Origin of the sequence: Streptomyces sp. NBC_01717 (genome assembly GCF_036248255.1) — a bacterium.
GTDB lineage: Bacteria > Actinomycetota > Actinomycetes > Streptomycetales > Streptomycetaceae > Streptomyces.
The window spans coordinates 904,372-1,135,057 of sequence record NZ_CP109178.1; the positions used below are offsets into that span (position 1 = coordinate 904,372).

A 230,686-nucleotide genomic window follows, 5' to 3' on the forward strand; every position below is an offset into this window, starting at 1 on the left:
GGCTGCTCTACCGCCGCGCCTGGCGGCTGGCCGCCTGGTCCGGCGTGACGGCGGCGGCCGGGGGACTGATAGGTCTGCTGGTCAAAACGGTGGTCGAGCGGGCCAGGCCCTCCTTGGCGGACCTGGTGGCCCAGGCACCGGGCTTCTCCTTCCCCTCCGGTCACGCGATGACCGCCACCACCTCGTTCGCCATCCTGCTGCTCGTACTGCTGCCGCTGGTGCCCCGTGGCCGGCGGGCCCTTTGCTGGAGCGTGGCGGTGCTCTCGGTGCTGGGCGTCGGATTCACCCGGGTCGCGCTCGGCGTCCACTGGTTCAGCGATGTGGTCGGCGGCTGGCTCCTGGGTCTCGCCGTGGTGGCGTCGACCGGCTGGGCCTTCGAAGCCTGGCGCGCCGACTCCGGCCGTCGTCGCAGCGAGGTGACCGAGGGTCTGGAGCCCGAGCTGACCGAGGCCGGCCCGGAGCGGTGAGCGACGGGGGTGTCCTCCGTGATGCGGTGGAGGCCGGTCATGGCGTCCGGACGTCTGGGTGTGCCTCGCGCCAGGCGGCCATCGCGCGATCCCAGTCGTCGCCGGCCAGTGTGGTGAGCGAGGCGGGGAACAGCCCGTCCTCCTCCTTGGCGATGTGGCGGTGCAGTTCGTCCACGGCATCGAGGAACCTTTGGCGGTCGTCCCTGTCCACGAGATCTGCCGTGTCCAGCAACCGGTCCAGGTCGCGGTGTTCGCGCTCCAGGTCCTCGATGTACCCCGTGTACTCGTCGTCCTGGCGCATCACCGCGGGCATCCGCCGGGGCCAACACCCACTACCGACGACGCCGCGAGCACGGAGACTGGCATGCGGCCGCCCAGAGGAACCTCTCCAACCGCATGATCGGACAGCTCTATCACTGTCTCCACCACCGCAAGCTGTTCGACGAGAACACAGCGTTCCCCACCGAACTCGCCGCCGCAGCTTGACGCGTTGGCATCGTGAGGTGTCTGCGGACCACGAACCCCATCGAGTCGACCTTCTCCACCGTCAAACTCCGCGCCAAGGTCACCCGCGGCGCCGGCAGCCCCGCCGCAGCCCTCGCGATGGTGTTCAAACTCGTCGAGTCCGCACAGGCCCGCTGGCGGGCGATCACCGGCACCCCCCTCGTGCCCCTGGTTCGCACGGGCGCCCGGTTCGAGAGCGGCGTCCTGGTCGAACGTTCGCGGGGCGCTTCTTGATCTTGTGGCGGCTGGCCGGGATAGGGCAATTACTCAGACAGGAGTGGGGCTGCCACGACAGAGGTCAGCCGGATTGTGCAGTCTCGCGCCGACGGAGCACGTCGTAGCCCACGAACTCGAACAGCCGGGTGCCGGTGTGCAGGGGTCGAGGCGTGCCGGTGAACCGGTGCACACCGACCCCATAGCCAGCACCCGGTTCAGATAGCCACTGCAGTTCGAAACCCTGCTCGCCGAACCAATCGCAGATCATGGGCACTCGGTCGGGGGCGGCACGGTTGCGGGTCCAGATGACGGTGCCACCGGTCTTGCACAACTGATTGCAGGCACCGATGGTGCCCTCGATGTCGCTGTCGGTGATGTTTCCGAAGACACCGCAGGCCAGAACGAGGTCCGCGGGGGTCATGTCCCGGTACTGGTCGATGAGGGAGGCGTCGCCCGTCGCTACCTCGACCTGGTCCAGCTTTGCCAGGCGGGCCGTCTCCGAAGCCGCGGCGGTGTTGCGGGCGTCCAACTCGACAAGCCGCGCCCGCACCTCGTGGCGGCGCGGATGATCGGACAGGACGTGGAGGAGGTCACGACCGTCCCCGGCGCACAAGCTGATCACCTTCAGCGGCCCGGCCGGGGCATCGTCCAGGGCAGCCCGGGTCTGCGATTGAACGGTCCGCAGCCTCCGTGCCATCCAGGAGTCCGCTACGTCGTACTTGCCATGCCAGGCGTTCCAGTCCATTGCCGCACCCTACGGCTGTCCACGAGCCGCAGACGATCCAATTTCGATCACCGCAGGGGCAGCCGCTGCAGCGGCGAAAAACGAGTCACAGCCCGTCAGATCGCGGCGGTCACGTCCTCCGCCATCGGGACAACCGCCGAGCGGCCATCCACAAGTCTTGACAATTACTCACGGCCACCCGGAGGGCCTCATACGACGACCATAGGCGCGCCCGTGCCGGCCCGCCCGAGGCGAGCGTCCGGACGGGTGGGCCGTCCTCGCGGCCCGGCGGTCGGCCCTGACCGGCGCGCGTGCGCCGGTCCGGGCCGGACGGATGTCAGTTCAGCAGGCGCCGAGGTCCTGCCAGACTCCCCATTCGCCCGTGGTGCCGGGCGTCTCGTTCTGTGTCCACCACTTGGCCTTCCACATGTGGCCCCCGTACGAGACGGTGTTGTCGGCCGTGTAGACGGCGCTGCTGCTCCATGCGGCCGCGGTGCAACTGCCGCCCGGAGGGGGCGTGGTCGGAGGGGTGGTCGTAGGCGGGGTGACTCCGGCGAACTTCACCGAGTACTTCGCGAAGTCCCAGTCCGACTGGGCCACGCTGCTGCACGTGCCGGAGGTCTGGCCGTTGTTGTCGGGCGGATTGCACTGGCGGTCGCGGTTGAGGGACCAGAAGGTGAAGCGGTCCATGTGGTGGCTGGTGGCGTAGTCCAGCACGGTCTGGAAGTCGGCCTGGCTGAAGTACTCCCCGGTGTCGCTGCGGCCGTTCATGCCGGAGAAGCCTTCGTGCGCGTACGCAGTCGCCGCGTCCCAGCCGAAGGTGGACTGCAGGATGGAGTTGAAGTTCGTCAGGGCGCTCGTCTGTGCGGCCGACCCGTTGAACCCACCGTCGAAGGGCATGATGGAGAAGTTGTTCGGCGTGAAGCCTTGCGACTTGGCCTCGTTGAGCATTTGCTTGCCGAACCAGCCGGTGCCGTCGGCAGTTCCCGCGGTGGTGACCGAGACATAGAGGCCCGGGTTGTTCTGCTGGAGAATCTTGGCTGCGCCGATCTCGTGGGCGATGGCGGTCGCGTTCTCGTACTCCGGCTCCTCCAGGTCGAAGTCGATGGCCTTCAGCTGGTACTTGGTGATGACCTGTTGGTAGGCGGCCGCGGTGGACGCCGCGTCGGAGCAGGTCTGGCCGAGTTTCGTACCCCCGTACCCGCCGATGGAGACCGACACGTCACCGCCCTTGGCGCGGATCGCGCCGATGACGGATGCCACCGCGGTGTCCGACGATACCGGCGACGTACCGTCCCACGTCGGGCTGCATCCGCCCCCGTTGGGAGCGAGGATGAAGGCGAGCTGGAACGCCTTGAGGCCGGTGGCGTCCATGATGGCGCCCGCGTCCGGCGGGTTGTTGTCGTGCGGCATCAGATAGGGCGCGGCGGCGTACCACCGGTTACTCAGCGCGGTGGCGTCGGTGGACGCACCCGAGGCCTGCTGCGCTGCGAATGCACCGAGTCCTGCGGTGGCCAGCGCGGCGGTGGCAGCACCACAGAGCAGAGCGCGAAGACGCTTCATGGGGACTCCTGTTGGGAGAAGGTGCCGCCAGAATCGAGGGTTGACGCAGGCACGTCAATGAGTTGGCCTAGACCATTGCGGTTTCTTGAAGATTGAGGCACCGGGGAGGCGGACGGCAAGGGTGCGGCCGACAGAGTGGCCGGCCTGGCCATGGTGTTCACGCCGGTCGAGTTGGCGCAGACTCGCAGGCGAGCGGCGAGTGCACCCCCATCTCACCGCCTCGTCCGCAGCGCAGCCCGCTTCGAACGCGGACACCTCGTCAAACACCCCAAGGCCCGCGCCGCCTGGCCCGAACGTTGGAAGGCTTGTCTCATTGACGCCCACAGCCTTCCTCGATGACATGTGGGGACAGACACGCTCCGGCGACGACGGCTCATGCCCGGCCGGTCCGGACGGCCGGAGTTCGGTAATCCTTGACACCCCGGAGCGGCAGGAGGAGCATCCTCACGTCGCTGACAACGTTGTCGGAGCGGCGCCGTTCCGGAGTGGTCACGGCGCCCGCTCCCACCGCGTTGACCGTCCGTCACACATGAAGGGCAGGAACGGTGTCAGACACGCACAACCGTCGGACGCACACCGGGCTCCGAGCTATCAGCTCCGTCGCGGTGACCGCCATGGCCACGCTGGGTATGGCTGCCACAGTCGGCCCCGCCGCGGCGGCTTCCCCGCACGGCACCGTCAAGGATCCGGTGTCGTACGTCAACCCGCTGATCGGCACGTCCAATGCGGGCAACACATACCCGGGTGCCGTGCAGCCGTTCGGCATGCTGGCCTGGAGCCCACAGAACTCGAAGGGCAAGCAGGTCTCGACACCCGCTCCCGGTGGCTACCAGTACGACGCGACGAAGGTACGCGGCTTCAGCCTCACCCATCTCAACGGCGTCGGATGCTCCGGTGCGAACGGTGACATCCCGATCATGCCGTACGTGGGTGACGTCGACTCCTCGCCCAGCACGGACGTCACCGACGCGAAGTACGCCAGCACCTTCTCGCACGCCGACGAGACCGCCTCGGTCGGCTACTACAAGGTCGGCCTGGCCAGTGGCGCCTCCGCGGCGCTCACCACGACCGCCCGGACCGGCTCGGGACAGTTCGGCTTCCCGGCGGACAAGCCCGCCAGCATGCTCTTCCGCACCTCCAATTCGGAGACTGGCAGCACGGGCGCCGCCGTGAAGATCAACACGGCCGACCGGACCGTGACGGGCTCCGTCACCGCGGGCAACTTCTGCGGTCCGCAGAGTGCGAACAACCGCAAGGACCTCTACACGCTGTACTTCACCGCCCACTTCGACAAGGGGTTCGCGAAGGTCGGCACCTGGACGGACGGTACGGTCGAGCCCAACTCCACCTCGGCCTCCGGCGGTACGGGGTACAGCTCGTCCGGGCAGGCCGTGGAGGGCAAGGGCTCCGGCGCATACATCACCTTCGCCGACGGAACCACCAAGGTCCAGGCCAAGGTAGCCATCTCCTATGTCAGCCCACAGAACGCCGAGGCCAACCTCCGCGCGGAGAACGGGCCCCACAAGAGCTTCGACTCCGTCAGGACGCAGGCCGCCAAGGTCTGGAACAGCACGCTGAAGTCGGTCGAGGTGGGTGGCGGCACCGACGCCCAGCGCTCCACCTTCTACACCGCGCTCTACCACTCCATGCTGGAACCCACCCTGACCAGCGACGTGGACGGCCGCTATCTAGGCGCCGACCGCAAGCCGCACCGGCTCGCCAAGGGGCAGAAGGCGCAGTACGGCACCTTCTCCGGATGGGACCAGTACCGTGCGCAGGTGCAGCTGATGACGCTGCTCAACCCGAGGGCGGGCAGCGACTATGCGCAGTCCCTCTACAACTACGCGAGTCAGCGCGGCGGCGAGTGGGACCGCTGGCTGCTGGAGAACGGCAAGACGAGCGTGATGTCGGGAGACCCCTCGGACGCGGCCCTCGCCGGCATCTACGCCTTCGGCGGCCATGACTTCGACGTCCAGGGCGCCCTGAAGTCGCTGGTCGAGGCAGCGACCGTGCCGACGGCGAACGACTCGGACAGTTCGGGCTGCAACGTCGAGTGCGTGGGCCAGCGGCCCGCACTCGACAAGTATCTGGAGCTCGGGTACGTACCGGCTGACAACTGCCACTGCTGGGGAGGCGCGGCCGAGACTCTGGAGGACGCGGCGGCCGACTACGGCCTGTCCGAGCTGTCCCGGCAGACCGGGAAGACCGCCGACGCGAAGAAGTTCCTGGACCGCTCGGGGAACTGGACGAACGTCTTCGATGCCAACGCCACTCCGCAGGGCGGCTACATCCGCGACCGCAAGGCCGACGGCACCTGGGCGGGCACCTTCACGCCGGGCACCGGCAGCGGATTCGTCGAGGGGTCCAGCGCCCGGTACACCTGGATGGTGTACTCGGACGTGGCGGGCCTCGCCAGTGCCATGGGCGGCAACGACCAGGCACTGAAGCGACTCGATGCCTTCTTCCGGACACCGGACGGGAAGTTCGACTTCTCGGCGCAGGACGCCACGCGTTACGACGCTACCAACGAGCCGGACATAAACGCCCCTTACCTGTATGACTACTTGGGGGCTCCGTACAAGACGCAGGAGACTGTCCGCGCGGAGATGGATCAGCTGTGGACCGACACCCCGGGCGGCATCCCCGGTAACGACGACGCGGGAACCATGTCGTCCTGGTACGTCTTCTCGGCGCTCGGCATGTACCCGCAGAACCCGAGCCGCGCCGATCTGATCCTCTCCGCTCCGCTGTTCCCGCACGCGGTGGTGCACACCGGACACGGGAAGACGATCACGATCAACGCGCCTGCCGCATCGTCGGAGAACAAGTACATCCACGGCCTGAAGGTCGATGGCAGGACGTCCGGCAAGCCGTGGGTTCCCGCCTCGCTCGTCACCCGTGGCGGCACACTCGACTACGCCCTCGGGGCGACCGCGGACACCTCCTGGGGAAGCGCGGCGGCAGACGCCCCGCCGTCCTTCCCCGGCGGCGGCGTGAAGTACTTCACCGGCGCCACGCCGGAGAGGCTCAAGGTCGAGCCCGGATCGGGAAGCGCGGAGACGACCGTCAAGGTACAGACACTGGAGGCAAAGGCCACCGAAGTCCACTGGACGGCGAAGCCGCCGGCCGGTGTCACGGTCACACCCACGGAGGGCGACTTCACGGTCCCGGCACGCGGTTCGGCGAGCGCGAAGCTCACCGTATCGGCCGCGGCGGACACGGCCGAGGGCCACTACACGGTCCCGGTCACGCTGCGGTCGTCCGCCGGCAATGAGCTCCCGAAGACGTCGGCCGCGGTGACCGTCGCCGAGAAGAACAGCATGCTGTGGAACCGCAACAGCACCGGAATCTCCACCGACGACGACGATCCGCGGGCCAACTTCGACGGTGAGGGCTGGAGTTACTCGGCCAAGGCACTCGCCGCGGCGGGCGTGACGCCCGGCGGGACGGTCTCGTCCGGCGGCTTCGACTTCGACTGGCCCAAGGTGGTCGCGGGCGACCCGGACAACATCGAGGTCGTGGGAGCCGGCCCGCAGGTGCTGAACGTCCCGTCGGCGCCGGCGGACACGAAGCTCAGCCTGCTGGGCAGTGCGGCCGAGGGCTCGGCCAGCGGTCAGGTGACGCTGACGTACACCGACGGCACCACGCAGCAGGCCGAGATCGGCTTCAGCGACTGGACGCTGGGCGGCGGCACACAGAATCCGTCGTTCGGCAACACGGTCGCGGTCCACACCACGTACCGCGATGTCCAGGGCGGCGGTAAGGACCCGGTGGGTACCGAGATCTTCGCCACCGCCCCGATCACGCTCCAGGCGGGTAAGCAACTGGCGAGCGTGACCCTGCCGTCCGCCACGGACGGCGGCGTGATCCACGTCTTCGCGGTGGCCACCGCCTGACACACATGATCGGAACGGGCCGTCGCGGCAAGGACACCGTCCTTGCCGCGACGGCCCGTTTCCCGTTCGGCACCGGGTCTGCCTGTGAGGCTGCAATCGGGGAGTGGGCCAAGCGGTCGTCCCGCTCCGGAGATCAGACGCCGGTGGCGCCGTCGATCCGCTCGCGGATGAAGTCGGCGTGCCCGTTGTGCCGGGCGTATTCGGCGGTCATGTGCGTGTAGATCCACCGCAGGCTCACCTCGCCGCCCATGAACGGGCTGGTGTCCTCCAGCCCCCGAGTGGCGCAGTTGGCGCGGGCGCGGGCGATCTCTCCCTGCCAGGTGGCCCGGGCCGTCTCGAAAGAGATGTTGTCGGAGAGACCGAATCCGTCGTCGCGGCCGGCCGGGTCGGCCCGCGGACTGTGGATGGCCGGTACGTCCTCGCCCGTCAGCACGCGGCGGAACCAGTTCCGTTCGACCTCGGCCATGTGCTGGACGAGCCCCAGCAGCGTCAGCGGCGAAGGAGGCACGGAGGCGGTCCGTACCTGCTCCTCGGTGAGGCCGTCGCACTTCATGGCCAAGGTGGTCCGGTAGAAGTCGAGCCAACTCTCCAGATTCGTACGCTCGTCGGCGTTCAGGGGCGGCATCGGCCGTTCAGTGGTCGTCATGATCGCAGATCATGTCAGCGGGGTCTGACATCGCCTCCCCGCCCATGCAGTGAGTGCTCACGAACACGTGCGGAGCAGCACCGATACGTGGACATCACGAGGCGGCCTGCGGGCGCAGTGTCGCCGCGCGCAGGGCGTCAGTGGACGAGCCGGACCACGGGACGCAGTCGTGCGGTGAGGTCGCCCAGCATCTGTTCCGCCTGTGGCAGAACGTGAGGACCGAGGGAGGCGGTGCCGATGGCGACGGCCACTCCGGCCCAGGCCAGTGGGCCCAGTGGCGTGCACCCGAAGAAGTGGCTGACGACGGGTGTCTGGACGAGGGCGATGAGTACGGCGGCGGTGCCGAGGACCGTGGCCAGGACCAGCGGGCTGTGGCGGCGTCCGACGACGGTCTGCGTGAGTTGGGCGCCGACCACACCGCACAGGGCCATGGTGCTGGTGCGCCGGGCCGACCCGGGGGTGAGGGTGCCGATGAGCCATGCGGTGGCCGCGCCGATACCGGTGATCAGGCCACGATGGCGAATCTGGCGTGTCAGCGGTTGTCCGAGGACGGCGAGGCCCACGGGTACGGTGTCGGCTGCGGCGGGCTCACCGGCGGGATCCGGGTCGTGGGGGGTGACCGCGACCGCCATCGCCGGGAACATGTCGGTGAGCAGGTTGACCAGCAGCAGCTGACGTGTCGACAGCGGCGACGTGCCGGACAGCAATGTGCCCAGTACGGAGAAGCCGACCTCGCCGGCGTTCCCGCCGAGCAGGATGCTGATCGCGTCGGCCACGCTGCGCCAAAGGGCTCGGCCTTCGCCGATGGCGTCGATGAGGACCGACAGTTCGTCGTTCGTGATCACGAGGTCTGCGGCGTTGCGTGCGGCAGCCGATCCGCGCGCGGCGATACCGACCCCGACATCGGCGGCGCGGATCGCGGCGGCGTCGTTGGCGCCGTCCCCGACCATGCCCACGACACAACCCGCTTCCCGGAGTGCCTCGACGACCTGGAGCTTCTGCTCGGGTGCGACGCGGGCAACGACGCCGCAGTCCCTGAGCAGGCGGGCCCGTCCCACCCTGTCCAATGAAGCCAACTCATTACCGGTGACGACCGTGACATCCTCCGGCCAGCCCAGGGCGATGGCCACGGAGCGGGCGGTCTGCGGGTGGTCGCCGGTGAGCATGACGGGGCGCACACCGACCTCTCCGAGACCGGCCACGAGCGGAGCGGAGCTGGGGCGGGGGGTGTCGGCCAGTGCCACGAACCCGATGAGCTCAAGCAGCTCAAGGGGCTTGTCGAGCGCTTCCCTCGCCTCGTCGTCCGTCGCGAGACGGCGCTGCGCGACGGCCAGGAGCCGCAGGCCCTGGCCGGCGAGGGAGTGTGCCTCTTCGACGGCTCCCGGATCCGTATCCGGGCAGCAGGGCAGCACGACTTCCGGCGCGCCCTTGACGACCAGCATGTTCGAGCCGTCCGCGTCTCTTCCGGTGGCGGCGGCGTATCCCCGACTCGCCTCGAAGGGCTGGGCCTGTACGATCGTCCACCCTGTCTCGGGCGGGGCTGCTGCCAGGACCGCCTCGTCCGTGGCATGGGCGTGGGCGCCCGGCTGCTCGGCGACGCGGGGGCAGGCCCGGGCGGCAATGCGGAGAATCCGTTTCGTCTCGACGGCGTCGGCCGGCTGGTCGGCGCCTGTGCCGCTGATCAGGCGGACGACCCGCAGCCGGTTCTCGGTGAGGGTCCCGGTCTTGTCGAAGCACATGGTGTCGACGCGTCCGAGTGCCTCCAGGCTGCGTGGTGTGCGTACCAGGACGCCGAGCTTGCTCAGCCGCCGTGCCGCGGCCATCTGCGCGACGGTCGCCACCAGAGGCATGCCCTCGGGCACGGCGGCCACTGCGACTGCCAGTCCACCGCGGAGGGCTGTGCGCACCGGACGGCCGCGCAACAGGGACAGGCCGACCACCGCGGCGCCACCGGCGAGGGTGAGGGGCAGCACCCGGCGGGTCAGCCGGTGCAGTCGTGCCTGAACCCCCGCCGACGTGGGGACCCGGGCGGCGAGGGACGCCGCGCGGCCGGCTTCGGTCTGGTCGCCCGTTGCCACCACCACTGCCCGGGCGTGGCCGGCCACCACCGTGGTCCCTTCGAAGACCATGCAACTGCGGTCGGCGACCGGCGCCTGTGGTACGGCGGCCACTTGTTTACGGGTGGGCAGTGACTCGCCCGTCAGGGACGACTCGTCCACCTCGAAGCCACTGACCTCCAGCAGCCGCGCGTCGGCCGGCACCACATCGTTGGTGCGCAGCTCGATCACCTCGCCGGGCGCCAGTTGCGCGGCCTCGACGACGGATGCTTCTTCTGCTGACGGGTGAGCGAGTCGCCGGGCGTTCTGCCGCTGCCCGGTCACCAGTGCGGACAGCGCCCGCTCCGCGCGCAATCGCTGTACCCCGCCCACCAAGGCGTTCACCGCCACGGCGGTGATGACCAGGAACGCGTCCACCGCGGAGCCCAGCAGTGCCTGCGCGGTGGCACCGACCACCAGAACGGGGGTGAACGGGTCGTCCAGTTCGGCCCACACGGCGCCGGCCAGACGTGCGCTCACCCGTGCAGGCGCGAGGGCCGGGTGCGTGGCGGCGGCGCCCGCGACGTGGCCGACCCGGGTCCATGCCACGGTCAGGGCGGTGGGCGCAGTGCATGACGCCTTCGCCAGCCGGGCCATGACCTGCTCGGGCTGCAGGGCGTGCCAGGGCACCCTCGGCGTCGGGTGGGGGGTCGTTCCGGCGGCGACACCGAGTGCGGCGCACCAGCCCATGAGCAGGGCCGCGGCAGTGGCGATATTGACGGGGCTGAGCCGCACTTCGAGGGGGAAGGGAACCCGCTGCGACCGAGCCCCCTGGGTGAGTACCAGGAGCTCGGAGAGCGTGGCGCCCGCCTCGGCGCAGAACTTCGCGCGCCGGCTGACCGCCCGCGCTGCGGGGACGGCTGACAGCAGCCGCCATACGCCCTCCAGTCCGCGCAGGGGAAGAAGGTCGGCGCCCCAGACGACAGCGCTGCGCTCGTCGGTGACCGCGACGGCGATGTCACTGCGGAGCAGTCCGTCGAGTACGTCGTGAGCGGCGGCAGTCAACTCCCGTTCAGCTGCTGCCCGGTCGTGCGGGACGCGCGCCACCGTGAGAACCGTTCGGCCCTCGTTCTGCAGGGCAGCCACCACCTCGGCCAACGGGATCTCGGCAGAAGCGAGTTGGTCGGCCATGGTACCGAACTCGCCGAGCGAGCAGTCGTCCACCACGACGACATGCAGACCGGCTCGGCGCGCTGCGTTCAGCGCGGCTTCGGCCATGGGGTCGACCTCCCAGCCGACCAGAACGGTGCCGACGTCCTTGCCCCGTACCGACGCGATCATCAGTCCCGCATCCGGTGCCGTCCCATCGGGCACCGGGCGAAGGCCGATGCCCGGCTCCTCGGACGGCATTGTCGCGTCCTCGGGCGCGCTGAGGGTTGCGGTGGCTTCCTGCCACAACCGGTGGTGATCCCAGCCGGTCGTGCTGGGGTGGACCTCGAGCACGGTGCGCCGAGTGCTGCGCAGTGCTGCGGGGTGCAGGACCACGGTGTCCACGAGCTCCAGTTGGCGCAGCCGCTCGGGGTCGCGGACCAGTACGTCCTCGCGTGCCAGGGCGCTGCCGAGAGCCGCGGTGAAGGCCGCCGGGCCGTAGCGTGCGGCCTTGGGCGAACCGGCCAGTACGGTCTCGGCGGCCTCGTCCATGCTGCGGGTGAAGAGGAGCTTGGTGGCGGCGCCGCCCAGCATCCCGTTGACCGCGGCAGCGGCATATTGCTCGCCCGGGCTGGGACGCAGCGGCGGACGCAGGACGTCGCCGTCGGCCACAGTCAGCCGGTCCGGGGCGCACAGCGTGTCGTGCACGGCGTCGAACGTCGCGAGCTGGGCCAGGGATTCCACCAACTGGGCACTCCGCAGTGCCGCGTCGAGCAGCAGCGGACTCGGCGACTGCCCGATCCCGCAGACGACCGCATGGGCCGCGGCCAGTACCAGATCGGATGCGTCCGGGCCCAGCGCACGGCTCAGCACCGCGCGTACCCGCGAGTCCTCTCGCATCACGACGACCGCGGCCACCATGGCCTCCGGCGCGCGCTTCAGAAAGGCCGCCCGGCCCACTAGTGCTACGCCGATGCCCGCCGCGTCGCACGCCAGGGCGACAGCGTTGGCGCGCACGCCCCCGGCGGCGCCCGGGTGCACGTGCTCCAGCGTCTGATCGCAGACGTGCACAAGCCCGTGTTCGGCGGCCAGTTCGGACACCTCGTCCGCCACCTGCTCGCCGACCGCGTCCTCGGTGGTCTGCACGACCAGCCGCCCCAGGCCGCCGTCCCAGTAGGCGATCAGCACGTCCGGGTGCTCGGCCAGCTCGAGGGCCACCTTTCTGGCGGTGGCCTCCAGTCGTTCCACGGTCCGAACGGGCGCGTCCGGATGGGGCTGCAGTGCGAGGTGCATCCGTGATCCGGCGCGCCAGTAACCGACCTGAGGAGTGATCGCGTTGCGGGCGACCCTGCCGACCCGCAGCGCGGTCGCCGACACCGCCGCCGCCCCGTCCGCCGCGCCGCGCGCACCGGCGTTCACGAGCTCAGCGGCCATCCGCGCCGCATCGGCGGTCGGTGTGGCGATCCGGCGTGTGGCCACGGCCGGCACGGCCAGGGCGGTCTGGAGGGCCACGGCGGGCAGCCCGGTCAGGAAGCGGAGCAGCATGTCTCACCTTCGCGGGCTAGCCGCACGGGGCCAGGAGCGGAACGGTCCGTGACAGGCGCCGGGCACGGAACGGTCGTAGCAACGGATGGGAGGCGGCCTCAGGGCTTCTTCCGCCCACCAGCCTTGGCGCGCGAGGTGCCGGAGGCGCTCGTGGCGGCGCGCTTGGACGAGCGGGCCTTCGCCGTCCCGGAGGCGGTCGATGCCTTGGCCGGGCGGGTCTTCGCCGTTCCCGACGCGGTCGATGCCTTGGCCGGGCGGGTCTTGGCCTTTCCCGTGGTGGCCGATGCCTTTTTGGCCGGGCGGGTCTTCGCCGCCCTCGTGGTGGTCTGCGCCTTGGCCGACCGGGCGGCCTGCTTCGCCTGCGGACCTTCCGTCCCGGCCCCTGCGGCATCCGTCGGACGCGGCTGCGTGAGCCACACCACCGCGGCGCCCGTCACGGCCACCGGCCACTCGACCACACCGGCTACACCGAGCAGCCCGGCACCGGTGTACGCCGCGACACGTCGAGCATGCGGCGAGACAATCCCGACGGAGTCCAGAACACCGTCGACGATCCCCTTGACCCGATCCGCGCCGGGTACCCTGTCCACCGCTGTCATCACCCTCCGCACGGGGTGCGCCAGTGCCTCCTGGACGGGATGCATCACCTTCGTGTCGCCTGAGCCAGACACATGGGAACTGTCAGTCATGGTCGCTCTCTCTCCGTCGGGCAGGTGAGACGGACGGCCCGCGGCCGTGACGTCTCTCACCTTTCAGCAACCTTGACAAGATCACGCAACTCCGGCAAGCCTGGACATATCTACTTACCGCCAAGTGAGGTAACAGGCGGTGGACGCCTCAACGCCAAGGGCCCTCCCGGCTGCGACCAGTCCGAGAAGACCAGCCGCCCGGTCCCGCCAGCGGGTCGCCGCGGATCGCTGACCGACACCCACGTGTGTCCTGGCCGCGAGGAGTTGAGGGCATGAGCGCCCATCCCGGCCCAGAGCCGACTTCCCGAAGGTTCGCCTACCGGCACCGGCACCGTCACCGCCGGACCGCGGCCTCCGCGTTCGTCGACTGACCCGCCTCACCCTGCACTCCGCCTGATCACCGGGCCGTTCGACGTGCTCAGTGGCAGCCCGATGTGTTCCGCAGGCGTCAGCCCCCTACCTCCAGTGGAGGCCGTTCATGCGCATCGAACTGACCTGGCCGCGCTCCGGCACCGAAGACCGGACCCTGACCCTCGCCCTCCCCGACCTTCCCGCCACCGGCCTGCTCCGCCCAGCCCTGCGGTACACGAGCCGGCTGTGCACTCCCGCCGCCCTCCGGCGCGCGGTCACATGCGCGGAGCCCTTCATCGGAGCCGCAGCCCACGCCGCCGGCGCGGACGCAGTCACCCGGGCCGCCCTGCCGTACGCCATCCGGTTCACCCGGCAAGCACTCGACAGCGGCACACCCGGCGCCATCCCGGGCCGGACAGCGCGAGCCATCCCCTCTCAATCGCACTCGCCGACTCCCCCACCGCCTGCGCTCTGAGCGTCGCACCGGGAATTCAGCCCCCTGCGCAAGGGCGCGATCATCGACGCACCCTGGCCCCACATGGAGCCTCTTCGCTCAACTGCAGGTGACTACCGTGGCGAAACCGTCGGACGGACGCGGACGCCGGCATTCGTGGTGAGCACAGTCTCCGCAACGGGAACCCTGCCGTCCGCACCGGACTGACACCCCGGCGGAACTTATATCGAACTCACGTTCGATGTATGGGTGACGCGGGTGAACCTGTCACTCGTGCGGAGGGGTCGGACTGCCACAGCCTCCTCGTCGATGTTCCCTGGTATCAGGCAGCACGGGAGGACTCGACATGGCGCCCATCAGCGGCGGTGCACGACAGCGGGCGGTACGCCGTGCCGCGTCTACAGTCCTGCTGATCGCGTTGATGACGTTGGTGCACGCAGTGTTCACCCCCGCCCCGGTGCCCTTCTCCAAGCTCGGCCTCGATCACAGCAGCCGTACCCTTCACGCAGGTCCGACGGTCGGCGCCGCCGTCATCGACCCGGCATCCTCGGAGCTGTCCTGCCCATCGGCTCCCAGCGGCCGCAGCGACGACCACAGGTGGCGGTCCGGCACAACCTCGATCGGCAAGCCGCGCCACACCCCGTCCGCAGCTACCGCGGTGGCGACCGATCCCACCTTCGGCACAGAGCCCACAGCAACTGGGCGCCGTGCGTGCGCGCCGGCGCCTGTAGGCGGAGCCGGCTCGGCCGCTTCTCCAACAGGTCTCGTGCTGCGCTGCTGACCGGCTCCGGCCGCACATCTCTCGTACACATCGCGCTCTGCCACGAGCGGCACTCGAGGTGCGGCCCGCCGTCGTCAACATCTACGTCACGTGACCCCGCAGGAGAACCCGTCATGCCCGCAGATGTCTTCGCGGCCGTGAGCGCACTGGTGCGTGCCGAAGCGGCTCGCCAGCCCGCCCCGCGCTCCGCGGCGCCGTTGTCGCCGGACAGTTCACATTCACTGACGGCCTCGGAACGACAACAGAGTTCCTGTGCCCCGAGCCCGACAAAGCCGCAGCCGAATCCCGCGTCCGCTCCGCCTCGGGTCGGCCTGCTGTCCGACCTGCAGCGTCGGCTCCAGGCATTGCTCCACTGACGCCAGGTCAGTCAGCTCGAGCGCAACCCCCGTGGACCCGACCGTCATCCATATTTCGCATGCCCGTGCAGGAGAGACAAGCTGACATGCAGTCATTCAACAACCGTGCCCGCAGCTGCCACCGAAGCGTTGCCGCCCCAGGCCCCGTCCCTCACAGATGCGAGGTGATCGACGTCGGCTCCGTGCTCGCCCACCGGCGGGCCGCTGGCACCGTCCGCGCACTGTGAAGGGCATCGTCCACGGCCCTCGCGGTGGCCGACGGCAGGGGAAGGCCCTCCGGCGCGGCAAGGAGGGTGCGTTCGGGGCCAGGGGAAGAGACGACTTCGCCGCATCTCTGGTGGTGTTCCTGGTGGCGCTCCCGCTGTGCGTGGGGGTGGCTGTCGCCTCCGGCGTTCCCGCTGAGCTGGGTCTGGTCACGGGAATCGTCGGAGGGCTGGTGACCGGACTGCTGCCGGGGAGCAGTCTCCAGGTCAGCGGCCCGGCGGCCGGCCTGACGGTGCTGGTCTACGAAGCCGTGACGACTCACGGCCTCGCCGGCCTCGGTGTCCTCGTCCTCGCCGCCGGCCTGCTTCAGCTCCTCATGGGCGTACTCCGGCTGGGCCGCTGGTTCCGGGCCATCTCTGTGGCCGTCGTCCAGGGCATGCTCGCCGGCATCGGACTCCTGCTCATTGCGGGCCAGTTGTACGTCATGGCCGACCGCGAGGCGCCGGATACCGGGCCTTCCAAGATCGCCGGTATGCCAGGTCTGCTGGCCGACGTGTTCGGTTCCGCCCAGTCGATGGTGGCCCTCGGGCTGGGCCTCGGGACGATCGCTGTCCTGGTCGGGTGGAAGCACCTCCCTCCATCGATGCGGCTCGTGCCCGCTCCGTTGGTCGCCGTCGCTGTCGCCTCCGGTATCGCCGCGATCTGCGACACGCCTGTCGCGACGGTCGAGGTACAGGGGCTGCTGGACGCCATCCAGCCACCGAGCGCGGACGCATTCGGACTGTTGACTCAACTCGGCGTCCTCGGAACGGTGCTCGCGTTCGCCCTGATCGCATCGGCCGAAAGCCTGTTCAGCGCGGCGGCGGTGGACCGCCTTCACGCGGGACCACGCACGAACTACGACAAGGAACTCATCGCCCAGGGCGCCGGCAACGCGGTATGCGGTGCGCTCGGGTCGCTGCCCCTGACCGCGGTGATCGTCCGCAGCGCGGCCAATGTCCAGGCGGGCGCACGGAGCAAGGCGTCCAGAGTGCTGCACGGAGTATGGCTGTTGTTGTTCGCCGCGCTGCTGCCGTCGGCACTCGGTGTGATTCCGCTGTCCTGCCTCGCGGGCATCCTCGTCTACTCCGGCGCGAAGCTCGTCCCTGTCAAGGAGCTGATTGCGTTGTGGCGGGCGCACCGGGGTGAGGCAGTGATCGTGGTCGCCACGGCTGGGATGATCGTCGTGGCGAACATGTTCGAAGGCGTACTGATCGGTGTTGCGCTCTCCGTGGCGAAGTCGGCGTGGGACACCTCTCACCTTCAGGTCGATGTCGCCGACGGAGGAGTCGGCGTGATCCGCGCGCGGCTGACGGGCAATGCGACGTTCCTCCGGCTGCCGGCGATACTCGACGCCCTGGAGGCGCTGCCGAAGGACCGCCCGATCGAGCTCGACCTGTCGGGCCTGCGGCATCTGGACCATGCCTGCCTCACCGCCCTGACCACCTGGGCGGACAGGCACAACACCCCGGGCACCGCCCCGGTAAGGCTGGTTCCCGCGGAACCCTGACGGACACGACTCACCGTACGAACATCCGGGCGCCCCGCACCGGACGGTACGCACGCAAGCGACGGGTGTCCCCCCGAGACGTCAGGGGACACCCGTCTTGCGCACAACGTGTCAGTGGTCGTCCCAGTGCCCGTTATGGCCGCCGTGCCGGTGACCGTCGTGCACGTAGTCCACATGGTCTCCGTGCGGCACCGCGACATGCCCGCACCCGTCGCCATGCTGGTGCGCGTGGTCGCCGTGAGCGGTGTGCCCGCCCGGCTCACACTCGTCCACATGGCCGTCGTGAACGCGATGGAGGTGACCGTCGTGCACGTAATCCACGTGGTCCTCGTGCGGGATGGCGACGTGGCCGCAACCCTTACCGTGCTGATGCGTGTGGTCGGGATGGGGGGCATGTGCTGTGGTCATGACGTTCTCCGGTCGTTCCTCGGAAGCCGCCTGCGCGCATTCGGCTTGCGCCACTGGCTCGAACTTTCCCTCCAACGAGCACCGGTGCAGCTTGTCACCGTGGCGCGTCCGGTCGGGTGCGAAACGCGTCCGATGGGGTGACCGGAGTCTCGCAGAGCACGTCAGGACTTCACCGGCACTCGTCTTCGTCGGCTCCGCGACGGGGCTCCCCGCCTTCGGGCCCGGCATGGCTTTCCCCCTTTGTCAGCCATGATCCGAGGGGTGGTGTCACCGGGCCGGAAGGCACTGCCTCGCGATGGGCGCGTTCATCACCGCGGACGGGCCTGTGTGGGTTCGTGAGGTCGCTGACCACGACGCGGATACGGCCGGTCCCGCGAGGCATGCGTAGCGCAGGAAGGCTTCCGCGGGAAGGCGTTGAAGACCACTGTGAACAATGCAACGATTCCGCAGAGCCGGTCGGCACGGAAGGATTCAGTCGCGATGCATGATCGTAAGCGTCTCCCGGCCGCAGCGGCTTTCGACGCGCTGGGAACGGAGTACGAGCGGGCTTTTGCCGAGTCGGCAGCCCACCATGCCTCGCTGCAGCGCCTGCTGGAACTACTCGCGCCGCACAGCCGGGTATTGGACGTCGGCAGCGGGACAGGACGGCCGACCGCGCAGATCCTGGCCGAGGCCGGCCACGAGGTGCTGGGTGTCGACGTCTCGCCCGTCATGGTGGAACTCGCGCGACGACAGGTGCCCGACGCCTCGTTCGAGTGTGCCGACATCCGCCATGTCACCCTGGAGAACAGCAGTTTCGACGCCGCGTGTGTCTACTTCTCCCTTTTGCAGATGTCACGCAACGACCAGTCCGAGCTCGTCCGGCGGCTCGGGCGGGTGGTGACCCGCGGCGGCCTGCTGATGATGGCGACCGTACCGCTGGACGTGGAGGGCGTCGACGTCGAGTTCATGGGCCAGGACGTACAGGTGACCAGCTTCGCTGCTGCAGCGTTCACCGAGTTGGTGATCGAAGCGGGATTCTCACTCCTGTGGGAGGAGAACACCCTGTTCACCCCGTCGTACCCCGGCGGGGTGCCCGAGCCTCAGCTGTTTCTGCTCGGCCGACGGACCTGACAGCCCGTCCCAGGGGGCGACTCACCGCTACACCCCCTCTCGGCCCCCCGTGCGGAGCGCCGCGGCGCTGTCTCATGCGCTGCTTTCCGGCCGAAGCGTGAAGTTTCGCGTAAGAACCACCTCAGAAAAGCAGCAGGTCAGACTGTAGTTCGCGGTTGTACCACCGGATTTCGTCCACATGCTGGACACCTCGCACGGGTCCCGCGCACCGCTTCCGAGCTGGCCGAACGACCATTCGGTTGATGCGCCGTCGGCGAGCCGGGCCGGAAAGAGCTGATCGATGTGCACTCACTGTCTGCATGCACGAGACTCCCGAACGCAATCGCACCCCCAAGCGAAGGAGATTCACAAGTGCGCTACAACATTGGCAAATTCAGCATAATCGCTACGGCATCTGCACTGATCATGACGGGCATGGGCTCCGTGGGTGTCGCGCAGGCCCAGCCCGTGCAGTCGACCAGCCTCTACGCCCCGTCAGCCCTCGTGCTGTCGGTCGGCAAGAGCGAAGGCGCCGCTGTCACCGTCCAGCGGGCCGTCACCCTCAGCTGCGCCCCGCGCCCGAGCGGCACTCACCCCTCGCCCACTGCGGCGTGTGCGGAGCTGCTCGCGGTCGACGGGGAGTTCACCCAGCTGACCACGCCGCCTCAGCGAAGCTGCACGCGTGAGTGGGATCCCGTCGTCATCAACGCGAACGGTGTGTGGCAGGGCCGGAGCGTCTCCTGGTCGGCCACCTTCGGCAACGCCTGCGAGATGCAGGCGAGCCTGACCGAGGGATCGGTCTTCGGCTTCTGATCGACCCTCGGCGCATGCAATCGCACCCGATGCCCCGGCCCGACGGACGTGTGCCGACCGGCGCACGTGATCGGGGCGAGCGCATCCGTAGTTGAGCCACGCGGGACCCCGCCGGCGGGAAGCGTCCTTGTCCATTCCGTCGTGACGACGAGTGCGTCGTCACGACGGCAACTGCGGGCGGGGCATGTGCCGGCAGTCGCCGAACCTCACCCGCGTGAGCCGCCCCACGGCCGAAGACCGATCACGGCGGTGCCGCTGCCAGCTCCACCGTTGTCGTGACGCGTACGAGAGCCGGGCGGCGGGGTGCGGAACCGAACCCGAATTCCACGGGTGGATCGAGCGGTGCCAGCGCCCCGAGTCCGGCTCCGCCGAGCGCGGCGTCCGCAGCGAGAATGGGCCACAGGTCATGGGCTCCGTACCACTCCCGACGCCCCGGGACGGCAGTGCCCAGGGTGCGCACGCCAGGCATCAGCCGCGCAGGGATGTTGCACAGTGCCGCCCAGCGCCGGCTCCTGACCAGCGGGGTGGGCACGGCGCGCAGCAGCCACCCCAGCGGGGTCCGGGAGCCGGTACTCAAGTGCAGACTCAGCGGGCCGGCCTGAACGCTCCACTCGGATCCGCCCCGCCGGACCGTGACGGGAACGACCTCGACGCACTCGAAGCGGTAGGTGGTGGCGACGAAGTCAGCGACGGCAGCGGACGGCGCCAGCAGCAACCGCTCGCCGTTTGGGTGTTGGATCATCACATCGCTGAACGGCCCGAAGGGTGAACGGGTCCAGTGCCCCACCACCAGCCGAGTTCCGGAGGTCGTCCCCACGCCGGCGATCCAGCCGTCGAATCGCAACCGCTCACCTTTCACACCGCACAGCTTCTCCCACCATCGAGGGAATGCGGCCGATGTCGGCGGCGAGGGCGAAACGTGTACCTTCCGCCCGGTCTACCGGGTCGCGCGGATCACGGGGAATCGCTCGCCGACGGCACTTCGGTCCCGGCACGAGGAAGAACACTGGTGATGTAGTCCGCCACGGCTGCCTCCAGACCGATGTCCAGCTGTGCGCGCTCGGACATGTACCACCGGTGTTCCAACAGCTCGTGATAGAGCTCGGCCGGGTCCATGGTGCTCCGGAGTTCCTGCGGGACGGCACGTACCGTGGGCCTGAACACCTCGCGGACCCAACGGTGGGCAAGCACCTCCGCACGGGCGCCGAGCGGGTCGCCGGGCGCGTAGTCCTCCTGTGTCGCCATCCAGCTCTCAAGGTCGTTGAGGAGTCGTCGGGCCTGGTTCTCCTCGGCGTCGAGCCCGGTGAGCCGCAGCAGCTGACGTTGATGATGGCCTGCGTCGACAACCTTCGGGACGAACGTGATCGTGTCGCCGTTCGGGGAGTTGGCGATCTGCATCTCGGCGACGTCGAAGCCGAGGTCGTTGAGCCGGCGCATGCGGCGTTCGATGTAGTGATACTTGCCGGCCGGATAGACCGAAGTACGAGTCAGTTCACTCCACAGCTTCTCGTACCGCCGGCAGATCTCGGCGCCGAAAGCGATCGGATCCACCGAGGGGTGGAGCGCACCCGAGGCCTCCAGGTCCAGCATCTCCCCGCTGATGTTGACCCGGGCCAGATCGATGTCGTATTCCCGCTGCCCTGTGCTGAGTTGGTTGTGCACCTCGCCGGTCTCCGCGTCTACGAGGTAGGCGGCATAGGCGCCGGCGTCCCTCCGGAAGAGTGTGTTGGACAGAGAGCAGTCGCCCCAGGCGAACCCCGCAAGGTGCAGCCGGACCAGCAGTACGGCGAGTGCGTCCATGAGCCGGTGCACCGTACTCGGACGCATCGTCGTCTCGAACATCGAGCGGTAGGGCAGGGACCCGTTGAGATGACGAGTGATCAACACCGGCTCCAGCGGTGCCCCGTCGGTGCCGGTGCGCCCGGTAACCACCGCGAGTGGGTCCACCGCGGGTATGCCGAGCCGGGCCAGGGTGCGCAACAGCTCGTACTCGCGTACCGCCGGCCGTTCGGCGAGCTCCTTGACGGCCACCACGTCGGACCCCGCTCGTGCATAGCGCACGACGTGGCGGGAGATGCCGCGCGGCAGCGTCACCAGGTGCTTCTCCGGCCATTCTTCGAGTGGCAGGTGCCACGGCAGCTCGAGGAGGAACGCGGGGTGTTCGGGGTTGGTGGCGCTGAACCGCAGAGCCATCGGTCGCCTCGCTCGTTCTTTCGGTGACGGGACCACCAGTGTGACGTGACTTCCGCTCCCCGCCTAAAAGGCGGGGATTCCTACCACGGTCGTCCGACCGTCTCGGCGGGTTCCTGCTTCACCGCGCTGCGCCGGTACGAGTACCGGTCTTACCTGCGCTCCACAGGCTGACACCGCCAGTACGGCGGCCTTGGCGACGTTGACCGCCGCGTTGATGTCCCGGTCCAGGACGGCCCCGCGTGCCCCGCACTCCCAGACGCGGATGTGCAGGGGCTTGGGGCCGTCCTTGACGCCGCACTGCGAGCAGACCTGAGAGGTCGGCTCGAACCGGCCGATGCGTACGAAGGTGCGCCCGTACCGGGCGGCCTTGTACTCCAGCATGGGCCACGAACGCCGACCATCCGGCGTCGTGGACGGACTTGGCCAGGCGCGTACGGACGAGTCCCTTGACCGCCAGGTCCTCAACGGCAACCGCTTGGTTCTCACGGCGACCGAAGGAACAGCTGGGCCTGGGTGCGAGGATCGTTCCGGCCCGATGTCAGTGGGTGGGTCTACCGTTCGTGGACAGAGGAACCCAGCGTGAGTAAGGGGAGATCATGACCACACTCGAGAATCGACCGAACACCGCACTTCTCGTCATCGACGTGCAGAACGGCGTCGTCGAGGGGGCTCACGAGCGCGACGCGGTCGTCGCCAACGTCGGCCAGCTCATCGAGAGGGCACGGCGGGGAGGGACGTCCGTTGTCTGGGTCCAGCACTCCGACGAGCAGCTCGTGAGAGGGAGCGACGACTGGCGGATCGTCCCCGAGCTGACTCCGGGCGACGCAGAGCCGCTCGTCGAGAAGAACTACGGTGACTCCTTCGAAGACACCAACCTCGAGACCGTCCTGTCGGGCCTCGGAGCCGGGCGCCTCGTCGTCGTCGGCGCGCAGACCGATGCGTGCATTCGCTCGACGCTCCACGGCGCATTCGTCAGGGGTTACGACGTCACCCTCGTCAGCGACGCCCACACGACGGAGAACCAGACGGCGTGGGGAGCACCGCCGCCGGACCAGGTCATCGCGCACACGAACCTGTACTGGACCTACCAGGCGGCGCCGGGGCGGACTGCCGGGACGGTCGAGACCAAGAATGTCGACTTCGGCGGCGCGTCCTGAAGCGAGAGTCAGTTGGCGCTCCGGTCGGCGGTCTCGTGCTGAGGCGTCGGTGTTGTCCGACCGGGCGCACTGCCGCGGACGTGGCGAGCCGGGTCACAGGCCCACGATGACCAGGGCGGTGTCGTCGGTGGCGCCGCCGGGCGGGAGGAGGTCGGCCAGCAGGGCGTCGGCGAGGTCTTCGAGGTCGACTGCATGGTGGCGGGCCAGGGAGTCGGAGAGTCGCGCGAGGCCGGTGTCGATGTCTTCCCGCCGGCGTTCGATCAGGCCGTCGGTGTACAGCACGAGGACGGCGCCCTCGGTGAAGCGCTCGGTGGCCTGAGGCCGAGGGACATGTTCGGGTCGGGCGCCGAGTGGGGGGTCGGTGGCGCGGTCGAGGAACTCGACGGTTCCGTCGATGTGCACGAGGGCCGGTGGCGGGTGGCCGGCGCTGCTGTAGGTGATGGTGTGGGTGTCCCAGTCGATGAAGGTGCTGGCCACGGTGGTGTTCTCAGCGCCGTCGAGGGAGCGGGCGTACAGCCCGAGGACTTCCAGGGCCTGGGCAGGGCCGTCGACGGCGCGAAACGCGGCGCTGAGCGCGCTGCGCAGTTGTCCCATGACACCGGCCGCGGACAGGCCCTTGCCGACCACATCGCCGACGGCGACCGCGACACGGTCGCCGGACAGGTCGACCAGGTCGTACCAGTCGCCACACACATTCAGCGCGCCGACAGCGGGCCGGTAGCGTACCGCCGCCCCGTGGTGCCCGACCGGTCGGGGAGCCGGCAGCATCGCCTCCTGCAGGCTCAGCGCGACTTCACGGGCGCGGATGAGCTCAGTGACCTCCTCCACCCGGTGCAACAGCAGCACCACCCGCCCGTCCGGGCCGAAGACGGGCGCGTTGGTCAGGCTGAAGTACCGCTCGTCCCGTACCCCCGGCCGGTTGGGGTCCGCCATGTCGACGCGCTGCAGTCCGGTGTCGCGCTCACCGGATTCCGCCACCCGGCGCAGTGACGTCTGAAGGTTGTCCACGAGGGGCCCGGCGGGGTCGTTCGGGTCGCGGACGTCGGCAGTCAGGTAATGACCGATCACTTGCTCGCGAGTGCGGTCCCGCATGCCCAAGAACCCCTCGTTGGCGTCCACGTAGAGCAGCTGCGGGGTCAGCAGGGCCACCGCCCCGGGAAGAGCCCGGAACACTGCGGCGTAGTCGATCTGTGGTTCCGTCACGTCTTGCCCGCCTCGACGCCTTCGCTGGTACGACTTTTCACGATAGGAGCGGAACGTAGGGCACCGGTGCTTCTCCTGGCGTGGAGCCGGGCAGGTCACCCGGGCGGCCCCCGGCGGTCGGCGGCAGGGGCACTGAGGGAGCCGGGTACCGCCGCCCGGGCATGCACCGCAGCCGCCTGAACACGCTCGGTTGTACACCTACGTCCGCATGTCCACCACCGGCAGCAAGATCTGCGAAGTCGGAGGAGAGTTAGTTTGGGAAGAGGGATCCGATACTTATCTCCTCGTCCGAGGACGTGCCCATGACTGCGAGGTCCGCCGGATCGCGTGCGGCGCGGGGGCGGGCCAGAGACGCCGCTGATACCGCCGGCCCGCACTATGAGTGGGTCGTGCTGTCCAACACCACGCTGGGTGTTCTGATAGCCACGATCAACGCGTCGATCATGCTCATCGCGCTGCCGGACATCTTCCGTGGAATCGGGATCGATCCACTCCAGCCGGGGAACACGAGTCTGCTGCTGTGGTTGATCACGGGGTATTTGGTGGTCACAGCAGTACTCGTGGTCAGCTTCGGCCGGATGGGCGACATGTACGGCCGGGTTCGCATGTACAACGCGGGATTCGCGGTTTTCACCGTGTTCTCGGTGCTGTTGTCGGTGACCTGGATGCATGGCACAGCGGGCGCACTGTGGCTGATCCTGATGCGCGTGGGTCAGGGTGTCGGGGGCGCGATGCTGATGGCCAACTCCAATGCGATCATCACCGATGCGTTCCCGGCCGACAGACGCGGCCTCGCGTTGGGACTGAACCAGGTGGCGGGCATCGCCGGCTCGTTCATGGGGCTGGTGCTCGGAGGACTGCTCGCCCCGGTGGAGTGGCGCATGGTGTTCCTGCTGTCGGTGCCGATCGGGGTGTTCGGCACCTTCTGGTCGTATCGGAAACTGCACGACACCGGCATCCGGCGGCCCGCCCGGCTGGACTGGTGGGGCAATCTGACCTTCGCAGTCGGGCTGGTCTCGGTGCTGGCCGGCATCACCTACGGCATCCAGCCCTACCACGGGCACACCATGGGCTGGACCAACCCGTGGGTGCTGTCCGCCCTGATCGGCGGCGTGGTCATGCTGGTGATCTTCGGCATCGTGGAGACCAGGGTCGCCGAGCCGATGTTCCGGATGAGTTTGTTCCGCATCCGTGCGTTCACCGCCGGGAACCTCGCGAGCCTGCTGTCCGGGATGGGCCGTGGCGGGCTGATGTTCATCCTGATCATCTGGCTGCAGGGGATCTGGCTGCCCCGGCACGGCTACGGATTCACCGAGACCCCGCTATGGGCGGGCATCTACATGCTGCCGCTCACCGTCGGGTTCCTGGTGGCCGGGCCGATCTCCGGCTGGCTCTCCGACCGCTACGGGGCGCGGCCGTTCGCCACCGGCGGCATGCTCGTCGCGGCAGCCAGCTTCGTGCTGCTGGCGCTGCTGCCCGTCGACTTCCATTACGGGACGTTCGCCGCGATCCTCCTGCTCAACGGGATCGGGATGGGACTGTTCGCCTCCCCGAACCGGGCCGGGATCATGAACAGCCTGCCCGCGGACCAGCGCGGGGTCGGCGGCGGCATGAGCACCACCTTCCAGAACTCCGCGCTGGTGCTGTCCATCGGTGTGTTCTTCAGCCTGATAGTCCTCGGCCTGGCCGGCACACTGCCGCACGCCCTGTCCAGCGGCCTCGTCGCCCAAGGCGTCCCCGCCGCCGACGCGGACCGGCTGTCGGCCCTGCCACCGGTCTCGGTGGTGTTCGCCTCACTGCTGGGCTACAACCCGGTCCAGACGCTGCTCGGCCCGAATGTGCTGGATCAGCTGCCGGCGAGCCACGCGGCCTATCTGACCGGCCGTGGCTTCTTCCCCGCCCTGATCTCCGAGCCGTTCGCGAGAGGCCTGGACGCCGCGTTCATGTTCGCCATCGCCGCCTGCCTCGTAGCCGCTGTCGCCTCCTGGCTGCGCGGTGGCAAATACGTGCACACCGACAAGCCGACTACCGTCGGCACCACGGACTATTCCTGCCCGGCGCAACGGGGCCCGGAGGCGGCACACCACGGCTCCGTGTCACCGGACGGAGCGGCCGTCCCCGTCGGAACCCACGGACTCGCCCCGGGCGCCGCACACTCCGCCCCACCGACGGTCGGCCCCGACGCCGCTCGGGCCAGTCCACCCGGACTGCGCGAAGACCGGCCTCACCCCACCAGGGACTCCGCCCTCGAGGCGTACGCGCTGATCGTCACTGCACATGGCTACCGCCCGGCCACTTACTCGATGATGACCGGCGGCAACGGCCGAACCGTCGCCGCGGGCCCCGCCCCTCGGACGAACGGGCAGATCGCCGGCGTGGTCCGCGCGGCGAGCCCGGACCGCCCACTGCCCGGGGCGGGCGTACGCGCCGTCGACGCGACGGGCAGGGTCGTGGCACGCACCACCACCGACCGCGACGGAAGGTTCCGGCTGACCGGCCTGCCCCGCCGCCTGTACGCGGTTACCAGGGAGCCGGGCCCGACGACACCGCCTGACGACCATGGCTCGGCCGGCGCAACCTTGCACCTCACCCTGGACGGCATGTAGTCGTGAGCAAGCCGAAGCGAGCCCTTGAGCCCTTGAGCGGATCACCGAAATCCTGGGCATCACCGAGTGGCTCGACGGGAACGACCGGGACGCCGCCATGACCACCGTCGTACTCACCCACCCGGTCGTCCGCTTTGGCATCCGTCGACTCCGGTGACCGCGAAGCCTTCCTGGCCCTGCCCACCAGGCTCACCGACGTCGCCCCCGGAACGCCCGGCATCCGGATCCCACCGGTGGTGCCGGGCGGCAGGTCATGTCCGCGGTGAGAGACCGTCGTCCACGGGCACGTTCTGGGGGGTCAGCGTGATGCCGGAGTTCCTGGCCTGTTCGAGGATCAAGGTGGCGAAGTCCTCCTCGACGTGCCCCGCGCCGATGGCGCCCGCGACGAGCTGAGCGGTGGCCGCGGCGAGTGGCATGGGTACCTCCAGATCGCGGGCCGCGGACAAACCCAGGTCGAGGTCCTTGCGCAGCAGCGGCATGGTGAACGTCGGTGTGAAGTCCAGGTTCACCAGCGCGGGCGACTTGTAGCGGGTGTAGTCCGAGCCCAGCACGGAGTCGTTGAGAAATTCCAGGAAGGCGGCACGGCTGACACCGCCCTTTTCTGCGAGGACCGTGATCTCGGCGAGCGACTGGGTGACGACACCGAGGAAGACGTTGTGCGCGATCTTGACGAGACGGGCGACCTCGCCCTCGCCGACGTAGGTCACCCCGCGCCCGAGCTGAGCCAGCAACGGCTCGACCCGGCCGAACACCTCGCGCGAGCCGGAGACCGCGACCGTCAGCTTCCCTGCGGCGATCACCTTCGGGTTCCCACTCACCGGGGCGGCCAGGAAGTCGGTCCCACGCTTGGCGGATTCGCTACGGATCAGCGCGGACATCCGGGTTGACACCGTCGAGTTGTCGATCAGCACCCCCGGAGCGGCATCCGGCGAGGTCAGCACGCCGCCGGGGCCCGTGGTGACCGCCTCCAGGTCGGGTGAGGCGGCGACGATGGTGAAGACGACATCCCGGTCGGCCAGATCGGCCGGCCGGTCGACGAGCGTCGCTCCTCGTTCCGCCAGCGGTTCGGCCTTGGACCGGGTTCTGTTGTAGACGGCTACGTCGTGCCCCGCGTCCAGCAGCCGGGCGGCGAGTTGGAAGCCCATGCGGCCGGCACCGACCCAGCCGATCCGCGGGCGGTCCTGGGCGACATACGTCATACCTCGACCTCAATCCTGGAAGAGGGCATCCGCTTCGTCGGCACCCTCGTCCTCTCGAACGCTGTGACGACCGAAAGCCCACAGCAGGACACTGTGAAGTCCTCGACCGCCCGTCACTCCATCGCGCGACGCTGCGCCTCCTGGGTCAGAACCAGCCGCCGTCGGCCTGCACGGTCCGGCCGGTGATGAACGAGGCATCGTCCGACACCAGGAACGAGACGACCGCGGCGATTTCGGAGGGCTCGGCCATCCGACCGAGTGAGCTGGCGGTGCGGATGAGGGTATGGAAATCAGTGTCGACGTCGGGATGGACGTAGTGGGAAGCCGCGTGAGCGGACATGTCGGTGACGGTCCCCCCGGGCGCGATGGCGTTGATGGTAATGCCGCGCCGACCCAGTTCGGGGCTGAGGTTGAGCGCGATGCATTCGACTGCGGCCTTACTCGACGCATAAAGGGCGTGGTAGAAAACCGCCTTGTGGGCACTCTGCGATGACGTCAGTACGATCCTCCCTCCTTCGCCCATATGCCGTGCGGCGTTCTGTACGGCGAAGAACTGGGCTCGTGTGTTGATGGCGAAGACACGGTCGAAGTCGGCGGGGGTGACGTCGTCCAGCTTGCCGAAGTACTCAATTCCGGCGTTGCTGACCAGGATGTCGAGGCCGCCAAGAGCTTCGGCGGCCTCGTCGGCCAGCCGCCGGATCTGGTCCGGATCGCTGACGTCCGCCTTGAGCGCGACCACGCGGCGGCCGTCGGCGGCGATATCGGCGGCGAGCGCTTCGGCCGCGTCGCCGCTGCTGCGGTAGTTGATCGCGACGTCTGCCCCGTCAGCGGCGAGCCTGCGCGCCACAGCCGCGCCGATCCCTCGTGCGCCACCGGTGACCAGGGCCTTCCTGCCTGTCAGCCGTCCGCTCATCGGTCCTCTCCCGTCCACGGGATCCGGCGGTCATGCCGAATGCGGGTAACGCGGCCTACGGGTCCCGGAACTCACGGCAGCAGATGACTTCTTCACCTCGCCTACGCAGTGGAGGACTGCCGTGATCGTCCTCGTCACAGCGCGCGTCCTCGTTCACCACCGGGTCGTCTGCACCAGAATCGCCCCGGCCCGGGCACCGGCGCCACTCGAAGCAGCGTCCGGCCCGGGTGGACACCCGCCGGTCCGGCACCCGCTCGCCCCGACTCCAGCCGAAGACAGTCCGCCCGCAGGCAACGCGACATACGCCCCTCCGACGAGTCGTTCAGTCGCGCCGACAGCGTGTGCGAGCCCTCCACTCCTCACCTGTGCGACGGCGGTCCGGGCGGGTGAGTCCGGGGTCGGGGCGGCGCCGTCGGCGATGGTCATGATCGTGCCAACGACGGCCCTGGCGCCGGATCCTCAAGGGTCACGCGGGCGTCTGCCCGATGTCGGGGGCGGCCCCTGCACACGGATGGCCCGCTTCGGTCAGCTCGAGCCGTTGGGGTGGAGTACGACCTTGGTCCAGCCGTCGTCACGGGCGTCGAAGTGCTGGTAGCCGGCGGGGGCCTGGTCCAGCGGCAGCTCGTGGGAGACGATCCAGGAGGGCTTGGCCTTGCCCTGCTCTATCAGGGCGCACAGCTGTCGGTTGTATGCCTTGACGTTGGCCTGGCCGGTTCCCATCGACTGGCCCTTGAACCAGTACAGGCCGTAGTCGAAGGCGACCTCGCCGTCCTCCTTGTACAGCTTGTCCGGGCTCCCCGGATCGTGCGGCACGAAGACACCCACGACCCCGATCGTCCCGGTGAACTTCACCGAGTGCACCAAGTTGTTGAGCGTCAGGTTCGGGTGCTCGACACCCTGGGGGTCGTGCGCCTGGTAGCCCACGCACTCACACCCACGGTCGGCCCCCAGACCGTTGGTGAGCTCGTTTATCTGGTCGATCGGCGAGGCCTTGGAGTCATCGATGGGAATCGCACCGATCTGCTCTGCGAGCGCGAGCCGGTCCGGGTGACGGTCGACGACCATCACCTGCGCCGCGCTCTTGAGATTTGCCGACAGCGCCGCCATCAGACCGACCGGCCCCGCGCCATAGATGACAACGGTCTCACCCGGCTGCACGCCGGCCAGCTCCGTGCAGTGCCAGCCGGTCGGGAAGATGTCGGACAGCATCACGTAGTCGGTCTGCTTCTCCCGCGCGTCCTCCGGCAGCACCAGGCAGTTGGAGTCGCCGTACGGAACCCGCAGGAACTCCGCCTGACCGCCGCTGTAGGGGCCCATTCCCGCGAAGCCGTATGCGGCACCGGCCATCGTCGGATCCACCGGCGTGGTCAGGCAGAAGGCCGTCAGCCCGTTGTCACAGTTGCGGCAGAACCCGCAGCTGATGTTGAACGGCAAACAGACCAGGTCCCCCACCCGCACGCGGTCCACGCCGGCGCCGACCTCAATGACCTCCCCCATGTTCTCGTGGCCCAGGACACGCCCCGTCTCCATGTCCGTGCGCCCCTCATACATGTGCAGGTCCGACCCGCAAATGTTGGTGGAAGTGATCTTCACGAGCACATCCGTCGGCCGCTCGATCCTCGCGTCCGGCACGTCCTGCACGTTCACCGAACGCGGCCCGTCATACACCAGAGCCTTCATGGGGATTCCCTCCTCCTGTCCGACTGTTCCGAATGCCGAGGGAAAGAACAAATTTCACGAATGAATCAACCGAGACGGCCATGTATGCGCCGCGCGCTAACGCGCACAAAAACACCTGTGGCTACGAGTACTTGTAGGCATTGACCGACACATCCAAGCGGTTTCGAACAATGCTCACTCAAAATCGACGCGAGAAACTCAACAGGGAGCCGTACGGCTCCAGTGGCCGGCCCCAGCACCACTTCCCGTTACCTGTCCAGCCACGTCATCGGGCGCAACGGATGCGCCCCGCCGAGCACTCGGTTCAAGCCTCCCACCGGCGCACTGCATGTCAACTGGAGACTGGCGAGGAACATTTGGTCATCCCTGCCGCAGCGGCAACTGTGACGGATCTCCGGGAAATTCCGTGTCAAAGCGCTGTCGCCAACCGGCGAAAATCGAATCACTGAGGCAGGCGCCTACATGGTCAGCATTGCACTGCTCGTACGTGTCGAGGTGAGCCGGTGGCGGGAGGGGGGTGAGGCGGGATTGCAGGACCCTCCGAGCCGGGGCCTGGTGCAGGCCGGGATCTGCACGAGTAACGCCACTCCTCGCTGACCCACCTCGGCGGGCAGGGCGCGTCCCTGTTGATGCTGGTGGCGAAGTCCAGACGCAAGAAGCCGGAGAACGTCCGCCACTGCTTCAGACCGTCGCCAGAGGCGATGGCCGAGCTCACGAGCCTGCCGGCGCGCTGCGGACACAGCCGCTGAGCCGCGTTCCTTGCTTCTTGTCGGCGGCCGTTCCGTAGTGCCTCGTGATCGAGCATGCTCAGCGGGCGACGGCGGAGGCGGATAGGAGCGTCGCGGCGGCGAGGCTGCCCCAGAGGGCGGCTGCGCCGTGGGGTGCGAGAGCGGTGATGACCGCCGGGGAGACGGCGAGGCCGAAGCCCGTGGAGAGCTGGAAGCGGGCGAGGGCGCGTCCCAGGACATGTGCCGGGGCGAGGGCGGTGACGAGCGCGGTGGCGCTGCCGGCATAGATGATCTCGCCGATGGTGCAGACCACGGACACCGTGGCGACGGCCGGGGCACCCCAGCCGTGCCCCAGCGAGGTGGCCGCGAGGAAGCCGAGGTAGGACGCGGCGAGCACCACGCCGGCGAGAGCCAGTACGGTCCGGCGGGGGAAGCGGGACATCAGGACGGTGACCGGGACCTGCAGGGTGACCACCAGCACCGTGTTGGCCACGAAGATGGCTCCCGACCACACCGGGGGTGCGTGCATCTGTGTCTTCAGGACCAGAGGGAGCGCGATTTCGGGGACGTTGAGGCAGAAGACGTAGATCACGTTGGCGGCCAGCAGCGCGCGCATCCGGGGTGCGGGCCCGTCGGCCCTGTCCGTGGCCGCGGCAGCGACAGCGGCCGGATGAGCGTGCACGTGGACCGACCACGCCAACGCCGCCGCGGTGAGGTAGGCGAGCCCGGTGACGGCTGCCAGCGCCTGTAATGCGGCGGTGCCGCCCGCCATGCATGCGGTGGCGAGGAGCGCGCCCACGCCCAGGCCGGCATTGCGCAGGGCGCGGCCTCCCGCGAGAGCGGCGTCGCGTTCCCGGCCGTGGACGACCGTGGCCACGAGGGCGGCATGGGCGGCCGGCCATGCCTGGTTGCCGATGCCGAGGAAGAGTGCCGCCGTCGCGAACAGCCAGACGTTCCCCGTCGGGGTGGCCAGCAGCAGCGCCACGCCCAGCACCCGCACCAGCATCGACGCTGCCACGACCGTGCTGCGTGCGCCCCCGTCCAGCCATCGGCCCACCGCGGGCATGCACGCCAGACCCACGACGACGCCGACCGTCATGGCGATGCCGGTGGTCGGTGGGGACAGCCTCAGCACCGTCACCCCGTAGAGCAGCAGAAAGGGTCGCAGCAGGCCGGTGCCGAGCGCGTCCACGGCCAGGGCGACGGCATAGCGGGGGCCTCCGGAGGCACGGACGAGGGCGCGCGGCTGGAGCTTGGTGATGGTTGCCATGGCGTCAACGGTGCGTTCGGCCGCCGGGCCGCCCATGTCGGTTGACGGACACCGTCAATCGACGCGTTCGTCGGCCATCCGACCAGCGATGATGAGGGGATGACGTTGAGGATCGACATCGGCGGCCTGCCGTCCGGGCGACTGCGGTTCGCTGCCTCCCCGCTGGCCGAGCTGACCGCGATGCTGCATGTGCTGGCCGAACCCGCGCATCACCCGCAGCTCGCCGGCTGGGCCGGGGACGTCTGGGCTGGGCTGCGGCCGGAGCTGGTCGAGCGGCTCACGGAAGCGGAGTTCCTCTGGCGTTCCTCACGAGCCGACTTCCTGGTCCCCGCTCGCCCCCGGCCGACCCTCGCCGAGGAGTTGGACGATGTAGACCGGATCGATGATGAAACCTATGTGACCGCCGCGCTCATCACCACGTGCGGCAGCAACCGGGTCCACTTCGCCTCGCCGTCGCCGCTCGCCGACGCGACGGCGCGCGAGCGTGCCCTGGACCTGGCCCAGGCCCGCGGCGCGCGCCAAGAGGCCTTCGCGGAACGGCTGCTCGCGGACCCGGCCGTCGTGCGGACGCGGGTGCGCCACACCCTCGAGCAGTGCGCCGAGGCCTTCTTCGACGCCGCCTGGACGGGCGTCGCCGTGCAACTCGCCACCGACCTGCGCCTGAAGAACGACCTGCTGAGGCGCCAGGGCATCGGGGCCGCACTCTCATCGGTCTCCGGCGCAGTCACCCTGGCACCGGACGGCAACTGCATCACCGTGGACAAACTGCAGGACAAGGCGACCGCCGCCCACAGCAGCGGGGTCACCTTCATCCCCAGCGTCTTCGGCAGCCCGCACCTGGTGGCGGTCCACGCGCCCGGGTGGCAGCCGGTGGTGCAGTACCCCGTGGCCGAGCCGAGTCCATCACAGCCCGTATCGCTGGAAACAGTCACGCTACGGCTGGAGGCACTCGCGCATCCGGTACGGCTGCGGCTGCTGCGCACCCTGGCCCGCGGCCCGCACACCACCGGTGAGCTGGCCCACGCCTGGGAAATCTCACCCCCGGAGGTTTCCCGCCACCTCGCTGTCCTGCGCCGCGCGGGCCTGCTCACAGCTCGGCGCCACGGCCGTTACGTTCGCTACACCCTCAATTCGCCTGATCTGACATCGCTGGGGGCCGACCTGCTGGCGGCCGTACTGCGCTGAGTGGCTTCGGTCTGCCAGAAGGCGGACGACCGCCGCCGAACCGCACCACCGCTCGGTCGACCTCGCCTACGAGGGCATCGTCGGCAGCTTGAGCCGGCCGGAGCCCCCGAGCGGCCGAGCCCTGGTCGGGGAATCCTCACTGCACCGGACGAGCAGACCGTCGTCATCACCGGCACGGACGGCCGCGCCGTGCTCCGACACCCTCAACGCGCCATCAGGGCTGCTCTCGCCGCCGCGCGCTCGATGGGCCACGGCCTCAGCTCCGCGTCGGCGGTGGAGGGGTTGACCGAACGGCGTCTCTCCAGTGGCGCGAGCGCGCAGGTCCAATAAATTTCCTTTTACGAAACATTTATGTGACTGGCGGCAACCCCGACGCTGGTTGGGGTGCCACACGCGGTCGCGCGCCTTTTGGGCCGGGGCCGGCCCACGGAGTCCGATCGCGGCGGCACCGTACGACTTGCCGCCTGGATCCTTGCCTGAGGGGAACCATGGCTCACGAGACATCCGCGACCCTGGAGGAAGGGTGGAGCGGCGAAGGGTGCCCGGCGAGCGCGTTTGCCCGGCGGTCGTTTCTGCACGGCGCCGCCGCGGGCCTGGCCGGAGCGGCGGGCGCGACCGTCTTGGGCAGCAGCCCGGCGAGCGCCGACCCGACGGTCGAGATCAAGGCGGAACCGAAATCCCGCACGATTCCCTTTCATGGCCATCACCAGGCAGGCATCGCCACTCTGCCCCAACAGGACGCAATCTTCGTCTCGTTCGACGTGACCGCCTCCAGCCGTGCGAAGCTCACCGACCTTTTCCGCACGCTGACCTCGCGAGCCCGCTTCCTCACGGCGGGCGGCAGGCCACCGAAGGTGCCACGGACCGCAGCGCCGTCGGACAACGGCATCATGGGACCCACGTTCGTGGCGGATGGTCTCACCCTGACAGTCGGAGTGGGCGCGTCCCTCTTCGACAGCCGCTACGGATTGAGCAAGCGCAAGCCGGTCCAGCTCACTACGATGAAGCCCTTCCGCCACGACAGCCTGGACCCCGCACTGAGCCAGGGTGACCTGCTGATCCAGATCTGCGCCGATCACCGTGACACGACGGTGCACGCATTGCTCGACATCCTGACCCACACCAAGTCAGCAATGAAGCTGCGCTGGCGCATTGACGGCCAGCGCAATCCGGAGCGTCCCGTCGGTGTCCGGCGCGACTGGTTCGGTTTCAAGGACGGAATCTCCAACCCGACCCTCTCCGACGAGACCCAGATGAATCAGGTGGTCTGGGTCCAGCCGAAGAGCGGCGAACCGGCCTGGGCCACAGGCGGCACGTACCACGTGGTGCGTATCGTGCACTTCTTCATCGAGGCGTGGCAGAAGGTGCCCGTGGCTCAACAGGAGCGGATCTTCGGCCGCCGCAAGGCGAGTGGCGCTCCCATGTACGCCATGGACGAGAACGCCACGGATCTCCTCGACCCCATCTACACCAACGACCCGCAGGGCCTGATCACCCCGCTGAACTCTCACATCCGCCTCGCCAATCCCCAGACTCCGCAGACCGCGGCGACCAGCACGATCCTGCGTCGCAGTTACGACTACGACCGGAGCCCCAACCCGCCGGAACTCGACATGGGGCATGCATTCGTCTGCTTCCAGCGGAAGCTGAACACCTACATCACCATGCAGAACCGGCTGGAAGGCGAAGCACTGGTGCCGTACATCAGCCCAAGGGGCGGGGGTTACTTCTTCGCGCTTCCCGGTGTTCGGGACGAGAAGGACTACTACGCCCGAGGGCTCCTGGCCTGATCCTTCCCTGCCGACCGGGGCCTGGTCCCGGACCGAACCATCGCAACGCGTACAGGAGGCGAGATGTTCTCTGCCCTGCGGACCCGAGTCGGCAGCGTCCGTCGGCGACCCGGAAAGACGCTCCGACCGGTGCTCGCGGCGGCCGTCGGGGTCCTCTTGTTGCTCTCCTGTACGCCCACCGCCCCGGTACACAAGAACTCCCCTCGGCTGGCAGCGCCCACTCACGGCGGTGCCAGTGGCCACGTGTATGTCACGAACCAGCAGGACAACACGCTGTCGGTGATCGACGCCGGTACCTACAAGGTCGTCGCCACCGTGCCGGCCGGCACGGCGCCCGAAGGCCTCGCCGTCACCGAGGACGGCAGACACGTGTACATCGCCAACAGCGGCTCGGCCCGGGTCTCGGTCCTCGACACCAGGAACAACAAGATCGTCAAAACCGTGACGGTCGGGAAGAGCCCCACCGGTGTCGGGCTCAGCCCCGATGGCAAGTCCCTCTATGTCACCAACGGCAGTTCGAACACCGTCTCGGTCATCGATACGCGAACCAACCGGGTGACCGCGACCATCCCGGTCGGCAAGTCTCCGGTGAACGTGGCGTTCAGTCCTGATGGCGGTACGGCCTACGTGGCGAATTCCGGGTCCGGCAACCTGTCGGTCATCAACACCGGCACGCGCCGCGTCACCCGGAAGCTTTCCGCAGGGCACTCCCCGGTGGGCGTCGCCATCACTCCGGACGGCAAGTCGGCGTACGTCGCCGACGAGGTGGCAGCGCGCGTCCTCGTCGTCGGAACCAGTTCCGGCAAGTCGACCGCCGTGCCCGTCGGTGAGGGCCCCTTCGACACGGCCATCGGGCCCGACGGCCGCTTCGCCTACTCCGCCGTTCTCGGCCCGGGCAACGTATCCGTCATCGACATCGGCAACCACCGCGTCGCGGCAACCATCGCCCTCGGCCCTCCCGGCACCGACCCGTTCAACCTGGAGGTCACCGACGAGGCGATCTACGTCACGAACCAGGGAGCGGGCACCCTCACGGTCATCGACCCGCATTCCCACAAGGTCGTCGCGACTGTCACCCTCGGCGACAGCCCTTACGGCGTGGCGGTGAGCTGAGCCCGCGACGCACCGATCGCGGTCCCGAGCGCGCCGCACGACGAGCAGCCGGTTGGACCATCTGCGGGACAGCCCTCGGACGACGGTTCTTCGCCAGGAAGGACTCGGGTTGCCGGCGGAACATGGACATGGGGGAAAGCAGACAAGAGGTGTCTTTCATGTCTCACGCTTCCACCGTCGCTGTTCTCGGAGCAGGCGCACTCGGCGCCGCGATGGCGACGCGGCTCGGAGAAACCGGCCACGAGGTACGGCTGTGGAACCGAACGGAGGACAGGGCCCGTGCGGCGGCGGACCACGCTGCCGGGGTCACGGCGGTGAGGGCGGTGGGAGACGCGGTCTCCGGCGCGTCCGTCGTCGTCACTGTGCTCCGTGACGGCGATGCGGTCACCCAGGTCATGTCAGACGCCATCGGTCGGCTCGACAACGATGCCGTCTGGGTACAGGCGAGCACGGTAGGGCCACGGTACGCCGGCGCGCTGGCCGCACTGGCCCGTGATCACGGTGTTGCGTACCTCGACGCCCCGGTCTCGGGAAGCACCGTTCCCGCTCGGCAGGGCAAGCTTGTGTGGCTGGTCGCCGGCGCCTCGGACGTCCTTTCGCGGGCGCGTCCCCTGCTCGACGATCTCGGCTCGTCCGTGCTCCACGTCGGGACGGAGGTCGAGGGCAGCGCCGTCAAGCTCGTGGTCAACGCCTGGATGGCCGCCTCGACGGTCGCCATGAGCGACGTCCTTGCGCTGTGCGACGCTCTCGGCGTCGACCACGCGACGTTTGTCCGGGTGCTCGAAGCGGGCCCGCTCGCCATGCCGTACGAGTTGCAGAAAGTAGGCGTCATGGACGACGCCTCGTACGCGCCGGGATTTGCCGTGCAACTCGCCCTGAAGGACATCGAACTGGCGGCGGCAGCCGCCACCCCCAGCCCTCTGCTCCAGGCCGTCCGGGACCGCCTGCAAGCGACCGTCGCGGCCGGCCATGACAACGACGACCTCGCCGCCGTCGACTATCTGAGGAGGCCGCCGTCGTAGTCCGTCGGGTGCCTCCGTTCCGGTCCCGGCCTTGCTTGTACGGAATTCCTTGTCAGCCACCCGTCGACCTGAACGGAACACTCACTCGTGACCACCTCGATCATCGTCGGAGGAAGCAGCGGCCTGGGTCGCGCCGTAGCCCAACGATTCGCCGACCGCGGCGACACCGTCCTCATCACCAGCCGCACCACGGCGCGCGCCGACACGGTGGCCGGCGAGATCGGCGGCCTGACCACAGGCCTGGCCGTCGACCTGTCTCAGCCGAAGACGATCGCCGCCGCGCTCAGCGATGTGCGCGCGGTCGACAACCTGGTGATCACCGCCGCCAAACAGGGCGTCAACTCCCTCGCGGACTTCGATATCGCCGAAGCCATCGAGTCAGTGACCACCAAACTGGTCGGCTACACCGAGACCGTGCGAACCCTGCATGACCGATTCACCCCCGGTGCGTCGGTCGTGCTCTTCGGTGGCCTGGCCAAGGAACGCCCCTACCCCGGCTCCACCATGGTGACCGCCTTCAACAGCGGCATCACCGGTCTGGTGAAAACCCTGGCCGTGGAAATCGCACCCCACCGCATCAATGCGATCCATCCGGGCGTGGTGGGAGACAGCGCGAAGTGGCGCGACGCGCCCGAGCACCCCCACCTGGCGCGTACGCCTATCGGACGCCTCGTGACCACGGCGGAGGTCGTCGATGCCACCGACTTCGTCCTCCGCAACACCGGCGTCAACGCCCTGGACCTGTTCGTCGACGGCGGACTGCGCGTCACCTGACTCATCGCGAATCGGGCAGCCACACGGACCGACGCAGAGTCTGGGAACGGGCCCGCAGGCCGAGGCCCCACGCCCTTGGCGGCGCCTCGATTCGGGTCTTGACCTGCTGGGACGCCCACGGTGACGGCTCACTCCAGGTGCGGCCGGTGGAGGTGGTGGGTGGCGGTGCATTCGATGGCCAGGAGGGCGGCGTCGTCGGTGGGTTCCTGGCCGACGTGGGCGAGCAGGTCATCGTGGATGTGACGCAGCAGGGCATCGGGGCTGGTGGCGGAGAAGGAGGCGACGCGTTCGGCGAGCGGGTAGAAGGCTCCGGTCGGTGAGCGGGCTTCGATGACGCCGTCGGTGTAGAGCAGGAGGATGTCGCCGGTTTCGAAGGTGAACGGGTCGGTGCGGTGGGTTGAGGCGGGCAATGCGGCGGGCAATGTGCACATGCCCAGCGGCGGTGCGGGGCAGCGCGAGTGCAGGACCGTCACCTGGTGATCGTGCACCAACAGGGGCGGGCAATGACCGCAGTTGATCATCTGGGCCTGTGAACCGTGGTCGGGAATGTCGAGTACGAGGGCGGTGATGAAGTGCTCGCCGGGGTCGGGCTGGGTATCGACCACGTCCTCCACGTTGCGGCAGAAGCTCTCCTCGAGTGCCGCCGTGAGCTCGGGCAGCGTGGCGCACCGGTGAGCACCCTCACGGAACGCGCCCAGCACCAACGACGCCTCACCGATGGCGGCCATGCCCTTGCCGCGGACGTCACCGATGATCACCCGCGTGCCGGGATGGGCCGCGCGGGCGATCGCAAACAGGTCGCCACCGATCTGGGTCTCGTCCTCGGCGGCCAGATACAGCCAGGACACGCGCAACGGCCCGATCCGGCGGGGCGGAGGCCGCAGCAGAACTCGCTGCGCCGTCTCGGCCACCGATCGTGCCCGGCTCAGCTGACGACCGCGCCGCTCCCGTACGTAGCAGACGAAAACCACCAAGGCGGAGAGCACGGTCAGGGCGGTCATCTGCGCGATGTGGTTGGACGTGCCCAGCCCGCCATGGAGAACAGCGATGAATACCTGAGCGGCCACAGCCAGAACGCCGATTGCCGCAGTCAGCCATGGTCCGGCGAAGGAGGCGGTGAGTGCGGGCGCGATGACCAGCAGCGGCCCCAGGTGGATGTTGGCCGGAGAGTGGATGTCCACCACAGTGATCACTATGATCAGCGCGAGCGGGATCGCCACCAGTCCGCGGCCCGACGGCTGCTGCAGGAGGCGGTCCATCGATGCGCGCTGGACACCCATATACCTCATTGTGGCCCTCGTCCGAGGCGGCGCATGCTCCCGGGATGTCAGCCACGGATCAGTCCGGAGCGCGTACGCAGCCTGCCCGCTCCCTCAGCCATCGCACCCCGCCATCGCGCTTCCCGATGCGGTTTAGCCAAGAAGTCAGCAAAGCGCGGCAGGGACGAACTGCCGCGCATGCAGGACAGAAGGAGGCTGGGGCACGGCAGTGGAGTGGCGGGGCCGGAAGTATCCAGGGGTCCCCTCGCTGATTGCCGGGCCGGGCGGCCCATCGGGGCCGTCAGCGGTACGCAAACCGCAGTAGCAAGCAAGTGGATCAGAAAGACGAGAAGGAGGCAGACGCCATCAGGATCGCCCGGGCGAGGACGTAGCAGCCCGGGTACCGCAGCCCCGGAACGGAAGGTGGTCCCACGGTCACGTATCCGCGATCCCCGCACTCGCCCCCATCCCCCGGGCGCCGGTGCGGAAACGACAGGCCGGCACCGCAGTAAGCCGGCAGATGGTTGGTGCCGTACGGCACCAGGGCCCCCTGACGCGCTCCCCGATCAGAGGTGCAAATGACCGCAGAAGATCCGCTCGGCCGTCTCGACGACGACGACTACCCCGCCTACACCATGGGCTGGGCCGCCGAAATACTCGGTACGACCCCCGCCTTCCTGCGGGCCATCGGCGAAGCCCGCCTCATCACTCCGCTGCGCTCCGAAGGCGGCCACCGCCGCTACTCCCGCTATCAGCTGAAAATCGCCGCCCGCGCCCGTGAACTCGTCGACCAGGGCACCCCGGTCGAGGCGGCCTGCCGCATCATCATCCTCGAGGACCAGCTCGACGAAGCCCAGCGCATCAACGAAGAACTGCGCCGCCCCGCCACCCGGTCCCGCTCCAAGTCCGACGCCTGACCCTCCGACCATGGAGACCGGAAGCCGGCGCCCCCACTGACGTTCGCCCGGCTGCTGACGGAAGTGCCGCCCCCAGGCCGTCCCACCGCCGGCACGCAGACAGGGCTCCGACGATGACATCGCCGGAGCCCTTCAGCAGACTGCGAAACACCGTGGCCGAGCTGGAACAAGGTGTTCAGAACACCTTGACCGAACGGACCGGACCTCCCGTCAGCCCGTCTGCACGATCGCCCGAGTCACCCAGGCCCGAGTCGAGGTGACGGCGTTGCGCTACGCACTCGGTCGATCCACGTCCAAGGTCGCCTTGCACTTCGGGCTGAATGACATCGACACGAGGGCGTTTTGGGATCACTGCACCCCGTGCGGCCGGAACTGGACGCTGATGCGCCCTCCCGCGGCCCGCGCGGTCTTGGGGATGGCATGCTCCCAGGTCCGCTGGCAGGAGCCGCCCATCACGATCAGGTCGCCGTGCCCGAGCGACCGCCGGACGACATCACCGCCGCGGCACGGGCGCAGCAGCAGGTCGCGGGGCGCTCCTACGGAGAGGATGGCGACCATCGTGTCCTCGCGGGCCCCCCTGCCGATGCGGTCACCGTGCCAGGCCACGCTGTCGCGTCCGTCGCGGTAGTGGCACAGGCCGGCTGTCGTGAAGGGTTCGCCGAGCTCGGCGGCGTAGTGCGTGGAGAGCGCCTGTCGCGCCTCGTCGAGGACGGGGTGCGGCAGGGGTTCGCCGGCGCGGTAGAAGGCGAGCAGACGCGGGACGTCCACGACCCGCTCGTACATCTGCCGTCGCTCGGCCTTCCAGGGAACATCCGTGGCCAACTGCTCGAACAGGGCGTCGGCGCCACTCAGCCAACCCGCGTGGAGGTCGATCCAGGCTCCGTCACCGAGCTCGGTCCTGCGGAGCCCGTCCAGTGGACGTAGGCGCACGTCGTCGCTCTGATCGAACAGGGATCCCTGGAGCTGGTGCGATGCCATGTCTGCAGCATACCTCGCATTCGAACATGTGCGCTATTAGGAAATGTGGCGTGCTTCCGGGCGGATGCACGGCGGTACGGGCCTGGACACCCCGAGGAGCCCTCCCCTCGGACGCCGACCATCCCATGCACCGGGCACAGCAGATCGAGACGCGGCAGGCACCCCTGCAGCCCCTGCCCCTCGGTTCCACAGACCGACATATAGCTCCCATATCGTCTAAATTGGGGCAAGTGGGGTTACGGCCATCTGAGGTGACGCCGGACCTGCGGGACCGCGTCCAACACGGCTTCACGTGCACCGAGACAGCGTGGCCCGGTCGGGCCGGGCCACGGGGACGGATACTCATGACCGACGGACAGAAGGGCCCCGAGGACCACGGTCCGGACCCCCTCGGAGACTTCCTCTCGCACTTTCTCGGCAGCGGACAGGGTGGCGAGCCGCCCGACCCGCGGCGCATCGACTTCAGCAAGTTGTTGAGCGGCCCCGCACGGCAGCTCGTCACCGTCGCCGCGTCCTATGCCGCCCAGCACGGAAGCACCGACCTCGACACGGAGCACCTCTTGCGGGCCGCGCTTTCCACCGAGCCGACACGGCGCATGGTCTCGCGGGCGGGCGCCGATCCCGACGCAATCGCCGCCGAGATCGACCGGCAGGCCGGGGACGGACCGCCACGCAGCTTCATCGCCGTCACGCCGGCGGTCAAGCGCGCTCTCCTCGACGCCCATGAGATCGCGCGCTCCACCGGCGCCTCCTATATCGGCCCGGAACACGTACTGGTGGCACTCGCCGCCAACCGCGACTCCGCAGCGGGCCAGATGCTCAACGCCGCGCACTTCTCGCCACCCGCCGGCGCCCGGGACGGCCTCGCACCCCTACCCGGTAGCACCGGCCAACGTCACGGCCCGGCCGAGCGGAACACCCCCAACCTGGACAAGTTCGGCCGCGACCTCACCGACCTGGCCCGGGAGGGCCGCATAGACCCGGTCATCGGCCGTGACGAGGAGATCGAGCAGACCATCGAGGTCCTCGCCCGCCGGAGCAAGAACAATCCCGTCATGATCGGCGAGGCCGGAGTGGGCAAGACCGCCATCGTCGAGGGACTGGCCCAGCGCATCGCGGACGGCGACGTGCCGGACATCCTGCTGGGTCGGCGTGTCGTCCAGCTCGACCTCTCAGGAGTCGTCGCCGGTACCCGTTTCCGTGGGGACTTCGAGGAACGGCTCACCGGTCTCATCGAAGAAATCCGCGCCCACTCGGGCGAGCTGATCATCTTCATCGACGAACTGCATACCGTCGTCGGGGCGGGCGGCGGCTCCGAGGGCGGCCCGATGGACGCGAGCAATATGCTCAAGCCCGCTCTGGCCCGCGGCGAACTCCATGTCGTGGGAGCCAGCACGCTGGAGGAGTACCGCCGCTACATCGAGAAGGACGCCGCGCTCGCCCGCCGGTTCCAGCCGGTTCTGATCCCCGAGCCCAGCCCGGCGGACGCCGTCGAGATCCTGCGGGGTCTCCAGGACCGCTACGAAGCCCATCACCAGGTCCGGTACACCGACGAGGCTCTGCTCGCCGCCGTCGAGCTGTCCGACCGCTACCTCACCGACCGCTACCTGCCCGACAAGGCGATCGACCTCATGGACCAGGCCGGCGCACGGGTCCGGCTGCGCTCCTCCACCCGCGGCACCAACATCCGCGCCCTGGAAAGCGAAGTGGAGCAACTCACACGGGACAAGGACCAGGCCGTCGCAGCCGAGCAGTACGAGCGCGCGTCCGAGCTGCGCGACCGACTCTCCGACCTCGAGCAGCGGATCGCCGAGGGAAACCACGAACAGCAACCCCGCAGTCACGTCGCCGAGGTCACCGTCGAAGACATCGCCGACATCGTGTCCCGCCAGACCGGAATTCCCGTCAGCAGCCTTACCCAGGAGGAGCGGGAACGACTGCTGGGACTGGAAGAGCATCTGCACAAGCGCGTCATCGGCCAGGACGAAGCGGTGACCGCCGTCTCCGACGCCGTCCTGCGCTCGCGGGCCGGTCTGGCCGACCCCAGCCGCCCGATCGGGAGCTTCCTCTTCCTCGGCCCCACCGGCGTCGGCAAGACCGAACTCGCCCGCGCGCTTGCGGAGGCGCTCTTCGGGAGCGAGGACCGGATGATCCGTCTCGACATGAGCGAGTACCAGGAACGGCACACCGTCAGCCGCCTGGTCGGCGCTCCCCCCGGCTACGTCGGCTTCGAGGAGGCCGGACAGTTCACCGAAGCGGTGCGAAGGAACCCCTACTCGCTGCTGCTCCTGGACGAGATCGAGAAGGCGCACCCCGACGTCTTCAACATCCTGCTGCAGGTACTCGACGACGGGCGGCTCACCGACTCCCAGGGCCGCACGATCGATTTCAAGAACACCGTCATCGTCATGACCAGCAACCTCGGTTCGCAGGCCATCACCGGTCGCGGCGGCGCGATGGGCTTCGGCGCCGGCGACACGGACGCCGACGAGCAGGCCCGCCGCGAGCGGGTGCTGCGCCCTCTGCGCGAACACTTCCGGCCGGAGTTCCTCAACCGCATCGACGAGATCGTGATCTTCCGTCAACTCGCCGACCAGCAGCTACGTCAGATCACCAACATGCTGCTGGACGACTCCAGGCGCCGGCTCCGCGCCCAGGATGTCACCGTCGATGTCACCCTGGCTGCTGTCGAATGGCTCGCCCAACGCGGATACCAACCCGAATACGGCGCCCGCCCGTTGCGCCGTACGATCCAGCGCGAGGTCGACAACCGGCTCTCCCGCATGCTGCTCGACGGCAGCCTGCAGCCCCACAGCCGCCTCCGGATCGACGTCGCCGACGGCGAGTTGACCGTCCACAGAGAGGGAGAGTCGGAGCACCCGGCAAGCTGGCCCCCGAGCAGCGGACCGGACAGCTGACCCTGCCCGCCACTTCACGGCACCTGAGCCGTCGGTACGAGCTGCCCCGCTCTCGACGATCGCAACAGCGTCCGGCGATGCAGCCAGTCGCAGCGTCCGTGCTGAGACCGTACGCGCCTGACGTTGCGGCGGGCCGGCGTCGCGACGAATTTGTGCCTGATCCCCATTCTCGTGAACATGGCCATAGACGGTCTTGCCCATGTAGTTCGTGAAATCGACCACGGAAGTGGCGAGTTCGGGCAGCTTCGATCGGGACCGCATCCCAGCTCCACGCTTAGGACCCCTACATCGCACGTGGCTCGCTACCAGGGAGCGCGCGGTCCAAGCCGTTCGCGTCCCCGGTGGACCGTTCGCGCGGCACAACCACCCAGGTGAACGCGGGGACGTTGGGTGTGCCGCAGCGCGGCCGGGCGTCCGGCCAGGTTCCGCACCGGCCCCGTCCTGATCGATGATGACGTACCGGGCTGCCGTCCTCGGTGCGGCACCGGCTGTCCCAGGAAAGGGGTCCCCCATGCGGGAAACGACGCCAGACCCGTCCCCACCGGACGATCGCTCCGGCCACGGCTCGGGCGAAGAAGCCGATGTGATCGTGGTGGGGGCGGGGCCTGCGGGCTCCTCAGCAGCCTTCCACCTCGCCAAGGCGGGCATCGATGTCCTGCTCCTGGAAAAGGCCCAATTCCCCCGGGAAAAGGTGTGCGGGGACGGCCTGACCCCGCGGGCGGTGTACCAGCTCATCCGGATGGGCATCGACATCAAGGCTCCGGGGTGGACGCGTTCACGCGGTATGCGATGGGTGGCCGGTGAGCATCAGGTGCACATCGACTGGCCGGCCCTGGGGCGCTACCCGGACTTCGGCCTCTCGCGGAGCCGGCAGGACTTCGACGACATCCTCGCCCACCACGCCGTTGAAGCCGGAGCACGGTTGCGCAGCGGCGTGAAGGTGACCCGGCCCGTGACCGACCGCACCGGCCGCATCACCGGCGTCACCGCCGCCGCAGGAACGAAGGAGCCGGTGGCCTTCCACGCACCCGTCGTCATCGCCGCCGACGGCGCCTCCGCCCGCCTCGCCCTCGCCATGGGTGTGCAGCGGGACAAGAACAAGCAGATCGCGACGGCCGCTCGGCGCTACTACCGCAGCCCGGAAAGGTCGCAGGAGGAGTACCTGGAGTTGTGGGCCGATCTCCGCTTCCCAGGGAGCGATCACTACCTGCCCGGGTACGGCTGGATCTTTCCGATGGGAGACGGTCGCGTCAACGTCGGGCTCGGTGCGCTGCCTCACCGGCGGCACGGCACCGCGGATCTGCGGACCACGTTGGACCAGTGGCTGGCCCGCACTCCTGACGCCTGGGGACTGCGTGAGGAGAACGCCGAGGGCCCTGTCCGGAGCGCGGCGCTGCCCCTGGGTTTCAACCGCCATCCCCTCTACACCCGGGGGCTTCTCCTGGTCGGCGACTCCGGAGGCATGATCAGCCCCTGGAACGGGGAGGGCATCGGCCAGGCCATGGAAGCCGGCGAGGTCGCAGCCGAGAGCGTCGCGCTCGCCCTCGCCCTTCCTCCGGGCTCCGGGCGGGAGCGAGTGCTGCATGGCTACCCTGTCGAGATGAACCGCCGCTGGGGGCGCTACTACCGTCTCGGCAACGCGGCCGCCGACGTCATCTTCAGCCGTTCGGGCTTCCAACCGATCCTCAACCGGTACGTCATGGGATCGCCGTTTCTGCTCAACACCCTGGCCCGGATGCTCACCAACCTCACGGACAAGCCCTCGCGCGACGTGATCGACCACGTACTCAACACTGTCGTCCGTCTGGTCCCGGCACCGAATGTGCGCAGACGCTGAACAATCCGTCGGCGGTGGCTCTTCTCCCTGCCGGTGGACTTCGGGCCGGGGCATGTGGGCTCAGGCGGCGAACTCGGCGGGCCCGGATCGAGCGGGAGGTGAGGCGCCCGGAGCGGATCTCCGAGCGCCTTGCCCTGCGGGTGGACGGCCTAGTCAGGCGTGGCCGCCCACGCTGCCGGGCCGGCTGCGGCGCGTCAGGCGCGGGCGCCGAAGTGTCACGTGGGGGCGCGCTGTCCACGGGTTTGGCGGCCGAGCCGATGACCGCGGCCAGAGCTCCTGGCCGACATCACCGAGGCGCGGCGGCGTTGTCACCGCTACCGCTCAGGCGCTCTTCTGCAAGTCACCGACAGGGTGAAAACGGACCAGTATTGGTGACTGCGCCCCACGCGCGGACGGCGTACCTCTGCCTAGCGTGATCGCATGCCAATGCAGCCCTGGTTCTCCGATGCCAAGTTGGGCATCTTCATCCACTACGGGATCTACGCCGTCGACGGCGTCCCCGAGTCCTGGTCGTTCTACACCGGCAAGGTCCCGCACGAGCAGTACATGAAACAGCTCGACCGCTTCACCGCCTCGAAGTACGACCCGAAGGCCTGGGCGGAGCTGTTCGCGCGCGTGGGGGCCAAGTACGCGGTGCTGACAGCACGCCACCACGACGGCGTCGCCCTCTGGGACACCGAGCAGGGCGACCTGAATGTCGTGCGGCACACGCCCGCAGGCCGCGACCTCCTTGCCGGGTACGCCGACGCGCTGCGCGAGCAGGGCCTCAAGGTCGGCCTCTACTACTCGCACTCGGACTGGAACCACCCCGACTACGCGAGCACGGTGCACACCGAACCGCCGAACGAGGAGGTGGCCGGCAACCGTTACGCCTCGGCCGCGCCCGGCGCGGAGGACCCGGAGGCCTGGGCACGCTTCCTGGCGTACCGCAATGCCCAGGTCGCCGAGCTCGTCGAGCACTTCCGTCCCGACCTGCTGTGGTTCGACGGCGAGTGGGAGCGCAGCGAGGAACAGTGGAAGATGCGGGAGCTCTCCGAGGAGATCCTCGCGGGCAACCCGGACACCGTTCTCAATGCGCGGATGCTCAGTTACGGGGACTACGCCACGCCCGAGCAGGGCGTGCCGCTGCAGGCCCCGGACGGGCCGTGGGAGCTGTGCCTGACCGTCAACGACTCCTGGGGTTACCAGCACGACGACCACAACCACAAGTCCGTACGCCAGCTGGTGCGCTATTTCGCCGAGACCATCGGAATGGGCGGCAATCTGCTCCTCGACGTCGGCCCGAAGGAGGACGGCACGATCCCGGCCGAGCAGGTCGAGCGTCTCGAAGGACTCGGAGGCTGGATCGCCAAGCACTGCGGCGCCGTGTACGGCACGGTGGCCGGGCTCCCAGCAGGGCACCACTACGGTCCGAGCACTCTGTCCGCGGATCGTCGCACCCTCTATCTGATCTGCTTCGACGCACCGCGCGAGACCATCGGCCTGCGTGGTCTGCGAACCCCGGTCAAGCGTGTGAGCGTGGTCGGTTCGGGCACCGAGCTCGGCCACCGGGTCATCGGCGGCCTCGGCGAAGTGCCCGGAGTTCAGTGGATCGACGCCCCCACGGGCGCAGATGTGGACGAGGCCGCGGCTGATGTCAGCCGCCGGCGCGGATCGTGCGCGGCGACGCGCCCAGTTCGCGCCGGCACGCCTTGTTGAAGGCCTGCAGATCGCCGATGCCCACCGAGGCCGCCACGGCGGGGATCGACAGCGTCGACTCGCGGAGCAGGTGCCGGGCCTGCTCCATCCTGCGCCGTCGGATGTAGGCGACGACGGTGCCGCCGGTCTCCGCCCGGAACAACCGGATGAGGTGGTTGTGCGAAACCCCGGCGGCCTCCGCCACTTCGGGCACGGACAGCGGCCCTGCCAGGTGGGCCTCGACATGGGCGACGGCCGCGGCGACCGGGCTGTGCGCCCGCTCGGCGCCCCCGCCGCGGGGCGCCGCGAGCTCGGCAACGCGCCACAGGGCGGCCCACACCTCGGCGGAGGCCCGGGCCCGGCTGCGCGGAGCCACCGCGACGGCCTGCTGCAGCAGACCGGACAGCATCGGCGCCTCCGCACCGGCGTTCTGCATGAGGGGGACGGTCAACTGCTCGCCGGACTGCGGAAGTTCCAGGTGGGCGTAGAGGTGCTCGGACCGCCCGCGGTAGCGGTACTGCACCAACGAACCGGGCGGCGCCAGGCTCACGTGCCCCGGGCGGATCGCGTGCACGACACCGTCGACGGTGAGTTCGCCCGCGTACCGGTACAGATGCAGTTGCCACAGATCCGGCAGCCGGAATACGTCGCGAAGGCTTCCGGTTCCGTGCACGCCGACGCCCACGCTCGCCACACGAGGTGGCTCGTCCAGGCACACCTGGACGAGGGAGCCGGTCATGGCAGAGCTGCGCACGATGAAAACCTACCAGCGAGGGAGCGGCCACTGCGCCGGGCAAGGTACGCGAGCTGCGGGCGGCGTCCAGCCCGGCAGCCGCGCGTCACCGCCGCCGGCCGGGCCGGCGACGTACGCGAGCGGGGCCACCGGACGCCGGGCGGCAGGCAGGGCGTCGCAAACTACTCGTCCACCACGCGCAGCGAGGTGGCATCGGCGGCTGCCGCCCCCAGGACCCGGCCAGACGGGGATGCCGCCACCAGCGCGAGAAAGGCCACCGTCTGCGCGGTGATCACCTCGCCGGGCAGGACTATCGGGACGCCCGGCGGACAGGCCGTCACGGCGGAGGCCGACAGCCGTCCCACGGCCTCGGCCGCGGCAACCGCGCGGCTCTTTGCGAAGTAGGCTTCGCGGACGCTCAGTCGTGAAGGTCCTGGCGTGGGCGGGGACACCTGCAGCGCCGCATGAGCCGCAGGCCGCGGCGACGGCAGTGCGTGAACGGCATCGATGAACCTCTCCGTACAGGACACGGATCCCGCGGCGACCGACGCGACGATCACCGATCCGCTGACGGCCTCGGCCCGGATGCGATGCCCGTCGGCCAACCTGCTGCGGGCGTCGTACGCGCAGATGCCGCCGGCCCCGGTGTCGACCGCGATACGGAGCGGGTCGGCGGCAGCGATCTCCGGGAGGCGTCCGAATCCATCGCCGACGAGCGCGAACCGCCCCTGGCCACGTATCGCGTCCCGGATCCGCTCCGCCGAATCGATGGCGGCCTGTACCCGGTCGCGCGCCGGCGGCAGCACCGTACGGGCCCGCTCCGGATCCCCGCTGCCTGCCATCGACCGCACGAAGTCGAACGCCTTGTCCACGGAGGACTCCAGCCGCTGCGCCTGCGGACCGTGCCCCAGACGCAGCAGCACCGCCGCCGACGTCCCCTCCCCGAAAGGGACATGACCGGCGACGACCAGGTCCGCCCCCTGCGTGAGCGCACCGGGCGGGAGGTCCGGGTGGACTCCGCACAGGGGCTCCCGCCATGTCTCGTCGACCAGCGGCGGAACGCCCGCCGAGTGCGCCGCCCCGGCGAGTGCAGGGATGTCCGCCACCGCCCCGCGCCGGCTGGGTGACACGACGTGCACGGCGGCCACCTGGTCCTGCGCTGCCAGCACCTGCGCCAGGTCGACGGCCCGCACCACATGCGCGACGCCATGTTTCGGGTCGACCGTCGGCCGCAGGAATCCGGCGTCGAGCCCGGACAGGACGAGGCCTTCGGTCACCGCGGCAGGGGCGTCACGTTGCACCACCAAGGTGCGCCCGAGTGCGGGAGCCGCGAGCGCGGCCATGTGGTGACCGAGCGGGGCACCGACAGCCAGGAACCAGGTGCTGCGCGCCATCTGGGCAGAAGGGTGCGGCATCGATATCGAGGTCTCCATGAGCGTGGATCACGGGGCGAAGAGGCGACTCCGCGCGGGGAGGTTGGTCTCCCCCGGCCCGGTCGGCGCCGTCCGGCAGCCGTTCGCAGGGTGGACGGACACCTCGCGTACGGGCAACGCATTCATCGTCGCCCGTCGCACATCGGTCCCGGGCCCGCCTCCACCTGTGACCCCTACGCCACCGTGCTCGCCCTCGAACTCGACGGCGAACTCGATCTCTACCGCGGTCAGGGCGAGGGCTGAGCCGGGCGTGGTTCCCGACCGGCATCCCGACGTACGTCAGTGATCCATCGGCGCATGGTGGCCGTTCCCGTCAGATGCGGCTGCCGGAGGCGGTGTCCGACGACAGCCGTTGGGCGAGGTAGATCGGTATGACGGACAACAGGACGAGGACGGCGGCGACGACGTTGACGACAGGGGCCTGTTGGGGGCGGGCCATGTTGGAGAAGATCCAGACAGGGAGGGTCTGGACGCCGGGCCCGGCGGTGAAGGTCGTCACGACGATCTCGTCGAAGGACAGGGCGAAGGCGAGAAGTCCGCCCGCCACCAGTGCGGAACGCACCAGCGGGAAGGTGATGTCGACGAACGTGCGGAAGGTGTGGGCCCCGAGGTCCATGGCGGCCTCTTCGTACGATCCGGGCATCCGGCGCAGCCGGGCGATCACGTTGTTGAAGACGACCACGATGCAGAAGGTGGCGTGGCCGACGATCACCGTGAACATGCCGAGTCCCACTCCGAGGGGTTCGAGGACCGTACGGAAGGCGGTGTTGAGCGCGACGCCGGTGACGATGCCCGGCAGTGCGATCGGCAGGACGACCACGAAGGAGATGGCCTCGCGTCCGAAGAACTTGTAGCGCTGGCAGGCGAAGGCGATGAGCGTGCCGAGGACCAGGGCGATCGTGGTCGCGCCGAGCCCGGCCCTGACCGAGGTCCACAGCGCGTCGCGGGCGCCTGAGCTGTGCCAGGCGGCTACCCACCAGTCGAAGGTGAGGCCGGGGGGCGGCCACCCCGAACTGCGGTCCGGGTTGAGGGAGTTGACGAGGACCAGGAGCAGCGGGACGTAGATCACCGCGAAGCCGAGCCCGGCGGCGATGCGCAGTGTGACGCGCGCGGGGCGGGAGAGATTCATCGGGGGCCTTCGCTGTGCGTGATACGGAGGTGAAGGAGAGGGGTCAGAGGCTGCTGAGGGCTCCGGTACGGCGCACCGCGAGCAGATAGAGCACGATGATCACGACGGGCACGGTGCCGAGTGCGGCGGCCAGCGGCAGGTCCAGGGTGATGTTGGAGTAGATGAGGTTGCCGATGAGCTGCGTCTTTCCGCCGACGATCTGTACGGCGATGTAGTCGCCCAGACTGAGCGAGAAGGTGAAGACCGAGCCGGCCGCGATGGACGGAAGAATCATCGGCAGCACCACGGAGCGGAAGGTCCGGCCGGTGCGGGCGCCGAGGTCGGCGGACGCGTCCAGGAGGCTGTCCGGGAGCTGCTCGAGTCCGGCGTGGATCGGCAGGATCATGTACGGCAGCCACAAGTAGGTCAGCACCAGGACGGTCGCGGTCAGCCCGTAGCCGGGCCCTTCGAGTCCCAGTGGCTTCAGCGCCCAGTCGAGCAGACCGCCCTGGGCGAGGATGAGCCGCCAGGCATACGCCTTGACCAGGTAGCTGGCCCACAGCGGAGTGAGGATCGCCACGACGAGGAGCGGCCGCCGCTTGGGGTTCGCGATGCGGGCGGTGTAGAAGGCGATCGGGAAGGCGATCAGTACACACAGCGCGGTGACCGCGAGGGCCACGCCGATGCTGCGCAGGGCGACCTGACGGTAGACGCCGGTGGTGAACAGCGCAGTGAAGTTGTCCGTGTTCCAGATCTTCACCACGTTGGAGGTGAAGGAGTCCGTGGTCCAGAACGCGGAGAGGAACAGCACGGTGAGCGAGCCGAGGTAGGCCAGGGCGAGCCAGGCCAGCGGCGCGGAGAGCAGCAGGGACAGCTGCAGCCGGGGGCGGCGGTGCAGGGTCCCGGCGAGCCGCCGGACGGATCCGGCGGCAGGCGCGGTGGTGGTCATGGACAGGTGTCCCTCAGCCCTTGATCTCGGTCCAGGCCTGGACCCACTTGGCGTACGGCACGCACTTGGTGTCCGTACGTCCGTCCACGCACTGCGCGATGGGCGTGGTCCAGAAGTGGACGTCCTTCCAGTACGACTCGTCGGCAGCGTGGTAGGTGGTGCAGTGGTTCTTGTCCGTGGTCAGTGTGCAGGCCTTCGCGTTGGACGGGGCCTCACCGAAGTACTCGGCGACCTGGGCGTTCACCTTCGGCGAGATGATCCAATTCATCCAGTTGTAGGCGCAGTTGGGGTGCTTGGCCTTGGCGGAGATCATCCAGGTGTCGGACCAGCCGGTGGCGCCTTCCTTGGGGAGGACGGCCTCGACCGGGACCTTCTCGGCCTGGGCGGTGTTCAGGATCACCTGCCAGCTGGTGCCGACCACCGAATCGCCGCTCTTGAAGGCGGAGACCTCCTTCAGGTAGTCGCTCCAGTACTCACCGACGTTGGCGTTCTGATCCTTGAGCAGGTCGACGGCGGCGTCGAACTGCTTCTGGTCCAGGGCGTACGGGTCCTTGATGCCGAGGGACGGTTCGGTCTTCATCAGGTACAGGGCGGCGTCCGCGATGTAGATCGGCGAGTCGTACGCCGTGACCTTCCCCTTGTACGACGAGGACTTGTCGAAGACCGCGGACCAGGAGTCGGGTGCCGGGGAGACCTTCTTCGTGTTGTACATCAGCAAGTTGGCGCCGCGGCCGTGCGGGATGCCGTACGAGACACCCTTGACCGAGTTCCACTGCTGGTCCTTCAGCCCGGCGAAGACGTCCTTGTAGTTGGGCACCAACTCGGTGTTGACGGGCGCGGCGTCGCCGGAGGCGATCAGTCGCAGCGCCGCGTCGCCGGAGGCGGAGACCGCGTCGTACTGACCGGTCTTCATCAGGCTGACCATCTCGTCGGAGGTGCCCGCGGTCTTGGTGTTGACCTGACAGCCGGTCTGCTTCTCGAAATCGGTGACCCAGTCGACCTTCGGGTCGTTGGAGCCGTCCTCGGCGTATCCGGCCCACGCGATCAGGTTCACCTGGCCCTCCGTCTTGCCGAGGGTCTTCTGCGCGGTAAGCTTGGGCGGGGTGAAGTCGCTGCCGCCGGGCGACGTGGCAGCGGTGTTCGAGGAACCGCAGGCGGTGGCGAGGAGCAGGGCGCCGAGGGCGGCCGCTGCTCGGGACGTTCGGTTCAGACGCACAGGGTTCTCCACGGGAGGGAAGGGGCGGGGACGGGTCGTGCGGGTGTGTGCGCTCACCGGGCCTCGGGGACCTGGAAGTTGTGCCGTCGGTGCCACTGGAGCGTGACCCGGGAGCCACGGAAGGCGGCGACGTCCTCGGAGGAGGTCTCCAGGTTTTGCTGGAGGGCGGTGAGCCGGCCGCCTGCGTCGAGGTCCACCAGGAAGCGGGTGGCGTCCCCCAGGTAGACGACCTCCGCCACGGTGCCGGTGGCACTGGAGTGCTGCGGCTCGTCGGCGACGGCGGACTCCTTGAGCACGCGGATCTTCTCGGGCCGGATGCTGTACGTTCCACGGTCACCCACGACCTGCTCCGCGGCGTCGTCGGTCAGCAGGTTCGACGTACCGACGAAGCCCGCGACGAACGGGGTGGCGGGACGTTCGTATATCTGGGCCGGGGTCCCGATCTGTTCGACGCGGCCCTGGTTGAAGACCGCGATCCGGTCGCTCATCGTCAGCGCTTCCTCCTGGTCGTGCGTGACGAAGACGAAGGTGATGCCGACCTCGCGCTGGATCGCCTTGAGCTCGACCTGCATCTGCTCACGCAGCTTGAGGTCAAGGGCGCCCAGCGGCTCGTCGAGCAGCAGCACCTTCGGACGGCCGACCAGTGCGCGGGCCAGCGCCACGCGCTGGCGCTGGCCTCCGGAGAGCTGGGACGGGCGACGCGTCCCGAAGTCCGCGAGACGTACGCTCGCCAGAGCCTCCCTGGCCTGCTTCAGACGCTCGGCCTTCGGCACCTTGCGGACCTTGAGGCTGTAGGCGACGTTCTGCTCCAGGGTCATGTGCGGGAAGAGCGCGTAGTCCTGGAAGACGGTGTGCACGTCGCGTTCGAAGGGTGCCAGACGGGTGACGTCGGAGCCTGCGAGCTCGATGGTTCCGCTGGTGGGAGCCTCGAAGCCGGCGATCATCCGGAGCACTGTGGTCTTGCCTGAGCCGGACGGCCCCAGCATGGAGAAGAACTCGCCGTCCGCGATCTCCAGGTCGACTCCGGACACAGCCTCTGTCCGGCCGAAGGACTTACACAGGTTCTGCAACCGGATGGCCATTCCCTCCATGGGGGGAACCTTTCTGGTGCTGTCGGGAGTTGGCCGTAAACATATGAAGTCATAGTTCTAATTTCAAGGCCCCGCTAAGGTAAAAGCCTGGTCAACTGGCAAGGTGGTGTTCGTGAATCGAGACAGACCCGGCGCCCGCAGAGTCGTCTTCACGCCCGTCGACACCCTGGCCCGCGTGGATGCCGTCGTACGGCGGCTCGGTGACGCCATCGAACTCGGACTGCTCGCCGACGGCGAGCAACTGCCCGGCGAGTCCGATCTCGCCGCCCAGCTCGGCGTCTCCACCGTGACCCTGCGGGAAGCCCTGATGGCACTGCGGCAAAGGGGCCTGGTCACCACCCGCAGGGGCCGTGGCGGAGGCAGCTTCGTCACCGTGCCCGACGGTCCCGCGGAGGACCGGCTCCTTGCCCGCCTCTCCGACTGGAGCACCGAGGAACTCCGCGATCTCGCCGACCACTGGGCAGCCGTCTCGGGTGCCGCCGCACGGCTCGCGGCCCAGCGCACCGAACCCGAGGATCTGCAGCAACTGCAGAGATCTCTGGGAGAGTTGGTGGAAGCAAATGACTCGGGGGCGCGCAGCCGCATCTTCGGGCGCTTCCATGTCGAGCTGGCCGCCGCCGCCCAGTCCGCCCGGCTGACCAGGGAAGAGGTCACTCTCCAGACCGAAGTGGGGGCACTTCTGCGCCTCGTGCTCTGCGAGGACGGGCACCTCAAGGACACAGCGGACCGTCACCACGCCGTAATCTCAGCCGTGCATGATGGGGCGGACGACCGTGCCAGGGCCCTGGCCGAACAATGCGTGCAGGCCTCCATGGCGCGCCTGATCGAACTCCGCCTCGGCTCGGCCGACAGTGCGCGCGGTCCCCGTCCGAAGGAGGGCCCCGATGGGCAGCAGTCCCCGTCTCGCAAGCGCCGGAGCGACGGTACTTGACGAGCCGGCGGTCGCCGACGCCGCCGCCCGTGTCCGAGACGCGCTCGAAGGAGTCTTCGACGCTGTGGGCAGGACCGCCACGGACACGGAGGCGGTGCTCGCCTCGGTCGTAGCGGACGGCCGTCGGCCGGTCTCGGCCGATCTGGCCGCGCTCCGTCCCGGCCTGCACGGCTGTCTCGCCCGGTACGACCTCGTCTCGGGGATCGGCTTCGTGGCGGCGCCAGGACTGCTCGACGACGTACCGGCGTGGCTCGAGTGGTGGCAGACCACCGTGGACGGCGCCGTGCATCCGCTGTTGCTCGACCTGGACCCGGAGCACTCGGCGTACTCCGACTACACCCACTGGGACTGGTTCACCCTGCCGCGCGACACCGGACAGCGGGCGGTCGCGGGACCGTACGTCGACTACCTCTGCTCCGACGAGTACAGCCTCACCCTCTCCTCGCCGGTGACGATCGAGGGACGCTTCGTGGGAGTGGCCGCCGCAGACGTCTACCTGCGGCGCTTCGAAGCGGTCGTCATGCCCCTGCTCCAACGCCTGCCGGGACCCGCCCGCCTGGTCAACGCGCGCGGCCGGGTCGCCGCCTCCACCGACCCCCACCACCTGGTCGGATCGCTCACCAAGGGCCCGGACTTCGCGGCGGTACTGGCGGGATCGGCCGACGGCGCCGAACACGGCGGGCTGCAACTGCGCCCCTGCCAGGGCGTCCCCCTGATCCTGATGACGACGGCGCCCTCGGCATGAGGCAGGCCCCGCGCATCGTTGCGGGGTGACATCTGCGACGGGTTCGGTCGACCGATGCAGGAGCCGCATGGGCGGTCACCGGCCTGCCCCCTCCCCCGCCGCTGAGCGGTCAGGGAACCCGGATCAGGTGTACCGCCGCGCTCGCCCAGTCGCCGGGCGGCAGCTCGGGCTGCATCCCGTACTCCCGGAGCACGGTCGCGGAGTGGACCGTGCCGGTGCGGGCATCGCGGTAGCGGGCGGCGGGATCGAGGCCGGCCAGCCGGAGCGGACGTGACGGCCTGCCATGTGGTGATGCCCGCTGCCAGACGAGCAGGAGTGTCTCGCTGCCGTCGGCGGCGAGGTACTGCGTCGCGGCCGGTCCGTCGTCGACCGGGGCTCGCAGCCGGTGCTGTGTGCCGTGCTGCACGAGGTGACGTACCCCCTTGTACTCGGCGACCAGGCCGGCACCCTCGGCCAGTTCGGCGTCGGACCAGCGGGAGAGGTCGCCGCCGATGCCCAGGGCTCCGGCCATCGCCACATGGAAGCGGAAGCGCAGAGGGACAGAGCGGCCGGTGAGCTGGTTGGGCACATCGGTCACCCAGGCGGCCATGGTCCGTGCCGGGTAGAGCTGGCTGTATCCGTGCTGGATGGCGACGCGGTCCGCGGCGTCGGTGTTGTCCGAGGGCCAGGCCTGGTCGGTGCGGGCCAGAATGCCCAGGTCCACCCGCCCTCCGCCACCGGAGCACGCCTCGATGCGTAGGTGGGGATGATCGGCGCGGAGCCGGTCGACGACGTCGTAGAGGTGGTGGACGTATGTCGTCCACACCTCGTCGGCCCCGTCCGCCCGGTCCGGCCAGCCGGCTTCGCTGATCGCGCGGTTCATGTCCCACTTCAGGAAGTCGATGCCGTGGTCGCCGACCAGCCGGGTGAGCCATCCGTACGCCCACTCGGCGACGTCGTGACGGGCGAAGTTGAGGACCAGCTGGTTGCGCAGCTCGGTACGGGTGCGGTGGGGGAAGTGAAGCACCCAGTCCGGGTGCTTGCGGTAGAGGTCGCTGTCCGGGCTGACCATCTCCGGCTCCACCCAGAGGCCGAAGCGCATGCCGAGCCGGTGCACCTCCTCGGCCAGGGGCGTCAGCCCTCCAGGAAAACGGTCCGGGGTCGGTGTCCAGTCACCGAGTCCGGCCTCTTCGCTGCGGCGTGCCCCGAACCATCCGTCGTCCATGACGTAGAGCTCCACGCCGAGCGCCGCCGCCCGGGCGGCCAGCGCCTTCTGACCCGCTTCGTCGACGTCGAACCCGGTCGCCTCCCAGGAGTTGTAGAGGACCGGCCGGATCTCCTGGGGGTGCGGCAGTACGTGGGCGAGGGTGTACGCGTGCCAGGCCCGGCTCGCCGCACCGAAGCCGCCCTCGCAGTAGAGCCCGGCGTGGACCGGGGTGGTGTATTCCTGACCGGGGCCGAGCGGGAGGGACGGGCCCTCGTGGCCCGCGCCGGCGGTGAAGCCCGCACGCCCGTCGGGGGTGCGCTGCACGGTGATGCGCCAGCTGCCGCTCCAGGCCAGCGCCGCGCTCCACACCTGACCGTGGTTCTCGGTCGCGTCGCCCGCGTCGAGCATCACCCAGGGGTTCGCGTGGTGACTGGTGATACCTCGTCTGCTGGTGAGGACTGTTTCGCCGAACGGCAGCGTTTCCCTGCGGAGTTGAGTCTCGGCCGACCACTGGCCGGTGACGTGGCTCAGCCGGTAGTCGTCCCGCAGCGGCAGGGTCCAGGCGGCGGAGTCCGCGCGCTGGAGCACGACGGGGGCGTCGCCGTCGTTGCGCAGCACGGTCCAGCGTTCGATGACGTCGCTGTCGTCGTGCACCCGGTAGTGGAGTGCCACCCGGAGGGGGTGGAGGCGGTCGCGGAAGTCCAGGACCAGCTCGGTCGAGCCCGGCGCCGGCTCGTGGACGCGGTGCCCGGTGGCCTGCCATTCGAAGGCGCGGGTGCCGTCGGCGAAGCGCACCTGCAGCGAAGGGGGTCCGTACCGCGGTCCGCCGTCGACCGGAAGTTCGTCACCGACGGACGGCCGTCCCTCGAAGCTGCTGGCCGGGGGGGCCGGCTCGGTGACGAACTCCTGGACCTCCTCGAGCGTCAGCGCGGGTCCCCACGCAAGGTGGCAGGGCGCTCCCGTCGCATCGATCCGTAGCGCGTACGAGGTGCGCGGGGTGGAGAGCAGCCAGACCCCGGTGTCGGAGGCGAAGGCGATCACAGGCATTGATCCTCACGTTCAGGTTGCGCCACGAAGGCAGTCGGCAGCCAACTGCTCCTTTGATCAGCTGTCAACCCCTCTGGACAGTATGGGATTTGCATGCTTCTTCCACACTGAGTTGAGATTTCTAAAGAGCCTGGTTCTTTTATTGACAGCAGAAAAGAACACCCTCTACGTTTCGGCCATGCACTCGCCGCCCCGTACCGAGGCAGTCCCGGTTCCGACGCCGGCCGCTTCTCTGGTCTTCACCACCACGCTGTCCCACGGCCCGCTCACCCGGGCCGAGATCGGCCGGCGGACCGACCTGTCACCGGCCGCGGTCACCAAGGCCGTACGGCCCCTGATGGCGGCCGGTTATCTCGTCGAGGGCGTGGACGAGGAGGCACCGCCGTCTCTCGGGCGGCCCGCCAACCTCGTACGGGTGGACGGCGGCCGCGCGCTGTTCATCGGGGTCAAGGTCACCGGGGACGAGATCATCGCGGTCCTCACCGACCTGTGCTGCCGCATCCGGGTCGCCCGGCACGTCCGGATCACCACCCGTGATCCCGGCGCCGTGCTCTCCTCGACCGCCGCCCTCGTGCAGGAACTCCTCACGGAGGCCGACGGTTTCGGGGTCCGGGTGAGCGGCATGGGTCTCGCGGTGTCCGGAGATGTGGACCGCGCCGCCGGGGTGGTCCGCTACTCACCGTTCCTTGACTGGCGCGACGTACCGCTCGCCGAGCTGGCGCAGGCCGTGACGGGTCTGCCCGTCACGGTCGACAACGACGTCCGGGCCCTGACGGTTGCCGAGCAGTGGTTCGGGGCCGGGGTGGGAGTGCCGGACTTCGCGCTGGTGACCGTCGGTGCGGGCATCGGCTGCGGTCTTGTGGTGCACGGCAGGGTGGTCTCCGGTGCGCACGGGGTGGCCGGCGAGATCGGGCATCTGTCCATCGACCCGCAGGGACCTCCGTGCCACTGCGGCAACACCGGGTGTGTGGAAGCCATCGCCGGTGACGCGGCGATCGTCCGCCGGGTCGGCGAGGTGACCGGACTGTCCGTCACCGACTCCGCGCAGGCCCTCGAACTCGCGCACCGTGGCGATCCCGGGGCCCGGGAGGTCTACGCACGGGCCGGGGAGGCCATCGGACGGGCCATCGGGGCCGTCGTCAATGTCCTCGGACCCCAGCGGGTGATCATCTCGGGCGAGGGCCTGGCGGCGTACGACCTGTTCGCCGAGCAGATCCGCGACACCTTCGCCGCCGCCGCCTTCGGTACCGCCGCCCAGTGCGACGTGATGACACGTCCGCTGCCCTTCGAGGAGTGGGCGCGCGGGGCCGCGGCGACCGCGATCCAGTCCTTCATCGGTACAGAACACGTATGAGGAGCAGTAATGACGATGCAGAGCCGCATCTTGTCGCCCGTCACCGATCCCAGCCGCCGCACGGTGGTCCGGGGCACGCTCGGAGTCGGCGCCGCCGCACTGGCCGCGCCACTGCTGACGGCCTGCGGCGGTGGTCCGTCGGCCGACCCGAAGACGGTGACCTTCGGGTCCAACGGAGCAGATGCCACACCCAAGTCCGCCTACGCGGCGGTGACGAGTGCCTTCACCAAGGACAGCGGTCTCAAGGTCAAGACGAACACCGTCGACCACGACACGTTCCAGAAGAGCATCTCCACCTATCTCCAGGGCACTCCGGACGACGTCTTCACCTGGTTCGCGGGCTACCGCATGCAGTACTTCGCCAAGAAGGGGCTCGCCCGACCGCTCGACGACGTCTGGGACACCATAGGTTCCGGCTTCAGCGACGCCGCGAAGCAGCTCTCCAAGGGCGAGGACGGCAAGTACTACTTCGTCCCGCTGTACAACTACCCGTGGGCCGTCTTCTATCGCAAGAGCGTGTTCAAGGAGCGCGGGTACGAACCGCCCCGCACCTGGAGCGAATTCACCGCTCTGGCCAAGCAGATGAAGAAGGACGGCCTGTCGCCGATCGCCTCCGGATACGGCGGGGGCGACAGCTGGTCCATCCTCGGCGCCTTCGACTATCTGAATCTGCGGGCCAACGGATACGACTTCCACATGTCGCTCATGCGGGGTGAGGTCTCCTGGACCGACCGCCGCACGAGCCGGACCCTGGACCTGTGGCGTGAGCTCAGCCCCTACTACCAGCAGGGCGCGGGCGGCCGCTCATGGCAGGACGCCGCTCAGTCACTGCTCGACAAGAAGTCCGGCATGGCGGTCATCGGGCTGTTCCTGGGACAGCAGATCACCGACGAGAAGCTGCGCGCGGACATCGACTTCTTCGCCTTCCCGGAGATCGACGCAGCCCACGGCCAGGACACGGTCGAGGCACCCACCGACGGGTTCATGCTCAGCCGCAAGCCGAAGAACGAGAAGGGCGCAGCCCGCCTCCTCGAGTTCCTCGGCAGCGCCCAGGCGGAGAACCTGTACATGGGGGCCGACCCGAGCAATGTCGCCGTCCACTCCGCTGCGGACACCGGTTCGTACAACGCCCTGCAGAAGAAGTCGGCGGAACTCATCGCCTCGGCGAAGCACATCACGCAGTTCGGCGACCGCGACAGCGACCCGGGCTTCGTCTCCACCGTCGTACTGCCGGGTCTGGCTCAGTGGCTGGGCCACCCCGACGACGGCTCGGCCCTGCTGAAGAAGATCGAGTCCCAGCGCTCGCGCTTCTTCACGGCCTGATCCGGACCTGGAAGGTTCACCATGTCCTCCGTACGCTCGGCGCCTCCCGCCGCCCCTCCCCGGGCGCCCGCCCCGGCGCGCCCCGACGCGCCGCGTGCCCGCCCCCGGCCGCTGCGGCTCGGCCGCGGTGACCGCCTCTTCCTCACGGTCATCGTCGGCGTTCCGCTGCTCGCCCTGCTGGTCTTCGTCTGGCTGCCGGCCCTGGCCTCCGTAGGACTGTCCTTCACCAGCTGGGACGGCATCGAACCGAGCGACATCCGCTGGGTCGGCCTGGACAACTACCAGGAGATCTTCACCAATTACCCGCCGTTCTGGCCCGCGGTGCAGCACAACGTCATCTGGCTGCTGTTCACGGCGCTGCTGCCCACCCCGTTCGGCATCTTCCTCGCATACCAGCTCGACCGGAAGATCAGGTTCACCCGCTTCTACCAGACTGCGATCTTCCTGCCCATGGTGCTCTCGCTCGCCGTGGTCGGCTTCATCTGGGAGATCATCTACAACCCCGACAACGGACTTCTCAACGGCGTCCTGAACGGGGCGGCACCCGGCCACCACATCGACTGGCTGGGCGATCCGGACCTCAATCTGTGGGCCGTCCTCATCGCCTCGGCCTGGCGGCACACCGGCTACATCATGATCCTCTATCTGGCCGGTCTGAAGGGCTTCGACCCCGCGCTGAAGGAAGCGGCCTCGCTCGACGGCGCTAACGGACGCCAGACGTTCCTGAGGGTGGTCTTCCCGGCACTCAAGCCGGTCAACATCATCATTCTCGTCGTCACCGTCATGGAGTCGCTGCGGGCGTTCGACATCGTGTACGTGCTCGGCGGTGGTGTCGGCAGCAAGCCCGGCATGGAGCTCCTGTCGCTCCTGATCACCGACAACATCATCGGTGAGTCCAGCCACATCGGTTACGGCTCCGCACTCGCGGTCGTCCTGCTCATCGTCTCGCTGCTCGCCATCGGGACCTTCCTTGCCCAGACCTTCCGCAAGGAGGACCAGTGACGTCGACCGTCACACCGCCGGCCGCCGGCCCGCGCAGCCGCCGTGCACCGCTCCCGGACGCGGGTTCTTCGCGCCCGAGGCGACAGACCGGACGGCATGTGCTGCTCGGCGGGATCGCCTTCCTGTGGCTCGTCCCGCTGCTGTGGGCGGTGTACACCTCGCTGCGGCCCTATTCGGACACCAGCAGGCACGGCTACCTCTCCCTGCCGCACAGTCTCGGCTTCGAGAACTTCGGCACCGCCTGGCGCCAGTCGGGGATGCCGCACTTCTTCTGGAACTCCGTCCTGATCACCGTTCCGGCGGTCCTCGGCACGCTGCTCTTCTCCGCCGCGGTGGCCTTCTTCGTCTCCCGGTTCGACTTCCGCTGGAACGTCGTCCTGCTGATGCTCTTCACCGCAGGCAACCTGCTCCCCGCCCAGGTGCTGATCACCCCGCTGTACCGGCTCTACCTGCTGATCCCGCTGCCCGGCTGGATGAGCGACTCGTTCCTGCTCTACAACTCGGTGTGGGGCATCATCGTCATCCACATCGCCTACCAGTGCGGCTTCTGCACCTTCGTCCTCAGCAACTACATGCGGACGATCCCGAAGGAGATCACGGAGGCGGCGCTGGTGGACGGCGCCCCGGTGTGGCGCCAGTTCTTCCAGATCGTGCTGCCGCTGTGCCGTCCCGCGTTCGCGGCGCTCGCCACCCTCGAATCGATCTGGATCTACAACGACTTCTTCTGGTCGCTCGCCCTGATCGAGACCGGCGACAAACGCCCGATCACCTCGGCACTCGCCAACCTCCAGGGCCAGTACTTCACCAATCCCAACCTCATCGCGGCCGGCGCACTGATGACCGCGATCCCGACGCTGCTCGTGTACTTCGCGCTCCAGCGCCAGTTCATCAGCGGACTCACCCTCGGTTCGGGCAAGTAGCGAACCCTGTCCCGCGCTGCGCAGCCCTGCACGCAACCGGAACACCGCACCACTGCCGAATCCCTTCGCCGAGAAAGCAATGAGGTCCCCTCTCATGCGGTCACCCACCCGCCCCGCCGCCAGAGCCCTGCGCTCCGCGCTGGTACTCGCCGTCACCGCCGGCCTGGCAGTCGCCGTGCCGACGGCGCAGGCTGCCCCGTCCGAGGCCCCCGCCACCTCCCCCGTCGCCACCACCGCGGTGGCCGACGCAGCCGGCACCGGTGAGGACGGCGTAGCCCAGAAGCCCTACATGGGCTGGAGCAGCTGGAGTCTCCAGACCACCTCGTACCCGGGAATCAATCCCAACGGCAACTACAGCTATCTCACCGAAGCCAACGTCAACAAGCAGACGGACGCCCTGGCCTCCAAGCTCAAGAAGTACGGCTACGAGTACATCAACATCGACGCCGGCTGGTGGCGCGGCTGGGACTGGACGCCGGAGTTCGACGCGTACGGTCGCCAGAAGGCCGACAAGGAACGTTTCCCGAGCGGGATGAAGGCGGTCGCCGACCGCATCCATGGCAAGGGTCTCAAGGCCGGCATCTATCTGCCCGTCGGTCTGGAGAAAGAGGGTTACGGCGAGGGCAAGCTGCCCATCTGGAACACCGACAACTGCACCACCGGTGACATCGTCTACAGCGATCTGCGGACGACCAACGGCTGGGACAGCTCGTACAAGATCGACTTCTCGAAGCCGTGCGCCCAGAAGTACGTCGACTCGCAGGCGCAGCTCATCGCCGACTGGGGCTACGACTTCCTCAAGCTCGACGGTGTGGGTCCCGGGTCCTTCAAGAGCGGCGACAACTACGACAACCGGGCGGACGTCGCGGCCTGGCAGAAGGCCATCAAGAGCACCGGACGGCCCATCCATCTGGAGATCTCCTGGTCGCTCGACATCAACTACGCCAAGGACTGGAAGGCCACGTCCAACGGATGGCGCGTCGACACGGATGTCGAGTGCTACTGCAACACGCTGGTGTCGTGGGAGAACTCCGTCGAGGACCGGTGGCGTGACACCCCGGGGTGGACGCGGTACGCCGGCCCCGGCGGCTGGAACGACCTCGACTCGATCAATGTCGGCAACGCCGCCATGAGCGGCCTGACCAAGGCCGAACGGCAGAGCTACATGACGCTGTGGGCGATCGCCAAGTCGCCGCTGTTCAGCGGGGACGACCTCACCCGGATCGACGACTACGGCCTGTCGCTGATGACCAACCGCGACGTGCTGAAGATCAACCAGCAGCCGGGGAAGCCCGCCAAGCCCGTCACCTCGGTCGGTGACGAGCAGGTCTGGGCTTCCGAGAACCCCGACGGCAGCTACACCGTCGCCCTGTTCAACCAGGGTGACTCCGCCTCCCCGGTGACCGCCGACTGGTCGGCCCTCGGCTTCACGGGCCAGGCGTCCGTACGTGACGTGTGGAACAGCGAGAGCCTCGGCCGGTACAAGGACGGCATCACCCAGGCCCTGCCGGCCCACGGCTCGCGTCTGTTCACCGTCACGCCGCAGGGACCCGCACTGAAGACGACGGCGTACGAGGCGGAGTCCCCGGACAACGTCCTGACCGGTTCCGCGTCGGTCGCCGACTGCGCCGAGTGCTCGGGCGCGAAGAAGGTCGGCAACCTGTATCTGGGCGGCACGCTCCAGTTCACGCACGTCGTCGTCAAGCAGGCCGGCCGCTACCTGATCAACGTCGCCTACACGTCGGGGGATCCGCGGTCGATAGGCGTGTCCGCGAACGGAAAGGCGCCCGTCGCGACGGCCTTCCCGTCCACCGGGGGCTGGGGAGCCGCCGACACGATCAGTGTGCCGGTCACGCTGAAGGCGGGCAGCAACACCGTCACCTTCGACAGCGGTACGGGGTACTCGCCCGACATCGACAAGATCGACGTTCCGCTCCGGTAGCCCCGTCGCACGACCGCATCCGGGGGCGCGTCGTGATCGGCGCGCCCCCGTCCCGTGCTGCCCCTGCCCGCACTCCCGCCCCGATCCCTCGACGCCGTACCGCGCCCTCCACCATGTCCGCAGGAATGGAGTAGTCCCGTGAACGACCAGCATCCGCACACCCCTGCGCAGCCCAGCACCAGCCGCCGTCGCGTGCTCTCGCTCGCCGCCGCCGTCGGATCGTTCACCGCTCTCGGCGGCCTCCCTGCCTTCGCCGCCACCGCCCCGCCGAAGCGCCCCACCACATCCCCGATGCTCGCCGAGGGCCAAGGTTCGACGACGCGGATGTGGTACCGCGCACCGGCCGGCGAGAACACGATGCTGGAGCGGGCGCTGCCGGTCGGCAACGGCCGGCTCGGCGCTCTCGTCGGCAACGACCCCTCGCACGAACTGCTCTTCGTCTCCGACGCCACCATGTGGACCGGTGGGATCAATGACGTACTGGATCAGGACGGGCAACTCCCCTACGGGCGGACCGATTTCGGCAGCCTCACCCAGCTTGCTCATGTGACGGTCGATATCCCGGAGCACGATCTCGGCACGGTCAACAGCTACCGCCGCGAGCTCGATCTCGCCCAGGGCCTGGTCACATCCAGCTACATCCGCGCGGGCGTGTCCTTCGAACGCCGCGTCTTCGCAAGTCAGCCGGACGACGTGATCGTCGTGCAGTTCTCCCAACGCGGCGGCGGTCACTACACCGGCACCGTCTCGCTCGACGGCACGCACGACGAAACGACGTCGGCGGACGGCGCGCACGACAGCCTTTCCTTCGGCGCCCGGTTCACCAACGGGCTCCGTTACGGCGCCGCGGTCACCGCGCACAGCATGAGCGGATCGGTCACCACCCAGGGCTCGAAGATCGTCTTCACCCGGTGCGCGGATCTGACGGTCGTGATCAGTGGTGGTACGAACTACTCCGCCGACGCGCAGGCGGGCTACCGGGATCCGGACCTCGACCCGGCCGCACTCGCCAGGACCAAGGTGCGAACCGCCGTGCGTCATTCACCCACCACCCTGCTGCACACCCATGTGGCCGACTATCGCGACCAGTTCGACGGTATGCAGATCTCGCTGGGCCCTTCCACGGCCGAGCAGCGGGCGCTCGACACCTGGGAGCGGCTGAAGGCACGGACCCAGCAGGCCGAGCCCGACCCGGAGTTCGAAGCGCTGTACCTCCAGTTCGGTCGCTATCTGATGATCAGCAGCTCTCGGGGCAGCCTTCCGGTCGCCCTCCAGGGCCCTTGGCTGGACGGCAACGACCCGGACTGGATGGGTGATTACCACACCGACATCAACATCCAGATGAACTACTGGATGGCCGACCGCACAGCGCTCTCCCGCAACTTCGACGCGTTCACCGACTACTGCCTCTCCCAGCTCCCGGTCTGGACGGAACTCACCCAGAGCCTGTTCAACGATCCGCGCAACCGGTTCCGCAACTCCTCGGGCAAAATCGCCGGCTGGACCGTGGCGTACTCCACGAACATCTACGGCGGCCTGGGCTGGTGGTGGCATCCGTCGGGCAATGCCTGGCTCTGCAACACCCTGTGGGAGCACTACGAGTACACCCAGGACCGGCAGCATCTCGCGAAGATCTACCCGCTCCTCCAAGGCGCCTGCGAGTTCTGGGAGACCCGGCTGCTGACCGTGACGGTCACCGACGCGGACACCGGCAAGGAACGTGAGGTCCTCGTCGCCGACAAGGACTGGTCGCCGGAGCACGGCCCCCAGGACGCGAAGGGCATCACCTACGCCCAGGAACTGGTGCGGGATCTCTTCGCGCACTACCGCGAGGCCAGTGCGCTGCTCGGCAGGAACGCCGCGTACAGCAAGACCGTCGCCGGGCTCCAGGAGCGGCTGTACATGCCCGAGGTCAGCCCGAAGACCGGCTGGCTCCAGGAATGGATGTCCCCGGACAACCTAGGCGAGACCACTCACCGCCATCTCTCCCCGCTGGTGGGCCTGTTCCCGGGCGACCGTATCCGCCCCGACGCGTCGCCCGCGGCGCTGGTGAAGGGCGCGACCGAACTCCTCACCGCGCGGGGGATGGAGAACTTCGGCTGGGCGAACGCCTGGCGGTCCCTGTGCTGGGCCCGACTGAAGCACGCGGAGAACGCGTATCAGCTGGTGATCACCAATCTGCGGCCGTCCGTCGACGGCAGCAACGGCAGCGCGATGAACCTGTTCGACATCTACGAGACCGGGAAGGGCCGCGGGATCTTTCAGATCGAGTCCAACTTCGGTACTCCCGCCGCCATGATCGAGATGCTGCTCTACTCGCGCCCCGGACACATCGAACTGCTCCCCGCGCTGCCCGCCGCCTGGGCGCGCGCCGGTTCGGTCACCGGCATCGGGGCGCGCAGCGGTTTCGTCGTCGACCTGAGCTGGCGCGACGGCAAGGTCCGCGAGGCCACCGTCCGCAGCGTCGGCGGGCGCAGGACGACGGTGACGGCAGGCGGCATCTCGCACGACGTCGACCTCCGCTCCGGGGAATCCGTCACGCTGCGGAACTTCCGATGAGAGGCGCAGCGCACCGCGTCCTGATCGCGGTCGTGGCCCTCGCCGCCACAACTCTCATCCCCGCCCACGCCGCCCCCTCCGCCGCCGCGGCAACTCCCGTGCCCGACCGGTCGGTGGTCACCTGGGCGGCCAGTGCGGACCGGCTGGGCGACGCCCCGTCCGACCGCAGCTACCGTCTGGTCGTCCGGACCAGCGCGGGCGGCAGCGGAATGCGCATCCGGGTGTCCAACGCGTTCGGCGACCGGCCACTGGTCATCGGCAGCGCATACGCCGGGCTGCGCAGGAGTGGTGCCCGGTTGATCGCAGGCTCCAACAGGAAGCTGCGCTTCGACCGGGCGTCGTCCGTGACCCTGGCGCCGGGCGAGATCCGCTACAGCGATCCGCTGCCCGGGAGGACCGAGGCCGGCAGCGATCTCGCGATCAGCCTGTACGTACGGACGGCGGGCGGTCCCGCCACCGGGCACGGGATGGCTCTCCAGACGTCGTACGCGACCGCCGGCGACCACACGGCCGAGGAACGGGACGACGCGTACACGGAACAGGTCGGGTCGTGGTTCTACCTCGACGCGGTCAGCGTGGACACCGGCCCCGACACCGGCGCAGTGGTCACCCTCGGCGACTCCATCACGGACGGATGGCAGTCCACCACCGACAAGAACCTGCGCTGGCCGGACTTCCTGGCGCGCAGGCTGCAAGGGGCACCGGGCTCCACGGTGCAGGGTGTGGCCAACGCCGGGATATCCGGGAACAAGGTCCTGGCGGACGGCGCCGGGCAGAGCGCGCTCACACGTCTCGACCGCGACGTGCTCTCGCTGCCCGGGGTACGCACGGTGGTCCTGTTCGAGGGCATCAATGACGTCAAGGCCCACAGCGGTGTCACGGCGGCCGCGCTGACGGCGGGCTACCGCCGGATCATCGACCGGGCGCACGCGGCGGGGAAGTGCGTCGTCGGCGCCACCGTCCTCCCGTACCAGGGCTGGTCGGAGTGGGATCCGCAAGGGGATGCGGTACGCATGGAGGTGAACGAGTGGATCCGCACCAGCGGCGCGGTGGACGCGGTGGCGGACTTCGACAAGGTCCTGCGCAGCCCGTACAACCCGCAGCGGCTGCTGCCGACGTTCGACGGAGGGGACCATCTGCATCCCAACGACAAGGGCATGCAGGCAATGGCGGACTCGATCGGCCTCGGGGACCTCGAGTGCGACGGCGCGAGCGGGCGAACCCGCGCGGAAGCAGGTGAACCCGGGGCCACGCCCAAGCCCTGACGCCATGCCGCTGTTCGGCGCGCCCGGGTGAAGATCCGTCAGCCATGAGCCGATCCGGGCCCGTCGGGACCGCATGTGTCAGCGTGCGGGATCCCGACGGGCCGCAAGCCGGCCTTGGTGCAGCGGCTGTCCCGGCAGCGTTGCGCAGCGGTACAGGACAGGGTCCCCGCGGAGGCCGAAAAGCATCCGGCTGCCACCGGCGCCTCACCACCTGCGTCACCGGGGTTCGCCCGACGGCTGTCCCCCGGCCTGCCTCAACCACCGCCCGCCGCGTCCCTGTCCGCCACGGACAGATGGAGATGGACCAGGTCGCGCGGAACCGGACCGTCAGGACGGAAGAGCGGTGCGCTCTCCCCGTAGGCGGCCGTGGCCGGAGCATCCGTGAGGCGAAGACGTGTGCGCAGCCGCCCGTAGAAGTCGTGCGGACCGAGTCTGACGACCCGCAGCCGACGCGGTGCCGCGTACACCCCGAGCCAGTCCCCGGCGTCCAACACACCACGCAGATGGCCGTCGATCGTCACAGCGCCCTGTCCCGAATGGGGCAGCACCCGGACCGCGATCGGTTCGTCCGACGCCACGACCACCGTGCGGTCGAAGGTCATGTGCGGCGCGACGGGTGTGAAGATGACGGCATCCATCCGGGGTGAGACCACCGGACCACCTGCGGCGAAGCTGTAGGCGGTCGACCCGGTGGGGGTGGCAATGATGACGGCATCGGCCGAGTACGAGGCGAGCAGCCGGCCGCCGACATAGACGCCGAGACTCACCTGCCGGTCACGCGCCAGCTTCTCCACGACGACGTCGTTGAGAGCGGTGACATCCAACGCCACGCCCCAGCCCTCCGCCCCGGCCTCCGCTTCCTGGTCGACCTGAGGTGGCGGCAGCATCGGGCGCCGTCCGTAGCCCATCAGAGCGTCGATGTCCTTGGGCACCTCGAGGACGCGAGAGGCCCTCATCGTCAGCAGCATGCGCTCCTCGACCGCCGCCCTTCCGCGGTGGACGGCGTCGAGCGCCCGGACGACATCCTCGGCCGGCACCTCGGTCAAAAAGCCGACCCGGCCCAGATCGATCCCCAGAACGGCGCCATCGGTCTTGGCAGCGATCCTGGCGCCTCGCAGAAACGTCCCGTCGCCTCCGAGCGTCACAATGAGATCAGGGTTGCCTGCGACATCGGCCTCCTCCCGCCCGCCGCGCCGACGTTCGTCGTCGCGCCACACGTCGATGTCCGTGCACGGAATGCCTTCACCCGCACACCAATCGCGTACGACGCGCGCCGCGACAACAGCCTCGGGGCGGCCCTGATGGACGACGATTCCCACCCGCTCGACACTCATCTCGGTCCAACTCCCCGCGATCCGACGATGTCCTCACCCCACCTTGAGGGCCCTGGGGTGTGTCGGCCCGCCGACGGGCCGACACACCGCTCTCCATCAGGCGATCGGGTCCGCCGGGCCGCCACGGGGACCGGTCGACGGGTCCTGCGGGTGGCCCTTGAGGGAGGCTTCCCGTCACCCTTCAGGGTCTTTCCCGATCCCCTGTACGCGCCATGCCGTCGTTGCCGATCCTCGACGCGGAAGGATCGGCGCCATGAGCATTCCCACTCCGAACGTCACTCTCAACAACGGTGTTGTGATGCCGCAGCTCGGCTTCGGCGTCTTCCAGATTCCGGACGAGGAAACCGCCGACGCCGTCACCACCGCCCTCGACTGCGGCTACCGCAGCATCGACACTGCAGCGGTCTACGGCAATGAGACCGGCGTCGGCCGGGCTCTGGCGTCCTCCGGCATCCCGCGCGAGGACCTGTTCGTCACCACCAAGCTGTGGAACGAGGACCAGGGCTACGACAATGCCCTGGCTGCCTTCGATGCCTCGCTGAACAGGCTCGGCCTGGAGTACCTGGATCTCTACCTCATCCACTGGCCCACCCCGGCACGGGACAAGTACCTCGACACCTGGCACGCCCTCGAGAAGATCCACGCCGAGGGGCGGACACGCGCCATCGGCGTGTCCAACTTCCAGCCCGCTCACCTGCGGCGCCTGATGGAGCACAGCGACAGCGTCCCCGCCGTCAACCAGATCGAGTTGCACCCTCGACTCCAGCAGAGCGAGCTGCGCGCCTTCCACGCCCAGCACCGCATCGTCACCGAGGCATGGAGCCCGCTCGCCAAGGGAGCCCTGCTCAAGGATCGGGCGATCACGACCATCGCCGAGCGCCACGGCATGACCCCCGCGCAGGTCATCCTCCGTTGGCACCTGCAGCTCGGCAATGTCGTCATCCCCAAGTCCGTCACGCCCGAGCGCATTCGCGAGAACCTTGACGTCTTCGACTTCGAACTCACCGACGCCGACGCCCAGGCCATCGCCGCCCTCGACAACGGCACCCGAACCGGTCCCGACCCCGACAGCTTCAATTAGCGGAAACGTGAAGGCCGATGGGCGACGCCCTCAAAGCCGGGCGGACGGGTTCGCCCGTCGCACGCTCGTCGGCTGCTGTCGGCATCCGAACACCGTCGCACCGACCGGCGGCGACGGGCCGTGTCGCACCAATCACGTGTCCCAGGAGGAACCGTGCTCATCGATCTCACCGGCAAGACCGCGCTCGTCACCGGATCCACGCAAGGTATCGGTTTTGCCATTGCCGCGGGGCTGGCCCAGGCCGGCGCCCGCGTAGCCGTCAACGGACGCCGCCCGCAGTCCGTGGACGATGCCATCGAGAAACTGCGGCAGGAGACGGACTGCGACTCCTTCATCGCCGCGCCCGGAGACGTCACCACCGAGGACGGCGCCCGGCAGGTCACCGACGCAGCCCCGGACGTCGCCGTCCTTGTCAACAATCTGGGCATCTTCGGGGCGACCCCTGCCCTGGAGATCAGCGACGAGGCGTGGCGTCAGTACTTCGACGTGAACGTTCTTTCCGCAGTCCGGATGATCCGTGCCTATCTCCCCGCCATGAAGGACCGCTCCTGGGGGCGTGTCCTGAACGTCGCAAGCGATTCGGCCGTGGTCACCCCGGTGGAGATGATCCACTACGGCGTGTCGAAGACGGCTCTGCTCGCTGTCACGCGGGGTTTCGCCAAGGACGCCGCCGGTACCGGAGTCACCGTCAATTCGATCATCGCCGGGCCGACTCACACCCGTGGCGTCGAGGATTTTGTGTACCAACTCGTCGACCCCGGTCTTCCCTGGGACGAAGCGCAGCGGGAGTTCATGGTCAAGCACCGGCCGCAGTCACTCCTGCAGAGACTGATCGAGCCGGAAGAGATTGCAAACATGGCCGTATATCTCAGCTCGGACCTCGCCTCCGCGACGACCGGCGGGGCGGTGCGCGCGGACGGTGGATACGTCGACTCCATCCTCCCCTGACAGGTGACGAACGCCAGGATCCCCGCATCGCCCATCTCCTGACAGTGGCTTCGCGCAGGCGCCCGAGGTTCAACGTGGCCCATCGAGGGCCCGGCTTTTCGTCTCACTCCTGGACCGAGTGGTCGTCGACACGGCAGATCATGGGGCAGCGCGTATTCTCAGGGCCTTTGTCGCTGTGCATGGAGAACTCTTATGAGCTTGAATCCGGTATCCATCGACCGCGAGTCGGCCGCCGGCGCTGTCCTGCTGACCGGCATTCCCGGTAGCGGGAAGTCCACAGTCGCCGAAGCGCTGGCAGGCCGGCTCCGGATGTCGGCACATATCGAGGTGGACGCACTCCAGCAGATGATCGTCAGCGGTGGGCAATGGCCCTCTCCGACCGAAAACGCGGAAGCCGACCGGCAGATCCTCCTGCGGGCTCGTAACGCGTGCCTTCTGGCGGACAGCTTCGCGCGGGCGAGCTTCATCCCGGTGCTCGACGACGTCGTGGTCCGCCGTGCCCACCTCGACTTCTATCGCGCGACGCTGGCGGCCGTACCGCTCCATGTCATCATTCTGGCTCCCGGCCCGGCGGTCGCGTGGCAGCGCAACCAGGCGCGGGAGAAGGTCTTGACCACGGACTGGTCGCCCCTGGATACGGCGATGCGCTCCGAACTCGGGCATGACGGAACCTGGATCGACAACGCTGCTCAGACGGTTGAAGAGACAGTGACGGCGATCCTGTCGGTGACCGGCCTGGCGTCGACCCGCGGAGTCGATCCACCTCTCCAAGGAGCGCGCGTGGAGCTGTGACGGCACCCAGCGGGTCGGGCCGGCGCCGTAGTCTTCTGAGGATGCTGCGCGCGGCAGCCTGGTCCTCCTCCGCGCCATCGGGTCGCCGGATCCTGGCGTGCTGCCGGCCGAGTGGCGCCCGTCGCTGTCGGAGATCCATCTGCTGCGACGACGAGCCCGGATCCGGCCTCAGCGCGTCAGCGAGACGCAGTGCTGTATCGGTAGCGAATTCACCCAGATCACCATGACTCCCCCGGCAGGGCCCCGGCAAGGTCGGCCGACACGACGTGGGTGCCGCGAATCGCCATGCGATGCGGGTGCGGTCGACTGGCAGGCGGGTAGAGGCAGCCCTAGCGTCGAAGTCAGAGCGACCAGTCCTGAAGGAGCAGTCATGACCGCACGCCCGCCCGTCCCGCCGTTCACGCGGGAGACCGCAATCGAGAAGGTCCGCCAGGGAGAGGACGGCTGGAACACGCGTGACCCCGAGAAGGTCGCCCTGGCCTACACGGAGGACTCGCGTTGGCGCAACCGGGCGGAGTTCGTGACGGGACGCGACGAGATCGTCGAGTTCCTGAGGCGCAAGTGGGCCCGCGAGCTCGACTACCGGCTCATCAAGGAACTGTGGGCGTTCGACGGCAACCGGATCGCGGTGCGGTTCGCGTACGAGTCGCACGACGACTCCGGCAACTGGTACCGCTCGTACGGCAACGAGAACTGGGAATTCGATGAGAACGGGCTGATGGCCGTACGGCACGCCTGCATCAATGACCTGCCGATCAAGGAAGCGGACCGCAAGTACCACTGGCCGCTCGGTCGCCGCCCCGACGACCACCCCGGTCTCAGCGACCTCGGGCTCTGATCCCGGAGCCGCTCCTGCGGCGCCGGAAGCGTTGTGGGCCGCGCCACGTTCGGCGATACGGTTGCCGCGCCCGAGCGGCAGGTCGCAGGAGGCGGGCATACGGCAGCCACCGCCGGGCGGGGCGCCGCCCGGGACGGATTCAGGGTCTTTCCCGGCCCCTGGGGACGGAGCCGACGGAGTCCGGGCGCAGCGTGTGGCGCCGCCTTCTCACATGTTGATCATGTGCCCGGCGAGCCCGTGCACGGCCTCCTTGACCGCTTCGCCCAGCGTCGGGTGCGCGTGGACGTTGCGCGCCACCTCGTGGACCGTCAGGTCCCACTGCTGGGCCAAGGTGAGCTCCGGCAGCAGTTCGGTGACGTCCGGGCCGACCAGGTGGGCGCCGATGATCTCCCCGTACTTCGCATCGCTGATCAGCTTCACGAAGCCGGTCGTGTCGCCCAGTCCGTGTGCCTTGCCGTTCGCGGTGAAAGGGAACTTGGCGACCTTGACGTCGAACCCCTTCTCACGTGCCTGCGCCTCCGTCCAGCCGAAGCTCGCAACCTGCGGCTGGCAGTACGTGGCGCGCGGGATCATCGGGTAGTCGAGCTCCATGGTCTCGGCTCCCGCGATGGTCTCCGCCGCGACCACGCCCATCGCCTCGGCGGCGTGCGCGAGCATCAGCTTCGCGGTGACGTCGCCGATCGCGTAGATGTGCGGTACGGATGTGCGGCAGCGGCCGTCGATGTCGATCGCCCCGCGCTCGGTGACGCGTACGCCGGTGCTCTCCAGGCCGTAGTCGGTGACGTTCGGTGCGAAGCCGATCGCCTGCAGAACCTTGTCGGCCTCCAGGACCTGCGGTGCGCCGTCCTTGCCGATGACCGTGACGCGGACCTGCGGGCCGGACTCGTCGATCGAGTCGACGCGGGTGGAGGTGAGCACGTCGATGCCCAACTTCCTGTATTGGCGCGCCAGTTCGGCGGAGACGTCCACGTCCTCCAGCGGCGCGATCCGGTCCAGGAATTCAACGACGGTGACCTTCACGCCGTAGTTGTGCAGGACATACGCGAACTCGACACCGATGGCCCCGGCGCCCGCGATCACGATGGACTGCGGCAGGTCCTCCGCAAGGATCTGCTCCTCGTACGTCACCACGCGTGAGGTGCGGCGGGTCCCGGGCAGCAGCTTCGGAGTCGCTCCGGCGGCGATGATGCAGTGGTCGAACCCGATCCTCCGGGTCGAGCCGTCGAAGAGGGCCACGTCGAGCGTGTGCGCGTCCACGAACGTGCCACGGCCGCTGATCTCCGTGATCCCGTTCTTCTTCATCAGGTAGTGGACACCCTTGACCCGGCCGTCCGCGACACGGCGGCTGCGCCGGAACGCCTCACCGTAGTCGAAGGAGACCTGCCCTTCGACCTTGATGCCGAAGGTCTTGGCCTCACGTGTGACGATGTGCGCCAGCTCGGCGTTGCGCAGCAAGGCCTTGGTGGGGATGCAACCGACGTTCAGGCAGACGCCGCCCCAGTACTTGGCCTCGACAACGGCGACGCGCTTGCCCAGCTGGGCTGCTCGAATGGCGGCGACATATCCGCCTGGGCCTGCTCCGAGTACGACGACGTCGAAACGCTCACCTTGCTCATCCATGGAGATTTCCTTTCTGACGCGGATCGGCTCCGGCCACCGTCGAGAACCGACTCATCCTGGTCGAACAGCCTGTGCACCGGCTTGGCGGCCGCGGTTTCCGACACCCGTCCGCGGGCGGAAGATCACCCGGAAGACAATGCGGGCGATCGGCCGGCCGGTCACATCATCGCTCGTCTTCCGACCCCAGCAGCATGCTCCCTCAGCCGGGTCGGCTCGGCACGCCGGTCGCGCAGACGCTCCGACTTTCGCCGCCGTCATCGTGCCACCGCACAGCGGCGCGACAACGCTCGGCTGGGTGCAGTACGGCACGAGCTCGCGAGTCCACTCGGCCGGGTCGCCGTGCGCGGGCCGCCGGATCGCCTTCCGGCCGTCCCGGATGCCGTCGTATCGCGCACGAATCCAGCCGGATCATGTGATCATCTGGGCGACGACGGTACGACGGCAAGGGGCGGGGACAGTGGCCGACGGTGCGGCAGGGACCAGAACACTCCGATGTCGAGGCGCATGTCCGCTGCCGGGGTCAGGTGTCCTGCGCGACTGCGTCGAGGGACGGCACTGAGCGCCGACGGCCCTCGCCCGTCCGGCGGATCCCCCGTCGTGCCGGATGCGGCGGAGGCATCCCTGCTCACGTTCCTCGGTCTGGAGCCGTTGGAGGACGCCGTCTACCGGCTCCTCGTCGACCGGCCCGACAGTGAGCCCGCCACGCTCGCGGGCGAGTCGACGGGGTGCGCCGAAGATGTCGCGCGCGCCCTCGATGTGCTGGTGGAACGCGGTCTCGCCAGCGCCCGGCCCGCCGGCGACGCCGTCATCCACTATCGGGCCGCCTCCCCCGTGCTCGCTCTCGGCCCGCTGCTGGAATCCCGCCGGGCGTCCCTGCGCCGTGTCGAGTCGCTCGTGACGACTCTGGCCGAACGGCACCGCTCCGCGCAGGCCCACGCGTCGGGAGCCCCGGTCGAGGTGCTGTCGGGGGCGGCCGCGATCCGGCGCAGACTCCTGCTGATGCAGGATCAGGCCACCATCGAGGTATGCACCATGATGCCGATGCATGAGGTCCAATCCGTGATCACCGTCGAGGACAACCACGACGCGATCGAAGACGTGCTGATGCGGCGTGGGATCGCCCTCCGGAGCGTCATCGAGCGCGACTGGCTCGAGCGTCCCGAAATGGCGGCGACCGCAGCCGCCTATGCCGCTCAGGGGCAGCGCATCTCCGTAGTGGATGAACTTCCCATCAAGTTGATCATTGTCGACCGCCGGATGGCCCTGCTGCCGCTGGCCCCGGAGCGCGACGACGTCGATCCGGTCGCGCTGGCCGTACACGGTACCGGACTTCTCACCGCGCTCAGTTCGCTCTTCGAAGCGCATTTCGAGAGGGGTTGGCGCTTGCTTCCCTCCGAGACGGACTCGACGACCGAGCGCACCGACGGAGCCGAACTCGAGGCCGTGGACCGCCAGATCGTCTCTCTGCTTTACGTGGGACTCACCGACGCCGCCATCGCCCGTCAGCTCGGCATGGGGCACCGCACCGTCCAGCGACGCCTGCAGTCCCTCATGGTCGAGGTGGGGGCGGCCACCCGCTTCCAGCTCGGCTGGCGTGCGGCGCGCAGCGGTTGGCTGGACGGGGCGGACGCTTAAAACGTCTCGAACCGGAGTGAAAACATCGCCGTCCGAGGCGTATTTACGCCTCGGCGTGTTCACGCCAGGAACATCCCTTGTACACCCCACGGAGCGTGCCGAACCATCTAGGCACCGACCGCATGGGGCCCTCATACCTCACGCAGGTGGGCGAGTTCATGCATCTGTGCGATAGGGGAGGGTTCACGTGTTTCCGACACGACAAAGACGGCTCCGCCGTGTCCTGGCCGCCGCAGTGGTGGCCGCGGCCACCGGCTCGACGTTGCTGACGTCACCGGCCTGGGCCGAGGAGGAAGCGCCGCCGGCCACGACCGTGGCCGGCGACAGGGTGCCCGTCGCGCCCGCCATGACTCAGCGTCTCGACGACACGGTCCGCGAGGGCACTCCGGCGCAGGCCGCACGGGCGCACCTGAAGGCCCATCAGGACACGTACAAGGTTCCGGTCGCGGATCTTGAGACCGTGAGCACGAGCAAGGACGGCAAGCAGTCGTCCGTCCGCTTCCAGCAGAAGCACGACGGAGTGCCGGTCTTCGGCGCCGAATACGCCGTGCAGACGGAGGCGGCGGACGGCGGTCAGAACGTCACCTCCGCCACGGGCACCCTGTACACAGACCTGTCGGTCTCCACCACGCCGAGCGTCGCCGAGGCCGCAGCCGAGAAGCGGATGTTCTCCCTCGACGGGAAGCTGTCGCGGGTCAAGGGTGCCAAGACCGAGGGCCACGGGCTCGTCGTCCTGCCGGACGCCCGAGGCGGCAAGCTGGCCTGGCACTTCACCGTCACGGGCGCCGAAACCAACGGCAGCCCGGTGCGCCAGGAGGTGTACGTCGACGCGAACATCGGTGGCATCGCCCTCTCTTACAACAACATCGACGCCGCGGACGCCACGCCGGCCAAGGGCACGGGCGTGCGCGTGGACGGCTCCGACGCGGCGCTGGACATCAACAAGGAGACGGGCGGGTCGTACACACTCGTCGACTCCACCCGGGACATGTACGCGCGGACCGGCGGCCAGATACGCACCTACGACGCCCAGCGCAAGAGCTACACGCTCGTGGCGAACGGCCCGGTCACCGAGGACATTCCCCTGGCGACCTCAGCGAGCGACCGGTTCGACGGCACCAACACCTCGTCCGGCGCGGTCGACGCACACCTGAACGCCGCCAAGGTCTATGAGTTCTACAAGAACGAGATCGGCCGCGACGGCGTCGACGGCAAGGGCGGCACGATCTACTCGGTCGTCAACGTCGCCAGCAACGGCAAGGACTACGCCAACGCCTTCTGGGACGGCACCAAGATGGTGTACGGCCATATGAACGGGGTTCCCCTGTCCGTGGGCCTGGACGTGGTCGGCCACGAGATGACCCACGGCGTCACCGAGCACTCCGCCGGGCTCGTCTACCTGAACCAGTCGGGCGCCCTGAACGAGGCGATATCCGACTACATGGGCAATGCCATGGAGACCGCCGACAAGGGCATTCCCATGAGCGACCCCACCTCCGGTCTCATCGGCGAGTACCTGTGCAACGGCACCAAGCCGTTGGCCGAGTGCGCCCTGCGCGATCTCAACGACGGCCGCAACGCGCAGACCGACTACGACCCCATGACGCTCGACTTCGACAACGGGGGCGTGCACGCCAACTCCACGATCGTCGGCGGGGCCATGTGGGACATCCGCAAGAGCCTCGCCCCGAAGCTCGCGGACCAGATCGTCTACCGGGCCGCGCAGAACTACCTCACGCCGCTGTCCGGCTTCACCGACATGCGCAACGCGATGACCCTCGCCGCCAAGTCCCTGAAGGTCTCCAAGGCCGACCTGGCCACCATCGGCAAGGCCTTCGACGCCCACGGCATCGTGGACTGCTGGGAGCAGAAGGCCGGCACGCACGACGGCACCACCATCGGCGCCCATGTGCTGCCCGCCTACGAGGTGTACGGCGGCTCCGTCGACGAGCAGGCCGCGCAGATCAACGGCGACGTCTACGCCATCGGCCACGGCGACGCCGTCGCCTGGGGCCAGGGCGGCGCCGCCTTCGGTATCACCGTCGGCCGCTTCAGCAAGCAGCACGGCAACTCGAAGCACGAGCTCGCCCAGGACGACGCCTACCTGCTCGACCCGTCCCTCGACGACAACCGCATCGTCTTCACCCGGATCTCCGCCGAAGGCATCGGCGTCTACACCGCGGGGAACAAGGGTCAGGGCGCGATCAAGAGGCTGGTCGACGATCCCAACGCCGACGAGACCGAGCCGGTCACCGACCACGGCGCCCTCGCCTGGATCCGCACCACCCCCGACGGCGAGCAGGACGTCATGCTCCGCAGGGCCGACGGCACCACCGTCAACGTGACACCCGAGCCCGGCACCAGGGCCGGCCGACTGGCGATGAAGCACGGCCGCATCGCCTGGGCCGGCGGCGCCGACCACAGCTACGTCACGCTCTACGACATCGCCACGGGCACCACCCAGAGCAAGCGGATCGGTGGCTTCATCTTCAACTCCGTCGGCGACATCCAGCTCACCGCCGACCGCATCTTCTGGAGGGAGAACAGCAGCCTGTTCGGCTCCACCAGTTTCATGTCCGCGCCGCTGAACGACCTGACCAAGGGGGCGAAGCTGCGCCTCCCGACGGGGACCTACCTCGCCCAGTTCTCCGTCACCGACGACTACTTCGCGTACTCGACGTACGACGCCTGGAGCGGCCTCGGCGCCTGGAACGGGCCGGCCAAGATCAAGGTCCAGGTCGCCGGTACCGCCGACGTGGTCGCAGGGACCGGCGCCTTCAGCCGCGCCTCCTGCTCGTCCGGCGCCCAGCTGGCCCCGTCCCTCGGTGACGGCCAGCGCGTGGCCTGGCTGGACACCACCGCGGCCGACACCGACGTGGTGACCCGAGCCACCTTCGCGGGCACCTGCGAATAACATCCGCCGCGCGTCGGAGGCGGTCGCCGGATCTTCCGGTGACCGCCCCTTCGCGTTCGGGCGTCGGAACTCTCGTCAACCTCCTGGCGGACGCCGGTGCCTACCTGAGCCGTCAGGGCACTCCGAGCCGTTCACGATCGTTGCCGACAAGGAAGCTCGCGTCGAGGAGAGTGCCCGCGAGGGTACCCGGCTCGGGATCGGGGACGGCATGACAGCGGTCGGGGAAGTGCGCGGAGCGGGCAGCTGGTGTGGCGCCGAGGTCGTCGACAGCGACGACTGGCGGGTCGAGCTCAGCGCCGTCCATCAGGCCGAACTGCGCGCCGCAGTCGGCGCCGTGGAATCGGCCGGCCTCGGCCTCGCCGACTTCTCACGCGAGGACTTTCCGTTGCCGACACTCGGCCCCCTGCTCCACCGCCTCGTCGAGGAGCTGATGGACGGCCGCGGTTTCGTGCTGCTGCAGGACACGCCCGTCGCCGATCTGAGCGAGCGGCAATGCGAGATCCTCGCCCTGGGAGTGGGCCGACACGTCGGCCGCACCGTCCCACAGGGTGCCGGCAAGCACTTGCAACACGTGCGCGACCTGGGCGTGGCTCCGTCGGACTCGACGAGTTACAGCTACCAGCACAGCGGGCGGCTCGGCTACCACGCCGACCCGAACGACGTCGTCGCGCTGCTGTGCATCCGTCCGGCGAAGTCCGGCGGGCTCAGCTGCATCGTCAGCTCGGTCGCGGTGCACAACGAGGTCGTACGCACCCGCCCCGACCTGGCGGAGGTGCTGTACCGGCCGTGGTGGCGCGACCGGCGCTCCGGGGACGGCCCCGACAGCTTCTACGAGAGCCCCGTCTACACCGTGGACAGTGCGGGGGCCCTGTCCACGTCCTACGGCCCCGACTACATGCGTTCGGCGCTGCGCGGCGCCCACGTGCCACCGTTCACCCCTGCGCAACTGGAGGCGATGGAGCTGCTCGACCGCCTCAACAACGATCGCCGCTTCATGCTCGCCATGGACCTGCGCGCGGGCGACATGCAGTTCCTGAACAACCACGTGACCCTGCACAGCCGCACCGAGTACGTGGACCACCCGGAGCCGGAGCGCCGCCGTGACCTCGTCCGGCTCTGGCTGAACACCGAGCAGGACCGGCACGCTGCCTCCTGAAGGACAGAGCGAGCGCGGTCGAGCCCGGCATCACCGGGTCGGCCCCCGGCGTTACTCCACGACCAGGACGATCTTGCCGGTCGTTCGGCCGGTCTCCCCCAGCGCGTGGGCCTTGGCCGCATCCGCGAGGGGGAAGGTGGCCTCGATGTGGGCGCGGAGAGAGCCGACCTCGACGAGATCCGCGATCGCCTTCATGCCCGCGTGGTCGGACTCGACGAGGAGTGTCTCGACGCGGATGCCCAACTCGGCCGCCTTCGCCGCCTCCTGAGGCGAGCCGCCGTTCAGGAGGGAGACGAGGATGCCGCCGGGGCGGAGTACGTCGAGGGAGCGGGCGCGGGTCTCGCCGGAGAGGGGGTCGAGGACCATGTCGATGTCCTGAACGGCATCGGCGAAGTCGACGGTGCGGTAGTCGATGACTTCGTCCGCACCGAGCTCGCGTACAAAGTCGTGCTTGGGCGCGCTCGCGGTGCCGATCACGTACGCGCCGAGGGACTTGGCGATCTGCACGGCTAGGTGGCCTACGCCGCCGGCCGCGGCGTGGATGAGGACGCGCTGCCCGGCCCGCACTTCGGCGGTGTCGACGAGTGCCTGGTAGGCGGTGAGGGCGGCGAGCGGAAGTGCGCCCGCCTGGACGTGATCGATGCCGGCCGGTTTGTGGACAAGGGCGCGGGCGGGAGCGGTCACGTACTCGGCGTGGGAGCCGACGCCGTACGGGTAAGGCAGCATGCCGAAGACCTCGTCGCCCGGCTTGAAGAGGGTGACCCCGTAGCCGACGGCCTCGACCACCCCGGCGACGTCCCAGCCGAGAACGAGCGGAAGCCGGTCGAGGAACCGGCGGTCCGCCCGGTGCTTCCAGTCGGTGGGGTTGACGCCGGCCGCCCGGACGGCGACCAGGACCTGGCTCGGGCCCGGGACGGGTTTCGGGAGCCCGACTTCCCTGAGTACGTCCGGGGTTCCGTAGGCGTCCTGACTGATCGCGCGCATGGTGGCCTGGTCGGTGTTGTTGGTCATGCGTCCAGCGTGACGGTCGTCGCCGTTCCGTGCCAGGGCATGCATGCGACGATTCGTCCAGCTGAGGAGCGCCCATTCCTCTCAGCGAGGGGGGGCTGACAGGAGACCAGGCAAATGGGTGCATATTTACTACTTTGCGAAGTTGTTACCTGTGTGGGTGGTGCGTCCCCGGGCTCGGCCGTAGCGTCGATAGCGGAACCATCCGTTGAGGAGAGGCCAGAAGCGCCGTCAGGCGCCTGCTCCGGTTCCCGCGGCCCGCACCTCGGAGCGGGCCGGGCGTACGCGAGGCCTCATGGGCCCGGAGAGAGACTGCTGGGGAGCGGATATGCAGAGACTGAAACTGAAGACAGCGGTCCTGATCTGTGCCGTGGTATCCCTCGCAACAGCAGTCGTACCGGCATCGGCGTCCACGAAGCCGAAGTCGCCCGACAGCGTGATCGTCGACTGCTTCTCGGACCCTCAAGCACGCCCAGACACGTTCCTGATTGCCTGCGGGGACGGCAACAGCATCCTCACCGCCCTCCGGTGGTCGGCCTGGAAACCGAAGTTCGCCACCGGCACCGGGCTCAACGTACTGAACGACTGCCGGCCCTACTGTGCTGCAGGCAAGTTCCACTCCTACCCGGTGGCCGTCAGGCTCGACCGCCCGGAGCCATGGCAGAAGCATCCTGGGAAACAGCACTACACCGAGATGCGCCTCGTCTACACCGGCCACAAGCCGCCGCAGATGCCGAGAGAAGTGACATACCGGCTCTGGAACTGACGGTTGGCCCACGTCGCTCGACGTAGCGCGTTCAACGGCCGCCCACCGCACTCGGCGCAGATGTGCCACACATAGCGCCGACAGACGAAGAATCTCCTCGTGTCGCACTGCCCGCAGAAGCCGGGCTCACCTGCCCCCTGCAGACCCGACAAAGGCGCCTGGCCTGTACCTCCACCGCCAGGCGCCTACTCGGAGCCGCGGCGTACCCGTGCGGCCCTGCGGGCCTCGGCCATCTTGCGGGCGTCACCGCCCCGGCGGGATGCACCACCGGTGCGCCCCGATTCGCCTCGGGGGGTACCCATGCCGCGGAACGGAGCGTTGCCGGTCTTCGGGCGCGCGGCGGCAGGACCGCCGTCGAGGGGAACGCCGGAGGGGGTCCGGGCACCCGTGATCCGGCTCAGTTCCGCCTCGCCCGAGCGCACCGCGGTGATCTTCGGCGTGATGCCGGCATCAGCCATGAGCCTGCTCATTTCGCGGCGCCCGCTCGAAGGGACCAGGGTGACGACGCTGCCGGACTCACCGGCGCGGGCGGTGCGCCCTGCACGGTGCAGATAGTCCTTGTGGTCGCTGGGCGGGTCGACGTTGACCACCAGGTCGAGGTCGTCCACGTGCAGGCCCCGGGCGGCGACGTTGGTGGCCACCAGCGCGGTGACCTGACCGTTCTTGAACTGGGCGAGGGTGCGCGTGCGCTGGGGCTGGGACTTTCCGCTGTGCAGCGCGGCCGCACGGACACCGCTGGCCCGCAGGTGCTTGGTCAATTGGTCGACCGCATGCTTGGTGTCCAGGAACAGGAGCACCCGGCCGTCGCGGGCCGCGATCTCGGTCGTGACGGCGTACCTGTCGGCGCCGTGGACGGTCAGCACATGGTGTTCCATCGTCGTGACCGCCCCCGCCGACGGGTCGACCGAGTGGACCACCGGGTCGTGGAGGTAGCGGCGGACCAGCAGGTCGACATCACGGTCCAAGGTCGCCGAGAACAGCATGCGCTGCCCGCCGGGGCGCACCTGATCGAGCAGTTCGGTGACCTGGGGCAGAAAGCCCAGGTCGCACATCTGGTCGGCCTCGTCCAGCACGGTGATACGCACCCGGTCCAGGCGGCAGTCCTTGCGCTCGATGAGGTCGTGGAGGCGTCCGGGGGTCGCTACGACGACCTCGGCCCCGGCCCGCAGCGCACCGGCCTGCCTGCCGATCGATATGCCGCCGACCACTGTGACCATCCGCAGCTGCAGGGCCCGGGCGTACGGTGTGAGCGCCTCGCCGACCTGCTGGGCCAGCTCCCTGGTGGGGACGAGGATCAACCCGAGCGGCTGCTTCGGCTCCGCACGCCGGCTCGCGATCCGCGTGAGCAGCGCCAGGCCGAAAGCCAGAGTCTTGCCCGATCCGGTGCGCCCCCGGCCCAGGACGTCCCGGCCTGCGAGGGAGTTCGGCAGCGTCGCCGCCTGGATCGGGAACGGGTGGTTCACGCCGAGGCCGGTGAGCGTCTCCAGCAGGGCGAGCGGCAGGTCCAGGTCGGCGAACGACGCCGCCGCCGGGAGGGCCGGGGTGACCGTATCCGGCAGTGCGAATTCACCCGTCGGGGCGTTCGTGCGAGCTGAGCGCGTCATGGAAGCCTTCCTCGATGTGCGGCACGTATCGAGGAATTCCCGACAGACGGAGAAGCCGGCAAACCGCAAGAACGGGCAAGTGAAGATGGTGGAGGCCATCAACGGTAGCAGTCGGTGCTCACCAGGAGCGTGAAAGCGCAAGCACCGGAGGGGCCGACCGCCTCACCACTGCGGTCCGGTCCCTGACCACGGCTGTCCGGATCACATAGGCTCGGCGGATGGCAAAGTACTTTGACGTGCACCCCGAGAATCCTCAGCGGCGCGCCATCAGCAGCGTGGCCGACAGCATCCGCTCCGGTGCGCTCGTCGCGTACCCGACGGACTCCTGTTATGCCCTGGGATGCCAGCTGGGCAACCGTGACGGCATCAGCCGCATCCGGTCGATCCGGAACCTCGACGATCGTCACCACTTCACGCTCGTGTGCGAGGACTTCGCGCAGCTGGGCCAGTTCGTGCACATCGACAACGATGTGTTCCGCGCGATCAAGGCAGCCACGCCCGGCAGCTACACCTTCATCCTGCCTGCGACGAAGGAGGTGCCGCGCCAGCTGCTGCACCCCAAGAAGAAGACGGTCGGAGTCCGCATTCCCGACCATGCTGTCGCTCAGGCCCTGGTCGCCGAGCTCGGCGAGCCGCTGCTGTCGAGCACGCTGCTCCTTCCCGACGAGGACGAGCCGTTGACGCAGGGCTGGGAGATCAAGGAGCGGCTCGACCACGTGGTGGACGCCGTGGTCGACTCGGGAGACTGCGGCACCGAACCGACCACGGTCATCGACTTCTCCGACGGCGAAGCGGAGATCGTACGCCGAGGAGCAGGCGACACCACACGCTTCGAGTAGCCGTACCACAGCCCGATGAAAGAAGGATGAACCAGGCGTACGCTGACAAAAACGCCGGTACACCGCAATTGGGCGATGGAGGCGGGGCATGACCGACCCCCACGGCTTCCTCAAAGTTCCCCGTCGGCCCGTTCCGGCGCGCCCCGTCGACGAACGGCTGGGCGACTGGAACGAGGTCTATGCGGGGCAGGCACGGCTTCCGCTCGTGTCCGAGCAGGCGGGGCGCTGCATGGACTGCGGCATACCGTTCTGTCACAGCGGCTGTCCGCTGGGGAATCTGATCCCCGAGTGGAACGCGTACGCGGCGAAGGACGACTGGTGGGCCGCCGCCGAGCGACTGCACGCGACGAACAACTTCCCGGAATTCACCGGGCGGCTGTGCCCGGCCCCATGTGAGGACGCCTGCGTGCTCACCATCAATGCCGATCCAGTGACGATCAAGAACGTCGAGCAGGCGATCGCCGACGAGATCTGGGCGCGCGGATACGCGCCACCGCGACCGCCCGAGCGGCTCAGCGGGAAGACCGTCGCCGTCATCGGCTCCGGACCGGCCGGACTGGCGGCGGCACAACAACTCACCCGTATCGGTCACACCGTCGCCGTCTACGAGCGCGCCGACCGCGTCGGCGGACTGCTGCGCTACGGCATACCCGCGTTCAAGATGGAGAAGCAGCACTTGAACCGCCGCATCGAGCAGATGCGCTCGGAGGGCACGAAGTTCCGCACGGGCGTGGACGTCGGCAGCGATCTCGACGCCATCGAGCTCACCAGACGTCACGACGCGGTGGTCGTGGCCGTCGGAGCCAGGGGACAGCGGGAGCTGCCTGTCCCTGGCCGTGAGCTGCACGGCATCCATCAGGCCATGGACTACCTGACCTTCGCCAACCGGGTCAGGGAGGGCGACTACGTCTCGTCCCCCGTCACAGCCGAGGGCAAGCACGTGGTGATCATCGGAGGCGGCGACACCGGCTCGGACTGTCTGGGCACCGCCCTGCGTCAGGGCGCGACGTCCGTGGTGCAGCTGGACATCAATCCGGAGCCCGGCGAGGTCCGGCGGGAGACCGAGCCCTGGCCCACGTATCCGAAGGTCTACCGGATCTCCCATGCGCATGAAGAGGGCCGGGGACGGGAGGGTACGGATCCGCGAATCTTCTCCTCCGCCACCCTCCGTCTCGAAGGGGACCGGCACGGCCACGTCCGCGGCATACGCCTGGCGGAAGTGGAACCCGAGGACAGAAGGCCGCGGCCGGACACCGAGCACGTGATCGCGGCGGATCTGGTCCTGCTCGCACTCGGCTTCTACGGTCCCGAACGGGGCACCGGTCTGATGAAGCAGCTCGCGCTCACGCTGGACGACCGGGGCAACTTCGCCCGGGATGCCGACTTCGCCGCCGAAACGACGGATCGGGCCCGGAGCCCCGAGCGGACGGTCCGTACCGGGACGGACGGGGTCTTCATCGCCGGCGACGCGGGACGTGGCCAGTCCCTTGTGGTGTGGGCCATCGCAGAGGGACGGTCCGCGGCGGCCGCAGCGGACCGCTATCTGAGCGGCTCCACAGAGCTGCCGGCCCCCGTCGCCCCGAGCGACCGCCCCCTGGTGGCATGAGCGCTTCCGGTACCCCGTGCCCACGATCAAGACCACTGCTTCGCCGGAGCCACGACGACCTTCCGCCTACGCTCCTGCGGCATGCTGGATCATGAGATGACGGGGACCGCGCAGCACGGGACTGCGCCGGTACGGAGGTGGGTCCTCGACCAGGCGGGGGTCGTCGAGGCTGCGCACGAGCGCACTGAGTGCGATCTGCGCCTCGACACGGGCGAGCGGGGCACCGAAGCAGTTGTGGATGCCACTGCCGAAGCCGAAGTGCTGATTGTCCTCACGCATCGGGTCGAAACGGTCCGGGTCGTCGAACCTCAGGGGGTCCCGGTTGCCGGAGGCGAGGACAAGGATCAGGGAGGCGCCCTTCGGGACGGTGACCCCCGCGACCTCGATGTCGGTGAGCGGCGAGCGCTGCGGCAGGAACTGGACCGGGGGCTCGTAGCGCAGCAGTTCCTCCACGGTCCTCGGCATGAGTTCGGGCGCGGCACGCAACTTCGCCAGGATGTCGGGGTGTCGCAGGAGGGTGAGCATGCCGTTGGTGATCAGGTTGACGGTCGTCTCGTGTCCGGCGATGAGCAGCAGTACAGCCGTGGCCATCAGTTCCGGCTGGGTGAGACGGCCTTCGGGTCCTTCGTCGTTGGCCAGCGCGGAGAGCATGTCGCCGGACGGGTGGCCACGCCGCTCTTCGGCGAGGTCGCCCAGATAGTGCGCCATGGCGTCCCGCGCCTCCATGGCCGACTGTCGACGCTGCTCCGGGTCCTCCCCGTGACTGAAGTCGAAGCCGGCGATGATCGTGTTCGTCCAGGCGCGGACGCGGGGCACATCTTCCTGGGGCACGCCCAGGAGCCCGCAGATCACGGTGACGGGCAGCGGGTAGGCGAAGTCGTCGACGAGGTCGATCCGGTCCTTGCCCCGGAACGCCTGGATCAGTTCCTCGGCGATCCGGGTGATGTCACCCTGCAGGGCGTCGATCCGTCCTGGGGAGTGCGGCGGGCCGAAAGGGCGCATGGCGATGCGGCGGAGCCGGTCGTGTTCGGGGTCGTCGACGCCGATGAAGGCCGGCGGCATGTCGTCCGACCTGGCCAGCAGCGGGTCCGGATCCGTTCGGTTACGCAGGTCCGAACTGATCCGCGGGTCGTGGAGGAGCGCGGCGATCTCATGGTAGGTGCCCACCAGGTAGCTGCCGTCGCCCTGTCGTGACACGCCGTTCTCGCGGAGTTCTGCGTAGAGCGGATACGGGTCGGCACGGTTCGCGTAGTCGGTGATGCGTTCAAAGAGGGTGTCCGGGGGCATGCGTGGGGCTCCTCATCGAGCATGTGCGGCGGTCGGGGGTTCACAACTGCTGGGCATGCAAGCTGCTTTGGTGAACATGGGCACGATTGAGTGAACGGTGTGACATTCGGTGGGTGTGTCTGGCGGGGTGTGTGTAGCGTTCTCGGTGCGATCTGGGACGCCGGGTGTGGCGTCAGCAGTCGGGGCCCCCGTGTCACCAGCGAGATGGTTCGGGGCCTCCCCGTCGCCTCTGGCCACACCCATATGGCCAGGTCGTAGGGATCCCGCCCGCCCGGGACGGACCGCATACGGGATATGCGTCGCCGACCGGGACGCGAAAGCGGAGGACCAGTGCGCCCAAGACCGTTCGGGGCGTGCCGTTGAGCCAGGACTCACTCCTGCTCACTGCCCAGGAACGGTGATTCGGCCCGCACCAGAATCAGGTGCCGGTCCGGCAGATGACCGGTGAGAGCCACGGTCGGACCGTGCGAGAGCAGCTGAGGGGACGGCACGTCGGAGGGGACGGGCGTGGGCGAACCGGACCGGTCGGCGGCACCGGGAGCGGGTGGGAACGGCGCCGCCGACTCGATGAGGTACTGGTAGTGCTCCAGCCACTTGGCGCGGTTCACACTGACCGCCGCGGTGACACGTCCCCGGTAGCCGTAGACGGCAACGAACCGGCCCTCGCGCAACGAGCCCTGGGCGATGACAACTTGATCGGAGAAGGTCGGTACGCCCACGGACTTGATGTTGAGGCCGAACTGGCTGGACCAGAAGGCGGGCACCGACAGGTGCGGGCGCCTGCGTGGTCCCGGGCTGATCATGTTGTGGGCCGCCACCTCGGCCTGCGCAACCGCGTTGCCCCAGTGTTCGAGGGAGAGCATCTGGTACTCGAAGAGGGGATGCGGGAAGCGTGCCACGTCTCCGGCGACGAAGACATCGTCGGTGACGATCCCGTACATGTCGAAGGCGCGGCACCCCGCGTCGCAGGCGACGCCTCGAGGGCCCGCGGCCAGGCCTGATCCGTCAAGCCATTCGGTGTTGCGGATGGCTCCCAACGCGACCACGGCGACATCGGCGTCGATCCGGCGGCCGTCGGAGAACTCGGCACCGGTGAGCCGGCCGTTGCTGCCCTTCAGAGCGGTGACGGTCACGCCGCAGCGCAGGTCGACCCCGTGTGCACGCTGCAGCCGCCCCGCATAACTGCCGAGTGTCCCGCCGAGCGCGCCGACGAGAGGCGAGGGTCCGCGTTCGGCGACCGTTACGTCGAGACCGCGCTCCCGGCAGGCGGACGCGATTTCCGAGCCGATGAATCCGGCGCCGATCACCAGGACCCGGCGCGGTCCTGCGTCGAGGAGTTCGGCGAGGCGGGCCGCGTCGTCATTCGTACGCAGGGTGAGTACGCCGTCCAGACGGGCTTCGTCGGAGTTCGCCCATGGTCGGGCCCGGGTCCCGGTGGCGATCAGCAGCCGGTCGAAGGGAAGCTCTTCGCCGTCGGCGAGGATCACCCGCTTCTTGATCGGGTCGACCCCGACGGCACGGACACCGAGCTTCCATCGCGCGTCGACCTCGCGGCGGCCCGGCAGCCCGACGTCATGCGCGTGCACCCGCCCGAGCAGCACCTGCTTGGACAGCGGTGGTCTGTCGTAAGGAGGGTGGGGTTCCTCCCCCACAAGGGTCAGCGATCCGGCGAAGCCTTCGTCACGCAACGTCTCGGCGGCGCGCAGACCGGCCAGCGACGCACCGACGACGACGATCCGGCCGACGCCGCTCACGGAGCGCCGACGCCCGCCGGCTCGCCGACGAGGATGGCCTGTACCGGACAGGCCACCGCAGCCCGGCGGACGCGCTCATGCTGATCGTCGGGCACGGTCGGCGTGAACATCAGGGCCTCCTCGCCATGCAGCTCGAACACCTGCGGTGCGAGAAAGACGCACTGCGCATACCCCTGGCAGCGATTGAGGTCGACAACGATCTGCATCCCGGCCCACTCCTCCCTGCCACCCGTCACCTCTGTCCTAATGCCTGCCGGCGGCCGACGCGAACGATGCTGGTCCATCCGGGTTCGCAGACCGACGGGCCAGGAAGGGCGGTGGCTGCGGCAGACCGCGCGCCGCGGAAGCACCGGTTCCGCGGTGCAGCAGTTCCTCAGGGGCGACCCGCTCGGTCGTGGGAGCGGAAGCCGCGATGCCCCCTATCGGTGGCCCAGCACGTTGACGACCCGACCGTTGGGGTCCCGGACGAAGAACCGGCGCACACCCCATTCCTCGTCCTGCAAGGGGTGCAGGATCTCCGCACCGCTGTCACGTACCACCGCGTAGGCCGCGTCCACGTCGTCCACCTCGACGCTCATGTCGGGCACGACCGGTGCGGTCCTGTCGTTCGTCATGAAGCTGACCTGTGCCGTCGGAGCGGACGGAGAGGCAAGCGTCATGATCCAGCCGTGGTTCATGACCTCTTCGAGGCCCAGCAGACCGTAGAAGTCGCGGCTCTCCTGGACGGTCTCCGACTGGATGTTGGGCACGACACGGCGAACGGCCATCAACGCCTCCATGAAGTAGTCATGTGTATGAGCCGCCCCAGGAAACCTCGGGCACGCGCTCTGGTGAGACGAGCTCCAGGCTAGTTCGGCTGCGTGCCTCATCGCGGCTGGTCGCCTGACCGTCACGTCACTACGTCATGCGAGCTCGGGCACGGCGTGGGCCGTCGGCCCACCCCGCGTCCCGGCCCGCACGCGCCGTCGGACCGCTCGCCGCTCAGCCGAGTCCGACGGCGAAGACGTGCAGGCTGGCGTTGTCGGGAAGCGTCACACTCTTGATCCGCTTTCCGTCAGGCACGGAGAAGGGCGCTGTCGCGAACGGAGGACAACGTTGTTGAAGCGCCTGACAACGTTGTCGGATCTGCTGAAGCCGCCACCACCAGCATCCCCGCCGCCGCGGCGGCAACCGCGCCGCGAAATCCGCGACCGGTCCCGTGACCGGTTCCCTGACCTGTACGACGTCTCACACACGCCTCCGGGGAGTGAGGGCGGCTCAGCTCAGCCACCACACACTCGGCGAGTCGACAGTGTCCGGTCAAGAGCCGCGCAGGGATTGACCTGCGCCGGACGCTGCCGTGCAACCGCGCACGGTACAGATCCCGATGCACCTCGCTCGACTTCCTCCAGGCTTGCCATAACAGCAAGAAAATTTGCATACGTGCTCGGGTGGCTCGCAGGGTGTCCGTATGGATGAGACGGAGAAGAACGGCCTCACTGAGGCAGCTGCTGTTGTAGATGTCGTGGTCGTCGGAGGTGGGGTCGCCGGGCTGTCCGGTGCTCTGACATTGGCCCGTTCCCGGCGGTCGGTGCTGGTGATCGACTGCGGGGAGCCGCGCAACGCGCCTGCATCCGGGGTCCATGGACTGTTGTCGCGCGACGGAATCGCGCCGGGCGAGCTGCTGCGGGCCGGTCAGGAGGAGGTCACCGGCTACGGCGGCCAGGTCGTGTCGGACAGGGTGCTGGCCGTCCGCCGTGACCGCGAACGGTTCGTCGTGGACACCGCCGGAGGCCGGAGCTACGGTGCTCGGCGACTGCTGGTGACCACCGGGCTGATGGACGAATTCCCCGATGTCCCCGGCCTGCGGGAGCGGTGGGGTCGTGACGTGCTGCACTGCCCGTACTGCCATGGGTGGGAGGTGCGCGACACGCCGATCGGAGTACTGGCCGAAGGGCCCGCCGCAGTGCATCAGGCGCTGTTGTTCCGCCAGTTGTCTGCGGACGTGACTCTCTTCCTGCACACCGCGGACGACCCGGGCGAGGAGCAGTGGGAGCAGTTGGCCGCTCGCGGGATCGGCGTGGTCGACGGAGAGGTCGCCGCTCTCGAAGTGAGCGACGACCACCTGTCGGCCGTACGGCTCTCCTCCGGCCTGCGGGTACCGGTGCGGGCTCTGGTGGTGGCGCCCCGGTTCGATGCCCGTGGCGAGGTGCTCGCGGGCCTCGGCCTGACCGCGGTGGAACACCCCATGGGCGTGGGGAGTTACGTGGAATCGGACGCGAGCGGGTTCACCGGCGTCGCCGGGGTGTGGGTCGCCGGGAATGTCACCGACCTGTTGGGTGGGGTCCCCGCCGCCGCGGCCTCCGGAGTACAGGCAGCAGCGGCGATCAACGCCGACCTCGTGGCCGCCGACACCGATACCGCGGTGGCGCGCCGGAAGGAGGACCGGTTCGTCGATGTCTTCAGCCCGGATGCTGAGGCAGCCGGCTGCGAGCGCGCCCTGGGGAATCGCCGCCATGGACTCGACACGCTGCTCCGCCCGGGTCGCCCCACCGGTCGGTGACTCCCCTGCGCGGGTCGGCGGCGTACGCTGCCTGACCGCCGCCCGCGAAGAGCTCCCGCCCCGTGAGCGGGCGCGGACCACCGCATGCGGTCAGGTCGCGCGGGCGCGCAAGTGGGCGCGCTCACCCTGCGGGCCGAAGAGAACGAGCAGTTCGACCGCGTCGGAGTCGGCGGATCCCAGCCAGTGCGGCAGGTGGGTGTCGAACTCCGCCACCTCACCGGGTTTGAGAACCAGGTCCTGGTCTCCGAGGAGCAGCCTCAGGCGGCCGCTCAGGACGTAGACCCACTCGTGCCCCTCGTGGATCTTCAGGTCGGGTTCGGTGTCCCGTCGGCTGGGCGGGATCACCAGCTTGTGCGCCTGCATTCCGCCGGCCCGGCGGCTCAGCGGCACGAATGTCATCCCGGATCGGCGTACCGGGCGCAGGTGTACGCGTGGGTCCCCGGTCCGCGGTGCGCCGACCAGCTCGTCGAGCGGCACTCCGTAGGCGCGGGCCAGTGGCAGCAGCAGTTCCAGGTTCGGCCGCCGCCCACCGCTCTCCAGTCGCGAGAGCGTGCTCTCCGAGATGCCGGTCGTCTCCGCCAGGTCGGCCAGGGTGATGCCACGCTGCCTGCGCAGTGCGCGCAGTCGCGGCCCGACAGCGGCCAGTACGGTGCTCAGCTCGTCCACATCCGCCATCTTGCTGAAACGGCACAGCCAATTGCAAGTGGATCAGCTCGGCGTGGCATCGCACATCGACGTCAGGGTGTCGTGATGAGCCCCTCCGACGTCGTGGAGCCCCGTCCCTACGACAAGGCCCGGCGCGGCGTCCGATTACCGCCGGCCTCTCGCACCCGAAACCCTCAGGCTGTGAGAGCGGAACGGCAACAGCCAGACGAAGGGACCACGACCATGAGGGTCCACACCGTGATCGACAGCCCGCTCGGCCAACTGCTCCTGATGGGCCAGGAGTCCGGCACCGCACCGGGTGGCACGGCGATCACCTCACTGTCCGTGCAGGGCATGAGGAAGGCTCCCGTCGTCCGCACGGGCCGACGGCACGACCAAGCCGCCTTTGCCGAGGCAGTACGACAGATCCGGGCGTACTTCGAAGGTGAACTGACCATGTTTCAGATGGAGTTCATGCCCACGGGGACCGAATTCCAGCAGCAGGTGTGGGGCGCCCTGGATGCCATCCCGTACGGCGCCACCACCACCTACGGCAAGCTGACCGAACGGCTCGGCCTTCCGCGTGAGCGGGTGCAGGCCGTGGGCGGGGCGGTCGGCGCCAGGTCGGCAGGTGCCATGCGGCACGGGGTCAGTACCGTCCGGTCCGGCCGCCGCCATGCGCTGGGCCTGGTCTTCCACGATGCCACCTGAGTCGCGTGTACCTGCTCGGCGGGGACGGACTGCCGTACCGGAGCCGGCGGACCGCCAGGACACGCAGTGAGGCCCGGCACCGTGACGCGGTGCCGGGCTTCACTCGTACGCACGCGTGTCAGAAGAAGACGCCGCAGCGCAGCATCGCGTTCGCGTAGGGCCGTGCCTCTCCGGTACGTACCACCAGCCGCGCCCCTGCCGACAGCGCCTTGAGCTCGTCGTGTGCTACCAGATCCAGATCCGGGAAGCACCCTGCCAGCAGCCGGGCGGCCTCAGGATTCGCCTCCCGCACCTCGCGCGCGGCCGTGGCGCCCTCGATCACCAGCTCGTCCAGCAGCCCTTCGAGCACGTCGGCGAAGGAAGGGATCCCGGCGCGGAAGGCCAGATCGACGACGCGCGGACCGGCCGGGACGGGCATGCCCGCGTCGCAGACGAGGACCCTGTCGCCATGGCCCAGTTCGGCCAGTGCCCCGGCCAGATGACGGTTGAGGATTCCGGCCTTCTTCACAGCGCGGAGACCTCCTCGGCGGTCGGGAAGGACGCCTGGGCGCCTTCCCTGGTGACGGCGGCGGCGCCCACCCGCACGGCGAAGGCGGCAGCCGTCGCGAGGTCCTCGCCCAGGCTGAGCCGCCAGGCGAGGGCCGCGGTGAAGGCGTCGCCGGCCCCGGTGGTGTCCACGGCGTCGACCCTGGGACTGGGGACCAGTACCACGATCCCCGTACGGCCGTCGGCGACCAGCGCGCCCTGCGCACCCAGTGTGACCACCACCGACCGCGGGCCGAGCGCGAGAAGCTCCCGCGCCCAGTCCTCGGGGCCCGGCCCCGCCGCATCGCCGAGCGTGAACCGGGCCTCGTGCTCGTTGACGACCAGCGGGTCGCAGGCGGCGAGTACGTCCGCGGGCAGCGGCGCGGGCGGCGACGGATTCAGTACGAACCGGGAACCGGCCGGCCGGGTGCGTACCACCTCGGCCACGGTCTCCAGGGGGATCTCCAGCTGCGCCGAGACGACCCGGGCACCGGCGAGCAGGCCGCCGGCGGCCCGGATGTCGCCGGGCGTCAGCCGGGCGTTGGCCCCGGGCGAGACCACGATGCTGTTGTCACCCGACGGATCTACCGTGATCAGCGCGACGCCGGTGGGCGCACCGCCGACCTGGACACCACCGGTATCGACACCGGCCGCGCGCTGTGATTCCAGCAGCAGTCGCCCATGGGCGTCGTCGCCGACCCTGGCGAGCAGCGCGGTACTGGCGCCGAGGCGGGCGGCGGCGACGGCCTGGTTGGCTCCCTTGCCGCCGGGGTGGACCGCAAGATCGGAACCGAGCACGGTCTCACCCGGCGCAGGTCGACGCTCGACGCCGATCACCAGGTCGGCGTTGGCCGACCCCACGACCAGCAGGTCGTAGTCGCGCATCACTGTCCTCCTTTCATGAGGTACGGGGGTGGGGCTGGTCAGGAGAAGTCGGCGACGTTCTTCTCCGTCACGACCTTCACCGGCACCTTGACCATGCTGTCGACCTGCTTGCCGCGCGCGGCCTCGACCGCGTTCTGCACGGCGATCTTCCCGAGTTCCTTCGGCTGCTGGGCGACCGAGGCGTACAGGGTGCCCGCGGCGACCGCCTTCAGGCCGTCGGGGGTGCCGTCGAACCCGACGACGTCGACGGACTTGCCGGCCTTGCTGCCGAGCGCCTTGACCGCGCCGAGCGCCATCTCGTCGTTCTCGGCGAAGACACCGGTGATGCGCGGGTGGGACTGCAGGAGGTTGGTCATGACGTCCAGGCCCTTCGTGCGGTCGAAGTCCGCGGGCTGCGAGGCGACGACCTTGATCCCCGGGTAGGCCTTCAGACCCTCGGTGAATCCCTTGCCGCGCTCGCGGCTGGCGGAGGTGCCCGCGGTGCCCTGGAGGACGACGATGTCGCCCTTGCCGCCGAGCTTCTCGGCGAGCGCCTTCGCGGCGAGCCTGCCGCCCGCGACGTTGTCGGAGGCGACGAGCGTCGCCGTGTCCGCCTTGTTGACACCACGGTCGGCGGCGACCACCGGGATGTGCGCCTTGTTGGCGGCCCGCACCGCAGGTCCCACCGCGTCCGAGTCCACCGGGTTGACGATGATCGACTGCATGCCTGCGCCGGTGAAGTTCTGCAGCTGGTTGGCCTGCTGCGACGCGTCGTTCTGCGCGTCCGTCACGGTGAGGTCGATGCCGGCGTCCTTCGCCTCGGCCTGCGCGCCCGCCTTCATCTGGACGAAGAAGGGGTTGTTGAGCGTGGAGAGCGACATGCCGACCTTGGTGGTCGTACCGGAGTTGCCGGAGTTGAAGAAGGACACGGCTGCGACGACGGCCGCCACGCACACCGCGGCGATCGCGATTTTCGCGGCTCCCTTGCCCCGGGGCCCGGAAGCACCCGACGAGGGCGCCGACGTCGCGGACCCACCACCGGCCCGTCGGCGCACCGTGTCCAGCAGGACCGCGAGCGCGATCACGACACCGATGACGACCTGCTGCCAGAAGGCCGAGACGGACAGCAGGTTGAGGCCGTTGCGGAGCACGGCGAGTATCAGCGCGCCGATCAGGGTTCCGGAGGCCTTGCCGACGCCGCCCGCGAGGCTGGCGCCGCCGATGACGACCGCGGCGATCGCGTCCAGCTCGTACCCCTGAGCGGCCTGCGGCTGCGCGGAGACCAGGCGGGATGCGAGGACGATGCCCGCGACAGCGGCGAAGAGTCCGGACAGGGCGTAGATGACGAGCTTCTGCCGCTTGACGCGCAGGCCCGAGAGACGGGCCGCTTCCTCGTTGCCACCGATGGCGTACATCGAACGGCCGATGTACGTGCGCCCGAGGACGACCGCCGTCACCAGCCCCATCGCGACCATCACGAGGACGGGGACGGGCAGCCACCCGCCGAGCGTGTCGCCGAGCACCGAGACGGAGTCGGGGAAGGGGATCGGGCTGCCTTGCGAGATGACGAGGGACAGGCCGCGGCCGATCGAGAGCATCGCCAACGTGGCGATGAACGGCGGGAGTTTCCCGTACGAGACGAGGGCTCCGTTGACGAGACCGCAGGCGATACCAGTCGCCACGGCGAGGATCACCGCGATCCACACGGGGACGCCTTCGGACGTCGCCATCCAGGCGAGCACGGTCGCCGAGAGCGCCGCCACCGAGCCGACGGAGAGGTCGATACCTGCCGAGACGATGACGAAGGTCACGCCGAACGCGAGAATCGCCGTGACGGAGGCCTGCACACCCACATTCAGCAGGTTCTGAGTGGTGAGGAAGTCGCCGGAGAGCAGCGACATCGCCACCACCAGGACCACCAGGGCGCTCAGTGCGCCGTTGTCGAGCAGGATGCGGCGGAGCGCCGAGGCGCCACTTGCGCCCGAATTGCTCTTGAGCGTGTCAGTGGCCACGGGAGCCCTCCACTTCATCGTTCACATCTGGGGTGGTTGTTACGGACGGGCCGCTGACGGCGAGCGCCATGACCGCGTCCTGGGTCGCTTCGTGCGCGGGCAGTTCGCCGGCGATCCGACCCTGGGCCATGACGAGCACCCGGTCGCTCATGCCGAGGACTTCGGGAAGGTCGCTGGAGATCATCAGGACCGCGTGGCCGGAGGCCGTCAGTTGGTTGATGAGCTGATAGATCTCGACCTTCGCGCCGACGTCGATGCCTCGGGTCGGCTCGTCGAGGATCAGCACCCTGGTATCGGCGAGCAGCCACTTCCCGATGACGACCTTCTGCTGGTTGCCGCCGGAGAGAGTCCGGACGTGCTGGCCGAGGCCTGCCATCCGTACGCCGAGCTCCTCGGCGATCCGGGCGGCGGCGGTGCGCTGCCCCTTGAGGTCCACGAGACCGCCGCGGCTGGCCGAACGCAGCGTGACCAGGCCGAGGTTCTCCTGCACCGAGGCGTCGAGCACGAGGCCCTGCCCCTTGCGGTCCTCGGGCACGAGCCCGATCCCGGCGCCCATGGCCGCGTTCACGTCGCCCTTGCCCAGCCGCTCGCCGCCCACCTCGACGCTCCCCGCGTCGTAGATGTCGGCGCCGAAGACGGCGCGGACGACCTCGGTGCGGCCGGCGCCGACGAGTCCGGCGAGTCCGACGACCTCTCCGGCGTGCACGTCGAAGCTGATGTCGTGGAAGACGCCGCCGCGGGTCAGCCCGCGCACGGAGAGCAACGCTTCGCCCGTCTCCGGGCGTTCGCGCGGATACTGCTGCTCGATGCTGCGCCCGACCATCAGCCGTACGAGCTCGTTCTCGGGGGTCGTGGCGGGCACCTGGTCGATGCTGCGGCCGTCGCGCAGAACGGTGACCCGGTCGCCGAGCGCCGCGATCTCCTCCAGGTGGTGGGTGATGAAGACGATCCCCACGCCGTCCGCGCGCAGCTGCCGGACGATCCGGAAGAGCTTGTCCACCTCTTCGCTGGTCAGCACGGCGGTCGGCTCGTCCATGATCAGGACGCGGGCGTTCAGGCTGAGAGCCTTGGCGATCTCCACCATCTGGAGCCGGGCGATGCCCAGTTCGCGCACCTTGGCCTTCGGTGAGACGTGCACGCCGACCCGGCGCAGGAGTTCCTCGGCGTCCGCCTCCATCTTCTTGCGGTCGATCATGCCGAAGCGCCGCGGCTGGCGGCCGAGGAAGATGTTCTCGGCGACGGTCAGCTCGGGCACCAGGTTGAATTCCTGGTAGATGGTGGCGATCCCGAGCCGTTCGGCGTCCTGGGCGCCGTGGACCCGCACCTCGTTACCGTCGACCAGGATCCGCCCGCTGTCCGGGCGGTAGGCGCCGGAGAGCATCTTGATCAGCGTGCTCTTGCCTGCGCCGTTCTCACCGAGCAGGACGTGCACCTCGCCGCGGCGCAGGTCGAAGTCGACGGAGTCCAGCGCGACCACGCCGGGGAAGGTCTTTCGTATTCCCTCGATACGCAGCAACTCGTCCTGGCTGCTCACAGGTTGCTCCTCCGGTTCGAAGCGGGCTCGCCGCACGACCTGCGTACGACGAGACTTGCGGAAAGGGTGACGGACTGCGGAGGCCGGCCCTCGATGACGTCGACCAGCGCCCTTACGGCGGCTCGGCCGAGGTCTCCGGTCGGCTGGGCGATCGCCGTGATCGGCGGATCGGTGTGGACGAACCACGGGATGTCGTCGAACGCGGCGAGCGCGATGTCCTGCGGAACCCGCAGCCCGTGGGCACGGATCGCGTCGAGTGCGCCGAGGGCCATCAGGTTGTCGGCGGCGAAGACCGCGTCGGGCGGCTCGGGCAGGGCCAGGAATCGCTCAGTGGCACGGCGTCCGCTGTCCGCCTGGAAGTCGCCCTGCCCGATGTAGGCGTCGGGCAGCGGAAGCCCGTGCTCACCCAAGGCGTCGCGAAAGGCCTCGACGCGCTCGCTGCCGGTGGTGGTGGCAGCCGGGCCCGCGATGATCGCGAGCCGGCGGTGGCCGAGGCGGTGCAGATGGGCGACGAGGTCCCGCACGGCGGGACATCCGTCGGCGCGCACCACCGGCACGTCCACCCCGGGAATCCAGCGGTCCACGAAGACCATGGGGGTGCCGGCACGCGCGGCGTCGAGTATCTGCGGGGATCCGCCGTCGGTGGGCGAGACCAGGAGCCCGTCGATCCGGCGGTCGAGGAGCGTACGGACGTGGTGGTCCTGCAGCTCGGGCCGCTCGTCGGCGTTTCCGATGATGACGCTGTACCCGAGGGCGCGCGCCTCTTCCTCGACCGCGCGGGCCAGTGCGGTGAAGTACGGGTTGAGTACGTCGCTGATGATCAGCCCGAGGGTGCGCGTCTGGTCGGTGCGCAGCGACCGGGCGACGGCATTGGGCCGGTAGCCGAGCGCGTCGACAGCGGCGAGGACGCGGGCTCTCGCGTCGGGGCTGACGGACGGATGACTGTTGAGGACACGCGACACCGTGGCGACGGACACGCCCGCCTCGGCTGCGACATCTTTGATGCTCGCCACTGCCGGACCACCTCCTTGTGGTTTCCGTGAGCATCGGATCCAGAGGGTGACGCGGTCGGCGCCGAGGCTCGTGGAAACGATTACACGAGCAATTGGAAACGATTACACGCCTCAGAAGCAAGACCCTCCCGACACAGCGAGACGCAACCGTAATAAAGCGATGCTCACATGAGCGCGACCTGCAGTGCTCGCGGTCCCGTGCAACCTCCACGCAACGTCGTGCGGGGTTACCTGGAGCCACCGCATCGGTATCGGACAGCGAAAGGCCGACACGTGACCCCCTCGGACGCACCGCTCGTGGAGCTCACCCCCGCAGCCGCCGATCTGGTGCGGCGGCTGCGCGAGGCCCACGGGCCGCTGATGTTCCACCAGTCCGGCGGCTGCTGCGACGGCAGTGCGCCCATGTGCTACCAGGACGGCGAGTTCCGTACCGGCAACTCCGACGTGCTGCTCGCCTCGCTCACGGTCGACGGGGTCGCGGAGCGCGTCCCCTTCTGGATGTCGAAGAGCCAGTTCGAGGTGTGGGCGCACACCCGCCTGATCGTCGATGTGGTGGCGGGGCGTGGCAGCGGGTTCTCGCTGGAGGCACCGGAGGGGGTCCGGTTCCTGATCCGGTCGCGCCTCGTCGGCGCCTGATCCGCGCAGGCCGCGCCCCCGACCCTGTACGTCACCGCGCGTCGCGCAGCGCCGCGATGCCGTTGAACACGCCGACGCAGGCCGCGCCATCGCGACCGATGGTGATCGGCGCCGAGTTGTTCTTGTACGAGGGGCCCGTGCCCGTCACCCTGCGTCGGCGGATTCACCGGTGCTGAAGTCGACCGCGGCGGGTTACCAGGTGTCGACGTCCCCGAAGAGGTCGGCTTACGTGCGGGGTCGCACCGCCGCCGAACGCCGGAGCGACCCCCTTGAGGTGTCCACTGAAGTGCCCTGTGTTTCATGACTGGTTCACTGCGCCACAACAAGTCCGATCAGGGCGCGAGGCTGCTGACGACGTCGGCCGTGGCCGTGAGCCCCTCCTGAATGCTCGGCGCCATGCTCGTCCCCGCCAGGAAGAATCCGAGCAGCGCGCAGACGATCGCGTGCGAGAGCTTCAGTCCGCCGTTGCGGAGGAAGATCACCGCAAGGACCAGCAGTAACAGCACCAGTGAGATCGAAATGGCCATGGCCAACCTCCTCCGCCGCGCCGGAATGCGGCATTCGGCCGCCAGTGTGGCGTAACGAAGGGGCCATCCGGCGCACTGGCGTGTCCGCCATCCGGGTGTTGACTGACTGTCACCGCCGCAGGCCCTACGGCCCGTCAGACGCCTTCCCGGGTGCCGCTGTTCTTCGCGCGGAGGAAGAGCTCGAGCCCGGCCAGGTCATCCGTGTTGAGATGGTCGACCCCGGCGGCCAGCAGTTCGGTCCAGACGGCGTCGCGCTCGGGTCCCGCGACGTCCGGCGTCGCCCAGAAGCGGACGCGCTGCCCGCCGCGGTGGGCTGCGCCGACGAGGGCGCGGAGCCTGTCCCGCTCGGCGGCGGGGAACGAGCCCGTGCCCAGCCAGCCGAAGCTCTCGGTCCAGTTGCTGCTGATGAGCGGGATGAATGAGGCTGTCGCCGCGGTGCCGAGGTCGTCGAGCCTGCCGTCGTAGAAGGCGAGGCGCGTGCGCTGCCCCTCCATCGGGACCCGTGCGGCGCGGTCGCCGGAGATGACGGGGGTGACTGCGCCTGCGCGTACCCGGCCGTCGTGGTACGAAGTCAGCATCCGGCGGTACCGCCGTAGTTGCCGGTCGAGCTCCAGGTAGGCGGCGGCGCCGTCCGTCTTGATGTCGATGAGCAGCTGCACGGGTTCGCGGTACCCGGCGTACACCGTGCCGTGGTTGGCCCTGACCCTGGCCAGCAACGGGTCAAGGTAGAGCGACGCAAGGGTGCGGGTGGGGTCCAGGTCGGTGGCTTCGTGGGCGACGAGCAACTCCCCGTCCACGAGGAAGATGTCCGCCTCGACGCTGGTGAACCCGTGAGAGAGAGCGTCGTGGAGTGGGTGCGTGTGGAGGTAGTCGTTGTGCGCGTGGGCCTGTCGCAGCGGGCGTAGGGGCGGGCGGTGCCGCGCGGCGACGGGCGCGGCGGCCGCGGCCGGCTGAAGGGGGACGGCTGCGCCTGCGGCCAGGGTGGCAAGGGCGGTGGTGACGACGCGACGGCGGGTCGGGAACGCCATGAATTCTCCCGGGAACGAGGTGCGGACCGGACGGGCGGACGCGACCGAGTATGGGTCCGGAGCGACACCGTTGGGCAGGTACCTGCCAAGAGTTGACGCGGTCGTCGACCGTCCGTCGACTGCCGTTCCCCCGGGCGGACGGGCTCGTGGGTGGAGCGGGGCGTGGCCGGTCTGCATGGTCCTGTTCGATCGGGCCCCTGCTCTGCACCGCCCGGCCACCCGGCCGGAACGACGAAGGGGGCAGGGATATATGGCACATGTCCCTGCCCCACGTCCCGCCGACATGGGCGCGGTTCCGCTACGGCGCGGGCAGTTCCATCAGTTCGGCGATCGCCTCGCGATGGCTTCCGGCCGTGCCGTACGCGATCGCGTCGGCCTTGGCCCGCTTCAGATACAGGTGCGCGGGGTGCTCCCACGTCATACCGATGCCGCCGTGCAGCTGGATGCACTCCTCCGCGGCGTGGACCGCGACCTTGGAGCAGTACGCCTGTGCCACAGCCACCGCGAGGGGCGTGTCGGGGCTGCCGGTCGCGAGGGCGTCCGCGGCGTTTCGCGCAGCGGCGCGGGCCGAGACGACCTCCAGCCAGAGCTGCGCCATCCGGTGCTTGAGCGCCTGGAACGACCCGATGGGCCGGTTGAACTGATGTCGTTCGCGGGTGTACCTGACCGTCTCGGTCAGGCACCACTCGGCGAGGCCGAGCTGCTCGGAGGCGAGCAGTCCGGCACCGGCGAGCAGCCCGCGGCGTACGGCGGAGCGTGCCGCTACCGCGTCGGCGAGGCGGGTTCCGGTGGCGGCGGTGAGGGTGACGGTGGCGAGCGGGCGGGTCTGGTCGAGCGCGACGAGCGGCTCGACGGTGACGCCGGGCGCAGCCGCCTCGACCGCGTACAGGCCGTCGGTGGTCGGCACGAGCAGTACATCGGCTGCGGCGGCGTCGGCGACCGCCGTGACGGTGCCGTCCAGCGTGCCGGTCACGGCCTCGGCCGCCGAGCTGTTCTCCGGCGCCGCGGGGAACGGCACGGCGAGGACCGCGACCTTGCGTCCTGCGGCCAGCTCGCCGAGGAGTTCGGCGACCGGACCGTCCTCGCTCCCCAGGGCGAGGAGTGCCTCGGTCGCGACGACCGCGCTGGTCAGGTAGGGGGCGGGGGCCACGCTGCGGCCCAGTTCCTCCAGGACGACCGCAGCCTCGCGATGGCCGGCGCCCTGGCCGCCGAGTTTCTCCGGCACGAGCAGCCCGGCGGCGCCGATGTCGGCGCCGAGAGCCTTCCACAGCTGCGGGTCGTACGGCGTGTCGGACTCGATGCGGGCGATTACTGTCGGCGCGTCGGACCGGTCGGCGAGCAACGACCGTACGGCGGCCCGCAGGTCGTCCTCGGCCTCCGAGTACAGCAGATCGGGCGCCACGGTCTCTTCGGTCTGTGCTGTCATCGGGACAGGTCCTTCCAGGCGACGTCCTTGTCGTTGCGTGGCTCGGCGGGCAGCCCGAGGACGCGTTCGGCGACGATGTTCAGCAGAACCTCGCTCGTGCCGCCCTCGATCGAGTTGCCCTTGGACCGCAGATAGCGGTAGCCCGCATCGCGTCCGGTGAAGTCGACCAGGTCCGGTCGGCGCATCGTCCAGTCGCTGTACAACAGCCCGTCCTCGCCGAGGAGTTCGACCTCAAGTCCGCTGATCTCCTGGTTGAGTCGGGCGAAGGCGAGTTTCATGCCGGAGCCTTCAGGGCCCGGCTGCCCGGCGACGAGCTGCTGGCGCAGCCGTTCGCCGGCGAGCCTGGCGACCTCGGCCTCGACCCAGAGGGTGAGCAGCCGCTGGTGGAGATCGTGGGTGCGCAGTTCGGGACGTTCGCGCCAGGTCTTGGCAACCGGGCCGATCATGCCGCCCTCGCGCGGGATCCGGGATCCGCCGATCGAGACGCGCTCGTTCATGAGGGTGGTCTGGGCGACCTTCCAGCCGGCGCCGACCGGGCCGAGCCGTCGGCTGTCTGGGATACGTACGCCGGTGAGGAAGACCTCGTTGAACTCGGCCTCGCCGGTGATCTGACGCAGCGGCCGTACCTCGACACCCGGGTCGGTCATGTCGCAGATGAAGTAGCTGATGCCTCGGTGCTTGGGCAGGTCCGGGTCGGTGCGGGCGATGAGTATCGCCCATCGGGCCACATGGGCACTGGACGTCCAGACCTTCTGGCCGTCGACGATCCAGTCCCCGTCGGCCGCTTCGCGCACGGCGCGGGTGCCCAGCGCGGCCAGGTCGGACCCGGCGCCCGGCTCGCTGAAGAGCTGGCACCACACCTCCTCGCCGACCCACAGGGGGCGCAGGAAGCGCCGCTTCTGCTCCTCGGTGCCGAAGCCGAGGATGGTGGGGGCGGCCATGCCGAGGCCGATACCGATGCGGCGCGGGTCGTTGTCGGGGGCGCCTGCTGCGGCGAGTTCGGCGTCAACGACCGGCTGCAGGGAGCGGGGTGCGTCGAGTCCGCCGAGCCCGGCCGGATAGTGCACCCACGCGAGGCCGGCGTCGAAGCGGGCCCGCAGGAAGTCCGTGCGTTCCGTGGTGGCCGGGGGGTGCGCGGCAAGCAGCTCCCGGGTGCGGCGGCGGAGTTCGGCCGCGTCGATGGCCGTCATCGGGCGGCTCCCGCCGGAAGGACGACGATACGGCCGGTGCTCGTGCCGTCGGCGACACGCTGGACCGCGTCCGCCGCACCGTCCATCGCGACACGCTCGCTGATCAGCGGCTTGATGACACCGCGCGCCGCGAGCGCGGTGAGCTCCTGGTGGCAGGCGCGGACCGCGGCCGGGTCCTTGGTGTTGTACAGACCCCAGTGGAGCCCGACGATCGAATAGTTCTTGACCAGTGCGTGGTTGAGCGCCGGGGTCGGGATGACGCCGCTCGCGAAGCCGACGACGATCACCCGGCCCTCGAAGGCGATGCACTTCACCGACTTGGCGTACGCGTCGCCGCCGACCGGGTCGTACACGACGTCGGCGCCGCGCCCACCGGTGGCTTCCTTGACCGCCGCGACAATGTCCTCGGTGCGGCGGTCGATGACCAGGTCGCAGCCGAGCTCATGGGCGATCTTGGCCTTCTCGGGGCCTCCGACGACCCCGATGACCTTGGCCCCGGCGGCCTTGCCGAGCTGGACGGCCGCGCTGCCGACACCGCCCGCCGCGGCGTGCACGAGGAGGGTCTCGCCCGCCTGGAGGTGAGCCCTGCGGTGCAGTCCGAACCAGCCCGTCTGGTAGCCGATGTGCAGCGCGGCCGCTTCGGCGTCGTCCAGGGTGTCCGGGGCGGGCAGAAGAGCCGCCTCGTCCGCGACGACGTACTCGGCGAAGCCGCCGTTCGGCAGGGCGGGGGTGGCGAGGACCCGGCGCCCGTCCTGCGTCTCGCCGCAGATCTCGACTCCCGGGGTGAACGGCAGGGGCGGCCGCACCTGGTACTGGCCGCGGCAGAGCAGCGCGTCCGGGAAGTTGATGTTCGCCGCGAGCACCTTGAGGAGCACCTGTCCGTCGCCGGGCGTGGGCCGCTCCGTCTCCTCGAGCCGCATCACCTCGCTCGGCTCGCCGTTCCGGTGCACTCGCCATGCCTGCATGAGGGGCCTCCACAACACTGTCGGCATTACCACTGCTCCGGCGCATACTAAGCGGTCGCTTGCCCACCTGGGAACAGCCTGCCCGGACCGATTCGGCCGAGCCGGGACATGACTGCGCGCCCGGCACGCCCCGAGAGGTCCGGGGGTGCCGGGCGCGCGGCCGGCCGGAGCGGAGCCGGCCGGTGTCGAGGGCCGCTCCGACGGACCTACCGGTTCAGCCGACCACCAGCTCGGCGATCTGCGGCGCCGCCGACCCGGCACGCCAGGCGAGACGTACCGCATCAGCTGTGCGACCGGTCGTGTTCACCCTGGTGTACGGACCGTCGAGCTCGCCGACGGTGTGCCAGGTGCCGTCGACGCCCCGCAGCTGGATGTCGGCGAGGGCGTCCGCCCCGGCCGGCTGCAGGACGGTGACGGACCCGACGGAGCGCACGGAGCCGAGACCCAGCTCCAGCACCTCACCGGCCTCGGGCGCGCGCGCCGCCCGGTAGACGGTGCCCAGGTCACCGTCGGCCGCCGAGCGCAGGGCGGATCCGCTGGAGGCGGGCGGCCCGCCGGCCACCGCACCGTCCTTCAGCTCGACGGCGAACTCACGCACGACAAGCCAGTTCGTCTGGCCCGCGGTCGCCCGCGCCCGCACATAGCGGGCCTTCGTACCGGCGGGGGCTGTTGCGGTGACATCCGGCTTTCCGGAGAACGTGGTGAGCTGCTGCCAGCTCTGCCCGTCGACGGAGTACTCCAGCACGCCGTCGTGGAGGTAGTCGCCGGTGCTGCCGGGCTTGGCCATGGCGAGGGTGATGTCGCCGATCTCCCGTGCCCGGCCCAGGTCGACGGTGAGCTGATCACCGGCGGCGGGGGGCGCGTCGCTCCAGAAGTACGTCGAGTCGTCGCCGTCGAGCATCCGGGCGACGGTGTTGGTCTGGTACGTTCCGAGGCTGGTCGATGCCGTGGGCCTGCCGCTCACACCGATGATCCGGTCGTGTTCGGCACTCGCCTTGTCGACGAATCCGTCCAGCACCCCGTCGCCGACGATGACCGGCACCTTGCGACCGTCAAGGCCCGTGTAGGTGAAGGACTTCGCCTCGGCGACGAGTGCGGGCAGCTGCCGACGGAGCTCCCAGGCCTGCGCGCCCTTTCCGGCGCGCGCCGCCTCGACCATGCGCAGGGCGGTGCGGGTCGCGGTTGCCCAGGCCTCGGTGGCGTCCAGCCAGGGGCCGGAGTCGTCGATGAACCCACGGTCCGGGAGGCTGCCGCGCAGGCGGTCCGGGGCGTCGCCCAGATCACGGAGCACCGAGGTGAGCCGCGCCACGTCCCCGGACTTCCAGTAGCGGGCGAACTCGGCTGCCAGGTCGGGTGCTTCCTGCTTGTTCAGCGCCGAGCTGTAGTTGATGTCGGCGAAGGCCCGCAGCGCCTTCTCGGTGCGGGCGTCGCCGCCCGCGTACTCCTTGAGCCCCTGCAGCCACGAGGCCCGCTCGTCGTACGCGGCGTCGTTCCAGGAGTAGTCCGCGACCGTGTAGAGCGAGAGCTTGGAGGCGTACGGCTGGATCATCGGGTTGGCGGTGATCCCGGCCAGCTCCCCCGGCAGCCCCTTCTCGCGGCCGTTGAACGGGCCGAGCAGCAGCCGGTTGGTGACGTAGTCGTTGACCGGGTAGTTGTCCCAGGTCAGGATCGGGTGGTTGAAGACCGTGCGGGCGGCCTTGGCCTGGGCGACGGTCATCGTCGGCGCGATGACGCCGACACCCGTCCACTCGACGAGGACATCGGGGTCGAGTTGCTCGGCGAGCGCCGTCTTGTAGGGCGACGCCGAGACGTTGTAGTACTCGGTGGGCACCATCTGGAGCGGCTGGGCGCCCGGGTGCGTGGCGATGAACTCCTTGTTCACCTTGTTCAGGAGGTACGCCTGCGCGGCACCCGCCGCACCGCCGCCGGTCCCCCACTTCTCCTCGTCCGCCGCGCAGTTCCAGTCGGTGTAGCTGATGTCGTCGAGTGGGACGGCGAAGGTGCGTACACCGATGTCCCAGATCGTCTGGAACTTGTCGACGAGCGCCTTGGCGTCGGCGTCGGAGCTGTAGCAGACGGAAAGTCCGGGCGAGAGGGCATAGGTGAACTCGACGTGCCGCTGCACGGCCCGGTCGGCGAGTTCCTTGATCTGCGCCAGCTGATCGGCGGGATACTGGTCGCGCCACTTCGCGCGGAGATACGCGTCGTCCTTCGGCGAGTACACATAGATGTTCATCTTGTGCTCGCCGTAGTAGTCGAGCTGGTCGAGGCGCGCCGCATGGGACCAAGGCGTGCCGTAGAAGCCCTCGATGACGCCGCGCAGCGCGGTGCCCGGCCAGTCGCGCACGGCAAGCCCGTCGACCTTGGTGCCGGGGTGGTTCTGCCGCGGCAGGATCTGACGGAGGGTCTGGGCGGCGTAGTACGTGCCGGTGGTGTCCTTGCCCGCGAGGACGATGCGGTCGGCACCGATGCCGAGGACGTATCCGTCGGCGGGCAGCGCGTCGGGGCCTTCGATGTGCTGGGCCGCGAGGGCGGCGGTGGCACCGATGTGGACGGTGAGTCCGCTTCTGCCGGGGCTGTCGCTCCGTACGATCCGCTGCGCACCGGCTCGTCGCAGCGCGGCTTCGACGACCTTCACGGAGGGTTCGTCGGAGGTGTCGCCCGTCACGAGGGTGACGGTGGGGCTGATCGTGATCCGGTCGGACCGGGTCCTGACGGATTGCGGGGTCGGGGTGATGGCCGGAGTGCGTCGGCCGGTCTCGGCATTCGTCAGGGCGTCCGTCCGGCCGCTGTCGGCGGCCTGGGCAGCCGGCGCGGCGGTCAGCAGGCCACCGACGAGCAGACTCGCGGCCGCGGCGAGCGCGGTGAGACGGGGTGGGCGAGGCGTCACAGGTCCTCCATGGGTCACTCAAGTCATCAGAGTCGCGCAACACAACGAGACCGAATTCAACATCGTGGCGCCGACATGTCAATGGTCTGGACAACATCAACGCCTGGACCTGGTGTTTTGTCTTCGCAAGAGGGGTGCGATACACGCCCTGACGGGTCGTGGGCCGGAGCGGCTGCCGGGAACGCGGGAAGAGCCGGCGGTCGTGGCGGGCCCAACGACGGCCCCGGTCGGCGACATCCGGGAGCCGGAGCAGACCACGGAGGTGGTCGACGCGAAAGAGGCGACACGAGGCCCACCGGACGCGCTGACCGACAACGCGTCGGCCAACTATCGTTTTCCCGCAAAGCAGTTGGCGCCGAACGCCCGGCGAGCGGCGGACCATGTGTGTGATGGACTCACGACGCGCGCCAGCCGCTCCACCGCAGGACCGAGACCTCGACCACCGGTCCGTCAGGAGGGTGCTCGGCGTACTGCCGGTATTTCGCCCTGAGCAGGCCGACACAGCGGGCGGCCTCGGAGAAGCGGTCGGGTGACGGGAGCACCCGGGCCTCGCCATCGGCCCGCACCCACCACAGCCGGTCCCAGTCCTCCTCGTAGTGGTCGGTGAGCAGACAGACCGAAGGGTGGGCGGCGATGTTGGCCAGGCGTTTCAGGCGCGTCGTCCGCTTCGGTTTGTGGTCCACGGCCAGCATCACCGTGTCGCCGTCCAGGGCGAACACCACCGGCACCAGATGCGGGCGGGAGGCCGCGTCGATCGTCGCCAGGTGGGCGATGCGCGCCGCGGCGAACCTCTCCCGGGCCTCAGCACTCGTCAGAGCGGGCATCGCACCCCTTACGACAGTTGCGGCGATCACGGCGGGCGGTCGGGGATTTCCGGATCGACCCCACACCCCGAGGCGCATCTCAGCGGTATCGGCCGGCCACTTCGGCCAGCCGGTCGAGGTACTCCAGCGTCTCCCGTTCGGGCATCGTCGGCACGTAGAACAACAGTCGTTCGACGCCCAGACCGATGTAGCCCTCGATCTGACCGGGGTCGTCGGAAGCCGCGTACACCGTCACCGGCACCTCTCGCTCGGCAAGTGCGCGCAGCCGCTCGATCCGTGGACCGAGCTCCTGCGGCGAGGCGCTGTTGGCCAGCCACGCGTCTCCGAGTTGCGCCACCCGCGGGAACGCGCCCTCGCCGCCACCGACGTAGATCGGCGGATGGGGTCGCTGCACGGGCTTGGGCCATGCGAAGACCGGATCGAAGTTCACGAACTCACCGTGGAACTCGGCTCTCTCCGAGGTCCACAGCTCTCGCATGGCGCGCAGCCGCTCGTCGGTGAGCCGGCCACGGGTCGAGGGATCCGTGCCGTGGTTCCGCATCTCCTCACGGTTCCAGCCGACACCGATACCGAAGATCACGCGGCCGCCGGAGACCAGATCGAGCGAAGCGACTTCCTTCGCCGTGATGATCGGGTCCCGCTGCGGGATCAGGGCGATACCGGTGCCCAGCAGCAGCCGCTCGGTCACCACGCCGACCGCGGTCAGGGCAACGAAGGGGTCCAGGGTGCGGTAGTAGACCTCCGGCAGTTCACCACCGCCCGGGTAGGGCGTCTGACGGTCGGCCGGGATGTGGCTGTGCTCGGCGATGAACAACGAGTCGAAAGACCGTTCTTCGAGCGCGGCCCCGAGCGAGGTCGGGCCGATTCCCTGGTCGGTGATGAAAGTCGATACCCCGAATTTCACGGCGGCTCCGTCGAGGATTGAGTGGGGAGAGGACGGGTGGCACAGATCTGTTGACTACCCGCCCCCGGCGTTCCCGTTTCCATGACCACCCGGGAGAACCATCGCGTGGCCCCCCACCTCACTGGACCGGGCGGTGATCGCCCCGTCCACGGCGACGGTCCTCGATGCCCGGGACGGCAAGCGTCTGGCCACCAAGGTGTCCACTGCCGCACTCCAGCGGATCTTCGGCGTACCGCCGCTCGCCGTCGCCCTCTTCATGCTGGTCGATACGGTGGTCCGAGCCACGCCACGCCGTCACCGGCCGGCCGGGATCCGGGCTCAGGCGAGCGAGAGGAACAGCTTCTCCAGCCGGGCGCGCATCTGGTTCCGGTCGGCCGGTTCGGCGGTGTCGTCGGCCATGCAGTGCTGGAGGCCCGTCGCGATGATCGCGAAACCCGCCCGGTCGAGCGCGCGCGAAACAGCTGCCATTTGGGTGATGACGTCCTCGCAGTCCCGGCCTTCCTCGATCATCCGGATGATCGCGGCAAGCTGGCCCTGAGCGCGGCGAAGGCGATTGAGGACCGATTTCAGTTCATCGGCCGCCATGTCGAGTTCCACACATCCTCCTCCGAATACCCCAGGGGGTATTCTAGCCTGTCCGGGGTACGCCCCGGCGACGAAAGGAAGCTCCCCTCGTGACCAGCCCCGCCTCTCTCTCCCCCGCCCAGGCCGCGGCCCGGATCGCCGAATTCACCGTCATCGACGTGCGCGCCCCGGGCGAGTACGGCTCCGGGCACGTGCCGGGCGCGCTGAACATCCCGCTGGACCGTCTCGACGAGGCGCTGCCCGCCCTGAAGGCGGCGTCGGCCCGCGGCTCCCTGCTCGTGGTGTGTGCCTCCGGGATCCGTTCCACCCGCGCCTGCGACGTTCTCGCCGCGGCGGACATCGACGCCGTCACGCTGTCCGGCGGCACGTCGGCATGGGAGGGCGAGGGCCACGGCCTGGACCGCCCCGCCGGCGCCCGGGCCACCTGGCCGATGGAGCGTCAGGTCCGGTTCGCCGCCGGTTCGCTCGTGGTGGCCGGTCTGCTCGCGGGTCGGCGCTTCCCGGCCGCACGCTGGCTGTCGGCGGGCATCGGCTCCGGGCTGGTCTTCTCCGCGGTGACCAACACCTGCGGGATGGCGGCCGTTCTCTCGAAGCTGCCGCACAACCGGGCCCCGCGCTCGGCTGCGGACTTCGACGCCACGCTGGACGCACTGCAGAACTGAAGCGGTACGGAAGTGCCCGTACGGCAGGAGCCGGTCACGCCACCGGCGTGACCGGCTCCTGCCGTGAACAAGCAGGTCAGACGTCGTCCCGGACGAGGGCCAGCAGCCGGTCCAGCACCCGCGGTCCCCCGGCGCGCAGGCCGTCGTGCTCGAACTCGTTCGTCACCCAGGTGCGCAGTCCGCGGATCGACGCGGCGGTGCGCAGCGCATGCTCCGTGTCTACGTACATGTCGTCGTGGTAGACGGCCGCGGCGACCGGCACCTGGTTGGCGGCGAGGCGCTCGGGGTCGTACAGCTCGGGCCAGTCGGTACGGGAGGCGAGCAGTTCGGCGGTCTCGCGCAGCGGGCGCAGCGCCGGGTCGACCTCGAAGTGCCAGGGGTGGATGGTCTCGCCGGTGAGGAGCACCGGCCCGTCGCCCGCCAGGGCGGTGGCGACGTCGAACTGGGGGAATTCGGCGCGGACCCGCTCGGCGGCCCAGCCGGTGGGCTGCTTGCCCTGGCCGTAGATCGCCTCGTGCATCAGGGCGTACAGGGGGTGGCCCGCGAACGAGTTGGCGGTGCGCATGGCTTCCTGGAACGTGTCGGAGAGCTCGATGCCCAGCGGCGTGCGGACGAAGGCGTTCTCCAGCAGGTAGTGCAGCTGGTGGCTGCCGTTGCCGCTGCCGAGCATGATGCCCAGGGACTGGAACCCCTCGGGCGTGAGGCGGTGTCCGGCGCTCTCCGGGCGGTGCTCCGCAAGGTACGCGGCGATCTCGCGGACGCGCTCGACGTCCTGCGGGTAGCGGGCGTAGTGGGCGGCGACCTTGCGCTCGATCCGTGGGTACGCGGCGCGGTAGACGTCGTCCGCGTGGGCATCGAGCGAGGGCAGCCCGCCGGTGATCAGGACAGCCTTGAGCCCCTCGGGGGCGGCCGACAGGTAGTGGACCGCACAGAAGCCGCCGAACGACTGGCCGAGCACGGTCCACGGGGCGCCGCCGGTCAGCTGCGGCCGGATCAGCTCGCAGTCGCGCACGATGTTGTCGGAGCGGAAGTGGGCAAGATAGTCGGCCTGCTCGCGCGGGCCGCCGCGCAGCGGCAGCGTCTGCCGGTTGGCGGGGGTCGAAAGGCCGGTGCCGCGCTGGTCGAGGAGCAGCACGCGGAACTCCTCCACCGCCCGCCCCAGCCAGGCCTCCGTACCGACGAAGCGACGGGCCCCGAAGCCCGGTCCGCCCTCCAGATAGACCAACCACGGCAGATCGTCGCCGGCCTTGCCGCGGGCGACGGCTTCCCGGCCGAAGAGCTCGATCTGCTCACCGCCCGGATCGGTGTGATCGAGAGGAACCGTGAAATGACGGTCGGTGAGAACGACGCCGGGCTGCCGGTAACTGCTCAAGAGATGCTCCTGGATCAGATGTTTCACGGACAGTTCAGCACACGGCCGTGACTCGGACGGTCCCGGCCCGTGTGCGCAGCGCGCGGGGCGCTCCTAGCGTGCAGTCATGATCCGGTTCGAGCAGGTCAGCAAGGTCTATCCGGACGGTACGACCGCGGTCGACGGGCTGTCCTTCGAGGTGGGCGAGGGGGAACTCGTCACGTTGGTCGGACCGTCCGGCTGCGGCAAGACGACCACGATGATGATGGTGAACCGGCTGATCGAGCCGACCTCGGGCAGGATCCTGGTCGACGGCGAGGACATCGCGCAGGTCGACCCGGTGAAGCTGCGCCGCCGGATCGGCTATGTCATCCAGCAGGTCGGGCTCTTCCCGCACCGGACGGTCCTCGACAACACGGCGACCGTCCCCTCGTTGGTCGGCTGGAAGCGGGCGAGGGCGCGGGAGCGGGCGGCCGAGCTGCTGGATCTGGTGGGACTGGACCCGAACACGTACGGGTCCCGCTACCCCGCCCAGCTTTCCGGCGGCCAGCGGCAAAGGGTGGGCGTGGCACGGGCGCTGGCCGCCGATCCGCCGGTTCTGCTGATGGACGAACCGTTCGGCGCGGTCGACCCTGTGGTGCGCGAGCGGCTGCAGGACGAGTTCCTGAGCCTGCAGGCGGCGGTCAGGAAGACGGTCCTGATGGTGACCCATGACATCGAGGAGGCGGTCCGGATGGGCGACCGGATCGCCGTGTACGGGGAGGGGCGCATCGAGCAGTTCGACAGCCCGGCGGCCGTGCTCGGCATGCCCGCGACTCCGTACGTGGCCCGGTTCGTGGGCGCGGACCGGGGGCTGAAACGGCTGTCGGTCACCACGATCGAGCCGGACGACCTGGAGGAACCGCCGGTGGCGCGGCTCGACGAACCCGCCCGGACGGCGGCGGCCCGGCTGACCGGCGCGGACGCCCGCTGGGCGGTCGTACTGAACAGCGAGGGCGAGCTGCACGGCTGGGTGTCGGCGGACGCTCTGCGGACCGCCGGAGAACATCGCACGGTCGGTGACCTGGCACGCCGGATGGACACGTGGGTGCCGGTCGGCACCCCGCTGAAGCAGGCGTTCAGCGAGATGCTCCAGCAGGACGCCGGCTGGGTGGCGGTGCTGGACGGTGCGCGTTTCCTCGGCGTACTGACTCCGGCGAAGCTCCATGAGGCGCTGCGTCGGTCGGTGGACGCGGACGCGCGGGGAGTGGGACGCGACGAGGTGCGGTTCGACTCGGTGGCGGGCGCGTAGCGAGCGCGCTGCGCGTCGCACGCCACGCGCCCGACAGGACCCGGGGGATCGCCGTCGGACGGCCATGCGGGAAGAGCGCCGCGACCTGAGGCGAACCGCTCGAATCGCTGTCAGGCATCAGAGGGAGCGTCACAGGCCTCCGGCCTGCGGGCAACGTGCATTCGCCGCGCCCGCGGGCCGGATGGCGGATGGGGCCCGACCGACCCCGATCCGCCGGGCAGGCCCTAAACCGCTCGGGCCACCGCAATGGCCCCCTGGAGCCGCTCGCCCGCCTCGTAGACCATGTACGCCGCCCCGTCCTGCGTACCGAAACTCGGCGCCGCGCTGCGCCCGTTGTCCGGTGCGCCGGAGAGCGAGTCATGGAAGAGACCCAGGTGGTCGCGGCGGGAGAAGTCGTTGCCGACCTCGGTGATCAGGAGGTTGCCGCCGCTCTCCTTGTCGTTGTTGTAGACGACGTACGCGCTGCCGTTCCGGGTGAGAAGATGCGGGCCCCCGACATTCACGGCACCGACGTCGGCATGGCTGACCAGTGGTTTCTGGTCGAACGTCCAGTCACGGCCGTCGGCGGACCAGCCCCAGTGGATGTCACGGTGATTGGTGGTGTTGTTCAGCATGAACAGCATCACGTAGCGGGCGCCGCGCGAGGGCAGATCGTGCGGGAAGACCCGGGCGTATGACGTCTCCGTCGTCCCGGCCGGGAGCATCGCCGTGGTCAGCACCACCTTGTCGTACGTGAAGTGGATGCCGTCCTTCGAGCGGGCGAGGCGGGTCGTGGTGTTCTCGCCGTGGAAGTAGAGCCACATCTCCTGCGCGTCCTCGTTCCACAGGACGTGCGGCGACGAGACATGACTGACCTTGTAGTGCGGCTGCCAGTCGTTGGCCACGATCGGGTTGGCGGGGTACTCGGTGAAGGGGCCCTCGATGTCGTCGCCGTAGGCGAGGCAGATGCCACCGGGGGCGTCGTGCGGCGCGTAGTAGAGGTAGTACCGGCCCAGCGGCGCCGGCACCCGGCCCGCCGCTCCCCTGATGCAGGGGAAGATGATCTCGCCGGTGGGGTTGTACTTCAGCTGCGAGGGCTGCAGCAGCGTCTTGACGTACCGGTAGTCGGGGAAGCCGGCGGGCGCGGCGGCCGCGGTGCCGGTCGTGGTGGCGCCGACAGCGAGGACCGTACCGGCGGCTGCGGCTGAGCGCAGGAAGAGGCGGCGGCCCATCCGCGGCTCGCTCTCGGGGTGGATCTGCGGTTCGTTCATGGGTGAACTCCGTCCCAGGAGTGGTGAACGTGTCAGAGGTACGTGGCGGCGGTCACGCAGAATCCGCCGAGGGCGACGGCCCAGACGTACGGCAGCGTGCGGACCATCACCTGCTGGGGCGTGACGCCCGCGTACTGCGCGCTCCACACCGTCTGGGTACTCGTGGGGTCGGCGACGCCGAACACCTGGTTGTACGAGGTGGCGAGACCCAGCACCGCGGTGGCGGGGTAGATTCCCGCTGCGATCAGGACACCGGCAATACCCGCGCCGAGGCCGAAGACGTTGAGCGGGCCGCGGTAGAGGCAGAGCGGTACGAGGACGGTGAAGACGAGCACGAACAGCACGGCGTTCTGCGGGCTGACCGCCTTGACGAGGGGTTCGAGCGCGTCGATCGCTCCGGGCAGTTTCACGGCTGCGAGCAGGATGCCGATGGCGACGAACAGGGCGATCGGTGCGGCGGCGACCTCGAAGCCTCCGTAGAGGGTGCGCAGCAGCCGCTTGTTCATCTCACGCGGCCGGGTGGTGGTGACCAGGCAGTACAGCACGCCCGCGAGCAGCGACGGAATGATGGCCACGTCCAGACCGAGGGCCAGGACCAGGGGCACAACCGGGGTGAGCAGCGCGTACCAAGGGGCGTCACCGAGCCGGACGCGCCGGCCGGAGCGCGGCTTGGCGGCGAGGGACTTGGCGGACCAGGCGTGTTCGACGCCGCGGCGGCGGGACTCGATGAGGACGAAAAGGACCGCGGCTGCCAGTGCGAAGGGGAACAGTTTGATCATGAAGCCTCGGACGGTGGGGACGGGCAATTCGAGCGCGGTGGAGAAGAACTGCCAGATGGGGAGCTCGAACGGCATTCCTGCCGCGATGCCCATGAGGATCGTGCCGGCTGCGGTGACCTTGGGGATGCCGACGGCGATCATCGCGGGGATGCCGATGATCCCGGCGAGCATCGCGGCCGGCGCGGAGCCCGTCACCGTACCGACGAGGGTGGAGACGACGAGGACACCCAGTGCCACCACTACCGGGCGGTCACCGCCGAATTCGACGATCTTGCGGACGAGGGTGCCCGCAATGCCCGTCTCGTCCAGCAGCTTGCCGAGCCAGGAGCCGAGCAGGATGGCGATCATGGTGGCCGCGAGGGCCGGGGCGCCTTCCTGGAGGACGGTGTCCAGAACGCTGTTCTTGCCGGTGAGCGGGGCCCCCGCGACGAAGGCGATGACGATGGCCAGGACGACGAGCGCGAAGGCCGTGGGGAGTTTCCGGGTGAGCATCGCGGCGACACCGGCCGCCATGACGAGGAGGATGACGACGCCCATGGCGTTACTTCTCTCTTCCGTGCGGGGCAAGGGTGGTGCGGTCGCCGGCTTCGGCGAGCGCGGCGGTCAGCAGCAGCGGGCTGCGGCCCAGTCCACAGGCGGTACGGGCGTAGGCGTGAGCGGCGATCTCCTCTGCCCCGGCGACATGGCCGTACAGACGCCTGCGTCCGGCGCTCAGCAGGACATGGCCGAGCGCGCGTTTCAACGCCGCCTTCGCCGGGCCGTGATGGAGCTGTTCATGGACGGCCTCGTGCGCGAGGGCTGCGGCGCGCACCGAGCCCGCCGGGTACCAATGGCGCCAGCCGCGCTCGTCGATCAGGGCTTCGGCACGGGCGAGCGTGTCGGTGTACAGCTCCACGGTCGCGGGGCGTGAGGTGTAGCGGGCGAGGAGGCCGTGCTCCAGTCCGCCGTCGCGTTCGACGATGCGGGCGCGGGACGGAACAGGGGTGAGCCGGGCGCCGAACTCCGTTGCCACGGTGGCCCAGTGGCGCAGCAGGTCGCGGTCGCGGCCTTCGTGCGTGGGGGTTCCCGCCAGAAGTTGTACGCCGAACTCGATGTCGTCCGTGGCGGAGAGATCGATGAGCGCGCTCATGTACGTACCTCCACGACCGCGACCACGGACTCGTCCGCCGAACGGGTACCGAGTTCGCTGCGGGCCAGGGCGAGCAGCGGCTGCGGGTCCAGGACGCCGGAGAGGTCGGCGATGCGGGAACCGAGCAGCAGCCGCAGGGCGGGGGCGCGGACACCGCCGTCGCCGTACGAGGTGGCGTCGGCGACGAGCCGGGCCAGGGTCTCGGGGGCGCTTCCCACGGTGGTGGTCTCCACCAGGGCGTCGGGGGCGTGCAGCCTGACGACGCCGTCGGCGTCGACGACCCGCACCGGGTGCCGGACGGTGCGGAACCGGCGGCGGATCTCGGTGCTGTAGACCGTGTGGGCGGGGGTCCTGGCCAGGACGCTCACGGCCGACGGGTCGGCTTTCAGGCTTGCCGCCGCGGCGTGCAGCCGTTCGTTCTCGTCGGCGCGGTGTGCGCGGTCCTGGGTGCGCAGTTCGGTGGCGCCGGTGGCCACCGCCCGTACGGTGCTGGTCTGCGGGTCCACGGTCACCTCGACCTCCACCCCGTCCGCCGCGGCGCCCTGTGCAACGACGGCTGCCTCGGCCTCGGCGCGGACGGCGAGGATCTGTTCCTGGCCGGCGCCCGGGATGATCCGCTCGATCTGCTCACGGACCAGGGCGAGGGCGACCCCGATGGGACTGATGACCTCGCTGTGCTGGGCGATCCGGCCCTCCTGGCCGGTGACCGAGGCGAGATGGGGGGTGACGGATGCGGCACCTCCGCCTCCTCCGACCAGTACCGTGGTGTCCTTGTCGAGCCGGTAGTCGCGGATCATCGCGTCGGTCACGGCCCTGACCTGTTCGGCACCCTTGTCGAGGAGCTGGGCGGCTGCCGTCGCGACATCGGTGGAGAGTGCGGCGGCCAGCGGGGCCAGGGCGGCACGGGCGACGTCCTGGTCGCAGCGGGCGAAGTCGCCCTCGGGTACCCGGCCCAGCGCGTTGGCCGCACAGGTCATCGTGATCGCGTACCTGCCGCCGGCCGCGTCGATGACGGCGTAGTCGTCGGGGTCGCCCTCCATCGGCCGGACGGTGGTGATGCGCGCGTCGCGCAGTTCGTCGAGGGTGGCGAAGCAGGCGTACGGCAGTCCGGCGATGTGCGCGCTGCGCGGCCCGGCACCGATCACCTTGCCGCCGCCGATCCGGACCATGGAGCCGCCGCCGACGCCCACGGTCCGCACATCGAGTGCGGAGAGGTACGACGCCTTCCCGAGGATGGTGGCGTGCCGGACGGCGACCTTGCCACGGCGGACGACACTGATGTCGGTGGAGGTGCCCCCGGTCTCCAGGAACAGGCCCTCGCTGATCCGTTCCTGCATCAGCGCACCCGCCACCCCCGCGGCAGGCCCGGAGAGTACGGTCAGCAGGGGGCGCCTGCGCATCTCGTCGAGCGACATCACACCGCCGTCGCAGCGCATCACCATCAGAGGTGCGCTCACCCCGGCCTTGGTGATGGACGCGTCGACGAGGTCGGCGGTGGCGAGCATGCGGGGCAGGATGGCGGCATTGACCACGGCGGTACGGGTCCGTTTGGCGAGTCCGTACAGAGACGTGATCTCGTGCGCGGCCGTCATCGGGAGGCCGTGCGGGCGGGCCGTGTCGAGGACCGCCTGCTCCCCCTCCGGGCGGTCGACGCTGAACGGCTCGCTGGCGACAAGGACTTGGGCGCCGTCACGGGTGACCGCGTCGACGGCCCGCCGCACCTCGTCCGGATCGTCGGGGTCGGCCACATGTGCGTAGGAGAGCGGTAGCCGTTTGCCCGGGGTGAGTTCGAGCCTGCCGAGCGAGGCGAGTCGGCGGGTGAGCGCACCGCCCGGCCCCGCTCCGATGCCGATCAGTCCGACGGTGGCGACATCGCCCTCCAGCAGGGCGTTGGTAGCCTGTGTCGTGCCGTGTGCCAGGAAGGCTACGTCCTCGGCGGCACGGCCGGTCTGCTCCAGCAGCCGGTCGAGCGCTTGGACGATGCCGTGGGCGACCCCGTCCTCGTGGTGGTGGCTGGTGGGTACCTTCACCTGCCCCAGCAGGTCGAGGGTCGTGGCGTCGACGGCCACGGCGTCGGTGAAGGTTCCGCCCACGTCGATACCGACGCGGATGCGGTGGGTGGTCATGGCTGGGCACCTCCTTGTGCGGGTGGGTTGATGCGCGGGCGGGCCGGGTGGGACAGGTGGAGCTGTCCCACCCGGCGTTTCACTGGTTCGGGTCCGGCGAGGCCGGCGGTCAGTAACCGCGTACGTCGGGCCAGTGGCGCTGAACCCCGTGGCGGTCGAGCAGCCGCGCGAACGCCTCGTACCGCTTGTCCTCGGCCTGGACCTGGTGCGGTTCGACGCCTTCGGCGAGACAGTGGGCGGCCAGGGCACCGGCGACCTCGCCGAGGTTCCACTCCACCGGGTGGAGCCGGTAGCAGCCGTTCGTGATGTGGGTGGTGCCGATGTTCTTGCCGGCCGGCAGCAGATTGCGGACGCGGCGCGGCACGAGGGCGCCGAGCGGGATCTCGAACGGCACCGAGCCGATGTCGATGTAGTTGTCGCCTCCGGTGGAGGGGTGCAGATCGATGCGGTAGCTGCCGACACCGACCGCGTCCCGGTGGTGTGTCCCGCCGTGCGGACCGACGAGATCGATCGCCACGTCGTGCTCGGTGACGGTGGTGACGGCCTTGATCCGGCGGGACTCGCGTACGTACGGGGCCTTGGCGAGGCCGTCGTCGGTACCGGTGATGTCGGGGCGGATCCGCAGTCCGGGGAAGCCGGTGCCACCGTCCTGACGCGGAGCCTCGGTCTGCAGCCAGTACAGGAGCGAGAGCGACAACTGCCGTGCCTCGGCGACGGCTTGGGCCGACACCTCTTCACCGGCGCCGACGAGGGGCTTGAGCCAGTAGTCGTTCAGAGGCCAGTTGACGAGCGTGATGTCGGAGTCGAAGGCGCCGGGGCGGTGCATCCCGCGGGCGAGGATGCGGCGGAAGCCCCACAGTTCCTTGTCGCCCGCGTCCGCGCTCTGATCGGCGCTGACGGCGAGCGGGTCGATGTCCGGGTTGGGGACGAAGGTACGCGGTACCGATTCCAGGGAGCGGGGGTCGGGCGCCTGGAAGCCGAGGAGCGGGCCGGGCCAGAAGTCGGGGCGGTAGGAGCGCCAGAACCCGTAGTCGGCGGGGCGGTCGATGGTGTGCTTCTCGCCCTCGTGGTGGGAGAGCGCGAAGCAGACGGTGATGCCCTGCTGGTTGAGCGGCTGGGCCTGTTCGGGGGCGTGCGGTTCGTCGAACTCGCTCTGCGCCTCGGCGCCGATGGCGTGCTCGACGCCGCCGAGTTCGAGGAGTTCGCCGGTCTCGGTGGCATCGATGACGTAGCGGGCGGTGACGGTGGTGCGGTCGCCGGTCCGGAGACTCTCCAGGGTCACCGCCCGGATGACATCGTTTTCCGACTCCGCCGTCACGGCCCGGTGTTCGGTGAGCAACGTGAGCCGGCCCGCCGCCCGGTGCGGGGCGAGCATCGCCTCCAGCACGGTGAGCGCGATGCGTGGTTCATGGCAGAGCTTGCTGACCCGCCCGGCGCCCGGGTTGAGGTCGGTGAGGGCGAGGGCTTCGGAGCGCATCGGGTACCACTGACGGTAGTACGCCCGGATCCCTTCGCGCAGTCGGCGGTACGAGGCGGTGGTGCCGAACTGCTCCACCCATGGGTGCTCGTCCGGTGGGACGGCCTGGGAGGTGAGCTGGCCGCCGATCCAGTCGGTCTCCTCGGTGAGGACGACGGTGCGTCCGGCGCGGCAGGCGGCGAGTGCGGCGGCGACGCCGCCGAGTCCGGCGCCCACGATGAGGATGTCCGGTTCGGGTATCACAGGTCTCCTTGTGCTGTACGTGCAGGTGGTGCGGTCGGTCGGCTCTGGTGGGCCGGGGGCGGTGGTCCGGCCGTAGCGCCGGGTCGGAACGCGCAGGCCACCAGGGGTTCGGTGGCCTCCTCCCCCGCGACCAGCGCGGCGAGCATCCGTACAGCCGCCGCGCCGAGTTGGGTGCGGGGGATGTCGAAGCCGGTGGGTTCGGGGCCGTCCGCGAGGTCGGCGGGCGGGCTGCCGAGGAGCGCCAGCGAGGCGTCGCGCGGGCAGTCGATCCCGGTTTCGGTGACGGCACGGCGCAGGGCGCGCCAGGCAGCTCCGGTGTCGGTCTCCTCGGCGACAAGCGCCGTGACGCCGTCGGCGAGCCAGTCCCGCAGCCGTTCGGGGGTGAGGTCTCGTTCCGGGTCCGCGGAACGGAAGACTGTCTCGGGGCCGCCGGGAAGCCCGGCCGCCTCCAGCCCCTTGAGGAAGCCGTGTTCACGGTCGGTGGAGGCGGGTGCCTCGTCGTCCTCGCGGATCAGCAGTATCCGCCGGTGCCCCAGTGCGGCAAGGCGGGCGACGACCTCGCGGCTGGCGCTCACGTAATCGGCACCGACCCAGGCCAGGCCCTCCAGTTCGTCCCGGCGGCCGAGATGCACCACCGGGAAGCCGTCGGCGACCAGCCGCTGCAGCTCCTGGGCCGGCGCGTGCCGACCCAGGAACAGACAGCCGTCGGCGAGGCGGACCCGGCTCAGCGCGTCGGGCCCGGCGGCCCCCGCGCCGCCGGTGCTCGAACCGGTGAACAGCACCAGGTCGTAACCGCGTTCCGCGGCCTCGCGCTCCACGCCAACCAGGAACGGGTAGTACGAGTGCTGCACATCGGTCGGGAACGTCGCGGTGAAGCTGAAGACGCCCAGCAGGTTGTTGCGCGCCGCCGCCAGTCTGCGGGCAGCCGGGTCGGGGACGTAACCGAGGCTGCGTGCCGCCTCCAGAACCTTCTGCCGGGTCTCCTCCGAGATCGTGGCGCCCTGCTTCTTGTCCGCGAGCACAAGCGAGACCGTGGCCTGTGAGACCCCGGCGAGCCGTGCGACCTCGGCCTGACGCGGGCGGGCCGTGCGGCCTGCCGGTGCGGGTGAACGGCCGGGCCTGGCCCGCTTCCTGGGTTCCTCCACCATGGCTCCTCAGATCAGGTAATGCGTATTAGTAATGCGCATTAACGAGTACTGTGAGGGTCGGTCCGGTGCCCGTCAAGGGTTCGGACACAACTTCTCCCCGGCGCAAGGGCACCCTCGCCCGCGCGCCGCCAACCCGTACGGTGCGATCAACCATCCCCACGGTGATCACTCACCCCTGCGAAGAAGGCGGTTCCGCATGTCGCTGTTCGATCTACCCCTCGACGAACTGCGCGACTATCGCAGCCGTTCGGTGGAGCCGGAGGACTTCGACGCGTTCTGGTCGAAGACCCTCGACGAGGCAAGGTCCCACGACCTCGACGCCCGGTTCGAGCTGCGTACCGGCACAGGGCTGGCGACCGTCGACGTGTACGACGTGACGTTCGCGGGCTTCGGCGGTCACCCGGTCAAGGGCTGGTTCGTCGTCCCGGCGGGCACTACCGAACCACTGCCAGTGGTCGTGGAGTTCATCGGCTACGGCGGCGGGCGGGGCCTGGCCCACACCCATCTGCTCTGGGCGTCGGCCGGTTTCGCCCACTTCGTGATGGACACCCGGGGCCAGGGCAGCGGCTGGCTCGTCGGCGACACCCCCGACCCGGTGGGCAGCCCGCCCTCGTACCCCGGTTTCATGACCCGTGGCATCGAGGACCCGCACGCGTTCTATTACCGGCGCGTGTTCACCGACGCGGTACGTGCGGTGGAGGCTGCGCGCTCGCATCCGCTGAGCGATGCGGCGCACACCGCGGCCGTCGGTGTGAGTCAGGGCGGCGGCATCACGCTCGCCGTCGGCGGGCTGATACCCGACCTCACGGCGATCGCGCCGGACGTCCCGTTCCTGTGCGACTTCCCCCGCGCGCTCACCGTCACCGACCGCAACCCGTACCGCGAGGTGGGCAGCTACCTCAAGACGCACCGGGGCCGGGCCGAACGGGCGAGGGCCACTCTGTCCTACTTCGACGGGGTGCACTTCGCCGCACGCGGGCGCGCACCGGCGCTGTTCTCGACGGCTCTGGAGGACATGACCTGCCCGCCCTCGACCGTCTTCGCCGCCTTCAACGCGTACGCCCACCAGGACAAGGCCATCGAGGTGTACGACTTCAATGATCACGAGGGCGGTGGACCGTTCCAGGAGGCCGCGCAGCTGGGCTGGCTGCCCGGGAAGCTGACGGCCTGATCCCGAAGAAAGGCCCAAAGGGCTGTCCCGTAACCCCCGGCGGGCGCGCGACGACAGCTACGGCACCTCGCCGCGTTGTCGGAACGCCCGAATACGCCCAGTATGAGGACGCCCCTCCGCCTTGCGATGCACCGCATCTGACGCCGCGCGCGGATCCACCAGGGATTACGGGACAGCCCTTAGCCACCGATAAGGAGCGTTTTGGACTCCAGGTAGTTCCGGGCGACGTCCTCGGGCAGCCGTCGCCAGCTGTCCACCAGTTCGTTCATGCGGGCCAGGTCGGAAGTCGTCAGCACAGTGTTGAGCCCGCCCAGTGCGTCGCGTACCCCGGCGCTGCCGGCCTGCGACCGGCTGACGACGGGGACGAGATGGTCGGCGTTCTGAAGGTGTTTGTCGTCGGCGAGCAGCACGAGCCCGAAGTCGTCGAGGGTGGCGTCGGTGGTGGTGGTCAGAACCATCTGGTCCCGACCGCTCTGCACGGCCTGTTTGGCCTGGGTGGTGCCGGCGCCCTTGGGGTCGACGGCGGTGATGTCGATGCCGTACGTCTTCTTCAGCCCGGGTGCGCAGTAAGGCCGTTGTACGCATTCGTCGCCCGCGGCGAGCCGCACCGGCAGCCCGGACCTGCCGAGGTCGCTGAGCGTCTTCAGCCGGTGCCTCGCCGCGTACGGGGCGGCGACGGCGAACGCGTTCTGGTTGACGGCGTGTCCTGGGTCCAGGACGGTGAGGCGGCGGGGGGCGACCAGGGCCCGCAGGGCCTTCATGGTGGTGTCGAGGTCGGGCGAGCCGACGGGGATGGCGTCGGCGCCGTTCTTCTTGGCGTTCAGCCAGTCGGCGAAGGTGGCGGCGTACTCCGGTACGACGTCGATCTGGCCGCTCTCCAGCGCCGGTTCGTAGATCTCCCGGTCGGTGACAGAGATGATCTTCGTGGAATAGCCGGCCCTGTCGAGCAGCAGTGCGTACATCTGGGCGAGCAGATCGCTCTCGGTGAAGCCCGCGGAGCCGACGGTGAAGTGTCTGCTGTCGCCAGGCGGGGCGGTGATGTCTCCCTGGTTCTCCAGGGCGGGCCCGCCGGCGCACGCGGTCCCCGTCAGCAGCAGCGTCAGGAGCACGGATACGGTCCGGCAGGCCCTCATCCGGTGTCCTCACCGCGCACCCAGGCGGGGGCGAAACGCTGCCCGATCTCGAAGGCCCCTTCGACGATCAGAGCGAAGACGGCGACGAGGATCGCTCCTGCGACCACCTGCGGCGTGGAGGCGAGGTTGAAGCCCGCGGTGATGATCCGGCCGAGTCCCCCGCCGCCCGCCAGCGCGGCAAGGGCGGCGGTGGCGACGAGCTGGACGGCGGCGATCCGTACGCCGGTCAGGATGAGCGGCAGAGCGAGCGGCACCTCGACGCGCACCAGCAGCTGCCGACCCGTCATCCCCATGCCGCGGGCGGCCCGTACGACATCCCGGTCGACCTCCCGCATCCCCACGTACGCGTTGGTGAGCAGCGGAGGGACCGCGAAGAGCACCAGGGCGACGACGGTCGGCCCCTCGCCGTACCTGCCGATCGGGGTGAGCAGCAGCAGAACGAGGACGGCGAAGGTGGGAACGGCCCGGCCGACGTTGGAGATGTTGACGGCGAGCGCGCCACCCTTGCCGAGATGACCGAGGACCACAGCCACCGGCAGTGCGATGAGACAGCTGATCAGCAGGCAGACGACGGTGAGGAGCAGATGCTGTTCGAGGCGGTGCCAGATGCCGTTGTCGCCGGACCAGTGGGTGGCGCTGGTGAGCCAGGACCAGGTGTCGGAGAGGGTCTTCACGACTGCCTCCGGGTCCACGGGGTCAGCAGCCGCTGGACGCCGAGCAACAGCAGGTCGGCGCAGACGGCGATGACGACGCAGAGGACGGATGCGGTGAGCACCTGGGCCTTGAAGGAGGTGTTCATCCCGGAGTAGATGAGATTGCCCAGCCCGCCGTAGCCGACGATCGCGCCGACGGTGACCAGCGAGACCGCGGAGACGGTGGCGATCCGGAGCCCGGCCATGGCGGCGGGGAAAGCGAGTGGCAGCTCCACGGCGACCAGCAGACGGATGGGCCCGTAACCCATTCCGCGGGCGGCCAGCCGGGTCTCCTCGGGCACGGCACGCAGTCCGGCGAGGATGTTCCGAACCAGCAGGGTGAGCGAGTAGAGGACGAGCCCCGCGACGACGAGCGAGGCGGAGAGTCCGTAGACCGGGAGCAGCAGCGAGAACATGGCGAGCGACGGCACGGTGTAGAGGATGGTCGTCACGCCGAGCACGGGTCCGGCCGCCCAGCGCCAGCGCCGGGCGGCGAGAGCGAGCGGGACGGCGACGAGCAGTCCGACGAACACGGAGACCGCGGTCAGCTGGAGATGCTGGATGACGGCGTCCTGGAGGATCTCGCGACGGCTCGTTAAATAGGCCCCGCAGAGCCAGTCGTTGCGCGCGAGGCAGTCGTCGGGTGGCGCGGTCACGTGTTCATTGGAACGCGGCGAGGCGGGAGCCGCGCGCCTTGATCGACTGTTCGGGGGCGGCGCGGCCGGCCGGAGTGGAACCCGCGGCGATCGCATGCCATCGGACCGGGCTGCCCTGCGGGCTGCTCCGGTGCCGCCAGGGCGACGGAGCCGCCACCGTCTGCCCGGGGTGACAGGCGGCGCCGCCGCATGTCGTTCGCCCTGCCGTCCGCCCCCGGCGGACTTATGATCGCCGTCCCGCGCCTTCGCGGGCCCGCCTTCGCATACCGCCCCCGCAGCCCGAGCGCACCTGATCAGGGTGACGAGGAGAAGTCATGACCACTCAGTTCGAGGCTACGGTCGAGATCGACCGGCCCATCGCCGAAGTCTTCGCCTATCTCGCCGATGGCGAGCACGACCCGGAGTTCAGTCCACGTGTGATGAGGATCGAGAAGTCACCGGCCGGGCCGACGGCGGTGGGAACGGTGTTCCGGAGCACGGTCAAGGACGCCGGCATGAAGACCCGGCGGGAGTTCCGGATCAAGGAGCTGGCGACGCCCACCCGCATCCGCTGGGAGGAGCTCTCGAAGAACCTGGTCACCGCCGCTGAAGGCGGCTACGACCTCGAGGCCACAGCCGACGGAACGACCAAGGTGCGGATCTTCAATGTCCTGGAGGGCCACGGCATCGGCAAGCTCCTGATGGGCTTCGCCGCCGGTGCCGCGCGCAAGGACGCCCCCGCGTTCGGGCAGCGGATCAAGGCGGCGGCCGAGGCTGCGATCGCCCGCTGAGCAAGCGGTGCCCCGCCCCGTCGGGCTCGTTCACCTCCTGCGGCGTATCGCCTCCACGGGCCGGTCGACGAGCCCCACGAGCAACGTATGAGTGCAGATCACCATGACCGGGGCGAGGACGGCCAGGACCGGACGACGGGCGGCCCGGCGCTGTCTCCACGGGAGGAACCGACTCACCACCGCCGGCGCCGACGAGAGCAGCAGTCCGCGGACGAGCACGGTCCACGCGGTTTCGGAACCGGCGTTGAACCGGCCCGCAGTTCGTCGTTGGGCATGGGTACGACTTGCAGGCTGTAGAGCACGTACATCGCGCAGTGCTTCGCACCGTCCTCGTTGCCCGTGACCGTCGAAGCGGAATGCGAGGAGTGGGCACGGGGACGCATCGCCGTAATGCACGCGGTGAGTGCGCGCACTCATGTGCCACCATCCGCAGAGCGGTTGTGCGCCTGCTGCGTACGAGGGGCAACCGCGCGCCTATGGCCGGGGACGCCCGTGGGCGAAGGAAGACCGCAACACCTGGGGTACACGGTGCCGTCGCAGGCCGCGCCGGCTGAGTGGGGAAAGCAGGTCCGGGACAGCCGTACCCGGACCAGGGCTCGGGCTGCCCGCAGAACGACTTCACCAACCGCAACACCACGTTCATGACGTGGAACCTGCTGCACCTGGCGCGGTTGCTCAAGGACGCGGGTGGCATTCCGGCGCACGGGAACCAGCGCTCGGAGTGGGCCGCCGGCTGCCGCTTCGGGCTCCAGCGTCTGCGTATAGCCGCGGCCCGGACCCGAACCCGGGTTCCCACGTGGGTCAGGCGCGCAGGAGGCGCGTGTCGCCGTTGGGACATGTCGCAGTTGTGACACGTGAGGCCGGCGACACGTCAGCTTCATCAGTGGATTCTTTCGGACAGGTTGTGACCCCCAGCTGTACGAAAGGGTTTTCGCTGATGACATGGATACGCCTGACGGGGGCGATATCGGCAGGGCTGTTGCTGGTTGCCGGAGGCGTGCCTGCCGCCGCCACCACGGGGAAGGCAGCCACCGGGACCTCCACTCGTCCCGCCGCCGTGCCGGGGGCTCGCTCCGCGACCGTGCGACTGGTGACCGGTGACCGGGTGACCGTGACGTCGTTGCCCGGCGGACGGCACACCGCGTCGGTGCAGCCCGGACCCGGGCGCGAGCGTGTCCCCTTCCGGACGCTGGAGGGGGACGACAAGGCACTGACCGTGCTGCCGTTCGACGCCGAGCCGTTGGTGTCCGCCGGCACCCTGGACCGCCGCCTCTTCGATGTGACGGCCCTGATCGCCGATGGCTACGACGAGGCCCACACCTCCGCGCTTCCGCTGATCGTCTCCTCGGAGCCGTCACAGGTCGGGGCCAGGGTCAGTTCACAGGCGGCGAAGGCCGCCGCGGCGACCGCTGACCGGCTGGTGGCGTTCAAGGCGGCCGCGACGCCTGCCCGTAGGCTGGAGAGCCTCGACGCACGGTCGCTGCGGGTCGCCGACGACGACCTGGGACGCTTCTGGAAGACGCTGAACCCCGGCGGAAAGTCGGACGCCGCTCGTGCGTCGGTCGCTCCACGGGTCTCGCTGGACGGCAAGGTGAAGGCCGTGCTGGACCGCAGCACCGCGCAGATCAACGCGCCCGCCGCCTGGAAGGCCGGTTACGAGGGCCAGGGCGTGAAGGTGGCCGTGCTGGACACCGGCGTCGACGCGAACCACCCCGACCTGGCCGGCCGCGTCGCGGAGGCGAAGGACTTCTCCGGCAGCCCGAGCACGGACGACCACTTCGGCCACGGCACGCACGTCGCCGCGACCGTCGGCGGCACGGGCGCCGCGTCCTCGGGCACCCGGCGCGGTGTCGCGCCCCGCGCCGACCTGCTGATCGGCAAGGTACTGGGTGACGACGGCTTCGGCTCGGAGTCGTCCGTCATCGACGGCATGGAATGGGCTGCCTCCCAGCACGCCAAGGTCGTCAACATGAGCCTCGGTTCGGACACCGAGACCGATGGCACCGACCCGATGAGCCAGGCCGTCAACACCCTGACCGCGTCCACCGACACCCTCTTCGTCGTGGCGGCGGGCAACGCGGGCCCGGGGCCGTCCACGGTCGGATCGCCGGGTGCGGCCGACGCCGCGCTGACCGTCGGAGCCGTCGACCGTGACGACTCCCTCGCCTCGTTCTCCAGCCGCGGCCCACGCCTGGGCGACGCGGCGGTAAAGCCCGACGTGACCGCCCCCGGCGTCGGCATCGTCGCCGCCCGCGCGTCCGGCACCACCATGGGCGACCCGGTCGATGCCAACTACACCTCCGCGTCAGGCACTTCGATGGCGACCCCGCATGTCGCCGGCGCCGCCGCGCTGCTGGCCCAGCAGCACCCCGACTGGGGCGCCCAGCAGCTCAAGGACGCCCTGATCAGCACCTCGCACACGGTGCCCGGCACCAAGGTGACCGAGCAGGGCGGCGGTCGCATCGACCTGGCCACGGCCATGGGCCCTGTCACGGCCACCGGCAGCGTCACCCTCGCCCCGCTCCACATCGGCGGCAGCGGGAAGCAGCAGGGGGCCACCGTCCGCTACACCAACACCGGCGACAAGCCGGTGACGCTCTCCCTGGCTGCCACCCTGGCCACCAACACCGGGCGCACCCTCGCCGGCGGCGTGGTCACCCTCGAGTCCGACACGGTGCGGCTGGCCCCCGGCGCCACGGCCGAAGTACCGCTGCGCACCGACGCGGCGAACGCCGTCCGCGGCAAGTACTACGGCTACGTCACCGCCACGTCTGCCGACGGCACCGTGCTCACCCACACCACTGTGGCCCTGAACGTGCATGCCCCGGTACACAAGCTCACCGTGGTCGCCCGCGACCGCGACGGCAAGGTCATCGCGGGCGCCGCTCCGGTGATCTGGGGCGCCGACGGCTTCGTGAACTACACGAGCATGGAGCCGGCCGTCGCCGAAGTGGAGGAAGGCACCTACCAGCTCAGCTTCGGCACGCTGGACACGGCGGCCGACGGCCAGGAGCTGCGCGAGGTGGTCAACCCGGAGGTGAAGGTCACCAAGGACATGTCGGTGACGCTCAACGCCGCCGACACCACCCCGGTGCAGATCCGCACGCCCCGCCCCGCCGAGCAGCGCGGTGTGCTCAGCTACCAGACGTACCGGAAGATCGACGGCAACGGCCTGATCCAGGGCGTGATGTTCTTCGACATCGCCAAGCGCATCTACGTCAGTCCCACCGCCAAGGTCACCGACGGCGACTTCGAGTTCTCCTCGCGCTGGCAGATGGTGGCCCCCCAGCTGCGGGCGAAGGTGTCCGGCACGTCGCTGGGCTTCACCCCGTATTACGTGAACACCTCGCCGGCCTTCAGCGACAAGGGAGCACGGCTGACCGCCGTGGACGCCGGCAAGGGCACGAGCGCCGATCTTCGCGCCGCACACGTACGCGGCAAACTGGCCGTCGTCCGCTGGGACTTCTCCGACGACCGGGCGCTCGCGCAGGCCGCGGCGGACGCCGGGGCCAAGGCACTGATGCTGGTCGTCGAGGACGGCTTCTACCCCTGGACGCGGTGGAGCCCGATCGGTGACCGGATGGCCGTGCCCACCATGCGCGCCGGCACGGCGGAAGGCACCGCGCTGCTCAAGCGCGCCACGCAGCGGACCACGACGGTGGAGTTCTCCGGCACGGTCCGCAGCCCGTACCTGTACGACGTGATGCAGGTGTCCAAGGGCTCCGTCCCCAAGCGGCTGGTGTACACCGTCTCCGAGCGCGAGAGCGCGGTGGTCCGCAGCACGTACACCCGCACCGGTGCCTCGTCCTGGGCGAGCGAGCAGCGTTTCGGATGGCGGCCCTACCAGGACACCGCGTGGAACCAGTACACGCGCTACGTTCCGGCAGGACAGGAACGCGTCGAGTACGTGACCGGCGGTGACACGCTGTGGAAGCACGTCGTGCACCACAACGTCATCGACGTGCCCGACTTCCCGCTGGCGGCCGGCATGCACGACGACACGCGCACCTACCGGCCGGGCCAGCGCGCCACGGAGCGCTGGTTCGGAGCGGTGGTCCGCCCGTCGATCCCGCGTGGTGGGCACCTGCCGTCGGTGCGCAACGGCGACACCCTGTCGGTGTACGTGCCGGAGTTCAACGACTCCGGCGCCGGCCACTGGTCGTTCGCGGAGGCCGACAGCTTCGGTGGCGGCGTCGGCACCGGCGTCGCGGCGGCCGCGGTGAGCGACACGGCCACGGCGGCGCTGTACCGGAACGGAAAGCGGATCGCCGAGTCCGACCAGGGCGCGTGGGGCAACTTCGAGGTGCCCGCGGGCGACGCCGAATACCGGATGGACCTGACGACCGCCCGTACCTCGGACGACTGGCGCTTCGGCACCGGCACGCGAACGTCGTGGACGTTCCGCTCCGACACCGCAGCCGACACGGCCCTGTTGCCGATGCTCCAGGTCGACTACACCGTGCCGGTCGACGTCCGGAACGCGGTGGGCCCGCAGCGCAGGCACACCCTCGGCCTGGACGTCCGGATGCAGGACGGCGTGGCGGCACCGCGCGGCGTCACACTGAAGGTCGAGACGTCCTACGACGACGGGCGGACCTGGACCACTGCCACCACGGCCCGCAAGGGCAGCGGCTTCACCGCTGTTGTGGAGCGGCCGGCCCGGATGCACGGCGACGCGTACGTGACGCTGCGCGTGACCGCGAAGGACACGGCCGGCAACACCGTCCGGCAGACAGTGGACCGCGCGTACCTGCAGCGCGGCACCGCATGAGACGCCGGGAACGGTAGCGCGGACCTGACCGGCTGAATAGCGGCGGGTGCCAGGGGGTGTGAGCCCTGGCACCCGCCGTGCCATGTCCATGTGCGGCCATACTTCGCGACGTTGCCGGTCCGACCGGTGGGGACGGGCTTCGCGCCGATATTCTGCAGCACGTGATCAACTCATATGCGGGCCTTGACGATGCAGGTGTTGCGATAGCTGCGGCGCGTGCCGGCGCGGACGTGGTGCACACCATGTACGGCCGGCGGCTCACCCGCATCGACAAGGGCGCCGGGGACTTCGCCACCGCCGCCGATGTGGAGGCCGAGAAGACGATTCTCGGCGTCATCCGTGCCGCCCGGCCCGATGATGCGGTGCTCGGCGAGGAGGGCGGTCAGCAGGGTGCTGCCGACGCGGTGCGCCAGTGGTTGGTGGATCCCTTGTGCGGCACGCTGAACTACGCCGTCGGCAACATGCTGGTGGCCGTCAACGTGGCGCTGCGCGACGGCGCGGCGGCGGTGGCCGACCCGTTCAGCGGCGAGGTCTTCTTCACCGACGGTGAGACCGCCCAGGTGCGGCGGGACGGGGCAGATGCGCGGCTGACGCCCACGCCCGCCAGCCAACTGGTGGACGTCAACCTGGATCCGCCGTTCCCGAGTGCGCCGGGGTTCCGGGCCGTGGACCTGCTGGCCCATCCTGAGTTCGTCGAGCGGTTCCGGCCGCGGGTCGTGTCCACCACGCTCGCGTTGGCCTGGGTCGCCGCCGGCACGCGCGCCGCGTATGTCACCGATGGCGGCGACCTTTCCGGGAGCGTACATTTCGCCGCGGGCATCGCTGTGTGCCAGGCCGCCGGCTGCGTCGTCACCGGGATCGACGGCGCCCCGATCGGGCAGGCAGGAGGCCGCGGGCTCGTCGTGGCCGCCGACGCCGACACCCACGGGCTGCTGATGTCGATGATCCGCAGCGAAAGCCGGAACCGCACCTGACTTCGTCACAGGTGCGGCCGGCGTCGCAGCGGAGCCGGAGCGGCCACCACCGAACAAACGAATGCCCCGCCACCACTACGGGTGACAGGGCATCGTCATGCCGTCAGTTCGTCGGGTAACGCGTCACCTTCGACACCTTGCACGTCACCTTGCCCGGCACCTTCACGAGGCCCTGCGCCTGCTCCTTGGCCTTCTGCCCCACGGCCAGGCTGTCGGTTGCGGCCAAGCCCTGGCCGAGACGTGTACCCGAACCGTCCAAGAACTCCACGTTGACGACGTAGGTCGCCTTCGAGTCGCCGTGGTTCACGATCTCCACGTCAGCGGCCGGCCACGTCGTCAGCGAATCCACCACGCACTTGGTGACCTTCACATCCGCCTCGGGGCTCCCTTCCTCGACGGCGGGCTCCTCGGAGGGCGCGTCCTTCCCAGGTGCCTTGTCCTGCGGCGCCTCGGTCACCGGCAGCGTCCGCGGCTTCGGTGCATGGCTCACCGTGACCGCCACCACCGCACCACAGCCGCCGAGCAGCACCAGCCCACCGAGCACCGACAGCGTCACGATCAGCCCGGTATTCGACTTCCTGGGCGGCGGCGCGCCCCACCCCGGGCCCTGCTGGGGCCACTGCTGATACGGCGGCGGAGGAGGCTGCTGCTGCCACTGAGGCGGCTGCTGGGACTCCTGGCCCGGCTGCTGGCCAGGCTCCTGGCCGGGTTGCTGGCCAGGCTCCTGGCCGGGTTGCTGGCCAGGCTCCTGGCCGGGTTGCTGAGGCGGGTAGCCGTACGACATGTGATCCCCCCATGGGATGCGCGTGGTCCTGAGCCCGCTCACGCTATGCCTGTCCGGAATGTTCTGGCCCGCTCGTGTCGGATTTGTGACAGGCCTGCTCGGCCGCGCCCTGGACGCGGCCGTGGGGGTGAAGGATGCCTGGCTCGCGCGAGCGCTCCCTCGTAGCGGCCACCAGGGCGAGATCGGCTGGACGCCGATGCGGCGCCCCTGCTCGTCGGGCAGGTGGCCCGTACTCCCCCCGGCCCGGTCGGGCTGGACTTCGGCGGTCCGGTGCCACTGGTCCTGATTTTCAGTGGCGTGGATCATCCAGCCCTGTTTCCCGTGGCAGGCCTCCTCGCCTGCGGCGAAAATGGTGGTCGGAAGGCAAATGAGGAGGTTGGCATCCGGTGTGAAGCACTCCCGTAGCCCTGGCGCGTCCGACGCGCCGCTCGCACTCGACTCAGGCGCGGGTAGAAAAGGGCTCAAGTCCGGTGCCCTGGGACTGCTCTCCTCCGTTGCCATCGGCTTGGCGTCCACCGCCCCGGCGTACAGCCTCGCGGCCACGCTGGGCCTCATCGTGGCGGGGGTCGGACTGCAGGCCCCGATCATCACGATGCTGGCCTTCGTCCCGATGCTGCTGATCGCGTACGCCTACAAGGAACTCAACGCGAGCAACGCCGATTGCGGGACCACCTTCACCTGGGCGACCCGTGCGTTCGGCCCGCGCACCGGCTGGATGGGCGGCTGGGGCATCATCGTCGCCGACATCATCGTCATGGCGAACCTCGCCGAGATCGCCGGCATCTACGGCTTCCGGCTCCTGGGCTACGACTCCCTCACGGAAAGCAGGGTGTGGACCACCCTCGCGGGTGTCATCTGGATCGGCGTCATGACCGCGATCTGCTACGTCGGCATCGAGATCTCGGCCGCCGTTCAGCGGTGGCTCCTGTTCATCGAGGTGGCCGTACTGTTGCTGTTCGCCGTCACCGCCCTGGTCAAGGTGTACACCGGCAACCCCGAGATGGCGATCCACGTCTCCGCCTCCTGGTTCAACCCCCTCCACGTGCCATCGGCCGAGGCGCTGACGGCGGGCATCCTCGCCGCCGTCTTCATCTACTGGGGCTGGGACACCGCCGTCACGGTCAACGAGGAGACCGCGGACAGCACGCGCATCCCCGGACGCGCCGCGGTCATCTCCGTCGTGCTGCTGCTGGTCATCTACGCCCTGGTCGCCACCTCGGCGCAGGCCTTCGCGGGAGTCGGCTCCGCCGGGATCGGGCTCGGCAACAGGGACAACGCGGGCGACGTGCTCTCGGGTCTGGGCGACGCCGTCTTCGGCAGCCACGGGGCGGGGCCCTTCTTCTCCAAGCTGCTGATCCTCATGGTGCTGACCTCCGCGGTGGCCTCCGCCCAGACCACCATCCTCCCTATGGCCCGGACCGTCTTCTCCATGGCCGCGCACAAGGCCGTCCCCTCCCGGTTCGCCCGACTGCACCGCAGATTCCTCACCCCGACCTGGTCGACGGTCTCCTTGGGCCTGGCCTCCGTCGGTTTCCTCGTCCTGCTGACGGCGATCAGCGACAACGTCCTCGCCGACTCCATCGAGTCGGTCGGGCTCGCGATCACGTTCTACTACGGCCTCACCGGCTTCGCCTGTGTCTGGTATTTCCGCAGGGTGCTCACCCGCAGCCGCAGGGACTTCCTGTTCAAGGGCCTGCTGCCGGGTCTGGGCGCGCTGACGATGCTCTTCCTCTTCTGTTACGCCGCCTTCGTCGTCTACGCCGACCCCCGCTACGGTGCGACCTCCATCGACCTGCCGTTCATCGGACTGACGGGCGGGGTCACTGTCGTGGGCCTCGGGGCCCTGCTGCTCGGCGTCGTGCTGATGCTGGTCGTCACGCGCGAGCACGCCGCAGCCCTCCGGCTTCAACGCAGTCTGCTTCCTCACCGGCTGCCGCAGCCGACCGCTGTCGAGATGGCGAGCCGCTATGTGCCCGCCGACAGCCGGTCCGGGGTGGGCGGTGACTGGTTCGACGTCATCCCACTGTCGGGAACGCGTGTCGGCCTGGTCGTCGGGGAGGTGATCGGCCACGGGCTGCTCGCCGCCGCCACCATGGGGCGCCTGCGCACCGGCGTACGCGTCCTCGCCCGCCTGGACCTCGACCCGGACGAGCTCCTCTCGCGTCTGGACGACGTGGTCGGGCAGACCGCCAAGGAGCGGGCGGCCGTTCATGGTGCCGGCGGCGCGGGACCCCGGGAGGACGACGCCCTGGGGGTGACGTGCCTGTACGCGGTGTACGACCCGGTGTCGGGACAGTGCAGCATGGCGCGCGCCGGCGATTCGATGGCCGCGGTCGTCCTGTCGGACAGCGGCGTCGCCACCTACCCGGATCTCCCGCCGGGCCCTCCGCTGGGACTGGGTGGTCTGCCCTACGAGACCATGGGATTCCAGCTGCCGCAGGGCAGCCTTGTCGCCCTCTTCACCGACGGGCTCGTCCAGGCGGCCGATGCCGACATCGACGTCGGACTCGGTCTGCTCACCGAAGCCCTCGCCCAGCACCGGCGTCCCTTGGAAGAACTCTGTGACCGCGCAGTCGCGACCCTGGTGCCAGGGCCGGCGAACGACGACGCGGTCCTGCTCCTCGTACGCACACGGATGCTCGACGAACACCAGGTGGCTACGTGGGAGCTGACCGCGGAGGCGGCGATGGTCGGCAAGGCCCGCGCCGTGACCACGGCGCAACTCGGAACATGGGGGCTGGACGAGCTGTCGTTCTCCACCGAACTCATCGTCAGTGAGCTGGTCACCAACGCCATCCGCTATGCCGCCGGCCCGATCCACGTCCGGCTCATCCGCGACGAAACCCTGATCTGCGAGGTCGCCGACACCGGGCACACCTCACCCCATCTGCGCCATGCCGCCGCTGACGACGAGAGCGGCCGTGGCCTGTTCATCGTCGCCCAGATGGCGCAGCAGTGGGGCACGCGCTACACGCCCACCGGCAAGACCATTTGGGTGGAGCAGGCCCTGCCGGCGGACCCTGCCGTCGGTGAAGCTCCCTCTTAGCTTGTTCTTTGCCGTCTGCCCCGGCAATTCGTCCGATCCTTGCCCCGCCCTTGCACCGGATCAGCGCTTCGGCCCGGGAAGCAGCCGTGTCTCCGCCGGCAGGACACCCCGTTGCGGCAACCTGTGCGCATGACCGACACCTTCGAGCACACCCCTCAGATCTGGAACGCCGCCCAGCTGCGCGATGCCCTCAAGGATCTCCCCGATGACGCGCCCATCCATATCGGGGTGGCGAGCGACCCCGGTGACTTCGATGGATACCGCGGCTTCGTCCTCGTGGACGCACATCAGGTGGAGAACTGGTGGCCGGCCACCTCCACCGCGCCGGAACGCACCGAGACGGAGCAGGCGCTGACACTGTTCGCCGACTGGGAGCCGGACAGGTACGACCTTCTCGACTGAACCGGCCGCGTTCCGACCGGGCTGTCAGTCACCGTGGGGCGCGGGTCAGGGCCGGATGACGTCCTCACCCTGCTGGTGAACGAGGTCGGGGCGGTTGAGCCGGCGCAGTGCGAGGAGACCGCCGATGCCAGGGATGACGGCCGTGGCCCTGGTGACCGGTGTGGCCTGCTCGAGGCGCCAGGTGGCCACCACGACGAACAGGTAGGCACAGCCGTGGGTGGGGCCCATCAGGGAGGAAATGGGTTCGAGGTGGGCGGTGGCGAGGTTGGTCAGCAGGATGATCAGTGAGATGAGTTCGCCCTGGGCCGCAATACGCAGGTGGCGGAGGTTCACGGTCACACTCCCGTCGTGGAACCGGGGCGGATGATCATCAAGACGGTGACGGTGGCCCACAGCAGGTTGAAGACGCCGGTGTGCATGGCGAGGCGGCCGGCCGAGCGGGGCCCGGAGCCGGCGCCCGGGGTCTGCGCGGTGGCGAGCGCGCGGTCCTGGGCGGGCAGGATCAGCAGGGCCAGGGTGGCCGCGGCCGCCGCGGTCAGCAGGATCGATGTGATCAGCCATCCGCTGCCGAGGACGCCGAGGCTGCCGGCCGTGGCGAACCCGAAGACCGGGACGGCGATGCCGATGGCCGCGTAGACGCGGCAGATGCGGTGCAGCATCCGCAGGTTCGTGAGCGCCTCGCGGTCGCCCGGGTCGCTGTGCGCGTGGCGTAGGGCTTTGGGAAACATGCTCGCGGCGACGGTGACGGGGCCGATGGCCAGGACGGAGGCCAGGACGTGCAGGGAGAGGAGGAGTTTCGTCATGGTCAGTGTTCCGTCGCCGGCTGGGTGGCCCGGCGCCGGCCGGTGACCTTGGAGGCGGGCAGGCGTCCGGCCTTGGACGTGCCGACCAGGGTGTCGCCGTCGACCGTCACCGCAAAGACCAGGTTCAGGCGCATGGGCTGGGTGACGGCCTGCCTCCAGGTGAGCTGGTGGCCGTCGAGGGCGACTTCGGCAAGCGGGACCTCCTCCCCCGCCCCGTGGGCGACCCCGGTCAGGACACTGTGCTGTCGGCGAAGTTCGACCACCGCCTTGATCGTGCCGATGGGGGTCGAGATGGACAGGTCCCAGGTGCCTTCGACAGACATGCTGCTGTACTTCCTTACGGTGCGTGCGGTGAACAGGTGCCCGAGAAGGGGCGTGGTCAGAGGCCGGTGGGCACGGGGCCCTCGGGGCGCCAGACGGTGCCGCGACGCTCGTGGGCGAACAGCTCCTCGACGGCGTGGGCGATCCGGGGGCCCACTTCGCGCTCCAGCAGGTACAGGCCCAGGTCGAGCCCGGAGGTGACGCCGGCGCCGGTGACCAGGTCGCCGTCGTCGACGACGCGGGCGTGAACCGCATGGACGCCGGTGGCATCGAGCATGTCCAGGCCCATGTGGTGGGTCGTGGCGTGGCGGCCCTCGAGCAGGCCGGCCATGGCCAGTACGAGCGAGCCGCCGCACACCGCGCCGACCGTCACCTGCGGATTGTGCATGGCCGCTCTCAGCAGCGCCGGCAGTTCGGTGTTCAAGGTGCGGCCCAGCAGCACGGGTATGAGGTCGTCCTGCTTCTGTTCGCCCGTCCCGGCCTCCAGGTCAGGTGTTTCGCCGGGCTCCCCGACACGGCCCGAGGCTCCGGGAACCAGGACCAGGCCCGCACGGCCGGGGTCGAGAGCGGCAGCCGCCTGCAGCGCCAGCCCCCCGGTTCCGCTGACCACCGCGCGGGGTCCCTCGGCGGACACCAGCTCCACACTCACCGCCCCGCCGGAGGCGGTTCCACCGGCGTACAGCACCTCGTAGGGGGCGATGACATCCAGCGGATCGAAGCCGTCGAACAGGACGATCTGGGCGTGCATGCAACTTCCTTCACGTGCGAGGGACCGGTCTGCACCGGCTGGACCTCGACGCTATGCACGTTTCATTCGACCGCCCAGTGGCGTTGGTGACATGTTTCAACGGGATATTGCCATCGCCAGGTCATGGGGTCTTGAGCTGGACAAATGGCTGTTCACGGTTCCCTGATGTCCGAGTCGGCGACAGGGCGGGCAGGTATGTTCTGGCCATGCACACCGTTGCTGTTCTCGCCCTGGACCAGGTGATCCCCTTCGACCTGTCCACCCCGATCGAGGTCTTCGACCGCACCCGCCTCCCGGACGGGCGCCCCGGCTACCAGGTCCGCGTGTGCGCCGAGCAGCCGGATATCGACGCAGGCGCCTTCCGTCTGCGTGCGCCCTGGGGACTGGACGGCCTCAAGGGCGCCGACACGATCATCGTGCCCGGCACCGCCGACCCCGCCGCCCCGCTCACCCCCGCTGTCCGCGACGCGCTGCTCGCCGCGGCGAAGGACGGCACCCGTATCGCCTCCATCTGCTCGGGCGCCTTCCCTCTCGCCGCCACCGGCCTGCTGGACGGCCTGCGCGCCACCACCCACTGGATCGCGGCCGGTCTCCTGGCCGCCGCCCACCCCGACATCGAGGTCGACCCGGATGTCCTGTACGTCGACAACGGGCAGATCCTCACCTCGGCAGGAGCCGCCGCCGGCCTGGACCTGTGCCTGCACATGATCCGCAGCGACTACGGCTCGGCCGTCGCCGCCGACGCCGCACGCCTGTCCGTCGTCCCTCTCGAACGCGAGGGTGGCCAGGCGCAGTTCATCGTCCACGACCACATACCCACCCCACAGGGCTCCGAGCTCGAACCCCTGCTCAGCTGGCTCCAGGACAACCTGGGCCGCGATCTGGCCCTCGCCGACATCGCCGCTCGGGCCGGAGTCAGCACCCGGACCCTGATCCGGCGCTTCCGCGAACAGACCGGGGTCACCCCGCTCCAGTGGCTCCACCGGGCCCGCATCCGGCAGGCCCAGCACCTTCTGGAGACCACCCGCCACTCCGTCGAACGCATCGGTGCCCAGGTCGGCTTCGGATCGCCCACCGCCTTCCGCGACCGCTTCCGGCGCACCACCGGCGTCAGCCCCCACACCTACCGGCGCTCCTTCAGCTGAGCCTTCTGTACGTCCTGCCGCCGAGTGGACCCGGGAAGGACGTCGAGCCGACCGAGGTGGGACAACCCGAGCTACCCGCGCCGCGGGCTGTACGTGGGGGCCGCAATCGTTTCGCGCGGCATCCGAAGCTCTCGACGACGACGCTCGGGCCTGAGCAAGCACCCTCTCTGCTTGCCCGTCGAGGTTCAGGGCCGCCTCGCACAGGTTTTCTCCCCCGCCACCGCTTGCAGCACCAGTACCGAGAGGTCGTCCTCGACGGGCCCCGTCCCGAAGTCGTGCGCCGCCCGTCGTACGTGCTCCGCAAGTGCCTTCGCGCTCAGCCCCATGCCCTGCCTGAGTACATCGGCCAGACCGTCATTGTCGTCCAACTGCCAGTTGCCGCAGCGGCGTTCGGTGACGCCGTCGGTAACGCACAACAGCGTCTCACCGGGCGCGAGGTCGAAGCTGGCGGCCCGGAATTCGGCGCCCTCATCGATGCCGAGCAGCATCTGGGGTACGGAGGCCGGTTCCACCCTGCCGTCGGCGCACAGATGCAGCGGCGGAGGATGGCCCGCAGTGGCGACCGTGCAGTGGGCCCCGGGCACGCCCGGGTCGACCGTCAGCTCCCCGTACAGCAGGCTCAGGAAGCGGGAGCCGGTCTGCTCGGCACCGAGCGCGAATGCCTCGGCGCTCTCTTCCGCCATGGCGACGTTCAGCCGGCCGAGCACCGACTCGACGCCATGGCCCTCGCGCGCCAGCAGCCTCACCAGGTGGCGGGCCAGGCCGGTGACGGACATCGCCTCCGGGTCCTTTCCCTGCACGTCCCCGAGCAGGAAGCACCAGTGGTTCTCGCCCCTCGGGAAGATGTCGTAGAAGTCGCCGCCTACGGTCTGCCCCTCGCCGTGCGGCTCGTAGACGATCGCCGTATCGACGCCGACGATCCTGGCCAGCGCCGCCGGCAGCTGCCTGCGCTGGAGCGCGGCGCTGATCCTGCGCTGCCGGGTGTACTGGCGAGCGGTGTACACGGCCTGCGCGACTCTGCGGGCCACATCCTGGACCATCCGCACCACGGTGTCGGTCATCTGCGGCTGCCCTGCCCGGCCGAGCAGCAGTATCCCCTGGTCGGAATCGCGGGCGATGAGTGGGAAGGCGAACGCCGACCCGCCCTCATGGGCGACGCCGGCACTCTCCGGCCACGGCCAGGGCGTACCCCCGATGCGGACCGCGGAAGGCGGCGGAATCCGTTCCAGTTCCTCGCGCAGCGGAGTGATGCGCTGCTCGTCGGCATGCCAGACCCGGGACAGTTGCAGGCCCATCCCGGGCATGTTCAGCCAGATGCCGCACCAGTCCGCGAGCCGGGGTACGAGCATCTGGGCCGCGAGCGCGGTGACCATGGCCTCGTCGAGCTGGCCCGCCAGGAGTTCGCTGGTCTCGGCGAGGAACGACGGGCCGCCACGGTCGGACCACTCGGCGGCGTACCCCTGGGCATGCGCCGGATGTACGGATGGCCCTGCGTCATAGGGCTGCGCGTCGCTGTGGCGCCCGGTGCTGCCGGGCTTGGTGACACCGGGCCGGGAGGCGGCCGAATCTGTCGCGGCAGTGTCTCCCTCCGCGGCCTCCAGCCGGAACCAGACCCTCTTCTCCGCCCGCCGGTAGGTCACGCCCCAGGACTCCGAGAGTGCGCTCACCAGCTGGAGGCCGTAGCCGGGCTCGTCACGCTTGGTGTCCGCTCCACCGCGTACCCCCCTGGAGGGGTGGCGGTCCGCGACCTCCACGACGACACCCAACCGGGTGGCCGGGTCCCGCTCCAGGCGGCAGACCACGTCGATATCGGTGCCTGCGTACATGACGGCGTTGGTGACCAGCTCGCTGACAAGCAGGACGGCATCGTCGACGAGCTCCTCGGGGATCGCCGTCGGCGCAGGGGCCGCGCCCTCATCGGAAGCCGTATCGGCGTCGGACGCCCCGTCCCCATTCAGGGGCGCCGTCCACCCCTGGAGCGCCGCACACACGAATTCCCGCGCCCGGGCGGCTGCCAGCTGATTCGCCTGCAACCCCTTCCTGGACACGGATTCGGTCGTGTGTACGGACAACGGAATCCCCCTTCCCCCTGTATGTACCAATTACGCCTGGAAAGCACTATTTTCGTGCGCTTTATACTATGACATGCGTGACCAATGAACCTCTGGTGTGCACCAATGGATCTTGGGCGGAGAATGCTCCATGACACTGGACTCGACCCAGCCCGACACAGAGCCGGACGGACAGGTTCGTACGAGCGATCTGCGTCCCTTGCTCGCCGCGATGAAAGCCCTGTGCGACGGTGATTTCACAGCGCGCGTGGAGGACCCGGAGAAACGGGACGGGGCCGCCCTGCCGGACGGGGTGCTGGCCGAAATGGCCGGGGTGTTCCAACAGATCGTCGCGCGCAACGCACATCTGGCCTCGGAGCTCCAGCGGGTGCGCCACGAGATCATCCGACAGGGACGACTGGAGGAGCGGATTTCGGCGAGTCCCGGCACGGGGACCTGGACGACGAACGTCGAGGCCGCCAATACGGTGCTCGAAGCACTGGTGGTACCCGTCGCGAAGGCCACCCGGGTGCTCGACGCCGTCGCGGACGGCGATCTGACCCAGCACGTCGATCTGCACGAGGGAAGCCGCCAGCTCCGCGGTGACCTGCGGCGCCTGGGCATCGGCGTGAACCGCATGGTGGACCAGCTCTCGCTCTTCACCGGCGAGGTGACCCGGGTCGCCCGCGAGGTCGGCACCGAGGGGCGCCTCGGCGGCCGGGCGAAGGCGCAGGGACTGTCGGGGGACTGGCTCCACGTGACCGAAGCGGTCAATACGATGGCGTCCCGGCTGACGGCGCAGGTGCGGGACATCGCGGTCGTGACGACGGCGGTGGCGCGCGGCGACCTGACGCAGCAGGTGACGGTCGAAGCCACCGGCGAGCTGCTGGAGCTGAAGCTCACGGTCAACACCATGGTCGACCAGCTGAGGGCGTTCGCCGACGAGGTCACCAGGGTCGCCCGCGAGGTCGGCACCGAGGGCCAGCTCGGCGGCCGCGCCCAGGTCAGGGGCGTATCCGGGGTCTGGAAAGACCTCACCGACAACGTCAACTTCATGGCGTCGAACCTGACGTCCCAGGTCCGCAACATCGCCCAGGTGACCACCGCCGTAGCCAACGGCGACCTCAGTCAGAAGATCACCGTGGACGCGCGGGGCGAGATCCTGCAGCTGAAGTCGACGATCAACACCATGGTCGACCAGCTGTCCGCCTTCGCCGACGAGGTCACCCGCGTCGCCCGCGAGGTCGGCACCGAGGGCCAGCTCGGCGGCCGCGCCCACGTCAGGGGCGTATCCGGGGTCTGGAAAGACCTCACCGACAACGTCAACTTCATGGCCGACAACCTCACCTCGCAGGTCCGCAACATCGCCCAGGTCGCCACCGCCGTCGCGGAGGGCGACCTCGGCAAGACGATCACCGTGGAGGCCAAGGGAGAGATCCTGGAGCTGAAGTCGACGATCAACACCATGGTCGACCAGCTGTCCGCCTTCGCCGACGAGGTCACCCGCGTCGCCCGCGAGGTCGGCACCGAAGGCAACCTCGGCGGTCAGGCACAGGTCAGGGGCGCTTCCGGGGTCTGGAAGGACCTCACCGACAACGTCAACCGCATGGCGCTCAACCTGACCTCCCAGGTCCGCAACATCGCCCAGGTGACCACCGCCGTCGCCAACGGCGACCTGTCGAAGAAGATCGATGTCGACGCGCGCGGCGAGATCCTGGAGCTGAAGGACACCGTCAACACGATGGTCCAGCAGCTGAGGGCTTTCGCGGACGAGGTGACCCGGGTGGCCCGCGAGGTCGGTACCGACGGGCGACTCGGCGGCCAAGCTCAGGTCCACGGTGTGTCGGGCGTCTGGAAGAACCTCACCGACAACGTCAACTTCATGGCCGACAACCTCACCTCCCAGGTCCGCAACATCGCCCAGGTCGCCACCGCCGTCGCGGAGGGCGACCTGTCGAAGAAGATCGACGTGGACGCGCGCGGCGAGATCCTGGAACTCAAGTCCACGATCAACACCATGGTCGACACGCTCTCCGCCTTCTCCTCCGAGGTGACTCGAGTGGCCCGCGAGGTGGGCAGCGAGGGCCAGCTGGGCGGCCAGGCTCGGGTGGAGGGTGTCTTCGGGACCTGGAAGCGGCTGACCACCAGCGTCAATGAGCTGGCGCTGAACCTGACCACCCAGGTGCGCGCGATCGCCGAGGTAGCCAGCGCCGTCACGCAGGGCGACATGTCCGGCTCCATCTCGGTGGAGGCCCAGGGCGAGGTCGCCGCCCTGAAGAACAACATCAACCTCATGGTGGCGAATCTCCGTGAGACCACCCGGGCCAAGGACTGGCTGGAGTCCAACCTGACCCGTATCGCCGCACTCATGCAGGGCCACCGCGACCTGGTCGAGGTCGCCGACCTGATCCTGCGCGAGCTGACCCCTCTGGTGAACGCCCAGTACGGAGCGTTCTTCCTGGCAGAACCGGGCGCGGAGCCCGGCGAGGACCTCGAGCTCCTGGCCGGTTATGGCACCGGCCAGCCCGAGGTCAGCCGCCGGCGTACCCGGCTCAGCCTGGACGCCCCCAGCTGGGGTCTGGTCACCCAGGCCGCAACGGAGAAACGGCGGATTCTCATCGAGTCCGTCCCCACCGAATACATCACCATCAGTTCGGGCCTCGGCGCCGCGCCCCCGGCCAGCGTCGTCATCCTGCCGATCCTCTTCGAGGACCGGGTGCTCGGAGTCATCGAACTGGCCTCGTTCAGCAGCTTCAGCGAGGTCCACCTGGCCTTCGTCGACCAGTTCGTAAACACCATCGGTGTCTCCATCAACACCATCATCGCCAACTCCCGTACCGAGTCCCTCCTCTCGGAATCCCAGCGCCTCACGGCCGAACTGCGCAAGCGCTCCGACGAGTTGCAGCTCACCAACGCCGAGCTGGAGGAGAAGGCGGCACTGCTGGCCACGTCCTCCCAGTACAAGTCGGAATTCCTGGCGAACATGTCGCACGAACTGCGCACCCCGCTCAATTCGCTCCTCGTGCTGTCGCGGCTCCTCGCCGACAACCCCGACGACCGCCTCTCCGCGCAGGAGGTGGAGTTCGCCGTCACCATCCACCGCGCGGGCTCCGACCTGCTGCAGCTGATCAATGACATCCTCGACCTGTCGAAGATCGAGGCAGGCCGGATGGATGTGCATCCCAAGAAGCTGCCGCTGATCAAACTGCTCGACTACGTACGGGCGACGTTCCAGCCGCTCGCTCTGGACCGCGGCCTGTCGTTCGAGATCAAGGTCGGCGAGAACGTACCGCTCGAACTCTTCTCGGACGAGCAGCGGCTCCAGCAGATCCTCCGCAACCTCCTCTCCAACGCGATGAAGTTCACCTCTTCCGGCGGAGTGCAACTGATCGTCGAACGCTCGACGGTCTCGGACTTCGAGGAGGAGACGCTGCGCAAGGCCGACGCCGTCATCGCTCTGACCGTCAAGGACAGCGGCATCGGCATCGCGCCGGAGAAGCTCGACCAGATCTTCGAGGCCTTCCAGCAGTCCGACGGCACCACGAACCGCAAGTACGGCGGCACCGGGCTCGGCCTCTCCATCAGCCGGGACATGGCGGGACTGCTCGGCGGCCGGATCATCGCCGAGAGCGAACCGGGCGTCGGCTCCGCCTTCACCCTCTTCGTCCCCGTGCACTACGTGGGTCCGCCCCCCGGGGCCCTCGCCGCGGTGGAACCGCGCCCCGCGAGCGGCGCCACCCGAGCCGCCGCCGGACTCACCGCTCTGACGGGCCGGCCCGGAGCCGCTGCCGAGCCCGGGCCCACGTCGCAGATCGATGTGTTCAGGCCCAAGGAGTCCGCGCCCCGCGCCGGAGGCCGGCCCGACGGCAGCGACGACGGCGTCAGCTGGCCGGAGACGACCCGGCTCAGGGACTGGCTGAGTGGTCGCCTCGCCGGGGTGCTGGCCAACCGTTGCATCCTCATCGTCGACGACGACATCCGGAACGTCTTCGCACTGACGCATGTGCTGGGCCGCGTCGGCATCAGCGTCAAGTACGCGGAGAACGGCCGCGAGGGCCTCGAGGTCCTTGATCGGACACCTGACGTATCACTGGTGCTGATGGACATCATGATGCCCGAGATGGATGGATACGAGATGATCAGAGCGATCCGGCGCACACCTCGTTTCGCGGATCTGCCGATCATCGCGCTCACCGCGAAGGCCATGCCCGGTGACCGCGAGAAGGCCATCGAGAGCGGCGCCGACGACTACGTCCCCAAGCCGGTGGACGTCGACCGCCTGCTGTCGGTGATCTGCCGGCTCTTCGACCCGCAGTGCACTCTGCCGGAGCCGCGGCCGGATCCCTCGGACAACGTCCGCGCCACGGACCGGGACGACGGCGACGCTCTCGGAAACAGGGACGATGACGACGGAGCGACAGGACGGCCATCATGACGGCGCCACAAGCAGCAGCATCGGAGACCGCCAGCATCCTCATCGTCGACGACATGGAGGAGAACCTGGTCGCCCTCGAAGCCGTACTCGGCTCGCTGGGCCATGTGGTCCGCGCGCGCTCGGGTGAGGAAGCCCTCAAGGCGATGCTGCGCCAGGAATTCGCGGTCGTGCTCATCGACGTGCTGATGCCGGGCATGAACGGCTTCGAGACCGCCGCCAACATCAAGGGCCTCGACCAGACGAAGGACGTCCCGATCATCCTGCTGACCGGAGCCGCAGTCGATCCGAACTACGCCTATCGCGGCTACACGGTGGGCGCCGCCGATTTCCTGATCAAGCCGTTCGACCCCTGGCTGCTGCGGACCAAGGTCAACGTCTTCCTCGATCTTTTCCGCAAGAACCGCCAGCTCGTGGACCAATCCGACCAGTTGAAGCGCCTCCTGACGGCGGACGGCGGCCACCCCGGGGTTGCGCCGGCCGCCCCCGCCCCGGCTGACGCAACCACCGAGCCTTCGTACGTTACGGGCCGCCAGGACCCTACGGACGCCGCGGAAGGCTCTGCACCCCCGGAAGAGCCCGACCGACTCTCCGAGGTCGTCGGCCAACTCGCCCAGGCGGAACTCCTGCTACGAGATGCCAACGGTCCGGGCGGGGCGGACCTCGCCGACCGCATCGTCGAACTGGAACAGGCGGTGGGACGGCTGATGGCGGAACGCGAGACGTAGGAAGGCACTCGGATCGTCACGATCCGCCGGTCACGCCACCGACCCCGAGGGCGCCCACTCCTGGGTCCGCTACAAGCCGGGACGGTCCGGCCCTCGTCCCCTTCGGATGCCGGTCGCCGACCGTGCACGGGTGGGCTTCGCCTGTGTGGATCTCCGCGCCCGCTGCAGAGCCTGATGGACCGACCAGACCACGGAGACGAGGGGCACCGTCACGATCGCTCCCAGCACCCCCGCCGCGATCGCGCCGGCGATCACGGAGAGCGCGATCACGACCGGATGCAGTCGGACGGCCCAGCTCATCACGATCGGGTGCAGCAGATGCCCCTCGATCTGCCCGATGACGACGATCAGCGCGATGACGACGGCCGCTACGATCGGGCCCTTCGACGCCAGAGCCACAACGGCAGCAATTCCAAGGGCGATCGGTGAGCCGATCAGGGGTACGAAGGCCGCGAAGAACTCCAGCAGCGCCAACGGAAGCGCCAGCGGCACTCCCAGTACGAACAGGGCGAGTCCGACGAGTACGGCGTTGGTGGCAGCCACCACGATGATGCCGTGGGTGTACCCCGTGAACGTCCGCCACGCTGCTCGGCCCGCGATCTCCACCCGCTCCCGCGCCGTCGCCGGCAGCTGTTCGCACAACCAGCCCCATTGCCGGTCGCCCGAGTAGATGAAGAAGACCGAGCAGAACAGCGCGAGAACGAACACGGTCATCACTTCCACCACTCGGCCCACGCCACTGAGCGCCGAGCTGATCAGGGTGGACCGATGGCTGGACAGATATTGTCCGATCCGGGCCTGCAAGTCTTTCAGTGCACCGGGGTTCAGACGGAACGGTGGCTCCGCCAGCCAGCGCTCGATCCTGGCGAGGCCTTCGCTGAACTGCCGCTCCAGCCCGGCCCTTTCTCCGGCGACCGCCTCACCGACAAGGGACAGCACGCCCAGGACCAGGACGAGACTGCCGAGGAGCGCCACTGCCACCGCGAGCGGCCGCGGCAGCACACGAGCCAGGAAGTCCGTCGGCGGGCGCAGCACCGCCGTGACTACCAGGCCGAGAAAGACGGCTACCGCGACCTCGTGGAACCGTCCCAGCGCTGAAAAACCGGCGTAGACGACAACTCCCACGACGAGGATCCGCCAGGCGTAGGCAGCGGCCGTCCGCAGCGCAGGCGACACACGCGGCCCCTGCGTCGGGTCGGTCGGCGCATGCTGCGAGCCCGGGCCCCGGGAAGCACGGCCGGTGATGCCGCGTAGTGCCTGGCGCGACGCCGCACGAGCTCGGTGCCTCCGTCTTTCAGGCCGGAAGCCGGGGTCCGGGTCGTCGGGCTGCAGATGCGATCGCCTGGGCATTCCTTGCTGGTACCAGTCGGCGACGCGTCATCCCAGCTCCTGCGGCTGCATACACGCGAAGTCACCCAGCAGGCGCAGTCACGGGTCGCGCCGACAGCTCAGTTGTCCAACGCCGCCCGCGCCAGGTCACGGAGCTCGTCATCCGGGATGGAAGCCGCGTCGTCGGGCCGTAGCCGGATGGTCGCCCTGCCTGAGATGAGCGCGGGGTGGCGGGTGGCGAAACCGGCGTCGCGGCCTTGCTGCCAGCCGTAGAGGGAAACTCCGTGGTTCCATGCGCCGACATGGAGCCGACGGCTGCCGACCTTGTAGGTGGGGATCCTGTAGGAGATGACCACGGCCGCCCCGGGGTGGGCCTCCAGGATCAGCCGGTGCAGTCGGTCGAACAGCGGACGGTGCTCGGCGGGAATGCCGTCGATGTAGTCGCGCACTTCCTTGTCCACCGCTTCATTATGGCCTCCCTGTTCGCGCATGGGACGGCGAGCCGGTTGATCAGGGCTGAGCGCCTGCCTTCGCCCGGGCGAGGTTGACGCCACTGGCGATGATCCCGATGTGGCTGAACGCCTGAGGAAAGTTGCCCATGAACTCCCCCGTGGACGGGTCGATCTGTTCCGACAGCAGCCCCAGCGGGCTCGCCCGGGCACACAGCGAGGCATACAGTTCGTCGGCCTCTTCGATCCGGCCTTGGCCGATCAGGTTGTCGACCAGCCAGAAACTGCACAGCACGAAGGCACCCTCGTCGCCGGCCAGACCATCGGGTGACTCCTTGTGCAGGTAGCGATAGAGCAACCCGTTGCCGGCCGACAGACGCTCGGCGATGGCCCTGGTGGTCGCCACCATGCGCGGGTGATCAGCCGGCACAACCTGGCGCAGGGGAAGGGCGAGCAGGCTCGCGTCCACGATGCCGCCGCCGTCCAGGTGTGTGCTCAGGGTCTGTGCGTCCTCGTCCCAGGACTGCTCCAGGATGAGCCGGCGCAGCCGGTCGGCCGAGGCTCGCCACTCGGCGATCCGCCCGGGCAGGTGAAGCCGCTCACCGATGGCCGCGGCCCGGTCCAGGGCCACCTGGCACATCCCGGCCGAGTACGTGAACACCCGGCCCTCGCTGCGCACCTCCCAGATTCCCTGATCCGGCTGCCGCCAGGCCTGCCCCGCCGCTTCGGCCAGATCGGCCAGGCTGGTCCACAGCGCGGGCTGGACCTCACCGCCGGAAAGCAGCCACTGGTCGGCGCAGTCGAGGATCTCGCCGTAGACGTCGTGCTGGCGCTGGTCGGCCGCGCCGTTGCCCCACCGCACCGGGGCAGAGCGCCGATAGCCTTCCAACTCGCTGTCCTCGACCTCGTCCGGCACCGGACTGCCATCGAGGCCGTACATGATCCGGGGCCGACGGCTGTATTCGAAGGCGTCAAGAACCCAGCCGAGGAAGGCGTCGGCCTCGCCACGGAAGCCGATGCGGCGCAGGGCGAACACGGCGAAGGCCGCATCGCGGATCCAGGCGTAGCGGTAGTCCCAGTTGCGGATCCCGCCGATCGGCGCAGGCAGGGCGGATGTGGGTGCCGCGACCAGCGAGCCGTTGGCCCAGTCGTCGCACATTTTCAGCGTGATCGCGGCGCGCCTGACCAAGGACTCCTCAGGGCCGCCGTAGTCCATGTGCTTCATCCAGCGGCGCCATGCGTCGGCGGTCTCCTGCAGCATCGCGTCGGCGTCGAACCGGTGGTGGCGATGGAAGCGGCCCCAGGACAACACGAGATCGAGGCGATCACCTTGCTGCAGGTCATGTGTGCTGTGCAGGCCGTCCAGGGGACGGCTGGACCGCAGGTGGAGTCGCAGGTCCGGTCGCCGGGACGATCGCACTTCCAGCCCGCTGAACAACGCCCGCGCCTGCCCACCGCCGCGGGGCTCAAGGTCCACCCGTAGGCGCACATTGCCGGCCAGCACCACCGCCGAACGCACAAGTTCGGCGCGATCAGCCGGTGCGTCATCGGTGAGATCAGCGCCCGAGCGCAGGGCCAGCGCATCGGTGACGCGAACCAAGCCGGTGGGAGTGCGCAATTCGGTTGTCAGTACACCGGTGTCAGGTTCATAGCGCTGTCGCGCCTCCACCAGGTCTTCCGGTGCCAGGGTGAAATGCCCGCCTCGTGCTTGATCCAGCAAGCCGCAGAACAGGGGTTCGGCATCGAATCGGGGAAGGCACATCCACGAGACGGAGCCGTCCAGGCCCACCAGCGCGGCTGTCGCGCCGTCCCCGATGAGGCCGAGGTTCTCCAGCGGCAGGTAACCCTCCCGCCTGCGGACCGGCCGGAACGGTGGATCCGGATCGTGCATGCCGCCTCGCTTCCGCAGCGCCCAGAATTCCGGGCGATCTCATGTGCGCGCCTGGAAGGTGTTCATCACTTTCCCGGCGTTCGGTGATCTCGACCGCGGTGTGGAACGTCACGTCCGCGCAGAGCGCCTCGGTGGCGGCGTGGTCCTCCTGGCCCCGTGTCAACTCAGGGATCAGCTCGGCAAGGGCAATGTCGTCGCTGGTGAATATCCACGATCGCGTCCGCGCCGCGTCGTATCGCGCTCCCACGCTCCCAGGGAGCGAGTCGGAACGCGACCCGGCCGCTCCGGCAGTGATGCTGTCCGGTGAAAACCGATCCGCGTGCAGCGGTGGGAGCCTGCGCACGGGACCCGGTGCGGGCGGTCGGCAGCACGGCTGCCGCTCGGCAGGCGGGCCCCCGGGCCTACAGGCGGAGAACGACCAGAGCGATGTCGTCGCGGGCGCCGGCGCTGACGCCGAGGCGGGCGAGTACGGCGTCAGCAAGGCGTTGGGGGCTGAGGCGGGTGAAGCGGGCGAGTGCGTCGGTGAGGCGGTGCAGACCGGCGTCGATGTCCTCGCCGCGGCGTTCGATGAGGCCGTCGGTGTAGAGCACGAGGGTGTCGCCGGGGGTGTAGGACAGCTCTGCCTGGGGGCGGGGGACGTGTTCGGGGCGGGCGCCCAGCGGTGGGTCGGTGGCCTGGTCGAGCAGGTCGAAGGTGCCGTCGTGGTGGACCAGGACAGGCGGGAGGTGGCCGGCGCTGCTGTAGGTGAGGCGGTGGCTGTGAGGGGCGATGACGACTTGGACCGCGGTGGTGGTCAGCGCACCTTCGACCGAGCGCGCGTACAGCCCCAGAACCTCCAGCGCCTTGGCGGGCTCCTGGCGGGATCGGACGGCGGCGGACAGCGCGCTGCGAAGCATTCCCATGACGGCAGCAGCCTCCAGGCCGTGGCCGACAACGTCACCGACGGCCAGGGCGCAGCCGTCGTCGGGCAGGTCGACCAGGTCGTACCAGTCGCCGCACACGTTCAGAGATCCGGCGGCCGGCAGGTAGCGCACCGCGACATTGCGATGCCGGGCCAGGTCGGGCGAGTAGAGCATGGCTTCCTGCAACCTGATGGCGACCTGGCGTTCACGGGCGTGGGCTTGGCGCAGTTCCTCGTTCAGCCCCTGGAGCTCACGCGCCCGTGCGTACAGTTCGGATTCCATCGCCTCCCATTTGCCGAGCTCCCCGCCGCCTCGCGGGCGGGAGGGATGGGACAGCACGAACGCGGTCACGTCCTCCACTCGGTGGATGATCCACGCCACCTGTCCGTCCGGCCCCAGCACAGGGGTGTTGATCGGCGACCACCATCGCTCCTCGAACACGCCGGGCTTGTCCGCAACCGGGATGTCGTACTTCTGCACCGCCATCGTGTCCGACTCCTTGGAGCGCAGGGCCCGGCGCAGGGAGGCGCCCAGGTTCTGCACCCCGTCCGCGCCCGGATCCGCAGGATTGTCCGGGAAGGCGTCGAAGAGGTACTGCCCGACCAGATCCTCCCGAGTGCGGCCGGTCGCTGTCAGATACGCCCGGTTGACGTCGATGATCACCAGGTCGGGACCGAGCACCAGGTAGGGGCTGGGCGTGGCGATGAACAGCGACTGGTAGTCGATCCGTGGTGTCGTCACATGCTCTCCCGTTCCGTCTCTTACCCGCCACGGCCGAACGTCGTCTCAACTATGGGTCCTGCACTCCCCCCGCCCCCGTCCTCGCTGCGCCACAGGAGTGTCGGGAACGCGATCTGCGGCGGCGTACCGAGAACCTCTTCGCACACGCAGTACGTGCAGCAGCATCCGATCACTCGCGGCGTTACGATCGTTTTATATGCATTTATCCGAGTGTGGAGGCAGCCATGCGCCCTACCGACGAGTACCCGACTCCGTCGCAGGCCGAGGGCGAGAGGTTGGAAGAGGATTTGAATCCGGCCGAGGAACGGCATCCCGCCACGACACGCACCCAGCCGTCCCAGGCCGAGGGCGAGCGCCGAGCGGAGGATGACGCAAGCTGAAGTGGAGGTGGCGACGGCATTCACGTCCGACCGAAGTCGGAGCCGGAGCCGCAAGGCCGCGGCGCCGGGGCGGACCCAGGAGTCCAGCCTCCGCGAGCATGGCGGTCGATGGCGCTGACGCGGTGAGGGCCGCCCATTGAGCTCCGATCGCCTCACCGGCGGAAGCCACAGCCCAGTGCCATGTCCTACCGACTTGGCGCCCGAAATATACAGTTGATCCATGAATGCTCGGTTGGCCCTGCTTGACAGTGTGGAACAGGGCGTCACGGAGGGCGAGGTGCTGCGGCTCGCGCTTCAGCACGCCGTCGCCGAGCTGGACGGCCTGGGCGGGACGGTGCACCTGCGTGGCCCCATGTCGGCGCTGCGCCTGGTGTCGGTGGCCGGACTGCCTCCTGCCCTCGTCCGGCCCTGGGAGATCATCGACCAGGAGGGCACCGCGGCGCCGGCGCGCGCCGTGCGCCAGGGGACCGGCGTGTGGGAGCTCCACGCCCCCTCAGGCACCGGCCCGCCCACGTCGGCCACCGGCTGGCCCGGCACGGGCCTGGCAGCCGTACCGGTGTTCGGCGCGGAGCGCCCGGTCGGCGCCCTCACCGTGGTGGCGGGCGCCTCGGGAGAGCCCACCAGGAAGCATTGGGATTTCCTCACAGCGGTGGCCGCCTGGGCGAAGGAGCGGATGATCCAGGCTCCGCCACCCGTGCGCCCTGCCCCGGAGGAGCCGAGCGGCAACTTCCTCCGGCAGGCGCTCAAGGCCGTCCAGGTAGGGACCTGGGACTGGAACATCCGCACCGGCGCACTGTCCTGGGACGACGCGGCCATGGCCATCTACGGCACCGAGCCCGCCGACTTCACACCCCAGGTCGAGAGCTGGATGAAGGTGGTCCACCCCGACGACGTGCCGTGGGCGCTCGCCGCCGTCGAGAAGGCCATTCGCAACCACGGTGTATTCCAAGCCGAATACCGGGTACGACGCCCCGACGGCAGTTACGGCTGGACCCAGGCGCGCGCGAGGGTGGTGCTCGACGACGCGGGCGAGCCCTACCGGATGATCGGGACGGCATGGGACAGCAACGAGTCCCGGTCCGCCCGTGACGCGCTCAGCCACGCCTTGCGCCATATGAGCGACGGCTTCCTTTCGGCGGACGACGACTGGCGGATCACCTTCGTCAACCTGGAGGCGGAAGGCATGCTGGGCTCCTCCGAGGAGGAGCTGTTCGGCCGCGTGCTGTGGACACTGCCCGCCATGCAGCAGGTCGCCGACATGGAGGCCCGGTGTCGCCGGGCAGCCGCCACGGCCACCCCCGCGGGCTTCGACGTGCAGATGCCGGATACAGGACGCTGCTACCACCTGCGGTTGGTCCCGGTGCCCGACGGTGTCACGCTGTACTTCACCGACGTCACCGAGATGCGCAGACACGAGGCCGAGCGGATCGCCTCCGAGGCGGCCTCCGCCGAGCGCGCCTCCCGCATCACTGAGCTGACCGCAGCGCTCGCCGCAGCGACCACCTCACGGGACGTGGTGGACGCGGTGGCCCAGCGGGTACTGCCGCCGTTCCGCGCCACCGGGCTGCTCGTACAGGCCGTCGAGGGCAACCGGGTCCGCAACGTCGGAGCCGTCGGCTACCCCCGCGCATTCCTCGAGCGCGTCGACGGCCGTTCAAGAGTCGCGAAAGACCCCGTCTGGGACGCGATCTCCACTCAGGGGCCGCTGTTCGTCTCCTCGCCCCAGGAGTACGCGGCGCGTTATCCCTGTATGGCCGACCACCCGCAGGACATCGGCAAGAAGTCCTGGGCGTTCCTGCCGCTGGCCGCCTCCGGGCACACCTTCGGTGTCTGCGTGATCGTGTTCGACGAGCCGCGCCACCTGGCCGACGAAGAGCGCACCCTGCTGACCGCCATCAGCGCCCTGGTCGCGCAGGCCCTGGAACGCGCACGGCTCTACGACGCCGAGCACACCCGGTCCCGGGAGCTGCAGCGCGCACTGCTCCCCCGGACACTGCCCGACCTCCCGGCGTGCACCACCGCCGCCCGCTACCTGCCCGCCGGGCACGGCATGGACGTCGGCGGTGACTGGTACGACGTCGTGCCGCTCTCCGCCGGACGGGTCGCGCTCGTCATCGGCGACGTGATGGGCCACGGCCTCTCCGAGGCTGCCACGATGGGACGGCTGCGCACTGCCGTTCACACCCTCGCCGACCTCGAACTGCCACCCGACGAGATCATGAGCCACCTCAACGACATCGTCAGCGGCCTCGGCGAGGACTCGTACGCCACGTGCCTGTACGCGCTGTACGACTCCACCACCAGGACGTGCTCCATCACCCGCGCCGGACACCCACCACCGGCCGTGGTCCACCCCGACGGCACCGTGCACTTCCCGCATCCGGTCCCGGATCCGCCTCTGGGGGTGGCAGAGCCGCCGTTCGAGACGGTGGAGCTGACGATGCCCCCGGGAAGCCTTCTCGTGCTGTACACCGACGGCCTCATCGAATCGTCCGAGCGCGAGATCGACCAGGGCATGACCGAGCTGACGCAGCTCCTGCGCACCAGGGAGAGCGAAGACCTGGACCGGCTCTGCGAAGACCTCATCGCCGGCCTGCTCCCCGCCGGACAGCACACCAGCGACGACGCCGCCCTCCTGGTCGCCCGTGTGCACGCGCTCAGCTCGGACCGGATGGCCTCCTGGCCACTCCCGGAGGACCCTCAGGCGGCGGGCCTGGCCCGCAGGCACGTCCGGGAGCAGCTGTCCGCGTGGGGGCTGGACGACATGGTGACGACCACGGAACTGCTCGTCAGCGAGTTGGTCGGGAACGTCGTACGACATGGGAGGGGACCGCTGCAACTGCGGCTGCTGCTCGACGCCGACCTGGTCTGCGAGGTCTCCGACGGCAGTCTGACCATGCCCAGGGTCCGCCACGCGTCCGAGACCGACGAGGGCGGCCGGGGACTGCAGCTGGTCGCCGCGCTCTCCCAGCGGTGGGGCACTCGCTACACCACTGCCGGCAAGTGCATCTGGACCGCGCAGACGATGCACACATCCGGCATCCCGGCTCCGCTCCTGCCGGAATCCGGCTCGCACATCGCCGCGCCCCCCGAATGACCGCTCGACTCCGAGCACGCCCGATCGGTGCTCAGCCCAGGGCACGGTCGAGGTTGAATGCGGCGCTGATGAGGGAAAGGTGGGTGAAGGCCTGCGGGAAGTTGCCGAGTTGTTCCCCCGTCGGTCCGATCTCCTCCGCGTACAGGCCGAGATGGTTGGAGTAGGTGAGCATCTTTTCGAAGGCCAGGCGGGCATCTTCCAGGCGGCCGGCTCGGGTGAGGGCTTCGATGTACCAGAACGAGCAGATCGAAAAAGTGCCCTCCGTGCCCAGGATGCCATCCGGGCTGGCTCCCACGTCGTAGCGGTGGACAAGCGAGTCGGTGACCAGGTTCGCGCCAAGAGCGTCCAGTGTCGAGAGCCACTTCGGGTCGACGGGGGAGACGAACTTGACCAAGGGCATCATCAGCACGGAGGCATCAAGGACGTCGCCGTCCAGTTGCTGGACGAAGGCGCCGACCTCGGCCGACCAGCCGCGGCTCATGATCTGCCGGTAGATGGCGTCACGGCTCCGCCCCCAGCGGACGAGGTCGGCAGGCAGGCCCCGCCGGGTCGCCATGCGCATGGCCCGCTCGATCGCGACCCAGCACATCAGGCGCGAGTACAAGAAGTCCCGTCGTCCCCCGCGGGTCTCCCAGACGCCTTCGTCCGGCTGGTCCCAGTGGTCGCAGACCCAGTCCACCACGGTGCCGACCTCGTCCCAGTGGTTGCTGCTGATGGGTTGGCCCCACTTGTCGTACAGGTAGATGGAGTCGATGAGCGCTCCGTAGATGTCGAGCTGGAGCTGGGCCGCGGCACCATTTCCCACCCGCACCGGAGACGACCCCATGTACCCCTCGAAATGCGGTAGTTCGCGCTCGGGCAGCTCACGACGTCCGTCGATGCCGTACATGACCTGCAGCGGCCCGGTGCCCTCGTCCTCGCACTTGATGCAGGAGGACAGGAAGCCCATGAACGCTTCGGCCTCCGATGTGAAGCCCAGCCTGAGCATGGCGTAGATGCAGAAGGCGGCGTCCCTGACCCACGTGTAGCGGTAGTCCCAGTTGCGCTCGCATCCGATCTCCTCGGGCAGGCTCGTCGTCGGCGCAGCCACGATCGCGCCGGTCGGCGCGTAGACGAGCAGCTTCAGCGTCAGCGCGGAGCGGTGCACCATCTCCCGCCACCGTCCGTGGTAGCGCGATGCACTCAGCCACTGCCGCCAGTAGCGGACCGTGGCCTGGAACTCGTCCTCGGCCTCACACCTGGCACACCCTCGCGGAGCGATCTCTTCCCCCACCCGGTCGAGGGCGAAGACCGCGGACTCGCCTTCCAGCAACTTGAAGTGTGACCAGGCATCCGTGCCGTCGCATTCGAGCGGGACAGTGGCCGTCAGAGCCAGGGACAGGTTCTCGGACACGAAGAGCGCACTGTCGCCCTGCAGGCGCGCGCTGTGCGGTTCGGTCCCGTAACCGAAGCGGGGAGCCACCCGCGCGGTGAACGGAAGCGAGCCCCGGACGCAGAGCAGACGTCTGATCAGCCGGTGCCGGTGGGTCTCGCCCGATTCGTCACCGATAGGCATGAAGTCCTGGATCTCGCCCACCCCGTCCGCGGCGAAGAATCGCGTGATCAGCACATTGGTGTCGGGAAAATAGAACTGGCGGGTCCGCGCAGGTACGTCGGCGGCCAGCTCGAACGATCCACCCCGGTCCGCGTCCAGGATGGAGCCGAACACGCTGGGCGCGTCGAATTGCGGGCAGCAGTACCAGTCGATCGTGCCGTCGGTGCCCACGAGCGCGACGGTACGAAGGTCGCCAATCAGGCCGTGTTCGGCGATCGGCAGATAGCGTCCGGAGCCCGCTCCCTGCCCGTATCCACCGAATCCGGCATTCTCGAACGCCATGCCAGGCCTCCCTGCCACCGCGGCGCCACCGCCGTGAAACCGAAAATAATCCTGATAAGAGTCTAAATCGCCACATAATGAAACTCGGGTCTGCCCCCTGAGCTGCATCACCCCCACCGTGTGCCGTGCCGCGTGCGTTCATGCGACAGGCGGCGTGGGCAGCCGCAGGTGGGCCAGATCGTCGGGCGGTGGGCTGTCGGGCCGGTGGAAGAGCGGGGTCTGGTCGATGGCGGCCGCTGGGGCGTCGGCCAGCTGGAAGCGTTCGCGCAGCCGGTGGTAGAACTCCAGAGGTGCCAGACGGGCCAGACGCAGCCGGTACGGTGCCCGGTAGACCGCAACCCAGTCCCCGGGGTCCAGCACCCCGCGCGTCTGCCCGTCGATACTCACGGCCACCCGGCCGGAATGCGGCAGCACGCGTACCGCGACCGCCTCGTCGGCGGCGGCTATCACGGTACGGCCGAAGGCCATGTGCGGAGCGACCGGGGTGAAGACGATGGCGTCGGCGGAAGGGTCCAGTACCGGCCCTCCCGCGGCAAAGTTGTAGGCGGTCGAGCCGGTGGGCGTTGCCATGATCACCGCGTCGGCCGAGTAGGAGGCGAGCAGCTGCCCGGCCAGGTACACGGCCACGCTCGCCTGCCGGTCCCGGGCGAGCTTTTCCAGGACCACGTCATTCACGGCGGTGACGTCCAGGGCGACACCCCAGCCGACCGGCTGCGGCCCAGCGGGACGCAGCGTCGGCGCCGGCAGCGCGGGGCCGCGCCCGTAACACAGCACCGTGTCCAGGCCGACGGGCGTCTGAAGCGGGCGCGACGCGCGCAGCGTGAGCACCATCCGCTCCTCGATCACCGCCTGATCCCGATGGAGAACGTCCAGAGCCTCCTCCACCTGGTCAGTGGTGATCTCGGTCAGGAAGCCGACCCGACCCACGTTCACGCCCAGCACCGACGCCCCGTCCTTGGCGGCGATCCGTGCCCCACGCAGAAACGTGCCGTCACCACCGAACGTGATGATCGCCCCGGGGTGACCCGCCGCCTCGGCCTCTGCCTGGCCGCCGTGCCGCGGTTCCCCCTGCCGCCACACGTCGATATCGGTGCAGGCGATGCCGCGAGCGGCACACCACAAGCGGGCAGTCCGCGCCGCCGCGACGGCGGCGGGCCTGCCTTGGTGGACAACCAGACCCAGCCGATTGAGAGGCATCACCTCTCACCGTAGACGGCCCCGGCCCGCCCCGCAGATCGCACCAGATCGTCCCGGCAGACGGGTCCGGCGGACCTAGCGCGTCAGTCCTGCGCGCGCACGGGCTGTGCGCACTGCGGCGGACAATGCGTCGATGTCGTAGGCGCCGCGGTGCAGCAGGCCGTTGATGAAGAAGGTGGGGGTTCCGGACACCCCGCTCAGATCGGCCGACTCCATGTGCTCGGCGACCCGGCCGGCCCCCGCGTGGGTGCGCAGACTGCGATGGAAGCGCTTGGCGTCCAGGCCCAGTTCCTCCGCGTAGCGCTTCAGGTCGGACGCCTGGAGCGCCCCTTGGTGCTCCAGGAGACGGTCGTGCATCTGCCAGAAAGCCCCCTGCTCCGCCGCGGCCTCCGCCGCCTCGGCGGCGAGTTGCGCGCTGGGATGCACGTCGGTGAGCGGCAGATGCCGCCACACGTAGCGCAGATCACCGAAGTCGGCGAGAAGGTCGCGGACCACGGATTCGGCCTGCCCGCAGTAGGGGCATTCGAAATCGGCGTACTCGACCAGGGTCACCGGGGCGTTCACCGGGCCCCGGACGTGGTCACGAGCGGGGTCGACCGGGACCGCGAGATCGATCACCCTGTCGGCGGTGCCGAGCAGCACCCGTGCACGCCTGTGCGGCGACAGGAGCCTGATCGCCGTCGCCACGCCGCAGGTTGCGAGGAAGGAACAGATCACCGCGCTCAGGATGCCCATCTTCGCCTCTTCGAGCCGGTCTCCTTCGAAGGCGAGCGTGGAGATCAGCAGGGCAACGGTGAACCCGACCCCCGCGATCGTGCCACCCCCGGCCAGGGCGCCCCAACCGACCGGAGGTCTCAGCCGACCGCGGCTCAGCCGGGCGAGCAGCCAGGAAGCACCGGTGATACCCACCGGCTTGCCGACCAGGTAGCCGAGCAGGATGCCCAGAGTGACCGGGGACGTTGCCGCCCGCGACAGCAGTCCTGCATCGATGGTGATACCGGCATTGGCGAGGGCGAAGAGAGGCACGATCACATAACTCGTCCACGGGTGGTACATCTGTTGCAGCCGCTCGTTGAGCGACACCGCCGAGGCCAGTCCCTGGCGTGCCGAACGCTCCAGTTCGGGTGTGGGCTGTTCCCGGAACGAGATGAACAGATCGCTTGCACGTTCCAGGTCGCTGCGCGCGGCCGGGTAGGCATAGGTCAGCAGCCCCATGGCCAGGCCCACGACCACCGGATCGACACCGGACTTGAGCAGGGCGACCCAGGTCGCGACCCCCATCAGCAGGTAGGTCCATCCGTGGCGCACGCCCGCTGCCCTGACCAGCAGCATCAAGCCGAACAGAGCCGCGGCCGCCAGCAGGGCGGGCACGGTGATGTTCTCGCTGTAGACGAGGGCGATGACCACCAGGGCCAGCAAGTCGTCGACCACGGTCACCGTGAGGATGAACGTGCGCAGCGCGTCGGGGAACCGTCGTCCCAGGATCGCCAGCATGCCCAGGGCGAATGCGGTGTCCGTGGACATGGCCGCACCCCATCCATGGGCCGAAGCTCCGCCCGCGTTGAACGCGAGGTAGACACCGACGGGGACGAGCATGCCAGCGAGCCCCGCGGCCAGCGGCAGCATGACCCGCTGCCGCTCCCGTAGCTCGCCCGTGTCGAACTCCCGGCGCGCCTCCAGCCCGATGACGAAGAAGAAGAACGTCATCAGGCCGCTGTTCACCCACTCGCGCAGGTCCAGCGACACCCCTGCCGATCCCAGGGTCACCGACAGATGCGTCTCCCAGAAGGACGCGTACCCCACGGGCGCCGCGTTCGCCCATGCCAGCGCCGCCACGGTGGCGGCCAGCAGCACCGCCGCGCTGCCGGACTCGGTCGCGAGGAACGCGCGCAGCGGTGTCCGGGTCCCCGGGTCACGTGTGGTCTGCTCCTGGAAGGGAGGAGGGGAGGAGGGGGCGTGTGTCACGGGGCCATCATCGCGTGTCGCGTGCTTGTTGGGGTGCAACGGCCCACCGGGGGCCGCACGGCGCTCGACCGCTTCATGTGCCGGCCGGACGGCCCGTTCCTGCAAGCCGGGCAGCGAGCGGGTGCGCTGGATCTGCGGTGACACGACAGCCCTCCCGCCGCTGCGGGTAGACCTCGCCACGATGACGGCGAACGTCGCCCAGGCCATCACCGGTCCACAGGCGTGGCGGCAGACCTGCGGGGGGGCTTACGAAGCGCTGCGCCCCGGCGGTCATCCGGTGTTCGAGACCCGGGATCCTCCCAGGCGCGCCTGGGAGGAGTGGAAGCCTGAGACCTCATACGGCGTGACGGAGATCCCGGGCGTCGGCGCGGTCGAGAGGTGGGTCCAGTTGATCGAAAGAGGGCAGTTGGTGACATTCCGCTGGACCTGTGTGTTCGCCGCGGACGGGCAGGTGCTGACCTCGGATCCGACGTTGCGCTTCCGTGCGCGGCATGAGGTCGAAGCGGAGCTGGTCGAGCAGGGTTACGTGGTGGAGGACGTCCGCGACGCGCCCGACCGTCCGGGCCGGGAGTTCGTCTTCCTCGCACGACGTCCGAGGGCAGTCAGGTCCGAGGTCGAGTGCGGTGCCGGCGAGGGACCGAGCTCACCGTCCTGACCAGGCCAGCAGTTTGTCCGCCGGCCATGAGGTGATGACCCGTTCCGCCGGCACACCGCACTCCTCGGCCCGGGCACAGCCGAAGATCTGCCAGTCGAGCTGCCCCGGTGCGTGGGCGTCGGTGTCGATGGCGAACAGCACTCCGGCGTCGACGGCGCGACGCAGCAGCCGCCGGGGCGGATCGAGCCGTTCGGGTCGGCTGTTGATCTCCAGTGCGGTGCCGGACTCGGCACACGCGGCGAACACTTCGTCCGCGTCGAACTGCGACTCCGGGCGCCCCCGGCCGGCGACCAGACGGCCTGTGCAGTGCCCCAGAACGTTCGCCTGCGGATGACGGACGGCGGCGACCAGACGGCGGGTCATGGTCCGCGCGTCCATCCGCAGTTTGGAGTGCACGGACACGACCACCACGTCGAGCTGTTCCAGCAGTTGCTCCTCCTGGTCGAGGGAGCCGTCCGGGAGGATGTCGCACTCGATGCCGGTGAGCAGCCGGAACGGCGCCCAGCGCTCGTTGAGTTCGGCCACGGCCGCCAACTGCCGGCGCAGCCGTTCCGGCGACAGGCCGTGTGCCACGGTCAGCCGGGGAGAGTGGTCGGTGAGGGCCGCCCACTCGTGTCCCAGCTCCATGGCCGTACGGCCCATCTCCTCGATCGGGCTTCCGCCGTCCGACCAGTCGGAATGCAGATGGCAGTCGCCGCGCAGCACGGCACGCAGCGTACTGCCGCCCTCGGTGAGCGGACCGGCGGTGTCCTCCTCCAGCCGCCGGAGGTAGCCCGGGACTTCACCGGCCAGCGCTTCCCGTACGACCTGTGCCGTCTTCGGCCCGATGCCTCTGACCGACTCCAGAGTCCCCGCCGTCACGCGTCCCGCGATCTCGTGACCCGTCATCGCTCCGATCGCACCAGCCGCTGTACGGAACGCCTGTACGCGGTATGTGGCTGCCCGGTCGCGTTCCAGCAGGAAGGCGATCCGGCGCAGAGCGTCGACCGGATCCATCCGCACCTCCCGTCCCGCCAGGACACGACGGGGGCTGCGCGCCGGAGGAGACGCGGCGGGCACCGGGCCGAGGCCTCCTCCGGGCCGCGGTCAGTGACTCCCGGCTGCCGGTTCCAGGACGAGGACAGGAATCTGCCGGTCCGTCTTCTCCTGGTAGTCGGCGTAGTCGGGAAAGGCCTCGACCGCTCGCTCCCACCACACGCGCTTCTCGTCGCCGGTGACCTCACGGGCGTTCATGTCCTGGCGGACCGAGCCGTCCTGCAGCTCCACCCGGGGGTCCGCAGTGATGTTGTGGTACCACACGGGATGCCGGGGAGCTCCGCCGAGCGAGGCGACCACGGCGTACGCGCCGTCGTGCTCGACCCTCATCAGCGGTGACTTGCGGATCTTGCCGCTCTTCGCTCCGCGCGTGGTCAGGATGATGACCGGCATGCCCCGCATCGTGGTCCCCTCCGTCCCTCCCGAACTCTCGAACAGTTCGACCTGATCGCGGACCCACTGCTCGGGGCTCGGCTCGTACTCACCCTTGAGAGGCATGGCATCTGTCCCATCGTCGGCATTCGGGCAGCGCGGACATCGATGTGTCCCGCTGCACCGAGAACTCTTTCATCATCGCGCCGTCCCGGGACCCGGGCGAGTACGCGTGTCACAGCGGCAGTTCGGTCCCGCGCGCGTCGGGACGCGGGCGGGTCGGTGGTGCCGTCATCGGATCGGCGGGAGCGATGCCCCCGCTGTACGGGGCAGGATGACGGACCCACTTGTGCGCTTGCGCTCTACAGGTCCCGTGCTCGTGAATGAAGATCACGAGCGACGTTCACGCGGCGCCGATCCTTGCAAGCTCAGCGCAGCTGCGCCTCCCAGTCCGCCGGGACCATCCCCTGCGGACCCGGGGTCGGCTGAGCCGCCGGGTGACAGGTGGGCGCGAGCAGCTCCGGCCCCTCGTAGTACTCCTCGGTCTCGACGTTCCACATCCAGCTCTCCCCCGGCTCGAAGCTGGCCAGGAACGGGTGCCCCGCCTCGCGGGCATGCTTCGTTCCGTGCTGCCCGGGTGAGGAATCGCAGCATCCGATGTGTCCGCACGCCGCGCAGCGACGCAGGTGGAACCACCACCCCGGTCCGTCGTCCGCCAGACAGTCCGCACACCCTGTACCACTGGGAGCCGCGGTGGGATCGATACCTGGAATCCGGTCAGGTGCCATGGGACGTGCCTCCGTGAATCATGCGTGAGCACACCGACCTCAAAGGTCTTGGCTCGACGCGCTGAGGCCTTCCGTTTCCCCTTCTGCATCGTAAGGCCGGGTGGGACGGTGCGCCTGTGTCGGTCGTCCCTCACGTCACCGGGGCCGACGGCTGCGCCTCCCGGCTGCCGACCAGCCGCCGCCGGAGTGCGGCGAGTCGGGGATGCCGTTCATGCATTTCGGCCGAGTGGCGGTCGAGTTCGTGACCGAGTCGTTCGGCGCGCTTGTCGATGTCCAGCTCATCCAGAATGCGATCGACCTCGGCGAGCAGGGCGCCGTGGAGTTGCCACTCCCTGGGATGTTCCTGGACGTCCTCCAACAGGAGGTCGGCCACCACGTCCCGGGCGGCGCGGCTGGACACCAGTGCTGCGGCCAGCCGCGACTCGGCTTCTTCGGCATTGGCGGACACCGGGGTGGTGATCAGCGTGGAGAAGCTTTCGATGGCCTCGGCCATCTGGGCGAAGAGTTCTCGGAGTGACAGCGCCACGTCCTCGGGGAACAGCGACTCCTCGGTGCGGGCCTTGGCCAGGTCCGTCAGGGTGCGTGCCAGCACGCGGAGCACGACCGCGCAGATCTCCAGCGTGTCGAGACCGGTACGCAGGACGATCCGGTAGAGGAGTCCCTGGCGGACCCGGGGGTTGAGCATGAGGCTCTCCTCGGCCTGCCGCAGCGAGGCGTCGACGGCCACGATGTCGTGGTCCAGTCGGCGGGCGTCGTGCAGTCTGGCCGCCGCCTGGGGGACGGAGATGTGTCCGCCGGTCTCCTCGCCCATGGCACGGAACATCCGTCCCATCTCCCGTGCAAGTGTGTCGATGGACGCCCCGGCGGTCTGCACCCATACGGGCGGTGCGAACAGCAGGTTGAACAACAGGCCGACGCCCGCACCGATCAGGGTCTCGAGTACGCGGTCCCACGCGGTGTAGGCGATCTGGGACACGCCGAGGACGAGCATCGCGCTGATGGCCACCTCGGGCACGAACTCATCGACCCGGACCATGCGTCCGATGATCAGCGAACTGAAGATCGTCAGCCCCAGGCTCCACCAGGTCAGACCCACCAGAGCGCTGAATCCGATGGCGATGAGCACCCCGACGACGACGGAGTTGACTCGCCGGATGCCCGTGGTGAGTGTCGCGTACAGGGTGACCTGAACGACCAGGAGTGCGGTGAGCGGAGCTGTCAGTGGAGCGGGCAGCGGAAGGGTCCACACCGCGACGACATAGGCGATGACTGCCGCCGCCGTAGAGCGCAGGGTCTGCGCCGCGACAGGTTCGGTGGTTCGCCGTACGAGCTTGACCACAGGTGCGGAGAGTTCTGGCATTTCACTCCCCTTCCCTTGCGCGACCGCTTGCAGCCACCCGAATCGACCGGACGGGTGCCGATGTGCCGGAATCGGCCGGCGCAGCCGCTGCCGCACCGGCGCTGGAACCGCCCGGGACGCGGGCGGAGCCGCAACCGTGCCTTAGGAATGCGGCAACGTACGGGAAACACCTTCAACAGAAAGTTGACCCGCTGCCGCGTCACCGCTCGCCCACGCTCGAACACGCCGTCCGTCCGCGCTCACGCCCACCCACCCGTTCTTACCCGCACCCTCCCGTCCCCCGCCCCGTTACGGAGGCATCCGTGTCCCAGGCACCGTCCTCGCCCACCCCCGTCCGTCACCCCGTCGACCAGGTGCTGCCGCCCGGCCGGCTCGGGATTCTCGGTCTGCAGCATGTGCTGGTCATGTACACAGGCTGCGTCACCGTCCCCCTTGTCTTCGGCTCCGCCGCCAAGCTGGACACGTCCACCATCGGCCTGTTGATCAACGCCGACCTGTTGGTGGCCGGCCTGATCACGCTGATCCAGGCGCTCGGCATCGGCAAACTCCTCGGCGTGCGGCTGCCGGTCGTCGCCGGAGCCACCTTCACGGCGGTGACCCCGATGATCCTCATCGCGGGCGAGTACGGCATGCAGGCCGTGTACGGGTCCATGATCGCGGCAGGCGTCTTCGGCCTGCTCGTCGCCGTGCCCTTCGCCCGCGCCGTACGGTTCTTCCCGCCGCTGGTCAGCGGTTCGGTGATCACCGTCATCGGGCTCTCGCTCATCGGAGTCGCCGCCGGCCTGATCGCCGGTCTCGACCCCACGGCCAAGGATTACGCCGCCCCCAGCCACCTCGCGCTGGCGGGCGGCATCATCCTGTTCATCATCGTCGTCAGCCGTTTCACCCGCGGCTTCCTCGCGCAGGTCGGCGTGCTCCTGGGCCTGGTCGGCGGCACCCTGGTCGCCGTTCCGATGGGCCTGACCGATTTCTCCTCGGTCGGTCAGGCCGGCTGGCTGGGTGTCTCCTCTCCGTTCCATTTCGGCGCCCCGCAGTTCCCGGTCGCCGCCGTCATCTCGATGTGCGTCGTGATGCTGGTGACGTTCACCGAGTCCACCGCCGACATGCTCGCCGTCGGTGAGATGACCGGCCGCACGCTCTCCAAGCGTGACTTGGCCCGGGGGCTTGCCGCCGACGGCGTCTCCGGCATCCTCGGCGGCATCATGAACGGCTTCCTGGACACCGTGTTCGCCCAGAACGTCGGGCTGGTCGGCATGACCAAGGTCCGCAGCCGCTACGTCGCCGCCGTCGCCGGAGGCATCCTGGTCCTGCTGGGCCTGGTCCCCAAGCTCGGCGAGATCGTCGCCTCGCTCCCCGAACCGGTGATCGGTGCGGCCGGTCTGGTCATGTTCGCCACCGTGACCGCCGTGGGCATCAAGACCCTGCGCACAGTCGAGTTCGAGGGCACCAACAACCTGATGGTCGTCGCTGTCTCCATCGGGATCGGCATGCTCCCCGTCGTCGCGCCGACGATCTATCACGCCTTCCCGACCTGGGTCCAGATCATCGGCGGCAGCGCCATCACCAGCGCCACCCTTGCCGCGTTCCTCCTCAACCTGCTCTTCAACCACACAGCCGGCCGCGGCAGGTCCGCGACGGCCGAGCCGGTGTCGGCCACGGAGGTGGCCGCTTCCGGCCCCACCTGACGAACCCCGAGCCTCGAGTCCCGCCGCGCCCCGGGGACGGGACTCGACGGTCCACCGACCCCGAGACGGCGAGGCCCATCGGCCTCGCCGTCCCTCGTGGCTGGGTCTGTCCGTCAGGCGTTGAGGACACCCGCGCCCAGCAGAGCGAAGAGCAGCACGCCCACGATGATGCGGTAGATCACGAACGCGTTGAACGAGTGCTTGGCAACGAACTTCAGCAGCCAGGCGATCGAGGCGTACGCGACGACGAACGAGACCACCGTGCCCACGGCGAGCGGGACCGCGCCCACCCCGCCGCCGACCGCGTCCTTCAGCTCGTACAGCCCGGCGCCGGTCAGTGACGGGATACCGAGGAAGAACGAAAGGCGGGTCGCGGCGACCCGGTTGAGGTCCAGGATGAGGCCGGTGGACATGGTGGCGCCGGAGCGGGAGAAGCCGGGGAAGAGGAGCGCCAGGATCTGGGAGCAGCCGACCAGCATCGCGTCCTTGAGCGTGGTGTCCTCCTCACCGCGCCTGTGCCGGCCCATCTGATCGGCCGCCCACATCACGCCGCTGCCGACGATCAGTGATCCGGCCACCACCCACAGCGAGGCGAGCGGTCCTTCGATGAGTGGCTTCGCCGCGAGTCCGACGATCACGATCGGGATCGTGGCGTAGATGACCCACCAGGTGAACTTGTAGTCGTGGCTGTCCCGTTGGTCGCGATGCGCCAGGCCCCGTACCCACGCGGTGACGAATCGGACGATGTCCTTGAAGAAGTAGACGAGGACGGCGGCAATCGCACCCACCTGGATGACGGCGGTGAAGGCAACGACACCCTTGTCGTCCACCGGGATGTCCATCAGTCCCTCGGTGATCTTCAGGTGCCCGGTGGAGGAGATCGGCAGGAACTCGGTCACCCCCTCCACGATCCCGAGAACGATGGCCTGTCCGATGGTGATGGCGCTCAAGTGTTCCGTCCTTGCGAAGCATTCGAAGGGATGACGGTGGTGGTGCGGTGCGGTGGCCCTCTCGGCTCAGGGCCGCAGCTCCGAGGAGCGAGGCTCTCGCAGCCGCCGGCAGCCGGTCGGCGGGTGCACCGGTCCCGGGCCGGGCAGTGCCCCCGGGCTCGGGCGTGTGACGGGGCATGGGATTCCTGTCATGGCGGCGGGCGTCACGGGTCCAGGAGCATGCGTGGCACACTCGGGGAAGGCCATTGTCTTCTACGCGCGCGTAGAAGACGGGTGTGACTGTAGAGGATGGGCAAGGAGGCAGCCAACGGTGGATGCGGTCGAGCGTGCCGGGACACACGAGACGGACGGCCGCCTGGCCAACGGGAAGCGGGAGGCCGAGGTGCTCGCCGTGCTCCGGTCGGCGCAGGAGCCGCTCACCCCGAGAGCCGTTCGTGAAGCCATGGACGACGACTTGTCGTACAGCACCGTCGTGACCATCCTGACCCGGCTGTACGAGAAGGACGTCCTCACCCGGGTCCCACGGGGCCGGGCCTTCGCCTACGCGCCCGCGACCGACGAACCGGGTTTCGCCGCCCGGCGGATGCGCCAGGCCATGGAGGAGGTTCCGGATCGCGAGACGGTTCTCAGCCGTTTCGTCGACGACCTGTCGAGCGGCGACGAGGCGCTGCTGCGCCGCCTGCTCGGCGGCGACCTGGACTCCGGCCGGTAGGGCCACGGAGGCTGCCATGCATCTCGCCATCTACCTGCCGCTGTTCTTCCCGCTGCTGGCGGGCCCCGCCGCCCGGCCGCTTGCCGACCGGTTGGAACCGCGGCTGGCCACCTGGGTGCTGACGACGGCATCCGTGGTGTTGGCCGCGGGCAGTACGACGGTGCTCGGCCTGATCGCCCTCGCCGGTCTGGTGCGTATCCCGAGGATCGCCCGACTCGCCGATCTGTCACCGGCCGTACTGGGACGCGACGATCCGGCGTGGGTACCGGTGGCCGTGCCGGCCGCGGTGCTGCTGCTCGCCGTGACCGTGGTCGCGTCCCGCTTCCTGGTCCGCCGGGTGCGGGCGGTGTGTGCGGCTGTTCTGGAGTCCGCATGCTTCCCGGGTCAGGATCCGCTCGTGGTGATGGAGGAGTCGGCCGCCGACGCGTTCGCGATGCCCGGACTGCCCGGCCGCATCGTGGTCTCGACGGGCATGCTGGCCACGCTCGACGACACCGAGCGGGCAATCCTGTTCGCACACGAGCGGGCCCATCTGCGCGCGCACCACTACCTGTTCGCCGCAACCGCCCAACTGGCCGCGACCGCCAACCCGTTGGTACGTCCCCTGGCGGCTCAGGTCTCCTACACGGTGGAGCGGTGGGCGGACGAGGCCGCGGCAAGCACAACCGGCGACCGGCGGCGGGTGGCGGTCACCGTGGGGAAGGCCGCGCTGGCGACAAAGCGCTCCGGCGGTCTGCGACGACTGCCTGCCGCTGCTCTGGGACTTCTCGGCCGCCGGGGTGCGGGGCGCCGGACGGACGGGGAGCGAACCGGGCTGGACACGGCGGGCCCTGTGCCGCGGCGGGTGGCTGCGCTCCTGTCCCCCGCACCGACGGGCGGGAAGTGGCGAGCGACGGTCACCGCCGCCTACCTCACGGCTGCCGTCCTGTGCACGGTCGAAGCGGCCCAGGACCTGCACGAGGTGTTGGAGCGGGCCAGAGGCGGCTGACCGGCAGTTCCGTGGGCCGCGGGCCCCGAAGGCGCACCGCGTACAGGTGGGCGGTCAGCGACTGCCGCCGAGGCTGGACAGGGCCTGGGAAAGCTGGACACGAGCGGGCTCGCGCAGAACCCTGCCCTGGAGGCGGGCCGCGAGGTCCCGGATCGCGGGGAGACGGGCGACCAGCGCCTCCCCCGGGCAGTCGGTGGCAAAGCCGTCGCGATGGGCGGAGATGGCATGAAAACTGGCCGAAGTTCCCTTGGGATAGCGGCTCTTGTCATTGGTGGACGTCAGTCGCACCTTGCTGCGGGGGTCGACACCGCGCAGACCCAGTTTCCAGGCGGCGAGGGCTGCGATCGCATGTTCCATGGGCGCCGGCACCTTCGTCCCTCGTCCGAAGGTGCCGATCGCCGCGATCCCCGCGGTGCCCTGGTTGAACCCCTGGGTGTGGGAGCCGACGACGGGGCGGTCGACACCTCCGGCACGGCCTTCGTAGATGTTGCCGCATCGGTCGACGAGGAAGTTGTAGCCGAAGTCTCCCCATCCCTGATCACGGGTCTGGCCCGTGTAAAGGTTGCGCAGCATATGCGGCACGTCGGCGCAGGCGTAGGCATTGGGGGTGTCCGTGTGGTGAATGAAGATCGCCGTCACCCCGTTCGCGTAGTGGGCCCGAGGATCGCGCTTGGTCTCGTCGGCCCGCCACTGCGCACGCGACACGATGGTGGGGCGAAGTGCCGCGTGGGGGAACGCCACCGCCATCGCACTCAGCGCAACGAGTGACGGCGTGGAGTCGACGGTCGGCGCGGGCCCCGTACCGGCCTGCAGCATCGAAGCAGGGCTACCCGGCATCGTCCCGGCGACGACCCCGGCCATCGTCACCCTGGCCGGTGCCACCACGAGCGGTACTGCCGCTATGGAAGCCGTGAGGGGCAGCACGATTCGCCACATACGCACAGGGGGCCTTCTTTCCATTTCGCCGAGCGGGCGGCGGGAGCACGTAAGCCCGCTAAGGGCTGTCCCGTAATCCCTGGTGGATCAGCGCACGGCGTCAGATGTGGTGCATCGCAAGGTGCGGAAGGACGTCCGCATACTGGATGTATTCGGGCGTTCCGACAACGCGGCGAGGCGCCGTAGCTGTCGTCGCGCGCCCGCCAGGGATTACGGGACAGCCCTTAGAGCCTTGCGGCAGAAGGTTCGCCGCGCGCGCGGGACTACTGCATGCAGGCGAGTACGACGTAGCCGACCTCGGTGCAAGCCCGACGGCAGCCTGGCCGACCCGTGCGGGAGGTTGCGGGGGCGCTGCAACGGGGCGCGGCCATGCCCCCGGCGGAGCCGCCGTCGCACTCGGACGTACGGGGCGTGTTCTGAAAATCGATCAAGGTCGTGGAACCGGCACGACGTGGCGGGACGGCGCCATCACCGGCCACGTCCACGTGCACAGCGCCGCGCGTCCGATCGAATGCCAACTCGGCCCGGTACTCGCCGGGTTCCGTGCCACTGGGCGTTGTGACACGATTCTGAAATGATCTCCAACTCGCCCATACCCTCCGTCGTTCCCGCGGGCCGGATGGCCCGGATCCAACAGCCGGTGCTCAGCCTTTCCGGCGGCCTGCAACTGCGTCCGTGGCGTCGGAGTGACGCCAGCGTCCTCGTGACGGCCGGCCAGGATCCCGCGATTCGGCGATGGAACCTTCTGCATGTGGACTCCCTGGAGGACGCACGCAAGAGGATCGAGCGCATGCACGAGCGATGGCAGGCCGAGCTGAGTGCGATGTGGGCCATCGCCCGCCCGGAGGGAGGCGAAGCCACGGGCCTGATCGGGTGGAGTGGCATCGATCTCAAGGGCGGCAGTGCCGAGATCGTCTACTGGGTCCTGCCCGCAGCACGCGGCGGCAGCGTGGCGGTCGAGGCCACGAAGCGCGTCAGCCGGTGGGCCCTGGACGAGCTCGGCCTGCACCGGCTCCGGCTGTGCCACTCGGTGGCCAACCCGGCGTCCTGCCGGGTAGCGGTCAAGGCCGGATACTCCCTCGAAGGCACCATGCGCAGCGGGCTGCTTCACTCGGACGGCTGGCACGACCAGCACCTGCACGCCCTCGTCCAGGGCGACATCGACAGCTGAGGTCTGCTGCGACCGCGCCGGTCACAGCCACTCCCGAACACGGGTCCCTGCAGGTGTTCGCCGGCCGGCGGAGTACGAGCCGACGTGCGGCTCACGCGACGTGGCGACCGGCCGGCCCGTGTGGCCTGCCCTGCTGGGTACCGTGCCCTCCCGCACCCCGAGCAGCAGCCGGTCGTCAGTGGCTGTCAGGAGCAGGCGACCAGTCCGGCCGCGTCCACGGTGAAGACAGCCCGCCCGGCGGCGACCTGTCGGTCCCGGTCGGGGCCGGGGCGCACCAGCCGGTCCAGCGAGCGGAGCAGCGCGATCTCGTCGGCGGCGTGCTCGGTGAGGCCCGCGGCAGCCATCTCGCCGACGCCCTCGGCGCCGTGGCCGGCGATCGGCCGGTATCCGACGACCGGTACGCCGGCGGCGAGGGCCTGCTGAGCCGTCTGCCCCGCGGCGTTGTCCACCAGGGCGCTCGAAGCCGCCATGAGGTCGGGCAGGTCCTCCACCCAGCCCAGCGCCAGAACGCCGGGGAGCAGCGCGGCACGGTCCCGCAGTTGTTCGTCCCTGCCGCACAGCAGCACCGGTATGTGGCCTGCGCCGGCGAGCAGCAGCGCCGTGTCGGTCAGCCCGTGGCCCACGCCCCAGGCCCCGGTCGAAATCAGCACGGGCGGGCGGCCGGGGCCGCGCCGCGCGAACTCCCGCGCCCAGCGGGACGGCTGACCGCCCAGGTTCTCGTGGCCGACCGAGGTGAAGGCCGGGGGCACGATCGGGCCGCACACCTCCGCCGGGCGTCCGGTCGTGGCGCGGACTCGTGCCGCGGCGGCTTCGGTCAGGCACAGATGCAGGTCGTTGCCGGAGTGCAGCCACTGTCGGTGCACGGCGAAGTCGGTGACCACGACCGTGCTGGGCGGGCAGACACCGCCCCGGGACCGCAGCCGCCCCGTGACCTGAGCAGCCTGGTGGAAGGTGGAGACGAGCGCGTCCGGTCGCCAGCGTTCCACGACCTTGCGCAGGCGTGGCTCCAGGACTGCGGCCAGCGGCCCGGTGCCCGGCGCCCAGTTGTTCCGGTCGCCCGGGTCTCCGCGGTCGCGGAAGAATGCCGAGTAGACCGCTCCGTAAGCCCATGGGCAGCGGCGCAGCGTCGTGCGGTAGACGGCGCGCAGCCCGCGCCCGGCGCCGGGGGGCAGCAGGTCGAGGAGGTCCACGCATGCCGTCAGGTGGCCGCCGGACCGCAGACGCTCGGCCAGTTCGGCGGCGACGGCATCGTGTCCGGCGCCCATGCTCGCGCTGACGATCAGAATCCGACGTCCCATTCTTGGATATTCCTCCGCATGGATCCTCCGCGCATGGCGGCCGGTGCGCCACACCCGGACGGGCGGGCCGTTAGCCCAGTGCGGTCGGGTGCGTTTGCCGTTGCGTCGGTTGCATGAAGGATTACTCAGTACGGGTCGGTACAGGCGGTGCTTCGAGAGCACCAGGATGTCGGCGGCCCGCCCCGGAGGACGGAAGGCCCATGCGCAAGAGCCCCCTACCCCGCGGTATGCCCGCAGCCGAGGCCGATGTGGCGCTGTCGGCTGCGGCCGGTCCGTCTGCCCGCGGCCCGCGACCGGTCGTGTTGATCACCGGGGCCTCCTCCGGTATCGGTGCCGAAGTCGCCTCACGGCTCGCAGCCGGCGGCCGATGGGAGCTGCTGCTGAACGGGCGGGACGAAGGCCGGCTCGGCAGTGTCGCCACGCGTACTTCCGGTGTCGCGCTGCCGATGGACCTGGCCTCCGAGGAGGGCTGCCGCAAGCTGGCCGAGGCTGCGCTGGCGCACAGCGGCAGGGTCGACGCGCTCGTCGCCGCAGCGGGGCTCGGCTGGGCGGGCGCCTACACCGACATGCCGCCCGCCACCGTGGACCGCCTGGTGAGTGTCAACGTCTGCGCCGTTCTCCATCTCGTTCGCCTGGTCCTGCCGCAGATGGTGTCCCGGGGATCGGGCCGGCTGGTGCTCATCGGCTCTGTCGCCGGCCGGTTCGGCGTGCGGGGTGAGGCGGCGTACGCGGCGACGAAGGGCTCGCTGATCGCGTTCGCGGACAGCCTGCGCTACGAGCTCCAGGGCACCGGCGTCCAGCTCTGCCTGGTGCTGCCGGGCCCCGTCGACACGCCCTTCTTCACCCGCCGTGGCACGCCGTACACGCGGTCCTGGCCACGGCCGGTATCCGCCGGGCGGGTCGCGGCAGCGGTCGAGGAGGCGCTGGCGGGTGGGCGGGACGAGATCGCCGTGCCGCGATGGCTGGGCGTGCCGGGCCGGGTGCAGGGTGTGGCCCCGAGGCTCTTCCGCAAGCTGGCCACGCGCTTTGGCTGAGCGGGCCCACTGCAGCGGACACGTGCGCAGGGCTGGTGACACGTGATCATCCTCTCCGTCGTACTGGCGCTGCTCGCCGCGCTGGGGAACGCGGGAGCGTCCGTGCTGCAGCGCCGCGCCGCGGCGGTCGACCGGCCCGGCCTCCCGGGCAGCCAACTGCGCGGAAAGCTGGAATTCATCCGCCGACCGGCCTGGCGCTGGGGTGCGGGGCTGCTGGTCGTCTCCGGGCTGGCACAGGCCCTCGCCCTGGCGACCGGCCCACTGGCTGTCGTACAGCCGGTGATGACGACGGAGCTGCTGTTCACGCTGGTGCTGGCTGCGATCGTCTTCCGGCGGCCGCCCGGGGTCCGTACCTGGGGGGCGTTCCTCGGGATGGCGCTGGGTCTGGCGGTCTTCCTCCTGCTGGCCAGTCCGACCGGCGGCCTGGAGACCGTGCCGCCGAGGAGGTGGCTGCTCAGCGCCGTGCCCGCCGCCGCCGTGTCGATCGTGCTGATCGTGGTGGGTATGCGACTGCTGAGCTCCGCCCGTGCGGCGGTACTGGGGTCGGCGACCGCCATCGGCTTCTCCTTCACGGCGGCGCTGATCAAGGACACTCTCGGCCAGGTGTCCGGCGGGGTCGAGGGGCTGTTCGCTACGTGGCAGATCTACACGGCCGCGGCAGTGGGCCTGAGCTCCTTCCTGCTGCTGCAGGCCACGTTGCGGGCCGGCTCGCTGGCGGCGTCGCAACCCGCGCTCACGCTCGGCGACTCGCTGCTGAGCGTCATTCTGGGCGTCGCGCTCTTCGAAGAGCAGATCGACCTGGGCTGGCGGGTGCTCCCGGAGGCTGCGGCGCTGGGGCTCATCGCGCTCGCCAGCGTGCATCTGAGCAGTTCACCGGTGGTCTCCGGAAAGGAAGAACAACGATGGTAGGACGCTCCGGCGCGGTGGCCGGCGCGGTGGGTGCGGCCGCGGCCGCGGCTGCCGCGTGGCACATCGGGCCCGCCGCCACCTGGCTGCCGCCCGTAAGGAGGATCCTCAGCCCGGCGCTGGACGGCCGCGGCCATCGCGCCCACGTGGCGCTGACCTTCGACGACGGGCCGGACCCGGCCAGCACCCCACACTTCCTGCGCGTCCTGGACGAGTACCGGGTGCGGGCCACCTTCTTCGTCGTCGGCAGCTCGCTGGAGCGGCATCCGGCCCTCGGCCGGGCGCTTGTGGCGGCCGGTCACGAGGTCGCGGTGCACGGCTGGCAGCACGGGCGCCCCTGGGTCCCCACGCCGCTGCGCGACGTACGGGAGTTGGCGCGCACCGTCGGCGCGGTACGGCAGATCTGCGGGACCGTTCCGCAGTGGTACCGGCCGCCTTACGGCATCCTCACCGGTGGCCGCCTGGCCGCTGCCCGCCGCGCCGGGCTGCGGCCGGTGCTGTGGTCGGCCTGGGGCCGGGACTGGACGGCTTACGCCGACGCTCGCTCCGTGCGGGCATCGGTCCTCGCAGATCTGACCGGCGGTGGCACCGTGCTGCTGCACGACGCGGACGGGTGGAGCGCGCCGGGCGCCTGGCGAGCCGCGCTGGGTGCGCTGCCCGGCCTGCTCGCCGAGTGCCGCCGACTCGGTCTGACCGCCGGCCCGCTCGCCGAGCACGGCATCGGGCACGTCGACACCGGTACCCACCCTGGCCGGCGCCACCGGTGAGAGCGACGGCCTCGCCGGTGGACGCCCGGCACAGGATCCAGTCCTGATCCCGGAAGCCCTCGTGATCCTCGCCGCCGCGTTGCAGTCGCCGTCCCGCGGATCGGCTTCCCGCCATGGCCCTCTGCGGCGCACGCTCCCCGGATGGCCCGCATCGGAGTAACCGCCCCGGCTTCGACCGACCGCCGCCGGCGCGACCGGGCTACAGTCGGCCAAGTACAAGAAGCTCCCGACCCCGGACACCGTCCCCGGTGTCCGGCCGTACCTCGGGCCCGCCGCCACGTTCGGCCTCGCGCCCGGTACCAGGCCAGCTGCTCAGCGACGTATCGCCACCGATACTTCTGACGTGGAGCCATTCATGACCACACCGCAAGATCTGTTGATCGTCGCCTTGGACGTGGAGCCCAGCCGCCCCGTGGAGCAGGGCGATCTGTCGCTGGCGCTCGCGGGCGCCGAGGTGATCGATCTCATCGACGCCCAGGCGCTGACACTGGAAGACGACCGCATCGTGCCGAGTGCCCGGTGGACACTGGCTGATCGCCTATTGGACGAGGCCGCGTCGTCGCTCGTTCGGCAGATGCCCTACGAGTCGGTCGAGGACTGGCTGTGGCGCCGGGGCCGCGAACTGTCCTCGGCCTATCTGGCCGCCCTGGAGGCGGAAGGACAGGTCACCCGGCAGCACGGCCGCTGGAGTCCCGCGCGGACCGCCCGGACAGCACTGGTCGACTCACCCGCTCGCCGCCACGCGTCGGAACGCTGGTCGTCGGGTGAGCCCGTCCTCGCGGTCCTCGCTGCCGCCGTCGGAATCCGCGAAATGCCTGCTGAGGACTCCCCGAGCGTGGCCGACGACGCGGTCGAGACGGTGCTCGCCGCCGTCAACGACGCAGTGATGGAACTGGAAGCCGTGCGGCAGCGGCGAGCCATCGAAGATGCGGCCTTCGACAACATCTGGCGCGCCCCATGACGGGGGCACGGGCGGACCATGAGCCGCATCCACAAGCCGGGAGCTTCAGTCACCGGCGATGAACCGCAGATGATGCCGTGATGGAACCGGTGGCCGACTTGTGCCGCCGGCCCATGACGTCACCCAGGTACCCAGTCATCCGCTACGTCCGATGTGACCGCCCGACCGGCATGGATGAGCGAGCAGAGATTTCGTAGAAAGGAGAGCCCGATGGACAGGCGGACGTTTTCCAGAATTCTCACCGCTGGAGCTGTCGGAGCCTCGCTACCGGCACTGTTGGTGACATCGGCCTCGGCACCCGACCGGGACAAACAAACGGTGCCCTCCATGGGCCGGCCCGGTAACACGTCTTTCGGCACACTGAAGCAGGTCGATGCCGGGGTCCTGAGCATCGGATACGCCGAGGCCGGCCCCGCCGACGGACCTGCGGTCGTCCTTCTCCATGGCTGGCCCTACGACATTCACAGCTATGTGGACGTGACACCCTTGCTGGCCGCCAAGGGCTACAGGGTGATCGTCCCGTATCTGCGCGGTCATGGCACGACGCGCTTCCTTTCGAGCAAGACGTTCCGGAATGCCCAGCAGTCGGTGTTCGCTCTCGACATCATCGCGCTGATGGATGCGCTGAAGATCGAGAAGGCGGTCCTCGCCGGCTTCGACTGGGGCGCGCGGACGGCCGACATCATCGCGGCGCTCTGGCCGGCACGCTGCAAGGCACTGGTCTCGGTGACCGGCTATCTGATCACCAACCGTGAGCGAAACAAGGCGCCGCTGCCGCCGGAGGCCGAGTGGGCATGGTGGTATCAGTACTACTTCGCCACAGAAAGGGGCAGGCTCGGCCTTGAGAAGTACAAGCACGCTTTCGCGAAGCTCATCTGGAAGAACGTCTCCCCGACGTGGCATTTCGATGACGCGACGTTCGATCGCACTGCGGCGGCCTTCGACAATCCCGACTGGGTCCCCATCGTGATTCGCAACTACCGCTGGCGACTCAGCCTGGCCGGGGGCGACCCACAATACGATCATCTCGAAAAGCAACTTGCTCAAAGTCCCGTCATCTCGCTCCCGACGATCACCCTTGACGGTGAGCTGGATCCGTTCACCCCTCCCGGAGACGGTGCCAGTTATCGCGACCGCTTCACGGGCGCATACGCCCACCGGACCCTGAAGGGCGTCGGCCACAATCTCCCGCAGGAGGCCCCGGAGGCCTTTGCCGCAGCCGTCGTCGAGGCCGGCGGCCTTTGATCGGGCGACGCGCCGTTTGCTTACGGTCACACCGATGCCGGCTTGCCCGCACGCTTGCGGGCGCGGTAGGCCGCCGCCTTGATCTTGTTGCCGCACGGATCCATGGCGCACCACTCTCGGCGCGCTCCCCGTGAACGATCGATGTAGATCTGCGTGCACTCGGGATTCGCGCACTCCTTGAGCAGCGGCATGTCCACCCCGCTGAGGATGTCGATGGCGTCCCGGGCCACGGAGGAGAGTGCCTGCTGCGGCGTGGCTTCGATCCGGCGCCCCGCCGGTGTGAGCTGCGGAATTGCAGGGGGCGTGCTCGCTGCGCGGTTCACCGGCGCAAGCGCCCCCTCGTCGTAGCTCTCGTTCGCCAGCCTGGCGGTGACCAGCAGGTAGATCGCCTCTCGAAGAGCCACCGCCTCCTCGACGTCCGACGCCTTGCAGTTCGTGCCCCCGTCAGTGGTTCCGGATTCGCGGAACCAGGAATCGAGACTCTCCGGCGATCCGAGCATGTCCCAGGGCACGGCGTTGCGTCGTGCGCGCAGTGTTCCCACGAAGTCGAGCGCCACGGCGCCACTGGGAAAGGCGTGTTCCATGTCACCACCTTGACAGGTGACGAACTTGCATGCAAATATCGTCACCAGCCTGACCAGTGATGCATCTGTGAGCACGTGACACCTGCGGCGTCCGACGCGGACTCTCCGGCAGTTCGTCTTCGGGGTCGTGCACGTGATCACACGGGTTATCACCATCTCCGGTGCCGCATCTATGGCAACCGGCAACGATCCACGCTTCAGCACAACAAGCGCAGGAGGCAACCCATGTCGCCAACAGAGAAGCTTCCGAGCGACGCCGAAGTGGCCCGTCACGCCCGGTTCGGCAAACTGCCGGAGCGCATCCGCCTGGAGGACACGACCGAAGGGCACGCAGCCACAGTCCTGGATCCGGCGAGGAATGCGTACAACTACGACGAGTGGCTCGTCCGCACGTGTCTGTGACGTGCGAGACGCTCCGACCATCCAGCAAGGGATTCGCATGAAGATGTCGATGGCGCTGAAGAGGGTGTCGGTAGCCGTGGGTGTGGTGACCATTGCCTTCGGCTGCTTCGTCCAACTCTTCTGAAACGCCCCCTCACCACGGGAGATCTGAAGCCGTGGGTGTGGGCCCGCGGTCCCCATCCCGCCAACCCGCCCTGGCCGTCAGCCAAGGGCTCGTGGACAACCGGTAGGACCTAGTCACGCCTCTGGGCGTGGCGCTGCTGGTCCGCGCCCCTGACAGGCGCGGACCGACGGCGGGAGGCGGCGTGACCGAGCGTCTACTCCTGGACGATCACCGCGGTTTGGAGGCGAGCTGCGTCCTGACCCGGCGGGGCTCCGAACATGCGCCGGTACTCGCGGCTGAACTGCGACGGGCTGTCGTACCCGACTGCGTGTCCAATCGCAGCCACGTCGTGCGACGCCGCGATGAGTTGAATGCGGGCCCTCTGGAGTCGGAGTTGCTTCTGGTACTGCAGCGGACTCATGGCGGTCACCGCACGGAAGTGCCGGTTGAGCGAGGAGACGCTCATGCCGACTTCGCGGGCGAGGTCCTCGATGCGGATCACCTGGTCATAGTGATTCTTGATCCACTCGGTCGCGCGGGCGACGAGGGTCATGCGGCTGTCGGCCAGGCCGATCTGCCTGACCAGGGCCGCCTGGGGCCCGTTCAGCAGTCGCCAGTGGATCTCGCGTCGCACGCCGGGCGCCAATACCGGAATGTCACGTGGCTCGTCCAGCAGGCGCAGCAGCCGGACGACAGCGTCGAGCAGCTTGTCGTCGGCGTTGCTGGTCGCGATGCCCGGTCCGTCATGAGAGGGGACGTCGGCGGGGCCGGCTTCCACCAGCAGTTGCGCGACGACCGCGGGTTGCAACGGAAGCCCGAACGCGAGAAACGGCTCGGCGGGCGTGGCGTCGGTGATCTGTGAGGTCAGGGGAAGGTCGACAGTCGCGACGAGATACTGGCCCGAGTGGTAGTCGAAGACTCGGTCATTGAGGACCGAGCGCTTCGCCCCCTGGGCCACCAGGGCGATCATGGGTTCGGTGACCGTGCCCAGCGGTTCGGTCACGTGCTCGGTCGAGAACACCGTCATTCCCTCGACCCGCACCGGGCGTGGACTGCCTGCGGCAAGCCGCGCGATCCGGTTGCGAACTTCGTCCAGGTGATGCACCACACCAGTGGACCATGGAATTGTGCGCGAGGCCAACATGATCCGGGCAAGGTTGAGCGGATTGTGCAACGATCCGCGCGCATCGGTCTAGGAGATCGCCAGGCGGCGGGGTCGAATGGAGGGGCACCGGGATGGCCTCCACGGCGTCCCCGAACATCGTTCCGCCAGGGAGTTCCACCATGTCGCTCGATTCCTACGTCACGCTCGGCCGCTCGGGTCTGCGCGTCAGCCCCTTCACGCTGGGCACGATGACCTTCGGTGAGGATCACGGGTGGGGCAGCAGCCCACAGGAGTCCGCGAACATCCTGGCTGCCTATCTGGGCCGGGGCGGCAACTCGATCGACACCGCCAACATCTACACCAACGGCCACTCCGAGAAGATCATCGGCGACTACTTCGCGAGCCGGTCCGCGCTGCGCGACCGGGTCGTGATCGGGACGAAGTTCTTCGGCAACCTGTACGAGAACGACCCCAACGGCGGCGGACCCGGCCGGAAGGCGATCGTGCAACAGATGGAGAACTCGCTGCGGCGTCTGCAGACCGACTACGTCGACATCTACTGGCTGCACAATTTCGACCCGACCACGCCGGTCGAGGAGACGCTCCGCGCACTGGATGACCTGATCCGCGACGGGAAGGTCCGTTACGTCGGATTCTCCGACGTGCCGGCGTGGGCTGCTGCCGAGGCGGCCACCATCGCGCGTTTCCGCGGGTGGTCTCCGATCATCGCGCTGCAGTTGGAGTACTCCCTGCTCGAGCGCACCTCGGAGGGGGAGTTGATCCCCATGGCTCAGGCCCTGGGCATGGGCGTGATGCCATGGGGCCCGCTGAAGAGCGGCTTCCTGTCCGGCAAGTACTCCAGCGCCACCACCGGCCCGGTCGACACCACGCGCACGCAGCTGGTCGGTGCCCCGAGCGAGGCCGACTATGTCGTGATCGACGCGCTCAACGCCGTCGCCGGCGAAGTGGGCGCCAGTCCCGCCGCGGTGGCCCTGGCCTGGGTGCAGGGTCGTCCCGGGATCACCTCCACTCTGGTCGGCGCGCGCCGCATGGACCAGTTCGAGGCCAACCTGCATGCCCTGGACCTGACCCTCACGGAGGCCCAGCGCGCTGTGCTGGACGGTGTGTCCGCTCCCACGCTGAACTTCCCCGCCGACAACAACAGGACGTTGGCGCCGATGATCCAGTTCGGCGGAGCCACCGTGGACGGGCGCCCGTCGACGGTGTCGCCACTACTGCAGGCCGACAGCGCCCGCTACTGACCACCACTCCGGGACACACGACGAATGGTCCCTTCGTCAGGGTCTTCATTCATGGCATCGCGGTTCCAGGACGCGGGCGCGTCGTGGTTCTCAGTAGGGCAGAGGCCGCCCGGACGGGGTTCGCAGGTCGAGGGGCGGCGGCCCCGAGACCGGTGGTGGTGGGCGGCGGACAATTCTGATGCGGCTCACTGCCACCACCTCCTGGCGCTCACCGGGTATGTGCCCAGGCGCGTCCGCGGCAATCCTGCGGCGGGAAATACGTCCACGTCGGAGGACCTTCGTGCCGGCCGGCCCAACCGGAACGGCCCCTCCGAAGGGGCCTGTCCGGCCCGGCCCCGGGAGCAGGGCCCCGCACACCACGCCGCCCCTGGGCACGGGTTCTGACGGTCGAACCGTAGAGCCGATCCGGCCCCGCAGACGTCGGTCGGGGAGCTGTGTTGTGCTCGAGCGAGGCGACGGTCGGATTGCCGGACCCGCCCGGCAGCCGCAGGCTGGGAGCATGGGGCGAGCTGACCACGCCACACACATGCTCAGCGGCTGGGCTGTCGGGACACCTGGGCCCATGCGTACCGGTCCCCTGGTACCGGCACATCGCCCGGTGGCCGCGCCCGGCCCGGATGAACTTCTGCTGGAGGTGGAAGCGTGCGGTGTCTGCCGCACCGACCTGCACCTCGCCGAGGGTGATCTCACCCCCCACCGTCCGTCGACCATTCCCGGCCACGAGATCGTCGGCCGTGTGGCATCCGTCGGCGAGGCGGTCAGCATGTTCCGCGTGGGTGACCGGGTCGGCGGCGCCTGGTTGCGCAGTACCTGCGGGTCCTGCCGTTACTGCAGAGCGGGACGGGAGAATCTCTGCCCCAGGTCCACGTACACGGGATGGGACAGGGACGGCGGATTCGCAGACCTCGTCCTCGTTCCCGAGGCGTTCGCCTATCCTCTCCCCGAGACACAGGACGCGGCCCTGCTCGCTCCTCTCCTGTGCGCCGGAATCATCGGCTACCGGTCGCTGAGGCGGAGCGCGTTGCCGACGGGCGGCCGGCTCGGAATCTACGGCTTCGGCGCGTCGGCTCATCTGGCCGCCCAGGTGGCTCTGTCCGAGGGCGCAACCGTCCATGTGATGACGCGTTCCGCGCAGGCGCGTGAACTCGCCATGTCCCTGGGTGCCTCATCGGTCGGCGGTGCCTACGACAGTCCACCCGAGCCGCTGGACTCGGCGATCCTGTTCGCTCCCGTGGGTGACCTGGTCCCGGTGGCTCTGGAGGCGCTGGACCGGTCGGGCACCCTCGCGATCGCCGGAATCCATCTCACCGACATTCCTGTGCTCAACTACCAGCGACATCTCTTCCAGGAACGGAATCTGCGCAGCGTCACCTCCAACACCCGCCAGGACGGCCGCGAGTTCCTCGATCTCGCCGAGCGCATCGGCATCCAGGTCACCGTGAGCCGGTATCCGCTGAACCGGGCTGATCAGGCACTGACCGACCTGGCCGCGGACCGGGTGAACGGAGCCGCGGTGCTCACCGCCGACTGACACGAATCGCGTTCACCAGTCCGGCAACAAGGTTCGCCCGCTCGGTCATGGCTTCGATCACCAGGTACTCGTGGTCGGCGTGGGCACCGCCCCCGACCGCTCCGAGGCCATCGAGCGTCGGCACCCCCAGTGCGGCCGTGAAGTTGCCGTCGCTTCCGCCGCCGACCGCCTTGCCTTCGAGGTCAGGAAGCAGCTGCTCGGCCACCGCGAAGAGCTCGGCCGACGCCGACTCGGGCATCGGAGGTCGACCGACAGCGCCCTGAACCGAGAGCTCCGCCCCAGCGAGATGCGGAGCCAATGCTGCGAACGCAGATTCGATTCTGTCCTTCTCGCCGGCCGACTCGACCCGGACGTCGACGATGACGGTCGCCTCCGCGGGAACGACGTTGTCCAGGGTTCCTGCGGACGCGACGGTCGGGGTGACAGTCGTGCCGATTTCGGGTCGAGCGAGCGCTGCGATGTCCAGCACCTGGTGCGACGCTTCGATCAGGGCGTTGACCCCGGCTGCGGGTTCAAGGCCCGCGTGCGACGCCCGGCCCGCAATGGAGACTTGGAACGTGCCGCAGCCTTTTCGGCCCGTCTTCAGGGCTCCGCCGTCGGCGGCCCCCTCGACCACGAGTACGGCGCCGCAGGCAAGGGCTCGTTCTTCGATGAGAGCTCGAGAGGAGCGGGAGCCGACCTCTTCGTCGGCGGTCACCAGGATCTCGACGCCTGACAGGTCATCGAGCGTCGCCAGGCCATGAACGGCCTGGACCAGACCGCCGAGCATGTCGAAGACCCCGGGGCCGGTTGCGCGCCCGTCCTCGACCATGAACGGGCGGCGTTCAAGGGTGCCGAGCGGAAAAACCGTGTCATGGTGACCGAGGATCAGCACTTCGGGATCGTCACCGGCTGACCAGTGGACGTGCGGCCCTGCTTCGCTCTCCACGAGGACGGCCTGCCCACCGAGGCGGCTCTCGATGACAGCGGCGACGGCTTCGGCCGATGCCGCCAGGGCGTCGAGGTCGCGCGAGGGGGACTCGATTTCGACGAGTTTCCTGAGGTCCTCGATCATCGCGTCGACAGTCACGTCGACGCTCCTGTTTATCGTCACGTCGCAAGGCTACTTGGTACGCCACGACGGAACGGGGTGGAGCCCGCGCCCGCCGGGTTGTCGAGCGCACCGACTCCCGGCACGACCGCGGCTTCAAGAAGCGCGCCCCATCTGCACCGACCGCAGGGCCCGTGTCATCGAGGCGTTCATCGCGCTCGCCGACGCGATCACCGTCGTACCCCGCCTTCCGGCCCACGCCTGCACCAGCCACAGCAGGGACACCCGCCCTAGCTGATGCCCCTGATCTGTCCGCGCGACCGCCTCAGGCGTCACCCCTGAGGCGGTCGCGCTGGATCTGGTGAGCGAGGGCGCGACGGACAGAGGCCGAAGCGGTGGTGGTGACCTTCGAGGGGACGTCGAGACCACGGCTGATCCGGTCGTACGCGTCCCGGTAGCTGCCGGGTATCTCTGCCTGATGAAGCATCAGGTCCTCTTCGACCAGGCGCCGCAACTCGTCGACGTTCTGGGGCGTGAAGCGCTTCTTTCCCCGGGCGATGGCGTTGACGTAGCGCGTACAGCGGGCGGTCTCGTGGAACGTCTCGGAGATCTCCTCGGCGAGGCCCCACAGGCGTCCTTCGAGCCAGGGCTCGTCGTGCTGGTCGAGGGAGAGGCTCGTCGGGGGCAGCGGGTCGCCCGTCCTGTACTTCGTCACCTGCTTGGACACGGCGGGCTGACTCATGTCGGCGAGTTGGGCAATTCTGTCCTGGGTCCAGCCGAAGCCGGCGAACAGCTTGATCATTTCGGTGCGCAGCTTCCGCATCTCCTCGCCCGCACGGATGACCTCGTTCATGCCGGCGAGCATCCGCTCGGCCTGCTCCTCGGTCAGCGTCCCGGGGTTCTGGTGCGCATCCTCTTCGCCTGCCATGGCTCGGTTATACACCCGAGCGCTTCTCGGCCATAACCGGGTTGTACAACCTGGTTATGACTGGCAGGGTTCCCGTCATGCCTACCTTCTCCGCACCTGACGGAACCCGGCTCGCCTATCGCGCGATCGGCGAGGGCGACCCGGTCGTCTGCCTCCCGGGAGGCCCCACGGACTCCCGCTACCTCGGCGACCTCGGCGGCCTGTCCACGCACCGCCGGCTGATCGTCCTGGACCTGCGCGGCACCGGCCGGTCCGCGATACCCGAAGACACCTCCTCCTACCGCTGCGATCGCCTGGTCGACGACGTCGAGGCGCTGCGTGAACACCTCGGTCTTCCTCGGATGGACCTGCTCGGCCACTCCGCCGGCACGAATATTGCGACGCAATACGCGGCTCGGTACCCGAAGTACGTCAGCAAGCTCGCGTTGATCGGACCCAGCACGAGAGCTGTCGGTATAGCGATCACCGGGGAGACGCGACGCGAGCTCGCGCAGCTTCGCAGAGACGAGCCGTGGTTCCCGGCGGCGTTCGCCGCCCTGGAGGCGATCACCACGGGCACGGGCAGCGACTCGGAGGCCATCACCCCCTTCTTCTACGGCCGCTGGGACGCCGTGGCACGGAAACACCATGCAGCCGGCCGGCCGAGCAACCAGGAAGCGGTCGCCCTCTTCGCGGCCGAGGGCGCCTTCAGCCCGGAGTCCACTCGTGCGGCGCTCGCCGCCCTCGAGACCCCTGTCCTGCTGCTCGCCGGGGAGTGCGACTTGAACAGCCCCCCTCAGTCGGCGGCCGAGTTCGCGGGACTGTTCCCTGACGCCACGCTCGTGGTGCAGCCGGGGGCGGGGCACTATCCCTGGCTCGACGACGCCGACCGGTTCGTGGCGGCCACTGCGACATTCCTGGGGCGAGGGCCTGCTCACGCACCTGGAGTCTGAAACGCCCTGGCCGACACCGGCTCGGCCGACGGTGGGAGAGCAACCGGATGCCCATCGGGATCGGTTGTTCTCCCACCGCCGCCCCACCTGCCGGGACAGCCGATCGGACGGTCCGTCGAGATCAGACCGCCGGAACCGGGTACGTCGGGTACTCCACCCCGGAGACATGCTGGACGACGCGGATGACCTGGCACGAGTAGCCGAACTCGTTGTCGTACCACAGGTAGAGGATCGCGTTGTCGCCGTCGACCTTGGTGGCACCGGCGTCGACGATCGAGGCATGGCGCGACCCGATGAAATCGCTCGACACCGCGTCGGGGGCGGTGGTGAAGTCGATCTGGCGCTTGAGCGGCGAGGTCAGCGAGACGTTGCGGAGGTAGTCGAGGACCTCCTCGCGGGTGGTCTCACGCCCGAGCCGCAGGCTGAGGATCGCGATCGAGACGTCCGGCACCGGGACTCGGATCGAGCTGCCGGTGATCGGCGCCTTGAGGTCGGGCAGCGCCTTGGCGACGGCGGAGGCGGCACCGGTCTCGGTGATGACCATGTTGAGCGGCGCCGAACGCCCGCGGCGGTCGGCACTGTGGTAGTTGTCCAGCAGATTCTGGTCGTTGGTGAACGAGTGGACGGTCTCCACGTGGCCGCGCAGGACGCCGTACTCGTCCGCCATCGCCTTCAGAGGCGGGACGATCGCGTTGGTGGTGCAGGACGCGCAGGACAGGATCTGCTCGTCGGGCTTGATCATGTCGTGGTTGACGCCGTGCACGATGTTGGGGACGTCACCCTTGCCGGGCGCGGTCAGGACGACCTTGTCGATGCCGGGGCGCAGGTGCTTCGACAGGCCCTCGCGGTCACGCCACTTGCCGGTGTTGTCGATGAGGATGGCGTCCTTGATGCCGTACGCCGTGTAGTCGACCTCCGACGGGTCGTTCGCGTAGATCACCTTGATCTCGTTGCCGTTGGCGATGATCGTGCTGTTCGCCTCGTCGACCGTGATCGTGCCCTGGAACTGGCCGTGGATGGAGTCGCGGCGCAGCAGGGAGGCGCGCTTGACGATGTCCTGGTCGCCACCCTGACGGACGACGATGGCGCGCAGCCGCAGGCCGTTGCCGGAGCCGGCCTTCTCGATGAGCAGGCGGGCGACGAGGCGACCGATGCGACCGAAGCCGTAGAGGACGACGTCGCGCGGCTCGCTGCGCTCCATCTTGTTGGCACCCGTGGCGCCGGCGACGGCTCCGGCGGTGAACTCCTCCACCGAGAGACCGCGGTCGTCGGTCTTGTACGTTGCGGCGAGCATGCCGATGTCGATCTGGGAAGGGCCGAGATCGAGCGTGGCGAGAGCCTGCAGGAACGGCAGCGTCTCGGTGACCGAGAGTTCCTCACCGGCGATCTGCCGGGCGAATCGGTGGGTCTTGAGGATGCTTACCACTGACTTGTTCACCAAGGAGCGGCTGTGAAGCAGGATCGTGACGTCCCGCTCCCGGTGCAGCTTCCCGATGATCGGGATCATCGACTCCGCGATCCTCTCGCGGTTCTTCCAGCTGGTGAACGAGTCCTCATTGACAGTCACAGGTTTATCTTTCGAGCTAGGCGGTGCTCATATGCTAACCCCCCGCTACTTTGATCATTCAAACGGTGCCACCTGAGCGCATCCCGCGATCGATCCCCATGACCACACCAGGACAGGGAATGGGTCGCCGCACGGGGTGGAACGTTCTTTTTGCTGGAGTCCGGACCGGTTCGCCCTCCCCTGTGTGATCCGCATCGGCCTCGGCGCCGACGTGGTCCGCATCGGTCGGCTCGGCGGGCCTCTGCTCGAACGCCGTCCGGAGCGGCACGACGAGAGACGTTCCGGCTCTGTCACCGACCCGCGATCACGACAACGAGCAGAGTCACCGAGAACAGCACGACGAGGGCGCCCCCGGCGATGAACACGCGTTCAGGGCCCAAACGCTCCCGCCCGTGGACCACGACGTTTCGCGGGTCGGCCGGATCGTAGGAGACATGTACGTTGTCGCCGTCACTGAACGGCTGTCGCCGGGTCGAGGGCACGGGACAGACGACTTCCATCACCCTGTCGTCCTCCGTCACGAACTGGAGCAGCGGGCGGAGCAGGGCCGACTCCGCACGAACCTCTCCCGGATATCGCTTGACGAGCGCCTGGACACGCACGCCCGTCTCGCTCACTCGGCGTGCCTGGCGCAAGCCGTAGGCCCCCACAAGGACGGCGAACATGCCGCCGAACGCGGCGATCCCTGCCAGTACGGCCACGGCACCCACGTCCATGTCAGCCCCACTCCGATGTGTGTCCTCGCCTTGGCCGCCCGCACAGGCACCCCCACATTTTGGTCACATCAGGCCGGACAGAGCGTGGTTGAGTTCGACGACGTTGACGCTTCTCTGACCCAGAAAGCCGAGAACACGTCCCTGGACGTGTTGGGCGACCAGCGCCTTGACCTCGGCATGGGCGAGGTGGCGGGCCTTCGCGACCCGGTCGACCTGTTCGTAGGCGTAGGCCGGGGAGATCGCCGGGTCGAGCCCGGAGCCGCTGGCGGTGACGGCGTCTGCGGGGACCGATGCGGGCGGGACCCCGTCGAAGGCGGCGACGGCGGCGCGGCGGATCCTGACGGTCTTGATCAGGTCGGTGTTGTTCGGGCCCAGGTTGGAGGCGCCGGAGTTCATGGGGTCGTAGCCGCCCACGGACGGCCGGGGCTGGAACCACTTGGGGTCGGGGCGCAGCGGCTCCTGCGCGTCGTCGGGATTCTTCTTCGGCAGGGCGAAGTTCTGGCCGATCAGGCTCGAGGCCACCGGCGTGCCGTTCGTCGTCAGCAGGGAGCCGTTGGCCTGGTGCGAGAGGCCGGCCTGGGCGATGCCGGTGACGAGCAGCGGATAGCCGATGCCGGTGATCACGGTGAACGCCAGCAGCATTCGCAAGGCGGTCAGATGGTGCTGGAGTACGCGGGGAAGGTTGGTGCGCACCGTGGGATCGCCTTCTTCTCTCGTCGGCCGTCTGTCAGCGCAGGCCGGGGATGAACTGGATGACGAGGTCGAGCAGTTTGATGCCCACGAAGGGCAGTACCAGCCCGCCGAGCCCGTACATCCAGATGTTGCGGCTGAGCAGTTTCGCGGCGGAGGACGGCCGGTAACGCACACCACGAAGCGCGAGCGGGATCAGTGCGATGATGATCAGCGCGTTGAAGACGATCGCGGAGGTGATCGCCGAGGTGGGGCTGTGCAGGCGCATGATGTTCAGCTTGTCCAGGCCCGGGTAGACCACCGCGAACATCGCCGGGATGATCGCGAAGTACTTGGCCACATCGTTGGCGATCGAGAAGGTCGTCAGCGCGCCGCGGGTCATCAGCAGCTGCTTGCCGATCTCCACGATCTCGATGAGCTTGGTCGGGTTGGAGTCCAGGTCCACCATGTTCCCGGCCTCCTTGGCGGCCGAGGTACCGGTGTTCATCGCCACACCGACGTCCGCCTGAGCCAGCGCGGGCGCGTCGTTCGTACCGTCACCGGTCATCGCGACGAGCTTGCCGCCCGCCTGCTCACGCCGGATCAGTGCCATCTTGTCCTCGGGCGTGGCCTCGGCGAGGAAGTCGTCCACCCCTGCCTCCTGGGCGATGGCGCGCGCGGTCAGCGGGTTGTCGCCGGTGATCATGACGGTCTTGATGCCCATGCGGCGCAGCTCGTCGAAGCGTTCGCGCATTCCTTCCTTGACGACGTCCTTGAGGTGGATGACGCCGAGAACGCGGGCGCCGGGCGCATCGCCATGAGGGATCACCTCGCCGACGACCAAGGGGGTTCCGCCGCTCGCAGAGATTCCGTCGACGATGCCGCCGACCTCTGCCGTGGGGTGGCCGCCGTTTTCACGGACCCAGCGCATCACTGCCGTCGCCGCGCCCTTGCGCAGGAACCGGTTCTCCTGTGGATCGTTGAGGTCGACACCGCTCATCCGGCTCTGCGCGGTGAAGGGTACGAACTGTGCCTGGGCCAGCTCTCCCTCGCTACGGCCACGCAACGCGTACTGCTGCTTGGCGAGGACGACGATGGAACGGCCCTCGGGCGTCTCGTCGGCGATCGACGACAGCTGGGAGGCGTCCGCGAGTTCCTCGACGCTCACCCCGTCCACCGGCAGGAATTCGGCGGCCTGGCGGTTGCCGAGGGTGATGGTGCCGGTCTTGTCGAGCAGGAGCGTGTTGACGTCACCCGCGGCCTCCACCGCACGCCCGGACATCGCCAGCACGTTGCGCTGCACGAGCCGGTCCATGCCCGCGATGCCGATCGCCGACAGCAACGCGCCGATCGTCGTAGGGATCAAGGCCACTACGAGGGCGACAAGGATGACGATGGTCTGCTCTGCCCCTGCGAAGACGGCGAAGGGCTGCAGGGTCGTCACCGCGATCAGGAAGACGATCGTGAGCGATGCCAGCAGGATGTTGAGCGCGATCTCGTTCGGCGTCTTCTGCCGCGCGGCCCCCTCCACGAGTGCGATCATCCGGTCGATGAAGGTCTCCCCCGGCTTCGAGGTGATCCTCACGACGATCCGGTCCGAGAGCACCTTGGTGCCGCCCGTGACCGCCGACCGGTCGCCGCCCGACTCGCGGATCACCGGCGCCGACTCGCCCGTGATGGCCGATTCGTCGACGCTCGCGATGCCCTCGACCACATCGCCGTCGCCGGGGATGACCTGCCCGGCCTCGACCACGACGTGATCGCCCAGGCGGAGGTCGACACCCGGAACCTCCTCCTCTGTGGCGTCGGTCGCGCCAGACCGCCAGCCGGTGAGACGGCGGGCCATCGTCGTCGTCTTCGTGCGGCGCAGAGTCTCCGCCTGGGCCTTGCCGCGTCCCTCGGCCACGGCTTCGGCGAGATTGGCGAAGACCGCCGTCAGCCATAGCCACACCGTGATCACCCAGGCGAACACACTGGGCGTCCTGATGGCCGACAGTGTGGTCAGCACCGCCCCGACCTCCACCACGAACATGACGGGGTTGTGGACCATCGAGCGCGGATCCAGCTTGTGCAGGGCGTCGGGGAAGGACGTCAGGAGCTGCTTGGGATCGAGCAGTCCGCCCGAGACCCGGTGCTGCTGACGCCCGGCGCTCGGCGGGGTGGGAAGGGGAGTGGCGGTCGTGGACATCAGTGCAGACCCTCCGCGAGGGGTCCGAGCGCGAGCGCCGGGAAGTACGTCAGACCGACAACGATGAGGATCACTCCGGTCAACAGCCCGACGAACTGCGGCCGGTGAGTGGGCAGGGTGCCCGCGGTGACCGGAACAGGCTGCTGCCCGGCGAGCGAGCCGGCGAGTGCCAGGACGAACACCATCGGCAGGAACCGGCCGAGGAGCATGACCACACCAAGTGCGGTGTTGTACCAGACGGTATTGACGCTCAGCCCTGCGAACGCCGAGCCGTTGTTGTTCGCAGCCGACGCGAAGGCGTACAGGACCTCGGAGAAGCCGTGCGGCCCGGAATTGAGCATGGCCGCCCTCTCCCCCGGGAACGCCATCGCCAGTCCGGCACCGACCAGCACGAGCGCGGGCGTGGTCAGGATGTAGAGGGAGGCGAACTTCATCTCCCGGCCCCGAAGCTTCTTGCCCAGGTACTCGGGTGTACGGCCGACCATCAGTCCGGCGACGAACACCGCGACGATCGCCAGGATCAGGATCCCGTAGAGCCCGGAACCGGCGCCGCCGGGCGCGATCTCCCCCAGCATCATGTTGAAGATCGTCATTCCGCCGCCGCCCGGCGTGTACGAGTCATGGAAGGAGTTGACCGCTCCGCAAGAGGTGAGGGTGGTCGACACAGCGAACAGAGCCGAGGCCCAGATCCCGAACCGGGTCTCCTTGCCCTCCATCATTCCGCCGGCCGCATGACCGGCCGCGCTGCTTACGCTGTGCAGCTCGTTGGCGGTCACGATGGCGACCGATGCGACCCAGATCGATGCCATCACGGCGACGATCGCGTAGCCCTGGCGGTTGTCACCGACCATCGTCCCGAAGGTGCGCGGGAGTGAGAACGCGATGACCAGCATGAGATAGATCTGGATCAGGTTGGTGAAGGCGTTGGGGTTCTCGAAGGGGTGCGCGGAGTTCGCGTTGTAGAAGCCGCCGCCGTTGGTGCCCAGTTGCTTGATGGTCTCCTGGGAGGCGACGGGGCCCCCGGTCATGCTCTGGTGCCCGCCCACGATGGTGGTGATGTCGTGGCTTCCATGGAAATTCTGAACGGCCCCGGCGGCCACCAGAACGATCGCGAAGACGAACGCAAGGGGCAGCAGAACGCGCAGCACGATTCGTGTCAGGTCCACCCAGAAATTCCCGACGCGATCGGTCGTCTTCCTGCTGAAGCCCCGGATCAGCGCCGCGACGACGGCGATGCCCACGGCCGCGGAGACGAAGTTCTGGACCGCGAGGCCCGCCATCTGGACCAGGTGCCCCATCGTCGACTCGCCGGAGTACGACTGCCAGTTGGTATTGGTGACGAAGGATGCCGCGGTGTTGAACGACTGGTCCGTGGTGACGGACTTCATTCCCAGGGACAGCAGGAGATGGTTCTGCAGGCGCAGAAACGCGTACAGGAACAGTACCGAGACCGCGGAGAAGGCCAGGATGCTGCGCAGATACACCGACCACTTCTGGTCGGCGTCGCCGTTCACTCCACCTGCCCGGTAGATCAGGCGTTCAGCCTTCCAATGACGATCAGTGGTCAGGACGCGGGCGATGTAGCCGCCCAACGGGCGGAACGAGAGGCCCAGCGCGATCACCAGGGCGAGTACCTGGAGCCATCCCGCGAGGGTGTCATTCATCGGGCTGTCTCCTAGAACTTCTCGGGGAAGATCAGGCAGACGACCAGATAGACCACGAGGCACGCGGCAACGATGAGGCCGACGATGTTCTCCGCGCTCACAGGCGTCCGACCCCCTTGGCAGCCAGGCCGATGAGGGCAAACACCACGATCGTGAGGCCGATGTACGCGACATCCGACATGCGCGAGGCACCCCGCAGAGTCATCGGAGGCAGGCCTGTTCGGCCCACCCGGTTGGGATATGGCGTTGATGTGGAATGCGAGGTCGACGCGTTCCTGACGCTATATCAGTCGACCTCGAGCAGGCCCGGATGATCTGTGGGCCGATGGGATGACGCTGAGGTGCCGGGTTTCACTCGGCGCGGCCTGATGTCGCTCTGCCTCCGGGAGCAGAACTCGGAAGAGCGAGCATCGCCCGGGTTGGCTCGGCATCGGAGAAGGTGTCCGTGTCGCCGGAACGCCAGGCGATCCGCCCTCGGGCATGGGCGGTGTATCGCGGACTCGGCGAACTTCCGCCTCTGGGGTGCGGCGCACCAGGACACGTGGCGTCCCGCGCGACTGATCCTCCGTGACGCCCGTGGGCAGCGGGCACGCTGCGGCGTAGCTGTATTGCCCCAAGGGCGTTGGAAGCTCGTTGCCGAAGGGCGAGTGGCCGGCGGCTGTCTCGCCCAGGTCCGCGACGCCGACTGTGAAAGCCGTCCCTGTGGGTTCTGCCCGAAGGCCGTGAGGCCACGCTGACCAGGAACGCCGTGGTCCGTCAGCGTCGCGTTACGGGGAGCGGGCCTGGCATCAAGCATCCGTCAGTGCGGCGGCTCATCGCCGGTGGGCGGGCATAGCTTCGATGAAGCGCCCGGCCGGACCGACCGGGCGCCGCCAGTCGCCTTCTGCGAGGAGCAGGACCATGTCTCCAGTCGAGTTTCCCGAGGACCCCGAGCCTTCTGAACGGTTCCCGGCCGGACTTCTCTACGTCCCTGTCCGGTCGGGGCCCGCTGGATGTACGACCCGGTTCTTCCGCACCCCCCTGGGCGGCCGCACCGCCGTCGGATTCACCTCCGCGGCGAAACTCACCGCCACTCTGGGCACGGACCAGCCCTCCATCAGGCTCTCCGAACCCGCACTGCGCGCTCTCGCGGCCCCCCTGGGCGTGACCGCCCTCACCGTCGACCCGCAGTTCTCCGCCCCCGCGACCGACCGCACTGCGGCCGAGGTCCGTGAGCGCGAGAACTCCTGGAGCCGCTGGCATCCCCAGCAGGTCGGTGCCCTGCGAGTGACCGGCGCCGCTGCTGTCGTCGCATGTCTGAACCTACTGGTCGGCTGAGGAGGCTCCCGCCATGACCGTTTCCCTTCCCTCGCCCCTTCCGGCCTCGCTGCCCTCGGATCCCCAAGCCCTGTCCCGGATCCTCGGCAACACCGACGGCCTGTCCGTCTGGCCCCGTTCCACCCGCCCCGAAGCGGACAGCGACATCTCCGTCAACGGGGTCTCCCTCACCGAGGCAGCCGACCGCTTCGGCACCCCCCTCTACGTACTGGACGAACAAGAGGTCCGCGAACGCTGCCGCACCTACCGCACCGCGTTCCCCGAAGCCGACATCGTCTACGCCGCCAAAGCATTCCTGTGCCGTGCACTCGCGCACTGGATACAAGAAGAAGGCCTGGGCCTGGACGTCTGCTCCGCAGGCGAACTCGAGCTCGCCGTCACCACCGGCTTCCCACCCGAGAACATCGTGATGCACGGCAACGCCAAAAGCCCCGAAGACCTGCGCACCGCCATCCGGCTCGGCGTCGGACGCATCGTCGTGGACAGCCCCTCCGAAATCGCACGCCTCGCCGCGATCACCCCCGCCGACACCCGCCAAAAGGTCATGGTCCGCGTCGTCCCCGGCATCGCCGCCGGCGGACACGCCAAGATCCGCACCGGCACCGACAACCAGAAATTCGGCCTCTCGATCACCGACGGCTCCGCACAGCACGCCGTCACCCGGATACTCGACCAGCCACACCTCGAACTCGTCGGCCTGCACTGCCACATCGGCTCACAGATCGCCACAGTCAAACCCTACGTCGTCGCCGTACGACGCATGATCGGCCTGATGGCCCGGATCAAAAACCAGCACGGCATCACCCTCCCCCAGCTGAACATCGGCGGCGGCCACGCCATCGCCTACCGGCCCGGCGAGGAAACCATGAACGTGCCCGAGCTGGCCGGACGCGTCCGCGCCGAGCTCGAAGAAGGCTGCACCCGCGCCGGACTCCCCGTCCCCCGACTCACCCTGGAACCCGGCCGCGCCATCGTCGGACCAGCCGCAGTCGCCATCTACCACGTACTCGCCGTCAAACGAACCGGCGACCGCACCTTCGTCGCCATCGACGGCGGCATGAGCGACAACCCCCGCCCCGCACTCTACGGCGTCCAATACGCACCCCGCCTCATCGGCCGCCCCTCATCCGTACCACCCCGCCTCGTCACCGTCGTCGGCCGGCACTGCGAAGCCGGCGACATCCTCGCCGACGACGTAGCACTCCCCGGCGACATACGCCCCGGCGACCTCCTCGCCGTCCCCGCGGCCGGCGCCTACCACCTCTCCATGGCCTCCGGCTACAACATGATCGGCCGACCCCCCGTCATCGCAGTATCCGACGGCACCGCACGCGTACTCATACGCCGCGAATCACTCGACGACATGAACCGCAGAGACATCGGCCTGTAACAAACACCGGCCCCCACACCCGGCGTCCGCCGAAACCCCCTCTCGGCGGACGCCGCCCCCCACACACCACGATGGCCCGAAAGGCCATCAAGTACCCCTATTCGCATACCCCAATGTGTGAGGACGAGGTCTCGATGACCGTCGAAAACACCGTCGGCCTGGTCGTGGCCGTAGCACTGCTCGCCTATCTGATTCTCGCCCTGATCAAGCCGGAGAAGTTCTGATGTCCGCCCCCGCCACGGTCGAACCCGCCCCCGTCCACGACGTGCCACCTCCGCGCGAAGAACGGCCGCGCCGGGTCGGTGCCGGAATGCTCGATCCCAAACAGCTGTGGCTCGCGCTCCCCCAGGCGCTCCGCAAGCTGAATCCGGTGACCCTGTTCCGTAATCCGGTCATGTTCGTCACCGAGGTCGGTGCCGCGCTCACCACCGGCATAGCGGTCGTCCACCCCAGTCTCTTCGGCTGGCTGATCACCGGCTGGCTGTGGCTGACGGTGGTCTTCGCCAACCTCGCCGAGGCCGTGGCCGAGAGCCGTGGCAAGGCGCAGGCCGACGCTCTGCGCGAGACCCGGCAGCAGACCACCGCATGGCGGCTCGCGGGCTGGGAGCCCGGGGCGGCGGAGGACTCCTACCTCGAAGAGGCCGTGGCCGCCTCCGAGCTCAGGCGCGGCGACATCGTGTCCGTGCCGGCCGGGGATCTGATTCCCGGTGACGGCGACGTCATCGAGGGCGCCGCCAGCGTCGACGAGTCCGCCATAACCGGTGAGTCCGCGCCGGTCATCCGCGAGTCCGGCGGCGATCGCAGCGCCGTCACCGGAGGCACCCGGGTGCTCTCCGACCACCTGGTCGTACGGATCACCCAAGAGCCCGGAGAGAGCTTCCTGGACCGGATGATCGCCCTGGTCGAGGGCGCCAACCGGCAGAAGACCCCCAACGAGCTGGCGCTCAACCTGCTGCTGGTCATGCTGACCTTCGTCTTCTTGGTCGCGGTCGTGACGCTGCAGCCGATGGCGATCTTCTCCAAGGACGCGATGGCCGCCGCGCACGACACCGCGGCGCTGACCACGGACGGCGTCACCGCCATCGTGCTGGTCTCGCTCCTGGTCTGTCTGATTCCGACGACCATCGGTGCGCTGCTCTCGGCGATCGGCATCGCGGGCATGGACCGGCTGGTGCAGAGAAACGTACTGGCCATGTCCGGGCGGGCGGTTGAGGCCGCGGGCGACGTCAACACCCTGCTGCTCGACAAGACCGGCACGATCACCTTCGGCAACCGGCGGGCGAGCGCGTTCCTGCCGGTCGGGGCAGTCTCCATGGAGCGGCTGGCGAAGGCCTCGCTCCTTTCCAGCCTGGCCGACGAGACGCCCGAGGGTCGGTCGATCGTCGAGTACGTCCACACCGAGCACGTCTCGGTCGTCGAGGACACCCGTTCCGCGAACGGCGCCGAGTGGGTGCCGTTCACCGCCGCCACCCGCATGTCCGGGGTCGACCTCCCCAACGGTCAGCGGCTACGCAAGGGCGCCGCGGCGTCGATCGCGGCATGGGTGCGCGAGCAGGGTGGGAAGGTGCCCATCGCGCTGGACGCCACCGTGGATCGCGTCTCCGCGTCCGGCGGTACGCCGCTGGCCGTGGCGGAGTCGAGGAGTGACGGCACGGCCGAGGTACTCGGCGTCGTCCACCTCAAGGACGTCGTCAAACCGGGCCTGCGCGAACGCTTCGACGAGCTGCGCCGCATGGGCATCCGTACGGTGATGATCACCGGTGACAACCCGGTGACAGCTCGGGCGATCGCCGAGGAAGCGGGTGTCGACGACTTCCTGGCCGAGGCGACCCCCGAGGACAAGCTGGCGCTGATCAAGCGCGAGCAGGCCGGCGGCCATCTCATCGCCATGACGGGCGACGGTACGAACGACGCGCCGGCACTCGCGCAGGCGGACGTCGGCGTGGCGATGAACACCGGTACGTCGGCTGCCAAGGAGGCCGGCAACATGGTCGACCTCGACTCCGACCCCACGAAGATCATCGAGATCGTCGAGATCGGCAAGCAACTCCTCATCACCCGGGGTGCGTTGACGACGTTTTCGATCGCCAACGACATCGCCAAGTACTTCGCGATCCTGCCCGCGATGTTCGCGGCGGTGTACCCGGGGCTCGACCGGCTCAACATCATGGATCTGCACTCGCCGCTGTCCGCGATCCTCTCTGCCGTCATCTTCAACGCGGTGGTCATCGTGGCGCTGATCCCGCTCGCCCTGCGCGGCGTGCGCTACCGGCCCTCCTCCGCCTCCACCCTGCTCACCCGCAACCTGTGGATCTACGGACTCGGCGGCGTGATCGTCCCGTTCCTGGCCATCAAGTTCATCGACTTCGCCCTCGTCCAGTTCATCCCGGGGATCTGACCATGACACGCATCCCACACTGGCTCGCCCAGCACATCGCAGCGTTGCGGGTGGTCCTCGTGCTGACTCTCCTGACCGGCCTGGCCTATCCGCTGGCCATGGTGGCGGCAGCCCAGGTCCCAGGTCTCGGCGGCACGTCGGAAGTGACCGGCGCGGACGGCAGACCGGCCGGATCCTCGCTGATCGGCCAGACGTTCACCGACGCCAGGGGCAACCCCGTCAAGCAGTACTTCCAGTCCCGGCCCTCCAACGCCGGTACGGGATACGACGCCACGGCGTCCGGCGCCGGCAACCAGGGCCCCGAGTCCGTCGTCGACACCAAGGACAAGCCGAGCCTGCTCACCCTGGTGTGCGGGCGGAGCAAGGCGGTCGGCGACCTCGAAGGCGTCGACGGCTCACGCCCCTACTGCACGGACGACGGCGTGGGCGCGGTCCTCGGCGTCTTCTACGACGGCGGTACGAGCGGACGTGCCACCCAGGCCGTAAGCCTCAACCAGGCCTGCCCGGCCAAGCCGTTCCTCACCTCGTACAAGGGAGTTCGCGTCACATGCGCGAAGCCCGGCGCGGACTACAGCCACGCTGTGACCGTCCCCGTGCGCGGCAACGCCCCGGCGGACCCTGTCGTCCCCGCCGACGCGGTCACCGCGAGCGGAAGCGGCCTCGACCCGCACATCAGCCCTGCGTACGCGACGCTCCAGGCACCGCGGATCGCTCGTGAGCGCGGAGCGAGCGTGGCCGGCGTACGCAAGCTGATCGAGAAGTACACCACCGGCCGCGCGCTCGGCGTGCTCGGGGAGCGCGGCGTCAATGTCGTCGAGCTCAACATCGCCCTCGACCGTACGTATCCGAAGCAGGGAGCCTGATCATGGCGGCCTGGATCCAGGCATCGCTCGTCCTCGCCGTGGTCGTGGGGCTGCACGTCCCGCTCGGCGACTACATGGCCCGCGTCCTCGACGGCGGGAAGCACTGGCGGGGAGAGAGAACCCTCTACCGCGTCTGCGGAATCGACCCGGACAAGGAGCAGACCTGGCGGCACTACCTCACCGCCCTGATCGCCTTCTCCGTCATGAGCATCGCGGCGCTCTTCGCCCTCTTCACCCTTCAGGGAAAGCTTCCCTGGTCGACGGGGCACGAGGGCATGCCGTGGCGGCTCGCGCTGCACACCGCCGTCTCCTTCACGACGAACACCAGCTGGCAGAACTACGCGGGCGAGTCGACCACCGGGCATCTCGCCGTCATGGCGGGCCTGGGTGTCCAGGCGTTCGCGTCGGCGGCGGTCGGCATCTGTGTGGCCCTCGCCCTGGTCCGGGGCCTGGTCCGGCGGTCCACGGACGACCTCGGCAACTTCTGGGTCGACCTGCTGCGCACGATCTTCCGCGTCCTGGTGCCGATCGCGGTCGTCGGCGGCCTGATCCTGATGGCCGGCGGTGTCGTCCAGAGCCTCGGCGCCGGACACACCTTCACCACGGTCACGGGTGGCAAGCAGACGATCCTCGAGGGACCTGTCGGCTCCTGGGAACCGATCAAGCTGTTCACCGGTGACGGCGGCGGTGTCTTCAACGCCAACAGCGCCCACCCCTTCGAGAACCCGAGCGCCTGGACCAACGCCTTCGAGATCGTGCTGATGCTGCTCATCCCGACGGCCTGCATCCGCATGTTCGGCCGGATGATCGGCAGCCTGAAGCAGAGCTGGACCCTGCTCACCGTCGTCGGCATCCTCTTCGGCCTGCTCCTCGCGGCCGGCACGCTGGCCCAGACCGCGCACACCGGCACGGTCACGCAGGCGGTCGGCGGACAGTACGAGGGCACGGAGACCCGGTTCGGCATCCCCGGCTCCACCCTGTTCGGCGTGAGCGCCACGGGCTCGGCGGACGGCGCGGCGAACTCCTCGTACGACAGTTTCTCCAGCCTGGGCGGCGGAGTGCTGTTGTCCGCGATGATGCTCGGCGAGATCGCGCCAGGCGGCACGGGCAGCGGGCTGTACGGCCTGATCGTGGTCGTGCTCGTGGCCGTCTTCATCGGCGGGCTGATGGTCGGCCGTACGCCCGAATACCTGCGCAAGCGGATCGGGTACGGGGAGATGCGCTGGGTCGTCGTGTACGCGCTGATCCCGCCCACGGTGATCCTCGCCTGCACGGGTATCGCGCTCGCCTTCGGCGATGGCGGGACCTCGATGGGCAACCCGGGAGCGCACGGCCTGACCGAGCTCATCTACGCCTACACCAGCAACACCAACAGCAACGGCAGCGCGATGGCGGGCTTCAACGGCGCGACCGACTTCCACAACCTGCTGATGGTGTTCGCGATGCTGGCCGGCCGCTACCTCCCGATGGCCTGCGTCCTGGCCCTGGCCGGACGCCTCGCCAAGCAGCAACCGGGCGTCGTCACAGTCGGCACGCTGCGCGCGCAGGGCGTCAACTTCGTCGTCCTGGCCACTGCGGCGGCCGTCATCCTGGCGCTGCTCAACTTCCTCCCGGCGCTGTCCCTCGGCCCCATCGCCGACGGACTGCTGTAGCGGCCCGAGTACCGGCTGAGCCTGCGATCGTCACAGACTCAGCCGGTACGGCACGACACACACGGCGACGTCGGTACCGGCGTCGCCGACTCACAGTGCTCGGACTTCTGCTGCTGGTCGAGCCCACCGCGCCCTTCACACGAACTGCGGACCGGTCGCGTGGTCGCAGCACCGGTGGCGGCGAAAGCGGCAGACCTCATCCCCGCCTGTCCGTCGGATGCGGCTGCACCCCAGTCATGAGGATGTCCAGGCCACGCCGTGTCGTCGCCAGCACGACGCGATCGCCCGCACGCAGCACCCGCCCGTGCGACGGGCGCCAGTCGAAGCCGGGTCGGCGTAACCGGATGCCGGTGAGGGTATCCGTCGAGGACGGCGTGGGCTGGGCCAAGGCCGAACCGACGGCCAGGACCCGCCACTCGTGTTCCCGGAACGCCTGGTGGATCGAGCGTCCTTCGAGCTCCGGATGCCCGGCCACGTCCACCACGGTGAACAGCAGCGAGCCGCGCTCGACCGGCATCACCCCCAGAACATGACGGCCCATCATCGCGGCGGCGAAGGACGGTGCGGCGAGCGCCGAGACACTGCGGCTGCGAGTGGGGGCCTGAGGGTAGGAGGCGCGCAGGGTGCGCTGGACAGTGGCCGCGAAGTCGTCGTCGTACAGCCGCATCACCACTCGCACACTCGGGGTGGTCTCGCGTGCGGCCATCACGATGTCGAGGTTCTCGCTGTCGTCGCGGGTGAGCACCAGCAGCGACTTGCTGTGCCGGATGCGCGCCCGGTCGAGGACACCTGGCGCTCCGGCGTCCTCCAGAACCAGCGGTACGTCGAGTTCGCGGGCGAGGGCGACGCCGCGCGCGTGCGGGTCCCGTTCGACGGCCACGACCTTGTGGTCGGTGGTGCACAGCTGAGCGAGCACACGGGTGCCGATCTTTCCGAGACCGACCACGACGATGTGGTCGGTGAGGTCGTCGGCGGGCGGGAGACCGACGGAGGCGGTCCGGAACGCCTCGGTGGCGTTCATGGTCGCGGCCACGACGAGCGGGAGCACGGCGAGTCCGACGAAGCCCGCGAACAGTTGCAGCACCCGGCGGGCCGCCGTCTCGTCGGTGGCCGGATCACCCATGGTGAAGATGTCCAGCAAGGGCAGGTAGACGTTCTTCCACCAAGGGTGCTCATGCGCGAACAACGCCGTGGCGACCGTGAGCGCAACGACGATCGCGGCCAGCGCGCCGAAGACGGCGATGACCTCGCGGGAGAGGAAGACCCTCCACGGCAGATGCGCGAGCCGCGCCCTCAGCCAGCCGCCGACGCGGGCACGCCGCTCCCGGGCGGCCGGCTCGGGCGCGTGGTGGTGGGTGACCTCTTCGAGCATCAGCCGGCCGTGTGTGAACTGCCGGTGGTAGGCCGTGCGGGTGTCCGGCAGCAGCTGGGTGCCGTCGTCGCCCGGTGTCTCGGGGCTGTCGTCGCTCGCCGGGTCGTCCCGGTGCGCGCCGGAGAGCACGGCCAGTGTGGCCAGATCGGTCGACCGGGGCGGCGCGCCCGCGGCTCGTACGACACCGCGGAACACCTTGCCCTCGACCTGCAGGGTGTGGCCGTAGCCCACCGCGGCTGCGGCCACCAGCTCCGGCACGGCGGTGTCGGCGTCGGACAGCACCGTGGTCGACATGTCCGGCCGGGGATCGTCGTCGCTTCCGGCCCTGGCCTCGGCGGCCGCGCGGTCCAGGAGGCGTTCCAGATGGCGTCCGCGCTCGCGGTTGAACATGCGGATGACCAGGCGTATGGAGGGGTTGAGGCCTCGGGCCAGCAACGCCGCGGTCACGTTGACCTGGTCGTCGGCGTAGGTCAGCGCGAGGGCCGCGGCACGCTGTACGCCCGCGGCCCGCAGGGTCTGTTCGTCCAGGTGTGCCGCCACCAGCAGCTCGATGGGCGAGTGCGGGTCGCGGTGCAGCGCGGCGATCTCGGCGCCGTGCGCGTCCCTTCGTGACGGCAGTACGACGGTGACGGCCTCGCCGCACACGGCGTCCAGTTCGGTGGCGAGCCGACGCGCGAGCCCGTCGTCGCCGCAGATCACCATGTGCTCGGAGCGGGCACCGAGTCCCGTTTGAAGATGAAGAGTTGACGTCACATCAGTCAGGAACGACAGAGCAGACGTGCCCGGTTCCGAGCGACCGAGCGGTTCGGCGTCAACATTCCGTATGCGCCCGTCGGCGGTGTGGACGTGTCTGGCGTACAGCGGGCCGGGGCCGCCCGTGCCGACCGGGTTTCAGCCGTCCTTCAGCGAGCCCACCGCCCTCCTACGCTCTGCGTACCACCGCGGTGCTCGGCCCGCTCGGCGAACGGCAGGGACAGCACCATGGTCAGGCCCCCGCCGGGAGTGTCCTCCGGGGTGAGGGTGCCGTCCATCGCCTCGGTCAGACCCCGGGAGAGGGCCAGGCCCAGACCGAGTCCGGTGGTGTTGTCGGTGTCGCCGAGGCGCTGGAAGGGTTCGAAGAGGCGGTCGCGGTCGGTGGACGGGAGACCGGGACCCCGGTCGACGACGCGCAGTTCGACGCGGCCTGCGTGGGTGCTGGCGGTCAGCAGCACCTTGTGCCCGGCCGGACTGTGACGGGCGGCGTTACCCGCGAGGTTGGCGATCACCCGCTCCAGCAAGGGCGGGTCGGCCAGCACGGCCGGAACCTCCTCCAGGTCCCCCACCTCGACCTCAGGGGTGTCCGCCAGCGCCGCCGGCAGGATCTCCTCGATCGTGGTGGCGCGCAGGTTCAGGGCGAGCGCCCCTGCCTGCAGTCGGCTGAGGTCGAGCAGGTTCTCCACCAGTCGGTTCAGCTTGGCCATCGACTCGTCGGCAGTGGCGAGGAGCTCGCCCCGGTCCTCGTCGGAGAACTCCACGTCACGGCTGCGCAGCGAGGAGACGGCTGCCCAGCCGGCAGCGAGTGGGGTGCGCAGGTCGTGACCGACCGCCCGCAGCAGCGCCGTACGCATCCTGTCGGCGGCCTTGACCGGTTCGACCTCGGCAGCGGCCTCGGCGAGCCGGGCCCGTTCGACGGCGGCGCCCACGTGCGCCGCGAAGGCGGCCAGGACGCGCCGTTCGGAGGACGGGAGGGGGCGGCCGCGCAGCACCAGGAAGGCGCCGGGTCCCGCGGGTACAGCCGTCACGTCGTCCCCTCCGGGCGGCTCGTCCACCAGCTCCGCCGAGTCCATGCCGAAGGTCTCGCGGGTGCGTTCCACCAGCGCCGGGATCGTCGCGCCGCCGCGCACGATGGTGCCCGCGAGGGACGACATGGTCTCCGCCTCGGCGGTGGCACGCGCCGAGCGCCGTGACAGACGCAGGGAACGATCGACGACAGCAGCCACTATGGCGGCCACCACCGCGAAGACCGCCAGCGCCAGCAAGGCATTCGGATCGTTCAGCGTGAATTGCCCGATCGGCGGGATGAACCAGTAGTTGAGCAGCAGGGACGCCGTCACGGATGCGATCACCGCCGACGCGACCCCACCTATGCAGGCCACCCCCACCACTGCGAGCAGGAAGAGCAGGGCCTCGCTGGTGAGGTTGAATCTGTCCCGGGCTGCGCCCAGATCCAACAGGAGGGTGAGCGCCACCGGCAGCAGCAGGCCGGCGACCGGGCCCGCGATCCGTCGTGCGGTCGACAGAGTACGTCTGCGCGAGGGCAGCAGCGTGCCGCGCCCGGCGCGTTCGTGCGTGACCGTGTGGATGTCGATGTCGCCGGAGAGTTCGACAACCGTCTCACCGGTGCCGCGTCCGGTGACGAAGCGTTCGAGGCGGCCCCGGCGGCTGGTGCCGAGAACGAGCTGGGTGGCGTTCTCGGCACGCGCGAACTCCACCAGGGCGGTGGCGACGTCATCGCCGACCACGGAGTGGTAGCTGCCGCCGAGGTCCTCGATCAGCCGCCGCTGCCGGACCAGGGAAGCGTGCGAGGTGCCCGCGGCGAGCCCGTCGCTGCGCGTGACGTGGACTGCGAGCAGGTCACCGCCGGCCGACCGGTCGGCGATGCGGGCGGCCCGCCGGATGAGGGTGCCGCCCTCGGGGCCGCCGGTCAGCGCGACCACGACCCGCTCCCGAATCTCCCAGACCCCACCGATGCCGTGCTCGGAGCGGTACGACTGAAGCGCCTCGTCGACGCGGTCGGCCACCCACAGCAGGGCGAGCTGACGCAACGCCGTCAGATTTCCGGGTCGGAAGTAGTTGGCGAGCGCCGCGTCGACCTTCGCGGGCGCATAGATGTTGCCGTGCGCCATCCGGCGGCGAAGCCCTTCGGGCGGCATGTCCACCAGCTCGATCTGATGGGCTCTGCGGACGACCTCATCGGGCACCGTCTCGTGCTGCGGCACCCTGGTGATCTTCTCGACGACGTCGTTGAGGGATTCGAGGTGCTGGATGTTGAGCGCGCTGATGACATCGATCCCTGCTGCGAGCAGCTCCTCGATGTCCTGCCAGCGCTTGGGGTTGCGGCCGCCGCCAGGGACGTTGCTGTGGGCGAACTCGTCGATAATCGCGACCTTCGGGCGGCGCGCGAGGACCGCAGCGAGGTCCATCTCCGTGAACTCGCCGCCGTGGTAAGAGCACGAGGCTCGCTCGACGACTTCCAGGCCGTCGAGCATCGCCTCCGTGCCGGGGCGCCCGTGGCACTCGACGAACCCCACGACGACATCGGCGCCGCGTGCCGCCCTGCGCCGCGCCTCATCGAGCATGCGGTAGGTCTTGCCCACCCCCGGGGCGGCCCCGAGGTAGACCTTCAGACGTCCGGGACGTACATCACCGCCACCGGTCCGTACCTCACCCGCGCCGGTCCATGCGCCACTCATGTTGGCCCGTACGTCACTCATTGCAGCCGACGTGCTCCGCTCACTGGCGTTCAACTCCCCGGAGGGAAGGGTTCCTTCCCTCCTACCGAAGCGCTTGTACGAGTCGCCCGGCGGGCCCCTTGACGCAACCTTGGCGCCGGTCACGTGGACGTTGACACCACTTTGACGAGCCCTGGACCGATAGGGTGAAGGTGGTGCGCCGGGAAGTCTGGTCGGCAGGGAGCCACAAGGTCTCCTTCTCATGACCAAGGGAACGGCATGCGCAGCGTAGGGACGGTCCTGGCTCTCGTGGTACTCGCCACTGTGGTGGCGACCTTCGCGCGCCGTTGGCGGATCCCCGCTCCCTCTCTCCTTGTGGTCGCCGGCCTTGCGGTCGCCCTGCTGCCCGGCACTCCCGACATCCAGATCAGTCCCGAGATCATCGGGCTCGTCGTGCTTCCGCCACTGCTGTACGCGAGCGCCGAGGAGCTGTCCTGGCGCGAACTGCGCGTGGTGTGGAAGCCGGTCGGGGTGCTGTCGATCGGCCTGGTGCTGGCCTCGGCGGCAGCGGTCGGCGCGGTGGCTTCCCTGGTCACGCCGCTGTCGTGGCAGATGGCGTTGGTGCTGGGCGCGGTGCTGGCCAGTACGGACCCGGTGGCGGTCACCGCGCTGGGCAGGCGACTGGCGCTGCCGCCCAAGGTGCAGGTACTGGTCCAGGCCGAGAGCCTGTTCAACGATGCGACGTCGCTCGTCCTGTTCCGGGTCGCGGTGAGCGTCGCCGTGGCATCGGCGGCGGTCGGCTGGGGTGCAGCGGCACAGGAGTTCGCGCTGCTGGCGGGCGGCGGCATGGTCATCGGCGCGGCCGTTGCGGGCGTGGTGGCCCTGATCCGCAGGCGTACGGAGGACCCGGTGCTGGAGACGGTGATTTCCCTCGTCACCCCGTACGCGGCCTACGTTCTGGCCGAGGCGGCACACGCGTCGGGTGTGACCTCCGTAGTGGTCGCCGGTGTCGTCCTGGGCGGCCGGGGCGATCGGCTCACCAACGCCCGCATACGGCTCCAGCTGCACGCCGTCTACGGCACCGTGATCTTCCTGCTGGAGAGTGTCGTCTTCAGCCTCATCGGCCTGGCCCTGCCGGCCCAGGTACGTGCACTCTCCGACGGTGACCGGGCGTGGCCGCTGTACGCGCTCGCCGTTGCCGCCACACTGATCGCCATGCGCATGCTGTGGCTGGCGCCGCTTTCGGCGGTGGTGCAGCGCAAGGGCGGCATCCAGCGCATGAACTGGCGAGTGCCTGTGGTGCTGACCTGGGCCGGCACCCGGGGTGTCGTGCCGCTGGCCGCCGCCCTGTCGATCCCGGTGACCACAAAGGCGGGCGCCACGCTCTCGGAACGCCCCCTCGTACTCGTCCTCACCACTTCGGTCGTGGTCGCCACCCTCGTCGTTCAGGGCTTCTCCCTCGCCTCGGTCGTCCGCCGCTCCGGCATCGCACTGGAACCCGACCACACGGAACGGGAGGAGGCCAAGGCCCGTTGCAGCCTGGCGACCGCGGGGCTGAGCCGCCTGGAGGAGATCTCGGACCTCGAAGCCGTCCCGGACGTCGTCCTCGACCGCCTCCGCCGCGGTCTGACGGCCCGACTCGACCACGCCCGCGACCGGCTCGCACAGGACAACGGCGACGGGACCCCAACAGAATCGGCCGACCTCACCTACCGCCAGCTGCGCCGCGACCTGATCACCGTGGAGGCGGCCGAGCTCCAGCGCCTGTACGACGAGCACCGCATAGGCGACACGACCCGCCGCCGGCTGCAACGCTCACTTGACCTGGAGGAGGCGCGCCTCGCGGACACCTAGCAACTCCTGACGCGATGGCTTCGGACGCCGCAGCCCCGGGGCGCCGGTGAGTTGATATCGCCTCCCTGCCGCCGCCGGCGACAGTGAGCAGCGGGGACGAACGGGGACGTTCCTCTCAGCATGCGCGCCCCCCCCTGAGGCTGTGGATCACTGGTTGCATACGCTGACCCAGCCGTCCGCGTGATGGCCGTATCCGCACGCCGCGCAGCACGTCAGGAGAGCACGCAGATGGCCACCACCGAACACGCCCATACGAGTCGATTGCGGGCGTGGATGCTGGAGGGCCTGTCCGACATGGCCAGGCACCAGCAGGGGAAGCAAGCCGAGCCGGAGCCCGCACACAAGGGGCAGCGGTGGTGGCGGGTGATGTGCCTGACCGGCGTCGACTACTTCTCCACGCTGGGCTATCAGCCGGGCATCGCCGCCCTTGCGGCCGGGCTCCTGTCCCCGGTGGCCACCATCGTGCTCGTGATCGTCACTCTGGCGGGCGCGCTGCCGGTCTACCGGCGGGTGGCCGAGGAGAGCCCGCGGGGCGAGGGATCGATCGCGATGCTGGAACGGCTGCTGTCGTTCTGGAAAGGCAAGCTGTTCGTCCTGACGCTGCTCGGCTTCGCCGCCACCGACTTCCTGATCACCATCACGCTGTCGGCGGCGGACGCCTCCACCCACCTGGTCGAGAACCCGCACCTGACCGATGTACTGCACGACAAGCAGATGCTGATCACGCTGCTGCTGGTCGCGCTGCTCGGGGCGGTGTTCCTCAAGGGCTTCCTGGAGGCCATCGGCGTCGCCGTCGTTCTGGTCGGGATCTACCTGGCCCTGAACGTCGTCGTCGTGGTGGTGGGCCTGTGGCACGTCGCCACCGCCGCGCACGTGGTCACCGACTGGACCAGCGCCCTGACCACCGAGCACGGCAACGTCATCGCCATGGTCGGCGTCGCGCTGCTGGTCTTCCCGAAGCTGGCCCTTGGCCTGTCCGGCTTCGAGACCGGCGTCGCGGTCATGCCGCACGTCGAAGGCGACCTCGACGACACCGAGGAGAAGCCCACCGGCCGTATCCGGGACACGAAGAAACTGCTGACCACCGCCGCGGTGATCATGAGCGTGTTCCTGATCGCCACCAGCTTCATCACCACCGTGCTCATCCCGGAGGAGGAGTTCAAGTCGGGCGGCCAGGCCAACGGCCGCGCACTCGCGTACCTGGCGCACGAGTACCTCGGAAACTTCTTCGGCACGGTCTACGACGTCTCCACCATCGCCATCCTGTGGTTCGCCGGCGCCTCCGCCATGGCCGGCCTGCTCAACCTGATGCCCCGCTACCTGCCCCGGTACGGCATGGCCCCGCACTGGGCGCGCGCCGTACGCCCGATGGTGATCGTCTTCACCCTGGTGGCATTTCTGGTCACATGGATCTTCGACGCCGACGTCGACGCCCAGGGTGGTGCCTACGCCACCGGCGTCCTCGTGCTGATCAGCTCCGCCGCCATCGCCGTCACCATCGCCGCGCGCAAGGCCGGCCAGCGCAACTGGACCATCGCGTTCGCCGTCATCTCGGCGATCTTCCTCTACACCACCGTGGTCAACGTCATCGAGCGCCCCGACGGTGTGAAGATCGGTGCCTGCTTCATCGCCGGGATCATCCTCGTCTCACTGCTTTCACGACTCGCCCGCGCCTTCGAGCTGCGGGTCACCAGCGTGACCATGGACGACATGGCGGAACGTTTCGTGCGGGACGTCGCCAGCCGCAGAATCCGGTTCATCGCCAATGAGCCCGACAACCGCGACAGAGCCGAGTACCGCAACAAGATCGAGCAGATCCGTCACGACAACGACGTCCCGACCCCGGAGGACTTCGTCTTCGTCGAGGTCACCGTCCTCGACCCCTCGGAGTTCGAGGCGGGCCTGAACGTACGTGGCGAGGTCCTGCACGGCCGCTACCGCGTCCTGACCTTGGAGAGCTCCTCCATCCCCAACGCCCTCGCCGCCCTGCTCCTGCACGTCCGCGACACCACCGGGTGCACCCCGCACATCTACTTCGAATGGACCGAGGGCAACCCCTTCACCAACTTCCTCCGCTTCTTCCTCTTCGGCCAGGGCGAGGTCGCCCCCGTCACCCGTGAGGTCCTCCGCGAGGCCGAACCCGACCGGGCCCGCCGCCCTCGTGTCCACGTCGGCTGAGCCGGGCGAGCTGAACGGCAGAGTCGACCGGGCCTTCCGAGGTCGGGCGAACCTCGGCCATCAGATGACCGTTCGAGGATCGCCGACAGTCAGCTACTCGGCGGTGAGTTCCATGAGCTGCTCGGCGGCGGTGGTGTTGCCCTTGTCGGCGAGGCGTCGCAGTTCGCCCATGTCGTCAAGCTCGGTGGCGAGCTCGATCAACTGATCGGTCGCGGTGGCGTTGCCGCCGTCGGAAAGACGACGCAGCTCATCCATGTCGCCGTGCTCGGTGGCAAGTTCGATCAATTGGTCGGCAGCGGTGGCGTTGCCCTTGTCGGCGAGGCGTCGCAGTTCGCCCATGTCGTCAAGCTCGGTGGCGAGCTCGATCAGCTCGTCGACCGCACTCTCGTCACCGTTCTCGGCCCGTTCCCGCAGGACGGACAGGTCGGAGTCAGTCATGATGGGCAACCTCCCAATGGTCTTGGCCCGGGCCTGCCACCCGGGCCTGGCGTATCCCCGCAGGGCGTCTCTCTGCTGTCCGCCCGGCGTGGGCAGCTTTCCCGATGCTCGAAGCTCATCGCAATGTGCAACCGTCACCATGAACGGCGTCCCGCAGCGCCCCCTTCAGGATGTGGCCGCAGCCGGGAGGTCCGGGTGGGCCGCGGGATGGCCGACCGCGGCAGGCAGCGTCAAGACCATGGTCATGCCGCCGCCGGGGGTGTCCTCGGCGGTCAACGTGCCGCCGATCGCCTCTGCGAACCCGCGGGCGACCGCGAGACCGAGGCCGACGCCCGCCCCGCGCGGGGCGTCTCCGTAGCGCTGGAACGGTGCGAAGATCCGGCCCTTCGCCTCGTCCGGGACTCCTGGACCGCGGTCCGTCACCCGGACTTCCACACGGTCGGCGATCGCACTGGCCGAAACCACCACGGGCTCACCTTCGGGGGCGTACTTGACCGCGTTCTCGACGATGTTGGCGACGGTGCGTTCCAGCAGGCCCGGGTCGACCGCGACCATCGGAAGGTTTTCCGGGATGTCGAGGACGACGCTGGCCTCCGGTACGCCGCCGAGCGCCATCGGGACGACCTCGTCGAGGTCGATCTCGCGGATGAGCGGGGTGACCGTTCCGGTCTGGAGGCGGGACATGTCGAGGAGGTTGCCGACAAGGTGGTCGAGCCGGTCCGCGCCCGCCTCGATGCCTTCGAGGAGCTCCGCGTGGTCCGCCTCGGACCACTCCACGTCGTCGGACCTGAGGGAGGACACGGCGGCCTTGATGCCGGCCAGTGGCGTACGCAGGTCATGACTGACCGCGGCAAGCAGGGCAGTGCGGATGCGGTTGCCCTCGGCCAGTTCACGAGCGTGCTCCGCCTCCCCGACCAGGCGCTGGCGGTCGAGTACCACGGCTGCCTGGGCGGCGAAGGCAGCCAGCACACGGCGGTCCTCCGCGGGCAGGACACGGCCGGAGAGGGCCAGTGCCATGCGATCGCCGACCGGCATGTCCACGTCCGCGTCCTCGGGGCGTACGAGCGGACGGGCCGCCCCTGCGCTGCCGGTGCAGGTCCAAGGATCGACGTCGCTTTCGCGTTCCAGCAGCGCCACGGACTCCATATTGAAGATCTTGCGCACCTGTTCCAGGAGCGATTCCAGGCTCGTCTCGCCACGCAGCACGTTGCCCGCAAGGAAGGAGAGGATCTCGGACTCGGCGCGCAGCCGGGCGGCCTGATGGGTGCGGCGGGCGGCCAGGTCCACGACAGAGGCGACCGAGACGGCCACGCCGACGAAGATCACGATGGCGACGATGTTCTTGGGGTCCGAGATGGTGAACTCGTGCAGCGGCGGGGTGAAGTAGTAGTTGAGCAGCAGTGAGCCGATGGCGACAGAGCCCAGTGCCGGGAGAAGGCCGCCGACCAGCGCCGCAGCCACCGTCAACGTCAGGAACAACAGCATGTCGTTGGCGAGGCCGACCTCTGGTGCGAGGCCGTTGAGCAGGAGAGTGAGCAGGACGGGGCCAAGGACACCGACGAGCCAGCCCCAGATGATCCGGGCTCGGCCCAGGCGGGCGCCACGGGCCACGGGCAGGCCCCTGCCCTTGGCTGCTTCTCCATGGGTGACGATGTGGACGTCGAGGTCGGGTCCCGACTCACGGGCGACGGTGGCGCTCACGCCGGGGCCGAAGGCGTACTGCCACGTCCTGCGGCGGCTGACGCCGAGCACGATCTGGGTTGCGTTCACACCACGCGCGAAGTCGAGCAGGGCGGACGGGACGTTATCGCCTATGACGTGGTGGAACGTGCCGCCGAGGTCCTCGACCAGGGTCCGCTGGGCCGCGAGCTCCTTGGGCGAGGCGGCACTCAGGCCGTCGCTGCGGGCGATGTAGACCGCGAGCACCTCACCGCCGGCGCCCTTCTCGGCGAGCCGGGCGGCACGGCGGATGAGCGTACGGCCCTCAGGTCCGCCGGTGAGGCCGACCACGATGCGTTCCCGGGAGCCCCAGATCTTGGAGACCCGGTGTTCGGTGCGGTACTCCTGCAAGTATTCGTCGACCCGGTCCGCCGTCCACAGCAGCGCCAACTCTCGCAGCGCCGTGAGGTTGCCGGGCCGGAAGTAATTGGACAGCGCGGCGTCGACCTTGTCCGGCTTGTAGACGTTGCCGTGAGCCATCCGGCGCCGCAGTGCCTGGGGTGACATGTCGACCAGCTCGATCTGGTCGGCGCGGCGGACGACCTCGTCGGGGACGGTCTCGCGCTGTCGTACGCCCGTGATCGACTCCACCACGTCACCGAGGGACTCCAGGTGCTGGATGTTGACCGTGGAGACGACGTCGATGCCCGCCTGGAGCAGTTCTTCGACGTCCTGCCAGCGCTTGGCGTTGCGGGAACCGGGCACATTGGTGTGGGCGAGCTCGTCGACGAGGGCGACGGCCGGGCGGCGCTCCAGCACCGCATCGACGTCCATCTCGGTGAAGACTGTGTCGCGGTACTCGATCTCGCGGCGCTGAATCTGCTCGAGGCCGTGCAGCATCACCTCGGTGCGGGTCCGGTTGTGGTGTTCCACGAACGCAACCACACAGTCCGTGCCGCGTTCGATCCGGCGATGCGCCTCGGAGAGCATCGCGTATGTCTTGCCGACACCGGGTGCCGCGCCGAGGTAGATCCGGAGCTTGCCGCGTCCCATGGTTCCGATCTTTGCAGTTGAGGGGCTTGTTTACAGGTCCGCCGCGGTCGGCCGGACCGCGGCGCGCCTCACATCTCGAAGCGGTAGCCCATACCTGGGGCAGTGATGAGATGCCGGGGATGCGAGGGGTCTGCCTCGAGCTTGCGGCGCAGCTGGGCCATATAGACACGGAGATAGTTGGCCTGCGTGCCGTAGGTGGGGCCCCACACTTCCTGCAGCAGTTGCTTCTGGCCGACGAGTCGCCCGCGATGGTGGATCAGCACTTCCAGCAGATGCCATTCGGTCGGGGTGAGGCGGACATCCCGCCCCTCCCGCTTGACCCTCTTCGTCAGCAGGTCGACGGTGAATGTCTCGGTCGCGACGATCACCGAATCATCGGTGGCCCGCACAGCCGCAGCTCGACGGGATGCGGCCCGAAGCCGGGCCAGCAGTTCGTCCATGCTGAAGGGCTTGGTGATGTAGTCGTCGGCGCCCGCGTCGAGTGCTACGACCTTCTCGTCGGAGGTCCGTCGGGCGGAGACCACGAGGATCGGCGCCCGGCTCCAGCCGCGAAGTCCCTTGATCACGTCGATACCGTCCATGTCGGGCAGACCGAGATCCAGCAGTATGACGTCCGGAGGGCACACGGCGGCCAGCCGAAGGGCCGTCTCGCCGTCGGAGGCTGCGTCCACCTCGTACTTGCGTGCCTTGAGATTGATCTCGAGAGCCCGTACGAGCTGTAGTTCGTCCTCCACCACCAGCACCCGAGTCATGGCTGTGCCGCCTTTCTGCTGTGCACGAGGAGCGTCGCGTCATGGGCTGAGGAAGGAGCCGCCGGCTCGAGGGAACTCCTCGGGCCGGCGGCTTCCGCCCACCGGCGTAAGACGATCACTTCTCGGTGAGTTCCCTGAGTGCGATGTTGAGCTTGAGCACGTTCACCCGGGGCTCGCCCACGAAGCCGAGGGTCCGGCCGTCGGTGTTGTCCGCGACGAGCTTCTCGACCTGCTTGACGTCGAGGTTGTTCTCCTCTGCGACGCGGTGAACCTGGAGCTCGGCGTACTCCGGGGAGATGTGCGGGTCCAGACCCGAGCCGGAGGAGGTGACGGCGTCGGCCGGCACGTCCGAGGGCTTCACCTTGTACGAGGCTGTGGAGTTGTCCTTGACCACGGCGGCCTTGGCGGCGGTGACCCAGTCGATCAGGTCCTTGTTGTCGCCGGACCGGTTGGTCGCACCGGAAAGGATCAGTGAGTACTGCGTGTTGACGCTGTTGCTGCCCAGCCCGTTGGAGGGACGCGGCTGGAACCACTTCAGGTCGGGACGGGCCGACTCCTCCGCGTCGTCGGGATCCTTCTTCGGCAGGTTGTACGTCTGGCCGATGAGTTCGGAGCCGACGACCTTGCCGTTCGCCGTGATCTCGGACCCGTTGGCCTTGTCGTTGAACAGGGCCTGGCCCACCCCGGTGACAGCGAGCGGATAGAGGACGCCCGTCACCACGGTCAGGACGAGCAGGGCGCGGAACGCCGCCCCGACCAGCCGTGCGGTGCTGTTGACAGAGTTGTTCATCGCGATCAGCCGATTCCGGGAATGAGGGAGATGAGCAGGTCGATGATCTTGATGCCGATGAACGGGGCGACCAGGCCGCCGAGGCCGTAGATCCCGATGTTGCGGCGGAGCATCGAGTCGGCGCTGCTCGGCCGGTAGCGCACGCCCTTCAGGGCGAGCGGCACCAGCGCAATGATGATCAGCGCGTTGAAGATGACCGCGGACAGGATCGCGGACTCCGGCGAGGACAGCTGCATGATGTTCAGCTTGTCCAGGCCCGGGTAGACCACCGCGAACATCGCCGGGATGATCGCGAAGTACTTCGCGACGTCGTTGGCGATCGAGAAGGTCGTCAGCGCGCCGCGGGTGATCAGCAACTGCTTGCCGATCTCCACGATCTCGATGAGCTTGGTCGGGTTGGAGTCCAGGTCCACCATGTTCCCGGCCTCCTTGGCGGCCGAGGTACCGGTGTTCATCGCCACGCCGACGTCGGCCTGGGCCAGCGCGGGCGCGTCGTTGGTGCCGTCACCGGTCATCGCGACGAGCTTGCCGCCCGCCTGCTCACGCTTGATGAGGGCCATCTTGTCCTCGGGCGTGGCCTCGGCGAGGAAGTCGTCGACCCCCGCCTCCTCGGCGATGGCCTTCGCGGTCAGCGGGTTGTCACCGGTGATCATCACGGTCCGGATGCCCATCCGGCGCAGCTCGTCGAACCGCTCCCGCATCCCTTCCTTGACGACGTCCTTGAGATGGATGACGCCGAGGACCCGGGCGCCCTGCTCGTCGTCGACGGCGACGAGCAGCGGCGTGCCGCCCGCCTGGGAGATCCGGTCCGTGAGCGTGCGGGCGTCCGGCGAGACGGTGCCGCCCCGCTCCTCGACCCAGGCGACGACCGAGCCGGTCGCACCCTTGCGGATCCTGCGCCCCTCGACGTCCACACCCGACATCCGGGTCTGTGCGGTGAAGCCGACCCAGTCGGCCCCGACGAGCTCGCCCTGGTGACGCTCGCGAAGCCCGTACTTGTCCTTGGCCAGTACGACGACGGAGCGGCCCTCGGGCGTCTCGTCGGCGAGCGAGGAGAGCTGTGCGGCGTCCGCCAGCTCGGCCTCCGTCGTGCCCTTGACGGGTACGAACTCGGCGGCCTGCCGGTTGCCGAGCGTGATCGTGCCGGTCTTGTCGAGCAGCAGCGTCGACACATCGCCGGCGGCCTCGACGGCGCGTCCCGACATGGCGAGCACATTGCGCTGGACGAGGCGGTCCATGCCCGCGATACCGATCGCGGAGAGCAGCGCGCCGATCGTGGTCGGGATCAGACACACCAGCAGGGCGGTCAGCACGATCATCGACTGCTTGGCACCCGCGTAGATCGCGAACGGCTGCAGGGTGACGACCGCGAGCAGGAAGACGATGGTCAGGGACGCGAGCAGGATGTTCAGCGCGATCTCGTTGGGCGTCTTCTGCCGGGAGGCACCCTCGACCAGACTGATCATCCGGTCGATGAACGTCTCACCCGGCTTGGTGGTGACCTTGATGACGACGCGGTCGGAGAGCACCTTCGTACCACCGGTCACGGCCGAGCGGTCGCCACCCGACTCCCGGATGACCGGCGCCGACTCCCCGGTGATGGCCGACTCGTCGACGCTGGCGACACCCTCGACGACGTCACCGTCGCCGGGGATGATGTCGCCCGCCTCGCAGACCACCAGGTCACCGATGCGCAGATCGGTGCCGGGCACCTGCTCCTCGGTCCTGCCGTCCTTGGACAGCCGGCGCGCGACGGTGTCGGTCTTGGCCTTGCGCAGCGTGTCGGCCTGAGCCTTGCCACGGCCCTCGGCGACCGCCTCCGCCAGATTGGCGAAGATCGTGGTGAGCCAGAGCCACGCGGCGATCGCCCAGCCGAACCAGTCGGTCGGGTCCATGGCGGCCAGAACGGTGGTGACCACCGAACCGACCAGCACCACGAACATCACCGGCGACTTGATCATCACCCGGGGGTCGAGCTTGCGTACCGCGTCGGGGAAGGATTTGAGCAGCTGCTTGGGGTCGAACAGACCCCCGCCGACGCGCCCGCTGTCGGGCTTGTGCCCGGTAGGCGCGTCCTGGTGCGGCGCGCGGGTCGGAGTGATGGTGGACATCGAGTCCTCTTGCTTCAGTTTCGTGGTCATGACGCCAGCCCCTCGGCGAGCGGTCCCAGTGCCAGCGCCGGGAAGAAGGTCAGACCGGTGACGATCAGGATCGTGCCGACCAGCAGACCGGTGAAGAGCGGCTTGTGCGTGCCGAGCGTGCCCACGGTCGCCGGGACAGGCTTCTGCTCCGCGAGCGAACCCGCCAGCGCCAGAACGAACACCATGGGCAGGAACCGGCCCAACAGCATCGCGATCCCGATGGTGGTGTTGAACCACTGCGTGTCCGCGTTCAGACCCGCGAACGCCGAACCGTTGTTGTTGGCACCCGACGTGTACGCGTACAGAATCTCGGAGAACCCGTGCGCACCCGAGTTCGTCATCGAGTTGACCGGAGTGGGCAGAGCCATCGCCGCAGCGGTGAAGCACAGCACCAGCGCCGGAGTGATCAGGATGTAGCACGCCGCAAGCTTGATCTCACGGGTACCGATCTTCTTACCGAGATACTCCGGGGTACGACCGACCATCAGACCCGCAATGAACACCGCGATGATCGCCATGATCAGCATGCCGTACAGACCCGACCCGGTACCACCCGGAGCGATCTCACCGAGCTGCATACCCAGCATCGTGATACCGCCGCCGAAACCGGTGAACGAGGAGTGGAAGGAGTTCACCGCACCCGTCGAGGTGAGCGTGGTGGCCACCGCGAAGATCGACGAACCACCGACCCCGAACCGGGTCTCCTTGCCCTCCATCGCCCCACCCGCGATGTCGAACGCCGGCCCGTGATGGGCGAACTCCGTCCACATCATCAACGCGGTGAAGCCCAGCCAGATCACACCCATCGTCGCCAGGATCGCGTACCCCTGCTTCAGGGAACCCACCATCCGGCCGAACGTACGGGTCAACGCGAACGGAATGACCAGGATCAGGAAGATCTCAAGAAGGTTCGACAGCCCGTTGGGGTTCTCGAACGGATGCGCCGAGTTGGCGTTGAAGTAACCACCACCATTGGTACCCAGCTCCTTGATCGCCTCCTGCGAAGCGACCGCACCACCGTTCCACTGCTGCGAGCCGCCCAGGAACTGGCCGACCCCGTGGATACCCGAGAAGTTCTGGATCGCACCGCACGCCACCAGGGCAACCGCACCCACCACCGAGATCGGCAGCAGGATCCGCACGGTGCCCCGCACCAGGTCGGACCAGAAGTTGCCGAGCTCACCGGTACGCGAACGGGCAAAGCCCCGCACCAGCGCGACCGCGACAGCGATACCCACCGCGGCCGACACGAAGTTCTGCACCGCCAGACCACCGGTCTGCACGACATGGCCCATCGCCTGCTCGCCGTAGTACGACTGCCAGTTGGTGTTCGCGACGAACGACGCCGCCGTGTTGAACGCCTGGTCCGGATCGATCGAGGCGAAGCCGAGCGAGCCGGGCAGACTGCCCTGGACACGCTGCAGCAGATAGAGGAACAGCACGCTCACCGCGGAGAACGCCAGGACACCACGCAGATAAGCGGGCCACCGCATCTCCGTATCAGGATTCGCGCCGATGGACTTGTAGATCCACTTCTCGACCCGCAGATGCTTCTTCGAGGAGTAGACGGCGGCCATGTAGTCGCCGAGGGGGCGGTACGCCAGACCCAGCGCCACCACGAGCGCGAGCAGCTGGAGCACACCAGCAAGGACGGGGCTCATATCGGGCTCAGAACCTCTCCGGGTACAGAAGGGCGAGGACGAGATAGCCCAGCAGAGCGACGGCCACGATCAGACCGACAACGTTCTCGGCAGTCACAGCTTCGCCACCCCCTTGGCAACGAGAGCCACCAGCGCGAAGACCGCGATCATGGTGACGACGAAGGCCATGTCGGCCACCGTGTGCTCCTAGATGAGATTCGGATCGAACGGACGGTTAGAGGAAACCCCGGCTCTGAGCGACCACGCGCACCGTTGACGGGTCCCTTACGGCCATGGGTGCTCTCTTGACGGGCCTCTTACGCAGCCGTCCCCGGGCCCCGGAACAAGCAGGTCCTGAGTACTTCGGACGGCGGCCCACGGTCCACCGGCCCGTCGGTTTCCGGTCACCTCGGGCCGAACTGTCCGATGCGGCTGCGCCCCCGTCATGAGAAGGTCCAGCCCCGGGCACGTGGTCGCCAGGACCACCCGGTCGGCCCGGCTCCAGGTCCCACCCGTGGGGCGGGTGCCAGTCGGATGCCGGGGCTGTCTGGACGTGAGGCGCCCACAGGCGGGATGGCCGCGGCGGTCTTCTTGATCACGTCGAGCCGGCGCGCGCGGGCAGCGAGCTGCGAACCTTGACGGCACTCTGACGTTGCTCGGAGACAGGGCGTCGGACGCGGATCCCCGCCGATGCTCAGCCGCGGAACTCGGCCAGCCGTGGGCGCAGACCCAGTACGGTCAGTGCCGCGGTCGCCACCAGGGCACCGCCGGCCGCCGGAAGCAGCCCTGAGACCACTCCCCGACCCTCGCGCACGGACGTGGCGAAGTGGGTCCGGTTGATCTCGGTGACCTCGTCGAGGGCGTCCATCCAGGCGCCGAAGTGGGCGTTGGACTTGTTCTTGTCCCAGCTGATGCAGAACGCGACGGCCTCCCGCTCCTTGCCCTCGGCGACCAGACGGCGGATGGTGCGGTCGTCGCGCTGGTAGACGGCGTACGCCTCGACGGTCCGCTCGGCGGCGGCGCGCTCGCGAGGAAAGGTGATGTTGTCGAATTCGCGGCGGAATTCGCCCGTGAAGCGCAGGTCGGTGGGGTCGGTGCGGTAGGCGGACCAGGTGTCCTCCAGGCCCGCGTCGTAGGTGTCGATGCTCGCGTCCTCGATTCCGTACAGTTGCTGCGCCTTGTCGAGGAAAGCCTGCTCATAGCCGGTCCGCTCCTGCTTGACGAGGAGGTAGCGGCTTTCGTCGGCGTTCGCGTCGTAGGCGACGGCGCGGGCCCGGGACAGCGCGACGACGGAGTCGAACGCGTCGCGCCGGGCGCCACGCAGATGCTCGGAGGAGGCAGCGAGTGCCTGAGCGCCGACAGCGAGAGCGATGCAGGCGCAGAGCGTGGCAGCCATCAGCCCCGGGTGGAGGATGCGGTGGAAGCTCCGCGCGAGATACCACTGCAGCACCACGAGAAGGGCGAGCAACAGCAGGCCGAGCACGACGGCGGTGATCAGTTCGGCGCTGAGGCGGGAGCGTGCGGCGTCGTACTCGGTTTCGTACGCGTCGTCGTTAGTGGCGATCAACGCCTCTGACTCGGGCCGGATTTCGGCGGACAGCAGAGCAGTGGCCGACCGGTAGTCGTCCACCGCTGCCGCCTTGCCGCCCTTGCGGCCGTCGTTCTCCAGGGCGCGGCCGATCAGCTCCTGATAGCGGGCGAAGTTCTCGGTCAGCGCCTCGACGGTGTGCTCGGCCCGCGCGTCGCCCTCTGCGGCGACGGCGAGGGTACGCAGTTCGCGGCTTACGGTGCGGCGTGCGGCGCCGTAGAAGCCGGCGGCCTTGCCGTGCGGGACGTCCATCCGGCCCGCACCCGCATCACCGCTGGACAGCAAGATGTTGGCAGCCTGCGCGTCCATGTCGTTCAGGGCCAGATCCAGACCGGCGGCGCTGGTGGTTCGAGGAGCGTCGCGTCCGCCCACGGTGTCCCAGGTCGCGGAGACGGCCAGCCCTGCCAGAAGCAGAAGCAGCGCCGCCCCAGCGGTGAGCAGCAGTATCGCGGCACGGATGAGGCGCAGCCTGGCCGGAAGTGTCGCCCAGCGGCACCGCATGCGCTCCTTCAGGACATCGCTGCGTGAGCGGTCCGGACGCCGCCCCTCTCGTGGCTGCGAACCGGCACGCCCCGCCGGCGGTACGGCCGTCGCATGGCGTGTTCCGGCTTCAGCCCGTGCCTCCGCCTCCGGACTGTGCGCGGTACCGACGGTGATGGTCACGCGCCCTCCAGGCTCACACCACGGGCGTTCGTCCGCCCCCGTGCCGGTCAGTCTCAACCCGGCTCGGACGCGAATCGGCCTCCCCTGACTCCGTCCTGATGGTCCGTCAGCATTTCTTGACACGGGTTTGACGCCTGATACCGAAGGCTGTCAGAAGGCCGTAAATTCCCCCAGCACGGTGCGGGCAAGGACGGTGCCAGCGGCTAGATTCGCCTTACTGCCGCTCGAGATCGCGGACGTCAGTGGCATGACACGCACTCGGCGACGGGTATGCGGCTTCCCGGCGCCGCGTCCACAGTTCGCCTGGTCGACGCCCGGGCGCCCCCTGGCGTCGACCAGGCCCGTGCGCCTGCCGCTCCCCTGCAGACCCCATCAGAAGGTCCTTTGTGATGCTCCCCGCCGCCTCCCAGCAGGCTCCGACAGCACCTACACCCGGCGAGAGGCCTCCGGACCGACCGCGTCGGCGGCGCTCCCAGCAGGGCGGGTTCTTCGATCCCGTACAGCTGGTGAAGTCCTTCCCCGAAGCACTGCGCAAGTTGCACCCTCGGGCTCTGGTGAAGAACCCCGTGCTGTTCGTCGTCGCCGCCGGATCGGTGCTCACCACGCTCTCCGCGCTCATCCATCCGTCCGTCTTCACCTGGGTGATCAGCATCTGGCTGTGGCTGACGGTGATCTTCGCAAACCTCGCGGAGGCGGTCGCGGAGGGCCGCGGCAAGGCGCAGGCCGAGTCGCTGCGCAGGGCGCGCATGGACACCGTCGCCCTGCGGCTGCGCCACTGGCGGTACGGGACGGACCTGGCCCGCGCCGAGACCGAGGCCGTTGCCGCCACCGACCTCCGGCTCTTCGACTTCGTCCTCGTCGAGGCGGGCGAGCTGATCCCCGCCGACGGCGATGTGGTCTACGGCATCGCGGCGGTCGACGAGTCCGCCGTCACCGGTGAATCCGCCCCCGTCATACGTGAGTCGGGCGGCGACCGCTCCGGCGTCACGGGCGGTACGACGGTGCTCTCCGACCGGCTCGTCGTACGCGTCACATCCCGTCCCGGACACTCCTTCATGGACCGGATGATCGCCTTGGTCGAGGGCGCACGGAGGCAGAAGACCCCGAACGAGATCGCCCTCAACATCCTGCTCGCCGCGCTGACCATCGTCTTCGTTCTGGTCGTCGTCACGCTCCAACCGATGGCCGCCTTCGCGAACGCCGCACAGTCCACGACCGTGCTGGTCGCGCTGCTCGTGACGCTCATCCCCACGACGATCGGTGCGCTGCTCTCCGCCATCGGCATCGCCGGCATGGACCGCCTGGTGCAACGCAACGTCCTGGCGATGTCCGGCAGAGCGGTCGAAGCGGCCGGCGACGTCAACACCCTGCTCCTCGACAAGACCGGCACCATCACCCTCGGCAACCGCGAGGCAACCGGCTTCGTCCCGCTGCCCGGTGTCGATGAACTGATGCTCGCGGACGCGGCCCAGCTCTCCTCCCTCTCCGACGAGACGCCGGAGGGCCGGTCCGTCGTCGTCCTGGCGAAGGAGCGGTACGGGCTGCGGGCCCCGGCCGAAGGGGAGCTCGCCCACGCACAGTTCGTGGAGTTCAGCGCCCAGACCCGGATGAGCGGTATCGATATGCGATGGGACAACGGGGCTGTCTGTCACATCCGCAAGGGCGCCGCGGCGCAGGTGATCAACTGGGTGGAGATCCGTGGTGGGGCCGTTCCGTCTCAAGCTGTCCAATGGTCCGACTCGATCGCCTCGAGCGGTGCTACGCCGCTGCTGGTCGCCGTCCACGACTGGGACGGGCCGCGAGTGCTCGGCATCATCCACCTCAAGGATGTGGTCAAGGACGGCATCCGGGAACGCTTCGCGGAGCTGCGCCGCATGGGTATCCGCACGGTGATGATCACCGGCGACAATCCTCTGACCGCCAAGGCGATCGCCGAGGAGGCCGGCGTCGACGATTTCCTCGCCGATGCCACCCCCGAGGACAAACTCGCCCTGATCAAGCGTGAGCAGGAGGGTGGCAAGCTCGTCGCGATGACCGGTGACGGTACGAACGACGCGCCCGCGCTGGCTCAGGCGGACGTCGGCGTGGCGATGAACACCGGTACCTCGGCCGCCAAGGAGGCCGGGAACATGGTGGACCTGGACTCCAACCCGACCAAGCTCATCGAGATCGTCGAGATCGGCAAGCAACTCCTCATAACCCGGGGGGCGTTGACGACGTTCTCGATCACCAATGACGTGGCCAAGTATTTCGCGATCATCCCGGCCATGTTCACCGGCGTCTATCCCGGACTGGAAGCCCTCAACCTCATGGGCCTGCACAGTCCTACCTCCGCGATCACCTCGGCGATCATCTTCAACGCGCTGATCATCGTGGCGCTGATCCCGCTCGCCCTGCGCGGCGTGCGCTACACCCCGGCGTCGGCGCACGACCTCCTGCGCCGCAACCTCGCGGTGTACGGCCTGGGCGGTCTGGTGTTCCCGTTCATCGGCATCAAGCTGATCGACCTGCTGATCTCCACGATCCCCGGGCTCGGCTGACCCGCATCAGAGGGGTGTCAGGAACAGCCGGGAGGTCTTGAGCCGTTGTCCGCGAGCCGATTGGATGGAGAGCGTGAACAGCGAGTGGCTCCTTCTCGACCGGCCGCCTCATCAGGCGTCGCCTCGTCGTATGCCCCGCTGCCCGGACACGCCGGCTTCCCTCCCCTACGCCTTCGGGGCGTAGGGGGAACCTCTGACGCGTAGTCCGTAGCCCTCGGGGCGCCGTGACCTGGTCCGGCGCCCCTTCGTCGTATCCGTGCACGCCCTACCCCTCCGCAAACGCGGCGGGCGGCGAAGCGTGCCCCGAGCCATGGATGGACCATGTCCGACTCGAACCTTTCCTCCCGCACCGTCCTCGTCACCGGGGCCACCTCCGGCATCGGCTACGAGACGGCACGGCTGCTCGCCGAGCGCGGTGCCACCGTCCTCGTACACGGCCGCACGGCCGAAGAGGCGCAGGCTGCCACCGACAAGCTCGTCTCCACTGCCGGCATCCCCGCCGAGCGCCTGCGCCCCTTCGGAGCGGACTTCTCCCGTCTCGAAGAGGTCGAACGACTCGCCCACCGAGTCGTCGTCGAGCACCCGCACCTGGACGTACTCGTCAACAACGCGGCCATCGCCGCCCCCGAGCGTCACACCGTCACCGTGGACGGCAACGAAATCGCGTTCCAGGTCAACTTTCTGGCGCACTACCTGCTCACCAACCTGATGGGCGATGCGCTCACCAGCGAGCCGGGCGGACGCGTCGTCAACGTCTCCTCCTCCCTGCACCGCACCGGCTCCATCCAGTGGAGTGATCCCAACCGCGCTCGCCGCTACTCTCGCCTCGCGGCCTACGCCCAGTCCCAGCTGGCGCTCACCGTCTTCGCCGCGGACCCGCGCGTGATTGCCGTCTCCATCCACCCCGGCATCTGCGACACCGCCCTGCTCCCGCTCTACGCCCACCACGGAGCCACCGCGTCCGACGGCGCCGCCCACGTCGTACGCCTCTGCGATCCGGCCACGGAAATCGTCAACGGCGCGTACTACGACTGCGACGAGCGCGTCGAGCCCGCTCCCGCCGCCACCGAAGGCCGCACGGTCCAACGCCTCAACAAACTCGCCGATGTCCTCGTCGGCCAGCTCAACTGAAGGGACCACGAACGTTCATGTCGAAGCGCGCACGTAAGAAGAAGGCCCGCCGCAAGAGGAAGGCGAACCACGGCCGCAAGGCCAACGGGAGCTGAACCCGACCGGGGGCGGCCTGCCGACAGGGCGGGCCGCCCCGCGTCGAACTCGGCGGAATATCCCGTGCTCCGGTGTGTATCGCACCGACTCCCCGGGGATACGGCCCGCCCCGAGACGCTCGCCGACCTTGCCGTAGGCCCGGTGCACCAGCTCGTATGCGGCGACCAGCACTGCCGCGGCGGATCGACGGCGAGACCGTGTGCTCAGTCCTCAAGGCCTCCGGCCTGAACCGGCGTCTTCGGGTCGTCGGCGCATACCCGCCCGGGTCGAAGTCGAACGCGAATGCGCCGTCTCCCGGTCGATCCGTTCGGACAACTGGCGGAGCGCGGTCGCCCCGCACAGCAGCGTTCCTCGCCCCAGGGACGAGCGGGCGCCCGCGTCCAGCAGCTGCCACAGGTGGGGATTGGCGATCAGCACCCGCGGGTCCACTTCGACACGTGCGCCATCCAGGTCGCGCAGTACCAGGCGCAGCGAGACCCCGTCGGACCAGCGCACCGTTCCTAAAAACTGAGCGGGAGTGAGTCCTGTTGCCAGGACTCGTGCTCAGTCGCGTGTCCCGAACGGTCTTGGGCACGCTGGTTCTCCGCTGTGACCGCACAGCCGGTCGCCGCCCTCTGGGGGCTGGTTCCGTTTCGTGTCCGGCGGAGTCCCTCACGCCCCCGGGTCCCTGGCTCGGCCTGGACGGTCCGATGCCCGCCACCATCGCTCTGGTGGTGGCGGGGCGGTTTCGTCCGTCGCCGGATCGGGTGCCCCAGGGCGCGCCTTCCGATCGCGATGCCCGCCGCGTCATGGCGGGTCATCGCACGTCGGCTGTTGGTCAGAGGCGTCTTCCAGTGCTCGGCGCCCCATTTCGTGGTGTACGCGGCATCGACGGCGATCAGGGTGAGGCCGTGCTCGGCGGCCATGTTCACCAGCCGGGCCTTCACCTTGGCGGTGGGGATGCCGTGGATGAGATGACGGAACCGCTTCTTGCGGCCGAATTTCTCGCGTGTCTTCCCGTCGGAGAAGTCCAGGTCCTCGACCGCGATCGCGGTCACGCCGGCCCGGGTGGCCCAGCGCAGCAACTGGCTGAGCGCGTGGCGCAGCTGCGCGTCGCGATGGTCTGCCGAGCCGGTGAGGTTGTACGTGAACTGGTGAGGATTGCCGACCGGGTTGCCGTGCGTATCGAGTCGGTACGCGGCGAAGTGGTCGGCGTTCGTGTCCACGCCGACCAGCCCACCGGCGCGCGCGGCCTCCAGGGGGATTGCCTGGATGGCAGACCGCTTCCAGGATGCCGTCAGGTACCAGCGGCCCCTGAGCACGTCGAGGTGGATCTCGTACGCGACGGCCCGGTTCGCGGTGATCCGGTCGGCCCATTCGGCGCCCCGGTACGGGAACGTGACGCGGGCAGACACGACGTAACGGCCATGCGGCGCGTTGGCCAGACACTCCAGCGGCTTCGGCAGCTTGATCGAGACTTCGCCGTCGGGGGTGACGCGGATCGTCTCGTTCCCGAACCGCTTCCCGGACTCACCGTCCGCGCTGAGGAACCAGCGGGCGGCTTCCCATCGCTCCCGCCATCCGGTCTCGGTGAGCTGGGCGGCGGCCAGGTGATGACGGTTCCTGGCGAGCTTCTTCCCGCCGCGCACGACGTGCACCCGCCCGGTCGCAATGTCGTCCTCGACGGCCGCGAGGCGGGCCTTCAGGATGTGGAGGCGGCGGGACTTGTTAAACCACTCCGTCTGCGACCGGTACCCGCCGGGCTTCCCCTTCGTGCCCTTCTCCCCGACAGGGAGGGACAGGCGGTGCATGAGCATTCGCACGCCGTCGGCGAGCTTGTCGCGGTACGCGAACTGGCCGCGCCGGGCGAGCGCGTACTGTTCGTGGGTGCCCTTGGTGAGCGCACCGGCCCACCGCGACGACGACTGACGTGTCAGGTCCTGCTTGCGGGCTGCCCAGGTGTCGTTGGTGCGCTCGAAGCCGGCCTGCGAGTACCTGCCGAGGTCAGTGGCAGCAAGAGAGCCGAGGTGGCCACCGACCAGACGCAGGACTTCGTCGTCCTGGAGTGTGAGGCCTGCCAGCCGGTCACGGATCGCGACACCGGACGCCTCCTGGACCACGAACGGCTCCCGGACCGGACGCAACGGCGTCTTGTGCTCGTTCACTGCGCGGCCGCCTCCAGCGCCTTCTGCGCGCGGTTCCTAGCGGATCGGCGCCCGTACAGGCGGGCACAGAACGAGGTCGGCACCTCGGTCATGTCGCGGACCAGGTCGTCCTCGACCTCGCCGTCATCCAAGATGACCAGGCGGCGGCCGTGGGCGGCCAGGGCGGCCTCGACAAGTTCGACGTTCATCCGCCCGAAGCGGTCCTTGTGCTCGACGACCACGGTCGTCACATCCGGGTCGGCCAGCAGGCGACGGACCTTCACCCGCCCGCCGTTCATGCCCGAGGCGATCTCCGACTCCACACGCACCACACGGTGCCCGGCCTTGGCCGCCCACTCCATGATCCGGGCCCTCTGCCGCTCCAGATCGGCCTTCTGGTCGTGAGACGAGACCCGGGCGTACAGGCCCACACCACCGACGACATCAACGGCCTGGTTGGCCTCGATGTTCACCAGGATCGTGCGCGGACCCACCCGCATCGCAGGCACTGGCAGCGTTCCCTCACGAAACCAGCGGCGCGCGGTCTGCGGATGGACGCCCTGCGCCTTCGCCCACTCGGTCAGATTCACATTCTCGACGGTAGAGAGCACTCACCCATGAACGCTAATAATCACTCACGCTTCACTAAAACGAGTGCAGTTCGCACCCCCACCAGGCTGTCCGTTCGCACCCGACGCCTGCGCAGCAGACTGCGGGAAGCCAGCCAGCCCTCCCCCGCGGTCACCCGCGGCGGCCGCGGTCACCCGCGGCGGCACCAGCACCACGAGCAGCAGGACAGCGAGCGCAACCCACATGAGGGCGCGCAACCCAGTAAGTCGGCCGGATCCCACGTCGATCAGTAGCAGCAGTCCCAGAAGCAACGCGGAGCAGCCGCAGGCGGCCCGTAGCTCAGCGGTCCAGCCGTCATCCGACGCGGACGTTCCTGGGGGCTCACCGCGGTCGGCATCGCGTTCGGGCGCACATTGAGTGACATATCGTCCGATAAGGCCCACGCTAGACAGGTTCGCGGACCCCGGCAGGCCATTGATGCACCGCTGACGCGGCACACGGCAGCTTTGACGCCGCCCTGACCGTCTCCGTCGGAGAACGCGTGAAGAGATCGCCACCTCGGCCGGGAACACGCCGTCCCCTGACAGGACCCGCCGAACACGGACAGGCCCGAGCAGCGAGGAGAGGTGGGCCAGGCGCCGAGATGCCGAATCTCCGACGAGGGCATACCGTCCATTTGGCTCGTAGTGCGCCATGGGAGGTGCTGATGTCTGCTCTCACCGTGATCGGTTACGACGGCGCCAGAGGTGACGACCGGCCTCACGCGCCCGTCAACCGCGTGAGCCTTGTCCCGATCGCGCTCCGTCCCTTCTGATGCCTGTGCCGTCCCACTGGCGGAAGCCGGGTCGCACTCAGCACCACACGCCCGCCGCGTCCGCCCCACGGGCCGGCGGAGTCGACAGGATGTCCTCCCGAGTCGTGCGGGCATTCACTCGGACAGTGGGCCGTGCCGCCTTGTTCACCCTGCTCGGTACGACGCTGATGGTCACCGCGCTCCCGCCCGCTGCGCACGCCGGGGCACGCCCGGCCGCTCCCACTGTTCAGCGGAGTGACCAGAGCTCGGGCGGCCCCGGGCATACGCCCGACGAGTGCAACGCGGATCCTGCTTCGTGCCACGGCTCGAACCGGCTGTACCAGTACATCTACTCCCTCGGGATCCACCCCTTCACCAGCCCTCACGATGTGCGCAAGCAGCTCACCGGAAACTTCTGGCTGTTCTCGGTGCGCGGCGCATGTCCCACCCGGATCCGCGCGAAGGACGAGTGCGAATTGCTGGGTGGAAACCCGGTCCGGGTGGAAGCCATCGAGTACGACTACCTTCAGATCGCGACCCTGCCCGGCCACGTTCTGGGTGACGGCCTGCACATCCGCTTCACCTTCACCCGCAGTCTCGGCTTCCACTACCTGATGGTGACTGCCTGGCAGAACAGACCGACCGCCTGCACCGAGAAGACACTGTGCAATGTGGCAAGCCGTGCGGGTGCCTGGGCATTGTGGCGAGTCCTCTCCGAGACGCTGGCGATATCGGCCTACCTCGCCTGACGCACCGAACGGCCGGCCCAGACTTCGCGGACATCGCGGACAGGACGGGGCACACACGTCTCCCCCGGTTCACCGCTGTCCGGCTTCACCATGGCGCTTACGTCACTGTGTCGGCCGTCAGCTGAGGTGCTTGGCGATCTCCCAGCTTGCCGCCAGTTCCACGTCGCCGTTGATCCGTACGTCGACCAGGACCGGCCCGTTCTCGACGGCCAGTGCCCTGTCGATCTCGCCGAGGTCGTCGGGCTTGCGTACGGTGAAGCCCTTGGCCCCGAAGCCCTCCGCGAGTTTCGCGAAGTCGGGCTCCGGCATGTCGGCGTAGGACGCATTGAGCTTCTTGTGGACCAGATCGTGCTTCTCCTGGCCCACCGCGTTGTCGTTGAAGACAATCACCGTGAGCGGCAGTTTGTGGCGGACGGCCGTATGGAAATCGGCGACGTTCATCATGAACGAGGCGTCCCCGGTCGTGTGTGTGACACGCTCTCCGGGGCGTGCGAAGCAGGCTCCGATGGCGAGGGCCAGGCCCTGGCCGACGGCGCCGAAGTCCCAGCCGACCGCCCAGTTCTCCGCGCGCGGCACGGTGAGGATCTTCACGCAGACCATGGCCGCGTGACCGCCGTCGATCACCAGGATGCGGTCGTCCTTCGGCAGTGCGTCCTCGAGGTGCCGTACCGCCCTGCGTGGATCCGTCGCGTCTCCGTCGTCGTACTGAAGGGTCGTCGGCTTCCGGTCGTCCTGGAGTTTCTGGACGAGCCCGGGGTCGGGCCGGCGTGCGTCCACCGTCTCGGCGAGCCGGTCCGCGAGGGCCGCCACGGCCGTTCCGGCGTCGGCCGTCATACCGACGGCCACGCGGGCGAACCAGCCGAATGCGTCCGGCCGATCATCGATCTGGATGACCTTCTTCCCATTCGCCAGGATTTTTCCGAAGTCGGTCGTCCATTCGTTCAGGCTGGCGCCGACGACGACCATCACATCGCTCTCGGCGAGTGTTTCGACCGTCAGATGGGAACCCAGTCCGCCACTGACTCCCAGATACAGCGGATGATCCGCGCAGAATCCGGCGGCGAGAATGGATACTCCGACCGGTGCGCCAAGACGCTCGGCCAGTCTGCGCACCTCGGACTCCGCTCCGGAGTTTCGCGCCCCGAGTCCACAGAGAATCGTCGGCTGCCGGGCTGACGCGAGCAGCCTGACCGCTTCCTCGACATCCTGCGTACGCGGCGGCTGGAGGGTGTTGGGCGCGTACATGGGCCGGTACGTCCAGCCGGGGTCCGGAATCTCCGTCTGCTGGACGTCTTGGGGAAGATTCAGAATGAAGGGCCCTTTCCGCACCTTGATCTGACGGAATGCCTCCCCGAGGCAGTAGTCCACGTTGTGCACCGATTCCAGTCGGACGGTGGCCTCGGTGGTGAGTCTGGCGAGTGCTTGCTGGTCCACCATTCCCTGCGGGTTGTACGGGTCACGGAGGGAGGCGTGTCCGGCGAGCAGCATCAAGGGTGTGCGGTGGAGCCGGGCGGCCACCAGCGAGGTCGTGGCATTGGTGTAGCCCGGGCCTTGGGTGACCGACGCGAGACCGGGCTTGCCACTGAACCGGGCGTAACCGTCGGCCATACCGACAGCGCTGGATTCATGGTGGGCGTGCACGAATGTCGCGCCGTGCCGTTCGCCCAGGTCCACGATCAGGTCCTGGTTCGCGTCCCCCATGACGGCGAACAAGTGGTCGAGTCCTTCGGCGGCGATCGCGTCGCTGACAGCTTGGAATGCCTTCATCGGAGTCTTCCTTCGGGTTCGCCGGTCTTGAACCAACAGGCGCCGATGCTTTCGACGGAATGTGGCGTTGCCGTTCCCCGCAGGCGCGTCATGGTGCGGCCGAATGGGTTTCCCGGCCATCGCAGGAGAGCCAGAGCGTAATGCACCTTCACGCCGTGGATCTTGTCGACAGGGCGCGGTGAGTACCGCGATCGCGACGCGTGCACCGATTCGGCGTAACTCCGGTGAACTGCGACCTCTCATGGCACACGGGTGCCGGCGACCGGCCACCGGCCCGGTCGTGGTGATTGCCGGTCAGTGCCGGTGGCCGTGGTCGTAGCCGGTGGGGCGCTGCGCCAGTGTCCGGGCGCGGGTGGTGACCTCGTCGGCCGGCACGGCGCCGCCTTCGGCGAGCACGTCTTCCAGTGCGCCCAGCCAGTGCCGGTAGTAGTTCCAGTGCGCGTCCTCGGTCGGTTCCGCTTCCCAGCGTGCGATCCGCGCGATCAGCGCTGCCTGGAACTGCGGCCAGGTGAACACGCCTGCCTCGTACAGGGTGACGGCCATGCCGAAGGCACGGCTCTCCCACGGCTCGGCGAACACCAGCTCGCCGTTGGAACGCGGCGGCGCGGCCGGTCCCTGGATGTCCAGCGGGGCGGTCACGGCACCTCGATCCTGGCGACACCGACCATCGCGTCGCGGGTGATCAGCGGCACGAGCTGTTCCTCGGACAGGCCCTCGGTGCCGGCCGGGCGCTCGGGCAGTACCAGCCAGCGCACCTCGCTGCTGGAGTCGTGGACGGTGATCTGCACGTCGTCGGCGAGTTCGAGCCCCATCTCGGAAAGCACTTTGCGCGGCTCCTTGACCACCCGCGCGCGATAGGCCGGGTCCTTGTACCAGCCGGGCGGTAGGCCGAGCAGCCGCCACGGGTAGCACGAGCACAGCGTGCAGACCACCACGTTGTGGCTGGTCGCGGTGTTCTCGACGACAACGACGTGCTCGGTCTGCACGCCGATGAAGCCCAACTCCTTGATGGCGGCGGTGCCGTCGTCGAGCAGCCACCGACGGTACTCGGGGTCGGTCCATGCCTTGGCGACCACCTTGGCTCCGTTGAGGGGGCCCACGTTGGTCTCGTAGTCGGCGATGATCGCGTCCAGCGCGCTCGGGTCGACCAGGCCCCGCTCGGTCAGCAGCTGCTCAAGAGCCTCGGTACGCAGCGGTGCGGGAATGCGTTCAGCGGATTCGCCGGCGGTCATGCGGCCCTCTCCAGATAGCTCTCGAACATCTCGATGGTGAGTGCGAACGGTTCGGCGTCGGCACCCCACAGCTCGTGCGAGTCGAATCGCACCGAGTACACGTACTGCGGGTTCTCGCCCTGGAAGTGCGCGTTCGTGTCGGGTAGGACAGAGGCAGGCTGGATGAGCGCGACGACTCCGGTGTGTCCGCGCACGTAGCCCGGCAGCCTGGTGTGTCCGGCCGGCGACATGTTCTTGGCACGTACCCGCTCGCCCTCCGCGAACGCCGGCGCCGTGTCCACGGCGCGCAGCGAGCCCTTTGCGGCCGGCGCGTAACCGGGCTTCGCGGGTTCGGGGATCGGCGGTTCCTCGACCTGCTCGCCGCGCAGGTTGCGGGCGCGGGC

180 protein-coding genes and 7 pseudogenes (2 of these 187 running past the window's edge) are annotated in these 230,686 nt (G+C 69.1%); 83 read left to right on the forward strand and 104 right to left on the reverse strand.

All coding sequences use genetic code 11. The features are described 5' to 3' along the window. On the forward strand, window positions 1–467 hold the 3' portion of the coding sequence (locus OHB49_RS04410; RefSeq protein WP_329158064.1) for a phosphatase PAP2 family protein. The gene continues 304 nt to the left of window position 1, outside the view; the window shows 467 of its 771 coding nt (coding positions 305–771); its start codon lies off the left edge, out of view; it ends in the stop codon at window positions 465–467. 37 nt (window positions 468–504) lie between these two features. Here the strand turns inward: OHB49_RS04410 and OHB49_RS04415 are convergent, their stop codons facing one another. After that, on the reverse strand, window positions 505–780 hold the full coding sequence (locus OHB49_RS04415; RefSeq protein ID WP_329158066.1) for a hemerythrin domain-containing protein: 276 nt from the start codon (window positions 778–780) through the stop codon (window positions 505–507). Between OHB49_RS04415 and OHB49_RS04420 the strand changes: the two are divergent. Together OHB49_RS04420 and OHB49_RS04425 are read left to right on the forward strand one after the other, a co-directional pair. Then, window positions 765–953: pseudogene (locus OHB49_RS04420) on the forward strand (IS110 family transposase); the annotation flags it as partial. The gene OHB49_RS04415 and the pseudogene OHB49_RS04420 overlap by 16 nt on opposite strands. Window positions 954–974: 21 nt before the next feature. Then, window positions 975–1,205: pseudogene (locus OHB49_RS04425) on the forward strand (IS256 family transposase); the annotation flags it as partial. A 64-nt stretch (window positions 1,206–1,269) separates the two neighbouring features. Here OHB49_RS04425 and OHB49_RS04430 read toward each other — a convergent pair. Together OHB49_RS04430 and OHB49_RS04435 are read right to left on the reverse strand one after the other, a co-directional pair. Beyond that, window positions 1,270–1,932, reverse strand: a complete 663-nt coding sequence (locus OHB49_RS04430; protein ID WP_329158068.1) for a class I SAM-dependent methyltransferase — start codon at window positions 1,930–1,932, stop codon at window positions 1,270–1,272. A gap of 321 nt (window positions 1,933–2,253) precedes the next feature. Continuing rightward, window positions 2,254–3,474, reverse strand: coding sequence for a carbohydrate-binding protein (locus OHB49_RS04435; RefSeq protein WP_329158070.1), 1,221 nt, complete (start codon window positions 3,472–3,474; stop codon window positions 2,254–2,256). 614 nt (window positions 3,475–4,088) lie between these two features. Between OHB49_RS04435 and OHB49_RS04440 the strand changes: the two genes are divergently transcribed. After that, on the forward strand, window positions 4,089–7,370 hold the full coding sequence (locus OHB49_RS04440) for a GH92 family glycosyl hydrolase (RefSeq protein ID WP_329158072.1): 3,282 nt from the start codon (window positions 4,089–4,091) through the stop codon (window positions 7,368–7,370). Between the two features lie 133 nt (window positions 7,371–7,503). On the opposite strand, the gene OHB49_RS04445 is transcribed toward OHB49_RS04440, so the two are convergent. From OHB49_RS04445 to OHB49_RS04455, 3 genes are all read right to left on the reverse strand, one after another. Continuing rightward, window positions 7,504–8,016 carry a DinB family protein gene (locus OHB49_RS04445; RefSeq protein WP_329158074.1) on the reverse strand — a complete coding sequence of 171 codons (513 nt, stop codon included), beginning with the start codon at window positions 8,014–8,016 and terminating at the stop codon, window positions 7,504–7,506. A gap of 137 nt (window positions 8,017–8,153) precedes the next feature. Next, the gene (locus OHB49_RS04450) at window positions 8,154–12,746 is read right to left on the reverse strand and encodes a cation-translocating P-type ATPase (protein ID WP_329158076.1); all 4,593 of its coding nucleotides are present in this window, start codon (window positions 12,744–12,746) and stop codon (window positions 8,154–8,156) included. A 98-nt stretch (window positions 12,747–12,844) separates the two neighbouring features. After that, complete coding sequence (locus tag OHB49_RS04455) at window positions 12,845–13,435, reverse strand: hypothetical protein (RefSeq protein ID WP_329158077.1); 591 nt, start codon at window positions 13,433–13,435, stop codon at window positions 12,845–12,847. Between the two features lie 478 nt (window positions 13,436–13,913). Here OHB49_RS04455 and OHB49_RS04460 point away from each other — a divergent pair, with 478 nt between their 5' ends. Then, complete coding sequence (locus tag OHB49_RS04460) at window positions 13,914–14,261, forward strand: hypothetical protein (protein ID WP_329158078.1); 348 nt, start codon at window positions 13,914–13,916, stop codon at window positions 14,259–14,261. A gap of 1,339 nt (window positions 14,262–15,600) precedes the next feature. After that, a complete protein-coding gene (locus tag OHB49_RS04465; RefSeq protein ID WP_329158080.1) occupies window positions 15,601–17,130 on the forward strand; it encodes a SulP family inorganic anion transporter in 1,530 nt (509 codons plus the stop codon). A gap of 111 nt (window positions 17,131–17,241) precedes the next feature. Here the strand turns inward: OHB49_RS04465 and OHB49_RS04470 are convergent, their stop codons facing one another. After that, window positions 17,242–17,538, reverse strand: a complete 297-nt coding sequence (locus tag OHB49_RS04470) for a hypothetical protein (RefSeq protein ID WP_329158082.1) — start codon at window positions 17,536–17,538, stop codon at window positions 17,242–17,244. A 480-nt stretch (window positions 17,539–18,018) separates the two neighbouring features. On the opposite strand from OHB49_RS04470, the gene OHB49_RS04475 reads away from it, so the two are divergent. Beyond that, the gene (locus tag OHB49_RS04475) at window positions 18,019–18,651 is read left to right on the forward strand and encodes a class I SAM-dependent methyltransferase (protein ID WP_329158084.1); all 633 of its coding nucleotides are present in this window, start codon (window positions 18,019–18,021) and stop codon (window positions 18,649–18,651) included. Window positions 18,652–19,002: 351 nt separating this feature from the next. Beyond that, window positions 19,003–19,443 carry a subtilase-type protease inhibitor gene (locus OHB49_RS04480; RefSeq protein WP_329158085.1) on the forward strand — a complete coding sequence of 147 codons (441 nt, stop codon included), beginning with the start codon at window positions 19,003–19,005 and terminating at the stop codon, window positions 19,441–19,443. 241 nt (window positions 19,444–19,684) lie between these two features. Here the strand turns inward: OHB49_RS04480 and OHB49_RS04485 are convergent, their stop codons facing one another. The 3 genes and pseudogenes from OHB49_RS04485 to OHB49_RS04495 all read right to left on the reverse strand — a co-directional run. Further along, complete coding sequence (locus OHB49_RS04485; RefSeq protein WP_329158088.1) at window positions 19,685–20,302, reverse strand: hypothetical protein; 618 nt, start codon at window positions 20,300–20,302, stop codon at window positions 19,685–19,687. Between the two features lie 95 nt (window positions 20,303–20,397). Beyond that, a complete protein-coding gene (locus OHB49_RS04490) occupies window positions 20,398–21,636 on the reverse strand; it encodes a DUF4032 domain-containing protein (RefSeq protein WP_329158089.1) in 1,239 nt (412 codons plus the stop codon). A gap of 63 nt (window positions 21,637–21,699) precedes the next feature. After that, window positions 21,700–22,123, reverse strand: a pseudogene (locus tag OHB49_RS04495) (RNA-guided endonuclease TnpB family protein); the annotation flags it as partial. A gap of 109 nt (window positions 22,124–22,232) precedes the next feature. Between OHB49_RS04495 and OHB49_RS04500 the strand changes: the two are divergent. Continuing rightward, window positions 22,233–22,793 carry a cysteine hydrolase family protein gene (locus OHB49_RS04500; protein ID WP_329158092.1) on the forward strand — a complete coding sequence of 187 codons (561 nt, stop codon included), beginning with the start codon at window positions 22,233–22,235 and terminating at the stop codon, window positions 22,791–22,793. A 93-nt stretch (window positions 22,794–22,886) separates the two neighbouring features. On the opposite strand, the gene OHB49_RS04505 is transcribed toward OHB49_RS04500, so the two are convergent. Next, window positions 22,887–23,996 (reverse strand): PP2C family protein-serine/threonine phosphatase, encoded by a 1,110-nt coding sequence (locus OHB49_RS04505; protein WP_329158095.1) that lies wholly within the window; start codon window positions 23,994–23,996, stop codon window positions 22,887–22,889. A gap of 302 nt (window positions 23,997–24,298) precedes the next feature. On the opposite strand from OHB49_RS04505, the gene OHB49_RS04510 reads away from it, so the two are divergent. After that, window positions 24,299–26,602 (forward strand): MFS transporter, encoded by a 2,304-nt coding sequence (locus OHB49_RS04510; RefSeq protein ID WP_329158097.1) that lies wholly within the window; start codon window positions 24,299–24,301, stop codon window positions 26,600–26,602. A 251-nt stretch (window positions 26,603–26,853) separates the two neighbouring features. Here the strand turns inward: OHB49_RS04510 and OHB49_RS04515 are convergent, their stop codons facing one another. The 3 genes from OHB49_RS04515 to OHB49_RS04525 all read right to left on the reverse strand — a co-directional run bounded on the left by OHB49_RS04515 (window position 26,854) and on the right by OHB49_RS04525 (window position 30,394). Then, window positions 26,854–27,801 (reverse strand): NAD(P)-dependent oxidoreductase, encoded by a 948-nt coding sequence (locus OHB49_RS04515; protein WP_329158099.1) that lies wholly within the window; start codon window positions 27,799–27,801, stop codon window positions 26,854–26,856. A 145-nt stretch (window positions 27,802–27,946) separates the two neighbouring features. After that, on the reverse strand, window positions 27,947–28,714 hold the full coding sequence (locus tag OHB49_RS04520; RefSeq protein WP_329158101.1) for an SDR family NAD(P)-dependent oxidoreductase: 768 nt from the start codon (window positions 28,712–28,714) through the stop codon (window positions 27,947–27,949). 525 nt (window positions 28,715–29,239) lie between these two features. Then, the gene (locus OHB49_RS04525) at window positions 29,240–30,394 is read right to left on the reverse strand and encodes a glutathione-independent formaldehyde dehydrogenase (protein WP_329158103.1); all 1,155 of its coding nucleotides are present in this window, start codon (window positions 30,392–30,394) and stop codon (window positions 29,240–29,242) included. A 548-nt stretch (window positions 30,395–30,942) separates the two neighbouring features. Here OHB49_RS04525 and OHB49_RS04530 point away from each other — a divergent pair. Continuing rightward, a pseudogene (locus tag OHB49_RS04530) lies at window positions 30,943–31,143 on the forward strand (site-specific integrase); the annotation flags it as partial. Window positions 31,144–31,201: 58 nt separating this feature from the next. Here OHB49_RS04530 and OHB49_RS04535 read toward each other — a convergent pair. Beyond that, window positions 31,202–32,392, reverse strand: coding sequence for an MFS transporter (locus OHB49_RS04535; RefSeq protein ID WP_329158104.1), 1,191 nt, complete (start codon window positions 32,390–32,392; stop codon window positions 31,202–31,204). A gap of 99 nt (window positions 32,393–32,491) precedes the next feature. Here OHB49_RS04535 and OHB49_RS04540 point away from each other — a divergent pair, with 99 nt between their 5' ends. The 5 genes from OHB49_RS04540 (at window position 32,492) to OHB49_RS04560 (ending at window position 38,276) form a co-directional block, all read left to right on the forward strand. After that, entirely contained in the window at window positions 32,492–33,577 is a 1,086-nt protein-coding gene (locus OHB49_RS04540; RefSeq protein ID WP_329158105.1) for a helix-turn-helix domain-containing protein, read from the forward strand. A 488-nt stretch (window positions 33,578–34,065) separates the two neighbouring features. Then, entirely contained in the window at window positions 34,066–35,367 is a 1,302-nt protein-coding gene (locus OHB49_RS04545) for a Dyp-type peroxidase (RefSeq protein WP_037854069.1), read from the forward strand. 63 nt (window positions 35,368–35,430) lie between these two features. Further along, a complete protein-coding gene (locus OHB49_RS04550; RefSeq protein ID WP_329158108.1) occupies window positions 35,431–36,480 on the forward strand; it encodes a YVTN family beta-propeller repeat protein in 1,050 nt (349 codons plus the stop codon). 128 nt (window positions 36,481–36,608) lie between these two features. Then, complete coding sequence (locus OHB49_RS04555; protein ID WP_329158109.1) at window positions 36,609–37,502, forward strand: NAD(P)-dependent oxidoreductase; 894 nt, start codon at window positions 36,609–36,611, stop codon at window positions 37,500–37,502. Between the two features lie 87 nt (window positions 37,503–37,589). Next, the gene (locus tag OHB49_RS04560; RefSeq protein WP_329158110.1) at window positions 37,590–38,276 is read left to right on the forward strand and encodes an SDR family NAD(P)-dependent oxidoreductase; all 687 of its coding nucleotides are present in this window, start codon (window positions 37,590–37,592) and stop codon (window positions 38,274–38,276) included. A 128-nt stretch (window positions 38,277–38,404) separates the two neighbouring features. On the opposite strand, the gene OHB49_RS04565 is transcribed toward OHB49_RS04560, so the two are convergent. Then, window positions 38,405–39,556: a PP2C family protein-serine/threonine phosphatase gene (locus OHB49_RS04565; RefSeq protein WP_329158112.1), complete on the reverse strand. Its 1,152-nt coding sequence runs from the start codon at window positions 39,554–39,556 to the stop codon at window positions 38,405–38,407. A gap of 557 nt (window positions 39,557–40,113) precedes the next feature. Here OHB49_RS04565 and OHB49_RS04570 point away from each other — a divergent pair. Continuing rightward, on the forward strand, window positions 40,114–40,452 hold the full coding sequence (locus tag OHB49_RS04570) for a MerR family transcriptional regulator (protein ID WP_329158113.1): 339 nt from the start codon (window positions 40,114–40,116) through the stop codon (window positions 40,450–40,452). Between the two features lie 348 nt (window positions 40,453–40,800). On the opposite strand, the gene OHB49_RS04575 is transcribed toward OHB49_RS04570, so the two are convergent. Continuing rightward, on the reverse strand, window positions 40,801–41,430 hold the full coding sequence (locus tag OHB49_RS04575) for an alpha-ketoglutarate-dependent dioxygenase AlkB (RefSeq protein WP_329158115.1): 630 nt from the start codon (window positions 41,428–41,430) through the stop codon (window positions 40,801–40,803). Between the two features lie 344 nt (window positions 41,431–41,774). Here OHB49_RS04575 and OHB49_RS04580 point away from each other — a divergent pair, with 344 nt between their 5' ends. The 3 genes from OHB49_RS04580 to OHB49_RS04590 all read left to right on the forward strand — a co-directional run bounded on the left by OHB49_RS04580 (window position 41,775) and on the right by OHB49_RS04590 (window position 47,883). After that, the gene (locus tag OHB49_RS04580; RefSeq protein WP_329158117.1) at window positions 41,775–44,348 is read left to right on the forward strand and encodes an ATP-dependent Clp protease ATP-binding subunit; all 2,574 of its coding nucleotides are present in this window, start codon (window positions 41,775–41,777) and stop codon (window positions 44,346–44,348) included. Between the two features lie 511 nt (window positions 44,349–44,859). After that, window positions 44,860–46,185 (forward strand): geranylgeranyl reductase family protein, encoded by a 1,326-nt coding sequence (locus tag OHB49_RS04585; RefSeq protein WP_329158119.1) that lies wholly within the window; start codon window positions 44,860–44,862, stop codon window positions 46,183–46,185. A 420-nt stretch (window positions 46,186–46,605) separates the two neighbouring features. Next, entirely contained in the window at window positions 46,606–47,883 is a 1,278-nt protein-coding gene (locus tag OHB49_RS04590; RefSeq protein ID WP_329158120.1) for an alpha-L-fucosidase, read from the forward strand. Here OHB49_RS04590 and OHB49_RS04595 read toward each other — a convergent pair. Then, window positions 47,822–48,601, reverse strand: a complete 780-nt coding sequence (locus OHB49_RS04595; protein ID WP_329166362.1) for a helix-turn-helix transcriptional regulator — start codon at window positions 48,599–48,601, stop codon at window positions 47,822–47,824. The two genes, OHB49_RS04590 and OHB49_RS04595, sit on opposite strands and share 62 nt — an antisense overlap. 176 nt (window positions 48,602–48,777) lie before the next feature. Continuing rightward, window positions 48,778–50,010: an amino acid decarboxylase gene (locus OHB49_RS04600; RefSeq protein WP_329158122.1), complete on the reverse strand. Its 1,233-nt coding sequence runs from the start codon at window positions 50,008–50,010 to the stop codon at window positions 48,778–48,780. A gap of 108 nt (window positions 50,011–50,118) precedes the next feature. Between OHB49_RS04600 and OHB49_RS04605 the strand changes: the two genes are divergently transcribed. Continuing rightward, window positions 50,119–50,271, forward strand: coding sequence for a hypothetical protein (locus OHB49_RS04605; protein WP_329158124.1), 153 nt, complete (start codon window positions 50,119–50,121; stop codon window positions 50,269–50,271). 70 nt (window positions 50,272–50,341) lie between these two features. On the opposite strand, the gene OHB49_RS04610 is transcribed toward OHB49_RS04605, so the two are convergent. From OHB49_RS04610 to OHB49_RS04625, 4 genes are read right to left on the reverse strand one after another with little or no spacing between them, the layout of a single operon-like run. Beyond that, window positions 50,342–51,157, reverse strand: coding sequence for an ABC transporter permease (locus tag OHB49_RS04610; protein WP_030980025.1), 816 nt, complete (start codon window positions 51,155–51,157; stop codon window positions 50,342–50,344). A gap of 43 nt (window positions 51,158–51,200) precedes the next feature. Further along, the gene (locus OHB49_RS04615; protein ID WP_329158127.1) at window positions 51,201–52,085 is read right to left on the reverse strand and encodes an ABC transporter permease; all 885 of its coding nucleotides are present in this window, start codon (window positions 52,083–52,085) and stop codon (window positions 51,201–51,203) included. Window positions 52,086–52,098: 13 nt separating this feature from the next. After that, window positions 52,099–53,301 (reverse strand): ABC transporter substrate-binding protein, encoded by a 1,203-nt coding sequence (locus OHB49_RS04620; RefSeq protein ID WP_030980027.1) that lies wholly within the window; start codon window positions 53,299–53,301, stop codon window positions 52,099–52,101. Window positions 53,302–53,354: 53 nt separating this feature from the next. After that, window positions 53,355–54,392 (reverse strand): ABC transporter ATP-binding protein, encoded by a 1,038-nt coding sequence (locus tag OHB49_RS04625; protein WP_329158131.1) that lies wholly within the window; start codon window positions 54,390–54,392, stop codon window positions 53,355–53,357. 112 nt (window positions 54,393–54,504) lie between these two features. On the opposite strand from OHB49_RS04625, the gene OHB49_RS04630 reads away from it, so the two are divergent. After that, window positions 54,505–55,323 carry a FadR/GntR family transcriptional regulator gene (locus tag OHB49_RS04630; protein ID WP_329158132.1) on the forward strand — a complete coding sequence of 273 codons (819 nt, stop codon included), beginning with the start codon at window positions 54,505–54,507 and terminating at the stop codon, window positions 55,321–55,323. Continuing rightward, complete coding sequence (locus OHB49_RS04635; RefSeq protein WP_329158134.1) at window positions 55,277–56,068, forward strand: PDC sensor domain-containing protein; 792 nt, start codon at window positions 55,277–55,279, stop codon at window positions 56,066–56,068. The genes OHB49_RS04630 and OHB49_RS04635 overlap by 47 nt, the downstream gene beginning before the upstream one ends. Window positions 56,069–56,177: 109 nt before the next feature. Here OHB49_RS04635 and OHB49_RS04640 read toward each other — a convergent pair whose 3' ends face one another. Beyond that, on the reverse strand, window positions 56,178–58,301 hold the full coding sequence (locus OHB49_RS04640) for an alpha-galactosidase (RefSeq protein WP_329158136.1): 2,124 nt from the start codon (window positions 58,299–58,301) through the stop codon (window positions 56,178–56,180). Window positions 58,302–58,479: 178 nt separating this feature from the next. Here OHB49_RS04640 and OHB49_RS04645 point away from each other — a divergent pair, with 178 nt between their 5' ends. From OHB49_RS04645 to OHB49_RS04675, 7 genes are all read left to right on the forward strand, one after another. Further along, window positions 58,480–59,655, forward strand: coding sequence for an ROK family transcriptional regulator (locus tag OHB49_RS04645; RefSeq protein ID WP_329158139.1), 1,176 nt, complete (start codon window positions 58,480–58,482; stop codon window positions 59,653–59,655). Between the two features lie 9 nt (window positions 59,656–59,664). Then, a complete protein-coding gene (locus OHB49_RS04650) occupies window positions 59,665–60,978 on the forward strand; it encodes an ABC transporter substrate-binding protein (protein ID WP_030980033.1) in 1,314 nt (437 codons plus the stop codon). 21 nt (window positions 60,979–60,999) lie between these two features. Beyond that, window positions 61,000–61,980: a carbohydrate ABC transporter permease gene (locus tag OHB49_RS04655; protein ID WP_329158141.1), complete on the forward strand. Its 981-nt coding sequence runs from the start codon at window positions 61,000–61,002 to the stop codon at window positions 61,978–61,980. Next, the gene (locus OHB49_RS04660; protein ID WP_329158143.1) at window positions 61,977–62,900 is read left to right on the forward strand and encodes a carbohydrate ABC transporter permease; all 924 of its coding nucleotides are present in this window, start codon (window positions 61,977–61,979) and stop codon (window positions 62,898–62,900) included. The genes OHB49_RS04655 and OHB49_RS04660 overlap by 4 nt, the downstream gene beginning before the upstream one ends. A 94-nt stretch (window positions 62,901–62,994) precedes the next feature. Next, window positions 62,995–64,842 carry an alpha-galactosidase D gene (locus OHB49_RS04665; RefSeq protein ID WP_329158144.1) on the forward strand — a complete coding sequence of 616 codons (1,848 nt, stop codon included), beginning with the start codon at window positions 62,995–62,997 and terminating at the stop codon, window positions 64,840–64,842. Between the two features lie 138 nt (window positions 64,843–64,980). Beyond that, window positions 64,981–67,401 carry a glycosyl hydrolase family 95 catalytic domain-containing protein gene (locus tag OHB49_RS04670; protein WP_329158146.1) on the forward strand — a complete coding sequence of 807 codons (2,421 nt, stop codon included), beginning with the start codon at window positions 64,981–64,983 and terminating at the stop codon, window positions 67,399–67,401. Next, window positions 67,398–68,666, forward strand: a complete 1,269-nt coding sequence (locus OHB49_RS04675) for an SGNH/GDSL hydrolase family protein (protein WP_329158148.1) — start codon at window positions 67,398–67,400, stop codon at window positions 68,664–68,666. The genes OHB49_RS04670 and OHB49_RS04675 overlap by 4 nt, the downstream gene beginning before the upstream one ends. 254 nt (window positions 68,667–68,920) lie before the next feature. Here OHB49_RS04675 and OHB49_RS04680 read toward each other — a convergent pair whose 3' ends face one another. Further along, window positions 68,921–70,000 (reverse strand): NAD(+)/NADH kinase, encoded by a 1,080-nt coding sequence (locus OHB49_RS04680; protein WP_329158150.1) that lies wholly within the window; start codon window positions 69,998–70,000, stop codon window positions 68,921–68,923. A gap of 253 nt (window positions 70,001–70,253) precedes the next feature. Here OHB49_RS04680 and OHB49_RS04685 point away from each other — a divergent pair, with 253 nt between their 5' ends. From OHB49_RS04685 to OHB49_RS04700, 4 genes are all read left to right on the forward strand, one after another. After that, a complete protein-coding gene (locus OHB49_RS04685; protein ID WP_329158151.1) occupies window positions 70,254–71,081 on the forward strand; it encodes an aldo/keto reductase in 828 nt (275 codons plus the stop codon). Between the two features lie 153 nt (window positions 71,082–71,234). After that, window positions 71,235–72,029: an SDR family NAD(P)-dependent oxidoreductase gene (locus OHB49_RS04690; protein ID WP_329158152.1), complete on the forward strand. Its 795-nt coding sequence runs from the start codon at window positions 71,235–71,237 to the stop codon at window positions 72,027–72,029. Window positions 72,030–72,221: 192 nt separating this feature from the next. After that, window positions 72,222–72,821: an AAA family ATPase gene (locus OHB49_RS04695; protein WP_329158153.1), complete on the forward strand. Its 600-nt coding sequence runs from the start codon at window positions 72,222–72,224 to the stop codon at window positions 72,819–72,821. 370 nt (window positions 72,822–73,191) lie between these two features. Continuing rightward, window positions 73,192–73,659: a nuclear transport factor 2 family protein gene (locus OHB49_RS04700; RefSeq protein ID WP_329158154.1), complete on the forward strand. Its 468-nt coding sequence runs from the start codon at window positions 73,192–73,194 to the stop codon at window positions 73,657–73,659. Between the two features lie 207 nt (window positions 73,660–73,866). Here the strand turns inward: OHB49_RS04700 and lpdA are convergent, their stop codons facing one another. Further along, window positions 73,867–75,279 (reverse strand): dihydrolipoyl dehydrogenase, encoded by a 1,413-nt coding sequence (gene lpdA / locus OHB49_RS04705; protein ID WP_329158156.1) that lies wholly within the window; start codon window positions 75,277–75,279, stop codon window positions 73,867–73,869. A 597-nt stretch (window positions 75,280–75,876) separates the two neighbouring features. On the opposite strand from lpdA, the gene OHB49_RS04710 reads away from it, so the two are divergent. The 3 genes from OHB49_RS04710 (at window position 75,877) to OHB49_RS04720 (ending at window position 80,984) form a co-directional block, all read left to right on the forward strand. Next, entirely contained in the window at window positions 75,877–76,914 is a 1,038-nt protein-coding gene (locus OHB49_RS04710) for a hypothetical protein (protein ID WP_329158158.1), read from the forward strand. 187 nt (window positions 76,915–77,101) lie between these two features. Further along, the gene (locus tag OHB49_RS04715; RefSeq protein ID WP_329158160.1) at window positions 77,102–79,828 is read left to right on the forward strand and encodes a M4 family metallopeptidase; all 2,727 of its coding nucleotides are present in this window, start codon (window positions 77,102–77,104) and stop codon (window positions 79,826–79,828) included. 208 nt (window positions 79,829–80,036) lie between these two features. Further along, window positions 80,037–80,984 (forward strand): TauD/TfdA family dioxygenase, encoded by a 948-nt coding sequence (locus tag OHB49_RS04720; RefSeq protein ID WP_329158162.1) that lies wholly within the window; start codon window positions 80,037–80,039, stop codon window positions 80,982–80,984. Between the two features lie 51 nt (window positions 80,985–81,035). Here OHB49_RS04720 and OHB49_RS04725 read toward each other — a convergent pair whose 3' ends face one another. Further along, window positions 81,036–81,968: an NADP-dependent oxidoreductase gene (locus OHB49_RS04725; protein WP_329166363.1), complete on the reverse strand. Its 933-nt coding sequence runs from the start codon at window positions 81,966–81,968 to the stop codon at window positions 81,036–81,038. A 352-nt stretch (window positions 81,969–82,320) separates the two neighbouring features. Between OHB49_RS04725 and OHB49_RS04730 the strand changes: the two genes are divergently transcribed. Further along, window positions 82,321–82,758 carry a hypothetical protein gene (locus OHB49_RS04730; RefSeq protein ID WP_329158165.1) on the forward strand — a complete coding sequence of 146 codons (438 nt, stop codon included), beginning with the start codon at window positions 82,321–82,323 and terminating at the stop codon, window positions 82,756–82,758. 185 nt (window positions 82,759–82,943) lie between these two features. Here OHB49_RS04730 and OHB49_RS04735 read toward each other — a convergent pair whose 3' ends face one another. Beyond that, window positions 82,944–84,362: a DEAD/DEAH box helicase gene (locus OHB49_RS04735; RefSeq protein WP_329158167.1), complete on the reverse strand. Its 1,419-nt coding sequence runs from the start codon at window positions 84,360–84,362 to the stop codon at window positions 82,944–82,946. A 218-nt stretch (window positions 84,363–84,580) separates the two neighbouring features. On the opposite strand from OHB49_RS04735, the gene OHB49_RS04740 reads away from it, so the two are divergent. Then, a complete protein-coding gene (locus tag OHB49_RS04740; protein WP_030976111.1) occupies window positions 84,581–85,201 on the forward strand; it encodes an L-threonylcarbamoyladenylate synthase in 621 nt (206 codons plus the stop codon). An 88-nt stretch (window positions 85,202–85,289) separates the two neighbouring features. Next, a complete protein-coding gene (locus tag OHB49_RS04745) occupies window positions 85,290–86,807 on the forward strand; it encodes a glutamate synthase subunit beta (RefSeq protein WP_329158170.1) in 1,518 nt (505 codons plus the stop codon). A gap of 66 nt (window positions 86,808–86,873) precedes the next feature. Here OHB49_RS04745 and OHB49_RS04750 read toward each other — a convergent pair whose 3' ends face one another. From OHB49_RS04750 to OHB49_RS04765, 4 genes are all read right to left on the reverse strand, one after another. After that, on the reverse strand, window positions 86,874–88,094 hold the full coding sequence (locus tag OHB49_RS04750) for a cytochrome P450 (RefSeq protein ID WP_329158172.1): 1,221 nt from the start codon (window positions 88,092–88,094) through the stop codon (window positions 86,874–86,876). A gap of 371 nt (window positions 88,095–88,465) precedes the next feature. Beyond that, window positions 88,466–89,848: an NAD(P)/FAD-dependent oxidoreductase gene (locus tag OHB49_RS04755; RefSeq protein ID WP_329158175.1), complete on the reverse strand. Its 1,383-nt coding sequence runs from the start codon at window positions 89,846–89,848 to the stop codon at window positions 88,466–88,468. Beyond that, window positions 89,845–90,054 (reverse strand): ferredoxin, encoded by a 210-nt coding sequence (locus tag OHB49_RS04760; RefSeq protein WP_030976104.1) that lies wholly within the window; start codon window positions 90,052–90,054, stop codon window positions 89,845–89,847. The genes OHB49_RS04755 and OHB49_RS04760 overlap by 4 nt, the downstream gene beginning before the upstream one ends. Before the next feature lie 213 nt (window positions 90,055–90,267). Continuing rightward, window positions 90,268–90,615 (reverse strand): VOC family protein, encoded by a 348-nt coding sequence (locus OHB49_RS04765; RefSeq protein WP_329158176.1) that lies wholly within the window; start codon window positions 90,613–90,615, stop codon window positions 90,268–90,270. A gap of 683 nt (window positions 90,616–91,298) precedes the next feature. Between OHB49_RS04765 and OHB49_RS04770 the strand changes: the two genes are divergently transcribed. Beyond that, window positions 91,299–92,390 carry an NAD(P)/FAD-dependent oxidoreductase gene (locus OHB49_RS04770; RefSeq protein ID WP_329158178.1) on the forward strand — a complete coding sequence of 364 codons (1,092 nt, stop codon included), beginning with the start codon at window positions 91,299–91,301 and terminating at the stop codon, window positions 92,388–92,390. 90 nt (window positions 92,391–92,480) lie between these two features. Here the strand turns inward: OHB49_RS04770 and OHB49_RS04775 are convergent, their stop codons facing one another. Then, window positions 92,481–93,065: a helix-turn-helix domain-containing protein gene (locus OHB49_RS04775; protein ID WP_030976094.1), complete on the reverse strand. Its 585-nt coding sequence runs from the start codon at window positions 93,063–93,065 to the stop codon at window positions 92,481–92,483. Between the two features lie 213 nt (window positions 93,066–93,278). On the opposite strand from OHB49_RS04775, the gene OHB49_RS04780 reads away from it, so the two are divergent. After that, window positions 93,279–93,746, forward strand: a complete 468-nt coding sequence (locus OHB49_RS04780) for a methylated-DNA--[protein]-cysteine S-methyltransferase (protein WP_329158181.1) — start codon at window positions 93,279–93,281, stop codon at window positions 93,744–93,746. A gap of 118 nt (window positions 93,747–93,864) precedes the next feature. Here the strand turns inward: OHB49_RS04780 and rbsD are convergent, their stop codons facing one another. Genes rbsD through OHB49_RS04805 form a run of 5 tightly spaced genes read right to left on the reverse strand, consistent with a single transcriptional unit; the run spans window position 93,865 to window position 99,694 of the window. Further along, a complete protein-coding gene (gene rbsD, locus OHB49_RS04785) occupies window positions 93,865–94,254 on the reverse strand; it encodes a D-ribose pyranase (protein WP_329158183.1) in 390 nt (129 codons plus the stop codon). Beyond that, window positions 94,251–95,156: a ribokinase gene (locus OHB49_RS04790; RefSeq protein WP_030976088.1), complete on the reverse strand. Its 906-nt coding sequence runs from the start codon at window positions 95,154–95,156 to the stop codon at window positions 94,251–94,253. Before OHB49_RS04790 ends, rbsD begins: the two co-directional genes overlap by 4 nt. 38 nt (window positions 95,157–95,194) lie before the next feature. Continuing rightward, window positions 95,195–97,147, reverse strand: a complete 1,953-nt coding sequence (locus OHB49_RS04795; protein WP_329158185.1) for an ABC transporter permease/substrate-binding protein — start codon at window positions 97,145–97,147, stop codon at window positions 95,195–95,197. Then, window positions 97,137–98,681, reverse strand: coding sequence for a sugar ABC transporter ATP-binding protein (locus tag OHB49_RS04800; RefSeq protein WP_030976084.1), 1,545 nt, complete (start codon window positions 98,679–98,681; stop codon window positions 97,137–97,139). The genes OHB49_RS04795 and OHB49_RS04800 overlap by 11 nt, the downstream gene beginning before the upstream one ends. Continuing rightward, window positions 98,678–99,694: a LacI family DNA-binding transcriptional regulator gene (locus OHB49_RS04805; protein WP_329158189.1), complete on the reverse strand. Its 1,017-nt coding sequence runs from the start codon at window positions 99,692–99,694 to the stop codon at window positions 98,678–98,680. Before OHB49_RS04805 ends, OHB49_RS04800 begins: the two co-directional genes overlap by 4 nt. Window positions 99,695–99,967: 273 nt before the next feature. Here OHB49_RS04805 and OHB49_RS04810 point away from each other — a divergent pair, with 273 nt between their 5' ends. Further along, complete coding sequence (locus OHB49_RS04810) at window positions 99,968–100,330, forward strand: DUF779 domain-containing protein (protein ID WP_313940666.1); 363 nt, start codon at window positions 99,968–99,970, stop codon at window positions 100,328–100,330. A 332-nt stretch (window positions 100,331–100,662) separates the two neighbouring features. On the opposite strand, the gene OHB49_RS04815 is transcribed toward OHB49_RS04810, so the two are convergent. The 9 genes from OHB49_RS04815 to OHB49_RS04855 form a co-directional block, all read right to left on the reverse strand. Beyond that, complete coding sequence (locus OHB49_RS04815) at window positions 100,663–100,857, reverse strand: hypothetical protein (protein WP_030976078.1); 195 nt, start codon at window positions 100,855–100,857, stop codon at window positions 100,663–100,665. A gap of 134 nt (window positions 100,858–100,991) precedes the next feature. After that, window positions 100,992–101,885, reverse strand: coding sequence for a phosphatidylinositol-specific phospholipase C/glycerophosphodiester phosphodiesterase family protein (locus OHB49_RS04820; RefSeq protein ID WP_329158192.1), 894 nt, complete (start codon window positions 101,883–101,885; stop codon window positions 100,992–100,994). 298 nt (window positions 101,886–102,183) lie between these two features. Next, complete coding sequence (locus OHB49_RS04825) at window positions 102,184–103,311, reverse strand: acyl-CoA dehydrogenase family protein (RefSeq protein WP_329158194.1); 1,128 nt, start codon at window positions 103,309–103,311, stop codon at window positions 102,184–102,186. Continuing rightward, window positions 103,308–104,501, reverse strand: coding sequence for an acyl-CoA dehydrogenase family protein (locus OHB49_RS04830; RefSeq protein WP_329158196.1), 1,194 nt, complete (start codon window positions 104,499–104,501; stop codon window positions 103,308–103,310). Before OHB49_RS04830 ends, OHB49_RS04825 begins: the two co-directional genes overlap by 4 nt. Beyond that, on the reverse strand, window positions 104,498–105,466 hold the full coding sequence (locus OHB49_RS04835; RefSeq protein ID WP_030976072.1) for an NADPH:quinone oxidoreductase family protein: 969 nt from the start codon (window positions 105,464–105,466) through the stop codon (window positions 104,498–104,500). The genes OHB49_RS04830 and OHB49_RS04835 overlap by 4 nt, the downstream gene beginning before the upstream one ends. 214 nt (window positions 105,467–105,680) lie before the next feature. Next, window positions 105,681–108,356, reverse strand: a complete 2,676-nt coding sequence (locus OHB49_RS04840; protein ID WP_329158198.1) for a beta-N-acetylglucosaminidase domain-containing protein — start codon at window positions 108,354–108,356, stop codon at window positions 105,681–105,683. A gap of 395 nt (window positions 108,357–108,751) precedes the next feature. Beyond that, on the reverse strand, window positions 108,752–109,180 hold the full coding sequence (locus OHB49_RS04845) for a TIGR03668 family PPOX class F420-dependent oxidoreductase (RefSeq protein WP_030976070.1): 429 nt from the start codon (window positions 109,178–109,180) through the stop codon (window positions 108,752–108,754). Between the two features lie 79 nt (window positions 109,181–109,259). Beyond that, window positions 109,260–110,084, reverse strand: a complete 825-nt coding sequence (locus OHB49_RS04850; protein ID WP_329158202.1) for an LLM class F420-dependent oxidoreductase — start codon at window positions 110,082–110,084, stop codon at window positions 109,260–109,262. A gap of 318 nt (window positions 110,085–110,402) precedes the next feature. Then, window positions 110,403–110,681: a metal-sensitive transcriptional regulator gene (locus tag OHB49_RS04855; protein WP_030976068.1), complete on the reverse strand. Its 279-nt coding sequence runs from the start codon at window positions 110,679–110,681 to the stop codon at window positions 110,403–110,405. Between the two features lie 77 nt (window positions 110,682–110,758). Here OHB49_RS04855 and OHB49_RS04860 point away from each other — a divergent pair, with 77 nt between their 5' ends. Beyond that, window positions 110,759–111,331: a rhodanese-like domain-containing protein gene (locus tag OHB49_RS04860; RefSeq protein WP_329158203.1), complete on the forward strand. Its 573-nt coding sequence runs from the start codon at window positions 110,759–110,761 to the stop codon at window positions 111,329–111,331. Between the two features lie 76 nt (window positions 111,332–111,407). On the opposite strand, the gene OHB49_RS04865 is transcribed toward OHB49_RS04860, so the two are convergent. Next, entirely contained in the window at window positions 111,408–112,703 is a 1,296-nt protein-coding gene (locus OHB49_RS04865; protein ID WP_329158205.1) for an alpha/beta fold hydrolase, read from the reverse strand. Window positions 112,704–112,809: 106 nt separating this feature from the next. On the opposite strand from OHB49_RS04865, the gene OHB49_RS04870 reads away from it, so the two are divergent. Beyond that, on the forward strand, window positions 112,810–113,973 hold the full coding sequence (locus OHB49_RS04870; RefSeq protein ID WP_329158207.1) for a betaine/proline/choline family ABC transporter ATP-binding protein: 1,164 nt from the start codon (window positions 112,810–112,812) through the stop codon (window positions 113,971–113,973). A 224-nt stretch (window positions 113,974–114,197) separates the two neighbouring features. Here the strand turns inward: OHB49_RS04870 and OHB49_RS04875 are convergent, their stop codons facing one another. The 6 genes from OHB49_RS04875 to OHB49_RS04900 all read right to left on the reverse strand — a co-directional run bounded on the left by OHB49_RS04875 (window position 114,198) and on the right by OHB49_RS04900 (window position 122,125). Continuing rightward, complete coding sequence (locus OHB49_RS04875) at window positions 114,198–115,223, reverse strand: hypothetical protein (RefSeq protein WP_329158209.1); 1,026 nt, start codon at window positions 115,221–115,223, stop codon at window positions 114,198–114,200. Between the two features lie 32 nt (window positions 115,224–115,255). After that, window positions 115,256–116,539, reverse strand: a complete 1,284-nt coding sequence (locus tag OHB49_RS04880) for a transporter (RefSeq protein ID WP_329158211.1) — start codon at window positions 116,537–116,539, stop codon at window positions 115,256–115,258. A 4-nt stretch (window positions 116,540–116,543) separates the two neighbouring features. Next, a complete protein-coding gene (locus OHB49_RS04885; protein WP_329158213.1) occupies window positions 116,544–117,131 on the reverse strand; it encodes a hypothetical protein in 588 nt (195 codons plus the stop codon). Then, on the reverse strand, window positions 117,128–119,257 hold the full coding sequence (locus OHB49_RS04890; RefSeq protein ID WP_329158215.1) for a hydantoinase/oxoprolinase family protein: 2,130 nt from the start codon (window positions 119,255–119,257) through the stop codon (window positions 117,128–117,130). Before OHB49_RS04890 ends, OHB49_RS04885 begins: the two co-directional genes overlap by 4 nt. 109 nt (window positions 119,258–119,366) lie before the next feature. Then, on the reverse strand, window positions 119,367–120,977 hold the full coding sequence (locus OHB49_RS04895) for an FAD-dependent oxidoreductase (protein ID WP_329158217.1): 1,611 nt from the start codon (window positions 120,975–120,977) through the stop codon (window positions 119,367–119,369). After that, window positions 120,974–122,125, reverse strand: a complete 1,152-nt coding sequence (locus tag OHB49_RS04900) for a LacI family DNA-binding transcriptional regulator (RefSeq protein WP_443079491.1) — start codon at window positions 122,123–122,125, stop codon at window positions 120,974–120,976. Before OHB49_RS04900 ends, OHB49_RS04895 begins: the two co-directional genes overlap by 4 nt. Window positions 122,126–122,321: 196 nt before the next feature. On the opposite strand from OHB49_RS04900, the gene OHB49_RS04905 reads away from it, so the two are divergent. After that, window positions 122,322–123,296: an acetylxylan esterase gene (locus OHB49_RS04905; protein ID WP_329158221.1), complete on the forward strand. Its 975-nt coding sequence runs from the start codon at window positions 122,322–122,324 to the stop codon at window positions 123,294–123,296. A gap of 179 nt (window positions 123,297–123,475) precedes the next feature. Here OHB49_RS04905 and OHB49_RS04910 read toward each other — a convergent pair whose 3' ends face one another. From OHB49_RS04910 to OHB49_RS04920, 3 genes are read right to left on the reverse strand one after another with little or no spacing between them, the layout of a single operon-like run. Next, window positions 123,476–124,429 (reverse strand): ABC transporter substrate-binding protein, encoded by a 954-nt coding sequence (locus tag OHB49_RS04910; protein ID WP_329158223.1) that lies wholly within the window; start codon window positions 124,427–124,429, stop codon window positions 123,476–123,478. After that, window positions 124,426–125,103, reverse strand: coding sequence for an ABC transporter permease (locus OHB49_RS04915; protein WP_329158224.1), 678 nt, complete (start codon window positions 125,101–125,103; stop codon window positions 124,426–124,428). The genes OHB49_RS04910 and OHB49_RS04915 overlap by 4 nt, the downstream gene beginning before the upstream one ends. Further along, window positions 125,100–125,777, reverse strand: coding sequence for an ABC transporter permease (locus tag OHB49_RS04920; RefSeq protein ID WP_329158227.1), 678 nt, complete (start codon window positions 125,775–125,777; stop codon window positions 125,100–125,102). The genes OHB49_RS04915 and OHB49_RS04920 overlap by 4 nt, the downstream gene beginning before the upstream one ends. A gap of 314 nt (window positions 125,778–126,091) precedes the next feature. Between OHB49_RS04920 and OHB49_RS04925 the strand changes: the two genes are divergently transcribed. From OHB49_RS04925 to OHB49_RS04940, 4 genes and pseudogenes are all read left to right on the forward strand, one after another. Further along, entirely contained in the window at window positions 126,092–126,547 is a 456-nt protein-coding gene (locus tag OHB49_RS04925; RefSeq protein WP_329158229.1) for an SRPBCC family protein, read from the forward strand. A gap of 510 nt (window positions 126,548–127,057) precedes the next feature. Then, window positions 127,058–127,290, forward strand: a pseudogene (locus tag OHB49_RS04930) (flavodoxin family protein); the annotation flags it as partial. 194 nt (window positions 127,291–127,484) lie between these two features. After that, the gene (locus OHB49_RS04935; RefSeq protein ID WP_329158231.1) at window positions 127,485–131,318 is read left to right on the forward strand and encodes a S8 family peptidase; all 3,834 of its coding nucleotides are present in this window, start codon (window positions 127,485–127,487) and stop codon (window positions 131,316–131,318) included. Window positions 131,319–131,479: 161 nt separating this feature from the next. Next, a complete protein-coding gene (locus tag OHB49_RS04940; RefSeq protein WP_329158233.1) occupies window positions 131,480–132,292 on the forward strand; it encodes an inositol monophosphatase family protein in 813 nt (270 codons plus the stop codon). Between the two features lie 103 nt (window positions 132,293–132,395). On the opposite strand, the gene OHB49_RS04945 is transcribed toward OHB49_RS04940, so the two are convergent. Continuing rightward, window positions 132,396–133,076: an FxLYD domain-containing protein gene (locus tag OHB49_RS04945; protein WP_329158235.1), complete on the reverse strand. Its 681-nt coding sequence runs from the start codon at window positions 133,074–133,076 to the stop codon at window positions 132,396–132,398. A gap of 388 nt (window positions 133,077–133,464) precedes the next feature. Here OHB49_RS04945 and OHB49_RS04950 point away from each other — a divergent pair, with 388 nt between their 5' ends. After that, complete coding sequence (locus tag OHB49_RS04950; protein WP_329158236.1) at window positions 133,465–136,122, forward strand: SpoIIE family protein phosphatase; 2,658 nt, start codon at window positions 133,465–133,467, stop codon at window positions 136,120–136,122. A gap of 129 nt (window positions 136,123–136,251) precedes the next feature. Beyond that, window positions 136,252–136,524: a DUF6225 family protein gene (locus tag OHB49_RS04955; protein ID WP_030976057.1), complete on the forward strand. Its 273-nt coding sequence runs from the start codon at window positions 136,252–136,254 to the stop codon at window positions 136,522–136,524. A 45-nt stretch (window positions 136,525–136,569) separates the two neighbouring features. Here the strand turns inward: OHB49_RS04955 and OHB49_RS04960 are convergent, their stop codons facing one another. The 4 genes from OHB49_RS04960 to OHB49_RS04975 are packed head-to-tail and all read right to left on the reverse strand — an operon-like array spanning window position 136,570 to window position 138,396. Further along, complete coding sequence (locus OHB49_RS04960) at window positions 136,570–136,857, reverse strand: DUF3817 domain-containing protein (protein WP_329158238.1); 288 nt, start codon at window positions 136,855–136,857, stop codon at window positions 136,570–136,572. A gap of 2 nt (window positions 136,858–136,859) precedes the next feature. Next, entirely contained in the window at window positions 136,860–137,327 is a 468-nt protein-coding gene (locus OHB49_RS04965; RefSeq protein WP_329158240.1) for a DUF2269 family protein, read from the reverse strand. A 2-nt stretch (window positions 137,328–137,329) separates the two neighbouring features. Then, window positions 137,330–137,650, reverse strand: coding sequence for a hypothetical protein (locus OHB49_RS04970; protein ID WP_329158242.1), 321 nt, complete (start codon window positions 137,648–137,650; stop codon window positions 137,330–137,332). Window positions 137,651–137,706: 56 nt separating this feature from the next. After that, window positions 137,707–138,396 carry a DJ-1/PfpI family protein gene (locus tag OHB49_RS04975; protein ID WP_329158244.1) on the reverse strand — a complete coding sequence of 230 codons (690 nt, stop codon included), beginning with the start codon at window positions 138,394–138,396 and terminating at the stop codon, window positions 137,707–137,709. Between the two features lie 206 nt (window positions 138,397–138,602). Between OHB49_RS04975 and OHB49_RS04980 the strand changes: the two genes are divergently transcribed. Then, a complete protein-coding gene (locus OHB49_RS04980; RefSeq protein WP_329158246.1) occupies window positions 138,603–139,541 on the forward strand; it encodes a GlxA family transcriptional regulator in 939 nt (312 codons plus the stop codon). Between the two features lie 185 nt (window positions 139,542–139,726). On the opposite strand, the gene OHB49_RS04985 is transcribed toward OHB49_RS04980, so the two are convergent. Next, window positions 139,727–141,613, reverse strand: a complete 1,887-nt coding sequence (locus OHB49_RS04985; protein ID WP_329158248.1) for a SpoIIE family protein phosphatase — start codon at window positions 141,611–141,613, stop codon at window positions 139,727–139,729. A 130-nt stretch (window positions 141,614–141,743) separates the two neighbouring features. Here OHB49_RS04985 and OHB49_RS04990 point away from each other — a divergent pair, with 130 nt between their 5' ends. Both OHB49_RS04990 and OHB49_RS04995 read left to right on the forward strand, forming a co-directional pair. After that, window positions 141,744–146,027, forward strand: a complete 4,284-nt coding sequence (locus OHB49_RS04990) for a HAMP domain-containing protein (protein ID WP_329158250.1) — start codon at window positions 141,744–141,746, stop codon at window positions 146,025–146,027. After that, on the forward strand, window positions 146,024–146,752 hold the full coding sequence (locus tag OHB49_RS04995; RefSeq protein ID WP_329158252.1) for a response regulator: 729 nt from the start codon (window positions 146,024–146,026) through the stop codon (window positions 146,750–146,752). Before OHB49_RS04990 ends, OHB49_RS04995 begins: the two co-directional genes overlap by 4 nt. Before the next feature lie 69 nt (window positions 146,753–146,821). Here the strand turns inward: OHB49_RS04995 and OHB49_RS05000 are convergent, their stop codons facing one another. The 4 genes from OHB49_RS05000 to OHB49_RS05015 form a co-directional block, all read right to left on the reverse strand. Continuing rightward, on the reverse strand, window positions 146,822–147,928 hold the full coding sequence (locus tag OHB49_RS05000) for an AI-2E family transporter (protein WP_329158253.1): 1,107 nt from the start codon (window positions 147,926–147,928) through the stop codon (window positions 146,822–146,824). A gap of 272 nt (window positions 147,929–148,200) precedes the next feature. Next, a complete protein-coding gene (locus OHB49_RS05005) occupies window positions 148,201–148,542 on the reverse strand; it encodes an iron chaperone (protein WP_329158254.1) in 342 nt (113 codons plus the stop codon). Window positions 148,543–148,591: 49 nt separating this feature from the next. After that, the gene (locus tag OHB49_RS05010) at window positions 148,592–150,421 is read right to left on the reverse strand and encodes a glycoside hydrolase family 15 protein (RefSeq protein ID WP_329158255.1); all 1,830 of its coding nucleotides are present in this window, start codon (window positions 150,419–150,421) and stop codon (window positions 148,592–148,594) included. 401 nt (window positions 150,422–150,822) lie between these two features. Next, the gene (locus OHB49_RS05015) at window positions 150,823–152,064 is read right to left on the reverse strand and encodes a PP2C family protein-serine/threonine phosphatase (RefSeq protein WP_329158256.1); all 1,242 of its coding nucleotides are present in this window, start codon (window positions 152,062–152,064) and stop codon (window positions 150,823–150,825) included. Between the two features lie 224 nt (window positions 152,065–152,288). Here OHB49_RS05015 and OHB49_RS05020 point away from each other — a divergent pair, with 224 nt between their 5' ends. Further along, the gene (locus tag OHB49_RS05020; protein WP_199822896.1) at window positions 152,289–152,444 is read left to right on the forward strand and encodes a hypothetical protein; all 156 of its coding nucleotides are present in this window, start codon (window positions 152,289–152,291) and stop codon (window positions 152,442–152,444) included. Between the two features lie 220 nt (window positions 152,445–152,664). Then, window positions 152,665–155,541 (forward strand): SpoIIE family protein phosphatase, encoded by a 2,877-nt coding sequence (locus OHB49_RS05025; protein WP_329158258.1) that lies wholly within the window; start codon window positions 152,665–152,667, stop codon window positions 155,539–155,541. 31 nt (window positions 155,542–155,572) lie between these two features. Here OHB49_RS05025 and OHB49_RS05030 read toward each other — a convergent pair whose 3' ends face one another. From OHB49_RS05030 to nhaA, 3 genes are all read right to left on the reverse strand, one after another. Next, a complete protein-coding gene (locus tag OHB49_RS05030) occupies window positions 155,573–157,417 on the reverse strand; it encodes a glycoside hydrolase family 15 protein (RefSeq protein ID WP_329158260.1) in 1,845 nt (614 codons plus the stop codon). A gap of 138 nt (window positions 157,418–157,555) precedes the next feature. Continuing rightward, window positions 157,556–158,614, reverse strand: a complete 1,059-nt coding sequence (locus tag OHB49_RS05035) for an NAD(+)/NADH kinase (RefSeq protein ID WP_329158262.1) — start codon at window positions 158,612–158,614, stop codon at window positions 157,556–157,558. Between the two features lie 75 nt (window positions 158,615–158,689). Next, complete coding sequence (gene nhaA / locus OHB49_RS05040; protein ID WP_329158264.1) at window positions 158,690–160,579, reverse strand: Na+/H+ antiporter NhaA; 1,890 nt, start codon at window positions 160,577–160,579, stop codon at window positions 158,690–158,692. 103 nt (window positions 160,580–160,682) lie between these two features. On the opposite strand from nhaA, the pseudogene OHB49_RS05045 reads away from it, so the two are divergent. Beyond that, a pseudogene (locus tag OHB49_RS05045) lies at window positions 160,683–161,234 on the forward strand (SAM-dependent methyltransferase); the annotation flags it as partial. Here the strand turns inward: OHB49_RS05045 and OHB49_RS05050 are convergent. The 4 genes from OHB49_RS05050 to OHB49_RS05065 all read right to left on the reverse strand — a co-directional run bounded on the left by OHB49_RS05050 (window position 161,223) and on the right by OHB49_RS05065 (window position 164,789). Further along, window positions 161,223–162,230, reverse strand: a complete 1,008-nt coding sequence (locus OHB49_RS05050; RefSeq protein ID WP_329158266.1) for a PHP domain-containing protein — start codon at window positions 162,228–162,230, stop codon at window positions 161,223–161,225. The pseudogene OHB49_RS05045 and the gene OHB49_RS05050 overlap by 12 nt on opposite strands. A 90-nt stretch (window positions 162,231–162,320) precedes the next feature. Further along, a complete protein-coding gene (locus tag OHB49_RS05055; protein ID WP_329158268.1) occupies window positions 162,321–162,767 on the reverse strand; it encodes a nitroreductase family deazaflavin-dependent oxidoreductase in 447 nt (148 codons plus the stop codon). Window positions 162,768–163,069: 302 nt separating this feature from the next. Continuing rightward, a complete protein-coding gene (locus OHB49_RS05060; RefSeq protein WP_329158270.1) occupies window positions 163,070–163,429 on the reverse strand; it encodes a UBP-type zinc finger domain-containing protein in 360 nt (119 codons plus the stop codon). A 130-nt stretch (window positions 163,430–163,559) separates the two neighbouring features. Beyond that, a complete protein-coding gene (locus tag OHB49_RS05065; protein WP_329158272.1) occupies window positions 163,560–164,789 on the reverse strand; it encodes an FUSC family protein in 1,230 nt (409 codons plus the stop codon). Window positions 164,790–165,091: 302 nt separating this feature from the next. Here OHB49_RS05065 and OHB49_RS05070 point away from each other — a divergent pair, with 302 nt between their 5' ends. After that, window positions 165,092–166,474: a nucleobase:cation symporter-2 family protein gene (locus tag OHB49_RS05070; RefSeq protein ID WP_329158275.1), complete on the forward strand. Its 1,383-nt coding sequence runs from the start codon at window positions 165,092–165,094 to the stop codon at window positions 166,472–166,474. Window positions 166,475–166,587: 113 nt separating this feature from the next. On the opposite strand, the gene OHB49_RS05075 is transcribed toward OHB49_RS05070, so the two are convergent. Next, window positions 166,588–167,424: an undecaprenyl-diphosphate phosphatase gene (locus tag OHB49_RS05075; RefSeq protein ID WP_030976015.1), complete on the reverse strand. Its 837-nt coding sequence runs from the start codon at window positions 167,422–167,424 to the stop codon at window positions 166,588–166,590. A 310-nt stretch (window positions 167,425–167,734) separates the two neighbouring features. Between OHB49_RS05075 and OHB49_RS05080 the strand changes: the two genes are divergently transcribed. Then, window positions 167,735–168,136: a BlaI/MecI/CopY family transcriptional regulator gene (locus OHB49_RS05080; RefSeq protein WP_052189915.1), complete on the forward strand. Its 402-nt coding sequence runs from the start codon at window positions 167,735–167,737 to the stop codon at window positions 168,134–168,136. A 16-nt stretch (window positions 168,137–168,152) separates the two neighbouring features. After that, window positions 168,153–169,124 carry a M56 family metallopeptidase gene (locus OHB49_RS05085; protein WP_329158279.1) on the forward strand — a complete coding sequence of 324 codons (972 nt, stop codon included), beginning with the start codon at window positions 168,153–168,155 and terminating at the stop codon, window positions 169,122–169,124. A gap of 54 nt (window positions 169,125–169,178) precedes the next feature. Here the strand turns inward: OHB49_RS05085 and OHB49_RS05090 are convergent, their stop codons facing one another. Then, window positions 169,179–170,060, reverse strand: a complete 882-nt coding sequence (locus OHB49_RS05090; RefSeq protein ID WP_329166364.1) for a peptidoglycan recognition protein family protein — start codon at window positions 170,058–170,060, stop codon at window positions 169,179–169,181. Window positions 170,061–170,634: 574 nt separating this feature from the next. On the opposite strand from OHB49_RS05090, the gene OHB49_RS05095 reads away from it, so the two are divergent. After that, window positions 170,635–171,231 (forward strand): GNAT family N-acetyltransferase, encoded by a 597-nt coding sequence (locus OHB49_RS05095; RefSeq protein WP_329158281.1) that lies wholly within the window; start codon window positions 170,635–170,637, stop codon window positions 171,229–171,231. Between the two features lie 185 nt (window positions 171,232–171,416). On the opposite strand, the gene OHB49_RS05100 is transcribed toward OHB49_RS05095, so the two are convergent. Then, the gene (locus OHB49_RS05100) at window positions 171,417–172,529 is read right to left on the reverse strand and encodes an MGDG synthase family glycosyltransferase (RefSeq protein ID WP_329158283.1); all 1,113 of its coding nucleotides are present in this window, start codon (window positions 172,527–172,529) and stop codon (window positions 171,417–171,419) included. Window positions 172,530–172,729: 200 nt separating this feature from the next. On the opposite strand from OHB49_RS05100, the gene OHB49_RS05105 reads away from it, so the two are divergent. The 5 genes from OHB49_RS05105 (at window position 172,730) to OHB49_RS05125 (ending at window position 177,442) form a co-directional block, all read left to right on the forward strand. After that, the gene (locus tag OHB49_RS05105; protein ID WP_329158285.1) at window positions 172,730–173,563 is read left to right on the forward strand and encodes an SDR family NAD(P)-dependent oxidoreductase; all 834 of its coding nucleotides are present in this window, start codon (window positions 172,730–172,732) and stop codon (window positions 173,561–173,563) included. Between the two features lie 42 nt (window positions 173,564–173,605). Beyond that, window positions 173,606–174,472, forward strand: coding sequence for a DMT family transporter (locus OHB49_RS05110; RefSeq protein ID WP_329158287.1), 867 nt, complete (start codon window positions 173,606–173,608; stop codon window positions 174,470–174,472). Continuing rightward, window positions 174,466–175,236 carry a polysaccharide deacetylase family protein gene (locus tag OHB49_RS05115; protein WP_329158289.1) on the forward strand — a complete coding sequence of 257 codons (771 nt, stop codon included), beginning with the start codon at window positions 174,466–174,468 and terminating at the stop codon, window positions 175,234–175,236. Before OHB49_RS05110 ends, OHB49_RS05115 begins: the two co-directional genes overlap by 7 nt. A 355-nt stretch (window positions 175,237–175,591) precedes the next feature. Beyond that, window positions 175,592–176,197: a GOLPH3/VPS74 family protein gene (locus tag OHB49_RS05120; protein WP_329158291.1), complete on the forward strand. Its 606-nt coding sequence runs from the start codon at window positions 175,592–175,594 to the stop codon at window positions 176,195–176,197. A 210-nt stretch (window positions 176,198–176,407) separates the two neighbouring features. Then, window positions 176,408–177,442, forward strand: coding sequence for an alpha/beta fold hydrolase (locus OHB49_RS05125; RefSeq protein ID WP_329158293.1), 1,035 nt, complete (start codon window positions 176,408–176,410; stop codon window positions 177,440–177,442). 26 nt (window positions 177,443–177,468) lie between these two features. Here the strand turns inward: OHB49_RS05125 and OHB49_RS05130 are convergent, their stop codons facing one another. Next, window positions 177,469–178,026 carry a CGNR zinc finger domain-containing protein gene (locus OHB49_RS05130; protein WP_329158295.1) on the reverse strand — a complete coding sequence of 186 codons (558 nt, stop codon included), beginning with the start codon at window positions 178,024–178,026 and terminating at the stop codon, window positions 177,469–177,471. A gap of 225 nt (window positions 178,027–178,251) precedes the next feature. On the opposite strand from OHB49_RS05130, the gene OHB49_RS05135 reads away from it, so the two are divergent. Then, on the forward strand, window positions 178,252–178,428 hold the full coding sequence (locus OHB49_RS05135; RefSeq protein WP_329158300.1) for a hypothetical protein: 177 nt from the start codon (window positions 178,252–178,254) through the stop codon (window positions 178,426–178,428). A 317-nt stretch (window positions 178,429–178,745) separates the two neighbouring features. Here the strand turns inward: OHB49_RS05135 and OHB49_RS05140 are convergent, their stop codons facing one another. Further along, on the reverse strand, window positions 178,746–179,558 hold the full coding sequence (locus OHB49_RS05140; protein WP_037853145.1) for an AraC family transcriptional regulator: 813 nt from the start codon (window positions 179,556–179,558) through the stop codon (window positions 178,746–178,748). 257 nt (window positions 179,559–179,815) lie between these two features. Here OHB49_RS05140 and OHB49_RS05145 point away from each other — a divergent pair, with 257 nt between their 5' ends. Together OHB49_RS05145 and OHB49_RS05150 are read left to right on the forward strand one after the other, a co-directional pair. Then, window positions 179,816–180,898 carry an aldo/keto reductase gene (locus OHB49_RS05145; RefSeq protein ID WP_329158302.1) on the forward strand — a complete coding sequence of 361 codons (1,083 nt, stop codon included), beginning with the start codon at window positions 179,816–179,818 and terminating at the stop codon, window positions 180,896–180,898. 526 nt (window positions 180,899–181,424) lie between these two features. Beyond that, a complete protein-coding gene (locus OHB49_RS05150) occupies window positions 181,425–182,429 on the forward strand; it encodes a zinc-dependent alcohol dehydrogenase family protein (protein WP_443079640.1) in 1,005 nt (334 codons plus the stop codon). On the opposite strand, the gene OHB49_RS05155 is transcribed toward OHB49_RS05150, so the two are convergent. Beyond that, entirely contained in the window at window positions 182,416–183,483 is a 1,068-nt protein-coding gene (locus tag OHB49_RS05155) for a M20 family metallopeptidase (protein WP_443079641.1), read from the reverse strand. The genes OHB49_RS05150 and OHB49_RS05155 overlap by 14 nt on opposite strands. 80 nt (window positions 183,484–183,563) lie before the next feature. Here OHB49_RS05155 and OHB49_RS05160 point away from each other — a divergent pair. Next, a pseudogene (locus OHB49_RS05160) lies at window positions 183,564–183,757 on the forward strand (IS5/IS1182 family transposase); the annotation flags it as partial. A 27-nt stretch (window positions 183,758–183,784) separates the two neighbouring features. On the opposite strand, the gene OHB49_RS05165 reads toward OHB49_RS05160, so the two are convergent. Continuing rightward, window positions 183,785–184,387 (reverse strand): sigma-70 family RNA polymerase sigma factor, encoded by a 603-nt coding sequence (locus tag OHB49_RS05165; protein WP_329158308.1) that lies wholly within the window; start codon window positions 184,385–184,387, stop codon window positions 183,785–183,787. A gap of 77 nt (window positions 184,388–184,464) precedes the next feature. Here OHB49_RS05165 and OHB49_RS05170 point away from each other — a divergent pair, with 77 nt between their 5' ends. Beyond that, entirely contained in the window at window positions 184,465–185,319 is an 855-nt protein-coding gene (locus OHB49_RS05170; protein WP_329158309.1) for an alpha/beta fold hydrolase, read from the forward strand. Window positions 185,320–185,440: 121 nt separating this feature from the next. On the opposite strand, the gene OHB49_RS05175 is transcribed toward OHB49_RS05170, so the two are convergent. The 6 genes from OHB49_RS05175 to kdpF (OHB49_RS05200) form a co-directional block, all read right to left on the reverse strand. After that, window positions 185,441–186,886: a glyceraldehyde-3-phosphate dehydrogenase gene (locus OHB49_RS05175; RefSeq protein WP_030975971.1), complete on the reverse strand. Its 1,446-nt coding sequence runs from the start codon at window positions 186,884–186,886 to the stop codon at window positions 185,441–185,443. Window positions 186,887–187,176: 290 nt separating this feature from the next. Then, window positions 187,177–187,602 carry a DUF3592 domain-containing protein gene (locus tag OHB49_RS05180; protein WP_030975969.1) on the reverse strand — a complete coding sequence of 142 codons (426 nt, stop codon included), beginning with the start codon at window positions 187,600–187,602 and terminating at the stop codon, window positions 187,177–187,179. Between the two features lie 63 nt (window positions 187,603–187,665). Continuing rightward, the gene (kdpC, locus tag OHB49_RS05185) at window positions 187,666–188,295 is read right to left on the reverse strand and encodes a potassium-transporting ATPase subunit KdpC (protein WP_329158314.1); all 630 of its coding nucleotides are present in this window, start codon (window positions 188,293–188,295) and stop codon (window positions 187,666–187,668) included. A 34-nt stretch (window positions 188,296–188,329) separates the two neighbouring features. Continuing rightward, complete coding sequence (gene kdpB, locus OHB49_RS05190; RefSeq protein WP_329158316.1) at window positions 188,330–190,459, reverse strand: potassium-transporting ATPase subunit KdpB; 2,130 nt, start codon at window positions 190,457–190,459, stop codon at window positions 188,330–188,332. Continuing rightward, window positions 190,459–192,123, reverse strand: a complete 1,665-nt coding sequence (gene kdpA, locus OHB49_RS05195) for a potassium-transporting ATPase subunit KdpA (protein WP_329158318.1) — start codon at window positions 192,121–192,123, stop codon at window positions 190,459–190,461. The genes kdpB (OHB49_RS05190) and kdpA (OHB49_RS05195) overlap by 1 nt, the downstream gene beginning before the upstream one ends. A gap of 11 nt (window positions 192,124–192,134) precedes the next feature. Beyond that, window positions 192,135–192,224, reverse strand: a complete 90-nt coding sequence (gene kdpF / locus OHB49_RS05200) for a K(+)-transporting ATPase subunit F (protein WP_329158320.1) — start codon at window positions 192,222–192,224, stop codon at window positions 192,135–192,137. A 799-nt stretch (window positions 192,225–193,023) separates the two neighbouring features. Between kdpF (OHB49_RS05200) and OHB49_RS05205 the strand changes: the two genes are divergently transcribed. The 6 genes from OHB49_RS05205 to kdpA (OHB49_RS05230) all read left to right on the forward strand — a co-directional run bounded on the left by OHB49_RS05205 (window position 193,024) and on the right by kdpA (OHB49_RS05230) (window position 199,743). Continuing rightward, window positions 193,024–193,440 carry an SAV_915 family protein gene (locus OHB49_RS05205; protein WP_329158322.1) on the forward strand — a complete coding sequence of 139 codons (417 nt, stop codon included), beginning with the start codon at window positions 193,024–193,026 and terminating at the stop codon, window positions 193,438–193,440. A 13-nt stretch (window positions 193,441–193,453) separates the two neighbouring features. Further along, complete coding sequence (gene lysA / locus OHB49_RS05210; RefSeq protein WP_329158324.1) at window positions 193,454–194,830, forward strand: diaminopimelate decarboxylase; 1,377 nt, start codon at window positions 193,454–193,456, stop codon at window positions 194,828–194,830. Between the two features lie 134 nt (window positions 194,831–194,964). Next, window positions 194,965–195,054, forward strand: coding sequence for a K(+)-transporting ATPase subunit F (gene kdpF, locus OHB49_RS05215; protein ID WP_107055474.1), 90 nt, complete (start codon window positions 194,965–194,967; stop codon window positions 195,052–195,054). After that, entirely contained in the window at window positions 195,054–197,228 is a 2,175-nt protein-coding gene (gene kdpB, locus OHB49_RS05220) for a potassium-transporting ATPase subunit KdpB (protein ID WP_443079493.1), read from the forward strand. The genes kdpF (OHB49_RS05215) and kdpB (OHB49_RS05220) overlap by 1 nt, the downstream gene beginning before the upstream one ends. A 2-nt stretch (window positions 197,229–197,230) precedes the next feature. After that, window positions 197,231–198,091, forward strand: a complete 861-nt coding sequence (locus OHB49_RS05225) for a potassium-transporting ATPase subunit C (protein ID WP_329158327.1) — start codon at window positions 197,231–197,233, stop codon at window positions 198,089–198,091. Window positions 198,092–198,093: 2 nt separating this feature from the next. Beyond that, window positions 198,094–199,743 (forward strand): potassium-transporting ATPase subunit KdpA, encoded by a 1,650-nt coding sequence (gene kdpA / locus OHB49_RS05230; RefSeq protein WP_329158329.1) that lies wholly within the window; start codon window positions 198,094–198,096, stop codon window positions 199,741–199,743. A gap of 196 nt (window positions 199,744–199,939) precedes the next feature. Here the strand turns inward: kdpA (OHB49_RS05230) and OHB49_RS05235 are convergent, their stop codons facing one another. Both OHB49_RS05235 and OHB49_RS05240 read right to left on the reverse strand, forming a co-directional pair. Next, window positions 199,940–201,868, reverse strand: a complete 1,929-nt coding sequence (locus OHB49_RS05235) for an NAD-binding protein (protein WP_329158331.1) — start codon at window positions 201,866–201,868, stop codon at window positions 199,940–199,942. Between the two features lie 149 nt (window positions 201,869–202,017). Further along, window positions 202,018–204,567, reverse strand: a complete 2,550-nt coding sequence (locus OHB49_RS05240) for a sensor histidine kinase (RefSeq protein ID WP_329166366.1) — start codon at window positions 204,565–204,567, stop codon at window positions 202,018–202,020. Window positions 204,568–204,825: 258 nt separating this feature from the next. Between OHB49_RS05240 and OHB49_RS05245 the strand changes: the two genes are divergently transcribed. Next, a complete protein-coding gene (locus OHB49_RS05245; RefSeq protein ID WP_329158333.1) occupies window positions 204,826–206,400 on the forward strand; it encodes a Na+/H+ antiporter in 1,575 nt (524 codons plus the stop codon). Between the two features lie 228 nt (window positions 206,401–206,628). Further along, window positions 206,629–208,578, forward strand: a complete 1,950-nt coding sequence (locus OHB49_RS05250) for an amino acid transporter (protein ID WP_329158334.1) — start codon at window positions 206,629–206,631, stop codon at window positions 208,576–208,578. A 93-nt stretch (window positions 208,579–208,671) separates the two neighbouring features. Here OHB49_RS05250 and OHB49_RS05255 read toward each other — a convergent pair whose 3' ends face one another. The 8 genes from OHB49_RS05255 to OHB49_RS05290 form a co-directional block, all read right to left on the reverse strand. Beyond that, window positions 208,672–209,016 carry a hypothetical protein gene (locus OHB49_RS05255; RefSeq protein WP_329158335.1) on the reverse strand — a complete coding sequence of 115 codons (345 nt, stop codon included), beginning with the start codon at window positions 209,014–209,016 and terminating at the stop codon, window positions 208,672–208,674. 165 nt (window positions 209,017–209,181) lie between these two features. Then, window positions 209,182–211,728: a sensor histidine kinase KdpD gene (locus OHB49_RS05260; RefSeq protein WP_329158336.1), complete on the reverse strand. Its 2,547-nt coding sequence runs from the start codon at window positions 211,726–211,728 to the stop codon at window positions 209,182–209,184. A gap of 68 nt (window positions 211,729–211,796) precedes the next feature. Beyond that, window positions 211,797–212,480, reverse strand: a complete 684-nt coding sequence (locus tag OHB49_RS05265) for a response regulator (RefSeq protein WP_329158338.1) — start codon at window positions 212,478–212,480, stop codon at window positions 211,797–211,799. Between the two features lie 115 nt (window positions 212,481–212,595). Next, window positions 212,596–213,270, reverse strand: coding sequence for a potassium-transporting ATPase subunit C (locus OHB49_RS05270; RefSeq protein WP_329158340.1), 675 nt, complete (start codon window positions 213,268–213,270; stop codon window positions 212,596–212,598). Between the two features lie 5 nt (window positions 213,271–213,275). After that, window positions 213,276–215,411 carry a potassium-transporting ATPase subunit KdpB gene (kdpB, locus tag OHB49_RS05275; protein WP_329158343.1) on the reverse strand — a complete coding sequence of 712 codons (2,136 nt, stop codon included), beginning with the start codon at window positions 215,409–215,411 and terminating at the stop codon, window positions 213,276–213,278. After that, on the reverse strand, window positions 215,408–217,072 hold the full coding sequence (gene kdpA / locus OHB49_RS05280; protein WP_329158345.1) for a potassium-transporting ATPase subunit KdpA: 1,665 nt from the start codon (window positions 217,070–217,072) through the stop codon (window positions 215,408–215,410). The genes kdpB (OHB49_RS05275) and kdpA (OHB49_RS05280) overlap by 4 nt, the downstream gene beginning before the upstream one ends. Before the next feature lie 7 nt (window positions 217,073–217,079). Continuing rightward, entirely contained in the window at window positions 217,080–217,169 is a 90-nt protein-coding gene (gene kdpF, locus OHB49_RS05285) for a K(+)-transporting ATPase subunit F (protein WP_037823947.1), read from the reverse strand. Window positions 217,170–217,745: 576 nt separating this feature from the next. Continuing rightward, on the reverse strand, window positions 217,746–219,302 hold the full coding sequence (locus tag OHB49_RS05290) for a hypothetical protein (RefSeq protein WP_329158347.1): 1,557 nt from the start codon (window positions 219,300–219,302) through the stop codon (window positions 217,746–217,748). Window positions 219,303–219,691: 389 nt separating this feature from the next. On the opposite strand from OHB49_RS05290, the gene kdpB (OHB49_RS05295) reads away from it, so the two are divergent. Both kdpB (OHB49_RS05295) and OHB49_RS05300 read left to right on the forward strand, forming a co-directional pair. Then, window positions 219,692–221,842 carry a potassium-transporting ATPase subunit KdpB gene (kdpB, locus tag OHB49_RS05295; protein WP_329158349.1) on the forward strand — a complete coding sequence of 717 codons (2,151 nt, stop codon included), beginning with the start codon at window positions 219,692–219,694 and terminating at the stop codon, window positions 221,840–221,842. Window positions 221,843–222,163: 321 nt separating this feature from the next. Next, complete coding sequence (locus OHB49_RS05300) at window positions 222,164–222,973, forward strand: SDR family NAD(P)-dependent oxidoreductase (RefSeq protein ID WP_329158351.1); 810 nt, start codon at window positions 222,164–222,166, stop codon at window positions 222,971–222,973. 306 nt (window positions 222,974–223,279) lie between these two features. On the opposite strand, the gene OHB49_RS05305 is transcribed toward OHB49_RS05300, so the two are convergent. The 3 genes from OHB49_RS05305 to OHB49_RS05315 are packed head-to-tail and all read right to left on the reverse strand — an operon-like array spanning window position 223,280 to window position 225,782. Beyond that, window positions 223,280–223,564, reverse strand: coding sequence for a hypothetical protein (locus OHB49_RS05305; protein ID WP_329158352.1), 285 nt, complete (start codon window positions 223,562–223,564; stop codon window positions 223,280–223,282). A gap of 5 nt (window positions 223,565–223,569) precedes the next feature. After that, window positions 223,570–225,213 (reverse strand): transposase, encoded by a 1,644-nt coding sequence (locus tag OHB49_RS05310; protein ID WP_329158353.1) that lies wholly within the window; start codon window positions 225,211–225,213, stop codon window positions 223,570–223,572. Next, on the reverse strand, window positions 225,210–225,782 hold the full coding sequence (locus OHB49_RS05315; protein WP_329158354.1) for an IS607 family transposase: 573 nt from the start codon (window positions 225,780–225,782) through the stop codon (window positions 225,210–225,212). The genes OHB49_RS05310 and OHB49_RS05315 overlap by 4 nt, the downstream gene beginning before the upstream one ends. A gap of 883 nt (window positions 225,783–226,665) precedes the next feature. On the opposite strand from OHB49_RS05315, the gene OHB49_RS05320 reads away from it, so the two are divergent. After that, on the forward strand, window positions 226,666–227,304 hold the full coding sequence (locus OHB49_RS05320) for a hypothetical protein (RefSeq protein WP_329158355.1): 639 nt from the start codon (window positions 226,666–226,668) through the stop codon (window positions 227,302–227,304). A gap of 117 nt (window positions 227,305–227,421) precedes the next feature. On the opposite strand, the gene OHB49_RS05325 is transcribed toward OHB49_RS05320, so the two are convergent. The 4 genes from OHB49_RS05325 to nthB all read right to left on the reverse strand — a co-directional run. Continuing rightward, a complete protein-coding gene (locus OHB49_RS05325) occupies window positions 227,422–229,071 on the reverse strand; it encodes a thiamine pyrophosphate-binding protein (protein ID WP_329158357.1) in 1,650 nt (549 codons plus the stop codon). Between the two features lie 294 nt (window positions 229,072–229,365). Continuing rightward, a complete protein-coding gene (locus tag OHB49_RS05330) occupies window positions 229,366–229,710 on the reverse strand; it encodes a nitrile hydratase accessory protein (RefSeq protein ID WP_329158359.1) in 345 nt (114 codons plus the stop codon). After that, a complete protein-coding gene (gene nthA / locus OHB49_RS05335) occupies window positions 229,707–230,303 on the reverse strand; it encodes a nitrile hydratase subunit alpha (protein WP_329158361.1) in 597 nt (198 codons plus the stop codon). The genes OHB49_RS05330 and nthA overlap by 4 nt, the downstream gene beginning before the upstream one ends. Then, window positions 230,300–230,686 carry the 3' portion of a nitrile hydratase subunit beta gene (gene nthB / locus OHB49_RS05340; RefSeq protein WP_329158363.1) on the reverse strand. Its footprint extends 279 nt past the window's final position, so the window shows 387 of its 666 coding nt (coding positions 280–666); its start codon lies off the right edge, out of view; its stop codon occupies window positions 230,300–230,302. Before nthB ends, nthA begins: the two co-directional genes overlap by 4 nt.

Excerpts from the sequence above, each read along its gene's own strand:
- OHB49_RS04415 (WP_329158066.1), bottom strand. The coding sequence starts at position 780 with ATGCCCGCGGTGATGCGCCAGGACGACGAGTACACGGGGTACATCGAG.
- OHB49_RS04430 (WP_329158068.1), bottom strand. The coding sequence starts at position 1,932 with ATGGACTGGAACGCCTGGCATGGCAAGTACGACGTAGCGGACTCCTGG.
- OHB49_RS04435 (WP_329158070.1), bottom strand. The coding sequence starts at position 3,474 with ATGAAGCGTCTTCGCGCTCTGCTCTGTGGTGCTGCCACCGCCGCGCTG.
- OHB49_RS04440 (WP_329158072.1), top strand. The coding sequence starts at position 4,089 with ATGGCCACGCTGGGTATGGCTGCCACAGTCGGCCCCGCCGCGGCGGCT.
- OHB49_RS04445 (WP_329158074.1), bottom strand. The coding sequence starts at position 8,016 with ATGACGACCACTGAACGGCCGATGCCGCCCCTGAACGCCGACGAGCGT.
- OHB49_RS04450 (WP_329158076.1), bottom strand. The coding sequence starts at position 12,746 with ATGCTGCTCCGCTTCCTGACCGGGCTGCCCGCCGTGGCCCTCCAGACC.
- OHB49_RS04455 (WP_329158077.1), bottom strand. The coding sequence starts at position 13,435 with ATGACTGACAGTTCCCATGTGTCTGGCTCAGGCGACACGAAGGTGATG.
- OHB49_RS04460 (WP_329158078.1), top strand. The coding sequence starts at position 13,914 with ATGCGCATCGAACTGACCTGGCCGCGCTCCGGCACCGAAGACCGGACC.
- OHB49_RS04470 (WP_329158082.1), bottom strand. The coding sequence starts at position 17,538 with ATGACCACAGCACATGCCCCCCATCCCGACCACACGCATCAGCACGGT.
- OHB49_RS04475 (WP_329158084.1), top strand. The coding sequence starts at position 18,019 with ATGCATGATCGTAAGCGTCTCCCGGCCGCAGCGGCTTTCGACGCGCTG.
- OHB49_RS04490 (WP_329158089.1), bottom strand. The coding sequence starts at position 21,636 with ATGGCTCTGCGGTTCAGCGCCACCAACCCCGAACACCCCGCGTTCCTC.
- OHB49_RS04500 (WP_329158092.1), top strand. The coding sequence starts at position 22,233 with ATGACCACACTCGAGAATCGACCGAACACCGCACTTCTCGTCATCGAC.
- OHB49_RS04510 (WP_329158097.1), top strand. The coding sequence starts at position 24,299 with ATGACTGCGAGGTCCGCCGGATCGCGTGCGGCGCGGGGGCGGGCCAGA.
- OHB49_RS04515 (WP_329158099.1), bottom strand. The coding sequence starts at position 27,801 with ATGACGTATGTCGCCCAGGACCGCCCGCGGATCGGCTGGGTCGGTGCC.
- OHB49_RS04520 (WP_329158101.1), bottom strand. The coding sequence starts at position 28,714 with ATGAGCGGACGGCTGACAGGCAGGAAGGCCCTGGTCACCGGTGGCGCA.
- OHB49_RS04525 (WP_329158103.1), bottom strand. The coding sequence starts at position 30,394 with ATGAAGGCTCTGGTGTATGACGGGCCGCGTTCGGTGAACGTGCAGGAC.
- OHB49_RS04535 (WP_329158104.1), bottom strand. The coding sequence starts at position 32,392 with ATGGCAACCATCACCAAGCTCCAGCCGCGCGCCCTCGTCCGTGCCTCC.
- OHB49_RS04540 (WP_329158105.1), top strand. The coding sequence starts at position 32,492 with ATGACGTTGAGGATCGACATCGGCGGCCTGCCGTCCGGGCGACTGCGG.
- OHB49_RS04545 (WP_037854069.1), top strand. The coding sequence starts at position 34,066 with ATGGCTCACGAGACATCCGCGACCCTGGAGGAAGGGTGGAGCGGCGAA.
- OHB49_RS04550 (WP_329158108.1), top strand. The coding sequence starts at position 35,431 with ATGTTCTCTGCCCTGCGGACCCGAGTCGGCAGCGTCCGTCGGCGACCC.
- OHB49_RS04555 (WP_329158109.1), top strand. The coding sequence starts at position 36,609 with ATGGGGGAAAGCAGACAAGAGGTGTCTTTCATGTCTCACGCTTCCACC.
- OHB49_RS04565 (WP_329158112.1), bottom strand. The coding sequence starts at position 39,556 with ATGGGTGTCCAGCGCGCATCGATGGACCGCCTCCTGCAGCAGCCGTCG.
- OHB49_RS04570 (WP_329158113.1), top strand. The coding sequence starts at position 40,114 with ATGACCGCAGAAGATCCGCTCGGCCGTCTCGACGACGACGACTACCCC.
- OHB49_RS04575 (WP_329158115.1), bottom strand. The coding sequence starts at position 41,430 with ATGGCATCGCACCAGCTCCAGGGATCCCTGTTCGATCAGAGCGACGAC.
- OHB49_RS04580 (WP_329158117.1), top strand. The coding sequence starts at position 41,775 with ATGACCGACGGACAGAAGGGCCCCGAGGACCACGGTCCGGACCCCCTC.
- OHB49_RS04585 (WP_329158119.1), top strand. The coding sequence starts at position 44,860 with ATGCGGGAAACGACGCCAGACCCGTCCCCACCGGACGATCGCTCCGGC.
- OHB49_RS04590 (WP_329158120.1), top strand. The coding sequence starts at position 46,606 with ATGCCAATGCAGCCCTGGTTCTCCGATGCCAAGTTGGGCATCTTCATC.
- OHB49_RS04595 (WP_329166362.1), bottom strand. The coding sequence starts at position 48,601 with ATGACCGGCTCCCTCGTCCAGGTGTGCCTGGACGAGCCACCTCGTGTG.
- OHB49_RS04600 (WP_329158122.1), bottom strand. The coding sequence starts at position 50,010 with ATGCCGCACCCTTCTGCCCAGATGGCGCGCAGCACCTGGTTCCTGGCT.
- OHB49_RS04610 (WP_030980025.1), bottom strand. The coding sequence starts at position 51,157 with ATGAATCTCTCCCGCCCCGCGCGCGTCACACTGCGCATCGCCGCCGGG.
- OHB49_RS04615 (WP_329158127.1), bottom strand. The coding sequence starts at position 52,085 with ATGACCACCACCGCGCCTGCCGCCGGATCCGTCCGGCGGCTCGCCGGG.
- OHB49_RS04625 (WP_329158131.1), bottom strand. The coding sequence starts at position 54,392 with ATGGAGGGAATGGCCATCCGGTTGCAGAACCTGTGTAAGTCCTTCGGC.
- OHB49_RS04635 (WP_329158134.1), top strand. The coding sequence starts at position 55,277 with ATGGGCAGCAGTCCCCGTCTCGCAAGCGCCGGAGCGACGGTACTTGAC.
- OHB49_RS04640 (WP_329158136.1), bottom strand. The coding sequence starts at position 58,301 with ATGCCTGTGATCGCCTTCGCCTCCGACACCGGGGTCTGGCTGCTCTCC.
- OHB49_RS04645 (WP_329158139.1), top strand. The coding sequence starts at position 58,480 with ATGCACTCGCCGCCCCGTACCGAGGCAGTCCCGGTTCCGACGCCGGCC.
- OHB49_RS04650 (WP_030980033.1), top strand. The coding sequence starts at position 59,665 with ATGACGATGCAGAGCCGCATCTTGTCGCCCGTCACCGATCCCAGCCGC.
- OHB49_RS04655 (WP_329158141.1), top strand. The coding sequence starts at position 61,000 with ATGTCCTCCGTACGCTCGGCGCCTCCCGCCGCCCCTCCCCGGGCGCCC.
- OHB49_RS04665 (WP_329158144.1), top strand. The coding sequence starts at position 62,995 with ATGCGGTCACCCACCCGCCCCGCCGCCAGAGCCCTGCGCTCCGCGCTG.
- OHB49_RS04675 (WP_329158148.1), top strand. The coding sequence starts at position 67,398 with ATGAGAGGCGCAGCGCACCGCGTCCTGATCGCGGTCGTGGCCCTCGCC.
- OHB49_RS04680 (WP_329158150.1), bottom strand. The coding sequence starts at position 70,000 with ATGAGTGTCGAGCGGGTGGGAATCGTCGTCCATCAGGGCCGCCCCGAG.
- OHB49_RS04685 (WP_329158151.1), top strand. The coding sequence starts at position 70,254 with ATGAGCATTCCCACTCCGAACGTCACTCTCAACAACGGTGTTGTGATG.
- OHB49_RS04695 (WP_329158153.1), top strand. The coding sequence starts at position 72,222 with ATGAGCTTGAATCCGGTATCCATCGACCGCGAGTCGGCCGCCGGCGCT.
- OHB49_RS04700 (WP_329158154.1), top strand. The coding sequence starts at position 73,192 with ATGACCGCACGCCCGCCCGTCCCGCCGTTCACGCGGGAGACCGCAATC.
- lpdA (WP_329158156.1), bottom strand. The coding sequence starts at position 75,279 with ATGGATGAGCAAGGTGAGCGTTTCGACGTCGTCGTACTCGGAGCAGGC.
- OHB49_RS04720 (WP_329158162.1), top strand. The coding sequence starts at position 80,037 with ATGACAGCGGTCGGGGAAGTGCGCGGAGCGGGCAGCTGGTGTGGCGCC.
- OHB49_RS04725 (WP_329166363.1), bottom strand. The coding sequence starts at position 81,968 with ATGCGCGCGATCAGTCAGGACGCCTACGGAACCCCGGACGTACTCAGG.
- OHB49_RS04730 (WP_329158165.1), top strand. The coding sequence starts at position 82,321 with ATGCAGAGACTGAAACTGAAGACAGCGGTCCTGATCTGTGCCGTGGTA.
- OHB49_RS04735 (WP_329158167.1), bottom strand. The coding sequence starts at position 84,362 with ATGACGCGCTCAGCTCGCACGAACGCCCCGACGGGTGAATTCGCACTG.
- OHB49_RS04740 (WP_030976111.1), top strand. The coding sequence starts at position 84,581 with ATGGCAAAGTACTTTGACGTGCACCCCGAGAATCCTCAGCGGCGCGCC.
- OHB49_RS04745 (WP_329158170.1), top strand. The coding sequence starts at position 85,290 with ATGACCGACCCCCACGGCTTCCTCAAAGTTCCCCGTCGGCCCGTTCCG.
- OHB49_RS04750 (WP_329158172.1), bottom strand. The coding sequence starts at position 88,094 with ATGCCCCCGGACACCCTCTTTGAACGCATCACCGACTACGCGAACCGT.
- OHB49_RS04760 (WP_030976104.1), bottom strand. The coding sequence starts at position 90,054 with ATGCAGATCGTTGTCGACCTCAATCGCTGCCAGGGGTATGCGCAGTGC.
- OHB49_RS04765 (WP_329158176.1), bottom strand. The coding sequence starts at position 90,615 with ATGGCCGTTCGCCGTGTCGTGCCCAACATCCAGTCGGAGACCGTCCAG.
- OHB49_RS04770 (WP_329158178.1), top strand. The coding sequence starts at position 91,299 with ATGGATGAGACGGAGAAGAACGGCCTCACTGAGGCAGCTGCTGTTGTA.
- OHB49_RS04775 (WP_030976094.1), bottom strand. The coding sequence starts at position 93,065 with ATGGCGGATGTGGACGAGCTGAGCACCGTACTGGCCGCTGTCGGGCCG.
- OHB49_RS04780 (WP_329158181.1), top strand. The coding sequence starts at position 93,279 with ATGAGGGTCCACACCGTGATCGACAGCCCGCTCGGCCAACTGCTCCTG.
- OHB49_RS04790 (WP_030976088.1), bottom strand. The coding sequence starts at position 95,156 with ATGCGCGACTACGACCTGCTGGTCGTGGGGTCGGCCAACGCCGACCTG.
- OHB49_RS04815 (WP_030976078.1), bottom strand. The coding sequence starts at position 100,857 with ATGGCCATTTCGATCTCACTGGTGCTGTTACTGCTGGTCCTTGCGGTG.
- OHB49_RS04820 (WP_329158192.1), bottom strand. The coding sequence starts at position 101,885 with ATGGCGTTCCCGACCCGCCGTCGCGTCGTCACCACCGCCCTTGCCACC.
- OHB49_RS04825 (WP_329158194.1), bottom strand. The coding sequence starts at position 103,311 with ATGACAGCACAGACCGAAGAGACCGTGGCGCCCGATCTGCTGTACTCG.
- OHB49_RS04830 (WP_329158196.1), bottom strand. The coding sequence starts at position 104,501 with ATGACGGCCATCGACGCGGCCGAACTCCGCCGCCGCACCCGGGAGCTG.
- OHB49_RS04835 (WP_030976072.1), bottom strand. The coding sequence starts at position 105,466 with ATGCAGGCATGGCGAGTGCACCGGAACGGCGAGCCGAGCGAGGTGATG.
- OHB49_RS04845 (WP_030976070.1), bottom strand. The coding sequence starts at position 109,180 with ATGCCCGCTCTGACGAGTGCTGAGGCCCGGGAGAGGTTCGCCGCGGCG.
- OHB49_RS04870 (WP_329158207.1), top strand. The coding sequence starts at position 112,810 with ATGATCCGGTTCGAGCAGGTCAGCAAGGTCTATCCGGACGGTACGACC.
- OHB49_RS04875 (WP_329158209.1), bottom strand. The coding sequence starts at position 115,223 with ATGAACGAACCGCAGATCCACCCCGAGAGCGAGCCGCGGATGGGCCGC.
- OHB49_RS04880 (WP_329158211.1), bottom strand. The coding sequence starts at position 116,539 with ATGGGCGTCGTCATCCTCCTCGTCATGGCGGCCGGTGTCGCCGCGATG.
- OHB49_RS04885 (WP_329158213.1), bottom strand. The coding sequence starts at position 117,131 with ATGAGCGCGCTCATCGATCTCTCCGCCACGGACGACATCGAGTTCGGC.
- OHB49_RS04890 (WP_329158215.1), bottom strand. The coding sequence starts at position 119,257 with ATGACCACCCACCGCATCCGCGTCGGTATCGACGTGGGCGGAACCTTC.
- OHB49_RS04900 (WP_443079491.1), bottom strand. The coding sequence starts at position 122,125 with ATGGTGGAGGAACCCAGGAAGCGGGCCAGGCCCGGCCGTTCACCCGCA.
- OHB49_RS04905 (WP_329158221.1), top strand. The coding sequence starts at position 122,322 with ATGTCGCTGTTCGATCTACCCCTCGACGAACTGCGCGACTATCGCAGC.
- OHB49_RS04910 (WP_329158223.1), bottom strand. The coding sequence starts at position 124,429 with ATGAGGGCCTGCCGGACCGTATCCGTGCTCCTGACGCTGCTGCTGACG.
- OHB49_RS04925 (WP_329158229.1), top strand. The coding sequence starts at position 126,092 with ATGACCACTCAGTTCGAGGCTACGGTCGAGATCGACCGGCCCATCGCC.
- OHB49_RS04935 (WP_329158231.1), top strand. The coding sequence starts at position 127,485 with ATGACATGGATACGCCTGACGGGGGCGATATCGGCAGGGCTGTTGCTG.
- OHB49_RS04945 (WP_329158235.1), bottom strand. The coding sequence starts at position 133,076 with ATGTCGTACGGCTACCCGCCTCAGCAACCCGGCCAGGAGCCTGGCCAG.
- OHB49_RS04955 (WP_030976057.1), top strand. The coding sequence starts at position 136,252 with ATGACCGACACCTTCGAGCACACCCCTCAGATCTGGAACGCCGCCCAG.
- OHB49_RS04965 (WP_329158240.1), bottom strand. The coding sequence starts at position 137,327 with ATGACGAAACTCCTCCTCTCCCTGCACGTCCTGGCCTCCGTCCTGGCC.
- OHB49_RS04970 (WP_329158242.1), bottom strand. The coding sequence starts at position 137,650 with ATGTCTGTCGAAGGCACCTGGGACCTGTCCATCTCGACCCCCATCGGC.
- OHB49_RS04975 (WP_329158244.1), bottom strand. The coding sequence starts at position 138,396 with ATGCACGCCCAGATCGTCCTGTTCGACGGCTTCGATCCGCTGGATGTC.
- OHB49_RS04980 (WP_329158246.1), top strand. The coding sequence starts at position 138,603 with ATGCACACCGTTGCTGTTCTCGCCCTGGACCAGGTGATCCCCTTCGAC.
- OHB49_RS04990 (WP_329158250.1), top strand. The coding sequence starts at position 141,744 with ATGACACTGGACTCGACCCAGCCCGACACAGAGCCGGACGGACAGGTT.
- OHB49_RS04995 (WP_329158252.1), top strand. The coding sequence starts at position 146,024 with ATGACGGCGCCACAAGCAGCAGCATCGGAGACCGCCAGCATCCTCATC.
- OHB49_RS05010 (WP_329158255.1), bottom strand. The coding sequence starts at position 150,421 with ATGCACGATCCGGATCCACCGTTCCGGCCGGTCCGCAGGCGGGAGGGT.
- OHB49_RS05020 (WP_199822896.1), top strand. The coding sequence starts at position 152,289 with ATGCGCCCTACCGACGAGTACCCGACTCCGTCGCAGGCCGAGGGCGAG.
- OHB49_RS05025 (WP_329158258.1), top strand. The coding sequence starts at position 152,665 with ATGAATGCTCGGTTGGCCCTGCTTGACAGTGTGGAACAGGGCGTCACG.
- OHB49_RS05030 (WP_329158260.1), bottom strand. The coding sequence starts at position 157,417 with ATGGCGTTCGAGAATGCCGGATTCGGTGGATACGGGCAGGGAGCGGGC.
- OHB49_RS05035 (WP_329158262.1), bottom strand. The coding sequence starts at position 158,614 with ATGCCTCTCAATCGGCTGGGTCTGGTTGTCCACCAAGGCAGGCCCGCC.
- OHB49_RS05050 (WP_329158266.1), bottom strand. The coding sequence starts at position 162,230 with ATGGATCCGGTCGACGCTCTGCGCCGGATCGCCTTCCTGCTGGAACGC.
- OHB49_RS05055 (WP_329158268.1), bottom strand. The coding sequence starts at position 162,767 with ATGCCTCTCAAGGGTGAGTACGAGCCGAGCCCCGAGCAGTGGGTCCGC.
- OHB49_RS05060 (WP_329158270.1), bottom strand. The coding sequence starts at position 163,429 with ATGGCACCTGACCGGATTCCAGGTATCGATCCCACCGCGGCTCCCAGT.
- OHB49_RS05065 (WP_329158272.1), bottom strand. The coding sequence starts at position 164,789 with ATGCCAGAACTCTCCGCACCTGTGGTCAAGCTCGTACGGCGAACCACC.
- OHB49_RS05085 (WP_329158279.1), top strand. The coding sequence starts at position 168,153 with ATGCATCTCGCCATCTACCTGCCGCTGTTCTTCCCGCTGCTGGCGGGC.
- OHB49_RS05090 (WP_329166364.1), bottom strand. The coding sequence starts at position 170,060 with ATGTGGCGAATCGTGCTGCCCCTCACGGCTTCCATAGCGGCAGTACCG.
- OHB49_RS05095 (WP_329158281.1), top strand. The coding sequence starts at position 170,635 with ATGATCTCCAACTCGCCCATACCCTCCGTCGTTCCCGCGGGCCGGATG.
- OHB49_RS05100 (WP_329158283.1), bottom strand. The coding sequence starts at position 172,529 with ATGGGACGTCGGATTCTGATCGTCAGCGCGAGCATGGGCGCCGGACAC.
- OHB49_RS05105 (WP_329158285.1), top strand. The coding sequence starts at position 172,730 with ATGCGCAAGAGCCCCCTACCCCGCGGTATGCCCGCAGCCGAGGCCGAT.
- OHB49_RS05115 (WP_329158289.1), top strand. The coding sequence starts at position 174,466 with ATGGTAGGACGCTCCGGCGCGGTGGCCGGCGCGGTGGGTGCGGCCGCG.
- OHB49_RS05120 (WP_329158291.1), top strand. The coding sequence starts at position 175,592 with ATGACCACACCGCAAGATCTGTTGATCGTCGCCTTGGACGTGGAGCCC.
- OHB49_RS05125 (WP_329158293.1), top strand. The coding sequence starts at position 176,408 with ATGGACAGGCGGACGTTTTCCAGAATTCTCACCGCTGGAGCTGTCGGA.
- OHB49_RS05130 (WP_329158295.1), bottom strand. The coding sequence starts at position 178,026 with ATGGAACACGCCTTTCCCAGTGGCGCCGTGGCGCTCGACTTCGTGGGA.
- OHB49_RS05135 (WP_329158300.1), top strand. The coding sequence starts at position 178,252 with ATGTCGCCAACAGAGAAGCTTCCGAGCGACGCCGAAGTGGCCCGTCAC.
- OHB49_RS05140 (WP_037853145.1), bottom strand. The coding sequence starts at position 179,558 with ATGACGGTGTTCTCGACCGAGCACGTGACCGAACCGCTGGGCACGGTC.
- OHB49_RS05145 (WP_329158302.1), top strand. The coding sequence starts at position 179,816 with ATGTCGCTCGATTCCTACGTCACGCTCGGCCGCTCGGGTCTGCGCGTC.
- OHB49_RS05150 (WP_443079640.1), top strand. The coding sequence starts at position 181,425 with ATGCTCAGCGGCTGGGCTGTCGGGACACCTGGGCCCATGCGTACCGGT.
- OHB49_RS05155 (WP_443079641.1), bottom strand. The coding sequence starts at position 183,483 with ATGATCGAGGACCTCAGGAAACTCGTCGAAATCGAGTCCCCCTCGCGC.
- OHB49_RS05165 (WP_329158308.1), bottom strand. The coding sequence starts at position 184,387 with ATGGCAGGCGAAGAGGATGCGCACCAGAACCCCGGGACGCTGACCGAG.
- OHB49_RS05170 (WP_329158309.1), top strand. The coding sequence starts at position 184,465 with ATGCCTACCTTCTCCGCACCTGACGGAACCCGGCTCGCCTATCGCGCG.
- OHB49_RS05180 (WP_030975969.1), bottom strand. The coding sequence starts at position 187,602 with ATGGACGTGGGTGCCGTGGCCGTACTGGCAGGGATCGCCGCGTTCGGC.
- kdpB (WP_329158316.1), bottom strand. The coding sequence starts at position 190,459 with ATGTCCACGACCGCCACTCCCCTTCCCACCCCGCCGAGCGCCGGGCGT.
- kdpA (WP_329158318.1), bottom strand. The coding sequence starts at position 192,123 with ATGAATGACACCCTCGCGGGATGGCTCCAGGTACTCGCCCTGGTGATC.
- OHB49_RS05205 (WP_329158322.1), top strand. The coding sequence starts at position 193,024 with ATGTCTCCAGTCGAGTTTCCCGAGGACCCCGAGCCTTCTGAACGGTTC.
- lysA (WP_329158324.1), top strand. The coding sequence starts at position 193,454 with ATGACCGTTTCCCTTCCCTCGCCCCTTCCGGCCTCGCTGCCCTCGGAT.
- kdpF (WP_107055474.1), top strand. The coding sequence starts at position 194,965 with ATGACCGTCGAAAACACCGTCGGCCTGGTCGTGGCCGTAGCACTGCTC.
- kdpB (WP_443079493.1), top strand. The coding sequence starts at position 195,054 with ATGTCCGCCCCCGCCACGGTCGAACCCGCCCCCGTCCACGACGTGCCA.
- OHB49_RS05225 (WP_329158327.1), top strand. The coding sequence starts at position 197,231 with ATGACACGCATCCCACACTGGCTCGCCCAGCACATCGCAGCGTTGCGG.
- kdpA (WP_329158329.1), top strand. The coding sequence starts at position 198,094 with ATGGCGGCCTGGATCCAGGCATCGCTCGTCCTCGCCGTGGTCGTGGGG.
- OHB49_RS05240 (WP_329166366.1), bottom strand. The coding sequence starts at position 204,567 with ATGAGTGGCGCATGGACCGGCGCGGGTGAGGTACGGACCGGTGGCGGT.
- OHB49_RS05245 (WP_329158333.1), top strand. The coding sequence starts at position 204,826 with ATGCGCAGCGTAGGGACGGTCCTGGCTCTCGTGGTACTCGCCACTGTG.
- OHB49_RS05250 (WP_329158334.1), top strand. The coding sequence starts at position 206,629 with ATGGCCACCACCGAACACGCCCATACGAGTCGATTGCGGGCGTGGATG.
- OHB49_RS05255 (WP_329158335.1), bottom strand. The coding sequence starts at position 209,016 with ATGACTGACTCCGACCTGTCCGTCCTGCGGGAACGGGCCGAGAACGGT.
- OHB49_RS05260 (WP_329158336.1), bottom strand. The coding sequence starts at position 211,728 with ATGGGACGCGGCAAGCTCCGGATCTACCTCGGCGCGGCACCCGGTGTC.
- OHB49_RS05265 (WP_329158338.1), bottom strand. The coding sequence starts at position 212,480 with ATGACTCGGGTGCTGGTGGTGGAGGACGAACTACAGCTCGTACGGGCT.
- OHB49_RS05270 (WP_329158340.1), bottom strand. The coding sequence starts at position 213,270 with ATGAACAACTCTGTCAACAGCACCGCACGGCTGGTCGGGGCGGCGTTC.
- kdpB (WP_329158343.1), bottom strand. The coding sequence starts at position 215,411 with ATGACCACGAAACTGAAGCAAGAGGACTCGATGTCCACCATCACTCCG.
- kdpA (WP_329158345.1), bottom strand. The coding sequence starts at position 217,072 with ATGAGCCCCGTCCTTGCTGGTGTGCTCCAGCTGCTCGCGCTCGTGGTG.
- kdpB (WP_329158349.1), top strand. The coding sequence starts at position 219,692 with ATGCTCCCCGCCGCCTCCCAGCAGGCTCCGACAGCACCTACACCCGGC.
- OHB49_RS05300 (WP_329158351.1), top strand. The coding sequence starts at position 222,164 with ATGTCCGACTCGAACCTTTCCTCCCGCACCGTCCTCGTCACCGGGGCC.
- OHB49_RS05320 (WP_329158355.1), top strand. The coding sequence starts at position 226,666 with ATGTCCTCCCGAGTCGTGCGGGCATTCACTCGGACAGTGGGCCGTGCC.
- OHB49_RS05325 (WP_329158357.1), bottom strand. The coding sequence starts at position 229,071 with ATGAAGGCATTCCAAGCTGTCAGCGACGCGATCGCCGCCGAAGGACTC.
- nthA (WP_329158361.1), bottom strand. The coding sequence starts at position 230,303 with ATGACCGCCGGCGAATCCGCTGAACGCATTCCCGCACCGCTGCGTACC.